Source organism: Haloarcula laminariae, assembly GCF_025457605.1.
GTDB classification, from domain to species: domain Archaea; phylum Halobacteriota; class Halobacteria; order Halobacteriales; family Haloarculaceae; genus Haloarcula; species Haloarcula laminariae.
Map to the genome: position 1 here is coordinate 173015 of NZ_JAMZFY010000001.1, position 217725 is coordinate 390739.

235 protein-coding genes, 5 tRNA genes and 1 other RNA gene (2 of these 241 only partly in view) are annotated in these 217725 nt (G+C 65.6%); 134 read left to right on the forward strand and 107 right to left on the reverse strand.

Annotated elements, in window-relative coordinates; genetic code table 11:
* The 5 genes from NJQ98_RS00815 to NJQ98_RS00835 form a co-directional block, all read left to right on the forward strand.
* A protein-coding gene (locus NJQ98_RS00815) for an SWIM zinc finger family protein (RefSeq protein ID WP_262174652.1) crosses the window boundary here: on the forward strand, window positions 1-35 show its final stretch. 652 nt of this gene lie to the left of the window's left edge; 35 of the gene's 687 nt are visible here — the last part of the coding sequence; the start codon falls outside the window, past its left edge; the stop codon is at window positions 33-35.
* A 22-nt stretch (window positions 36-57) separates the two neighbouring features.
* Window positions 58-303 (forward strand): UPF0175 family protein, encoded by a 246-nt coding sequence (locus tag NJQ98_RS00820; protein ID WP_262174653.1) that lies wholly within the window; start codon window positions 58-60, stop codon window positions 301-303.
* Entirely contained in the window at window positions 293-787 is a 495-nt protein-coding gene (locus NJQ98_RS00825) for a PIN domain-containing protein (protein WP_262174654.1), read from the forward strand. The genes NJQ98_RS00820 and NJQ98_RS00825 overlap by 11 nt, the downstream gene beginning before the upstream one ends.
* An 84-nt stretch (window positions 788-871) precedes the next feature.
* Window positions 872-1783 (forward strand): transcription initiation factor IIB, encoded by a 912-nt coding sequence (locus NJQ98_RS00830; RefSeq protein WP_262174655.1) that lies wholly within the window; start codon window positions 872-874, stop codon window positions 1781-1783.
* Window positions 1784-1853: 70 nt separating this feature from the next.
* A complete protein-coding gene (locus NJQ98_RS00835; protein WP_262174658.1) occupies window positions 1854-2294 on the forward strand; it encodes a DUF8030 family protein in 441 nt (146 codons plus the stop codon).
* Between the two features lie 385 nt (window positions 2295-2679).
* Here the strand turns inward: NJQ98_RS00835 and NJQ98_RS00840 are convergent, their stop codons facing one another.
* Window positions 2680-3075: a hypothetical protein gene (locus NJQ98_RS00840; protein ID WP_262174659.1), complete on the reverse strand. Its 396-nt coding sequence runs from the start codon at window positions 3073-3075 to the stop codon at window positions 2680-2682.
* 432 nt (window positions 3076-3507) lie between these two features.
* Window positions 3508-3876, reverse strand: coding sequence for a hypothetical protein (locus tag NJQ98_RS00845; RefSeq protein WP_262174662.1), 369 nt, complete (start codon window positions 3874-3876; stop codon window positions 3508-3510).
* Window positions 3877-3976: 100 nt separating this feature from the next.
* Between NJQ98_RS00845 and NJQ98_RS00850 the strand changes: the two genes are divergently transcribed.
* The 13 genes from NJQ98_RS00850 to NJQ98_RS00910 all read left to right on the forward strand — a co-directional run bounded on the left by NJQ98_RS00850 (window position 3977) and on the right by NJQ98_RS00910 (window position 12354).
* Window positions 3977-4417, forward strand: coding sequence for a hypothetical protein (locus NJQ98_RS00850; protein WP_262174663.1), 441 nt, complete (start codon window positions 3977-3979; stop codon window positions 4415-4417).
* Between the two features lie 60 nt (window positions 4418-4477).
* Window positions 4478-4729, forward strand: a complete 252-nt coding sequence (locus NJQ98_RS00855; RefSeq protein WP_262174665.1) for a DUF7389 domain-containing protein — start codon at window positions 4478-4480, stop codon at window positions 4727-4729.
* Entirely contained in the window at window positions 4722-5108 is a 387-nt protein-coding gene (locus NJQ98_RS00860) for a hypothetical protein (RefSeq protein ID WP_262174667.1), read from the forward strand. Before NJQ98_RS00855 ends, NJQ98_RS00860 begins: the two co-directional genes overlap by 8 nt.
* A gap of 123 nt (window positions 5109-5231) precedes the next feature.
* Window positions 5232-6158, forward strand: coding sequence for a hypothetical protein (locus NJQ98_RS00865; RefSeq protein ID WP_262174669.1), 927 nt, complete (start codon window positions 5232-5234; stop codon window positions 6156-6158).
* A 124-nt stretch (window positions 6159-6282) separates the two neighbouring features.
* On the forward strand, window positions 6283-6507 hold the full coding sequence (locus NJQ98_RS00870; RefSeq protein WP_262174671.1) for a hypothetical protein: 225 nt from the start codon (window positions 6283-6285) through the stop codon (window positions 6505-6507).
* 68 nt (window positions 6508-6575) lie between these two features.
* The gene (locus NJQ98_RS00875) at window positions 6576-7172 is read left to right on the forward strand and encodes a hypothetical protein (RefSeq protein WP_262174674.1); all 597 of its coding nucleotides are present in this window, start codon (window positions 6576-6578) and stop codon (window positions 7170-7172) included.
* A gap of 336 nt (window positions 7173-7508) precedes the next feature.
* A complete protein-coding gene (locus tag NJQ98_RS00880; protein ID WP_348533551.1) occupies window positions 7509-8810 on the forward strand; it encodes an IS4 family transposase in 1302 nt (433 codons plus the stop codon).
* 583 nt (window positions 8811-9393) lie between these two features.
* Window positions 9394-9849: a DUF7979 domain-containing protein gene (locus NJQ98_RS00885; RefSeq protein WP_262174676.1), complete on the forward strand. Its 456-nt coding sequence runs from the start codon at window positions 9394-9396 to the stop codon at window positions 9847-9849.
* Window positions 9850-10117: 268 nt separating this feature from the next.
* Window positions 10118-10378, forward strand: coding sequence for a hypothetical protein (locus tag NJQ98_RS00890; RefSeq protein WP_262174677.1), 261 nt, complete (start codon window positions 10118-10120; stop codon window positions 10376-10378).
* A gap of 202 nt (window positions 10379-10580) precedes the next feature.
* Window positions 10581-11057, forward strand: a complete 477-nt coding sequence (locus NJQ98_RS00895; protein WP_262174679.1) for a DNA cytosine methyltransferase — start codon at window positions 10581-10583, stop codon at window positions 11055-11057.
* Between the two features lie 42 nt (window positions 11058-11099).
* On the forward strand, window positions 11100-11420 hold the full coding sequence (locus tag NJQ98_RS00900; RefSeq protein WP_262174682.1) for a hypothetical protein: 321 nt from the start codon (window positions 11100-11102) through the stop codon (window positions 11418-11420).
* Window positions 11421-11726: 306 nt separating this feature from the next.
* A complete protein-coding gene (locus NJQ98_RS00905; RefSeq protein WP_262174684.1) occupies window positions 11727-11963 on the forward strand; it encodes an antitoxin VapB family protein in 237 nt (78 codons plus the stop codon).
* A gap of 1 nt (window position 11964) precedes the next feature.
* Entirely contained in the window at window positions 11965-12354 is a 390-nt protein-coding gene (locus NJQ98_RS00910) for a type II toxin-antitoxin system VapC family toxin (protein ID WP_262174687.1), read from the forward strand.
* A gap of 237 nt (window positions 12355-12591) precedes the next feature.
* Here NJQ98_RS00910 and NJQ98_RS00915 read toward each other — a convergent pair whose 3' ends face one another.
* Together NJQ98_RS00915 and NJQ98_RS00920 are read right to left on the reverse strand one after the other, a co-directional pair.
* Window positions 12592-12996 carry a hypothetical protein gene (locus NJQ98_RS00915; RefSeq protein WP_262174689.1) on the reverse strand — a complete coding sequence of 135 codons (405 nt, stop codon included), beginning with the start codon at window positions 12994-12996 and terminating at the stop codon, window positions 12592-12594.
* Window positions 12997-13244: 248 nt separating this feature from the next.
* Window positions 13245-13502, reverse strand: coding sequence for a DUF8053 family protein (locus tag NJQ98_RS00920; protein WP_262174691.1), 258 nt, complete (start codon window positions 13500-13502; stop codon window positions 13245-13247).
* 155 nt (window positions 13503-13657) lie between these two features.
* On the opposite strand from NJQ98_RS00920, the gene NJQ98_RS00925 reads away from it, so the two are divergent.
* Window positions 13658-13999 (forward strand): DUF7563 family protein, encoded by a 342-nt coding sequence (locus tag NJQ98_RS00925; protein ID WP_262174693.1) that lies wholly within the window; start codon window positions 13658-13660, stop codon window positions 13997-13999.
* Between the two features lie 785 nt (window positions 14000-14784).
* A complete protein-coding gene (locus NJQ98_RS00930) occupies window positions 14785-16059 on the forward strand; it encodes an IS4 family transposase (RefSeq protein ID WP_262178698.1) in 1275 nt (424 codons plus the stop codon).
* On the opposite strand, the gene NJQ98_RS19200 is transcribed toward NJQ98_RS00930, so the two are convergent.
* The 3 genes from NJQ98_RS19200 to NJQ98_RS00940 form a co-directional block, all read right to left on the reverse strand.
* Complete coding sequence (locus tag NJQ98_RS19200; protein WP_489146069.1) at window positions 16060-16740, reverse strand: DUF7845 domain-containing protein; 681 nt, start codon at window positions 16738-16740, stop codon at window positions 16060-16062.
* Window positions 16741-16804: 64 nt separating this feature from the next.
* Window positions 16805-17437 (reverse strand): site-specific integrase, encoded by a 633-nt coding sequence (locus NJQ98_RS00935; RefSeq protein ID WP_262174694.1) that lies wholly within the window; start codon window positions 17435-17437, stop codon window positions 16805-16807.
* 14 nt (window positions 17438-17451) lie between these two features.
* Window positions 17452-17640: a hypothetical protein gene (locus NJQ98_RS00940; protein ID WP_262174696.1), complete on the reverse strand. Its 189-nt coding sequence runs from the start codon at window positions 17638-17640 to the stop codon at window positions 17452-17454.
* Window positions 17641-17931: 291 nt separating this feature from the next.
* Between NJQ98_RS00940 and NJQ98_RS00945 the strand changes: the two genes are divergently transcribed.
* The 7 genes from NJQ98_RS00945 (at window position 17932) to NJQ98_RS00975 (ending at window position 23607) form a co-directional block, all read left to right on the forward strand.
* Window positions 17932-18654 (forward strand): DUF8102 family protein, encoded by a 723-nt coding sequence (locus NJQ98_RS00945; protein WP_262174699.1) that lies wholly within the window; start codon window positions 17932-17934, stop codon window positions 18652-18654.
* 134 nt (window positions 18655-18788) lie between these two features.
* Complete coding sequence (locus tag NJQ98_RS00950) at window positions 18789-19379, forward strand: DUF7342 family protein (RefSeq protein WP_262174702.1); 591 nt, start codon at window positions 18789-18791, stop codon at window positions 19377-19379.
* A 3-nt stretch (window positions 19380-19382) separates the two neighbouring features.
* Window positions 19383-19859 (forward strand): toxin-antitoxin system TumE family protein, encoded by a 477-nt coding sequence (locus NJQ98_RS00955; protein ID WP_262174705.1) that lies wholly within the window; start codon window positions 19383-19385, stop codon window positions 19857-19859.
* A 385-nt stretch (window positions 19860-20244) separates the two neighbouring features.
* Window positions 20245-21351, forward strand: coding sequence for a hypothetical protein (locus NJQ98_RS00960; protein WP_262174709.1), 1107 nt, complete (start codon window positions 20245-20247; stop codon window positions 21349-21351).
* A gap of 6 nt (window positions 21352-21357) precedes the next feature.
* On the forward strand, window positions 21358-22509 hold the full coding sequence (locus tag NJQ98_RS00965; RefSeq protein WP_262174711.1) for a hypothetical protein: 1152 nt from the start codon (window positions 21358-21360) through the stop codon (window positions 22507-22509).
* 4 nt (window positions 22510-22513) lie between these two features.
* Window positions 22514-23236, forward strand: coding sequence for a hypothetical protein (locus NJQ98_RS00970; RefSeq protein ID WP_262174714.1), 723 nt, complete (start codon window positions 22514-22516; stop codon window positions 23234-23236).
* Window positions 23237-23373: 137 nt separating this feature from the next.
* Window positions 23374-23607 (forward strand): hypothetical protein, encoded by a 234-nt coding sequence (locus NJQ98_RS00975; protein ID WP_262174717.1) that lies wholly within the window; start codon window positions 23374-23376, stop codon window positions 23605-23607.
* 188 nt (window positions 23608-23795) lie between these two features.
* Here the strand turns inward: NJQ98_RS00975 and NJQ98_RS00980 are convergent, their stop codons facing one another.
* Window positions 23796-24140: a MarR family transcriptional regulator gene (locus NJQ98_RS00980; RefSeq protein ID WP_262174720.1), complete on the reverse strand. Its 345-nt coding sequence runs from the start codon at window positions 24138-24140 to the stop codon at window positions 23796-23798.
* Window positions 24141-24241: 101 nt separating this feature from the next.
* Complete coding sequence (locus NJQ98_RS00985) at window positions 24242-25540, reverse strand: site-specific integrase (protein ID WP_262174723.1); 1299 nt, start codon at window positions 25538-25540, stop codon at window positions 24242-24244.
* A 367-nt stretch (window positions 25541-25907) separates the two neighbouring features.
* Here NJQ98_RS00985 and NJQ98_RS00990 point away from each other — a divergent pair, with 367 nt between their 5' ends.
* Together NJQ98_RS00990 and NJQ98_RS00995 are read left to right on the forward strand one after the other, a co-directional pair.
* Entirely contained in the window at window positions 25908-27155 is a 1248-nt protein-coding gene (locus NJQ98_RS00990; protein ID WP_262174725.1) for a Zn-dependent hydrolase, read from the forward strand.
* Window positions 27156-27238: 83 nt separating this feature from the next.
* Window positions 27239-27682, forward strand: coding sequence for a RidA family protein (locus NJQ98_RS00995; protein WP_262174728.1), 444 nt, complete (start codon window positions 27239-27241; stop codon window positions 27680-27682).
* A gap of 53 nt (window positions 27683-27735) precedes the next feature.
* Here NJQ98_RS00995 and NJQ98_RS01000 read toward each other — a convergent pair whose 3' ends face one another.
* On the reverse strand, window positions 27736-28383 hold the full coding sequence (locus NJQ98_RS01000) for a helix-turn-helix domain-containing protein (RefSeq protein WP_262174730.1): 648 nt from the start codon (window positions 28381-28383) through the stop codon (window positions 27736-27738).
* 379 nt (window positions 28384-28762) lie between these two features.
* On the opposite strand from NJQ98_RS01000, the gene NJQ98_RS01005 reads away from it, so the two are divergent.
* From NJQ98_RS01005 to NJQ98_RS01015, 3 genes are read left to right on the forward strand one after another with little or no spacing between them, the layout of a single operon-like run.
* Window positions 28763-30010 (forward strand): OFA family MFS transporter, encoded by a 1248-nt coding sequence (locus NJQ98_RS01005; RefSeq protein ID WP_262174732.1) that lies wholly within the window; start codon window positions 28763-28765, stop codon window positions 30008-30010.
* A gap of 25 nt (window positions 30011-30035) precedes the next feature.
* Window positions 30036-31016, forward strand: a complete 981-nt coding sequence (locus tag NJQ98_RS01010; RefSeq protein ID WP_262174734.1) for a C-terminal binding protein — start codon at window positions 30036-30038, stop codon at window positions 31014-31016.
* A 51-nt stretch (window positions 31017-31067) separates the two neighbouring features.
* Window positions 31068-32246 carry a pyridoxal phosphate-dependent aminotransferase gene (locus NJQ98_RS01015; RefSeq protein WP_262174736.1) on the forward strand — a complete coding sequence of 393 codons (1179 nt, stop codon included), beginning with the start codon at window positions 31068-31070 and terminating at the stop codon, window positions 32244-32246.
* Here NJQ98_RS01015 and NJQ98_RS01020 read toward each other — a convergent pair.
* A complete protein-coding gene (locus NJQ98_RS01020; protein WP_262174737.1) occupies window positions 32234-33355 on the reverse strand; it encodes an ABC transporter ATP-binding protein in 1122 nt (373 codons plus the stop codon). The two genes, NJQ98_RS01015 and NJQ98_RS01020, sit on opposite strands and share 13 nt — an antisense overlap.
* A gap of 197 nt (window positions 33356-33552) precedes the next feature.
* On the opposite strand from NJQ98_RS01020, the gene NJQ98_RS01025 reads away from it, so the two are divergent.
* From NJQ98_RS01025 to NJQ98_RS01065, 9 genes are all read left to right on the forward strand, one after another.
* Window positions 33553-33696 (forward strand): hypothetical protein, encoded by a 144-nt coding sequence (locus tag NJQ98_RS01025; RefSeq protein ID WP_262174738.1) that lies wholly within the window; start codon window positions 33553-33555, stop codon window positions 33694-33696.
* A complete protein-coding gene (hutH, locus tag NJQ98_RS01030) occupies window positions 33689-35257 on the forward strand; it encodes a histidine ammonia-lyase (RefSeq protein ID WP_262174740.1) in 1569 nt (522 codons plus the stop codon). Before NJQ98_RS01025 ends, hutH begins: the two co-directional genes overlap by 8 nt.
* 248 nt (window positions 35258-35505) lie before the next feature.
* Complete coding sequence (locus NJQ98_RS01035) at window positions 35506-36627, forward strand: ABC transporter substrate-binding protein (RefSeq protein ID WP_262174742.1); 1122 nt, start codon at window positions 35506-35508, stop codon at window positions 36625-36627.
* A 95-nt stretch (window positions 36628-36722) separates the two neighbouring features.
* Complete coding sequence (locus tag NJQ98_RS01040; RefSeq protein ID WP_262174744.1) at window positions 36723-37631, forward strand: ABC transporter permease; 909 nt, start codon at window positions 36723-36725, stop codon at window positions 37629-37631.
* On the forward strand, window positions 37628-38446 hold the full coding sequence (locus NJQ98_RS01045; RefSeq protein ID WP_262174746.1) for an ABC transporter permease: 819 nt from the start codon (window positions 37628-37630) through the stop codon (window positions 38444-38446). Before NJQ98_RS01040 ends, NJQ98_RS01045 begins: the two co-directional genes overlap by 4 nt.
* Before the next feature lie 228 nt (window positions 38447-38674).
* A complete protein-coding gene (hutU, locus tag NJQ98_RS01050; protein ID WP_262174749.1) occupies window positions 38675-40423 on the forward strand; it encodes a urocanate hydratase in 1749 nt (582 codons plus the stop codon).
* Between the two features lie 43 nt (window positions 40424-40466).
* Window positions 40467-41684, forward strand: a complete 1218-nt coding sequence (hutI, locus tag NJQ98_RS01055) for an imidazolonepropionase (protein ID WP_262174751.1) — start codon at window positions 40467-40469, stop codon at window positions 41682-41684.
* Window positions 41685-41815: 131 nt separating this feature from the next.
* The gene (locus NJQ98_RS01060) at window positions 41816-43213 is read left to right on the forward strand and encodes a right-handed parallel beta-helix repeat-containing protein (RefSeq protein WP_262174754.1); all 1398 of its coding nucleotides are present in this window, start codon (window positions 41816-41818) and stop codon (window positions 43211-43213) included.
* 151 nt (window positions 43214-43364) lie between these two features.
* Window positions 43365-44225, forward strand: a complete 861-nt coding sequence (locus NJQ98_RS01065) for a hypothetical protein (RefSeq protein WP_262174756.1) — start codon at window positions 43365-43367, stop codon at window positions 44223-44225.
* A gap of 63 nt (window positions 44226-44288) precedes the next feature.
* Here NJQ98_RS01065 and NJQ98_RS01070 read toward each other — a convergent pair whose 3' ends face one another.
* The 4 genes from NJQ98_RS01070 to NJQ98_RS01085 form a co-directional block, all read right to left on the reverse strand.
* Window positions 44289-44501, reverse strand: a complete 213-nt coding sequence (locus NJQ98_RS01070; RefSeq protein ID WP_262174758.1) for a DUF8123 family protein — start codon at window positions 44499-44501, stop codon at window positions 44289-44291.
* 251 nt (window positions 44502-44752) lie between these two features.
* Window positions 44753-44826 (reverse strand) — tRNA-Lys (locus NJQ98_RS01075).
* Window positions 44827-44860: 34 nt separating this feature from the next.
* Window positions 44861-45526, reverse strand: coding sequence for a DUF7119 family protein (locus NJQ98_RS01080; protein ID WP_262174760.1), 666 nt, complete (start codon window positions 45524-45526; stop codon window positions 44861-44863).
* Between the two features lie 77 nt (window positions 45527-45603).
* Window positions 45604-45753 carry a hypothetical protein gene (locus NJQ98_RS01085; RefSeq protein ID WP_489146077.1) on the reverse strand — a complete coding sequence of 50 codons (150 nt, stop codon included), beginning with the start codon at window positions 45751-45753 and terminating at the stop codon, window positions 45604-45606.
* A 265-nt stretch (window positions 45754-46018) separates the two neighbouring features.
* Here NJQ98_RS01085 and NJQ98_RS01090 point away from each other — a divergent pair, with 265 nt between their 5' ends.
* The 9 genes from NJQ98_RS01090 to NJQ98_RS01130 all read left to right on the forward strand — a co-directional run bounded on the left by NJQ98_RS01090 (window position 46019) and on the right by NJQ98_RS01130 (window position 54465).
* Complete coding sequence (locus NJQ98_RS01090; RefSeq protein ID WP_262174763.1) at window positions 46019-46357, forward strand: DUF8134 family protein; 339 nt, start codon at window positions 46019-46021, stop codon at window positions 46355-46357.
* A gap of 95 nt (window positions 46358-46452) precedes the next feature.
* Window positions 46453-48216, forward strand: coding sequence for a nitrite/sulfite reductase (locus tag NJQ98_RS01095; RefSeq protein WP_262174765.1), 1764 nt, complete (start codon window positions 46453-46455; stop codon window positions 48214-48216).
* Between the two features lie 94 nt (window positions 48217-48310).
* An RNA gene (rnpB, locus tag NJQ98_RS01100) (RNase P RNA component) lies at window positions 48311-48686 on the forward strand.
* A 36-nt stretch (window positions 48687-48722) separates the two neighbouring features.
* Complete coding sequence (locus NJQ98_RS01105; protein ID WP_262174767.1) at window positions 48723-49694, forward strand: matrixin family metalloprotease; 972 nt, start codon at window positions 48723-48725, stop codon at window positions 49692-49694.
* 49 nt (window positions 49695-49743) lie between these two features.
* A complete protein-coding gene (locus NJQ98_RS01110) occupies window positions 49744-50349 on the forward strand; it encodes a rubrerythrin family protein (protein WP_262174769.1) in 606 nt (201 codons plus the stop codon).
* A 39-nt stretch (window positions 50350-50388) separates the two neighbouring features.
* Window positions 50389-52449: an excinuclease ABC subunit UvrB gene (gene uvrB, locus NJQ98_RS01115; RefSeq protein ID WP_262174772.1), complete on the forward strand. Its 2061-nt coding sequence runs from the start codon at window positions 50389-50391 to the stop codon at window positions 52447-52449.
* A gap of 90 nt (window positions 52450-52539) precedes the next feature.
* On the forward strand, window positions 52540-53025 hold the full coding sequence (locus tag NJQ98_RS01120; protein ID WP_262174773.1) for a cation:proton antiporter regulatory subunit: 486 nt from the start codon (window positions 52540-52542) through the stop codon (window positions 53023-53025).
* Complete coding sequence (locus NJQ98_RS01125) at window positions 53018-54205, forward strand: cation:proton antiporter (protein WP_262174775.1); 1188 nt, start codon at window positions 53018-53020, stop codon at window positions 54203-54205. The genes NJQ98_RS01120 and NJQ98_RS01125 overlap by 8 nt, the downstream gene beginning before the upstream one ends.
* A gap of 80 nt (window positions 54206-54285) precedes the next feature.
* Window positions 54286-54465 (forward strand): HVO_0416 family zinc finger protein, encoded by a 180-nt coding sequence (locus tag NJQ98_RS01130; RefSeq protein WP_220589468.1) that lies wholly within the window; start codon window positions 54286-54288, stop codon window positions 54463-54465.
* 156 nt (window positions 54466-54621) lie between these two features.
* On the opposite strand, the gene NJQ98_RS01135 is transcribed toward NJQ98_RS01130, so the two are convergent.
* The gene (locus NJQ98_RS01135) at window positions 54622-55119 is read right to left on the reverse strand and encodes a PadR family transcriptional regulator (RefSeq protein ID WP_262174781.1); all 498 of its coding nucleotides are present in this window, start codon (window positions 55117-55119) and stop codon (window positions 54622-54624) included.
* A 131-nt stretch (window positions 55120-55250) separates the two neighbouring features.
* Between NJQ98_RS01135 and NJQ98_RS01140 the strand changes: the two genes are divergently transcribed.
* The 4 genes from NJQ98_RS01140 (at window position 55251) to NJQ98_RS01155 (ending at window position 58112) form a co-directional block, all read left to right on the forward strand.
* On the forward strand, window positions 55251-55601 hold the full coding sequence (locus NJQ98_RS01140) for a winged helix-turn-helix domain-containing protein (RefSeq protein ID WP_262174783.1): 351 nt from the start codon (window positions 55251-55253) through the stop codon (window positions 55599-55601).
* Window positions 55602-55603: 2 nt separating this feature from the next.
* Window positions 55604-55903 carry a DUF7521 family protein gene (locus NJQ98_RS01145; RefSeq protein WP_262174785.1) on the forward strand — a complete coding sequence of 100 codons (300 nt, stop codon included), beginning with the start codon at window positions 55604-55606 and terminating at the stop codon, window positions 55901-55903.
* Between the two features lie 86 nt (window positions 55904-55989).
* A complete protein-coding gene (locus NJQ98_RS01150) occupies window positions 55990-56148 on the forward strand; it encodes a DUF7563 family protein (protein WP_262174787.1) in 159 nt (52 codons plus the stop codon).
* Window positions 56149-56270: 122 nt separating this feature from the next.
* Window positions 56271-58112, forward strand: a complete 1842-nt coding sequence (locus tag NJQ98_RS01155) for a UvrD-helicase domain-containing protein (RefSeq protein WP_262174789.1) — start codon at window positions 56271-56273, stop codon at window positions 58110-58112.
* Here the strand turns inward: NJQ98_RS01155 and NJQ98_RS01160 are convergent, their stop codons facing one another.
* Window positions 58113-58358: a DUF7533 family protein gene (locus tag NJQ98_RS01160; RefSeq protein WP_262174791.1), complete on the reverse strand. Its 246-nt coding sequence runs from the start codon at window positions 58356-58358 to the stop codon at window positions 58113-58115.
* A gap of 151 nt (window positions 58359-58509) precedes the next feature.
* Here NJQ98_RS01160 and NJQ98_RS01165 point away from each other — a divergent pair, with 151 nt between their 5' ends.
* Window positions 58510-59001 carry a metallophosphoesterase gene (locus tag NJQ98_RS01165; RefSeq protein ID WP_262174794.1) on the forward strand — a complete coding sequence of 164 codons (492 nt, stop codon included), beginning with the start codon at window positions 58510-58512 and terminating at the stop codon, window positions 58999-59001.
* Window positions 59002-59005: 4 nt separating this feature from the next.
* On the opposite strand, the gene azf is transcribed toward NJQ98_RS01165, so the two are convergent.
* On the reverse strand, window positions 59006-59779 hold the full coding sequence (azf, locus tag NJQ98_RS01170) for an NAD-dependent glucose-6-phosphate dehydrogenase Azf (RefSeq protein WP_262174798.1): 774 nt from the start codon (window positions 59777-59779) through the stop codon (window positions 59006-59008).
* Between the two features lie 116 nt (window positions 59780-59895).
* Between azf and NJQ98_RS01175 the strand changes: the two genes are divergently transcribed.
* From NJQ98_RS01175 to NJQ98_RS01185, 3 genes are all read left to right on the forward strand, one after another.
* On the forward strand, window positions 59896-60246 hold the full coding sequence (locus NJQ98_RS01175) for a dihydroneopterin aldolase family protein (protein WP_262174801.1): 351 nt from the start codon (window positions 59896-59898) through the stop codon (window positions 60244-60246).
* Window positions 60247-60285: 39 nt separating this feature from the next.
* Window positions 60286-61350 carry a DUF7544 domain-containing protein gene (locus NJQ98_RS01180; protein WP_262174805.1) on the forward strand — a complete coding sequence of 355 codons (1065 nt, stop codon included), beginning with the start codon at window positions 60286-60288 and terminating at the stop codon, window positions 61348-61350.
* A 104-nt stretch (window positions 61351-61454) separates the two neighbouring features.
* Window positions 61455-61895, forward strand: a complete 441-nt coding sequence (locus NJQ98_RS01185) for a DUF5790 family protein (protein WP_262174807.1) — start codon at window positions 61455-61457, stop codon at window positions 61893-61895.
* On the opposite strand, the gene NJQ98_RS01190 is transcribed toward NJQ98_RS01185, so the two are convergent.
* Both NJQ98_RS01190 and NJQ98_RS01195 read right to left on the reverse strand, forming a co-directional pair.
* On the reverse strand, window positions 61896-62603 hold the full coding sequence (locus NJQ98_RS01190) for a creatininase family protein (protein WP_262174809.1): 708 nt from the start codon (window positions 62601-62603) through the stop codon (window positions 61896-61898). It abuts the gene before it with no gap.
* Window positions 62604-62798: 195 nt separating this feature from the next.
* Window positions 62799-63437 (reverse strand): NAD(P)-dependent oxidoreductase, encoded by a 639-nt coding sequence (locus NJQ98_RS01195; protein ID WP_262174812.1) that lies wholly within the window; start codon window positions 63435-63437, stop codon window positions 62799-62801.
* A 347-nt stretch (window positions 63438-63784) separates the two neighbouring features.
* Between NJQ98_RS01195 and NJQ98_RS01200 the strand changes: the two genes are divergently transcribed.
* The gene (locus NJQ98_RS01200; protein ID WP_262174814.1) at window positions 63785-63922 is read left to right on the forward strand and encodes a hypothetical protein; all 138 of its coding nucleotides are present in this window, start codon (window positions 63785-63787) and stop codon (window positions 63920-63922) included.
* On the opposite strand, the gene NJQ98_RS01205 is transcribed toward NJQ98_RS01200, so the two are convergent.
* The gene (locus NJQ98_RS01205) at window positions 63919-65121 is read right to left on the reverse strand and encodes a phosphoglycerate kinase (protein WP_262174815.1); all 1203 of its coding nucleotides are present in this window, start codon (window positions 65119-65121) and stop codon (window positions 63919-63921) included. The genes NJQ98_RS01200 and NJQ98_RS01205 overlap by 4 nt on opposite strands.
* Before the next feature lie 111 nt (window positions 65122-65232).
* On the reverse strand, window positions 65233-66240 hold the full coding sequence (gene gap / locus NJQ98_RS01210) for a type I glyceraldehyde-3-phosphate dehydrogenase (protein ID WP_262174817.1): 1008 nt from the start codon (window positions 66238-66240) through the stop codon (window positions 65233-65235).
* A gap of 189 nt (window positions 66241-66429) precedes the next feature.
* Between gap and NJQ98_RS01215 the strand changes: the two genes are divergently transcribed.
* On the forward strand, window positions 66430-66813 hold the full coding sequence (locus NJQ98_RS01215) for an Hsp20/alpha crystallin family protein (protein WP_262174819.1): 384 nt from the start codon (window positions 66430-66432) through the stop codon (window positions 66811-66813).
* Between the two features lie 18 nt (window positions 66814-66831).
* Here NJQ98_RS01215 and NJQ98_RS01220 read toward each other — a convergent pair whose 3' ends face one another.
* On the reverse strand, window positions 66832-67695 hold the full coding sequence (locus tag NJQ98_RS01220) for an ATP-grasp domain-containing protein (protein ID WP_262174822.1): 864 nt from the start codon (window positions 67693-67695) through the stop codon (window positions 66832-66834).
* Window positions 67696-68313: 618 nt separating this feature from the next.
* Window positions 68314-68847 (reverse strand): 50S ribosomal protein L16, encoded by a 534-nt coding sequence (locus tag NJQ98_RS01225; RefSeq protein ID WP_262174824.1) that lies wholly within the window; start codon window positions 68845-68847, stop codon window positions 68314-68316.
* A gap of 175 nt (window positions 68848-69022) precedes the next feature.
* Here NJQ98_RS01225 and NJQ98_RS01230 point away from each other — a divergent pair, with 175 nt between their 5' ends.
* Window positions 69023-70072, forward strand: coding sequence for a glutathione S-transferase family protein (locus NJQ98_RS01230; protein WP_262174827.1), 1050 nt, complete (start codon window positions 69023-69025; stop codon window positions 70070-70072).
* On the opposite strand, the gene NJQ98_RS01235 is transcribed toward NJQ98_RS01230, so the two are convergent.
* The gene (locus NJQ98_RS01235; protein WP_262174830.1) at window positions 70069-70791 is read right to left on the reverse strand and encodes a nucleotidyltransferase family protein; all 723 of its coding nucleotides are present in this window, start codon (window positions 70789-70791) and stop codon (window positions 70069-70071) included. The two genes, NJQ98_RS01230 and NJQ98_RS01235, sit on opposite strands and share 4 nt — an antisense overlap.
* Window positions 70792-70863: 72 nt before the next feature.
* Between NJQ98_RS01235 and NJQ98_RS01240 the strand changes: the two genes are divergently transcribed.
* On the forward strand, window positions 70864-71604 hold the full coding sequence (locus NJQ98_RS01240) for a DUF429 domain-containing protein (protein ID WP_262174832.1): 741 nt from the start codon (window positions 70864-70866) through the stop codon (window positions 71602-71604).
* Between the two features lie 68 nt (window positions 71605-71672).
* On the opposite strand, the gene NJQ98_RS01245 is transcribed toward NJQ98_RS01240, so the two are convergent.
* Genes NJQ98_RS01245 through NJQ98_RS01260 form a run of 4 tightly spaced genes read right to left on the reverse strand, consistent with a single transcriptional unit; the run spans window position 71673 to window position 72458 of the window.
* Entirely contained in the window at window positions 71673-71867 is a 195-nt protein-coding gene (locus NJQ98_RS01245) for a cold-shock protein (protein ID WP_220589504.1), read from the reverse strand.
* 2 nt (window positions 71868-71869) lie between these two features.
* Complete coding sequence (locus tag NJQ98_RS01250; protein ID WP_220589504.1) at window positions 71870-72064, reverse strand: cold-shock protein; 195 nt, start codon at window positions 72062-72064, stop codon at window positions 71870-71872.
* 2 nt (window positions 72065-72066) lie between these two features.
* The gene (locus NJQ98_RS01255) at window positions 72067-72261 is read right to left on the reverse strand and encodes a cold-shock protein (protein WP_220589504.1); all 195 of its coding nucleotides are present in this window, start codon (window positions 72259-72261) and stop codon (window positions 72067-72069) included.
* 2 nt (window positions 72262-72263) lie between these two features.
* Window positions 72264-72458 (reverse strand): cold-shock protein, encoded by a 195-nt coding sequence (locus NJQ98_RS01260; RefSeq protein WP_004515390.1) that lies wholly within the window; start codon window positions 72456-72458, stop codon window positions 72264-72266.
* A gap of 164 nt (window positions 72459-72622) precedes the next feature.
* Between NJQ98_RS01260 and NJQ98_RS01265 the strand changes: the two genes are divergently transcribed.
* On the forward strand, window positions 72623-73132 hold the full coding sequence (locus NJQ98_RS01265; RefSeq protein WP_262174841.1) for a hypothetical protein: 510 nt from the start codon (window positions 72623-72625) through the stop codon (window positions 73130-73132).
* An 11-nt stretch (window positions 73133-73143) separates the two neighbouring features.
* On the opposite strand, the gene NJQ98_RS01270 is transcribed toward NJQ98_RS01265, so the two are convergent.
* On the reverse strand, window positions 73144-73407 hold the full coding sequence (locus NJQ98_RS01270; RefSeq protein ID WP_262174843.1) for a hypothetical protein: 264 nt from the start codon (window positions 73405-73407) through the stop codon (window positions 73144-73146).
* Window positions 73408-73516: 109 nt separating this feature from the next.
* Entirely contained in the window at window positions 73517-75724 is a 2208-nt protein-coding gene (locus NJQ98_RS01275; protein ID WP_262174844.1) for an alpha-amylase family glycosyl hydrolase, read from the reverse strand.
* 183 nt (window positions 75725-75907) lie between these two features.
* Here NJQ98_RS01275 and NJQ98_RS01280 point away from each other — a divergent pair, with 183 nt between their 5' ends.
* A complete protein-coding gene (locus tag NJQ98_RS01280) occupies window positions 75908-76588 on the forward strand; it encodes a class I SAM-dependent methyltransferase (protein ID WP_262174845.1) in 681 nt (226 codons plus the stop codon).
* Here NJQ98_RS01280 and NJQ98_RS01285 read toward each other — a convergent pair.
* Window positions 76585-76995, reverse strand: coding sequence for a hypothetical protein (locus NJQ98_RS01285; RefSeq protein WP_262174847.1), 411 nt, complete (start codon window positions 76993-76995; stop codon window positions 76585-76587). The two genes, NJQ98_RS01280 and NJQ98_RS01285, sit on opposite strands and share 4 nt — an antisense overlap.
* Before the next feature lie 164 nt (window positions 76996-77159).
* Here NJQ98_RS01285 and NJQ98_RS01290 point away from each other — a divergent pair, with 164 nt between their 5' ends.
* On the forward strand, window positions 77160-78155 hold the full coding sequence (locus NJQ98_RS01290) for a TRM11 family SAM-dependent methyltransferase (RefSeq protein WP_262174849.1): 996 nt from the start codon (window positions 77160-77162) through the stop codon (window positions 78153-78155).
* A 99-nt stretch (window positions 78156-78254) separates the two neighbouring features.
* On the opposite strand, the gene NJQ98_RS01295 is transcribed toward NJQ98_RS01290, so the two are convergent.
* Together NJQ98_RS01295 and NJQ98_RS01300 are read right to left on the reverse strand one after the other, a co-directional pair.
* Window positions 78255-78328 (reverse strand) — tRNA-Phe (locus NJQ98_RS01295).
* Window positions 78329-78758: 430 nt separating this feature from the next.
* Window positions 78759-78832 (reverse strand) — tRNA-Val (locus NJQ98_RS01300).
* A gap of 84 nt (window positions 78833-78916) precedes the next feature.
* Between NJQ98_RS01300 and NJQ98_RS01305 the strand changes: the two genes are divergently transcribed.
* Complete coding sequence (locus NJQ98_RS01305; protein WP_262174851.1) at window positions 78917-79474, forward strand: DUF192 domain-containing protein; 558 nt, start codon at window positions 78917-78919, stop codon at window positions 79472-79474.
* A gap of 149 nt (window positions 79475-79623) precedes the next feature.
* Window positions 79624-81543: an ABC transporter ATP-binding protein gene (locus NJQ98_RS01310; RefSeq protein ID WP_262174854.1), complete on the forward strand. Its 1920-nt coding sequence runs from the start codon at window positions 79624-79626 to the stop codon at window positions 81541-81543.
* Window positions 81544-81610: 67 nt separating this feature from the next.
* Here NJQ98_RS01310 and NJQ98_RS01315 read toward each other — a convergent pair whose 3' ends face one another.
* The gene (locus NJQ98_RS01315; RefSeq protein ID WP_262174855.1) at window positions 81611-82249 is read right to left on the reverse strand and encodes a hypothetical protein; all 639 of its coding nucleotides are present in this window, start codon (window positions 82247-82249) and stop codon (window positions 81611-81613) included.
* A 126-nt stretch (window positions 82250-82375) separates the two neighbouring features.
* On the opposite strand from NJQ98_RS01315, the gene NJQ98_RS01320 reads away from it, so the two are divergent.
* Window positions 82376-83284 (forward strand): NAD(P)H-binding protein, encoded by a 909-nt coding sequence (locus tag NJQ98_RS01320; protein WP_262174858.1) that lies wholly within the window; start codon window positions 82376-82378, stop codon window positions 83282-83284.
* 144 nt (window positions 83285-83428) lie between these two features.
* A complete protein-coding gene (gene ribE / locus NJQ98_RS01325) occupies window positions 83429-84064 on the forward strand; it encodes a riboflavin synthase (protein ID WP_262174860.1) in 636 nt (211 codons plus the stop codon).
* Here ribE and NJQ98_RS01330 read toward each other — a convergent pair.
* Window positions 84061-85092, reverse strand: coding sequence for a PrsW family intramembrane metalloprotease (locus NJQ98_RS01330; RefSeq protein WP_262174862.1), 1032 nt, complete (start codon window positions 85090-85092; stop codon window positions 84061-84063). The genes ribE and NJQ98_RS01330 overlap by 4 nt on opposite strands.
* Window positions 85093-85187: 95 nt before the next feature.
* Between NJQ98_RS01330 and pdxT the strand changes: the two genes are divergently transcribed.
* Both pdxT and hisE read left to right on the forward strand, forming a co-directional pair.
* On the forward strand, window positions 85188-85781 hold the full coding sequence (gene pdxT, locus NJQ98_RS01335) for a pyridoxal 5'-phosphate synthase glutaminase subunit PdxT (RefSeq protein ID WP_262174864.1): 594 nt from the start codon (window positions 85188-85190) through the stop codon (window positions 85779-85781).
* Between the two features lie 49 nt (window positions 85782-85830).
* Complete coding sequence (gene hisE / locus NJQ98_RS01340; RefSeq protein WP_262174866.1) at window positions 85831-86124, forward strand: phosphoribosyl-ATP diphosphatase; 294 nt, start codon at window positions 85831-85833, stop codon at window positions 86122-86124.
* 1 nt (window position 86125) lies between these two features.
* Here the strand turns inward: hisE and NJQ98_RS01345 are convergent, their stop codons facing one another.
* Window positions 86126-86263 (reverse strand): DUF8595 family protein, encoded by a 138-nt coding sequence (locus NJQ98_RS01345; RefSeq protein WP_262174868.1) that lies wholly within the window; start codon window positions 86261-86263, stop codon window positions 86126-86128.
* A gap of 184 nt (window positions 86264-86447) precedes the next feature.
* On the opposite strand from NJQ98_RS01345, the gene NJQ98_RS01350 reads away from it, so the two are divergent.
* Window positions 86448-87164 carry a hypothetical protein gene (locus tag NJQ98_RS01350; RefSeq protein WP_348533565.1) on the forward strand — a complete coding sequence of 239 codons (717 nt, stop codon included), beginning with the start codon at window positions 86448-86450 and terminating at the stop codon, window positions 87162-87164.
* On the opposite strand, the gene NJQ98_RS01355 is transcribed toward NJQ98_RS01350, so the two are convergent.
* The 3 genes from NJQ98_RS01355 to NJQ98_RS01365 are packed head-to-tail and all read right to left on the reverse strand — an operon-like array spanning window position 87124 to window position 92805.
* Complete coding sequence (locus NJQ98_RS01355; protein ID WP_262174875.1) at window positions 87124-89088, reverse strand: DUF7289 family protein; 1965 nt, start codon at window positions 89086-89088, stop codon at window positions 87124-87126. The two genes, NJQ98_RS01350 and NJQ98_RS01355, sit on opposite strands and share 41 nt — an antisense overlap.
* Before the next feature lies 1 nt (window position 89089).
* Window positions 89090-91048: a type II secretion system F family protein gene (locus NJQ98_RS01360; protein WP_262178707.1), complete on the reverse strand. Its 1959-nt coding sequence runs from the start codon at window positions 91046-91048 to the stop codon at window positions 89090-89092.
* Window positions 91049-91050: 2 nt separating this feature from the next.
* Window positions 91051-92805 (reverse strand): type II/IV secretion system ATPase subunit, encoded by a 1755-nt coding sequence (locus NJQ98_RS01365; RefSeq protein ID WP_262174878.1) that lies wholly within the window; start codon window positions 92803-92805, stop codon window positions 91051-91053.
* 324 nt (window positions 92806-93129) lie between these two features.
* On the opposite strand from NJQ98_RS01365, the gene NJQ98_RS01370 reads away from it, so the two are divergent.
* Window positions 93130-93810 (forward strand): TIGR00266 family protein, encoded by a 681-nt coding sequence (locus NJQ98_RS01370; protein WP_262174880.1) that lies wholly within the window; start codon window positions 93130-93132, stop codon window positions 93808-93810.
* Between the two features lie 15 nt (window positions 93811-93825).
* On the opposite strand, the gene ppk1 is transcribed toward NJQ98_RS01370, so the two are convergent.
* The 3 genes from ppk1 to NJQ98_RS01385 form a co-directional block, all read right to left on the reverse strand.
* Window positions 93826-96084, reverse strand: a complete 2259-nt coding sequence (gene ppk1, locus NJQ98_RS01375; RefSeq protein WP_262174882.1) for a polyphosphate kinase 1 — start codon at window positions 96082-96084, stop codon at window positions 93826-93828.
* Entirely contained in the window at window positions 96077-96787 is a 711-nt protein-coding gene (locus tag NJQ98_RS01380; protein ID WP_262174884.1) for a metallophosphoesterase family protein, read from the reverse strand. The genes ppk1 and NJQ98_RS01380 overlap by 8 nt, the downstream gene beginning before the upstream one ends.
* Before the next feature lie 201 nt (window positions 96788-96988).
* Window positions 96989-97309 carry an ASCH domain-containing protein gene (locus NJQ98_RS01385; RefSeq protein ID WP_262174887.1) on the reverse strand — a complete coding sequence of 107 codons (321 nt, stop codon included), beginning with the start codon at window positions 97307-97309 and terminating at the stop codon, window positions 96989-96991.
* A gap of 93 nt (window positions 97310-97402) precedes the next feature.
* On the opposite strand from NJQ98_RS01385, the gene NJQ98_RS01390 reads away from it, so the two are divergent.
* A complete protein-coding gene (locus NJQ98_RS01390; protein ID WP_262174890.1) occupies window positions 97403-98407 on the forward strand; it encodes an NOG1 family protein in 1005 nt (334 codons plus the stop codon).
* Between the two features lie 137 nt (window positions 98408-98544).
* Here the strand turns inward: NJQ98_RS01390 and NJQ98_RS01395 are convergent, their stop codons facing one another.
* Both NJQ98_RS01395 and NJQ98_RS01400 read right to left on the reverse strand, forming a co-directional pair.
* Entirely contained in the window at window positions 98545-99273 is a 729-nt protein-coding gene (locus NJQ98_RS01395; RefSeq protein ID WP_262174893.1) for an SIMPL domain-containing protein, read from the reverse strand.
* Window positions 99274-99335: 62 nt separating this feature from the next.
* Window positions 99336-100613, reverse strand: a complete 1278-nt coding sequence (locus NJQ98_RS01400; protein WP_262174895.1) for a TIGR00341 family protein — start codon at window positions 100611-100613, stop codon at window positions 99336-99338.
* A 91-nt stretch (window positions 100614-100704) separates the two neighbouring features.
* On the opposite strand from NJQ98_RS01400, the gene engB reads away from it, so the two are divergent.
* Both engB and NJQ98_RS01410 read left to right on the forward strand, forming a co-directional pair.
* Window positions 100705-101322 carry a GTP-binding protein EngB gene (gene engB / locus NJQ98_RS01405; protein ID WP_262174897.1) on the forward strand — a complete coding sequence of 206 codons (618 nt, stop codon included), beginning with the start codon at window positions 100705-100707 and terminating at the stop codon, window positions 101320-101322.
* Between the two features lie 291 nt (window positions 101323-101613).
* The gene (locus NJQ98_RS01410) at window positions 101614-102534 is read left to right on the forward strand and encodes a site-2 protease family protein (protein ID WP_262174898.1); all 921 of its coding nucleotides are present in this window, start codon (window positions 101614-101616) and stop codon (window positions 102532-102534) included.
* Window positions 102535-102597: 63 nt separating this feature from the next.
* Here the strand turns inward: NJQ98_RS01410 and yciH are convergent, their stop codons facing one another.
* From yciH to NJQ98_RS01435, 5 genes are all read right to left on the reverse strand, one after another.
* Window positions 102598-102891, reverse strand: coding sequence for a stress response translation initiation inhibitor YciH (yciH, locus tag NJQ98_RS01415; RefSeq protein ID WP_004516073.1), 294 nt, complete (start codon window positions 102889-102891; stop codon window positions 102598-102600).
* Between the two features lie 149 nt (window positions 102892-103040).
* Window positions 103041-105236 (reverse strand): transglutaminase TgpA family protein, encoded by a 2196-nt coding sequence (locus NJQ98_RS01420; RefSeq protein ID WP_262174908.1) that lies wholly within the window; start codon window positions 105234-105236, stop codon window positions 103041-103043.
* The gene (locus tag NJQ98_RS01425) at window positions 105233-106207 is read right to left on the reverse strand and encodes a DUF58 domain-containing protein (RefSeq protein WP_262174910.1); all 975 of its coding nucleotides are present in this window, start codon (window positions 106205-106207) and stop codon (window positions 105233-105235) included. The genes NJQ98_RS01420 and NJQ98_RS01425 overlap by 4 nt, the downstream gene beginning before the upstream one ends.
* Window position 106208: 1 nt before the next feature.
* The gene (locus NJQ98_RS01430; protein WP_262174914.1) at window positions 106209-107162 is read right to left on the reverse strand and encodes an AAA family ATPase; all 954 of its coding nucleotides are present in this window, start codon (window positions 107160-107162) and stop codon (window positions 106209-106211) included.
* 133 nt (window positions 107163-107295) lie between these two features.
* Window positions 107296-107556: a DUF7573 domain-containing protein gene (locus NJQ98_RS01435; protein ID WP_262174915.1), complete on the reverse strand. Its 261-nt coding sequence runs from the start codon at window positions 107554-107556 to the stop codon at window positions 107296-107298.
* Window positions 107557-107696: 140 nt separating this feature from the next.
* Between NJQ98_RS01435 and NJQ98_RS01440 the strand changes: the two genes are divergently transcribed.
* Window positions 107697-107918, forward strand: a complete 222-nt coding sequence (locus NJQ98_RS01440) for a DUF8024 family protein (RefSeq protein WP_262174917.1) — start codon at window positions 107697-107699, stop codon at window positions 107916-107918.
* Here the strand turns inward: NJQ98_RS01440 and NJQ98_RS01445 are convergent.
* From NJQ98_RS01445 to NJQ98_RS01475, 7 genes are all read right to left on the reverse strand, one after another.
* Window positions 107872-108849, reverse strand: a complete 978-nt coding sequence (locus NJQ98_RS01445; RefSeq protein ID WP_262174920.1) for a 5,10-methylenetetrahydromethanopterin reductase — start codon at window positions 108847-108849, stop codon at window positions 107872-107874. The genes NJQ98_RS01440 and NJQ98_RS01445 overlap by 47 nt on opposite strands.
* The gene (locus tag NJQ98_RS01450) at window positions 108836-109609 is read right to left on the reverse strand and encodes a coenzyme F420-0:L-glutamate ligase (RefSeq protein WP_262174922.1); all 774 of its coding nucleotides are present in this window, start codon (window positions 109607-109609) and stop codon (window positions 108836-108838) included. The genes NJQ98_RS01445 and NJQ98_RS01450 overlap by 14 nt, the downstream gene beginning before the upstream one ends.
* Before the next feature lie 95 nt (window positions 109610-109704).
* Complete coding sequence (locus NJQ98_RS01455) at window positions 109705-110193, reverse strand: metallophosphoesterase family protein (RefSeq protein WP_262174924.1); 489 nt, start codon at window positions 110191-110193, stop codon at window positions 109705-109707.
* A gap of 39 nt (window positions 110194-110232) precedes the next feature.
* The gene (locus tag NJQ98_RS01460; RefSeq protein WP_262178709.1) at window positions 110233-110538 is read right to left on the reverse strand and encodes a winged helix-turn-helix transcriptional regulator; all 306 of its coding nucleotides are present in this window, start codon (window positions 110536-110538) and stop codon (window positions 110233-110235) included.
* Between the two features lie 114 nt (window positions 110539-110652).
* Window positions 110653-111303 (reverse strand): hypothetical protein, encoded by a 651-nt coding sequence (locus NJQ98_RS01465; protein ID WP_262174925.1) that lies wholly within the window; start codon window positions 111301-111303, stop codon window positions 110653-110655.
* A gap of 257 nt (window positions 111304-111560) precedes the next feature.
* Window positions 111561-111980, reverse strand: a complete 420-nt coding sequence (locus NJQ98_RS01470) for a group I intron-associated PD-(D/E)XK endonuclease (protein ID WP_262174927.1) — start codon at window positions 111978-111980, stop codon at window positions 111561-111563.
* A gap of 254 nt (window positions 111981-112234) precedes the next feature.
* Window positions 112235-112307, reverse strand: a tRNA-Asp gene (locus NJQ98_RS01475).
* A 279-nt stretch (window positions 112308-112586) separates the two neighbouring features.
* On the opposite strand from NJQ98_RS01475, the gene NJQ98_RS01480 reads away from it, so the two are divergent.
* The 11 genes from NJQ98_RS01480 (at window position 112587) to NJQ98_RS01530 (ending at window position 123999) form a co-directional block, all read left to right on the forward strand.
* The gene (locus NJQ98_RS01480; protein ID WP_262174929.1) at window positions 112587-112814 is read left to right on the forward strand and encodes a DNA-directed RNA polymerase subunit H; all 228 of its coding nucleotides are present in this window, start codon (window positions 112587-112589) and stop codon (window positions 112812-112814) included.
* A complete protein-coding gene (locus NJQ98_RS01485; RefSeq protein ID WP_262174931.1) occupies window positions 112814-114379 on the forward strand; it encodes a DNA-directed RNA polymerase subunit B'' in 1566 nt (521 codons plus the stop codon). The genes NJQ98_RS01480 and NJQ98_RS01485 overlap by 1 nt, the downstream gene beginning before the upstream one ends.
* A 1-nt stretch (window position 114380) precedes the next feature.
* Window positions 114381-116207 carry a DNA-directed RNA polymerase subunit B gene (rpoB, locus tag NJQ98_RS01490; protein WP_262174934.1) on the forward strand — a complete coding sequence of 609 codons (1827 nt, stop codon included), beginning with the start codon at window positions 114381-114383 and terminating at the stop codon, window positions 116205-116207.
* Between the two features lies 1 nt (window position 116208).
* Complete coding sequence (locus tag NJQ98_RS01495) at window positions 116209-119118, forward strand: DNA-directed RNA polymerase subunit A' (protein WP_262174936.1); 2910 nt, start codon at window positions 116209-116211, stop codon at window positions 119116-119118.
* Complete coding sequence (gene rpoA2 / locus NJQ98_RS01500) at window positions 119118-120293, forward strand: DNA-directed RNA polymerase subunit A'' (protein WP_262174938.1); 1176 nt, start codon at window positions 119118-119120, stop codon at window positions 120291-120293. Before NJQ98_RS01495 ends, rpoA2 begins: the two co-directional genes overlap by 1 nt.
* Window positions 120293-120718, forward strand: a complete 426-nt coding sequence (locus NJQ98_RS01505) for a NusA-like transcription termination signal-binding factor (RefSeq protein ID WP_262174940.1) — start codon at window positions 120293-120295, stop codon at window positions 120716-120718. Before rpoA2 ends, NJQ98_RS01505 begins: the two co-directional genes overlap by 1 nt.
* Before the next feature lie 113 nt (window positions 120719-120831).
* Window positions 120832-121260: a 30S ribosomal protein S12 gene (locus tag NJQ98_RS01510; RefSeq protein ID WP_220589566.1), complete on the forward strand. Its 429-nt coding sequence runs from the start codon at window positions 120832-120834 to the stop codon at window positions 121258-121260.
* 2 nt (window positions 121261-121262) lie between these two features.
* Window positions 121263-121889 carry a 30S ribosomal protein S7 gene (locus tag NJQ98_RS01515; protein WP_262174944.1) on the forward strand — a complete coding sequence of 209 codons (627 nt, stop codon included), beginning with the start codon at window positions 121263-121265 and terminating at the stop codon, window positions 121887-121889.
* A 120-nt stretch (window positions 121890-122009) separates the two neighbouring features.
* Window positions 122010-122606: a biotin transporter BioY gene (locus tag NJQ98_RS01520; protein ID WP_262174946.1), complete on the forward strand. Its 597-nt coding sequence runs from the start codon at window positions 122010-122012 to the stop codon at window positions 122604-122606.
* Window positions 122603-123301, forward strand: a complete 699-nt coding sequence (locus NJQ98_RS01525; RefSeq protein ID WP_262174948.1) for an energy-coupling factor ABC transporter ATP-binding protein — start codon at window positions 122603-122605, stop codon at window positions 123299-123301. Before NJQ98_RS01520 ends, NJQ98_RS01525 begins: the two co-directional genes overlap by 4 nt.
* Window positions 123295-123999, forward strand: a complete 705-nt coding sequence (locus tag NJQ98_RS01530) for an energy-coupling factor transporter transmembrane component T family protein (RefSeq protein ID WP_262174950.1) — start codon at window positions 123295-123297, stop codon at window positions 123997-123999. Before NJQ98_RS01525 ends, NJQ98_RS01530 begins: the two co-directional genes overlap by 7 nt.
* On the opposite strand, the gene NJQ98_RS01535 is transcribed toward NJQ98_RS01530, so the two are convergent.
* The gene (locus NJQ98_RS01535) at window positions 123996-124745 is read right to left on the reverse strand and encodes a DUF5781 family protein (RefSeq protein ID WP_262174953.1); all 750 of its coding nucleotides are present in this window, start codon (window positions 124743-124745) and stop codon (window positions 123996-123998) included. The genes NJQ98_RS01530 and NJQ98_RS01535 overlap by 4 nt on opposite strands.
* Window positions 124746-125094: 349 nt before the next feature.
* Between NJQ98_RS01535 and NJQ98_RS01540 the strand changes: the two genes are divergently transcribed.
* Complete coding sequence (locus NJQ98_RS01540) at window positions 125095-127281, forward strand: elongation factor EF-2 (RefSeq protein ID WP_262174955.1); 2187 nt, start codon at window positions 125095-125097, stop codon at window positions 127279-127281.
* 186 nt (window positions 127282-127467) lie between these two features.
* On the opposite strand, the gene NJQ98_RS01545 is transcribed toward NJQ98_RS01540, so the two are convergent.
* From NJQ98_RS01545 to NJQ98_RS01555, 3 genes are read right to left on the reverse strand one after another with little or no spacing between them, the layout of a single operon-like run.
* Window positions 127468-128136 carry an ABC transporter ATP-binding protein gene (locus NJQ98_RS01545; RefSeq protein WP_262174957.1) on the reverse strand — a complete coding sequence of 223 codons (669 nt, stop codon included), beginning with the start codon at window positions 128134-128136 and terminating at the stop codon, window positions 127468-127470.
* Complete coding sequence (locus NJQ98_RS01550) at window positions 128129-129211, reverse strand: ABC transporter permease (RefSeq protein WP_262174959.1); 1083 nt, start codon at window positions 129209-129211, stop codon at window positions 128129-128131. The genes NJQ98_RS01545 and NJQ98_RS01550 overlap by 8 nt, the downstream gene beginning before the upstream one ends.
* Entirely contained in the window at window positions 129212-130171 is a 960-nt protein-coding gene (locus NJQ98_RS01555) for a hypothetical protein (RefSeq protein WP_262174961.1), read from the reverse strand.
* Between the two features lie 245 nt (window positions 130172-130416).
* Between NJQ98_RS01555 and NJQ98_RS01560 the strand changes: the two genes are divergently transcribed.
* The 9 genes from NJQ98_RS01560 (at window position 130417) to NJQ98_RS01600 (ending at window position 136185) form a co-directional block, all read left to right on the forward strand.
* Window positions 130417-130950 carry an amino acid-binding protein gene (locus tag NJQ98_RS01560; protein WP_262174964.1) on the forward strand — a complete coding sequence of 178 codons (534 nt, stop codon included), beginning with the start codon at window positions 130417-130419 and terminating at the stop codon, window positions 130948-130950.
* A complete protein-coding gene (locus NJQ98_RS01565) occupies window positions 130947-131903 on the forward strand; it encodes a homoserine dehydrogenase (RefSeq protein ID WP_262174967.1) in 957 nt (318 codons plus the stop codon). The genes NJQ98_RS01560 and NJQ98_RS01565 overlap by 4 nt, the downstream gene beginning before the upstream one ends.
* A 156-nt stretch (window positions 131904-132059) precedes the next feature.
* Window positions 132060-133325: a translation elongation factor EF-1 subunit alpha gene (gene tuf, locus NJQ98_RS01570; protein ID WP_262174969.1), complete on the forward strand. Its 1266-nt coding sequence runs from the start codon at window positions 132060-132062 to the stop codon at window positions 133323-133325.
* Window positions 133326-133328: 3 nt separating this feature from the next.
* Window positions 133329-133640 carry a 30S ribosomal protein S10 gene (gene rpsJ, locus NJQ98_RS01575; RefSeq protein WP_262174971.1) on the forward strand — a complete coding sequence of 104 codons (312 nt, stop codon included), beginning with the start codon at window positions 133329-133331 and terminating at the stop codon, window positions 133638-133640.
* Window positions 133641-133798: 158 nt separating this feature from the next.
* Window positions 133799-133870: transfer RNA gene (locus tag NJQ98_RS01580), tRNA-Ala, on the forward strand.
* 176 nt (window positions 133871-134046) lie between these two features.
* On the forward strand, window positions 134047-134604 hold the full coding sequence (locus NJQ98_RS01585; protein WP_262174974.1) for an SWIM zinc finger family protein: 558 nt from the start codon (window positions 134047-134049) through the stop codon (window positions 134602-134604).
* A gap of 169 nt (window positions 134605-134773) precedes the next feature.
* Window positions 134774-135211 (forward strand): hypothetical protein, encoded by a 438-nt coding sequence (locus NJQ98_RS01590; RefSeq protein WP_262174976.1) that lies wholly within the window; start codon window positions 134774-134776, stop codon window positions 135209-135211.
* Entirely contained in the window at window positions 135212-135997 is a 786-nt protein-coding gene (locus tag NJQ98_RS01595) for a DNA cytosine methyltransferase (protein ID WP_262174979.1), read from the forward strand.
* The gene (locus NJQ98_RS01600; protein WP_262174981.1) at window positions 135997-136185 is read left to right on the forward strand and encodes a hypothetical protein; all 189 of its coding nucleotides are present in this window, start codon (window positions 135997-135999) and stop codon (window positions 136183-136185) included. The genes NJQ98_RS01595 and NJQ98_RS01600 overlap by 1 nt, the downstream gene beginning before the upstream one ends.
* A 369-nt stretch (window positions 136186-136554) precedes the next feature.
* On the opposite strand, the gene NJQ98_RS01605 is transcribed toward NJQ98_RS01600, so the two are convergent.
* The 8 genes from NJQ98_RS01605 to NJQ98_RS01640 all read right to left on the reverse strand — a co-directional run bounded on the left by NJQ98_RS01605 (window position 136555) and on the right by NJQ98_RS01640 (window position 142308).
* Complete coding sequence (locus tag NJQ98_RS01605) at window positions 136555-136932, reverse strand: PD-(D/E)XK family putative nuclease (RefSeq protein WP_262174984.1); 378 nt, start codon at window positions 136930-136932, stop codon at window positions 136555-136557.
* A 181-nt stretch (window positions 136933-137113) separates the two neighbouring features.
* The gene (locus NJQ98_RS01610; protein ID WP_262174987.1) at window positions 137114-138226 is read right to left on the reverse strand and encodes a hypothetical protein; all 1113 of its coding nucleotides are present in this window, start codon (window positions 138224-138226) and stop codon (window positions 137114-137116) included.
* Window positions 138227-138326: 100 nt separating this feature from the next.
* The gene (locus NJQ98_RS01615) at window positions 138327-139145 is read right to left on the reverse strand and encodes a hypothetical protein (protein ID WP_262174988.1); all 819 of its coding nucleotides are present in this window, start codon (window positions 139143-139145) and stop codon (window positions 138327-138329) included.
* Window positions 139145-139765 carry a DUF8063 family protein gene (locus NJQ98_RS01620; RefSeq protein ID WP_489146070.1) on the reverse strand — a complete coding sequence of 207 codons (621 nt, stop codon included), beginning with the start codon at window positions 139763-139765 and terminating at the stop codon, window positions 139145-139147. The genes NJQ98_RS01615 and NJQ98_RS01620 overlap by 1 nt, the downstream gene beginning before the upstream one ends.
* The gene (locus NJQ98_RS01625; RefSeq protein ID WP_262174991.1) at window positions 139762-141462 is read right to left on the reverse strand and encodes an Env/VP5 family phage fusion protein; all 1701 of its coding nucleotides are present in this window, start codon (window positions 141460-141462) and stop codon (window positions 139762-139764) included. The genes NJQ98_RS01620 and NJQ98_RS01625 overlap by 4 nt, the downstream gene beginning before the upstream one ends.
* The gene (locus tag NJQ98_RS01630; RefSeq protein WP_262174993.1) at window positions 141449-141682 is read right to left on the reverse strand and encodes a hypothetical protein; all 234 of its coding nucleotides are present in this window, start codon (window positions 141680-141682) and stop codon (window positions 141449-141451) included. Before NJQ98_RS01630 ends, NJQ98_RS01625 begins: the two co-directional genes overlap by 14 nt.
* Before the next feature lie 2 nt (window positions 141683-141684).
* Window positions 141685-141891 carry a hypothetical protein gene (locus tag NJQ98_RS01635; protein ID WP_262174994.1) on the reverse strand — a complete coding sequence of 69 codons (207 nt, stop codon included), beginning with the start codon at window positions 141889-141891 and terminating at the stop codon, window positions 141685-141687.
* A 24-nt stretch (window positions 141892-141915) separates the two neighbouring features.
* Window positions 141916-142308, reverse strand: coding sequence for a DUF8023 family protein (locus tag NJQ98_RS01640; protein ID WP_262174995.1), 393 nt, complete (start codon window positions 142306-142308; stop codon window positions 141916-141918).
* Between the two features lie 229 nt (window positions 142309-142537).
* On the opposite strand from NJQ98_RS01640, the gene NJQ98_RS01645 reads away from it, so the two are divergent.
* Complete coding sequence (locus tag NJQ98_RS01645) at window positions 142538-143125, forward strand: site-specific integrase (RefSeq protein ID WP_262174997.1); 588 nt, start codon at window positions 142538-142540, stop codon at window positions 143123-143125.
* Here the strand turns inward: NJQ98_RS01645 and NJQ98_RS01650 are convergent.
* From NJQ98_RS01650 to NJQ98_RS01660, 3 genes are all read right to left on the reverse strand, one after another.
* Window positions 143122-143715, reverse strand: a complete 594-nt coding sequence (locus tag NJQ98_RS01650) for a hypothetical protein (RefSeq protein WP_262175000.1) — start codon at window positions 143713-143715, stop codon at window positions 143122-143124. The genes NJQ98_RS01645 and NJQ98_RS01650 overlap by 4 nt on opposite strands.
* A 105-nt stretch (window positions 143716-143820) precedes the next feature.
* On the reverse strand, window positions 143821-144084 hold the full coding sequence (locus NJQ98_RS01655) for a hypothetical protein (protein WP_262175003.1): 264 nt from the start codon (window positions 144082-144084) through the stop codon (window positions 143821-143823).
* A 27-nt stretch (window positions 144085-144111) separates the two neighbouring features.
* A complete protein-coding gene (locus NJQ98_RS01660; protein ID WP_489146071.1) occupies window positions 144112-144444 on the reverse strand; it encodes an ArsR family transcriptional regulator in 333 nt (110 codons plus the stop codon).
* A gap of 320 nt (window positions 144445-144764) precedes the next feature.
* Here NJQ98_RS01660 and NJQ98_RS01665 point away from each other — a divergent pair, with 320 nt between their 5' ends.
* The 3 genes from NJQ98_RS01665 (at window position 144765) to NJQ98_RS01675 (ending at window position 146880) form a co-directional block, all read left to right on the forward strand.
* Window positions 144765-145064, forward strand: a complete 300-nt coding sequence (locus NJQ98_RS01665; RefSeq protein WP_262175008.1) for a winged helix-turn-helix domain-containing protein — start codon at window positions 144765-144767, stop codon at window positions 145062-145064.
* On the forward strand, window positions 145057-145764 hold the full coding sequence (locus NJQ98_RS01670; RefSeq protein WP_262175010.1) for a hypothetical protein: 708 nt from the start codon (window positions 145057-145059) through the stop codon (window positions 145762-145764). Before NJQ98_RS01665 ends, NJQ98_RS01670 begins: the two co-directional genes overlap by 8 nt.
* A gap of 105 nt (window positions 145765-145869) precedes the next feature.
* The gene (locus NJQ98_RS01675) at window positions 145870-146880 is read left to right on the forward strand and encodes a tyrosine-type recombinase/integrase (RefSeq protein WP_262175011.1); all 1011 of its coding nucleotides are present in this window, start codon (window positions 145870-145872) and stop codon (window positions 146878-146880) included.
* Window positions 146881-147308: 428 nt separating this feature from the next.
* Here NJQ98_RS01675 and NJQ98_RS01680 read toward each other — a convergent pair whose 3' ends face one another.
* A complete protein-coding gene (locus NJQ98_RS01680; protein WP_262175012.1) occupies window positions 147309-147446 on the reverse strand; it encodes a hypothetical protein in 138 nt (45 codons plus the stop codon).
* Window positions 147447-147572: 126 nt separating this feature from the next.
* Complete coding sequence (locus tag NJQ98_RS01685) at window positions 147573-147860, reverse strand: DUF7577 domain-containing protein (RefSeq protein ID WP_262175014.1); 288 nt, start codon at window positions 147858-147860, stop codon at window positions 147573-147575.
* 129 nt (window positions 147861-147989) lie between these two features.
* Between NJQ98_RS01685 and NJQ98_RS01690 the strand changes: the two genes are divergently transcribed.
* Entirely contained in the window at window positions 147990-148424 is a 435-nt protein-coding gene (locus NJQ98_RS01690) for a DUF6735 family protein (protein ID WP_262175016.1), read from the forward strand.
* Window positions 148425-148432: 8 nt separating this feature from the next.
* Window positions 148433-149161 carry an endonuclease NucS gene (gene nucS, locus NJQ98_RS01695; RefSeq protein WP_262175020.1) on the forward strand — a complete coding sequence of 243 codons (729 nt, stop codon included), beginning with the start codon at window positions 148433-148435 and terminating at the stop codon, window positions 149159-149161.
* Here nucS and NJQ98_RS01700 read toward each other — a convergent pair.
* The 8 genes from NJQ98_RS01700 to NJQ98_RS01735 form a co-directional block, all read right to left on the reverse strand.
* Window positions 149158-149418, reverse strand: a complete 261-nt coding sequence (locus NJQ98_RS01700) for a HalOD1 output domain-containing protein (protein ID WP_262175022.1) — start codon at window positions 149416-149418, stop codon at window positions 149158-149160. The genes nucS and NJQ98_RS01700 overlap by 4 nt on opposite strands.
* A 40-nt stretch (window positions 149419-149458) precedes the next feature.
* Window positions 149459-152152: a DNA mismatch repair protein MutS gene (gene mutS / locus NJQ98_RS01705; RefSeq protein ID WP_262175023.1), complete on the reverse strand. Its 2694-nt coding sequence runs from the start codon at window positions 152150-152152 to the stop codon at window positions 149459-149461.
* Between the two features lie 125 nt (window positions 152153-152277).
* Window positions 152278-153387, reverse strand: coding sequence for a DUF5305 domain-containing protein (locus tag NJQ98_RS01710; RefSeq protein ID WP_262175024.1), 1110 nt, complete (start codon window positions 153385-153387; stop codon window positions 152278-152280).
* A gap of 26 nt (window positions 153388-153413) precedes the next feature.
* Window positions 153414-154559 (reverse strand): signal peptidase I, encoded by a 1146-nt coding sequence (locus tag NJQ98_RS01715; RefSeq protein WP_262175027.1) that lies wholly within the window; start codon window positions 154557-154559, stop codon window positions 153414-153416.
* Between the two features lie 71 nt (window positions 154560-154630).
* A complete protein-coding gene (locus NJQ98_RS01720; RefSeq protein WP_262175031.1) occupies window positions 154631-155551 on the reverse strand; it encodes a hypothetical protein in 921 nt (306 codons plus the stop codon).
* Window positions 155552-155596: 45 nt separating this feature from the next.
* A complete protein-coding gene (locus tag NJQ98_RS01725; RefSeq protein ID WP_262175035.1) occupies window positions 155597-156388 on the reverse strand; it encodes a hypothetical protein in 792 nt (263 codons plus the stop codon).
* Between the two features lie 257 nt (window positions 156389-156645).
* Window positions 156646-157209 carry a hypothetical protein gene (locus tag NJQ98_RS01730; RefSeq protein WP_262175038.1) on the reverse strand — a complete coding sequence of 188 codons (564 nt, stop codon included), beginning with the start codon at window positions 157207-157209 and terminating at the stop codon, window positions 156646-156648.
* Between the two features lie 5 nt (window positions 157210-157214).
* Window positions 157215-157892: a hypothetical protein gene (locus tag NJQ98_RS01735; protein ID WP_262175039.1), complete on the reverse strand. Its 678-nt coding sequence runs from the start codon at window positions 157890-157892 to the stop codon at window positions 157215-157217.
* A gap of 357 nt (window positions 157893-158249) precedes the next feature.
* On the opposite strand from NJQ98_RS01735, the gene NJQ98_RS01740 reads away from it, so the two are divergent.
* The 5 genes from NJQ98_RS01740 to NJQ98_RS01760 all read left to right on the forward strand — a co-directional run bounded on the left by NJQ98_RS01740 (window position 158250) and on the right by NJQ98_RS01760 (window position 160835).
* The gene (locus tag NJQ98_RS01740) at window positions 158250-158399 is read left to right on the forward strand and encodes a hypothetical protein (RefSeq protein ID WP_262175041.1); all 150 of its coding nucleotides are present in this window, start codon (window positions 158250-158252) and stop codon (window positions 158397-158399) included.
* Between the two features lie 155 nt (window positions 158400-158554).
* On the forward strand, window positions 158555-159163 hold the full coding sequence (locus tag NJQ98_RS01745; protein WP_262175045.1) for a DUF7344 domain-containing protein: 609 nt from the start codon (window positions 158555-158557) through the stop codon (window positions 159161-159163).
* Window positions 159156-159623, forward strand: coding sequence for a DUF1616 domain-containing protein (locus NJQ98_RS01750; protein WP_262175048.1), 468 nt, complete (start codon window positions 159156-159158; stop codon window positions 159621-159623). Before NJQ98_RS01745 ends, NJQ98_RS01750 begins: the two co-directional genes overlap by 8 nt.
* Window positions 159624-159676: 53 nt before the next feature.
* Window positions 159677-160000 carry a thioredoxin family protein gene (locus NJQ98_RS01755; RefSeq protein WP_262175050.1) on the forward strand — a complete coding sequence of 108 codons (324 nt, stop codon included), beginning with the start codon at window positions 159677-159679 and terminating at the stop codon, window positions 159998-160000.
* A 64-nt stretch (window positions 160001-160064) separates the two neighbouring features.
* Window positions 160065-160835, forward strand: a complete 771-nt coding sequence (locus NJQ98_RS01760) for a DUF7847 domain-containing protein (protein WP_262175051.1) — start codon at window positions 160065-160067, stop codon at window positions 160833-160835.
* Here NJQ98_RS01760 and NJQ98_RS01765 read toward each other — a convergent pair.
* From NJQ98_RS01765 to NJQ98_RS01775, 3 genes are all read right to left on the reverse strand, one after another.
* Window positions 160832-160960 (reverse strand): universal stress protein, encoded by a 129-nt coding sequence (locus NJQ98_RS01765; protein WP_262175055.1) that lies wholly within the window; start codon window positions 160958-160960, stop codon window positions 160832-160834. The two genes, NJQ98_RS01760 and NJQ98_RS01765, sit on opposite strands and share 4 nt — an antisense overlap.
* A gap of 208 nt (window positions 160961-161168) precedes the next feature.
* Window positions 161169-161804, reverse strand: coding sequence for a DsbA family oxidoreductase (locus NJQ98_RS01770; RefSeq protein ID WP_262175058.1), 636 nt, complete (start codon window positions 161802-161804; stop codon window positions 161169-161171).
* A gap of 75 nt (window positions 161805-161879) precedes the next feature.
* Window positions 161880-162599 (reverse strand): hypothetical protein, encoded by a 720-nt coding sequence (locus NJQ98_RS01775; protein WP_262175061.1) that lies wholly within the window; start codon window positions 162597-162599, stop codon window positions 161880-161882.
* Window positions 162600-162757: 158 nt separating this feature from the next.
* Here NJQ98_RS01775 and NJQ98_RS01780 point away from each other — a divergent pair, with 158 nt between their 5' ends.
* Together NJQ98_RS01780 and NJQ98_RS01785 are read left to right on the forward strand one after the other, a co-directional pair.
* Entirely contained in the window at window positions 162758-163213 is a 456-nt protein-coding gene (locus NJQ98_RS01780) for a ferritin-like domain-containing protein (protein WP_262175063.1), read from the forward strand.
* Window positions 163214-163284: 71 nt separating this feature from the next.
* A complete protein-coding gene (locus NJQ98_RS01785) occupies window positions 163285-163530 on the forward strand; it encodes a DUF8593 domain-containing protein (protein WP_262175066.1) in 246 nt (81 codons plus the stop codon).
* A gap of 18 nt (window positions 163531-163548) precedes the next feature.
* Here the strand turns inward: NJQ98_RS01785 and thiD are convergent, their stop codons facing one another.
* A complete protein-coding gene (gene thiD / locus NJQ98_RS01790; RefSeq protein ID WP_262175068.1) occupies window positions 163549-164886 on the reverse strand; it encodes a bifunctional hydroxymethylpyrimidine kinase/phosphomethylpyrimidine kinase in 1338 nt (445 codons plus the stop codon).
* A gap of 175 nt (window positions 164887-165061) precedes the next feature.
* Between thiD and NJQ98_RS01795 the strand changes: the two genes are divergently transcribed.
* Window positions 165062-165226 carry a DUF7331 family protein gene (locus NJQ98_RS01795; RefSeq protein WP_262175070.1) on the forward strand — a complete coding sequence of 55 codons (165 nt, stop codon included), beginning with the start codon at window positions 165062-165064 and terminating at the stop codon, window positions 165224-165226.
* Between the two features lie 99 nt (window positions 165227-165325).
* Here NJQ98_RS01795 and NJQ98_RS01800 read toward each other — a convergent pair whose 3' ends face one another.
* A complete protein-coding gene (locus tag NJQ98_RS01800) occupies window positions 165326-166345 on the reverse strand; it encodes an AIR synthase family protein (protein ID WP_262175072.1) in 1020 nt (339 codons plus the stop codon).
* Between the two features lie 233 nt (window positions 166346-166578).
* Window positions 166579-168642, reverse strand: a complete 2064-nt coding sequence (locus tag NJQ98_RS01805; RefSeq protein ID WP_262175075.1) for a CARDB domain-containing protein — start codon at window positions 168640-168642, stop codon at window positions 166579-166581.
* Window positions 168643-168765: 123 nt separating this feature from the next.
* Between NJQ98_RS01805 and mutS (NJQ98_RS01810) the strand changes: the two genes are divergently transcribed.
* Together mutS (NJQ98_RS01810) and NJQ98_RS01815 are read left to right on the forward strand one after the other, a co-directional pair.
* A complete protein-coding gene (gene mutS / locus NJQ98_RS01810; RefSeq protein WP_262175078.1) occupies window positions 168766-171456 on the forward strand; it encodes a DNA mismatch repair protein MutS in 2691 nt (896 codons plus the stop codon).
* Between the two features lie 356 nt (window positions 171457-171812).
* Window positions 171813-173081 (forward strand): ABC transporter substrate-binding protein, encoded by a 1269-nt coding sequence (locus tag NJQ98_RS01815; protein ID WP_262175080.1) that lies wholly within the window; start codon window positions 171813-171815, stop codon window positions 173079-173081.
* A gap of 211 nt (window positions 173082-173292) precedes the next feature.
* Here NJQ98_RS01815 and NJQ98_RS01820 read toward each other — a convergent pair whose 3' ends face one another.
* Entirely contained in the window at window positions 173293-173787 is a 495-nt protein-coding gene (locus NJQ98_RS01820; RefSeq protein ID WP_262175084.1) for a hypothetical protein, read from the reverse strand.
* A 116-nt stretch (window positions 173788-173903) separates the two neighbouring features.
* Between NJQ98_RS01820 and NJQ98_RS01825 the strand changes: the two genes are divergently transcribed.
* The 5 genes from NJQ98_RS01825 (at window position 173904) to NJQ98_RS01845 (ending at window position 180146) form a co-directional block, all read left to right on the forward strand.
* Window positions 173904-174446 (forward strand): ribbon-helix-helix protein, CopG family, encoded by a 543-nt coding sequence (locus NJQ98_RS01825; protein WP_262175086.1) that lies wholly within the window; start codon window positions 173904-173906, stop codon window positions 174444-174446.
* Window positions 174447-174581: 135 nt separating this feature from the next.
* On the forward strand, window positions 174582-175790 hold the full coding sequence (locus tag NJQ98_RS01830; RefSeq protein ID WP_262175087.1) for an Nramp family divalent metal transporter: 1209 nt from the start codon (window positions 174582-174584) through the stop codon (window positions 175788-175790).
* The gene (locus tag NJQ98_RS01835; protein ID WP_262175089.1) at window positions 175790-177793 is read left to right on the forward strand and encodes a hydantoinase/oxoprolinase family protein; all 2004 of its coding nucleotides are present in this window, start codon (window positions 175790-175792) and stop codon (window positions 177791-177793) included. Before NJQ98_RS01830 ends, NJQ98_RS01835 begins: the two co-directional genes overlap by 1 nt.
* Window positions 177790-179433 carry a hydantoinase B/oxoprolinase family protein gene (locus NJQ98_RS01840; protein WP_262175092.1) on the forward strand — a complete coding sequence of 548 codons (1644 nt, stop codon included), beginning with the start codon at window positions 177790-177792 and terminating at the stop codon, window positions 179431-179433. Before NJQ98_RS01835 ends, NJQ98_RS01840 begins: the two co-directional genes overlap by 4 nt.
* Window positions 179430-180146 carry a maleate cis-trans isomerase family protein gene (locus tag NJQ98_RS01845; RefSeq protein WP_262175094.1) on the forward strand — a complete coding sequence of 239 codons (717 nt, stop codon included), beginning with the start codon at window positions 179430-179432 and terminating at the stop codon, window positions 180144-180146. Before NJQ98_RS01840 ends, NJQ98_RS01845 begins: the two co-directional genes overlap by 4 nt.
* A 34-nt stretch (window positions 180147-180180) precedes the next feature.
* Here the strand turns inward: NJQ98_RS01845 and NJQ98_RS01850 are convergent, their stop codons facing one another.
* The 4 genes from NJQ98_RS01850 to NJQ98_RS01865 all read right to left on the reverse strand — a co-directional run bounded on the left by NJQ98_RS01850 (window position 180181) and on the right by NJQ98_RS01865 (window position 185354).
* Window positions 180181-180495 (reverse strand): AzlD family protein, encoded by a 315-nt coding sequence (locus tag NJQ98_RS01850; protein WP_262175096.1) that lies wholly within the window; start codon window positions 180493-180495, stop codon window positions 180181-180183.
* Entirely contained in the window at window positions 180485-181213 is a 729-nt protein-coding gene (locus tag NJQ98_RS01855; protein WP_262175099.1) for an AzlC family ABC transporter permease, read from the reverse strand. The genes NJQ98_RS01850 and NJQ98_RS01855 overlap by 11 nt, the downstream gene beginning before the upstream one ends.
* A 556-nt stretch (window positions 181214-181769) precedes the next feature.
* On the reverse strand, window positions 181770-184049 hold the full coding sequence (gene ppsA, locus NJQ98_RS01860) for a phosphoenolpyruvate synthase (RefSeq protein ID WP_262175102.1): 2280 nt from the start codon (window positions 184047-184049) through the stop codon (window positions 181770-181772).
* 396 nt (window positions 184050-184445) lie between these two features.
* Entirely contained in the window at window positions 184446-185354 is a 909-nt protein-coding gene (locus NJQ98_RS01865; protein ID WP_262175105.1) for a D-2-hydroxyacid dehydrogenase, read from the reverse strand.
* Between the two features lie 111 nt (window positions 185355-185465).
* Between NJQ98_RS01865 and NJQ98_RS01870 the strand changes: the two genes are divergently transcribed.
* The 3 genes from NJQ98_RS01870 to NJQ98_RS01880 all read left to right on the forward strand — a co-directional run bounded on the left by NJQ98_RS01870 (window position 185466) and on the right by NJQ98_RS01880 (window position 188321).
* Window positions 185466-186038, forward strand: coding sequence for a helix-turn-helix domain-containing protein (locus NJQ98_RS01870; RefSeq protein WP_262175108.1), 573 nt, complete (start codon window positions 185466-185468; stop codon window positions 186036-186038).
* A gap of 94 nt (window positions 186039-186132) precedes the next feature.
* Window positions 186133-187860 (forward strand): Nramp family divalent metal transporter, encoded by a 1728-nt coding sequence (locus tag NJQ98_RS01875; protein WP_262175109.1) that lies wholly within the window; start codon window positions 186133-186135, stop codon window positions 187858-187860.
* Window positions 187857-188321 (forward strand): hypothetical protein, encoded by a 465-nt coding sequence (locus NJQ98_RS01880; protein ID WP_262175112.1) that lies wholly within the window; start codon window positions 187857-187859, stop codon window positions 188319-188321. The genes NJQ98_RS01875 and NJQ98_RS01880 overlap by 4 nt, the downstream gene beginning before the upstream one ends.
* On the opposite strand, the gene NJQ98_RS01885 is transcribed toward NJQ98_RS01880, so the two are convergent.
* From NJQ98_RS01885 to NJQ98_RS01895, 3 genes are read right to left on the reverse strand one after another with little or no spacing between them, the layout of a single operon-like run.
* The gene (locus NJQ98_RS01885) at window positions 188299-190524 is read right to left on the reverse strand and encodes an LUD domain-containing protein (protein ID WP_262175116.1); all 2226 of its coding nucleotides are present in this window, start codon (window positions 190522-190524) and stop codon (window positions 188299-188301) included. The two genes, NJQ98_RS01880 and NJQ98_RS01885, sit on opposite strands and share 23 nt — an antisense overlap.
* The gene (locus NJQ98_RS01890) at window positions 190521-193910 is read right to left on the reverse strand and encodes an FAD-linked oxidase C-terminal domain-containing protein (RefSeq protein WP_262175117.1); all 3390 of its coding nucleotides are present in this window, start codon (window positions 193908-193910) and stop codon (window positions 190521-190523) included. The genes NJQ98_RS01885 and NJQ98_RS01890 overlap by 4 nt, the downstream gene beginning before the upstream one ends.
* Window positions 193911-193917: 7 nt before the next feature.
* Window positions 193918-195642 carry an L-lactate permease gene (locus tag NJQ98_RS01895; RefSeq protein WP_262175118.1) on the reverse strand — a complete coding sequence of 575 codons (1725 nt, stop codon included), beginning with the start codon at window positions 195640-195642 and terminating at the stop codon, window positions 193918-193920.
* Window positions 195643-197106: 1464 nt separating this feature from the next.
* On the opposite strand from NJQ98_RS01895, the gene NJQ98_RS01900 reads away from it, so the two are divergent.
* From NJQ98_RS01900 to NJQ98_RS01920, 5 genes are all read left to right on the forward strand, one after another.
* Window positions 197107-198372, forward strand: a complete 1266-nt coding sequence (locus NJQ98_RS01900; RefSeq protein ID WP_262175120.1) for an ABC transporter substrate-binding protein — start codon at window positions 197107-197109, stop codon at window positions 198370-198372.
* 18 nt (window positions 198373-198390) lie between these two features.
* Window positions 198391-199425, forward strand: coding sequence for a carbohydrate ABC transporter permease (locus NJQ98_RS01905; protein WP_262175123.1), 1035 nt, complete (start codon window positions 198391-198393; stop codon window positions 199423-199425).
* On the forward strand, window positions 199422-200348 hold the full coding sequence (locus NJQ98_RS01910; protein ID WP_262175126.1) for a carbohydrate ABC transporter permease: 927 nt from the start codon (window positions 199422-199424) through the stop codon (window positions 200346-200348). Before NJQ98_RS01905 ends, NJQ98_RS01910 begins: the two co-directional genes overlap by 4 nt.
* Before the next feature lie 86 nt (window positions 200349-200434).
* A complete protein-coding gene (locus NJQ98_RS01915; protein ID WP_262175129.1) occupies window positions 200435-201583 on the forward strand; it encodes an ABC transporter ATP-binding protein in 1149 nt (382 codons plus the stop codon).
* Window positions 201584-201669: 86 nt separating this feature from the next.
* On the forward strand, window positions 201670-202734 hold the full coding sequence (locus NJQ98_RS01920) for a TrmB family transcriptional regulator sugar-binding domain-containing protein (RefSeq protein ID WP_262175130.1): 1065 nt from the start codon (window positions 201670-201672) through the stop codon (window positions 202732-202734).
* Between the two features lie 9 nt (window positions 202735-202743).
* On the opposite strand, the gene NJQ98_RS01925 is transcribed toward NJQ98_RS01920, so the two are convergent.
* The 5 genes from NJQ98_RS01925 to NJQ98_RS01945 all read right to left on the reverse strand — a co-directional run bounded on the left by NJQ98_RS01925 (window position 202744) and on the right by NJQ98_RS01945 (window position 205964).
* The gene (locus NJQ98_RS01925; RefSeq protein WP_262175131.1) at window positions 202744-203136 is read right to left on the reverse strand and encodes a DUF7992 family protein; all 393 of its coding nucleotides are present in this window, start codon (window positions 203134-203136) and stop codon (window positions 202744-202746) included.
* Window positions 203137-203181: 45 nt separating this feature from the next.
* The gene (locus tag NJQ98_RS01930) at window positions 203182-203775 is read right to left on the reverse strand and encodes a class I SAM-dependent methyltransferase (RefSeq protein WP_262175134.1); all 594 of its coding nucleotides are present in this window, start codon (window positions 203773-203775) and stop codon (window positions 203182-203184) included.
* A gap of 40 nt (window positions 203776-203815) precedes the next feature.
* The gene (locus tag NJQ98_RS01935; protein WP_262175136.1) at window positions 203816-204322 is read right to left on the reverse strand and encodes a hypothetical protein; all 507 of its coding nucleotides are present in this window, start codon (window positions 204320-204322) and stop codon (window positions 203816-203818) included.
* A gap of 178 nt (window positions 204323-204500) precedes the next feature.
* Window positions 204501-205742: an HAD family hydrolase gene (locus tag NJQ98_RS01940; protein WP_262175137.1), complete on the reverse strand. Its 1242-nt coding sequence runs from the start codon at window positions 205740-205742 to the stop codon at window positions 204501-204503.
* A 66-nt stretch (window positions 205743-205808) separates the two neighbouring features.
* A complete protein-coding gene (locus NJQ98_RS01945) occupies window positions 205809-205964 on the reverse strand; it encodes a hypothetical protein (RefSeq protein WP_262175140.1) in 156 nt (51 codons plus the stop codon).
* A 107-nt stretch (window positions 205965-206071) separates the two neighbouring features.
* Between NJQ98_RS01945 and mutL the strand changes: the two genes are divergently transcribed.
* From mutL to ygfZ, 5 genes are all read left to right on the forward strand, one after another.
* A complete protein-coding gene (mutL, locus tag NJQ98_RS01950) occupies window positions 206072-208192 on the forward strand; it encodes a DNA mismatch repair endonuclease MutL (protein ID WP_262175142.1) in 2121 nt (706 codons plus the stop codon).
* Window positions 208193-208537: 345 nt separating this feature from the next.
* A complete protein-coding gene (locus tag NJQ98_RS01955; RefSeq protein WP_431357498.1) occupies window positions 208538-209728 on the forward strand; it encodes a glycosyltransferase family 2 protein in 1191 nt (396 codons plus the stop codon).
* Between the two features lie 53 nt (window positions 209729-209781).
* Window positions 209782-210723, forward strand: coding sequence for a carbohydrate kinase family protein (locus NJQ98_RS01960; protein WP_262175146.1), 942 nt, complete (start codon window positions 209782-209784; stop codon window positions 210721-210723).
* 54 nt (window positions 210724-210777) lie between these two features.
* Window positions 210778-211995 carry a carboxypeptidase regulatory-like domain-containing protein gene (locus NJQ98_RS01965; protein ID WP_262175149.1) on the forward strand — a complete coding sequence of 406 codons (1218 nt, stop codon included), beginning with the start codon at window positions 210778-210780 and terminating at the stop codon, window positions 211993-211995.
* A gap of 47 nt (window positions 211996-212042) precedes the next feature.
* Window positions 212043-213128, forward strand: a complete 1086-nt coding sequence (gene ygfZ / locus NJQ98_RS01970) for a CAF17-like 4Fe-4S cluster assembly/insertion protein YgfZ (protein WP_262175152.1) — start codon at window positions 212043-212045, stop codon at window positions 213126-213128.
* A gap of 61 nt (window positions 213129-213189) precedes the next feature.
* Here the strand turns inward: ygfZ and NJQ98_RS01975 are convergent, their stop codons facing one another.
* Window positions 213190-213585: a hypothetical protein gene (locus NJQ98_RS01975; RefSeq protein ID WP_262175154.1), complete on the reverse strand. Its 396-nt coding sequence runs from the start codon at window positions 213583-213585 to the stop codon at window positions 213190-213192.
* Between the two features lie 43 nt (window positions 213586-213628).
* Window positions 213629-213856 carry a DUF7860 family protein gene (locus NJQ98_RS01980; protein WP_262175156.1) on the reverse strand — a complete coding sequence of 76 codons (228 nt, stop codon included), beginning with the start codon at window positions 213854-213856 and terminating at the stop codon, window positions 213629-213631.
* An 81-nt stretch (window positions 213857-213937) separates the two neighbouring features.
* On the opposite strand from NJQ98_RS01980, the gene NJQ98_RS01985 reads away from it, so the two are divergent.
* Window positions 213938-214183 (forward strand): DUF8151 family protein, encoded by a 246-nt coding sequence (locus NJQ98_RS01985; protein ID WP_262175158.1) that lies wholly within the window; start codon window positions 213938-213940, stop codon window positions 214181-214183.
* On the opposite strand, the gene NJQ98_RS01990 is transcribed toward NJQ98_RS01985, so the two are convergent.
* Together NJQ98_RS01990 and NJQ98_RS01995 are read right to left on the reverse strand one after the other, a co-directional pair.
* Window positions 214180-215265, reverse strand: coding sequence for a geranylgeranyl reductase family protein (locus NJQ98_RS01990; RefSeq protein WP_262175159.1), 1086 nt, complete (start codon window positions 215263-215265; stop codon window positions 214180-214182). The two genes, NJQ98_RS01985 and NJQ98_RS01990, sit on opposite strands and share 4 nt — an antisense overlap.
* Window positions 215266-215367: 102 nt before the next feature.
* A complete protein-coding gene (locus NJQ98_RS01995; protein ID WP_262175161.1) occupies window positions 215368-215805 on the reverse strand; it encodes a DUF5518 domain-containing protein in 438 nt (145 codons plus the stop codon).
* Window positions 215806-215892: 87 nt separating this feature from the next.
* Here NJQ98_RS01995 and NJQ98_RS02000 point away from each other — a divergent pair, with 87 nt between their 5' ends.
* The gene (locus NJQ98_RS02000; RefSeq protein WP_262175162.1) at window positions 215893-216279 is read left to right on the forward strand and encodes a hypothetical protein; all 387 of its coding nucleotides are present in this window, start codon (window positions 215893-215895) and stop codon (window positions 216277-216279) included.
* Here the strand turns inward: NJQ98_RS02000 and NJQ98_RS02005 are convergent.
* Together NJQ98_RS02005 and uvrA are read right to left on the reverse strand one after the other, a co-directional pair.
* The gene (locus NJQ98_RS02005; RefSeq protein WP_262175170.1) at window positions 216276-217229 is read right to left on the reverse strand and encodes a WD40/YVTN/BNR-like repeat-containing protein; all 954 of its coding nucleotides are present in this window, start codon (window positions 217227-217229) and stop codon (window positions 216276-216278) included. The genes NJQ98_RS02000 and NJQ98_RS02005 overlap by 4 nt on opposite strands.
* Window positions 217230-217272: 43 nt before the next feature.
* Window positions 217273-217725: the end of an excinuclease ABC subunit UvrA gene (gene uvrA, locus NJQ98_RS02010; protein ID WP_262175172.1), read on the reverse strand. The gene runs 2514 nt beyond the window's last position; only the last 453 of its 2967 coding nucleotides appear in the window; its start codon lies beyond the right edge, outside the window; the stop codon is at window positions 217273-217275.

Sequence of the window (217725 nt, forward strand, 5' to 3'; positions counted from 1 at the left end):
GGCTTCCAGACAAAGCACGGCCAAACACTCAATAATCGGGTTATCCTACAGGCAACTATGGCTACGATTGAAATCGACGAGGAGGTGTATGAGGCACTCCGTATTCCTGAAGCCGAGCGGCCGCAGGCGATGAAGGAAGAATTAGCTGTTTCACTGTACGCACGCGATGTCCTTTCGTTCGGCAAGGCGCGAGCCTTAGCCGAATTATCCCCTCGAGAGTTTCAGGCACTCCTCGGTGACCGAGAGATACCCCGTCACTATACGGAAGCAGAACTCGCCGAAGACCTCGAATATGCCGAATGACGAACTCGTTGTTTCGGACACATCCCCACTTCTGAACCTGGCTCTTATTGAGCAACTGGACCTTCTCGAATCCCAGTTTTCGAGTATTACTGTTCCAGAGCAGGTGTGGGACGAACTCGCTGCTGGTGAGGGAGTTCTGGATGCGCTCAGAGAGCTACGAGAGAGTGAGTTTCTCAGTGTGGTAGAGGTTGAACAATCAAACCTGTTCACTGAGATACTTCATGAACTGGATCGGGGAGAAACAGCCGCTATCTGCTACGCTATTGACCACGATGCCGATCTAATTCTATTGGATGAGAAGGACGGTCGCCAAGTCGCTCGCAGACACGATCTGACCATGACCGGGGTCATTGGCATCCTACTTCGCGGCGCTACAACTGGACAGATTGAGTTAGAAGACGAACTTGATTCGCTTCGAGAGGCCGGATTCTGGATTTCTGACGACCTGTATTCGAAAGTTCTCTCCCAAGCAGAGAATCTCTAACGGGGATAGCGCTCGCCTTCCGCTCTGTCGCTGTCGCACGAGACTACGAATTTTCTGCCTCCCATTGTGAGTGGAGGAGATTCAATGTCATCGCAACCTGTAGCCACAGCTGAGCCCAGTCCTGTATCATCGTGTCCCGAGTGTAGCGGTCATTTTGATCGAGCTGGCGGGGAGACACACTGTTCCGACTGCGGGCTTGTTGTCGACGAACAGCAGATCGACCACGGGCCCGAGTGGCGGGCGTTCGATGCGGACGAGTGTCGCCGAACTGGCGCTCCTCGAACGGTAACCCGGCACGATAAGGGGCTCTCGACGGAGATTGGTCGCGACCAATCGGATGCGAACGGGACGGCGCTGTCGGCGCGGAAAAAGCGGAGACTCAGTCGGCAGCGCAGGCTGCACAGTCGGGCAAAGTTCGAGTCCAAGCGCCAGCGGAATCTCGCACACGGCCTCGGTGAGATCCGACGCCTGACCAGTGCGCTCGAGTTGAGCGATAGTCTCCGAACCCAGGCGTGCTCGCTATTCAAATCCGCCCAGGATTCGGACCTGCTAATGGGGCGGTCGATAGAGGGTGGCGCTGCAGCAGCGGTGTATATCGCCTGTCGATGCAGCACTGGTATCGAAATGCATCGGCTCGCCGACGTGGCACGTTGCTCGGAGTCCCATGTCTGGACCGTCTACCGTGCGTTTCAGTTCGAACTCGAACTCCCGGTTCCCATCGAGCGTCCGGTTGACCGCGTTCCCCGGGTTCTGGCAGCGCTTCCTGTACCGGTTACCGACGAGACTCGTCGTCGGGCTCGGGAGTTAGCACGGCAAGTCGACGGTGACCCGGCGTTCACCGGAAGCCGCCGGGGTATCGCAGCGGGATGTGTCTATCTCGCCGGTGAGGAGACGGGTCAGGAATGGACGCAGACGACTGTCGCAGAAGCCGCCGGGGTAGTTCCACCGACGTTGCGGATGTGGCATCAGCGGCTCCTTGAGCACGTCGACGAGTAGTCACGACCAGCAGATTTTCTGGGCCCCAGGCGGGTGCAGGGCGTCCGAGAATGGGCGCCCACACACCGTTATGTCCCGAAACAACGAGTCACTCACAGTCGCCGAAGCGGCAGCGTCGAACAACCAAATCATTTCGCAGACGGTGGGTGTGCCCGACACTCCCGCAGCGTGGCAGGACCTGGAAGCGGATGTCCCGATGCTACGCTCGCGAACGGAGGCCGTGGCGTTCGCCGAGTGTGTGGTGGTCGAACTGCGTCACGAGCCGGTCGCTGCACGGTTCCAGTCAGCACCAGACTTCCGCACGGAGTGGATTCTCTCTCGGACGGAACATCTCAGCGTCACGACCTCGGAGCCGTTTGTCAGGGTGCGAATCGACCGGCGCCAGGGGATGGATATCGAGCCCTGTTCTCGGGCCGAAGCCAGAAACGGGCTGTGTACCGTGCTAACCCAGTCAGAGCTCGGCCGAGTGGACGTCCAGCCACTCGCAGTTCTCTCTATAGTTGATAACTGATGTTGCGATTCACGCTGGGTGCAGTTGGTCGCGGCATCGTGCTGCTGGGGCCGCCATCGCCTTGGAGGATTCCCTCCGTCGGCTTCCATGGCGTGTGGGTGGTGGGCTGGTCCAGTTCTGTATCGCCGCCGGCGTCGGACTCGTAATGTCACCTATCGTGCTTGTTGCGGCTCGCGCTGACCTACCACATCACCGGTGGCTGTGATCCCTGTCGGTCGTACTGTACGGCTGGACACTCTTTCGGGCCGTTCACGACGTTCGGTACGGACTGCTGGCGCCGCCAGATCATCGGTAACAGCTGCTAATCCTCGGTGGGGCAATCCGTACTGGTGGTGGTAACTTAGGAGATGCCCGAATCGGTCAGTACAGGCGAGACTGGTGGTCGCTAATCCGGCGGTTCAACAGTAAATACAATGTTGTCTTGGTGAATGATGACATGAAGCGGTTCACTAACTTGCTCCCACTCTAATTCACCGGAGGGCTGGTTGTCAATATCTACAGATACGGTAACTATATGACCGTCCTGTTGTGGGATGTCATCACTCACGACTATTTGATCTCCACCAGATACAGTCACAACCTCTGAATTGAGGATTGGTTCGTCCCGATCGGCGTTCGTTACAGTTACCATCACCTGTGTCTCGACATTAAGGGCGCTGTGGAGAACGAGTCCAGTGGAACCCGATTTTGAAAAGGAGTTACAGCCAGCTGTTGCCGTTGTAATGACGACCCCACCAATGCGGAGTGCGTCACGGCGAGATGGAGTGGAGGGAACGTCCATTCAGATAAGGTGTTAATGTAGTACGGATATAATTGTTCTTCTTATCAACATTTGGTCAACACGCAGATGTATGGAGCATCGATTCCACTGAATTCTTTCTGAAACTATCAGTTACGACTTGTTAATATAGTCGTGAATCGGTCAGTACAGTTTGAACATGGCACACCATAGACAGGGGATATGACTGTGGACGCCCAATATTCAGTATCACTTATAGACTCACCTGTTCAGAATGTGACTTGGACCAGACCTTTAGCGGGTTAGACGAAGGGTTTGCCCGCTTCAGACAACATCGGTCTACATACCCAACTCACCATCTCGACCTACGGAATCAAAAGTGGCGACGATTGTTAAATTAGCCTGCTCAATAACCACTCACACTAACTAGCCCTTTCAGCCACTTCTGTAGCTACAGAAACTGTCTTCGAACAGTTACTCCCTCTCTCGGAGTGGGATGGTCAGCCTATCGAGCGTGGCTCGCTGTCGGAGCACACAGAGATGTTGACAGATACCGTCGACGTCGAAGCTCTGGCAGCTGCACCAGCCGGCGTGGCCACCGTCCGGAAGTTGGGCCAGACTGCAGTTCTGGGGGACCTCGTCGATGGCGTTAACGAGGAATAGGTCGGGCCGGCCGCCCTGCGTGACGGTCGTATTGGCGTCGAGAGCGGCCTCCCAGGTGGCCGGATGGTTCTTGTGAATCGCGCGAAAATCGAGTGGTTCTGTGCCAGCAGGTTGCGCAGGGACGGTCGCCGCTGGCGTGGTCCGGTCGCTTGTCGGGGCGGGGGACTCGGTTGTGTTCATCGGGTGAGTCCTCGTGTTACTTGCTAACATCTAAAACCGGAAAAAGGTTGCGATGGGTGCTCTCTGGGCAATTTTGTGGACTCTCTGGTGACTGAGAGAGATGAGCAGGAGTTCCCAGCGGAACGGCGGTTCAGGGACCGAGTATGAATGGCGCTGGAAGGACGAAAGCGAGAACCGAGGACTGCCCGACTCTTGGGCAGCACACGGTCGCCACGAACCCATAGAGAGTGGTGAGGAGGCCTTCTATGCCATTCAGTACCGATGGGGCCTCCACCTCGAGTTCGAGGTGGACCCTCGGACGGGGGAACCGACCGGTCTGCCGAACCGCGAACGGCCCGCGTGTCGAGTATTGTACATCGTCGAGGACAGCAGCCGAGCTGTCGTCCAGGAATGGGACGCCGAGCGGGAGGACGACGGGTGGAAACCGACTGCGGACTTCGCGAGCATCATCGCGAAGCCAGTGGGGAGTGGCGACTCGGTGGCCGAGAAACACCAAGCCCAGTATCGACACGCCGTGGAGAACCGCTACGACCTGGAGTAATGAATGCCGGATTTCTGTACCCATGCGGGTGCGGGGCACGACGTTGTGACCCTACATACCATGACTGAGGACACTGCAAACCCAGAGCGAATCGAGAGAACTGATGTTGGCGCCAGTATCGAAGCCCGGTTCAAACGGGGGACTGGTACCAGAGACGAGGACCAGTTCACGATCAAGGCCAAGGGCGAGACTGCCGAAGAAGCGGCCGCAGAGTTCGAGTTCCTGCTGGAGAAGTATGAAGCCGAGTACAGCGACCGGTGCCGGAACATCCAGCCCTCGAAACAGGACGACGGGAAGAGCGACGATGGATAGCGACCGTTCAGACTCGTCCGTCGATCGGCAATCGAGCTTCGCCGAGCGGATGGCGAGCGACTTCGACACGACACTGCTTCGAAACCTGGCCTGGCTGTGCATCGAAAACGACGGGCAGCTTAGTCGCATCTGCGATGGTCGGGCCGTCATCAGCGAGGCCGCCAACCTTCGGCAACACAACCAGGGCGAGGACATCGAGTATCTTGCCCAGCTCGAGGAGATCGAAGCGACGCTAGACTGGCTGGCACGCCAGCGAGCGCTCGAACTGGTCGCACAGGCCTGTGCCGACTGTCTCACCGATGGCGAGGCGTGGGAGTCCAACACGGATCCTGACGAGGAACGTATCGACGCAGCCCAGGCTGAGGCTCGCCGCTGGTGAAGCATCACACGAACGAGGCCGCTCGTGTCGGCGCACTCAAGGCCCTAGAGTGACACGCCTTCTTTTTCTGTAAACCTGGGCCGTCCTGGAAGTTTAAAAACGATGACGAGATATGCACTGTGTGTGACCGACCGGAATCCCGAGTATGACCCGGCCGATATCCGTGGAGCAGCCCGGTCTGACCCCGGTGCGGAAGATGCGGCGGATGATGGGGATACACTCCCAGGGAACTACCCAACCCATCGCGATGGCCAGGACCGGGCCAACACCTGTGCCAGCTGCTGGCAGGCAATTCCCGAGGGCGAAATCAAGTGCCCTCACTGTGCGAGTAACCAAATCAGTGAGTCGTCGACCGACGAGGACAGCACAGCCCTTCAGGAGTGGACCTTCGGTCGTATCGTCGTTGCTATCGTTCCTGGCAACAGTACTTATCATGCCCGGGCGCTGGGGGCCTCGGCATTCGATGTCAGCGACCACGTCGCGACCGGACCGGAGGTCTCCCATGGCGAGGTGAAACTCCGGGCTGCCTTCGAGACGGCGCCGGCGTCACATCTTACAGCGGGCTGGCCCGATCTTCCGACTGAGGCACCCATCGACGAGCCCGACGGGACGACACTGTTCGAGACTGCTGTCGACAAGACACACTGGGACGGTGACGGTGACCCACGGGTCTATCGCGAGGATGGCAGCCCGGTGACCACCAACGGTGAGCTCGATACACTCGAGGCAGAAATCGATGCCGCCGACCAACAGTACTGGGTCGTACCTGGCATCGTACAGCAGTACGAGAGTACACCAGACCTCGACAATATTGACGAGCCGCTATACTGTGTCGGCTGTGGGGAGATCATCGGCCACGAGGCAGTCGGTCGCGACAGTATCGCCCCGTATCCCCACCGTGGCCGGCCGATCTGGGTGTGTAAAACCTGTGGGCAGCCCCGACACGAACCTGCGGACAGTGAGTCCGCGAGCGAATCGTACACACAGTTCGACCTGCCTTTCGAGGGGCCGCCAGCATCCCGTCTCATAGAGCCGGCCATTCGGGATTGAACGGGACCCTCTTGCTGAACTGGTCTGTGGTGTATCGTTCGGAACCTTTAACCAACAGATTGGGCCGATACGGTCTGACCGTTGGTTAATTTCTGTCGCCGCTGACGGCTGGAGGCACCAATTGATGCCAACGTTCGACGACTACGAGTTCGACCGCGGTGACCACGTCGAGGTGGACTGGCGCGACAGGCAGGGTCCGCTCGATACCGTGGTCGGGACCGCGACCGATATTTTCGAAAGCGGCGGGGAGGTTATCGTCAGCGTCGAGGCCGACGACGACCAGTATCCAGAGGGGTCGATCTACGGCGGGACCCACGATTATGCGCCGGCGTGGATCAGTCGTTGTTGAGAGGAACATAGAGACGATTTTCTGTGCCCCAGCGGGGTGCGGGGCAGCAGGCGCTGTCCCAGGCAATCATGAGCACAGAGACATCTCCCGCCGACGGCGAGCATCGCGAGGCAACCGAGTCCGAGCAGTCGAGTCCCGACTTCCCAACGCTAACAGTGACGGCTGAGGGCGTCGCAGAGCGGCGCCAGCAGGTTGGGACCAGTATGTCCTGTATCGAAACGACGCCTGTCCAGCTGTTGTTCACGACGACGCTAGCGTCGGAAAGCGAGTGGGAGGGGCTGGTAAACCCAACATTCCGGACGCACTATCCCACAATCGAACGCGGCGCTTTCGTCGACCGGCTCTTAGGTGACCTCGACAGCTCGGCGGTGTACGAGCGACAGTCGTCCTGTCCGACGGAAGCCCCCAAGTGGGACCTCGCTATCGAAGCGCCTGCGCCGGAGTGGAAGCGACTGATGATGGTCTTCCTCGTCCGTGACGACCGGGACGACAAGGACCGAGCGTACCAGGCCGCGTCAAATCTCCAGCAGTTGCTGGCATCCGGATTCGCCAACGCCGGCGCCGCACTCGCTGCGCTCGATCTCGTCGACGAGTACGACCTGGACCATCCCACCGAGTCTTTCCGGGAGCACATCGAGAACGATATCGGGGGTGAAGAGGACTGAGTCCAAGCGGACTTGGGGACTCTCAGTCCTGTTGAAATCCTCAATCGTTGATACAAATTGCCTGCTGAATATAGAGCGTGACCTCAGCACGACGACTCTGTTTCTTTCGGCTATTCACTGCTGGATCAACTGTTCAGTGTGCGTGCGTATGCAACAGAAAGTATTCATGCTGATTACTATATGCTCAAGTCATGCGTGACCGCTGGCTGAAGGCGTTCTGTGCTTTCACAGCGATATTATTCGCAACTGGATGTATGGGGACCATCCATCTTCGGTTAAGGAGTGGAACCGCAAGCCGACGGCTATCTGAACATGCAGCGATGAGGAGGAAGTGGAATGGAACCCTCCTCAGATGCAGTACGATCTCTGCTGACTTCGCTGTTTCCATCGGGACTGATCGAAGACCTCGCGCACGAGCGCGAGGTCGTCCAACGTGACCGGAAGATCGACGTTCGGATGCTCATCTGGACGCTCGTCTTGGGCTTCGCCGCCGACGGCGAAGCCCGCTCTATCGCCGGATATCGTCGATCCTACGAGTTAGCGACGAATCAATCAGTCGCGGCATCGAGCTTCTACGACCGCTTCAGCGACCAGTTGGCTGACCTCCTCCGCGACCTCCTCGACCACGCCGTCGAGGAGGTCGCTGTGCCCCATCACGTCGCCCCTGCCTTCCAGCGGTTTCGAGACGTGATGGTCGCCGATGCTACCGTCTTCCGGTTGCATCGGCTTCTCTCGGAGTTCGAAGCCACTCACGACGACCAGTCCGGCGCGATGCTCTACCTCGTTCACAACATCACGGATCAGTCGGTGATCTCGACCGAGATCACCGACGAGCGTGTCCACGAAAGCACGTTGTTCAAGACCGGGTCGTGGCTCCGAGGGCGGCTGTTTCTGTTCGATCAGGGCTTCTTCAAGTATCGACGGTTCGCTCTGATCGACGAGAACGACGGCTTCTTCGTGAGTCGGCTCAAGCCTGACGCAAACCCGGTCATAACGGCGGAACTACGGGAATGGCGCGGCCGCGCCATTCCCTTGGAAGGCAAGCAGATCCACGATGTGGTTGGGGACCTCTCTCGGCAGTATATCGACGTTGAGGTGGAAGCAGAGTTCAAACGCGGGCCGTACAACGGAACGCAGTCACTGGATACAAAGACGTTCCGCGTCGTCGGCGTCTGCAACGAGGACGCCGACGACTACCATCTGTACATCACGAATCTCCCGCGAGAGGAGTTCCGTCCCGACGAGATCGGCTTACTGTACCGTGCCCGGTGGGAAGTTGAGCTGCTGTTCAGGGAACTCAAGTCGCAGTACGAGTTGACGAGTTTCGAGACAGGGAAGGCTCACATCGTACGGATTCAGATCCTTGCGGCTCTGCTGACGCTGGTGGTCAGCAGAGCCATCCTTCGAACGGTCTGTGATCACACCGATCAGCCCGTGGCAGGTGTACCGAAGGAACGCTGGGCGGCGACCTTTCGGTCGGCCGCCCAGCTCATCCTCCACGAACTGGCTGCGGTCTACAGCTATCCACCGCCTGACCTAGAGGCGTTTCTCACTCAGGAAGCACTCAATCAACCGGCATCACGCCAGACACTGATCAGAGAGGTGAGTAACGGGCTGTCTGGCGGTTTGACCGCTTAACCGAAGATGGATGGTATGGGGACTCCCGCTTCGGAACAACCGGCCTCAGATCATCCAGTGTATCTCGAAAACTATGGCAATGAGAGCGCATCGTTCGACATTACTGTTGTACGAAATGCGACGGGGGAGACCGTTCACAATCAGAGTTATGTACTTGACCCCGACGAAGACCGAGAGGTCTACAACACCGATAGAGCGTCTCCTGAAGGTATCGAGACGTTTCAGATCTATTGGACTGCGCGTAATGAAACCGGGCAGGTAACTATCAAGACGAATCAGTGTTATGGAGGCGCATATGTGATGATTCAGGAAGACGGTACTCCCTCATCGACGTACACGATTTGCTGAGCAATCTCCCTATCTTAACCGATACGTGCGCCTCCTAAGTCTTGCACGGCTTTTCTAATAGACTTCTGAGAAGTAGCCGTTGGGCGCGGTAAGTGTGTGACCTGTTTCTGGTTCGACGTGGCTGAAACAGTTCGAAAAAGAGGAGGTTCGTCATCCGCCTCACTTTTCACGCTTAACTAAACACCGCCCTCCAGAGGGCAGAAAGCACTTTACAGTGGTGTGACGAGTGCGGACAATGGACTCAAGGTCCCTGATCCTCCTCGCTTTCGGCGTGCTGGCCCTCGTCGGCGGCCTGTGGCTGTACACGGCAGTGCCGGGCGAGGCCTACCGACTGCACGTCATGGCGAGCGATGCCGACACCGCCGCGAACGCGAGTGAGCGCGATACGGCGGTGTACGCGTACGACGAACTCGACCCGGAGGCACAGAGCGTGTTCCGGAAAGGGCGAGCGGCGGCCGGCGAGGACATAACGATCCGCACGAACCGATGGCCCGAGGAGTTCGAGTACGGCACCGATACAGCCGGTGTCACGGTCGTCAGCGACGGCGACACCCACTACCTCGTCCGCGCCTCACAGAGACGGTGTCTGGCGGGGCTCTGTGCTGTCCTGCGGATCTTCCTCCTAGGTGTCGCCGGTGTCGGGGTAGTTGCGCTCGGTATCGGGGCGAAGCGGGCCACTGCGCAATCGTAATTGCGGGAAGCAGGGGCACGAAGGCAACGCCCACGCGGCCGACTACCCCCAGAGGAGAACTCAGTCGATTGGCTGCTTGCTGAATATATGCTCTGAACTGAGCGATTAGGCTGAACTCGTACTTCGCAATCTCCGTGCTGACCATGCGCTGTGTATGCAGCACGGCTGCTAAAACATATCACTCGCTGAAGGTTTCAACAAGGCCGGCAGTGTGTATGTGTTCTCCTGCCCTAACTGGATTAATTAAGTTACCCTGTATTGTCATGATATGGACTGGGAGAGATGGCGAGTCAATGCAGAGATTTACGGACTGAAAGCGAGGGCGAAACTGAAGATATTGTTCATGGCCGCGGGAATCGTCTTGGTGTTTGTAGGTGCGTACAACATGCTCGCAGAACCGTATCTGAACACCCCGCGGGTCGCAGCTGTACCGGCACTTGGGTATGTTGGTTCGGAGGGTAGCGGCATTTTCCTTCTGGGTGACGTGGTCGCAATTGCCGCTGGAGCGGTGATTGTTTGGCTGTCCTAACCCACTTTTATTGACCTACAGGAATCCGCACGATTACGTTAGATTCTGTTGACGAAAGAAGAACCCCGTATGGTAGATGTGCGGCTTGTATTCAGCACGGCTATAGAGACCTATCACGGTCTGAGTAGTTCATTGGAGCCCGATTTTTTGCTCCCCCGGCAGGTGCGGGGACGTGCCAGAGAGTACGTCCCGACAGACACCCATGTCGAGTGACCCACATCCCGAGGAGTCGAATCGCACCATCCGCGCAGTGGACCTCTTCTGTGGCGCTGGTGGCCTCTCGTGGGGGCTGGTTGAGGCGTTGAAAGACGTCGCGATGACTATCCCACAGCCGACCCGAGCTGTTCTGGAGGAGACCATCGACCTCGTCGGGGTCAACCACTGGGAGCGAGCTATCGAGACCCACGCAGCGAATCACCCGTGGGCCCGGCACTTCCACGACGATATCCAGAACGTGAATCCGCGAGCAGTCTTCGACGAGCGCGACCCTACAGTCACTATTCTCTCCGGCGGTATCGAGTGTACCCACTGGTCGACGGCCCGGGGTGGCAAGCCCGTCGACGAACAGAAACGGATGCCCGCGTGGGACTTCCTCACCTGGGTTCAGAAGCTCCGTCCTGAGCATGTTCTGGTCGAAAACGTGCCAGAGTTCCGCTCTTGGGGGCCGAGTATAGAATAAACCGGGCTATACTGCTCGCGACGACGTTCCTCAACCTCGACGATGAATCCTCCCCGCGAGCGAAGAACACTCTACCAGGTGTATGAGAACATCTGCGAGGTCTGTGGCTACGAACCCCGGTCGAAACGCCGTGTGAACGACTTCCTCGACTCCATCCGTCTGTACGGCCTGCTCGAACGAGACGAGCGGAACCTCCGTCGTGCCAGGGGCCGCTCTTACATTCACACGCTCGAGGTCTCACCGGAACTCGTCTTTGAGGGCCTGAAATACGACCAAGAAGGCGCCGAGTCGATGCTCGAGCGTTATGACCTGGTTCCAGACCCCGAGGACGCAGACCAAGCGCGATTGACTGCGTTTGTCTAACTACTGGGGTTGTCCGGTCATCGCTACGTACCCGAGCTAACCAACATTCTCGGGATATCGACTGGTTTGTTGGTTAATCTATCGAGGAGTTCACTGTGGGAGAGAGATCTCACGTCACTCGAGTTCTTGCGGGCAATCGGTTCGATTGCCGGTTTGGTATGAGGCAATCGATATCGATCTCCCACTCGTGACTCCGGATATCGGGTCGGACGAAGCGACGGCGTAAGCCGTTTTTATAGTAGGTTCTGTGAATGTGTACCACGCCAGGGAACAGCGCTTTGTATCTCTGCATACAACTGTATGCACATGTCGAAGAGCATCCGTCTCTCCGAGGACGCCTACGAGCGCCTCGCCGCTCACAAAGGGGAGGACGAAACCTTCTCCGAGGTGGTTCTCCGCCTCGCCGGCGAGCGATCACTCCTCGAACTTGCGGGGATTCTCAGCGACGAGGAGGCAGCGTCACTGCGTGACGCCGTCGACGAACGCCGCGAACAGCGCGGCCGCGAGCTCGAACAGATTGCCGGCGAGCTAGAGGACGCGTAGCGTGCTGCTGGACACTTCGTTTCTCATCGACCTGATGAACGGCGACGAGGATGCCGTGGAGAAAGCGCGTGAGCTGGAAACCGATCTCGTCCAGCAACGCCTCTCCTCAATGACGCTCTTTGAATTGTACTATGGCGTCGCTCGAGCGACGGACTCGGAGGCCGAACGCGAAAAAATCGAACAGGTCCTCGAATCCAAGCCAGTCCACCCAGCTGACTCCGCGATAATGCGGAAGGCTGGGCGTCGCTCTGGCGAGTTGATGAACGACGGAAACGCCGTCGCCGACGGTGATATGATCATCGGCATGACTGCCGAGGTCGTCGATGAACCGGTTCTCACACGGAACGTCGATGACTTCGAGCGTCTCGGTGTCGATGTCGAGACGTACTGAGACTATCCACTAATCGAGTTCGTCGACGACGACCAACCGGAGCGATTGTCGGTTTGGTACCAGGCACTCGATATCGACCTCCCGCTCGTGACACCGGACGCCGGGTCGGACGAGGAAACGGCATAATTGCCGTCGCTCTCAGGGGGTGTTATAGAACCGTTCTTATACCGTTGCTACATTTCCGCTGAATCGGTTAATACAGATGAGCAACTACCGAGTAAGGAGAATCTCTCTCTTTTATTTTTCTTTCCTCGTCTCCCTTTGTTGCTCAACGCACCACCGATAGAGGTCTTCTTTCAGGTCGGTTGGTGTGTCGTCGAACACCATCCCTAGCCGCCATCCGAGGTTATGCCACGAGAGTCCTTCAAGTGCTCTCGGACCAAATTCCTCGCCGTTTTCTGCTTTTGTCCAACCAGCCTTGAAAGACCCAACTCGGTCATTCCCGGGTTCAGGGAACACTCGCTGGTCCTTTTCCCAATCGTGCTTCAGTCCATCCAACCGATCTTCGTTTGCGTCAGAACCTTCTAATTCTCTAACGCCTGCAATGAACAAGCCTGCCCAGGTCCTACCCTGTTCGTCTTTTATTTCCTTCATTTTTTCATACTGGTCGTCGTCGAGTTCGAACCGTATCTCTCGCGCCATACTCACATATATATTTCACATCTATTTATGGGTTTTGACTCACTTTGAGTTTCGACACAGAATGGGCAAAAGGGCTGAAAGCAACTAAATTGGCAACTCAGACCGAAATTACACGAACATAATACTCGGGTACCTACTATCCTTAGGATGTACGACCGATTGTAGATTGATTCTTCCCGCTGGCCTTCACACACGCGCGTGCTTCAAATAAGAGTCAAGGGGTCCCGGGGGGCACTCCGAAAATAGCGCTACCGCGTCCCGCCAGCCGAGCCGGCCGAAACGCCCGTATCAGGCGTCCCGTCTCCCTCGTACCAGGACGAATCGACGGCGTCCTCGTCGAGAACTTTGATGTGCCACTCGCCGAGTTCCTGCATCTGCACGAGCAGCTGGATGTCAGTGTCGGGCTTGCCGTCCTCGTCGACGAGGCCGCACATCTCGAGTTCGTCTTTCGGCAGCGAGACGAAGCCCGTGTTGTTCGATTTCTGCAGGCTGTTGATTCGGACCATATGTTGTGTGTGTGCCCACTGTCGTGCGATGAGCACATCGCTGTCTGGGGTCGAAGCACTAGTAAAAGGGTATTCCATTTTGACATCGGTGGAGTCCGTGTCAAAATGGGTGTGGGGTTTACTAGCACTCCCGAGTGAGGGGTTTGCGTTCAGCGATGGTCACCACCGTCACCTGCCAGAACTGCGGCGAACGAGTCACGTCAGAATATGCTCGTGTGTTCGGGAACGACACTAACGAGCTCCATGCCTGTTCGAGTTGTTCGACACAACGTGCGGTCGCTCGTGGCGCCGGTGTCGACGCCGATCGCGACGGCACGCCCTTGGTCCACCGGCCCGACACCGACGAACCGGTTCGAACGGTCACCACTGTCGACGATGACCCCACCGAACAGCCCGAGCGCTACCGACTCGAGACACTTCGCGATGGGACCTGGGACGGGCCGACTGCCACCTCAAGTACTGGCGATTCTCAATTTGAAGCGCTGGTCAACCGGTGAGAACCGGGGGGTCCGGTCTGGAATCGGTCCTCTGCAACTCTGTCAGCTGACTGACTGACTGAGGCTGCGTACGCGCGCGCTATTAAACGCGGGGGAGGGGGTTATCCGGCGTATTTCTCGGCAAAATCGGCTTTTTGTCTCCCCTGTGATTTCGTTCCCGACTGACTCCTGGACTACCGCCCCTGCAGCGCCGCTTGACGTCGTTCCACACTGCAGCGAGGTCGCCTTCGCTGAGTGTGTTCTAATTCAATACGAAGACAGTGACCGCTGTCGACGAAGCGCGTAGCTCACGATTTCCTCGCGGCGGTGCCGTCCGACTCGCCGTCCGCGAACGGGTCGTCGGGCGGCCGCTGGTGCTGCTCTAACGCGCGCGTGTATCTGTTGGGGCACAGGGGTCCCCCGGGCGTGCGGGCTATTCGTCTGTCAGTGAATACTTTCAGTAGTTCTCTATAGCTGTGTTCTCTGCGCTCCGATTAATCACAACTGGCTGCCCACAGTCAGAGCAACGCCAATCAAACAGGTGTCTGATTCAGAGAATGGAATTGTCTCAATCTGCTCCGTGCAGTGTGAAAATTCAGTCGTAGGAATCGCTATGCTCTCACACTGCTATTGATTCAGGTATTCGTGAAGACCCAGTCGTAGTGATTAGAGATTGTATTAATGACGTGGGCATCCGTCTTTAGCTAAGCCAGAAACCGCGTGACAGCAGCGGCTTATCGAGGCTACTTTTTGAGAGGAATGAGGAGGCGACGAGTGTGCACAACGAAGCCTCCTCATCGAGAATTATGCGTCGGCTCACTACTCTCTTTCCCTCTGAGTTCCTCGAAGAGCACGCCGAGGAACTCGGCGTGGTCGAGCGAGACGGCAAACTTCAGATTCCAGTCCTCGTGTGGGCGCTCGTGTTCGGCTTCGCCGCAGGCGAAAGCCGAACACTCGCCGGGTTCAGACGCAGCTACAACTCCACAGCCGATGAGACGATCTCTCCCGGTGGCTTCTATCAGCGGTTGACGCCGACGCTGGCGGAGTATCTCCGCGACCTCGTCGAGCGCGGCCTCGACGAGGTCGCTGTTCCCGACGCTGTTGACGCTGATATCGACCGATTCAGGGACGTGATGATCGCTGATGGAACGGTGTTGCGGTTGCACGAGTTCCTCTCTGATGAGTTCCAAGCCCGTCACGAGGAGCAGGCTGGAGCGAAGCTCCACCTGCTCCACAACGCCACCGAGCAGACGATCGAACGACTCGACGTGACCGACGAGAAAACACACGACAGCACGCTGTTCAACACGGGGTCGTGGCTGCACGGCCGACTGGTTTTGTTCGATCTGGCGTACTTCAAGTACCGCCGGTTCGCGTTGATCGACGAGAACGACGGCTACTTTGTGAGCCGGCTGAAGGACAACGCGAATCCGGTGATAACAGAGGAGTTACGGGAATGGCGCGGGCGCGCCATTCCCTTGGAAGGCGAGCAGATCCAGGATGTCGTCGATGACCTCTCACGACAGTACATTGACGTGGAGGTCGAAGCCCAGTTCAAGCGAGGCCAGTACGAGGGAACGCGTTCGTTGGATACGAAGCGGTTCCGCGTCGTCGGCGTCCGCGATTCGGACGCCGACGACTACCATCTGTACATCACGAATTTGCCGAGAGAAGAGTTTCTCCCGGCGGATCTAGGGACGCTGTATCGGTGTCGCTGGGAAGTAGAGACGTTGTTCCGTGAGCTAAAAACACAGTACGAACTGGACGAGTTCGACACAAGCAACCGTGATGTCGTGGAGATTTTGCTGTACGCGGCGTTGTTGTCACTGCTGGTGAGTCGTGAGTTGTTGGATCTGGTGACCGAGCAGACTGACGATGAGATCGTGTTTCCGCCGGAGCGCTGGGCGGCGACCTTCCGGTCGCACGCCCAGCTCATCCTCCACAAACTCGGTGAGTATCTCGGTTACTCGCCACCGCCGTTGCTGGAGCGGCTGATCGAAGATGCGCAGAAGATTCACCAGCAACGACCAGTCTTACAGGAGACGCTCGCTACCGCTACGCAACCGAGGTGTGAGTCTTAGCTAAAGACGAATGGTTGATGGTATTGGCCGAATTGGCTCGTTCGACTCAATATGATGTGGGTCTGATAGCGCCGGTCGAAACTGGAAATTTACTCGCTTCCGTCCAACATCATCTGTCGAAACGACCCCAACATTATACTCGAAATATCGACTGCAGCCGTCGACTTCTCTGGGTTTGATATTGCTTTGCCAAGTCGTGATCTTTGACTCGTTATGATTGAACTCCCACGTTTCTCCTGCAGCGTTAAACTGGCCGACCGAGTTTCCCTCTGCAATGACGGTACCAGTCTCTGGGTTGCACCCTGTCCATTCAAAATGGCCGTCTAACGCTGTTGAAAGTTCTATGAACGGCAGTAAACCCTCGTCTTGGCTGGTGAACAATAGCTTCGCCCCAATCTCGTGAGTTTGGGGCCGAAGAATTGGATCTGAATCGGGCTCAAATGACCAAACCCGATCCCACTTCGCCTGCTCCGGACAGCGATGGCGATGATGTTCAACTCGGTTGCTGAACTCCTCTTCACACCACCGGCAGCAGGCCCATGTGAACTCTGACGTTGCATTTGGAGTTCTGTGATCTGAGCGAACTGCCTGATAATTTCCCGTAAGGAGATGTCGCTCTCGTTCAGACCGCTGCTGATCTTCTCTGTCAGATACTCGTTCGGATTGATCGGATTTCTTCATCTCCCAGATCTGGAAAGCGGGACGGGAATTGAACCTCTATCTCGGCGGTCGAATTGTAGAAAACCTATTCAGGATCAGTTGTGAACTGTTGAGCAGGTTCGAGCGAACTGTAGCCCAGTCGCTCCTTAATCTGGGGCGCTGTCCAGCCTTCCCTTCCTAACATCATTCCATGTGTAAACCGGAGGTCTTGTGCAGTTACACGCCGATCCAAGCCTGCTTCATCAGCGAGCTGGTTGAGATGATAGTTGACGCCCCTGTGAGATAGCGGAATGAAGTCGAATCCCCGTTTCCACCAGTCTAGAAGCTCGATTAGCGTTTGGTGGCTTCTGCTGATCCAAATTGTTCGGGTAGCTGCTGAGGTAGTGGCCTCCCAAAAGTCGTCTTCCCGGTGCGATTTATTTCGACATTTAGTACAGGGCTCACCCCTGTCGTTCAGATTTCTCTGTTTTCGATTCCCAGCTCCTGTTGGACCAGCCCCTTTGACGCACTCCTCTTTTTCGGGAATGTTGATTAGAAAGTCTTCGTCGTCCGTTGATAGCCACGACGGACGCATATGATTGTACTCTCCATTCCGCATCCCGGTATGGAGGAGGAACTGCCCAGTTAATGCTCTAACCGGTACATCAGATTGTTCGATTGCCCTTTCGAAGGCCTGTACTTGTCGGGGAGAGAGCGGCGTGAACTCCTTTCCTGCCATTTTTATCACTCCTCTTAACTGTCGCTGACTGACTGAAACTGTTCAAGTTCATTTCGCACCTTATCGACATCTCCATCGTCGCCGTATTCAACAAGAGCAGCAAGACAGAGGCTCCGGACGAATCGGTCGTTACTATGCTTGATGACGTATGCGAGCTGGTCTGAGTTTTCATTCACATACTGGTCCGGATCAAGATCTTCCATTACAAGCACCTCCTATCAGTGAGTTCCCGATTTGACATATTTGTCTCTTGGATGTCGTAGAACCATTCTCTCGACTTTTCTATCGGGTCGGCTTCCTTGGACGACCGCATAATACAACGAAAGAGTGTAGATACGTTGTATCTGATTTGCTAAAAATAGGCTAACGAATGGACCCTAAATGGCTTTCAGAAGTGGTTTTTATGGTGTTGTTTGTCGAAATCCGGCTAATACGCCGTAGACCCCTCCCGACTTTGAACAACCTATTTTACGTATTCACTATACTCAAGGCGTATGGGACAACCGGACGAGTCGAATGGCTTTCTACGTGATGCAGACAAGGATTGGCTACTGGACGAAACGGACTACGACCATCAATCAACGAAATCTCAACGAAAACGAGAGATACGAGAGCATTTCAAAACAGCAATGGAGGATTTCAATCTATTGATGGAGAACTGGGATCGGGATCAGTTGCAAATGGCCTTTGAGGAACTGAGACATTCTGAGAGTAACGAACTTCGAGATCCGACTGACATAGAAGATGTGGCGAACGCTGACAAAGATACAGAAGAGTGGGAAGGCAATCACGCGGTCGAGTGTGTGCGCAATATGGTTGCCCTTTCGTATATTGGATTAGCGCAAATCGATGCAGATCTGGCTTCTCCTGAAGGGGTTGCTCATCAAGCACTGGAATTCCATCGAGCAACAAGGAGGGGGATTCAAGATGGGAAGACCGAATTTGGTCACTCTCCGGCAGCAGTGCTATTGGCGTCAAACGTGCCACTCTGGGAACTGCCAAGCCCGGAAGAATTCACCAAACAGATTGATTATGACGATGTCGGGAAGAAGAACGACATACATCAAGCCAGAGAAGGCACACCCGATTATTACATTTCAAAAGATGTAGCTGGGGACGACTATTATGCAGATGCTGTTGCTTCGATTGGTCAACGTCTCTATTCGCGAAAGCGGAAGGCGAACGTTAGCCTATCTGAATTCCACCTTCAACACTAACGAGATCAACCCCGCAGTACTCTATTGTGGCTATCTCTAGAGGGTCTGCTCCTTTTTCTCACCCTATACGAGAGAGGGGAAGTAAAATAAAATTTTGCCAAAGTACTATATTCCCCCGACTGCTTCGTATCTATATGGACGATCGAGACCCGCCAGAGGAATTTGCGGACGTCAATAAAGCAGTCGGAGAGGAGTGGGAGGCTGAAACGACCCCCTATGAGCGCATTCGGCGGGTCGTTGCGCATACGTATAGCCCTGTCTCGGCTGATGCAGTTGCTGACGACGCACAGACCGCTCCAAAAACTGCCCGCAAACATCTGAATACACTCGCAGAGGAAGGCTTCGTCGAGACAGAGACTGGCGAGCACGGTGCTACGCTGTATCGCCGCTCCCCTGAGTCGCTGGTCGTCGAGCAAGCTGCGGATATCCTCGAGCACGTCTCGACTGACGAACTCATCGCGCGGATCCAGGAGATGCGCGAGCAACTCTCTGAGTATCAGTCAAAGTTTGGCGTCGAGTCACCGGAGGAACTGGCTGTCGATCAGACTAATCAGGCACTCGCTGCGTCTGACTCCACGCCAGACGAACCCGATCCGGAGACGATTCGTGAGTGGAAGACACTCCGGCGAAACCTCGCGTTCGCAAACGCTGCCCTCTCGATCGGGAACGCCGAGCAGTTCGTCGACGGCGATCGTCGCTCCACAGACGATAGCGTCCCCGCGTGAGATATGGCGGGCCCACAGGCGGAGGATCATACCCTCCGTGGCGCAATTGATCGGCCAGCACTGCTTTCAATCCGAGATGTCATCGAGGAGATGGAACCGCTTGCGACATCCCGTCTCGACGACTATCTCAATCCATCAGTACTCGAAGTCTCCCTCGATGACGGGCTTTGTGACGCCGACGGAGCTCGGATCGACGTCCAGTGGACGACGCAGGACGATTACAAGTTCCATTATACGGATACCGCGGACGTGAATCTTCGCTGGGGAAACCATCTCCACGGCGGGGACTACATCCATGTCTCTGGGACAGAACATTACCATCCGCCGCCGGATGCGAGTTCAGATCCTGCTGATGTCGAGGACTCCTGTATCACGCAGTCCCCCGAAGAGTTGGTCACTCGTGCCGTTCTCAAACTCTGGCGAGTCGCATATCATACAGACTCGTATTCTCCGCTAAACGCTGGAAGCAACCCTCCCTGAGACAAAAAACGATTGTACGGCATCACAGAATTCACGGAGAGCAACGAGATGGTTGGAGGCCATCGTTTCACTGGATTCGGCAGTCACCCAGATAGAGCGTCATAAAACCGTTCACACGGTGGTTGTTTTCGGAAGTATCGGAAATAGATTGTCTGCTCAGTATTCCCTATATTGAGCGGTTGGGGGGTCAGCTAATACGTGCGCCAACTGTTCCATGATGCCTGATCTCTAGGCTTTGCCAGCTTATAAGGTGTGGTGGTGAGTAGCATAAAATAGGGAGGTCGCTATCGCCAGTGGCGAGAGTAAGGCTCAAGGAAAAGAATAATAATCAGGCTGGAAGAAAACACGGACCTGTAAACGTATCCTCGACAAAACTCACTGGAAAATGGAACGGACAGGAACTCTTTACGACTTCGCGGAACACGAGACGGAGACTTCCTTCCGTGCATACATTGAAGAGCTTATAGAGGACCGCGAAGAACCTGTCCGGGCCTTAACTGTTATTTCGGAGCGTACTCCGAAGGAGCTCTTCGACGAATACCCGTTAAAGGAATACAGTGTTTCAATCGAGGATCAAGAGATCTTCACGAGCGGCCGCCTGATTAGAGAGATCGAAGGCGAATCGTACGAAGGAGGGTCTCGACAGTTCAAGGATAACTTCTTCATCGTAAGTCACTCCGAGGAGAAGCTATACACCATTTTCACAGTCTCTGACAAGGATTTCTTCGATAAAGCACTCACCCGTTACATCGAGACTCTGCCTTCGGAGATTACTGGCTCTTTCCTGTCCAGCGAAGATCTCCGCCGCCTTATTCAGAACTTCGACAACCGTGTGAACGGTAATCTCGTGGTGAAAAAAGCAGTCCTCAAGTCGACCGGAGAGGACACACAGATTGAATACCACGAGGACAAGCCATACTATGAAGTTTTCAACGAGGCTTCTACTAACGATCTCTACGTCGATAAAATCGAACTCACCGTTCACAATACGGGTACGGCATTCCAGTTCTTCGTGTCTCGTAACGGAGCGACTCGTTACATCAGAGGATCCAGCGACCTCTACTTCAACGTCTTGCTGAATAGCTTAGCCTCCTTCATCTCTGACAAAGGAGAACTCTTCCAAGACCGTGACAGGGAGTACGGGTCCCGAGATACAGACCCAATTAAAATTCAGTACGAAGAAGGCTCGATAACCGGTGTCGAGGAGAACAAACGGCTGATAAAAGCGTTAAAGGGGTTAAAACGCACCTCTGTTACGGTTTACCACGATAATCCGTATATGCACGCATCTGTCCTCGACTTTGACGACGGAACCAGCGTGGATGTTTACCTCACCTCGGACAGCGATATCTCGATTATCCCCGGATTCAACGCCTCGAAAAAGTCTCTGAGCCGGATCTGCGACCAGATTAACAAAGGATTCCTTGAGGGAGAGGTCAAAGCCGAGGAGGAGCAGGAACGCGATTTCGACGACTACTTCTCAGCAGCATAATCACCCGTGACAGAGTCAGATAGTTTCGTACAGTGCGTTGACCAAACCTTCGATAGATTTGAGAGATACGACAGATACGTCGATGTCGTTTCTGCCTGGGAAGAGTTCCTCGATGACCAATATAGCTCTGAGTTCCGAGACTTCAGCTTTGATCGTTTTCCCGAGGAAAGTATCCAGTATAATGGGTCAGAGCTGACTCCCACCTTCACAGCCTATTTCGATGAAGACTACGGCATCCTGTTTGACGTCTACCATAACCTTCCCCGAGACGAAGAAGATCTGAAGGAGTTTTTAGAGGACATCTCCGGTTATGACCAGGGCTACCCGTTCCGGGTCAACGGGTCAGAAACCGAGATACCCGAAAAATATGATATCGCCTTACTCATCAGCAATCAGAATGCTCAGACGGCGGAACACAGGGTCCAGAACTTCCTGTCCAAGGGAGGCCTTCAGTTCGACTCAAATTTAGTACTGCTCAGCTACGATTACGTCGATCAAAACACGAATCCGAAATACGAATTTGGAAGGCTGTCGAAGGTCAATCAGAACTTCCGAGACGATGTGCTCCCGGAACGTAAGCAGATTAGCACCCGTCTTTCCATAGAGGACGGCGGCTTCGAGACTATCGATTCGCCACCTGGATTCTTCGACGACAAGAAATCAACGGGTGTTCTCTGTAACAAGGAACTCTCTGAGCTCTACTTCGCCTGTTACCTCTGGCACAACGTGTTCTTCAACTGTCTTGATGACACTGAGCAGGTCATCTGGCAGGGTAAGAATCCTCGCCGGATTATCGAGTTCAAAATCACGGTTGACGAACTCTATGCGATGCTCAACCGGAAATACATTCCTGGCAACGGAGTTCGGGAAGAGTGGATCCGTTCTACACTGGAGTATCTCGTCGGTGTTGAAGCTGCTGAACAGGTATCTGACGACGAGTACCGGGTTAAGTTCCGCAACCTCCAGGACAAACGCAGAGACCACAAAGACGTTGTCACCCGCCGCTCTGATTTGGCTGACCTGGCGCACATCTTCGCAGAATGGTACTGCGAAAACGCTGTCGACACCGATACTTCTGTTCGGTCAGATGTCCGCGATGATTCTACACAGACTACTATCACGAGTGACCTGACTGAGCCGGAGAAAGGCGAATACTGAATCTATGTCGGAGGTTGAGGAGGAGAAACAGAAGGAAAAGAACGGAGAGGCTTCTGGAGGAGGAGAACAGGCTGTCAGTTCTAAGCGTGATTTGGCGAATAGATATCAGTCGATGGTGGCCGACCAGTTTCAGTCAGTCTCAAACTTCGAAGATAAGGCCTGGAAGGCTATCAGAGCGAATATCGCACTCATCGGGATTTATCTCACAGGTCTCTCGGTCCTACTGCGTACCTCAGATTCGACGCCTAGTATCGCCCTGATTGATACTCCACCGGTCTTGGTCGGGATAGTCGCCTTGTTCGCGTCTCTTGTCTATGCGATTATTGTGATGCTGGGGATCAAGATTGGGTTTGGGCCTTCGACTGATACTGCTGAGTCTTTGATCAAGAGTGAGTTAGAGGCTGATGAGTATGATTCTATCATAGTTACCAACTATGCCAAGACAGTCAACAGCAACTGGGGTGTTTTGGAGGATAAGTCCACGCGACTGAGGAAGTCTTTCGCTCTACTCGTTGTCGGTTTGACCGAGACGTCTCTGGGATTGCTGTTCATCATCTCTCCTTCCCACTCACAAATAGTCGAGATTAAGGCCGGAGCTTTCATCGCTGTCTCAGCGACCGTTGGGTATATCGCATACTACCTCTGGATGAAGGGCTACGAGTCCGAAGATAATGGCGAGGATGAGGAGGATGATGAGAGAGAAGATACAGACTCGGATGGGCCTTAGAAGTAGTTGCCAATACGGTTTCTTTATTTATAGTAAGAGCTGAAACAGCCGGTCAGTACAGATGAGCCACCGATTAATTGGTCCTACTAATGAAACCGCATCAACACTTATCCTCCAACAACTCATAGGTGTCGTGTATGGCCCTCAGTGTTTGGGAAGTGTTCCTCTCCTTATTCAGAGGAGGTGAGGAACCCAAAGAGAAATCCGGTGAGAAATCCGATGAGGAGGAATCCGAGGGGCGCTTTGTTCCATCCCCGCTGGACTTGTCCGTCCGAATCGGTCACGGTGGGTCGGACAGCCAGCGAGTCCGAGAACTCGCCAAAATAAACAAACAAGCAGAAGAAATTGAGGAACAACGACGCGGTAACTAAGCATCTCTACTTACCAATTCAGTTGCCACAGTTCCAGCACCTGTTCTGAATATAGAAATCGCGCTAGCAACTACTGTTAGTACATTGAGCGGTATTCCTGCCCGGCATATAACACCTAGAATGCAGTTCTATACTGAGCACACATGGCGGGACAGAATGCGGTGTTGTAACTGTTCTATGACTTCCTCTCAAGAGGGATCCAAATCCTCTTCCCAATCAGTTGTTGCGTATATATCGTCGTCAGGAGCAGTCTCATGTAGGCGTTTAGCGGCGTCTACTGACTCAAGTCGAGATTTGATATCTTCTGCACGATCTGAGTTGACGTAGTAATCCCCTTGATCGTGTTCAACGAGATTCTTTTCGAGGAGATCATACAGGGTTTCAGTCGCACTTGCTTCCTTGACGTCTGCGTGTACAGCGATTTCAGAGGGAGTGAACCGCTCACCTCGATTGCGTACAAGGAAGCTGAGGGCCTCGTACTCGTCGGTCTCCGGGAGCACTGGGAACGGCTCGTGATCTCGGGAGTCGTCCATAATTCTGTTATTGACTGATCACACTGGAGGCCTGTGAACTATTCTACGATAGACTTATCTCGGTCAACAGGAACCGAAAGTCGATCTCAATTCCCCTCATCTCATTCGACTGCTTCGGTGAAGCTCGCTGCCGCATCGATCAGTTCCGCATCGCCACCAAGTGCTTCGACGAGCGGTTCCATCTCCTCGAGCGTTTCGAGGAGCTCTGGGTTTTCCTGAGCGATTCGGAGTAGCTTCCGCCGCTGTTCGTCTTCCTGTTCTTCGAGTTCCTGTACCGCCTCGGGCTCCATTGCTTGGTGACACCAGACGCAGAAGGGTTCGTCACGTGGAGTCTGCTTATCGCACCGAGGACACGTGAGGGGTGTCCGATCTTCCGTCTTCTCTGTCTGTACCTCGAGCCCTTGAAGCTCTGCGTACTGGTTATTCTCGTTTTCAGGCCCGAACTCTGCGATGTACCGCCGCGCGTGGTCAGAGGTTGGTTTCCTGCCTTGCCGTTCGTTGATGAACGACTCATTCGCTCCCTGTTTGGCGAGCCAGTAGGTGTTTGATTTTCGGAAGTTCGTAGGTGTTACAGGCTTATCGATATCTGCTCGCTCTCCTGCCTCCTTGAATCGGCCAAGGAACGTTTGGTAGCTCGCATTATCATGAGGTTCGTCGAGATTACACCAGAGGAATGCCTCGTCGTCGTCTGGTGCTGGATGCTTACTGAGCCACTGCTGCAAGTAGGGAACGCTGTTAATCAGGGTGACTGAATGCTCCCCTTGTTTCCCGTCGAGACTGATCTGGATTCCGTGGTCTGCATCGTTCACTTGCCCCATCCTAACCTCGTGCATCTCCTCTCCTCGCGGCCCGAGTTCGTGCGCGACTGTGATTAGGGCCTTGTCCCGGGAATTGGTCGTTCCCTCGACCGCCATTCGTTTGGCCTCCTCCCAATCCAGCATATCTGACCGGCTGGGCGAGGGGTCGTAGGAATTACTCGTGCCTGTCGGAACCCAAGCTAACGAGTCCGGCACTTCATCATCTGCCATCTTGAGAGTCCGTTTACCGAAGATACGAATGGCGACCCGATAATCTTGATTCGTCTCTTCACTGTACTCTGGGACGCCTCGTTCCCTGTTGATCCACACGACAACCTCTTCGGCAGCATCTCGACTTTCGAGCGCGTCGGCGAGCCCACCAACCTGTTCCGCCATGATGACGCAGTGACGGAGAAGCTTGAGGTGCCTATAGTCGCCGTACTTCGAGCTAAGTAGGTCGAGTTGCCGGCTGAATTCGAGGAGTTTCTCGGCATCGTCCTCCGATATCGATGGTGCGTCACCGTCGTCAGGAGACTCGTCGCCCATACCTGACCGTTTCTTGATGCGTTTTTGGAGGTTCTCGATTTGGTCTCTGGTTCCCATCTCTGCTTATGTATTTTATACGCTGGGCTTTAACCCTTAGCCCTAAAGCCGGCCCTTGGCTTCTAAACCCGTTCCTGAGCGACGCGAACCAGCGTGGGTTTGAAGCAGGGAACTTCGCTGTGACCGAGGTTCTCATCCGGGACGGGGAGTGCACCCTTACTACCGCCTGCTCGTCTTGGACCGGGACATCGGGCGTGTAATCCGGAACCGACGACATCGGTAGTCCGGTTGCAACCGCCGTTTCAGCACAGTGTTCGAACCGACTACGGGTTGTACCAGTACGGGACCGGGCCGGTAGCACCGACCTAAACAGGACCACCCGAACGGTGGTCACGGATTTATCAGCGGGGCGGCGAAGCGTGGATGTATGCACGTCGACGTGGACCGTCTGCGCGAGGACATCGAGGCGAACGCGCGGTTCGGGGCGGTCGACGCGTCCGAGGGCGTCGGTCGGACCGTTCTGACCGGGAGCGAGGCGGACCGACAGGTCAGAGAGCGCTTCGTCGAGCGGCTGGATGCGGCGGGGCTGTCCGTCCGTGTCGACCCAGTGGGAAACATCGTCGGTCGCTGGGAGCCGGACGGCTGTGACCCGGATGCCGCGCCGGTCGCGGTCGGCAGCCATCTCGACTCCGTCCCACGGGGCGGCATCTTCGACGGGCCGCTGGGGGTCTACGCGGCGCTTGAGAGCGTCCGTGCCATGCAGTCGGCCGATGTCTCCCCCGACCGGCCGGTCGAGGTTGTCTCGTTCACGGAGGAAGAAGGCGGCCGGTTCGGTACCGGGACCCTCGGGTCGTCCGTGGCCGCGGGACAGCGGCCGGCGGCGGAGGCGCTGTCGCTCACGGACGACGACGGCGTCTCGCTCGAAGCGGCGCTCCGACAGATCGGCTTTGCCGGGGACGACACGGTCGAGGCCGGCCGCTGGGACTCGTGGGTGGAGTTACACATCGAACAGGGGACGACGCTTACGGACGCCGGCGCCGGCGTCGGTATCGTCGACTCCATCACCGGCATTACGAACTGCAAGGTGCGCATCACGGGCGAGGCGGACCACGCCGGTTCGACGCCGATGGACGAGCGGACCGACGCGCTGGCGGCCGCCTCGGAGTTCGTCCTCGACCTGGAGCGGGCCGGGCGGGAGTGTGCCGAGACCAGCGACGCCGCGGTGGCGACCGCCGGGAAAGGAACTATCGCCCCGAACGCCCGGAACATCGTCCCCGAGCGCGTGGAGTTGGACCTCGACATCCGGGACAGCGACCACGACACGATGACGCGGATGGTCGAGCGGTGTCGAGAGAGCCTGACGCGCATCGCGGCGGACCGGGGCGTGGAGACGTCGCTGGACCGGTACCGCGACAGCGAACCGACGCCCTGTAGCGACCGGTTTCTCAGTGCGGCCGGGACCGCGGCGACGACGGCCGGCGTCGAGTCGGTACGGCTGTCGTCGGGGGCGATGCACGACACGGCTAACGTCGCCGCCGTCACCGACGCCGGACTGCTCTTTGCGCCGTCGGAAGGGGGGTACTCACACTCCCCGCGGGAGTGGACCGACTGGGACGATTGTGCCGCGGCGACGGCCGTCCTCGCCGAGACAGTCCGTGCGCTCGCGTCGGCCTGAACCGGGGTGTAGTTCCCGTCGAGGGGGGTCGGGCCCCCATCCGGAGGGTGACGTTTTTTCCCGGATATCGGCCATGGTCGGATGTGACCAGTTACGCCATCAATCCCCCGGAGCTGAAAGACGCCCGGGACATCGGATACAACCACGCGCGAATCGACGGCGGGACCTTCTACATGGCCGGGCAGGTCGCCATGGACGCCGACTCGGCGGTCGTCGGCGACGACATCGAGACGCAGGCCCGGAAGGCCTACGAGAACGTCGGTATCCTGCTCGGCGCCATCGACAAGGGCTACGAGGACATCGCGAAGGTGACGACACACATCGTCGACCCCGCCGAGCACTACTACGACGGCTACAAGGCGGTCTACTGGGAGACCTTCGAGGAGCCGTACCCGTGTCACACCGTCCTCGGCCACGACCAGCTCGCCAACGAGGACTACCTCGTGGAAATCGAGGTCGAGGTCCCGCTCTCGGCGGCCGACGTCGAGGCCATCGAGCCCGACGGCGAGACGATACGGGAGCTCTAAGGTCGGAAGCCGTCCCGTCGAGCGTCCGCTCGCGAGTCGGGTCCGGCGGGCTCTCAGAGTTCGCCGATAAATCCGTCCATCAACTTCTTCTCCCCCCGCCGGAGGTGTTCTTCCACCGTCCGTCTGCTGATGCCGAGCTCGTCGGCGATTTCGGCCGTCGTCGTCTCCCGAGGGATATCGTAGTAGCCGTTCTCGTAGGCCGTCTCGATGACCTGGCGCTGGCGCTGCGTGAACTCGGGGACGAGGTTTGCCGGCGCGATGAGCGGCTCACCGTGTTCGACGGTCTGTATCTCCCGTTTGGACTCGACGGTGACGCTTTTCCCGTCCTCGACGAGGTTCTGGTAGAAACTGGATATCTGGGCGGGTTTCAGCGCGACGACCTGAAAGCGCTTCTCGCCCCGCTCGTAGCGGAGCGGGGAGATGAGGAGACAGCCGGCGTCCTGTGCGTAGTCCTCCAGGAATCCGCTCGCCCGCTCGCGGAGACAACCCTTCGTGACGATAATCCCCTCGTCGACCTGACTCGCCTGCCCCTCGACGCCGACGGTAGAGCGGAGCATATCGAGGACCTCGTCGTCGACGGACCCGGCGACGTGGAGCAGGTCCCGGTCGTCGTTACACCAGAGCCGGATAGTTCGGTTCGTCCGGGCGGTGACGTCGCCGAACGTGCTCGAGTCGTTGACGCTGAATGAGGCGGTGTACATGGTTGGGCCGGCGGACGGAGCACTCGTTGTCGACGGTCGCTCCTCACACCGGAACGTGTGTCAATGTCTCCCGATAAATGAAAAGCGTTCTGCTGCTGGCGATATATGGTGCGTGGGGGCGGACGAACGAATCCGTGACACGCCAGGGAGAGTGAACCGAAACCGACAGCGGGCACGATTCGGGATTCTCGAAACCGCTGTGCTTGGGGTGGCTGACGCTCCGGTCCGAGCCGTATTGCCGAGCAGCTTCAGCCCGCATCTGAGGCCACTTCGTCCCGGAACGCGACGCACGTCATCGCCCGCCAGCGAACTATCGGCGTCGGCGCGGTACCAAACGGAGGCCCCATACTTAACGGGCGACCTGGCGCACCCTCACTGAATGCCTCGCCGCACGCTTCCTTTTTCGCCCTGGTGGCTGGTGGTGGCCGCCGCCATCGCGATGGGGTCCGCGGGCCTCTACCAGTTCACGTGGTCCTCCCTCCGTGGCCCTATCGGCGCCCTGTTCGGCGCGTCCGAAACGTCGCTCGGCACCGTGTTCACTCTCTTCATCGTCTTCCAGACGGTGTCGCAGGTGCCCATCGGGTGGGTCCGGGACCGGTACGGCCCGCGGTGGCCGCTCGTCGGCGGCGGGCTCTGTCTCGCGGGCGGCTTCGCTCTGAGCGCCGTCGCGTCCGGGGTCACCGCCGTCTATCTCGCGTACTGTTTCGGCGGCGTCGGCGCCGGTACCACGTACACCGTCGGAATCAACACCGCCATTAAGTGGTTCGACGCGCGCCGGGGACTCGCGACCGGGCTCATCTCCTCGATGTACGGTGCGGTGAGCTTTCTGGCGATTCCACTCATCAGGGAGGCCGTTCAGACTGACGTACGGGGGACCCTGCTCGGACTCAGCGTCGTCGCCGGCGTCGGCGTTTTCGTCGCCGTCCCCGTGCTCAGGGACCCGAGTCGGGCGGACGACGGCTCCGACTCCGAGGAGCGAACGGTGGAGCCGACGGTACGGCGGGATTACGACTGGCGGGCGACCCTTCGCACGTGGCAGTTCTGGCTCATGTACGGGGTCTTCGTGCTGGCGAGCGGCGTGAGCCTGATGGTCGTCGGCAAGGCCGTCTCGTTCGCGACGCAGTTCGGGTTCTCGGCGGCGACGGCGACCGGGAGCGCGTCGCTCATCGCGCTCGCGGACGCGACGGGCATCTTCGTGAGCGGGACCCTCTCGGACCGCTTCGGCCGGGAGACGACGTCGGCCGTCTCGCTCGTGTGTAGCGGCCTCGCACTCGCGGGCGCGGTCCTGGCGGCCGAGGCCGGTGTGGGTATCGCCGTCATCGCCGCGCTGGCGGCGATGGTGTTCCTCCGGAGCCCCGTCTTCTCGGTGTTCCCGCCGCTCGTCGGCGACTACTTCGGGCCCAGGCGGTCCTCGACGAACTTCGCGCTCCTGTACAGCGCCAAACTCTGGTCCGGGGTGGGCGGCGGCATCGTGGCCAGTTCTCTCATCGGCTCCGTCGGGTGGTCCGCGACGTTCCTCGGCGGGGCCGCCCTCGTCGTGCTGGCGGGCCTCGCGACGTTCTTTCTCCGGCCGACCGAGCCGAACGTGGCCGACGGACCGAACCGCCATACGGAGGGTGAGCTATGAGGCTCCGTGTTTGTAACTAGGCCGTATGACCGACACTGTGCGTGCGGTGATGCTCGACCCCGACTGGTTTGGCGATGTGGACGCGGAGCGGCGACACTTCCGGGAGCTGCTCGACCGCGAGGTGACCGTCGAGGGCATCGACTGTACCGAGGCGGAGATACCGGGCGCGGTGGGGGAGGCCGACCTGTTGCTCTCCCACTACACGGGCGTCTCGGCGGCGGCGATGGACGCGACGGGCTGTTCGGTCGTGAGCCGATACGCGACCGGTATCGACGACATCGACGTGCCGGCGGCGACCGAGCGCGGCGTCCGCGTCACCCGCGTCCCCTCCTACTGTGACGACGAGGTCGGCTCGCACATCGTCAGCTTGGCGATGGCGCTCGTCCGCGGGCTCCCGATGTACGACGCCGCGACCGAGAGCGGGGCCTGGCAGTGGAAAGACGCGGCGCCGATACGGCCCCCCGAACAGCTGACGTTCGGCTTCCTCGCGTTCGGTAACAAGGCGCGTGCGGCCGCCGAGCGGGCGGCCGCGCTCGGCTTCGACGTCTGCGCACACGACCCGTTCCTCGACGACGAGGAGATAACGTCGCGCGGCGCCACGCCCGTCGGCTTCGAGGAACTGCTCGATGAGTCGGACGTACTGTCGGTAAATACGCCGCTCACGCCGGACACGGAGGGGATGCTCGACGCCGACGCCCTCGCGCGACTGGACGACGACGCCGTCGTCGTCAACACGTCACGCGGGAAAGTCATCGACGAGGACGCGTTGCTCGCAGCGCTCGAAGCCGACGAACTCCGCGGTGCGGGCCTCGACGTGCTCGCCGAGGAGCCGCCGGCGTCCGGGAACCCCCTGCTCGCGCGCGACGATGTCATCGTGACCCCCCACGCCGCGTGGTACTCCACCGAGTCCGAGGCGACGCTCCGGCGACGCGGCACCGAAATAGCCGTTGCGGCCTACAACGGGGAGCACGTGGATGGCGTGGTCAACCCCGACGCGCTTGAGTGACCGCCGTATGGAGGGGGTGTTGTTTCCGGACCGTCCACACCACCCTGTAGTATGGACGACCTCCCCCTGGCTGCCCGCGCCGAACGGATGCCCCAGTCCGGCATCCGCGAGATATTCGACAAGGCGCAGTCGTACGACGAGCTCCACGACCTGAGCATCGGCGAGCCGGACTTCCCGACGCCGGAGCCGATAGCCGACGCCGTCGCGGGCGCGCTCGGCGACGGCATCGGCGGCTACACCCAGACGGTCGGGCGCGGCGACCTCCGGCGGGCGCTCTCCGAGAAACTCGATGCGCACAACGGCGTCGACGCCGAGCCCGAGAGCGAAATCATCGTGACGCCGGGAGCGATGGGCGCCCTGTTCGCCGCGACACAGGTGCTCTGTGACCCCGGCGACGAGGTGCTCGTTCCGGCCCCCTACTGGCCGAACTACGCGGGCCATCTCGCCGCGGCCGGCACCGAACTCGTCCCCGTGCCGACCGACATCTCGACGGGGTTCACGCCGCGGGCGGCGGACCTCGAAGCGGCCGCGAGCGAGGACACCGTCGGCGTCCTGCTGAACACGCCGGGGAACCCGACCGGGGCCGTCGTCCCGTCCGACCGGCTTGAGGCAATCGGCGATACGCTGCGGGAGCGGGACTGGTGGGCCGTCCTCGACGAGACCTACGAGGACCTCGTGTACGACGGCGCGACCCATCACTCGCTGGCCAGCGACCCGGCGCTGTTCGAGCGCACCGTCACCGTCCAGAGCTTCTCGAAGTCGTACGCGATGACCGGCTGGCGAATCGGCTACGCCACCGGTCCCGCAAACGTCGTCTCGGCGATGCGGGTGTTGCAGGAACACACCGTCTCCAGCGTCGCGGAGCCCGCACAGGTCGCCGCGAAGGCGGCATTGGAGAACCGCTCGGTCGTCACGGATATCCACGAGGCCTTCGCCGAGCGGCGGGAGCTCATCCTCGACCGGCTCAACGACATCCCGGGCATCGACCCCGGCAGCCCCCAGGGGGCGTTCTACGTGTTCGCGGACGTCTCCGAGATCACGACGGACAGCCGCGCATTCACGGAGACGCTCCTGGAAGCGGAGCAGGTCGGAACCGTGCCCGGGTCCGTGTTCGGTCCCGGCGGCGAGGGGTACCTCCGGTTCTCGTACGCGGCGGACGCGGGGACGATATCGGCGGCGATGGACGGGCTCGAACGCGTCGCCGAGTCCCACGCCGACTACTCGGGATAGACGAGCACGTCCACCGGCTCCCAGCCGACGACGGCGGTGTCGCCGCGTTCGAATGTTCGCCCGGGGCCCGGGTCCTGCTGTGTCACGTCGATGGTCGCGTCGAGTTCGGGGACCGTCACGGTGTACTGCGTTCTGCTCCCCTCGAAACCGACCTGTTCGACTGTCGCCTCGTAGCTGTTCTCGGTCGGGACGTCGTCAACCGCGATGACGATGCGCTCGGCGCGGAGCCCGAGCCGGACGCGCTGTTCTAGCTCGAACTCCGCGTCCGTCTCGAACGTTATCTCGCCCCTGCCGACGGCGGCGATACCGTGCTGGCCCTCTTCCCCGGCGATGGTGCCGTCGAGCATCGTCGTGTCGCCGATGAACTCGGCGGCGAACGGCGTCGCGGGATTCGCGTATATCCCCTCGGCGGTGTCGAGCTGTTCGAGCCTGCCGTCGTTGATAACCGCGATGCGGTCGGCCATCGAGAGCGCCTCCGTCTGGTTGTGGGTGACGTGGACGATGGTCAGGTCTGTCTCGGCGTGGATGCGGGTGAGCTCCGAGCGCATCTCCTCGCGGAGCTTCTTGTCGAGGGAACTGAGCGGCTCGTCAAGCAGGAGGAGCGTCGGCTCGTAGACGATGGCACGCGCGAAAGCGACCCGTTGCTGCTGGCCCCCCGAGAGGTCGCCGACGGGCTTGTCGCGGTAGTCGACGGGCAGCCGGACGAGTTCGAGCGCCTCCTCGACTTGCTCGTCGATGTCGTCGGGGTCCTCCCGGCGCATCTTCAGCGGGAACGAGATGTTCTGCTGTACGGTCATATGCGGGAACAGCGCCAAGCTCTGGAAGACGAGACCGATGTCCCGCTCGTAGGGCGGCTCGTCGGATATCGGCTGGTCGTTGATGTATATCTCCCCCTCGCTGGGGGTATCGAAACCCGCAATCATATGCAGCAGCGTCGTCTTCCCCGCGCCGCTCGGCCCCAGAATCGTGAGGAACTCCCCGTCGCGTATCGGTATCGATACGTCGTCGACCGCGGTGAGGCTCCCGAAGTTCTTGGTCACGCCGTCGATGTGTACGACTGACTCGTGCTCCGCCGGTGGGTCCCTGGTATCGGTCTCGCGTAAGGCCATACGAGTGCCGTCCACCTCGCAACAAGTAAGTATGACCCTCCGAATGGTGGGTCACCTAAGTGTCTGAGCGTTGATTTTATCGCCATCTCCCGCCGTCCGCCCAGCGACGACGGCGTTCCAGCGGAGAGTATATTTAAACGAACCGCCATATGACGGTTCTATCTCTTTGCGATGTATTCGCATATCTCCAAGCGAACATGAGCGACTACAGTGAGCCGTCGGACGGGACACACCACAGTATGTGGATGGCGCCGCGGGCGCGGACCGACGTATCCCGCTGTGAGCACGTCCCGCCCGACTTCGGCGCCGCCGAGAGCGGTGGGGTGGTCGTCCATGGATGAGGTCGTCGTCGACGGCGAGAGTCTCACGCCTGCGGACGTCGAGGCGGTCGCGCGCCACGACGCGCACGTGACCATCGCCGACGGTGCGCGCGAGGCGGTCCGCGAGTCCCGGGCGCGCATCGAGGACATCCTCGAAACCGACGAGGCGGTGTACGGCGTCAACACCGGGTTCGGCGAACTCGTCCAGCAGCGTATCCCCGAAGAAGACATCGGCACGCTCCAGCGGAACCTGCTCCGGAGCCACGCCGCGGGCGCGGGCGACGAACTCGGCACGCCCGAGGTGCGCGGGATGTTGCTCACCCGACTGAACACGCTCGCGAAGGGGTTTTCCGGTATCCGTGTGCGGGTCGTCGAGCTCCTCGCCGACATGCTGAACGAGGGGGTCCATCCCGTCGTGAAATCCAAGGGGAGCCTCGGCGCGAGCGGTGACCTGGCCCCGCTCTCGCACCTCGCGCTCGTCACCATCGGCGAGGGCGAGGCGTGGGTCGACGGCGAACGGCTGTCCGGCGGGGCGGCGCTCGACCGGCGGGGGCTCGACCCCGTTCGGTTGCGCGCCAAGGAGGGGCTGGCCCTCATCAACGGGACGCAGTTGACGGTCGCGCTCGGCGCGCTGGTCCTGCGGGACGCCGAGCGGGCCGTCCGGGCCGCCGACATCGCCGGCGCGCTCACCACGGAAGTCACGATGAGTACCAGCGCGTCCGCCCACCAGCGCATCCAGGACGTGCGCCCCCACGCGGGTCACGCGGAGACCGCGCGGAACATCCGGGAACTCACGCGCGGCTCCGGCATCATCGAGTCCCACCGGAACTGCCACCGCGTGCAGGACGCCTACTCGATACGGTGTATGCCACAGGTCCACGGCGCCGTCCGGGACGCCGTCGACCACCTCCGGGACGCCGTCGAGACGGAGCTCAACAGCGCCACCGACAATCCGCTGGTGTTCGACGCCGAACGGGTGGACGACCGCGCGAGCGGGACCGACCGGGCCGCCGTCCTCTCCGGCGGGAACTTCCACGGGGAGCCGCTCGCGTTGCCCCTCGATTACGTGACCGGCGCACTCACGGATCTCGCGGCCATCTCCGAGCGCCGCATCGACCGGCTTCTCAACCCCAACATCCAGGAGGACCACCTCCCGCCGTTCCTGACCGACGACGACGGGCTCGAATCGGGGTACATGATAGCGCAGTACACGGCCGCGGACCTCGTGAGCACGAACCGCTCTATCGGCCGGCCCGCCACGGACAACATCACCGTCAGCGGAAACCAAGAGGACCACGTGAGCATGAGTGCGACGAGCGCCTACCGCGCCCAGGAGGCGGTCAACAACACGCTGTACGTGCTCGCGAGCGAACTCACCTGCTCGGCCCAGGCCATGGAGTTCGTCCCGGAACACGAGCCCGGGCGGGGAACTGGGGCGACGTACACGGCCATCCGAGAGCGGGTACCGCCGCTGGAGGAGGACCGGCCCGTCGGCGAGGACGTCGACGCCGTTCTCGAACTCGTCGTCAGTGACGAGTTGACGGAGCGCGTCGAATCCGTAATAGATACGTACGTCCGCTAGCCCCTTTCGTCCGTCCCGCTCACTCCCGCTGCGATTTTAATATATAATATATAATAAGGTAGAATTCCCCGGTTCCCCGTGCCAGAGCGAGCATATATTCTCGTTTATACAGATATAGCTCCGTAACACTGTGTGTATGTGTTACTTTAGGCCAACAGCAAAAACGAATACGGGGTTGTGGCGTATATAAATGTATATCCATATGGTGTATCTATTTGTATGTCCGTTGTTTCGCATGTTAAAGTGTCATGAGCAACAGAACGACTGATTCGAACCGAACTGTAACGCGCCGGGCGTTCCTCGGGACCGCCGGCGGGGCGTCGGCGATAGCGCTTGCCGGCTGTAACGGGCTGGGCGGGAACTCATCGTCGGACGGCGAACCGTCGAAACCGGATAGCCTCGTCGTCCGCGCGTGGGGCGGCGCCTGGCAGGAGAATCTCCAGAGCGAGGTCGCGGAACCGTTCACCGACGAGACGGGCATCGAAATCGAGTACGACAACACCAGCGAAGAGGTCATGCAGGGCCAGATTCGGACGGCGCTGAACCAGAACCGCGCGCCGCCGGTCAACGTCAACTGGTCGACGACGCTCCAGTCGTACAAGGCCGCGGACGCGGACCTGATGGTGCCGCTCGACACCGACGTGGTGACGAACCTCTCGGGGCTCCTTCCGGCCGCGCAACCCAACATCGGCGACGCCGACTGGCCGTTCGCGAGTCTCTACTCGTACGTGTACTCGCTGTCGTACAACACGGACAAAGTCGACTCGGCACCCACCTCGTGGGAGGAGCTGTGGGGCGACGGATGGAGCGACGGCCTCGGCTTCTATCAGGGCGGCACCGGGTTCGTCCCGGTGCTCGCAACGCTCGCGGACGAAGAGCTGGACGGGGACATGTCCGCGACGTGGGACCGCCTTGAGGAGCTCTCCGGGAACGTCGGCCTCATCGGCGACGACGACCAGCTCACGACGAACCTCATCGACGGCGAGATATCGGCGTGTACTCTCATCGGGGCGAACACGTACAACGCGATGCAAGACGACCAGCCGGTCGACTACACGGTCCCCGAGGAGGGGGCCGTCGCGAAGCGCGACGCGATGTACACGCCACGGGGCCAGGAGGACGGCGCCGTCCACTGGGGCCAGGAGTTCATCAACTACGCAGCCAGCGCCGACATAAACGGCCCGTGGTCCGAGGGCCTCGGCGTCGCGCCGCTTCACGGCGACGCGGAAGTCCCCGACTGGATGGCCGAGTCCGAGATGTTCCCGACCAGCGAGGAGCAGTTCAACAGCATGATAACGGTCGACCCAGCCAACTACGTTGAGAACAGCTCGTACTGGTCCAGCCAGTTCAACGAGATCACGCAGTCGTAACCGCGACTGTCGACTTTCACCCCGACAACCCCAACCCAAGCATGAGTATCCGGGAAAACATACACCGCCGTCGTCTCCGCGTACAGTGGCGCGTGATGGACGCCCTCATCGAAGCCAAGAACCGCACCCCTGTGGACTTCTCACAGGGCATCGGTGACCGGTTCGGGTATGCTCTCATCGCGCCGGGCTTCCTCCTCATCAGCTTTCTCGCCGTCGGCATGGCGCTGCTGACGTGGTACAGCTTCCTCACCTACGACCCGGTCGAGATATTCACCTACGAGTACACCCTCGAGAACTGGATTCGGTTCGTCGAGACGCCGGCACACCACCGGATACTGTTCCGGACGCTGCTGTACTCTGCCGTCGTCACCGTGGTCTGTGTCGCCCTGTCGATACCGTACGCCTACCTCATCATCCGAACGAAGAACAGCCTGTTCCGCAACCTGCTGTTGTTCGGGCTGTTCGTCCCCTTCTTTACCGGCGTCATCATCCGCGCGTACGGCTGGCTCATCATCCTCGGCGAGAACGGCATCGTCAACTGGCTGCTAGCGAGGGTCGGCATCAGTTCCATCGGGTTCATCGGCACGCCGTTTGCCGTGCTGGTCGGGCTGATACAGTACATGCTCCCGTTCGGGGTGTTGATGCTGACGCCGGCGATCGCAAGCATCGACGAGGACCTCGAACGGGCGGCACAGAACTGTGGCGCGAACCAGCTCGAGACGTTCCGCTACGTCGTGCTCCCCCTGGCGCGGCCGGGGCTCTCGGCGTCTATCATCGTGATATTCACGCTCTCGGTCGCGAACTACTCGATTCCGAACCTGCTCGGCTCCGGGCAGCTCAGCTTCGTCGCGAACTTCATCTACAACAAGCTGTTCACGACGCTTAACTATCCGTTCGCCGCGGTGCTGAGCCTCATCCTCGTCGGCATCGCGTCACTCGTCGTGATGGCGATATTCAAGCTGTACGGCACTGGCACCCTCGGCTCGGAGGTCGATGGCGCATGATTGGCATCCGGTCCTCCCTCCGGGCGCTCCGGACCGACCACCCCTTCCTGCTCGGGTTTGCGCTCCTGGAGATGGTGTTTCTCATTCTCCCCTCGGCCATCGTGCTGGTCGTCTCTATCGGGCCGAGCGAAATCGTCACCTTCCCCCCGTCCGGGTTCACGCTGAGGTGGTACGGCTCGCTGCTCGGCGACGCGGGGTACGCGGAGCCGTTCGTACACAGCCTCTACGCGGCGACGCTGTGTACCCTGCTCTCGATTCCTATCGGCGTCGCCACCGCCATCGGCCTGAACCGGTACGACATCCGGTTCAAGGACGGGTTCCAGACGTACTTCCTGCTCCCGTTTACCGTCCCGCTGGTCGTCTCGGGGGTCATCCTGCTCATTCTCTTCGGCCGCATCGGGTGGATCGGCGACCTCTGGGCCGTCGGGCTGGCGCTGACGATAATCAACCTCCCGTTCATGATATGGAGCGTCGCGTCGAGCGTCAACGCGTTCGACCCGACTCTGGAGAACGCCGCCAAGAGCCTCGGTGCCGAAGAGATACAGACGTTCACGCACGTCACCTTCCCCTCGCTGATGCCCGGAGTCATCTCCGGGGCGCTGTTGATGTTCATGCTCGGTCTCAACGAGTTCCTGGTGAGCCTCATCATCACAACTCGGACGACTGAGACGCTTCCAGTCGCCATCTACAGCGCCATCCGCGGGAACATCAGCCCACAGATAGCGGCCATCGCGAGCGTCTACGTCATCATCGCCGTCGTCGCCATCGTCGTCGCCGACCGCGTCGTCGGTCTGGACCGGTTCCTGCACTCGTGAGGCGACGGCGCCTGCGCCCCTTCTCGTCGACGACCGTCCCGAAGTACATAGGCGAGTCTGTCGCGGAACCCGGACGTACTGTGCGGGCGCCTGTGACGGGCGGATTTCACCCCCAGAGTAGCCGGACTCCAGCGTCCGGGTCGCTCCCGGCTGGTCTTTGGACCGGTTAAAAATCCCCCTCCCTTCGGTGGCGAGTCAGTGTTTTCGGTGTGCGACTACAGTACGCGTATGAGTCAGGACGGACTCGAACCGTCGAGTGAGACGCCCAGCGACGAGTGGCTCTCGTATCAGGGAGCGCCGACAGGGACGGACATAGAGTGTGAGGGGTGGCGACAGGAGGCCGCCCTCCGCATGCTCAACAACAACCTCGACCCCGAGGTCGCCGAGGACCCGGAGGACCTCGTCGTCTACGGCGGGGCCGGACGCGCGGCCCGTTCCTGGGACGCCTACGACGCCATCCTCTCGGAGCTCCGGGAGCTGGGTGACGAGGAGACGCTGCTCGTCCAGTCGGGCAAACCGGTCGGCCGGTTCCCGACACACGAACGGGCCCCGCGGGTCCTCATCGCGAACTCGAACCTGGTCGGGCACTGGGACAACTGGGACCACTTCCACGAACTCGAAGCCGACGGGAAGATAATGTACGGCCAGATGACGGCCGGCTCGTGGGCCTACATCGGGACCCAGGGCATCATCCAGGGGACCTACGAGACGCTCGCCGAACTCGCCAGACAGGAGTACGACGGCGACCTCCGGGGCAACACCGTCGTCACCTCGGGACTGGGCGGGATGAGCGGCGCCCAGCCGCTCGCGGTGACGATGAACTACGGCGTCTGTATCGTCGCCGAGATCGACGAGTCGCGTATCGACCGCCGCATCGAGACCGGCTACTGCATGGAGAAAGTCGGGACGCTTGACGAGGCCATCGAGCGCGCGTCGGAAGCCGCCGAGGCGGGCGAACCGTACAGCGTCGGCGTCCACATGAACGCCGCCGAGATGCTCGAAGAGATGCTGGAGCGGGACTTCGTCCCCGACGTCATCACCGACCAGACCAGCGCCCACGACGTGATGGAGGGGTACTACCCGTCGGGCTACACGACCGAGGAGGCCGAGGAACTCCGCGAGCGCGACCCCGACCGGTACCGCGAGGAGAGCCTCGACACCATGGAGCGGCACCTCGACGCCATCCTGACGATGCAGGACCGCGGCGCGGTCGCGTTCGAGTACGGCAACAACATCCGCGGGCAGGTACAGGAACACCGCGACCGGGACGACGCCTTCGACTTCCCCGGGTTCGTGCCGGCGTACATCCGTCCGCAGTTCTGCCGTGGCCGGGGCCCGTTCCGCTGGGCGGCTCTCTCGGGGGACCCGGAGGACATCTACCGCACCGACGAGGCGGTCCTGGAGCTGTTCCCCGAGAAGGAGCGCCTCGCCCGGTGGATCGACCTCGCCCAGGAGCAGGTGCAGTTCCAGGGGCTCCCGAGCCGCGTCTGCTGGCTCGGATACAACACCGACGGCGAGGGCGACGAGAGCGAGGAGTCCCTGACCGAGCGCGCTCGCTTCGCCCTCCGCATCAACGAACTCGTCGCCGAGGGTGAGATAGCGGCCCCCATCGTCGTCACCCGGGACCACCTCGACGCCGGCAGCGTCGCCAGCCCGTTCCGCGAGACCGAGGACATGAAAGACGGCACCGACGCGGTCGCCGACTGGCCCATCCTCAACGCCCTGCTCAACTGCGCCGCCGGCGCCGACATCGTCAGCGTCCACGACGGCGGCGGCGTCGGCATCGGCAACTCGCTGCACGCGAACAACCACGTCGTCCTCGACGGCTCGGAGCTGGCCGCCGAGAAGGCCCGCCGCGTCTTCACGACGGACCCGGGGATGGGCGTCGTTCGCCACGCCGACGCCGGCTACGAGGAAGCCATCGACGAGGCCGACGAGTCCGACGTGCCGATTCCCATGCGGGACAACGAGACATGACGTCGGTTCGCCACGCTGTGGGGCCGGTGCTCGGGGGGCGACCGTGAGCTACACCGTCGTTCACGACGCCGGGGAAGTCGTCACCGGTCCGGCCGACGGGGACGAGACGCTCGAAACGGTGACCGACGCGGCCGTGGTAATCGAGGACGGGACGGTCAGCGAGGTGGGGCCGTCCGAGGAGATTGCCGCCGCGCATCCGCCGGAGAACGCCGAAGCCGCCGTCGACGCCGACGGGAACTGCGTCCTCCCCGGCTTCGTCGACTCGCACACCCACGCGCTCTTCGCCGGCGACCGGTCCGACGAGTTCGAGGCGAAGCTCTCGGGGGAGTCCTATCAGGACATCCTCGCCGAGGGCGGCGGTATCCTCCGGACCGTCCGCAACGTCCGGGAAGCGACCGACGCCGAACTCGCCGAGGGGCTCCGGGCCCGTCTCGACGTGATGCTGGAACACGGGACGACGACGGCCGAGGTGAAGTCCGGGTACGGGCTCGACACCGAGACCGAACTGCGGATGCTCTCGGTCATCGACCGGGTCGACGAGGGCCACCCGGTCGACCTCGTCCCGACGTTCATGGGCGCACACGCGGTCCCCGAGGATACGACCGCCGAGGCGTACACGGAGTCGGTCGTCACCGAGCAACTCCCCGCGGTGGCCGACCAGGGCATCGCGCGGTTCTGTGACGTGTTCTGTGAGGCGGACGTCTTCTCCGTCGAGCAGTCCCGCCGCATCCTCGACGCCGGCCGGGAGCACGGGCTCACGCCGAAAATCCACGCCGACGAGTTCGAGCGACTCGGCGGCTCGGGGCTCGCCGCCGAACTGGGCGCGGCCAGCGCCGACCACCTGCTGCAGTCGACCCCCGATGACGCCGCGCGTCTCGCCGACAGCGGCGTCGTACCCGTGTTCCTCCCCGGGACCGCGTTCGGCCTCGACGGCGAGTACCCGGCCCTGGAGCCCTTCCGGGAGCGGGGGACGCTGCCGGCGGTCGCGACCGACTTCAACCCCAACTGTTACGCGCCGACGCTGGGCTTTGCGGCGACGCTCGCCTGCGTCGGTATCGGCATGACGCCCGCCGAAGCCGTGCGCAGCATCACCGAGCGCGGCGCCGCGGCCATCGATCGCACCGACGGCAGCGGGACCGTCCGCCCCGGTGCGCCCGGCGACGTGGTCGTCCTCGACGCCCCGTCGTACCGACACCTCCCCTACAAGTACGACATCAACCTCGTCGAGACGGTCGTCAAGAACGGCGCCGTGGTCGTCTGACAGCGCCACGGACCCCTCCCGGCCACAGGCGGCTTTGACCGCCACGACCGACAAAGAGTCGCACGGCAGTGGCTCCCTTCGGGCGGGGTTAGACGCTCCTTTCTAATGTATATCTGGTCGCTCTATCGCCTATGGAACGGTCACGCAGAGGGATGCTGGCTTCTGTCGCCGGCGTGCTCGCGCTCGCGGGCTGTGGGCGGCCAGAGAGCGCCGGGCCGGACGAGCGATCCACTATCGCGGCCAGTCTGGAAACCCGCGCAAAACAGCAGATGGACGAACCGAACGAACAGCGCGTTTCGACCGAGGCGCTCGTCGACGAGTACGAGGCGGACCGCTACGTTCTCGCCCGGGGCGAGCAGTTTCACGCCATCGACGATGCGGAGGAAACCCTGGTACGGGCCGACGACCTCGGACGCGCCATCAACGAGGCGCAGGCGACCCTCACGGACGGCCGTGTCCTCGTGGCCGCCAGCGGCCTGCTGGGCGTCCCAATCGAGCAAGCGGACCAGATATCCCTCGCCGGTCTCGACGAGCGGGGGGAGCTGACGCCGACCGAGGACGCCGGCGAATCCTACGCGCTCTACCGAGCATCGGACGGGACGACCGGAGGCCGGTTCGAATCGCTCACGCTCGATATGCAGTACCGGGGCGGGTCAGCTATCTCCGTTGACCGGTGTTCTGGGTTGGTTCTGAACGACCTCGACATCGACAATGTCGGGGTAGCCGGAGTCGTCCTCTCCGGCAGCGAATCGGTCGATATACGCGATTCCCGGTTCGAGGGCATCAGCAAGGAGGCGGTCTCGCTCACGAACTGTTCGGCTGTCCGGGTCGAGTCGTGTACCGTGACCGAGGCAAACAATGCCGCTGCCGTGGCAAACTCGTCGGATATCACTATCAGTGCCGTCGACGCTCGGGCAACGGATTACAGCGCCTTCACCATCGAGGACTACACCACGAACTGGGAAGTGAGCGACTGTACGGCCATCGACAGCGGGAGCACGCCCTTTAGCGCGTCAACCGCACTCAACGGCGCGTTCGTCGGCTGTGTCGCCGAAGGGATGACGAAAGCAAACGAGGCCGGGTTCGAAATCGAATACAACTCGGACCAGGACGAGGAGAACCGTCGGAACCCGGTCCGTGGCTGTTCCGTCGTGTCGTGTACGGCCCGGGACTGCAACGTCGGCTTCTACACCCGGGAGGACGAAGCGCACGATACGGGGACCCCCGTCATCAGGCCGCGATTTATCGACTGTACTGCGACCGGCTGTGACACCGGGCTCTTCATCGGCGCCAACGTCGAGGAGGCGATAGTCGAGAACTTCGACGCGGTCGACTGCAACACCGATATCGTCGACAACGGGGTGCGGACGATAATCGACGGGAAGAGCGAGAACGCGGGTAACCCGTCGTCCGAGGGGCAGTGGTTCGGGCAGGCGGCAACGGCCGCGGAACTCGATGTCGTCGTCGAGGACACGTCGGACGGAACCCAGTACACCGCGACGGAGCAGGGCGGCTGGCAGCCCCGCTGACCGTCCGGGCCGGCTGACACGCCACCGCGGCGTCCCAGCAGTCGACGGCGCGGCGTACGGCATCGATACCTCCAATCGCGGGCGACTTCGGGCCGTCTCCGGGACGCTCGAAAAGTAATCATTAAACCACGCCGCGACTGACAGTTGGAATATGCAACGACGAGCCGCGGCGGCGTACTTCCTGTTCTTCCTCGTCGCCAGTGTCGCAGCGTACTCGTACATTGGCGTCGCGGAGAGTCAGCGGCCGGAGGTGCAACTCGACGGGCCGGAGCTGACAAACGACAGCACCTTCACCAGCGAGGGCCAGACCTACACCGTCTCGAACATCCATATGTCGAGCGGCGGTGGCGGCCACGGCGGCGGTGGCGGTTCGATGGCCGCCGACCTCTCGTGGACGAACAACTCCTCACAGTACACTGCGACGTTAGAGAGCGGGTCCACGACAACCCGGGACAACACGACGTACAACGTCAACACAGACGACTCGGCGAACACGCTGACCCTCACTGCCGAGCAGAACGTGACCCAGCTGCTCCGCGAGGACGACGCAGTCGAGAACTCCCTCGCGACCCGGGACGGCAACGAGTACGTCGTCTACCGACAGAACGACACGCTCCGCCCGCTCTCGGAGTGGCTTCCGGAGCCGGAGACGGTGACGTACACGGCCGGTGACCAGTACCAGTACCAGGCCGACAGCGGCACGCAGACGACGACCATCACGAACGTGACAAGCGACGGTGCGACTCTCGAGTGGGTCGCGCCGCGACAGCGGACGGTCGAACTCAGCGAGGGCGGCAACGTCACGCTCGCGGACGGGCAGTACTTCGCTCACTTCCCCGACCACAGTACGGTCCAGGTCGTCAGCGTCGACCAGTATCCGCAGTACCAGGAGACGCTCGCCGACCAGGACTACTTCCACGAGCGCAAGAACGGGCTCTGGGGCATCTCGATACTCAGCGGCATCGCGTCGGTGCTGATGCTCGGGATGGCGTATCTCCCGAACCGCGGCTGAGACGCGCCGGCGTTCCGACACCCCGACCGCTAGAAACTACAACACTCTCCGCAGAACGCGGCTTTACTCGTCGTTCCAGCTAACGTACGCGAGCGCGGCGCCGACCACTCCCATTAGCACCGAGCCGACCACCTGCAGGGCTGCGCTGCTCATGGTCGCGTGTGTCGTCCACGGCGTGCCGGCGATCGTACCCGCCGCTGCGAGCACGAGGAAGACGCCACCGGCGACACCCAGGGGTTTCAGCGGGTCGTCGAGTCCGTCGGTGAGTACGTTCATACACCACCACTGAACCGAGAGGGTTCTAAATCATCCGGTCTGGACTCCCCGGCCCGGTTGTGGGGCCAGACGTACTCCTTTCGTTGCGCGTGACTGGTAGGATTGTAACTCCGCTCGCTGTCGCTCGCGGATATCTCACGGGCCGGGAGGGAGTTGAACCGGAGCCAGACGTGCTCACTTCGTTGCGCGCGACTAGCAGGGTTCAACTCCTCCGTGACCGCTTTACTCCTCACGTCCGTTCGTCGCAAAAGCGGGCCGGGAGGGAGTTGAACCCCCGACCATCTGGTTAAAAGCCAGACGCTCTGCCTAACTGAGCTACCGGCCCGCAGTAGCAGGTGGGGGAACTGGCGGCTAAGTACTTACGGTCCGTCGCCGAGCGTCGATTCCAGCGACTCCGTGACGACGCTGCTGGGGTCGGTCGCATCGAGTGCGGCGCGGCGGCGGAGTTTGCAGTAGGCGTCGGTGTCGATGTCGATGGTGAGCTCGCCGAGCCGGTACCCCTCGGCCGCGAGGGCGTCCTCGATGGTCGAGCCGTTGTTGACGCCGCTGGCGACGGCGCGTATCTGTCGCACCGTCAGGTCGTGGTCCAGCGCGGCCCAGGCGAGCAGGAGGCGGGCCTCGCCGGCCAGCCGGGCGATGTGTTTCGCGGCGGTCGGGGCGATTTCCCCCTTGGCGACGTGGACGCGAATCGAACGGGGGAGGTCGTGGACGCGGGACCACTTCCGGATGAAGGCGACGGTGGCGTCGCCGCCCGCTCGTTCCGCAGCGGCCTTGTAGGACCCCTCACCGCGGACGAGCGCGGCACACGCCGCTGCGCCGCGCAGCATGTAGACGTTGTCGTCGGCTCCGGCGGTGTTCTCGGAGAAGCGCCGCACGGTCTGTGCGGCGAGTTCGAGGCTGTCGGGGTCGTCGGGGTCGAACTCGACGGCCTCGTCGGCGTGTTCCCCGGCAAACGTCGGGTCGCCACGGATGACCGGCTTCCCGACCGGCGACTCCCGGCCGGTCGACGGTGCGTCGTCAGGCATCAGTACGCCGTTAGCGGTCCCGGCACAAAAGCATCCCGTCCGGTCGTGGCACGGTGCGGGCGGTCGAAAACGGGCCGCTAGTCGTCCGAAGCGCTCTCGCGCTCTTCGGACATGTGTTCCCAGATCTCGGTGCAGCCGCAGCCGTCCTCGACGTCGTCGAGGTGGTCGGTGGTTGGTTCGTCGACTTCAGCGTCGGCATCGTCGTGCGTTTGGTGTGCGTTCGTCATCGTTTCTGTATCCGGCGACGGGTATCGTCGCGTGTCGCTACTCATGCATAACGGCCCGTTTACCTTAAGCGCGCACTCTCCTGTAAGAACGACCCACACTGCGGCTTACCGGCAACGCGTGCAGCTACCTTGTACGGAAGTTGACAGCTCAGGAGTCACGGTACCGGACCGCACGCACCGACAGAGGGCGGCCGATTTTCCGCGGCACCGGCGAAAGTTGACAGCGCCGATGCCCTCAGGTGTCTCGGGAATCTAATGAGATGTAATGACGACCGACGTTCATCAGCTCGACGACGGTGCGTGGATATCCGTCAACGACTCCCGTGAGGTGAACGTCTCCGACCTGTGGCGGTTGGCGAATACGGACTTCTGTCGGTGTGAGCTCGCCGATTTCCTCGCCGAAGGGTTCGTGGAAGTCGGCGTCGACTACCCGGATATCGAGGCTCGCGTCGCCGGCCAGTGTATCGCCTGCGGCGAAAGCGGCGTAACTGACTGGCTGACGGTCGGCCGCGTCGTCGACCCCGATTCGGGCGAATTCTACGGCGTTGTCCACGAGAGCGTCCACTTCCCGGGCAAACACGCCGGCGATGGCGATTCGGAATAGTCAGCAATATTTTCCTATTTCGGGGAGTGGGGGAGACGGTTGACGAGAAGGCGTACCGTATAAGTCCGGCCCGCTAGGACTGTTACAGAACTAGTATGCCGACAAAAGTCGAAGGATGGAAAGACGAAATCTACGGCAACGAGATCCGCGAGCACCTCATGGAGTTCGCGGAGGAGGGATGGGAGTCCATCCCGGAGGACGAACACGACGCGTGGTTCGAGCGCTTCAAGTGGTGGGGGCTGTACCACCAGCGCTCGGGTCAGGAGTCGTACTTCATGATGCGCATCGGGACGCCCAACGGCGTCATCAAACCGGGTCAGCTGGAGGTCATCGGCGAAATCGCCCGCGACTACGCCAGCGGTCCCGCCGACAACCCAGAGTTCGGGCCGGCGGTCTGTGACTGGACGACGCGCCAGTCCATCCAGCTCCACTGGATAAAGATAGAGGACATCCCGGAGATATTCGAGAAGCTCGAATCCGTCGGCCTCTCGACCCAGCAGGCCTGTGGCGACTCCTGGCGTAACATCGTCGGCTGCCCGGTCGCCGGCAAGGACAAGCACGAACACGTCGACGCCTGGCCGGTCGCCGAGGAGCTCCACGAGACGTTCAAGGGCAACGACGACTACGCGAACCTCCCGCGCAAGTGGAAAGTCGCCATCACCGGCTGTGACGAGGGCTGTGGCCAGGGCGACATCAACGACCTCGCCTTCGAGCCCGCCGAGAAGAACGGCGAAGTCGGCTTCAACGTCCGCGTCGGCGGCGGCCTCTCCCGGAAGGAGGCCCGCCTCGCCCGCGACATCGACGTCTGGGTCCCGGCCGACCAGGCCGCCGACGTCGCCCACGGCATGTCCTCGCTGTTCCGCGAGTATGGCGACCGCGAGGACCGCTTCAACGCCCGCATCAAGTTCCTCATGGACGAGTGGGGCCCCGAGAAGATGCGCCAGGTCCTCCAGGACGAGTTCGTCGACTTCGAGCTCGAAACTGCCGGCGAGGACATGCGCGACCAGTACACCTACAACTCCGGCGGCCAGACCGGCCACAACGACCACGTCGGTATCCACGAACAGCCCGACGGCAACTACTACGTCGGCCTGAACGTGCTGGTCGGCCGGATGGGCGCCGAGGACACGCTGGAACTGGCCGAACTCGCCGAGGAGTACGGCTCCGGCGAGGTCCGGCTCACGCAGCGACAGAACGTCATCATCATGGACGTTCCCGAGGAGAACCTCGATGACCTCAAGAGCGAGCCCCTGCTCGAGGACTACTCGCCGAACCCGTCGCCGTTCATGCGCGGCTCTATCGCCTGTACCGGCACCGAGTACTGCTCCCTGTCAATCGTCGAGACGAAGAACCGCCAGGTCCGCTACGCCCGCTGGCTCAAGGACAACGTCTCCCTGCCCGACGACCACGAGGACTTCCACATCCACCTCTCGGGCTGTACGGCCTCCTGTGCCCAGCCCCAGATCGCCGACATCTCCCTGCGCGGCATGAAGACCCGCAAGGACGGCGAACCGGTCGAGGCGCTGGACATCGGCCTGGGCGGCGGCCTCGGCGAGGACCCGCGCTTTGCCGACTGGGTCGAGATGCGCGTCCCCGCCGACGAGGTGCCCGGCGCCATCCAGAACCTCGTCAACAGCTTCAAAGAGCTCCGCGACGACAGCGAGACGTTCCGCGACTTCGTCGAAGCGCGCGACGAGGACACCCTCGCTGACCTCGTCGAGCCCGAGGAGACCGACTACCACGACCCCTACATGCACAACACGAAGATGACGTGGTACCCCTACGCCGAGGACGACGACATGCAGTCCTCGCCGGCCCCGACCGACGGGGACGGACAGCCGCTCCCCTCCGACGACTGAGGACTGTCCTCGGCACCTTCCGATTTTCGCGCCTGTCCGACGCTTCGGACCGAGAGAAGCAACCTTAATCAGCGCCAGTAGCGTAGCCCCGGCTGGCAGCGGGAGGCCGGCCCCCGTGGCGCGAGCCATGAGGAAAGTCCCCCCACCCGTCGGACAGGTGACCGGGCACAAGCCCGGGGCGGGAGACCGTCGGCTATGGAACAGCAACGACACGTCGTCGCGGGACCGATGAGGTGCGCGAATCCCGAGTGCAAACGAGGGAGCGTTAACCCACCGAGGGCTCTTCGTGGACCGTGCGCGGCACTCCGTGCCCCACACGCCCCACGCTCCCCGCGACGGACCGATGGAACGGCGAATCCTCACCGGTGCAAGGCCGCGTCGACAGGTAGTCCGACACCGCGCGCAAGCGCCGGACGCGGCCGCTCAGCCGAATGCCGGCCCGAACAGAAGGGGGCTTACTCCCCGCAGCCACAACCTACAATTACGCCGAGTGCCACGAGTAGCCAATGGATAGACGACGCGCCGGCGTGTTAGCTCTCCTGCTCGTCGCGGGCGGGGTGGCCGGCTGTGGCGCGCTCGTCGAGCGGACCGACGACCTGACCGAGAGCGACGAGCATCCCTTCGCCGACGAGACGGTGACCGTCTCCGTGGCGGGAACCGACCGAGAGCGGGCGCTGGCCGCCGACGGACTGGCCTACTGGGCGGACAACGCGAGCGAGTACGCCGGCTTCGGCGTCGACTTCCGGGTGCTTTCACCCGGTGTGACGCCGACGGACGGGCCAGATGTCGACCTGCGCTTCGTCGGGACGGTGGGCGCCTGTGGCGACACCGAGTTCCCGGCCGGCTGTGCGCCCCGAGTCAACGCCTCGACCGGCGTCGACCGCCCGGCGACCGTCGAGATACGGCGGGGACTGGACGACGAGTCGACGCGGGTGGTCGTCCGCCACGAGGCGGGCCACCTGCTGGGGCTCACCCACGCCGACCGGCCGCGCGCCGTGATGGCCCACGAGCGGGACCTGGCGACGCTGCCCCGGCCGAACGCCACCGAGCGCGCGAACCCCTGGAACGACACGTCGCTGACGGTCGCACTGGCCACGGAGGGCGAGCAGCGGGACCGCTATCGGACGGAACTCGACTACGCGCTCGACTACGTCCGCGACGGCGCCGACGGGGCCGTTCCAGAGGGCGTCTCCGTTCGCGTCGTCGCGGACCCCGAGGCCGCCGACGTGACCGTCCGCCCCGTCCCGACGGACGACTGCACCGCGGATGCGGCGTCGTGTCTGCTGCTCGAAGGGGCCGACCCGGACAGGGACGGCGCCATCGAGACCTACACGGGCGCCGAGATACGCCTCGTCGGGCTCGACACCGACGCCGCGAGCTGGCACATCGCCTCGCAGTTCGTGCGGACGTTCCACACCGGCGACAGCCCCGACCGGCTGGCCGACGCCACCGACCGGCGGGGCGACTGGCACGGATAGGCGGCCCGGGTCCGATGGTTACAAGCCCGCGCCGGGCCCAATCGTGGGTATGACCGCCGCCGACCTCATCGACGCCGTCCGAGACGACAAGCAGACCGAGCTCTCCCGGCTGGGCTCCTCGAAGACGCTGTACGCGGACACCCGCGGGGAGATGGAGCCCGACGCCATCCACGCGGCCGCCGCGGCCCGCGAGGCCGCCGCTGTCGACACCTTCGAGGCCTGGGCCGACGACGAGAGCGACGACGCCGCCGGCCTCTTTGCCGACGCCGCTGCCGATGCGGACGGCCGGCTGGGCGACGCCGACCCCGCCGACCGCGCGTTCCACATGCACGACGAACTCGACGGGCTGGAGACGACCGTCGAGCGACTGGGCGGGCTCGTCGGCTGGACGCTCGTCGACAAGAAGGTCAAGGAGCAGCTCACCGGCTTCTTCACCGGGCAGGCCGACCCCCAGACCGCGAGCACCTACCGCAGCGCGGGCGGCGAGGTCGTCGAGCTGCGGGAGGACGCCGCCGACCTGCTCGATTCGACCTGCGACGGTGACGACGACTGGGACGCCGCGGAGGCGGCCGCCGTCGCCGTCGTCGCGGCGGCCTACGACGACTACGTCGAGACGCTGGAAGAGCTGGGCGTCAATCCGAAAGACGTCTGCTGACCCGCGCCGCTCAAGTCCCTCCAGCCCTTCCTTCCGTCAATGAGCGACGCAGGCGGCCCCCTCTCAATCGACCGTCCGGACGCCGACAGCGAGTTCCGCGTCGACGCCCCCTTCGACCCCGCCGGCGACCAGCCCGAGGCCATCGAGCAACTGGCCGAGGGGTTCCGCCAGGGGATGGACACACAGACCCTGCTCGGCGTGACGGGCTCGGGCAAGACCAACACCGTCTCCTGGGTCGTCGAGGAGATACAACAGCCCACGCTCGTCATCGCCCACAACAAGACCCTCGCAGCGCAGCTGTACGAGGAGTTCAGGGACCTGTTCCCGGACAACGCCGTCGAGTACTTCGTCTCCTACTACGACTACTACCAGCCGGAGGCCTACGTCGAGCAGACGGACACGTTCATCGACAAGGACGCCTCCATCAACGACGAAATCGACCGGTTGCGCCACTCGGCGACCCGGTCGCTGCTCACCCGGGACGACGTCATCGTCGTCGCCTCGGTCTCGGCCATCTACGGGCTCGGTGACCCGCGCAACTACATCGACATGTCGCTGTCCATCGAGGTGGGCCAGGAGATAGAGCGCGACGAACTGCTCGGACAGCTCGTGGACCTGAACTACGAGCGCAACGACGTGGACTTCACGCAGGGCACCTTCCGGGTGCGGGGCGACACGCTGGAAATCTACCCCATGTACGGCCGCTACGCCATCCGCGTGGAGTTCTGGGGCGACGAGATAGACCGGATGCTCAAGGTCGACCCCCTGGAGGGCGAGGTCAAGAGCGAGGAGCCAGCCGCCCTCATCCACCCGGCCGAACACTACTCCATCCCGGAAAAGCGGCTGGAGCGGGCCATCGAGGAGATTCAGGAGCTCCTGGAACAGCGCATCCGGTACTTCGACCGCAAGGGTGACGCCGTCGCCGCCCAGCGCATCGAGGAGCGCACCACCTTCGACATCGAGATGATGCAGGAGACGGGCTACTGCTCGGGCATCGAGAACTACTCGGTCCACCTCTCGGACCGCGAGAGCGGCGAGGCCCCCTACACGTTACTCGACTACTTCCCGGAGGACTTCCTGACCGTCATCGACGAGTCCCACCAGACGCTCCCCCAGATTCGGGGCCAGTTCGCCGGCGACAAGAGCCGGAAGGAGAGCCTCGTCGAGAACGGCTTCCGGCTCCCGACGGCCTTCGACAACCGCCCGCTCACCTTCGAGGAGTTCGAGGCAAAGACGGACCGGACGCTGTACGTCTCGGCGACGCCGGGCGACTACGAGCGCGAGCACAGCGAGCAGATAGTCGAGCAGATCGTCCGGCCGACCCATCTGGTCGACCCCGCCGTCGAAATCGCGTCGGCGACCGGCCAGGTCGAGGACCTCATGGGCCGTATCGACGAGCGCGTCGAACGCGACGAGCGCGTGCTGGTGACCACGCTGACGAAGCGGATGGCCGAGGACCTCACGGAGTATCTGGAGGAGGCCGGGGTCGACGTGGCGTACATGCACGACGAGACCGACACGCTGGAGCGCCACGAGCTCATCCGCTCGCTGCGGCTGGGCGACATCGACGTCCTCGTGGGTATCAACCTCCTGCGGGAGGGGCTGGACATCCCGGAGGTGTCGCTCGTGGCGATTCTGGACGCCGACCAGGAGGGCTTTCTCCGCTCGGAGACCACGCTGGTCCAGACGATGGGGCGGGCGGCCCGCAACGTCAACGGCGAGGTGGTGCTGTACGCCGACGAGCGAAGCAACGCCATGGACGCCGCCATCGAGGAGACCCAGCGCCGCCGGCGCATCCAGCAGCAGTACAACGAGGAGCACGGTTTCGAGCCCACAACTATCGAGAAGGCCGTCGGCGAGACGAACCTCCCGGGGAGCAAGACCGACACCGGCGGCGTCGCGGGCGACGGCCCGGCCGACGAGGACGAGGCCACCGCTCAGATTCAGCAGCTCGAAGACCGCATGGAGGAGGCGGCCAACAATCTGGAGTTCGAACTCGCGGCGGACATCCGGGACCGCATCCGGGAGCTGCGCGAGGAGTTCGACCTCGACGACGGGGGCGACGACGGCGGCGTTCCGGCGCCCGGGCCGGAGTTCTGATACCGGCCGGCGTCGGCTCCCGGCCCGCGGCGGTCGCCGTCCGCTGTGCCCGCCACGGGTATTTATTCAGACCGCCGTCGTTGTCCCGCTATGACGGTCTACGAGACCGACGTTCCCGGCGTCGGCAAGAAGTTCGAGGTCGAAATCGGCGGCGACGAACGGCTGGTCGTCCTGTTGCACCACGACGGGAAGCGGGAGGTGTTCCACAGGCCGGACTCGGACACCGACGCCGAGCGGCTGTTCACGCTCGACGGTCGGCTCGCTCGCGAGGTCGGCGCCATCCTCCAGGGGGCGTACTTCCAGCCCGTCGAGACCGACAACGTCGGGGTGCCCCTGGGCGGGGCCATCATCGAGTGGCTCGACGTGGGCGAGGGGTCGCCGGTGGTCGACAAGACGCTCGCGGAGTCCGGCGTCAGGACGGAGACCGGCGTCTCCGTCATCGCGATTCAGCGGGGCGCGGAGACCGTCCCCAACCCCGACCCGACGGAGACCATCGCCGCCGGAGACATCCTCGTGACGCTGGGGACCCGCGAGGAGCAGTCCGCGGCCGGGTCGCTGGTCAGCGACGATGGCTGAGCTGCTCCTGGAGCTCGGCGTCGCCGTCGCCGCCATCGCGCTCGCGGGGGCTCTCGCCGGCCGTATCGGCCTCTCCGTCATCCCGGCGTACATCGTCGCCGGCCTGCTGCTCGGGCCGAGCCAGCCGCTGGCGCCGGTCGGCGTCACGCTGCCGGTCGTCGCCTACGGCGAGGTCATCCAGCTACTGGCCGAACTGGGCATCGTCTTCCTCCTCTTCTTCCTGGGCCTGGAGTTCAGCGTCGACCAGCTGCTGCGGGACCGCCGGAAGATAACCGCCGTCGGGCTCATCGACTTCGCCGTCAACTTCGGCATCGGCGCGGCAATCGGCCTCGCGTTCGGATGGACGCTCCTGGAGACGCTGTTTCTGGCCGGACTCGTCTACATCTCGTCGTCGGCTATCGTCACGAAGTCGCTCATCGAGACCGGGTGGATCGCCAACGACGAGTCAGCCCCCATCCTCGGGACGCTCGTCTTCGAGGATATCCTCATCGCGGTCTACCTGGCGCTGCTGGCCGCCGTCGCGAACGGCGGGAGCCTGCGGGAGGCCGGCGTCTCCGTCGGCGTCGCCTTCCTGTTTCTCGGCGGGCTCTCGGCCGTCGCGTGGTACGGCTCGGCGTGGTTCGAGCGGCTCTTCACGACGGGTTCGGACGAGCTGTTCGTCCTGCGTGTCGTCGGTCTGACGACGCTGGTCGCGGGCGCGGCGCTGGCGCTGGGCGTCAGCGAGGCCGTCGCCGCCTTCTTCTTCGGCACGGGGCTCAGTCAGACGAGCCACGTCGAGCGCATCGAGCGTCTCGTCTCGCCCGCTCGGGACCTCTTTGCCGCCGTCTTCTTCTTCGCTATCGGGCTCTCGACGGACCTGACACTGCTCGCCGGCGTCGCCGTCCTCCTGGTGGTGGCCGTCGTCACGACGACGGCCGGCAAGCTCGTCAGCGGCGTCCTCTCGGGGCGGGTCTACGGGCTGGACCGGCGCCGTTCGCTCCGCGTCGGGCTGGGGCTGGTCCCCCGCGGGGAGTTCTCGCTGGTCCTCGTGGCGCTCGCGGCCGGCGTCGGCACCGGCCGGCTGGGGTCGGTCCTGCCCGCCTTCGCGGTCGGCTACGTGCTGGTGATGAGCGTCGTCGGAAGCCTCCTCGTGGCTCGGGCCGACGCCATCACCGACGCTATCGCGGCCGCTCGCGGGTGACACGTCCGTCCCGCTTCTCGTGTGACAACTGTTGGCAAAACCGGTAGTTCTATATACTGGTGTGTTATACCATAGCATGTATGGCGAGCGCACCGAGATCCGACGAAATGTTCGACGAGTTCCTCTCGCAGCGCGGTCACGAGGTCGACGACGTTGGATGGGAAGAAAACTACAACAAGAAACAGTGTCCCGACTGTGGCGGGCTTCACGGCTCGGCCGCGAGCGAGTGCTCGGTGTGTGGCTGGACACCAGTAAACTGAACGCGATTCCGCGGTCCGTTTTTTCGCCCGTGTACCGACCCGCGAGCCGCGGCTGACGGGTACCGGCTAGCTATCCCCGGCTCCGTCCTTTCCCGATGTGATGCCGTGAAGCCAAACCCCGGCCGGCCGGGAAAGGATAGAGAGAGACGTGGAATGTCAGACCGCGTCGAGCGACGCGTGCAGGAACATTCCGATGACGAAATGCCTGTATGCCGCTTCCTCGATGCGCGACGCCGCCGTTTCGGCGTCGTCGATCGAGTACTGCTTGGTCTGCACCAGTTCGTGAACGGCGAGCGTGTTCTCCGCTTCGAGGTCGTGCAGACGCGGATACACCGTGCCCGGACTCAACTGCGCGTCGAACAGACGCGACAGTGCCTCCATGAGCCCTGTCCCGTGTGTCTCATCGTCCGACAACGCGATCATCGCGAGCAGGATTTCGTCCAGACTTTGGGTTACGAGCCCGTCGCCGACGGCGAGTTCGCCGTCGTCGATGTCGTCGATGACCGAAGCCAACAGCGACTCCGGGATGGCGTCACGGCCGGCACTCCCATGGGTGGTTGGGTCGGTCGACCCGACGAGGGGGGTCAGTCGCTCGTCGAGTCGGTCACCCATCGTCTTGCCGGTCGCCACGCGACGGAGGTTGTCTCCGGACATCGTTTATCTGGACGCAATCCGCAATACAGTGTACCGGGGCGGTTATCATATAAACACCTCAGCGTTTTCGGAGCGTGAAACAGCCTCCCCGCTCGTAAACGTTTATATGAAATGGGGAGAAGGAATTGATAGTGGCAGAGGACAAGAGTATCGAGGAGGTCCTCGATACAATCGGTGACCAGCACGCGCGACGCGTCCTGGCCGCCATCAGCCGGGAAGCCCAATCCGCGAAAGACCTCGCCGAGCAGTGCGACCTCTCTTTACCGACCGTCTACCGTCGTATCGAGCTCCTGGACGAGTACGACCTGGTGAAAGACCGCACGCTCGTCGCGGAGGACGGCAACCACTACAAGGTGTACGAGTCCAACTTCGAGTCGACGGTCATCTCGCTGGAGGACGAGGAGTACAAGGTCCGCATCTACCGCGAGGAGAACCTCCCCGACCGCTTTAGCCAGCTGTGGGACGAGCTAAACCCCGAGTAACCATGCAAAGCGGGGTCGCCATCGCGCGCGGGGCGCTCGTGTTGATGCGGATGGTCGTGTTCGGGCTCACGCTCGGCATCACGCTCATCAGCTTCCAGGCCTACCGGAAGCGACCCTCCGAACGGCTGCAGTACGCGTTCGTCGGCTTCGCGTTCATCAGTATGGGCGTCGCCGTCACAAGCGTCATCACGCAGCTCTCTACCGGGCGTATCGGGCCGCTCGCCGTGGTGTTCTTCCAGATGGCCGAGACCATCCCCTTCATCATCGGGTTCGCGATGCTGTACGTCTCGCTGTATCGGTAGGAGTTCTGACATTCCATAGTTATATATTGGCTGACAGCAATCACTCGGTAGATGCTGTCCGCTACCGCGACAGTATCGGAGAGAGGATGCCAGAGTGCCAGAACTGTGGGTCCTTCGTAACGAAGGACTACGTCCGCGTGTTCACGCCGTCCGACACTGACGGCCCCCGGGTCTGTCCCGCCTGCGAGGACATGATCCGTGACGGGGCGGAGATACGGGAGGCGCGCTCGCCACGGCAGCCGTAGCACCGCCGGACAGCCGCGTCTCGGACGACTGTCAGCGCGTTCGGGCTGGCTGTGTACGACCGAGAGCCGACCGTTTTTCCAAAACACGTTGTTTATTGGGGCGGCCCCCTAGTATGTGTGCAATGACTGATTCGACCACCGAGGTTGTCCGCCTGTTCGGTGGGCCGGGGAGCGGGAAAACGACTGCTCTGCTGGACCGCGTCGAGGAGTTGCTCGAAGACGAGACTGTCGACTTCCGTGACGTGCTCGTGGTCTCGTATACGCGTGCGGCGGCCGCCGAGATACGCGAACGGCTGGCCGAACGGCTCGACGTGACCCCCCGCGCTCTCCAGGGGAACGTCTGTACGATGCACGCGAAGGCCTACGAGCTGCTCGACCTCTCGCGGGGCGACGTGGTCGGCGAGAGCGACAAGGAGGAGTTCTGCGACCAGTTCGGCATCGACTTCGAGGACGAGTACGAAGGCTCGCGGCGACGGTCGGCCCGCTCGACGACCCTCGGCAACAAGATCATCGCGACGAGCCAGTGGCTCCAGCGCACCCGCCGCGACGTGGCCGACTGGTACGACGTGCCCTTCAAGTGGGACGACGAGGAGGTCCGGCTCCCGCCCGAAATCGACGACAACGCCCAGACCGGCAACAAGTACACCCCGACGTGGCCCACCGACGACGACCGCGTCGACGTGCCCGAAGCCATTCGGGGGTGGCGGACCTACAAGGGCGACAACGACGTCATCGGCTTTGCCGACATGCTCGAACGGGTCGCCCAGCGCTCCCTGCTCCCCAACGTCGACTACCTCATCATCGACGAGTTCCAGGACATCACGACGCTGCAGTACGACGTCTACGAGGAGTGGAAACCCCACATGGAGCGGGTCCTCATCGCCGGCGACGACGACCAGGTCGTCTACGCCTGGCAGGGCGCCGACCCGGACCTCCTGCTCGAAGAGACGGTCACCACCGACGAGATTCTCCCCAACTCCTACCGGCTCCCCTCCCGCATCCTGAACGTCGTCAACCGCGAGGTGCGCCACATCGAGAAGCGCCAGGAGAAAGACCTCAACCCCCGCAAGGAGGGCGGCCGCGTCGAGGCGGTCCGGAACCCCTCGATGTTCGACCTCGCTCGCAACGTCATCGGCACCGTCGACCAGTCCGACGAGACCGTGATGGTCCTCTTCCGGGCGCGCTACCAGATGTTCCAGTTCATCGACGAGTTCATCGACGAGGGGATTCCCTTCTCCTGTCTGACCGACCAGCGGATGTGGACGGACCGGCTGAGCCAGTACGTCGCCGCCGTCGAGGCCGTCGAGAACGACGAGCCACTCTCCGTGCTGGAGGCCCGCCGCCTCGCCGACATGCTCGCGGATTCGGCCTTCGGCACCGGCGAACGCGACGACCTCTTCGACGCCTTAGAGGACATCGAGGAGGCACACGATGCCGACGACATCGCCGAAATCGAGATCGAACCCGACGTCGTCACCGAACACGTCCCCTTCGCCCCCGACCCGGCCTCCGCGAGCGACATGCTCCGGAAGGTCACCAACTTCCAGGAGCGCTCCGTGGGCGCGTACTTCGCCGGCGACTACCGGGGGATGGAGCCGGACCGCGTCCGCCTGGGCACCATCCACTCCGCGAAGGGCCGCGAGGCCGACCACGTCTTCGTCGGCACCGACCTCACCGAGAAGGTCGTCGAGCAGATGGCCGCCACGGTCGAGCAAAACGGCATCGAGGTCCCCGAGGTCGACGAGTTCACCAAACACACCAGCCCCGTCCCCACGCTGACCGACAACGAACGGCGGGTCTTCTACGTCGGGATGTCACGCGCCCGGGAACGCCTCGTCCTCATGGAGAACCTCGTCGACGGCGCGCCGACGCTTCCCATCGACGTGTTGCTGGAGAACAAACCGAGCGACCGCTCCATCGACGAGCTCCTCGACGAGGCCGGCGAGACCATCACCGCCGACTGATTACTCCTCTTTCGACTCCTCGGTCTCGACGATGTTCCCGACCGTCTTCTCAGCCACCTTCCCCGGGATGTCCGTCGGCGTCGTGAGATACTGCTCGATGACCACCAGCCCGACCGCGATACCGACGTAGGCGACGCCCGCGAACAGTTCCCCGCGGACGAGATGTTCCGCGCCGAACAGCGCTATCGGGATGGCGAGCATCAGCGTGGCCGCCAGTCCGATGGTTTCGAGGATTCCCCGTGCCATGGCTAGGGACTGGTCGGTGCGGGTCAAAAGGGTCGCGGGTCGCAGCCAGCGGCCGTCGGCGGCGGAGCGGACCGCGCTGGTCCCGACAGTTCCAGTCGCCCACTCACGACCGAGGAGTACGTTCTTATCCTCGGACACAGAACACCGACCCATGCTGGTCGGTATCGTCTCGGACACGCACGACAACGGGGCACAGGTCGAGGCGGCGGTCGAGACGTTCGAAGAGAGGGACGTCGAGGCGGTCGTCCACTGCGGCGATTTCGTCGCACCGTTCTCCGTGACGCCGTTCGACGGCGACTGGGAGTTCTACGCCGTTCGCGGGAACAACGACGGCGAGTGGGCCGTCGAGGCCACCGTCGAGGAGTTCGGCACGTACATGGGCGAGATGGGCGAGCTGACCCTCGACGGACAGGAGGTCGCCGTCTACCACGGCACCAGAGGCGCCATCGTCGACGCCCTGGTCGAGTGTGGCACCTACGACTACGTCTTCCACGGCCACACCCACGAAGCGGGCACCGAAGCGTACGAGGGAACGGTGCGGGTCAACCCCGGGGGCATCTCGATTCCGCCGGCGCCGGGCGCGTTCTCGGTGGCGACGCTGGAGACGGGAAGCGAAGAACTAGCGTTTCACGAACTGGGGTAGAAGCTCAAACGTCCGGCTCGACGACCCGCTCGTCGCCCTCGAAGTGCGCGGAGTTGTCCTGTGGACGGTAGTTCAGGACCTCTTTGGCGCGGTCGATGGAGTAGTACTTGCGGTCGTTGTCCGAGATTCCGTAGACGGTCTCGTACTCGTAGTCGGCCTCCAGCGCGCACTGGTGGATGTGGGCGCAGTCGGGGTAGGAGAGCCACATCGCCTGCCCGCGCTCGTAGTCGATGGGCGGGTGGCCCCGCGTGAGGTTGCCGATGCGGATGTTACACACCTTGATGCCGTACTTGTCGTGGTAGTACCGACCGAGCACCTCGCCGGTCGCTTTGGAGACGCCGTAGAGGTTCCCGGGGCGGGGGAACTCCGTCCCGTCGAGGCGGAAGTCGTCGTCCGGCCGGTACATGTCGGGCTTGCGGTCCTCGGTCTCGAAGGAGCCGACGGCGTGGTTCGAGGAGGCGAAGACGAACTTCTCGACGCCCGCATCGACGGCGGCCTCGTAGAGCTTCTGTGTGCCGTCGATGTTGTTCGACAGCACCGAGTCCCACGGGGCCTCGGGCCGGGGGTCGCCTGCGAGGTGGATGACCGCGCCGACGCCCTCGACGGCCTCCCTGACGTCGTCCGGGTTGTCGACGTCGCCGATGAGATACTCGTGGTTGGGCTGCTCTGCGGGCGGATTGTGGAACATCAGCTTCCAGTAGTACTCCTCTTCGAGGCCCTCGAGGATGGCCTCCCCGACCGCGCCGCCCGCACCTGTGAGTAGAACCGGGTCGTCCATTCGTATTGAGTGGATAGGTATGACACAATAGGTAGCTTGCGGTTCGGGTATGTTCAACCGCGCCGGCGGGCCCGGGAGCGCGGCCTTCTTATCGCGGGCCCGCCCAGGGTACCGGTATGGACCCCACGTCACCGCAGGTCGCCTGCTTCGAGGCCGGCATCAAGTTCGGGTCGCTCTACCACCAGTTCGCCGGGACGCCGGTGAGCCCCGACAGCGCCGACTCGCTGGCCGCGGCCATGGAGGAGTCAATCGAGAACCAGCCCCACTGCGAGGCCGTGACCGTCGAAATCCGCGAGGAGCCCCTTCGGGCGGCTATCGCGGAGGCGGGCGCCGACTACACCGAGCTGACCGGGCGGTTTCTGGACGTCTCGATGACCATCGACTACGAGGGGTGTGTCGTCGAGACGAGCATGGCGATGGAGGACGGCTATCCGCTGATGCAGGTCGATTCGGTCGGGGCCCAATAGTACGAAAATTTTACACGTGCCCGCTGTGCAGTTACGGTGATGTCCCTCCACGCGATTGACGATATCGGCGACGCGATAGACGCGACGAAGTCGCTCCTGTTACCATTTGCCGCCCGAACCTGGCTCAAACTGGCAGTCGTCGTCTTCTTCATCGGCGGCGGTGGCGGCGGGTTCAACGGGCTCCAGAACGCCGGGAACTTCGGCGGGCAGGACCAGCCGACCGACGGCGGGGCCGGCCAGCCGGTCTTCGACGGCGGAGCCCCGACGACGGTCGACGGGGTGATGAGTGCAATCAGCCCCGAGCTCCTCGTCATCCTCGGTGTCGTCTTCCTGCTCGTGTTGGTCTTCGGGCTCCTGAGCAACTTCATGGAGTTCGTCTTCGTCGAGTCGCTCGTCTCCCGCGAGGTCCATATCCGCCGGTACCTCCGCGAGAACGTCGGCAACGCCCTCCGGCTGTTCGGGTTCCGGCTGGTGGTCTCTCTGGTCTCGCTCCTGCTCGTCGTCGGGTTCCTCTACACCGTCTTCGTCACCGCCTTCGGCGGGAATTTCGACAACGTCACGACCACGGCGCTGTTCAGTGTCCTCCCCGTCGCTATCGCCTTCTTCGTCGTCCTCGGCATCCTCCAGGGGCTCATCACCGGCTTTACCACCGTCTTCGTCGTTCCGATGATGCTCACGGGCGACCGGGGAGTCGTCGGGAGCTGGAAGCGCCTCCTGGGGTCGATGCGGCGGAACGTCAAGCAGTATCTGGCCTATCTCGCCTTCTCCATCGTCCTGGGTATCGGCGTCGGTATCATCAGCAGCATCGCGAGCGTCATCGCCACGTTGCTCCTGGCCATCCCGTTCGTATTGCTGGGCGCCGTCGCCTGGTTCGGGCTCGGCGGCGGCACCATCGCGCTGGCGCTGCTCGCTATCGCCGTCGTGGCGTTTGTCCTCGTCCTGCTGCTTGCGACGACCCTCATCCAGGTGCCGCTGCAGGCGTTCCTGCGCTACTACGCGATGCTCGTGCTGGGCGATATCGAGGAGCCGCTGGACCCGCTTCCAGAAGTCCGTGCGGACATCCGTCCGGACGAGCCCGACGGGGCGGCGTCCGAACCTATCTGAGTCGGACCGTTTTCGGTTTCTCGAATTCGCTCCCGCTCACGTCGTGCGGTTTCACTTCCACTTTCAGGCGGGCTTTTAACCCACTCCCACGTCAAGTGGTACCTATGAGTCAGACCAGTCTGGACGACGACGAGCTGTTCGGCGAGGCCGCAACCGAGATGCGAAGCGACGTCGAGGCGTCCCTCGCGGCGGCCCGCGGGGCGCTCCCCGAGGCCGACGCCGTCTGGGACGTGGAGGCCGACAACACGCTTGGCGTGCTCAACGCGCTCAAGACGGCCCTGGACGTCGGCGACGCCGAGGACCACCTGCGGGACGCCAAGAAGTGGTACACCATGGGCGAACGCGCCGACGCCTTCGAGGACGCCGCCGACCTCGCCGAGGAAATAGAGACCGTCGCGGCCCTCATCGAGGACGTCGAGGACGCCCGCGAGCAGGTGGGCGACCTCACCGCGACGATTCCCCAGCTACGCAGTACGCTGGAGGAGTTCGAGGAGGAGGCGGCCGACGCGGAGGCCGACGCGGACGCCGAAGAGGCCGAAGCGTAGTCACCGCTCGGTCACGCGGTCGAGCAGCGTCGCCAGCGCCGCCGTCGCTTCGTCCAGCAGCGCCTCCCCCCGCTGGGCGCTCCCGTCTCCGGGGTCGCCCACACAGCCGTTCTCGCTGAACTCGCTACTGTCGTAGGCCAGGTTCACGCCGCTGACCCACTCCCCCCAGCCGTCGGCACCCTCGGCGGCGGCCTCGTCGAGGCGGTCCTCGCGGACCAGGTCGGGCCGTACCGCTTGCAGGAGGCTCGTCTCGACGGGTCCGCCGTGGCCCATGTCGGGCGCATCGACGGCGTCGAACCAGGTGAAGGCCCACGCGTCGGCGTCGTCGTGGCGGGTGATGCGGGCACAGACCTCCCGCAGCGGGTCGACGTTGCCGCCGTGGCCGTTGACGACGACCACGCGGGTCCAGCCGTGGTGGGCGAGGCTGTCGACGGTCTCGCGGACGTAGTCGCGGAAGGTGTCCTCGCTGACCCACAGCGTCCCCGAAAAATCGCGGTGTTCCTCCGCGACGCCGACCTGAATCGTCGGAGCGACGACGACCTCGCCGTCGTAGGCGGCTTCGGCGGCGTCGGCGACCGCCCGTGCGGTCAGCGAGTCGGTTCCCAGCGGGGCGTGTGGCCCGTGTTGTTCGGTGCTGCCGACCGGGAGCAAGGCGAGGTCGGTCTCCGCGGCCTCGGCGTCGGGCCACGTGGCATCGCGCAAGTGCATACGCCGACGTGGACGCGGGGACACACAAACGTGGGGGTCCCCAGCCGGACGCGGCGGTCCCGCGAACGGATGAGCCGCTCGTACTTGGCCGGCACACGCCGAACCCAGGCCGCAGGAACTCGCCCCAGTGCGGTCATCCGACGCGCTCCCCGCAGAGTGCCCGCAGCCTCGGCTCTCGCCGGGTTCAGCCCGCAATCAGTAGCCGGTCCCGAGGTAGGTGTAGACGGCGTTTGCCTCCTCGAGTTCGTCCACGAGCGCGATGGCGAAGTCCTCCATCGAGATGTAGCTGTCGCCGTCGTCGTCGGCCACGAGCTCGCGGTCGGCGGTCCGGTACTCGCCGGTCCGCTCGCCGGGCTCGATGAGTGCGGCGGGCGCGACGTACGTCCATTCGATGTCTTCGACCTCGCTGAGGCGGTCGTACGCGTCGATGGCCGCGCGGGCGACCGGCACCCACTCCTCGGGGAAGTCGTCCGTTTCGATGAGCAGCGTCTCCGGGCCCACCCTGAGTCCGCCCGCTCCGCCGGTCCAGACGAGCCTGTCGACGGCCGCGCGCCGGAGCCCCTCGATTACGGCGTCTATCATCTCCGTGAGCACCTCGGCCGGTTCGTCCTCGCCCGGACCGAGGGCCGAAACCACGGCGTCGTGGCCCGCGGCGAGCCTCGCTACGTCGTCGGGGTCGGTCGCGTCCCCGGCGACGGCGACGAACTCGTCGTCGTCGATTCCCTCGACTGTGCCGCTCCGGGAGACGCCCGTGACGGCGTGGCCACGGGAGAGGAGTTCGGCGGCAGTTCGCTGTCCGATTCGTCCGCTCGCACCGAGTAGCAGTACGTTCATTTTGTAAATGGGGTCGCTGATTGTCGGCACACGATACCGGGACGCCCGCTCGAACGGGGGTCACTTCGCCACGTCTGATTGTTACGCTTCCCCGTAATATAGTTCAGCGAACGTTCGCCTGACCACGTTACACTGATGTCACCGGGTGCGGCCCCTGCAGCGACATACGGGCCTATCGCTTTCCCGTAGCGTTCGCCGGTCAACGGCCGGCGGCGCTGATTTCCCCTGCCCGTTCGAACTGCTTCACGAACCTACCGGCGACAATCACCGATTGTTATTCGGACCCGTGTAAAGAATTGCCAATTATTGCCGGAAAAATTTTATCGCAGTCGGCCGTACACCGGTGTATGTCACACGAGCAGCCGGAGGCCGACTGGACCGCGCGCCACGCCCGCACGCGACCGACCGAGCGCGCGGGTTCGGTCGTTCGGGTCGAGAGCGCGACCGACGATTGGGCGCGCCGTCACAGCGAGACCGACCGCTAGCGCTTGAGAGCTTCGACGCCGGCGAGTTCGTCCCCGGTGAGCGCGCGGATGTACGCGCCGCCGGCGATGGAAACGTGGTCGAAGGAGTCCTCGCTCATCCCGTACATCGTGATGGCCCGGGACGTGTCGCCGCCGCCGACGACGGAGAAGCAGTCGGTCTCGGCGATGGCACGCAGGACGCTGACGGTCCCGGTCGAGAACTTCTCGTCCTCGAAGACGCCCAGCGCGCCCTTGACGAAGACGGCGTCCGAGTCACGGACCACGTCGGCGTAGTGCTCGGCGGTGTCGGTGCCGACGTCCATGACGCCCAGCCCCTTCTCCTCGACGTCCTCGACGTCGGCCTCGACGCGCTCGCCGTCCTCGGCGTAGGCCACGTCCGTCGCGACCGTTATCTGGTCGCCCCGCTCTTCGAGAATCTCCTCGATTATCTCGTGGTTCTCCTCCCACTGGCTGGTGTAGAGGTCCATGTCGCCGACGTCGTAGCCGATGGGGTACCCCTCCGCCCGGAGGAACAGCTGGCCGGCGATACCGCCAAGCAGGAAGTCGTCTATCTTGTCGCCGATGTGGTCGATGACGCCGATGACGTCCGTGGCCTTCGTCCCGCCCATGGCCATCGTCACCTGGCCGTCGAACTCCTTCTCGGCGATGGCGGTGTTTGCCTCGTACTCGGTCTCCATGACGCGGCCGGCGTAGGCGTCCATCACGAGCGGGAAGCCGACCAGCGAGGCGTGAGAGCGGTGGGCCGCCGAGTAGGCGTCGTTGACGTAGGCGTCGAACTCCGGCGCCAGCGTCTGGACGAACTCCGTCTCGGCTTTCACCTCGGGCTCCTCCTCGGGCAGTTCGCCGTCGGCCATCCGGGTGTTCTCCAGGACGAGCACGTCGCCGCCCGCCAGGTCGTCGATGGCGTCGAGGGCCTCGTCCCCGAAGGTGTCGGCCACGAAGTCGACGTCGTGGTCGACGTGGTCGGACAGAATCTCCGCGTGCTGGGAAAGGGAGAGGAAGTCGTCGTCGCCCGGGCGGCCCTGGTGGGCCATGACGGCGACGGCGAAGTCGCGGTCGATTAGCTCGCTGAGCGTCGTTGCGTGCCGACCAAAGCGGCGGTTGTCCTGTACCTCCCCGTCCTCGACCGGCGAGTTCAGGTCGAAGCGGACGAGGACTTGCTGTCCGTCGTCGAGGTCGTCGAGCGTCTGGAACGTCATACGCGAGACCTCTCCCGCCGCCCGTTTAACCGTTTCCGAGTCGCCCTATCCGCGATGGAAAAACACCATAGTTGGGACTCGATGGGCGAAAAAACGACAGAAACCGGCGGCCTAGTTCTCGGTGATGTACTCGGCGACGTCGAGCATGCGACACGAGAAGCCGTACTCGTTGTCGTACCAGGTGAGAATCTTCGTCAGGCCGTTGACGATGTTCGTCGAGTTCAGGTCGACCTGCGAGGAGTAGGGGTCACCGAGGATGTCCGAGGAGACGATCTCCTCGTCGGTGACGCCCAGCGTCCCCTCGAGCTCGCCCGATGCGGCGTCCTCGAAGGCGGCGTTGACCTCCTCCTCGGTCACGTCGTCCTCGAGGTCGACGACCAGCTCGGTGATGGAGCCGTTCGGGACCGGGACGCGGATGGCCATCCCGTCGAGCTTCCCCTCAAGCTGGGGGAGGACCTCGGTTGCCGCCTGTGCGGCGCCCGTCGAGGTCGGGATGATGTTCTCCGCCGCGGCGCGGCGCCGGCGGGGCTTGCTGTTGGGGCCGTCCATCAGGTTCTGGGAGCCGGTGTAGGCGTGGACGGTCGTCAGCTGGCCAGACTCGATGCCGAACGCGTCGTCCAGCACCTTCGCGACCGGCGTGATGGAGTTCGTCGTACAGGAGGCGTTCGAGACGACGTCCTCGCCGTCGTACTCGTCCTCGTTGACCCCGTAGACGATTTGCTTGACCTCCTTGTCGCCTTTCGGCGGGGCGGAGATGAGCACCTTGTCGGCGCCCGCTTCGAGGTGCTGGGCGGCGTCGTCGTAGGTGCGGAAGATGCCGGTCGCCTCGAAGGCGACGTCGACGTCGAGCTCGTCCCACGGCAGCTCTGTGGGGTCGGTCTCGTGGAAGACGCCGGCCTCGAAGTCCGTCCCGTCGACGCTCAGGACGCCGTCCTCGACGCCCGCTCCGGGCAGTTCGCCCATGACGGTGTCGTACTTGGCGAAGTAGTCGATCTCGCTGTCGTCCATCACGTCGTTGATACCGACGATCTCGACGTTGTCGTTGTCCAGCGAAGCGCGCATTACGTTGCGGCCGATACGGCCGAAGCCGTTCAGGCCGACGCGGACTGGGTCACTCATTCCTCTAGTGAAGCGCCGACCCGGAGTAAAGAGTTTTCGGAGTTAACTCGGTTCCGAATTGTATTTTCCCCTCTCATGTATCGTCCAGAAGGTGTGCCGGCTGCCGCTGTACCCGCCGACGGCCGCCCCGGCGGCGGGCCGTGTCCGTCAGAAGGCTTTTGAGACAGTCGCACATACCACCCGCTACTGATGAGACGGGACGACGACGACCCCTTCGACGAGTTCTTCCGGGAGATAGAGCGGATGATGGACGAGATGATGGGCTCGGAAGGGGACGTCCACATCGACCGCGATGGGCCCGCCGACGGCGGTGACCTCCACGTCGACGTTCACGAGACCGACGAGCACGTCCGCGTCGTCGCCGACATCCCCGGCGTCGAGAAGGACGGCATCGACCTGAAATGCGACGGGAGCGTCCTCACCATCGACGCCGGCACGCACAACCGCGAGTACCACGAGCGGCTCACCCTCCCCAGCCGCGTCGACGAGCACTCCGCCTCGGCAACCTACAACAACGGCGTCCTCGAAGTCACCTTCGACCGCGAGGACGAGTCCGCCGACATCGAGCTGTAAGGTCCCGTCGACGCTGTTTTACCCGTTCGCTGTCGCCCGAACCAGCGCCGCCACTCCGTCCCAGAACCCCGCCTCGTACTTCGTCGCGCTGTCGATGGTCGGCCGTGCGTTGGTCTCGTTGACCACCGTCCGGTCGTCGGTCACGAGCAGGTCGACGCCGAGGTAGTCGATATCGAGGGCGTCGGCGGCCCGCTCGGCCAGCCGCCGGAGGTCGTCGGGCAGGTCGACCCCCTCGGCGACCGCGCCCCGGTGGACGTTGTGCTTCCAGCGGCCGCGCTCGCGGGCGTCGGTCGGCAACCGTCGCTCGACCGCGCCGACGTACTCGCCACCGACGACCATCGCCCGGTAGTCGCGGGCGCCGGGGAGGAACTCCTGGACGAGGAAGGAGCGGTCGCCGGTCGCCCGGTAGTCGTGGACCAGGTCGAGGTAGTCGGCGATGCCCAGGAAGGAATCCAGGTCCCGGGCCGTCGTCACGCCGACGCCGCGGGTCGTGGAGTTGGGCTTGACCACGACCGGCGGGTCCAGCGCCTCGTAGGCCGCGACCAGCTCGGACTCGTCGGCCGGGTTCGACACCATGACGCTCTCGGGGACCGGCACGTCCGCCCGGCCCAGCCGGGCCAGCACGTCGGCCTTGTTGCGCGACCGGAGGACGGCCTCGCGGCCGTTGACCCACGGCACGGAGAGCATGGCGTCGGCGACCCCGCCCTCCATCATCCGCGACGGGTAGACAAAGCCCACGTCGTAGTCGTCGTAGGGACTCCCCGCGAGGGGAATCGCGCGCTCGGTTGTGGCGACGTGACCGACCTCGATGCCCCGGTCGGCCAGGGGCTCGCGCATGCGCTCGTAGGTCTCGCTGTTCGTGGCGACCGCGAGCCGTAGCATACCCGCCCGTTCGCTCGGACGGACAAAAGTGTACGGTCGGCCGACGCAGTATGATCGGGTCCGATTCTGTAGCTGTCGAGAGAGCAGTGCCCACTGTCACTGATGACTACCGCTGGAAAGCCCTCACCCGCTCGCGGTCGCTGGCCGACATATCTCGCTCGCTGCGCTCGCTCGACAGGGGTCGCCCAGCGACCGCCACCGGGCTCGCCCTTTCAGTCCACCAGGGACAGTAATATGCGCGACAGAGCACTCACGTATCACTCGCCAATCTCTACGGCTCACTCCGTTAACCGCTCCGTCGCGAGGAATCTCCTTACGGTCCATTCCTCGCCTTCCCCGGTCGCTCGCATCTGCGAGCGACACGCGTTTTGAGTATCAGTAGCGACTGCTGTGGCCGGGAGCGCGTTTCATCGCGCGACGACGGGGAAGGGCAGGCCTGCCTGCGCGAAGACAAGCTAGTCAGCAAGAAACGTCCGGCGGCGTAGCCGCCGGTTCGACCGCAGCGCGCGGACCGCCACGCGGCGAAGCCGCGTGAAGGGAGCACGCCGCGGTTTTCCCCAAGTTTTCACACGACGGAGGGCGCCGTAGGCGCCCGACGGAGTTGCAAAAAGTGGGAGCTCAGGAAATGAGGAGCTCTTCGCCCTTTTCGACCTTGATGCGACAGGCGGGCGTGATCTTGTTGTACGCACGGCGGAACGCCTCCTTGACGTGGTCGGCGTCCTCGACGTTGCAGTAGGCGGTAAAGAGCTGCTCGCCGGCCTGCATCCGGGCGGCGGTGCCGACAATCTTCCCGAAGGCGGCCCGCATCCCGTCGGAGACACGGTCGGCGCCGGCGCCGGTCGCCTGCTTGTTCTCGCGCAGGACCTGGTGGGGGAACTTCCGCAGGGTCATGCGGTAGTCACCCTCCTCGCCGATGGTCTTGATGAGGTGGCGGTTCGCGGAGAGGCGCGAGGCCTCCAGCGAGCCGTGACGGAGCTGGACCTCTTCCTCGACGATGAGGCTGATCTGGACGGGGTACTCGTCCTTGTCTTTGGTCTTGCGACCCATCTCGTGCTGTGCGATCTTCGAACCGGGGATGCCCGTGATGTACTCGCGCCGGGTGTAGGACGGCTTGTCGATGTCCCGGTACATCGAGGCTGGTTTGTCGGACATAGGTACTCTTGGTGGAGACGTGGCCGAGCGTCGGGATAAGAGCTTCGAAGGGCCGACGAACGGATGTGTCGGGGTGACATGGCCCCCGATTGGGGCAGCTGCGGCGCTCTGACCGGTAACGCGCGTGTAACCTCGCTTGGGTGTTTATGCCGGTCGGGCGCGAAGAGCGGGTATCATGAACATGCTCGTCGACGGCGAATGGCGGACAGACGCGTATCAGAGTACGAACGAGGACGGGGAGTTCGACCGACAGGAGACCAGTTTCCGCGACCGAATCAGGGCGTCGCCACGCGACGCCGAACAGTCGAGCGGCGACGAGCCGCGAGACGAGGACGACCCCGACGCCCGGTTCCAGCCCGAGGCCGGCCGCTATCACCTCTACGTCTCGAAGGCCTGCCCGTGGGCCCACCGCACGCTCCTCGTTCGGGCGCTGAAAGGGCTGGAAGACGCCATCAGCGTCGACGTGGTCGACCCGTTCCGCGACGAGGGCGGCTGGCAGTTCACGCCCGAGAAGGCCGGCTGCACCGAGGACTCGCTGTACGGCTCCGACTACCTCCGGGAGCTGTACGTCGAGGCCGACCCCGACATGACCGGCCGCGTGACGGTGCCGGTCCTGTGGGACAAGCAGGAGGAGACCATCGTCAACAACGAGTCCAAGGAGATTCTCCGGATGCTCGACACCGAGTTCGACGGTGTGGCCGAACACGACGTCGACCTCTACCCGGAGGGGTACCGAGAGGAGGTCGACCGCATCATCGAGGACATCTACGAGCCCATCAACAACGGCGTCTATCGCTCGGGCTTTGCCGACACGCAGACGGCCTACGATAACGCCGTCTCGGAGCTGTTCGACGCGCTGGACCACTGGGACCAGGTCCTCGAAGACCAGCGCTACCTCGCCGGGGACCGCCTCACCGAGGCGGACATCTGCATGTTCACCACGCTTGTTCGCTTCGACGAGGTGTACCACACCCACTTCATGTGCAACCACAAGCTCATCCGCGAGTACGACAACCTCTGGCCCTACCTGCGTGACCTCTACCAGACGCCGGGCGTCGCCGGGACGGTGAACATGGACCACATCAAAGAGCACTACTACACCACCCACCCCGACGTGAGTCCCAAGCGCATCGTCCCGATGGGGCCCGACCCCGACTTCGAGGCGCCCCACGACCGCGACGAGCTACCGGGTGAACCGCCCGCGGACCTGCTCGCGACGGCCTAATCCGTCGCGTCGTTCGCTAGCTTCTCCGCGACCAGTTCTCTATCTCCCGGCTCGTTGACGTTGTGACACCACCCCGTCAGCTCGACGGTCTCGACGCGGTGGCCCCGGCCCACCAGGTCGTCGATGGCGTCGGTAATCTCGTACTCGCCGCGCGCTGAGGGAGCGATGCGGTCGAGCGCGGGGCCGATTTCGGGCCCGAAGGCGTAGAACCCCCGATTGACGAGCGTCGATGGCGGGTCGTCCGGTTTCTCGACCAGTCCCACCACGCGCCCGTGGTCGTCGGTCTCGACGACGCCCGTCGTTTCGGCTTGCCCCCGCGCGACGGACTCGACCAGCAGCGTCGCCGCGGCGGCGGTCTCCCGATGGCGCTCGACCACGCTGTCCAGGTTCGCCCGGCAGACGTTGTCGCCGTTCATGACGACGAACGGCGCTTCGACGGCTGGCATCGCCTGCCGGAGCGCGTGGGCCGTCCCCAACTGCTCGGCCTGCTCGACGTATTCGACAGGGGTGTCGCGGTAGCTGTCGCCGTAGTGGGCGACGATATCGTCGCCTCGGTAGCCGACCACGACCGCGAGACGGTCGACGCCGACCGACAGCAGCGCGTCGAAGGCGTACGAGAGCAGCGGCCGGCCGGCGACCGTGACGAGGGCCTTCGGCTGCTGGGCCGTCAGCGGGCGCAGCCGCGTCCCCTCACCGGCGGCCAGAACGACGCCGTCCATAGGTGGGTCGTCGGTCGCCACCCTCAAAATGGCCGGGTCAGATTTTTGCGCCCGCGCCACCGATACCCGACGATGGTCGAGGACCGCTACGTTGGCGTCGCGTACCGTGACGGGTCGTGGCTGGCAGTGACGTTCACCGAGGCCGGCTACGAGGAGACGACCGTCTTCGACGGTATCGGCGACTGCTGGGCGGCCTACGAGGAGGCGGCGCGCCTGATTCTGGTCGACGTTCCAATCGGGCTCGTCGAGTCCGGTGACCCCGTCCGCCGGTGTGACGCGCTCGCCCGCGACCTGTTGGGACCGCGCAGGGGGGCCGTGTTCGACCCCCCGGTCCGGGAGGCGACCCGAAAGCGGCGCTACTCGGCGGCGAACCGGGTCCACGAGCGCAAGGCCGACGCGGCGCTCTCGGCGGCGGCCTTCGAGCGCAGCGACGCCATCGCGATGTGTGACGAACTGCTCGCGGAGGTCCCCGAGGCCGCCGCGGTCGTCCGCAGCGCCCATCCGGAGCTCTGCTTTCGGGCCTTCGCGGGCGCGCCGCTGGAACACGATACGACGACCGCCGCGGGTTACGCCGAGCGGATGCGGACGCTCGCCGGGCGGGACCGCGACGCGCCGCCGGTCGTCCAGAGGGTGGCCGAGGCGACCGCGGGACACGCCGTGCCCGTGGCCGCGGTGCTCGATGCCGTGGTACTCGCGTATACGGCCGCGCCCGGCGGCGGCGAGCTACGGACGCTGCCCGCCGAGGCGCCGACCGACGGCAGCGGCCGCCCGATGGAACTGGTCTACCGGGCGGGCGCGCCGCTGGTCGGGTGAGAATACAGCCGTGGTGACGGGACCGTCACTCGGGTGTGTATAAACTGACTGCAGACAGAAAGCCCGTCTTACAGTCGCTCGAGGTTGGTCGCTCGCGGACCCTTGTCCGCTTGCTCGATGTCGAACTCGACTTCCTGACCCTCTTCGAGGTCAGGGCCGCCGACATCTTCCATGTGGAAGAAGACGTCCTCGTCTTCCTCGTCAGTGTCGATGAAGCCGTAGCCGCCGGTGTCGTTGAAGAAATCGACTTTGCCTTTCGCCATCGTTAGAGACGCTCCAGGTTGGTCGCTCGCGGACCCTTGTCCGCTTGCTCGATGTCGAACTCGACTTCCTGACCTTCTTCGAGGTCCGGACCGCCGACATCCTCCATGTGGAAGAAGACGTCCTCGTCTTCCTCGTCAGTGTCGATGAAGCCGTAGCCGCCGGTGTCATTGAAGAAATCGACTTTGCCTTTCGCCATCGTTAGAGACGCTCCAGGTTGGTCGCTCGCGGACCCTTGTCCGCCTGCTCGATGTCGAATTCGACTTCCTGACCCTCTTCGAGGTCAGGGCCGCCGACATCCTCCATGTGGAAGAAGACGTCCTCGTCTTCCTCGTCAGTGTCGATGAAACCGTAGCCGCCGGTGTCGTTGAAGAAATCGACTTTACCTTTCGCCATCGTTAGAGCCTCGTGACGTTGTTGGCTCGCGGACCCTTGTCCGCCTGCTCGATGTCGAATTCGAGCTCCTGTCCTTCCTCGAGGTCCGGGCCGCCGATGTCTTCCATGTGGAAGAAGACGTCCTCGTCCGCGTCCTCAGTATCGATGAAACCGTAACCGCCAGTGTCGTTGAAGAAATCAACCGTTCCTTTCGCCATTGCAACCAAAGAGAGGCCGGGATGACGGATAACAGTGTCGGTACAGTGTGAACCCCGAAAATCCGATAACCGCTAGACAGCGGCTGTGTGCTGTGTGATACGAACCACCAAGGGGTGGGTTCGGAGTCCCACCGTTCTTGGGACTCGGGGGTGACAGTGTCCGTATGTTGCGTCGACTCCGCGAGAACGGCCCAGTCGTGCTCGTCCCGCTGGCGTGGACCTTCGCGACCGCCGCACATCTGGACCTGCTCGCCCGTCGAACCGTCCTCATCGCTCATCTGGTGATGGTCGCCATCATCGCGGCCTTCACCGTCCTCTCCTGGCGGGAGATGACGGCGGGCGTCCTGCTGGTGTGGCGCCGCGTCCTCGTGGCCGGACTCGCGCTCACGCTCGTCGGGACGGCCGCGCTGCTTGTCGAGCCGCCGGTAGGCCCGCTGCTATCGGTGACTGTCGTCGGGTGGATGCTCGTCCCAGCGGCCGGTCTCGTCGCGACCGGGCGGCGAATCGACCGGCGCCCGCGGGCCTATACGGGCGGCGGCGCGCTGAGCGCCGCCGGGGCCGCCATCTACGTCGGCGGCGTGGTCGGAACCGTTCCGGGGCTCGTCCTCGCCGGGCTGACTGTGACAACCGTCGGCCAGACAGCCGGCATCGTCGCCGCGGTCTACGATTACTAGCCCTGCGACGTTCAGAACGAGGCCAGTCCCTGCTTGAACTTCCGGATGATGTCCTTCTGCTGGAGGTAGCTCGCGGCCGCGAGCATCGTCGGCGCCCAGAGCCCGACGAAGATGCCGGTCTGTTTCTCGCCCCTGATGTAGAAGTTGTACCAGGAGAACAACACCGAGGCGGCCGCGGCGGCCGCGATGGGGTCGCCCGCGGACATCGGCGTCGAGTCCGCCACCTCGTCTATCTTCTCCCGTGCGTTCGCGTCGTCCTGCTGGAGCACTGACATTGCGTTCGGACAAGGCGCGGCGTTTGCCTCGTCGTGGTGCCTGCAACTGCGGCCAGTTTATTGTCCCCGCTCGCCCGGCGGCGTCACGGCCCTGAGAGGGTACTCGTGCTCACCCTCCCCGGTCGAACAGCGTCGGCGTGTCGAGGACTGCCAGGCGGTCGACTTCGACGGTGACGGCGTCCTCGCTTCGGGCCGCGGCCACGTCGTCCCCGGTGAACTGGTCGGTGGTGTCGACGACCGGGCGGAGGTCTACCCGGCGCGAGTCGGCGGCGAAGTTGACGACGACCACCCGCTTCTCGTCGCCGGCGTCGCGGCCGAAGACGAGCACGTCCTCGGGCCGCTCGGTCCGGTAGGCCGCACGGACCAGGTCGGCCGAGGGCCCGAACGCGGGCGAATCGTGATAGAACGAGACGAGCGCCCGGTAGAAGTCGAGGTGGGCCTCGGGGTAGTCGTCCCAGTTCACGAACGCGCGCTTGTAGGGGTCCCGCTCGATGTCGTCGGCTTTCCCGGGGTCGTCGGCGTAGGGGAGCGCGCGGCGCTCGCCGTACTCGGTGATGAGCCGCTCCTGGCCGTAGTACAGCATCGGGACGCCGGGGAGGGTAAACGCCGCCGCGGCCGCCGCCCGCGCGACCGCCGCCGGCTCCCCGCGGCGGCCCACGGCGGCTTCGTGGGCCAGGCGCGCCTCGTCGTGGTTCTCCGTGGCGTTCAGCAGCCGTGCGTAGCGAGGGAACCCGTCGCGGTCGCGGGCCTCGACGGCGTCGAGCAGGTCGCCGGGCGGGCGCTCGCCGCGGGCGACGGCGTGGGCCGTCTCGGTGAACCCGGTCGTGTCGAAGTGGCAGTCGAACTCCGAGGCCGCGAAGGCGGGCGTCCGGGGGATGGCCTCGTCGAGCAGGAGGAACTCGGCGTCGACGGCACGCACCCGTTCGCGGACCTCCGCCCAGAAGCTATGGGGGACGCCCCAGGCGATGTCACAGCGGAAGCCGTCGACCCGCTCGGCCCAGAACTCGACGGCGGCGAGCAGGTGCTCCCGCAGCGCGACGTTCCCGTGGTTGAGGTTGGGCTGGAGCCGCACGCCGAAGAAGCTCGTCTGTGCCGGCGAGGCGTCGTGGCGGCTGGCCCCCCGCTGGCGGTCGACCCAGTCGAAGTACTTCGAGGACACGTCCCACGACTCGACGTCCGGGAACTGGGACGGCTCCTCGGGCTCGGGCCCGCGCTCGGCGATGGTGTCCTGGAAGAACGGATGGGTCCAGCCGCAGTGGTTCGCGACGAGGTCGAAACAGACCCGGATTCCGTGGTCGTGACACCGGTCGACGAACGCCTCGAAGTCAGCGAGGGTCCCCAGGTCCGGGGCCACGTCGAAGTAGTCCGCCGTGCTGTAGCCGTGCGGGCCGCCCGGCGCCGCGTCGACGGTTGGGCTCCAGGCCGGCACGACGGGCGTCAGCCACACCACGTCGACGCCCAGCCCGTCCAGATAGTCGACCCGCTCGCGGAGCGCCTCGAAGGTGGTCGCCCCCGGCTCGCCCGCGAACGAGCGCGTGAATATCTCGTAGACGACGGCGTCGTCGAGCCACTCGGGCGGTCGGTTGGGCAGGGAAACGGTCTCGGAGTCGGGGTCCAGCACTATCTCGTCGCGGACGCCCACGCGACGGCCGTCGAAGGGCGCCGCGTAGAGGCTCGCCGCGCCGTCCATCGCGGCCGCGGGAATCCGGGCCGTCGACCCCTCGACCGCGATGTCGGCCGCGTCCAGGCCGCTCGCGTCGTGGGGGAGGAACTCCACGTCCAGGTCGGCGTCGACGGCGTGGCTGTCGGACGCGAGTTCGGGGTTCGACGCCACGACGAACTCGTCGGTCGCGTCGTCGTAGTACCCGTCGAGTTCGATACGGGGCGGGCCGCCGCCGGCTGGCCCGCTTGCACCGACGCCGTCGGTCGTCCCGCCGTCCCGCCGGTCGCCGTCGAACACGCGAACTGTCAGCTCGTGAGTCCCGTCGGGGGCGTCGAGTTCGAGGACGTAGGTCCCGGGCTCGTCGGGCTCGAACTCGGCGGTGTTGTGGAGCCCGTGGTCGTACCGGTCGCGGTCGTCGTGGGGCGTCGGCGCGTACTGCACTGTCGCCTCGCTTCCGGCCGGCCGGGCGGCAATCGACCACGCGAACGCGTCGGCGCCGTAGTTCTCCGGGTCCCGCTCGGGCGCGCCCGCTATCGTGGGCGCGAGGTTGTCCCGGTCGAACCCGTGGTCGCCGTCGACGAAGGCCGGGTCGACGATGCGCTGACCGACCTGCATGAACCGCGGCGGTCCGGGCTGGTGGCTGTCGAATCCCATCGGCTGGTGGTATCTGGCCCGGCCCGGAGATGAGCGTTTGGGCTCGCCCCGCCACCCGGTGGGCTCCCGGTCCGGGAGCACCGTCCGCGGACGGTCGGCGATGCTTCCGCCGGTCCCCGGGACGGCCGGCTCCCCGAGATAAGCGTCGCATAACAATACCGTCGATATCACTACGGTGGTACGATGTCACACGCGGACTGGGCGATACAGGACGGCGCCGTCGTCGAGCAGCCCCGCGACATCCAACGCCACCCCCTACTGGCGGCGATTTACGACAGCCACGACGAACTCATCGCGGAGTACCTGCCCGACGGCGAGACGCTCGAACTCGCTTTCGGTCAGCACCTCCACCCGCAGGCCGACGTCGGGACGGAGGCGTGGCGGTCGAACGCGGTCGGCGTCGGGCGGCCGGCCGTCCTCGGGGACGCCCGTTCGCTCCCCTTCGACGACGGCGTGTTCGACGCCGTCGTCGGCCGCCGGTTCCTCCATCACGTCCCCGAAGCGGACCGGCCCGATATCCTGCGGGAGACCCGACGGGTCCTGAAACCGGGCGGGCGGGTCGTCCTCGTGGAGGGGACGCCGGGGCTGTACCGGCGGCTGACGAAAACCGTCGCCTTTCGACTCGGACTGCTGGAGGCGGACAACGACCGTTACGGCCACCTGTCGGAGGCGGCGGTCGCCGGCCTCGTCCGGGACGCCTTCGAGGTGGTCACCAAGCGGACGCTGGGCTCGCCGCTCATGCTCGCAAGCATCGCACAGACCCCGCTCGCGGCGTCGCTGTTTCCGCTGTACCAGCGGACACAGTGTGTCAAGTGGTGGACGTTCGTCGTCGGCCGGAAGCCGGCGGACGACACGACCGACTAGTCGTCGGCCAGGCCGACGTCCTCGACGAGGAACTGGATGTCGTTGTCGCTGCCCTCCTCGGGCGCGAACGGGATTCCGGTCGCCTGGGCGCAGTCGCCTTCGCCGACGTTCTGGGCGGTGAACCCGCCAAACAGCGTCGTCAGCTTCGCCGTCCCGGTCCCGTCGTCGACGATGACCGCGTTGTCCCCGATGGACTGTATCTCGCCCGTGATGCTCGCGCTCTCCCTGTCTTCCGTCGAGGCCTCCGCCGCGGTCGAGGTCGCCCCGCCCTCGTTGACCTCCTCGGCCAGCGTCCCGATTTCGTCTTCGCCCGGCCCACAGCCGCCGCCGAGTATGCCACTGCAACCCGCCACGGACGCGCTGACGCCTGCGGCACCCACGATTTTCAATGTCTTGCGTCGCTTCATTACGATAGGGAAATCTGTACTGTACCGAATAAATTTTTCCCATCACTCGGTTACAGAAACCGAGCCGGACGTACCGGCCACACCCCGTCACTGTCCCGTCCGGCGCTCCGCTCGACTCGTTCAGTGACTACACTTAACCCCGGTGGTGGACACAACAGGGCTGTATGAGCGACGAGTCGCCCAACCACAAGCAAAGCCGTCTGTTCACGACCGAGGACGGCGACTTCGACGAGGACCGGGCGAAAGCGGACGCCCTCCCCGTCGAGGACGGCGAGGTCGTCGACACCGACGAGCTCGCGGACCACCAGCGCTACGTCGAGGACCGGGGCGTCTACGACGAGCGCAACCGGGTCAACGACCTCACCGGCCGGGAGTGGAAGTTCGCGACCAAGTCCGTCATCCCCGAGGGGTACCCGCCCGCCCTCCAGCACGACCTGCGGAGCGAACACGGCGGCCAGAAACCCCCGCGGCTCTGTCTGGCGCTCGTCCAGCGGTTCAGCAAGGCCGGCGACCTCGTCCTCGACCCCTTCGCCGGCGTCGGCGGCACGCTGCTCGGAGCCTCACTCGCCGAGTACGAGGGGACCGGCCGCCGGGACGCCGTCGGCTTCGAAATCAACGACCGCTGGATAGAGCTCTACGAGACGGTCCTCGAACGGGAGAACGCCGAACGCGAGGCCCGTGGTGAAGGACCTCTCGCCGGGCAGGACATGCGCCACGGGGACTGCACCGACCTCGTCGAAGCCGTCGAGACCGACGCCGTCGATCTCCTGCTGACCGACGTGCCCTACTGGGACATGGACAAGGTCGAACAGACCCGCAACGAGGCGGCGACACGGGACAGCAAGCTCGGCGACTTCGACGGCGACGAGCGACAGGCGAAAGCCGACTGGCTCGACGAGATGGAGGCCAACTTCGCGCAGTTCCGACGGGTCGTCCGCGAGGGCGGCTACGTCGCGGTCTTCATCGGCGATATGTACCGCGAGCAGTCCTACAACATGCTCTCGGCCGACCTCGCCGCCCGCATCGAGGCCGCCGGCTACACGCTGAAGGCCAACCTCGTCTGGTACGACCCCTCGAAGGACCTCCACGTCTACGGCTACCCCTTCTCCTTTGTCCCCTCGATGGTCCACCAGAACATTCTCGTCTTCCGGAACGAGTGACTGCTATGTCCTGCAGACAGCCCCCACCGAGACGGAGTACTGTTACCTGTAACTAACTGGTTGAATATCCGCTTCGTTTAGTAGTTGGGTTCAGGAAAATGCCGCCTCCCGGATTTGAACCGGGGACAGCTCGATCTTCAGTCGAGTGCTCTCCCAGTCTGAGCTAAGGCGGCGCATGTCGAGCGAGGACGACGGTGGAAAAAAGGATTTCGATACCCCGCCGCCCTAGGGGAGAAAGAGGTCCGAACTGTCGAAGGCCGCGCCGCAGTCGTCACAGGTGTACTCTGTCCCGTTTTCCGTCGAGACCCGCCCGCTACAGCGGGGACACGTCGACCCGTCTATCATGTGTGTTGGTACCGCGACCCTGGCTAAGTGACTTTCGGCAGGTGACAGCGGGCTGGCGGATTCGAACCGGAGAGAGACTCGCTTCGCTCGTCTCTCAGGGTCTCGAATCCTCGCTGACCATCCGCTCCTCACGTCCGTTCGTCGCAGGATGGGTCCGGGCGGATTCGGACCACGGTCACTCCGCTTTGCTTCGTTCCCTGATTCGAATCCGCCCGGAGAATAGTTTCATCGCTCACGTTCCGTTCGCGGGAGAATATATGGGTCCGGGCGGATTCGAACCACCGACCTCGGCCTTGTAAAGGCCACGTCATAACCGACTAGACCACGGACCCGCGTTCCCAAATTTTCCACCGGTAGGAATAACCCTTTCTCTCTGGGGCGGAACGCTTACCCATCGGCTGGTCCACCCTATAGACATGGCACGCCGAGCGTTCGTCGCCCTCGCCGGGGTCGTCGTCGCACTCGCGGTCGGTGCCCTCGTTATGCAGAGCGGGCTGTGGGTCGATATCGTCGGTGTCGGTGGCTACGAGACGGGGACGGTGACGGTCACCGACAGCGACAATGCGACGCCGTGTACGGCGCCACCGAACCGGACCGCCGTCTCGGCCTGTGACGGGTCGCGGACGCTGGCCACTGTCGACGTGCGTATCGCCGCCAACTACAGCCAGCGCTACACCGGCCTCAGCGACACGGAGTCGCTGGGCCCCGACGAGGGGATGCTGTTCGTCCACGGCGAGGAGGACGTACAGACTTACGTGATGCGGGACATGGACTTCGCGCTGGATATCATCTACATCGACGCTAACAGGACGATTACGACGATTCACCACGCGCCCCCGCCGCCCGAGGGCGAGCGCTACAGCGAGCGCTACTCCGGGCGCGCCAAGTACGTCCTCGAAGTGAATCGCGGATGGGCAAACCGGACCGGCGTGGGCGTGGGCGACACCGTGGAACTGCCCGACGGGGTCGAATGAACGCCCGTTGCGGGTGGCAGTCAACACAGCACTGCAAACAGCCAGAAAGCCCCTTTCAGTTCGGCGCTGTCGCGGTAGCTGTGTGATATCTGTCCGCCCCAGTCTCAGGGCCCGACGCGTATTTGAGGCTCGAACCGCTACCGTCGCTAATGGACATCGAAGCGGCGTCCGACGACGACGCCTTCGAGGACGCCCGCGAGCGGGTCGACCGCCCGATGTGGCGGCTGTTCACGGAGTACGGGCGGGGGCAGCGACTCGCCTTCGTCGTCGGGCTCATCAGCTCGATATTCGCCCGGATGCTCGACCTGCTGCCGCCGCTGCTGCTGGCGCTGGCCATCGACGCCGTCATCGAGGGGAACACGAGCTACAGTCTCCTCCTCGTCCCCGACGCGTGGATTCCCGCGGGGACGACCGGGCAGCTCTGGCTGACGGCGGGGCTCATCGCGGCCTCGTTTGGCTTCGGGGCCGTCTTTCACTACACCCGCAACTGGGGGTGGAACAAGTTCGCCCAGCACGTCCAGCACGCGGTGCGAACGGACACCTACGGGACGATGCAGCGGCTGAACATGGAGTTTTTCGCGGACAAGCAGACCGGCGAGATGATGTCGGTGCTGTCGAACGACGTCAACCGGCTGGAGAAGTTCCTCAACGACGGGCTGAACTCCGCTTCCCGGCTGATAATCATGGTGCTCGGCATCGCCGCCTACCTCTTCTACATCAACTGGCAGCTCGCCCTGGTGGCGCTGTTGCCGGTGCCCATCATCGCCGTGTTCACGAAGTGGTTCATCGAGACCATCCAGCCCAAGTACGCCGACGTGCGCGCCTCGGTCGGTTCGCTGAACTCCCGGCTGGAGAACAACCTGAGCGGCATCCAGATAATCAAGACCGCCAACACGGAGTCCTACGAGGCCGACCGCGTCGAGGACAGCTCACAGGACTACCTCGACGCCAACTGGGACGCCATCGGCACCCGCATCACCTTTTTCCCGGGGTTGCGGCTGGTGTCGGGCCTCGGCTTCGTCGTCACGTTCGTGCTGGGCGGGCTCATCGTCGTCGGACAGGCGCCCGGCTTCTTCACCCTGGAGCTGACGACCGGGGGGTTCGTCGCCTTCATCATCTACACCCAGCGGTTCGTCTGGCCGATGGCCCAGTTCGGCCAGGTCATCAATATGTACCAGCGGGCCTACGCCTCCGCCGAGCGGGTGTTCGGCCTGATGGAGACGCCCGGGCGGCTCAGCGAGGCCGACGACGCGCCGCCCCTGTCGGTCACCGACGGCGCGGTCGCGTACGACGACGTGACCTTCGGCTACGGCGACGACGACCCCGTTCTGGACGACGTCTCCTTCGAGGTCGACGGCGGTGACACCGTCGCCTTGGTCGGCCCCACCGGCGCGGGCAAGTCGACCGTGATGAAGCTGCTCCTGCGGATGTACGACCCCGACGAGGGCGCGGTCCGCATCGACGACCAGGACCTGCGGGACGTACAGATACCCTCAGTCCGGCGGGCCATCGGCTACGTCAGCCAGGAGACGTTCCTCTTCTACGGCACCGTCGAGGACAACATCGCCTACGGGAGCTTCGACGCCACCGACGACGAGATTCGCGCCGCCGCCGAGGCCGCCGAGGCCCACCAGTTCATCCGGAACCTGCCGGACGGCTACGAGACGATGGTCGGCGAGCGCGGCGTCAAGCTGTCGGGCGGCCAGCGCCAGCGCATCGCCATCGCCCGCGCGATGCTGAAAGACCCGGACGTCCTCGTGCTGGACGAGGCCACCAGCGACGTCGACACGGAGACGGAGATGCTCATCCAGCGCTCGCTCGACGAGCTGACCGCCGACCGGACCACCTTCGCCATCGCCCACCGCCTCTCGACCATCAAGGACGCCGACACCATCCTCGTCTTGGAGGGCGGGCGCATCGTCGAGCGGGGGAGCCACGAGGAGCTACTGGCCGCCGACGGGCTCTACGCCAACCTCTGGGCCGTCCAGGCCGGCGAAATCGACGAGCTGCCCGAGGAGTTCGTCGAGCGGGCGATGCAGCGCCGGGCGAAGACGGACGCGGACGATTAACTGACCGACGGGCGAAGCGTTTCCGAGGCGTACGTCATCCGCAGTTGCCGGCGAGCGACGCCGCCAGTCAGCTCCGCAGCGCCTCGTACTGCTTGCCGGCCGCCCGAAGCACGACCTCGCGCAACTGTTCGTCGTCGTCCAGCGACCGTCGCAGATAGAACCAGATGCCGGACTGTACGGCGAGGCCCACGAGGGTGAGGACCCCTCGGAAGAGCGTGGCGGCCGCCAGCAGCCCGGTTTCGAGGCTCGCGGCGGAGTCGAGGAGCGGCGCGCCGAGAGCGACCGTTATCAGCGTCGCGCCCCACGAGGCTGAGACGAGCATGATTATCGCCGTTTCGAGGAACCAGGCGGCGACGATGCCCAGGATGGCGCCGGTGATGACAACCGGGGCGAGGCTGTCGACCGGCGACGACAGCGAGACGCCCGAGAGCGCCATCGCGGCCCAGCCGCCAAACACCGCGCCCGGGACGACGACGATGAAATACCGGTAGAGGGCGGCTATCGCGACGCCGACGAGCGGTGCCGCCACCAGCACGACGAGCGCCCACCGCCCGGGGACGTCGCCGTTGCCGAGCGCGACGATGCCGACGCTCAACCCCAGGAGGAAACCGAGCGCGTACACGCCCTCCCTGAAAAAGAGGAACCCGCCGACGGTCAGCAGCACGCCCACGACGAGCAGTACCACTGCAACAAGTGGTGTGAGCATACCTAGCAAAGTGTAACTATCCAGCATAAAACCTCAGGTTGGGTGCATGAACTGTGAGGGTAAACCGTTCACCGTCGCTACCCGTCCGTGGCTTGCTTTCAAGCCACTGGAGTCCGACTTGGGGGTATGCGAGTCCTCGTCACCGGCGCCTCGGGCTTCGTCGGGAGCCACCTCGTTCCCGAACTGGTCGACCGGGGTCACGACGTCGTCGCGCTGACGCGGGACCCGGCGAGCTACGCCGCGCCCGGGGGCGTCGAGGTGGTCGAGGGCGACGTGCTCGACCCCGAGCTGTCGCTTCCCGCGGCCGACGCGGCCTACTATCTCGTCCACTCGATGGAGGCCGGCGCGGACTTCGAGGCCCGGGACCGACGCGCCGCCCGGAACTTCCGCGAGGCGGTCGACGAGGCGGGCATCGAGCGCATCATCTACCTCGGCGGGCTGGGAAACGAGGACGAGGGCCTCTCCGAACACCTGCAGTCGCGCCGTGAGGTGGAGCGGCTGCTCGGGGACGGCGAGGCCGAACTGACCGCGCTGCGGGCCGCCATCGTCATCGGTGAGGGATCGGCGAGCTTTCAGATAATCCGACAGCTCGCCGCCAGACTCCCGGTGATGGTGACCCCGTCGTGGGTCCGTACCGAGTGCCAGCCAATCTACGTCGACGACGTGGTGGCGTATCTCGCGGGCGTCCTCGAAACGCCCGAAACCGCCGGCGGGACCTACGATGTCGGCGGCCCGGACGTCCTGACATACCAGGAGATACTGACGACGACAGCCCGGATTCTTGTCGGCCGGCGCCCGCTCATCGTCCCCGTCCCCGTCCTCTCGCCGGGGCTGTCGGCCCGCTGGCTCGGGCTGGTGACCGACGTTCCGGTCAGCGTCGCCAAGCCGCTGGTCGACGGGCTCAGCAACCGCGTGGTCGTCACCGACGACAGCATCGACCAGTACGTCCAGCCCGACCTGACCCCCTTCGAGGAGAGCGTTCGGCTCGCGCTGGGAACGGCGCCGACCGCCGAATCGACGCCTATCGAGGCCTGAGACGCTGGCAGCTCTCCCGGCGGTGCCGACGCCGGGTGCCGGAACGGCCCGGCGGGCCCTGTGCTCGACAGCGATGCCGGGGAAGACCGCCGACTCCCTCCCGGAGAGCCAAACCCCTATGCCCGGCAGTTCCCTACCGACGGTATGTTCACCGGTATCGTGGAGGCGACCGGCGAGGTACTGGCAGTGACCGACGACGACGGCGGCCGGCGAATCCGCGTCGGAACGCCGTTTACGGACCTCTCGCACGGCCAGTCTATCAGCATCAGCGGCGCGTGTCTCACCGTCGAGGAGTTCGCCGACGGCGAGTGGGCCGAGTTCTTCCTCGCCCGGGAGACGCTGGCGAAGACGTTCTTCGACGGCCTCGAAGTCAGCGACCGCGTCAATCTGGAACGGGCGATGCCCGCCGACGGCCGCTTCGACGGCCACATCGTCCAGGGCCACGTCGACGCCACGGCCGAGGTAGTGGGTATCGAACGGGAGGGGGATGTTCCCGCGAGCGAAGCGAGCGGGAGCTCGTCGTCCGAGCGAAGCGAGTACGACGGTGACTGGACGTTTTCGTTCTCGCTGCCCGAGGGACAGCGCGAGTACCTCGTCGAGAAGGGCTCTATCACCGTCGACGGTATCAGCCTCACCGTCGCGGCCCGGGGCGACGACCGGTTCGACGTGGCCATCATCCCGACGACCTACCGGGAGACGGCCCTCTCGGAGAAGTCCGTCGGCGACCCCGTCCACCTGGAGGTCGACGTGGTGGCCAAGTACGTCGAACAGCTCTGTTAGCGCTCGAACTCGGGGACGCCCGGCTCGCTCTCGGGGCCCTCGGCGACCTGCGCCCGGTTGTACGCCTGGCGGTAGGCGTCGAGCTTCCGTAACAACAACAGGATGAAGACGCCGTCGTAGACCACGACGAACCCGATGAACGCGATGAACTGGTTGACGCCGTACACCGTCGACAGGACCCCCGTGACTGGCCCCGCGAGCGTGTTGTAGCCGGCGTGGATGACCGCCGCGATGAGCAGCCCCTTCAGCACGATGGGGCCGGCGTCCTCGGGGTTGAACTTCGCCAGCCCGAGGTAGTAGCCCGCAAAGGCCGAGTAGATGACGTGGCCCGGGCCGGCCAGCGCGCGCACCGCCGCGATGCCGCTCCCCGCGTTGATGGCCTGGAAGGTCCCGGTGACCATCTCGGTGTTCTGGACGATATACAGCGCGTTCTCGATGGTGGCAAAGCCGAGCCCGGCCATCGCCCCGTAGACGGCGCCGTCGATGACGGCGTCGAAGCGGTCGTCGCGGAACGCGTACAGCCGCACTGCGAGCAGTTTCACGCTCTCCTCGACGGGCCCGACGATGAGGAAGAAGAAGGCGACCTGGCCGAGGAACGGGACCAGCCCGAAGCCGGAGCCGATGAACTGGACGGGCCCCTGCAACACCGTGTTCAGGATGGCCGCGAACCCGGCAAACAGCACGCCCAGCAGGAAGGTACTGACCAGCAGCGTCAGCGGCTCCTGGGTCGTCACGTCCGCGTAGTAGATGTAGCCCGCGAGCACCAGCGCCGGAATCGCCGACAGCGCCGCGAGCGCGGCAAACAGCGGCTGGACGCCGAGCGCACCGAGGCCCCCGAAAGCTATCTGGACGCCCAGGATGGCGAGAGCGAGCAGGATAACCAGCCCGCGCAACGCCCACTGGCCGGCGTAGTAGAGGAAGTACACCACTCGGTCGAACGTCGACCGGACCTCCCAGTCGGATATCTCGTAAAGGTCCGCTGACCGGTCGGCGTCTCGCTCGACCGGGTCCCGCTGTCGTTCGGCCATACTGTGACGCTCGGGGCCCCGGTACCTAACGGTTTGGCCGCGACAATACTTCCCCGAGGCGAGAGGGTTTTGGGGGGCACAGCCGTACAACCGGTATGAGTCTACGGGCAGGTGTCCTCGCCGTCCAGGGCGACGTCTCCGAACACGCGAGGGCCATCGAGCGGGCCGCGGCGGCCCATAATGAGTCCGCGGAGGTCGTCGAGATACGCGAGGCCGGCCTCGTCCCCGACTGTGACGTACTGTTACTGCCCGGCGGCGAGTCGACGACCATCTCCCGGCTCATCCACCGAGAGGGTATCGCGAGCGAGATAGAGGCACACGTCGCCGACGGTAACCCCGTCCTGGCGACGTGTGCCGGGCTCATCGTCGCCGCCAGCGACGCGCAGGACGACCGCGTCGACACGCTGAACATCGTCGACGCCACCGTCGAGCGCAACGCCTTCGGCCGCCAGAAGGACAGCTTCGAGGCGCCACTGGCCGTGGACGGCTTCGAGGGGTCGTTCCCGGCTGTGTTCATCCGCGCGCCGGTCATCGACTACGTCGGGTCCGACGTGGAGGTGCTGGCCTCGTGGGACGACCGCCCCGTCGCTATCCGGGACGGCCCCGTCGTCGGCACGTCGTTCCACCCGGAACTGACCGAGGACCCCAGGATTCACGACCTGGCGTTCTTCGACGACGTGCAGTCGTAGCCCGCCAGCGTAGCGACGCGCTGAAGGGCGACGGCGCCGACCTCGGGGTATGGACGACACCGACGACGTCATCGACGACGTGTTCGCGGTCATCGAGGACCGCAAGGCGAACCTCCCCGAGGATTCGTATACGACCTCGCTGTTCACGCACGAGAAAGGGGAGAACGCCGTCCTGGAGAAACTCGGCGAGGAGACGACGGAGCTGATTCTGGCCGCCAAGGACGACGACCACGAGGAGCTGGCCCACGAGTCCGCCGACATCGTCTACCACCTGCTCGTCCTGCTCTCGATGAAGGGGATGGACCTCGGGGACCTGCGCGACGAACTGGCCGAGCGGCGGTAGCCTACTCCTCGTCGCGGTTCTCGCTCATGTGCTCCCAGATTTCGGTACAGCCACAGCCGTCCTCGACGTCCTGCAGATGCGCTCGGTCGGCGTCGTCCGCCTTCGATTCCGTCTCGGGCTGCTGGGTCGTCTGTTCCATCGTAGTTACCAGACGTAACTCGGACGTATAACCCTTCCCTGAGACGCCGAACCACGCGTGAACCGCTCTCGCACGCGCCGGCCACGCCGGCTTCGAGCGCGCAGTGCCGTCGTGTGATTTATTGGTTTAGGTACTCGTTACCACGCTCATGAGCACGACAACGGTGCGTGGCACGATAGCGGGGCTGGGACAGCGCGCGAACCCGGCCTTCGCCGTCGGCGTCGTCGCCGTCTCGCTGGCGGCGCTGGCCTACGCGACGACGATGGCATCGATACGGCACCACACCTACGTTCACGTCATGTCGGGCGTCCTCTGGACCGGCACCGACCTCTTTATCGGCGCCATCCTGGGGCCGGTCATCGGCGGGTTAGACGAGGAGGAAAGCGCGGCCGTCTTCGAGCGGCTGACGCCCAAGACTGCCTTCTTCCTGCCGTCGATGGCCTTTCTGACCATCGCTACGGGTATCCCGCTGGCCCTGCGGCTGGGCGTGTTCCCGAACGCGGGGCCGTGGCTCGCGCTCTTCACCCTGGCGAACGTCGTCCCCATCCTGCTGCTGGTGGGGTGGCGGCTCGACGCCTTCGGCGACTGGCGCTGGCAGCTCCCCTTCGCCGTCGGCACCGTCGGTTCGCTTGCCTGGGTCGCCACCACTATCGGCGCCTTCCAGATGACCGAGCCCGCTCTGGTCGTCGCGCTCGCGCTGGTAACGCTGCTGTCGGTCCAGGGCTTTGGCTTCCTGATGCCCGGTGAGATACGCATCTACAAACAGATGGTCTCCCCGTCGCCCGACACCGCCGTCATCTCCGCTATCGGCCAGCAGAACGCCAAGCTCGGCGGCCTGCAGGGGCTCGTCCAGCTCGTTCTCATCGCCGACATGGTGTATCTGCGCTACGGCGGGCTCTGACGCTTCGTTTTACGACGCCAAGAGTCCCCGCCGCTGCCCCCTGAGCCACCGGCTGGACGGTGGCCGGTCGGCACCGTAACCGGCCTCGCGAGCCCCCGCCGCCGGGGTTGTTGACGGTTATCTCCGCCGTGTCGGAGTCGTCGTCGCTGTTTACGGTCGCGGTGTACGGCGAGTTGCTGTGGGCGTTGTTGCGCGTCTGCCACGCCAGCGTTATCGTCGTCGACTCCCCGCTCGCCAGCGTCAGGGTCCGCGTGTCGACGGGGTTGTCCTGCCCGTCGACGTCGAGCGTTACCGTCTGCGTCGCGCTCCCCTCGCCGTTGTTCGTGACCGTCGCCGTCACGCTCGCCGTGTCCCCGGACGTGACGGGCGAGTCGGCGCTCGTTATCCCGACGTCGAAGCTCCCCGCCGCCGGCGGGTCCGCGGGGTCGGTCACGCGGAGTTCGTAGGTCTCCGTCGGCCCCCAGTTCCCGTTACCGTCCCGCGCCCGGACCGAGATCGTGTGGGTGCCGACCGCCCACCCCGACGTGTCCACGACGGCGCTGGCGGTCTCGTCGACCGCGTCGTACTCGCCGTCGTCGGGGCCGAGGGTGAAGCCGGACCCCGGCCCGCCGCCCGGCGGCGCCCGGTCGGACCACCACTCGACGGCGTAGATGTCGGTCCCGCCCCGCTGGAAGTCACTCGCCGACGCGGTGAGGTCGAGTTCCGCGCCCCGGACGACCGACGCCCCGCGATTCGTGCTGACGTTCGTCACCGCGGGGCCGGTGCCGTCCGCGCCCGTCCCCGCGGCGGCGTCGACGGTTATCGTGGCCGTCTCCAGCGCGCCGGGCTCGTCCCCGAACGTCGCCTCGACGGTCGCCGCCCCGCCCTCGGCCGCGTCGTACCGGAACACCGCGTGGCCGTTCTCGTCGGTCGTCCCGTCCACCGGCGTCACCGTTCCGGCGCCGCCGTCGACGGCGGCGTCGACCGTGACGCCGCTGACCGGGTTGTTGTACCGGTCGCGCACCTCGAACACCAGCCGTCGGGCGCCGCCCGGCGCGGGCTCGGCGGCCGACTCTGTCGTGATGTAGTGTGGGCTCGCGTCGGCCGAGCCCGAGCCCAAGCGGACCCGCGCCATCCGGAGGTCGTAGCTCCTGTCGCCCTCCAGCGTTATCGTCACCGTGTCATGGGGGTCGCCGTCGGTGACGGTGATGTTGTCGTAGACGTGGCCGCCGTTTGCCACCAGCTCGTCGGCAAGCAGCGCCCGCCACGCCGACTCGTCGAGCTGGGTCGGGAGCTGCAGTCGGACGGGCCCCTCGCTCTCGACGCTGGTGACCTGCTCGGGGGCGCTGACCGGTTCGACGGCGATGTCGGCGCTGCCGGTCGCGCTCCGGGACAGCGAGCCGTTGACCGTGACCAGCGTGATGCGGCGGCCGTTGATGAGCTGTTCCTCGGTCGCCGGCAGCGTGCGGTTCCCGAAGCGGTCGTAGAGGACGCTGTTTTCCAGCACCGTCGTCGGGCCGTTGTCGTACTCGTTGTAGTCCGGCCGGTAGACGACGTGTCGGGACGTGAACGTCCGGTCGTCGCCGGTCCAGTAGTCGCCGCTCTCCCCGCTCGCGGTCAGGTTCGTCACGCGGACGGTCCCCGGCTGTGTCGTCTCGATAGTCCCGCTCGGGTCCGTGGGGTTCAACAGGAACGGCCGGCGCGGGTACCGCAGTCCCAGCCGCACCGACTCGGAGGTGACGCGACCCGTCGCGGCCGCCGTCCGGACGTCGTCGCGCAGCAGTTCGAGGTCGTTCTGGACGCGCTGGCTGTGGTCGAACTCCTCGCCCTGGTTCCACGACGGGACGGCGCTGACCTGCAGGATGGTCATCAACAGTATCACGAGCGCGAACAGGAGGACGAAGCCGACGACGGCTGACTGCCCCCGGGCGCGACGGTCGCCCATCTCAGACCACCCCGAAGACGACGACGGTCACGGCCAGTAGCGCGAGGCTGTACTTCAGCCCGGCCAGCACCCGCCCGCGGGAGAGCTTGCCGGTCATCAGGCCGATGAAGACGGCCTGGACGAGCGAGGAGTGGATAAAGGCGAGCCTGAACCCGGCGGCGTCTATCGACTGCAGGCTCAGCGGCAGGCCCGCCGTGTCAGCGCCCGCCTGCTGGCCGATGGCGACCGCCTGCTCGAAGTAGAACTCGTTGATGAGCATGAGAATCGCCAGGTACACGAGAAACGAGATGAGCGCCGCGACGACGTACGAGGACAGCTCGCGCGACCGCGCCCGTTCGAGTTCGCGGTCCATCCGCGCGTCCTCGGCGGCGACCGACAGCGTCTCGTCGAGGTTTCCGCTGGCCTCGTCGGCCTCGACGACCAGCCGCAGCGTGCGGGTCCCGACCCGGGTGCGCGAGCGCCGCGCCAGCCGCAACAGTGCCCCCCGGAGGTCGTCGAACCACTCCGTCTCGTTGTGGACCTGCCGGAGCTCCCGCGCGAGGACGTTGTCCGCCCGGTCGCTGGCTATCTGCAACGCGTCCGACGGCCGCAGCCCCATCCGGTTGGCGCTGGCCCACGAGGAGAGGACGCTCGGGAACCGCCGCCTGATGGTGTCGAGGCGGCGCTGTCGGAGCTCCTGGAACACCGCGAGCGGGACCAGGGCGACGAAGGCCGGGACGACCAGCAGGAACACCGTCGCCGCGAGCGGCGCGGCGCGGAAGGCCGACAGGCTCGGGCTCACCAGGCCGGCCGCGACCAGCAATCCGACCGCCACCAGCGCGAGCGGCACCGAGACGACCAGCACCCGTAGGGGCTCATCGGTGAACAGCTGTCGCGGATTGGACAGCCGCCGCCACAGCTCCCCGCGGCGCTTGCGCTCGGCGTAGGCCGCCACCGCCTCGTCGTCGGGCCGCTCCGGGCGCCGACCGACGGCGTCCGACGGTTGGCGCGCCGTCTGGCGGAACGGCGCCCCGAGCTGGTCAAGGACGAGCAGCGCCAGCACCGACCCGCCCGGAATCCCGAGATAGACGATGGCGTTGACCTGCGACAGCGTCGACGTCCCCGTGATTCCCATCACCATCAGGAGAATGAGCGCGAACAGCGGGCCCGCGACGAGGAGGGTGACGTACACCTCCGCGAACAGCTCGACCCGCTCCAGATACTCCGCCTGCACGGACCGGGCCTCCTGGACCGCGTCCTCGCGCTGGTCCTGCAGAAACGACTCGACGGAACCGCCCGACTCGACGATGGAGAGGAGGTCGCTGAAGAAGTCGCTCAGTATCGGCGAGGGGGTCACCTCGCTTGACTCGCGGAGCGCCTGCATGAAGTCCTTCCCGAGGTAGTCCATCTGGTTGACGACGAGGCCGGCCTCCCGGGCCACCTCGCCGTAGGTCTCCTCGTCGGCCGCGAGCCGTTCGAGTATCTCGACGATGTCGAGGCCGCCCCGGGAGAGGGCGTACATGAACGTGATGGCGGCGGGGTAGCCGACGCCTATCTTCCGGGCGCGCCCGGCCGCCCGCCGCCCGGGCAGGTAGTACCTGGCGTACCAGGCGCCGACGGCGAACGCCGCCGCCAGCGCCACGGGCAGGACCACGCCCACGACCAGCCCCCGGTTGGCCCCCACGAACCGCCCGAGGCCGCCGGTCCCCGGAACGCCCGACAGCGACGCGAGCGTCCCGCTGGCGGCCAGCCACCAGGTCAGCGCCGCGCCCGCGATGGCGCCGCCGACGCCGGCGACCGCGGCCAGGACGGCCGAGCGGGCCAGATACGTCTCGACCGTCACCGGCATCCGGGCGGCGTTGAGCTGTTCGCGCAGCCCCTGGTGTCGGGCCGACCGCTCGGCGAAGAACTCCCGGAGCGGTTCGTACAGCCACGCAGTCTCCCGAATCGCCCGCCGCCAGTCCGGGAGTTCCCCCTGCATGGTCACAGGAGGCTGTCGAGGTCGCCGCTGTCGAGCAGTTCAAGCACCTCTTCGGGGTGGCTGTTGTACCGCCAGACGACCGTCTGGAACGACTCGTAGTCGCTGATGTCCTCCCGGACCATCCGTCTGAGCAGGCGTTCGCGGTTCGACAGCTCCGTCTGGAGCCGCTCCTCGTCCCAGCCGTTCGTGTACATTATCTCCCGCAGCTTCCCCGACTGCTCGACGGGTCGGAACGTGTCCGTCGTCGGCTGCCACTCGTAGACGTCGCGGGTGGTGTGCTCGCCGTCCTCGCGGCCGAGCTCGGCGATGCCGACGTTGCGCCGGACCCGCCGGTCGCCGACGAAAATCTGGCGCTGGATGGAGATGATGTCGAGTTCGCGGACCATCTGTTCGGGCACCGACAGCGGCGGGTTCTGCAGCCGCGAGAGGACCGTCTCCGTCGAGTCCGCGTGGAACGTGGTGTAGGCGGCGTGGCCCGTCGCCATCGCCTGGAAGAACGCCAGCGCGACCTCCGGCTCCGTCCGTATCTCGCCGACCAGCAGGTACTCGGGTCGCTGGCGAAGCGCCGCCTGCAGGAGCTTGTACATCCCGATCTCGCCGCTGCCGGAGGCCTGGCTCTCGCGGGTGACGCTCTGTATCCAGTTCTCGTGGGGGAGCGTTATCTCGCGGGTGTCCTCGATGGAGATGACCTTGTTGCGCTCCGGGATGAACATCGAGATGGCGTTCATCGCCGTCGTCTTCCCCGAGGCCGTCCCCCCGGCGAACATCAGCGAGAGGTTGTTCTGGATGGCCAGCCAGAAGTACGTCATCGTCTCGACGGAGAAGGACCCGAAGTTGATGAGGTCTATCGGCGTCAGGGGCACGTCCGAGAACTGCCGGATGGTGAAGTTCGACCCGCGCGTGCTCACTTCCGTCCCGAGGGTCATCTGGATGCGCGAGCCGTTCGGGAGGCTGGCGTCGACCATCGGGTCCGCGACCGAGATGTGTCGGTCGCTGCGCTGGGCCAGCCTGACCACGAGCGAGTTCAGCCGCTCGGCGCCAAAGCGGATGTTCGTCACCATGTCGCGGTACTCGTGGTGGTAGACGTACACCGGCACGTCGGTCCCGTCACAGGAGATGTCCTCCAGGTTCCGGTCGGCGAGCAGCGGGCTGATGCGGTCGTAGCCCAGCAGGTCCCGCTCGATGTAGTAGCGAATCTTGTGGAGCGAGCCCGGCTCGGCGTCCTGCGTGTAGCGGGACAGCATGGTACCGAGTTCGCTGCTCAGCCGTTCCGACCGGTCGCTCTCGCCGGCCTCGACGTGCATCAACACGTCCCGCAGGTCCGCCATGATGTCGTCGCGGACGTACTCCTCGAACGTCGACAGCGAGGGCTCGACGACGTGGTACCGGTGGTCCCCGTCGGCTTCGAGGATGGCGATGTAGGCGAAGGGCTCGTCCACCCAGTACCGGTCGACCTCGGTGGCGTCCGCCCGGTAGGAGAGGTCGAAGAACTCGTCCTCGACGAACTCCGGGGACGGCGCGGGCGCGAAGTCGCTCTCGTGGCCGTCGAACCACGATTTCACCCGTTCGACGACGGTCTCGTCGGGCGGCGGTGGCGGCTCCGCGACCGGCTCGACCTGCTCGATGGCCCCGTCGGGCTGGTCGCGGCCGGCCGCTACCGCTCCGTCCTCGTGGTCCGGTTCGTCCGCCCCGTCGCCGATACGCGTGGCCCAGTCGGCGGGCGCCTCCTCGTCTCGGTCTGTTTCCGGGCCGGACATCTGATGTTCGTGTTTCGAACCGTTTACGAAAGTATTTTTGGCGAAAATATGTCACTGAAAGTGCCGTTCCGCCTTCTCACTGGCCGTTCGGTGTACACGTTACCGCACCGTGTGGAAAATAGGAGTTCACTCCCCGACGGGCTGACTACTCCACTCCTGTTCATCGCCGACACGGTCTCCCCGCTGAGCCACGTCGGGATGAGAGACAGTGACCGCTCCCTGTTGGCAGTTCGTTCCACTGGCAGCGCCGCTTTATGGGAATCAGGCCGGCCGTCGGCCAAGCACCGAACGAACTACTAAATATCAAGTAGCCGAACAGCGGGCATGGACTACGAGATAACACACCGGCCCTCCTACGCACAGCTCACGCTGACCCTCGAAGCGGGCGAGACGGTCCGCGCCGAGGGCGGGGCGATGGTGAGTCAGTCGGGCGACCTCGACATCCAGACGCAGGCCGAAGGCGGACTGTTGAAGTCCCTCTCGCGGTCGGTGCTGGGCGGGGAATCGTTCTTCATGAACACTTTCAGCGCAAACGGGCCGAGTACGATCCAGCTCGCGCCAGCGCTCGCTGGCGACGTCCAGCACCACGAGCTGGACAGCGAGACGCTGTTTGTCCAGTCGACGTCGTTCCTCGCCTCACATCCCGACATCGAGGTCGACACGAAGTTCGGCGGCGGCCGGTCCTTCTTCGGCGGCGAAGGGCTCTTTCTGTTGCAACTGACCGGGAGCGGCCCGGCCTTCATCTCCAGCTACGGCGCCATCGACGAACACACCGTCGCCCCGGGCGAGACACTGACAGTCGACACTGGCCATATCGTCGCCTTCGAGGAGAGCGTCGACTTCGACGTGCGGAAGGTCGGCGGGCTCAAATCCACGCTGTTCAGTGGCGAGGGGCTGGTCTGTGAGTTCACCGGCGACGGGACGGTGTGGACCCAGACCCGCAGCCCGGACGCCTTCCTCGCCTGGCTGATTCCCAAGCTGCCCACTCAATCCTCGTCGCAGTGACGCGCCTGACTGTGGTCAGTCGGCCTCGTCGGGCCCCCTGGCCGCTGCGCGGTCCATGAGGGTCTGCTGGACGTCACGGAGGACGTCGGCCGCGTCTGCCGGCCGGCACTGGACGTAGCTGCCGTCGGCGGTCATCTCCCAGGCCCGTCGGTTGTCCGCGAGATACAGGTCGAGTATCTCGTCCAGTCGCGCCCGGAGGTCCGGGTCCTCGATGGGGGCGACGGCCTCGACCCGGCGGTCGAGGTTGCGCTCCATCCAGTCGGCCGAGCCGATGTAGTAGCGCGGGTCGCCGTCGTTCCCGAAGTAGAAGATGCGCGAGTGCTCCAGGAACCGGCCGACGACGCTCCGCACCGTCACCGTGTCGGTAACGCCCTCGACGCCGGGTCGGAGCCGACAGACGTCACGGACGATGAGGTCGATGTCGACGCCGGCCGCCGCGGCACGGTACAGCTCCGCTGTGAGTGCGCGGTCTTCGAGCGCGTTCATCTTCGCGACGATACGCCCCTCGCCGCCCGCGCTGGCTATCTCGGCCTCCGCCCGAATGCGCTCGACGAGCGCGGGCCGGAGCGTGCTCGGGGCGACCAGCAGCGTCCCGTAGTCGCGCTGGTCAGAGTGGCCGGTAAAGGAGTTGAACAGCTGAACGAGGTCCTGGCCGATGGCCGGGTCGCAGGTCATCAGGCCGAGGTCGACGTACGCTCTGGCGGTCTCGGCGTGGTAGTTCCCGGTCCCGACGTGGGAGTACAGCCGGACGCCGTCGGCCTCCCGTCGGACGACCAGCGCGGTCTTGCTGTGGGCCTTCAGGTCGACGGTGCCGTAGGCGACGTGGATACCCTCCTCCTCCAGCCGGCGGACCCACCGGAGGTTGTTCTCCTCGTCGAAGCGGGCCTTCAGTTCGACCATCACCGCGACCTCGGTCCCGTTTCGCGCTGCCTCGATGAGGCTCTCGATGACTTTCGAGTCGTGTGTCGTCCGGTAGATGGCGACCTTGATGGCCAGCGCGTCGTCGTCGGCGGCCGCCGCCGAGAGGAGCCGCTGGACGGTGCCGTCGAAGGAGTGGTACGGGTGGTGGACGAGCACGTCGTCCTCGCGAATCACGTCGAAGACGCTCTCGTCGGCGTCCTCGTCGAGCGCGGCGAATCGGGGGTGGGGCTGGGGCGTCCACGACGGGAGCGAGAGGTCGGGCCGGTCGAGTTCGCGAACCCGGTCGAGCGCCCGGAGGTTCAGCGGCGCCGTCCGCTCGAACACCTCGCGCTCGTCCAGGTCGAGCTGGGTCGCGAGGAACTCCCGGACCGACTGTGACATCTCCGCGCTCACCTCCAGGCGGACGACCGTCGCGAACCGGCGGTCCCGCAGGAGTCCCTCTATCATCTCGATGAGCCCCTCCGCGACCTCCTCGTTCCGGCGTACTTCGGCGTTGCGCGTGACCCGGAACGTCGACCAGCTAACGACCTCGACGTTCGGGAACAGCAGGTCGAGGTTGTGCCCGATGACCTCCTCCAGCAGGACGAACCGCGTCCGCTCGCTGGCTTGGCCGGCCCCGCCGACGACGTCGGCCACGTCGAGGAGGCGCGGCTGGTTCTCGGGGACCTTCACGCGGGAGAACTTCGGCGCCTCGCCGTCGGCCCGCGTCTGGACGGCGAGCGAGAGCGAGAGGTTCGAGATGAACGGGAACGTCCGGGTCGGGTCGACCGTCAACGGCGTCAGCGTCGGGAGTATCTGCGCCCGGAAGTGGTCCCTGAGCGCCCGCTGTCTCTCGGTCGACAGCGACTCGTACTCGACGATTTCGGCGCCCGCCTCGGGGAGCAACTCCCCGACGACGCGGCGGTAACAGGCGTCCTGTCGGTCGAACATCCCGGCGAGCGTCTCCAGCGCTAGCTCCCACTGCTCCGCCGGGGTCCGGCCGTCGGGCGAGAGTTCCGTCACATCCCCTGCCATCTGCTGTTTCAGCCCGCCGACGCGCTTCATGCAGAACTCGTCCGTGTTCCGCGTGAACAGCGACAGGAACCGCAGTCGCTCGAACAGCGGGGTCCGCGGGTCGGTCGCCTCGGCCAGCACCCGCTTCTGGAACGACAGCGCCGACAGTTCGCGGTTGAGATACCACCCCGGCTCCTCGAAGTCCGGGTCCGTGGTGTCGGGCACCGCCGGGCCGGAGTCGACGCCGTAGTCGATGTGGGTCCGCTCCGCAGTCCCGGACTGGTCCGTCACCTCGCCCTCGCCTGACGGCGACGACGCGTCGGCGCTCTCCTCGCCCGCGTCGCCGGCTCCGTCAGTCATCGTCCTCCGTCGCGACGGCCGGGTCAATCCACTTCCGGTCGGCCCTCGTCTCGTACTCCGTAACCGCCGGGACGCTCGTGAAGGCGCCCGTATCAGTGTCGTAGGCAGTCAGCGCCCCGCCGTAGACACAGCCAGTGTCGAGGCCGACCGCCCACTCCGTCTCGACCGGCGCGTCGACGACGGTGTGACCGAAGTACACCCGCGGCGGGCCGGTGTACGTCTCGAACCAGAAGGGACCGGCGTAGCCGTTCTCCGGCGGTATCGACCGGAACGTCAGCAGCGACTCGGCGTCTTGCTCGGCCAGGGGATGTCTGGGGTCGACGCCGCCGTGGACCGCCATCGACTCATCCCAGCTAATCACCAGCGGCAGCGACTCCAGATACGCGAAGTCGTCGGCCGACAGGCTCGGTTCAGCCGTGGTCCCGTCGAGCAGTTTCTGCTCGTTGTTACCCCGGACCGACAGCATGTTCGGGTGGTCCCGGAAGCGCGAGACGACGCCGGCGCTGTTGGGCCCTTTCGTCACCAGGTCGCCGACGAACACCAGCAGGTCGCTCTCGCTCACGTCCAGTCGCTCCAGCAGGCGTTCGAGTTCCGCGAGACAGCCGTGGACGTCGCCGACGACGTAGATGTTGTCCCACGTGTCGGCGTCGACGCGGTGGTGGTGCGGTGCGACGGTGTCATGGAAGTCGTCGTCCGCTAGCATCGGTCGGTGCCACCGGCGGTGGGGCCGACCGCCGCGTGGCGCGTAGTAGTCGTGTACATCCCGCTCGTTCGACGTTATCAGCGATGCGACAATAAAAACGCGCATGGCGGCAGTCGGCCCGACGGCGCCGGCTCACTCGCCGTTCATTCGCCCGCCGGCTCAAACCGCCGAAAGACTTCGTCTCTCGTGTTTCGTGCCCACTCACTCCCCGTTCGAAGGCTCGAACCGGTGCCGGACGACCTCGCTGTCGTCGTCCCACTCGAACGTCTCGTGGACCCGGTTCAGCCGCTCGCGGTAGGCGTCGAGGTCCGCCGACCCCTCCCGCTGGGCGTCCTCGTCGGTCAGGTCGCCGAGCGTGCGGTGGGTCACGTCGGTCACCTCGAAGGTCTTGCCGTCTATCTCGAACGTGTCGCCCTCGTCGGCGTACGCCTGGCCCCGGTGCATCTGTGTTATCTCGCCCTCGGCGGCCATCTGCTGGATTGGACCGTTCGGGAGAACCTCGCCGGCATCGATGTGTGCCATATCGGTAGTCGGGACGCGACGGACAAAAGCGTGGCTCGCTTCCCGAATTCCGATTGAACGACCTTTTATCCGGTGACTGTCAAAGATGCGGCAATGAGCCATCCCTTCGAGAATCTCCCGACCACGCCCCGGGCCGAGGAGATACTGGATAAAGCGTTCTCGCGGGCGACGCGCGCATCGGGGTCCAAGACGGGTATTGAGGCCCAGCAGTCGATGCTGATGACCGCCTCGAACATCATCTCGGACAACCTCGAAAACGTCGCCACGCAGTGGCCGACCATCGACGAACTGGACCCCTTCTACGTGGAACTGGCCGGTGCGGTCATCAGCGAGACCGCCCCGGCCGACGACGACCCCGGCATCGACGCGCTGAAACAGCACCTCTCGAACATCTCCTGGGCCGGCCGCAAAGCCAAGGAAATCCGCCAGGAGTACGAGGGCCGGGTCGTCCGAAGCGACATCGACACGTCCCGCAAGCTCCGCAAGCAGGCCTTCGCCCGCATGGCCGACATCACCGAACAGGTCGAAGACGACCTCGAAGCGGTCTCGAAGGCCCGCGACGCGCTGAAGGGGCTCCCGGACATCCGCCCGGACGAACCCGTCATCGTCGTCGCCGGCTACCCCAACGTCGGGAAGTCCTCCTTCGTGAACAAGGTGACCCGCGCCGACAACGAGATCGCGTCCTACCCCTTCACGACGACCCAGATTCGCGTGGGCCACGTCGAGTCGGGGCGCATCCGCTACCAGCTCGTCGACACGCCGGGGCTGCTCGACCGCCCGCCGGAGGAGCGCAACGAAATCGAGTCCCAGGCCATCAGCGCGCTGGAACACCTCGCCGACGCCGTGCTGGTCCTCGTCGACCCCAGCGGCGAGTGTGGCTACCCGCTGGCACAGCAACTCGAACTCCGCGACGACATCGAGTCGCTGTTCGACGCGCCGGTACTGACCATCGGCAACAAGAGCGACCGCTCGACCGATGTCGAGGCTGACCACTTCATGAGCGTCACCGAGGACGACAACGTCGACGGCGTCCTCGACGCGGCCATCGAGGCCGTCGACTGGGATATCGAGTTGCCGTTTGAGGAAGGCGAGAATTGAGGGAGCGTAGCGACCGAAATTCTCGGATAGCGAACGGCCCAGCCGTGAGCAGCGAGGGCTGAGCGACCAGCGGGAGCGAAGGCCTCGAATCGCGAGCGGACCTCTCGAAAAAACGGGTGAGCGGACCGACCCGTGCGTCAGTTCTCCAGTTCGTAGGTGACCTGGACGCTCACGTCGACGGTGACCGGCCCCGGCGAGACGTTCGTCTCCCCGCCGGCGTCGGCGCTGGCGTACTCGGGGCGGACCACCGGCTGACCGCTGTCGCTCGTCTGTATCGTCACCGCGTCGCCGACGCTACGGTTCTCGGCAGTCGCCAGCGTGGTCGCGTCGCCGCGGGCCCGCTCCATCGCCGTCGTCAGGGCCTCCTCGCGGGCCGCGGCCCGCGTGTCGTCGCTCAGGCGATACGTGATTCCCTCGACGCGGTCGGCGCCGCTGTCGACGGCGGCGTCGACGAGTGTCCCCACGTCGTCGACGGCGCTCGTCTCGGCTTCGACGGTGTGGACGGCGACGTAGCCGACCAGTTCACGGCCGTCGTCGCGGTAGTTGTACTCCGGACTGACGGTAAAGCGCGAGGACGTGACGGTCGCGCCCTCGCTTTCGAGCGCGTTCCTGATGGCGTCGGCATCACCGCTCACGTTGTTCCTGGCTGCGGCCGTCGTCTCGCCCCGACCGACGGCGGCGACGGTCACCGTCGCCTCGTCGGGCGCGCGCTCGACCGTCGCGTCGGCGCCGACGCTGACGGTGGCGTTCTCGGCTGTCGGTGTCGCGCTCCCGTCCGCTCCGCCGGTATCTGCGAGAACGAAGCCGACGCCGCCGGCCAGCACGAGCGCCGCGACGCCGATGGCCGCGAGTGGTTTCGTGTCCATACGGGCCGGACGCACCCCGGCGTATTTATCCCACCGGACGCTCAAACCCGGCTTTGAGCGTGTTACCCGCGCTCGACGGTGATGTACCGGACAGAGGTCTCGACGTCCCGGCCCGCCTCGTCGTCGGTCACGCGGTCGAGTCGGGCCGCCAACCCCGGCGGCTCGGCCCCCGGCGGGATGCCGACGGTGACGATGACGTGGTTTGGCTGCTGGAAGAGGACGCCGTTGCTGTGTTCGACCTCGACGTTGAGGACCTGTCGCGGCGGCTCGACGGCGGTCTCGACGCGTTCCTGTATCGCCTCGTCCGTGGTCGCTCGCTGGTAGCTGTCGAAGGTCACGCCCCCGAGAAACGCCGAGAGGACGAGGATGGAGACCACCAGGACGCCGATGCGTTTCACCGTCGCCGCGCGGGCGTCGCTCTCGCGGAACCAGTACTCCGGCCGGTAGCCCTGGTACCACAGCCCGACCAGCACGGCCAGATTGATAGAGAGGATGTTCACGAGCACGAGCACGCCCGACCCCAGCGAGACCAGCGGCTGGCCCCACGCGATGCCGATGCCGACCGTCGCCGCCGGCGGGATGAGCGCGACGGCTATCATCACGCCGACCAGCGCCGTCGACACCCCGGAGGTGAGGCTCAACACGCCGGCCGCGCCGGCGCCCAGCGCGACCACGAGCGAGAGGAAGTCAGGCGCGACCCGCTCGCGGACCTGCTGGACGCTCGTCACGTCGGCGATGGGTGGGACCACGTTCGCCGTCCGCACCAGGAAGGCGAAGGCGGCCGCGCTGACGACCGCCAGCACGAGGCCGAAGGCCTGGAGCTTGACGCCGCGGGCGAACAGCTCGTGGTCGTCGACGACGGTGCCGACGTTGGCCGTCATCGCCGGTCCGATGAGCGGCGCGATGACCATCGACCCGACCACGACCGCCGGCGAGTTCAACAGGAGTCCCGCCGTCGCGATGACCGCGCTGATGACGGTCATGATGGCGTAGGTCCGCAGCGACGGGGCGAGGTCTTCGGCCTTGGCGGTCAGCTCCTCGCGGGCGATGCGGTCCTCGTCTTTCTCCTCGGCGTAGCGCTCCTCCAGCGCCTCGAAGTCCCTTGAGAGGACGGTGTTGGCCTCGGTGATGACCGTATACGTGTCGTCTGACAGCCCCACGTCCCGGAGCGACTCGAGCACCGGCTCGACGGCGTTCGTGGGTAGCGGGAACGTGACGACGGCTCCGATGTCCCGCCCGCTCGACTCCTCGTTGACCACGTAGTCGATGCCCTCGTCGTCGAGGACGCCCAGTATCGGCTCGCGTTTGCCCTGGGGGACCGAAATCTGTACCAGCCGCACGGCTATCGGTGTGGGGGCTGTCGATAAAAACCCGGGTGGTCGGGCAGGCGGAAACTGACGTGTTTTTCCCCCTCGGCGCAGTATCCGGCGTATGTTCGACTCACGCCCCGACCGGAGCGCCGAAGTCGTCCTGATGGGTCGCTCCAACGTCGGCAAGTCGACGCTGATGCGGGAGCTGACCGGCCACACCTTCGACACCGGCCAACGGCCCGGCGTCACCCGCAGCCCCAACCACTACGACTGGACCGGCCCGGACTTCGTTCTGACCGACCTGCCCGGCTTCGGGTTCATGAAGGGCGTCCCCGACGAGGTGCGCGAGCAGATAAAGACCGACGTGGTCCGCTACGTCGAGGACAACGCCGAGAAGATTCTCGTCGGTATCCTCGTCGTCGACGGGAAGAGCGTCATCGACATCATCGACCGGCACTCGGGCCCCGACGAGATACCTCACGACGTGGAGATGTTCCACTTCCTCCGGGACGTGGGCGTCGAACCCGTCGTCGCCGTCAACAAGATGGACAAGGTCGACGACGAGGACGAGCGCCTGAACGAGCTGTGTGACCGTCTCGGGCTGTATCCGCCGTGGAAACAGTGGCAGGAGACCATCGCCCCAATCAGCGCCAAACGGGGCAACATCTCGAACCTGACCGAAGCGGTCCGTCACCACCTCCACGAGGCCGAACGGGACGACCTCTACCAGTTCTTCTAAACCACCTTTTTCTGCGTCGGGTGTCCTCGTGCGCTCTTCGAGCGCGCTGCGGACACCCTCCTTGAAAAACGTGGGTGAAAAAGGCCGGAATCTCGGCCTCTGGCCTCGATTCCGGTGAAACGGCGCGCGAGGCGCGCCGTATGCTCTTCCGGAGTGCCTGCCCTTCCCCGTCCGCGCTCGGGCGCGATAGCTATCGCGCCACTCGCGCCCGGCCGCGGCGACTGCCGGGGGTGTGGGTTCGGTCACGCCGGGCGAAACACAGTTGTACGCGGCCGCTGTCGCTCCGACAACATGGCTGGGCTGGCAGGGCCGATACGCCGCCTCCGCGACCGCGTCGAGGCCGTCGAGGACCGGGTCAACGCCCGGCTTCCGCCGTCGCTGAAAATCGGGCTGGGCGTGCTGTACTGGTTCTCGACGCGCACCTCGAAGCGGTTCGACGCCGCCGCCGACCGGCCGGCCGTCCGCCGGTGGTGTGACCTCGCCGTCGCGACCCTGTTCGTCCTGCAGGTCGGGACGCTGGCGCTGGTCGCCGTGGCCGCGGGCAACGCTCTGGGCCGGGAGCCGACGGCGCTGAACGACCCGGTCAACACCGTCGCGATTCCGGGGGTCAACGACTTCATGCCGCTGGCCTCGACGCCGTACATCGTCCTCGGGCTCGTCGTCGCCACCGTCGTCCACGAGGGCGGCCACGCGCTGGCCTGCCGCGCCGAGGGGGTCCCCGTCGAGGAGTGGGGCGTGGCGCTGCTGGGCGGGGTCGTGCCGCTTGCGGGCTACGTGCTGCCCGACGACGCGCTCGACGAGGCCGGCGCCCGGACGCGGATGCGCGTGTTCGCGGTGGGGGTCCAGCACAACCTCGTGGTCACCGTTCTCGCCGGCGCCGTCCTCCTGAGTTCGCTGACTGCCTCGCCCGCCGAGGCCTTCCTCACCTACTTCGGCTGGGCGGCGACGGGCGGGGCGGCGCCGACGGCCGCGGCCGTGGCGGCGCTCGGCCCGCTGACCAACGCCTGCTTCTGGCTCGTCCTGTTGAACGCGAACGTCGGGCTCCTCAACGCCCTGCCCATCGGCCCGCTGGACGGCGGCCGCGTCCTCGCCGAGAGCATCGACGCGGCCGGCGACCGCGTCCCGCCGTGGCTCAAGCGGACCGCGATGTACGCGACGAGCGGCATCGCCGTCGGGCTGCTGGTCGTGGCTATCCTCGGCCCGTATCTCTGAGCGGGCGACAATCAGCGTCGTCGCCACTCACGGAGCGTGAAACGGCCGGAAAACGACGGTCGGTCAGGCGACGTTGAAGCCTTTGTCGCGCAGGAAGTCCTCGACGCGACCGGTGTGGTTCCCCTGGAGCTCTATCTGACCGTCCTCGACGGTCCCCCCGCAGGCGAACTTGGACTTCAGGTCCGACGACAGCGAGTCCATGTCCACGTCTTTCGGGTCGAACCCCTCGATTATCGTTACCTCCTTGCCGTACCGGCGCTCGTCGATGCGGATGTTGATCTCCTGGGACTCTTTGGCGACGTCTTCACAGACACAGAGCTCCTCAGGCAGTCCGCACGTCGAGCAGACCTCAGACACGGTTCACCCGGACCGTTGCCGCAGTTGGTTCGCCGCTGTCGTTTCGGGTACCCGGATTCACTGGCGCGTGTGAGGCGCAGGCTTCATTCGACATTACCTAGTCGCCTGTATCAGCTACAGGGGTAAATAATCTTTCTCCCGCGGAATCGCTACCGGTCGGCGACGATAGCGTCGGCGATGTCGATGGCCTCCTCGGCCGCGTCGGCCGACACCGACCCGCCGTACCGGAGTCGCTCGCGCAACCGGGCGAGCCGGCGGACCTCCTCGTCGGCGTCGACGGCGTCGAGATACGCCCGGACGGTCTCGCCCGGCCGGCGCTCGCGGTGGCGCTCGCCCAGCACGTACATCGCCCGCTGGAACGCCGTCTCGATGTCTTCCTCGGGGCTCTGTGGCGACTGGTAGCGCAGCCACAGCGCGCGCGAGACGCGCTCGGGGACGCCGGCGTGGCGGAGCCCGGCCGCGGTACCCAACAGGGCAATGACGCCCAGCGCGGCCTCCTCGCGGGAGGGGAGGGCCGGCAACTGCCGCTCGTCGTCCTCGCTCGCTGTCCGCGCCGCCGTGCGCCCGGCGGTCCGTGTCTCCACGGGTGGGCGCGTCCGTGTCGGCGTCGGCGGCGCCGTCGCGGTTCGGCCCGGGTCCGGCGCCTCGGTCGGCGTCGGGGTCGGCGTCGCCGTGGTCTCGGTGGGTGTCTCCTCGTCCCCGCCGGGGTCGTCGTCGTCGACGAGTTGCTGCTGTTCGGCCGCTCGGCGGGGGCCGGCCGGCGTCGGGTCGAACTGGACCCACCCCCAGCCCTCGACGTACATCTCGACCCACGCGTGGGAGTGGAGCCCGCGGACCTCCCACCGGTTCGAGCCGACCGCCTCGCCCGGCGTGTAGCCGACGGTCATCCTGGCGGGGATGCCCTGCGTGCGAAGCATGACGGCCATCGTCGTCGCGAAGTACGTGCAGTACCCCTCGCTCATCGCGTGGAGGAACCGGTCGGCGACGTTGCGCCGGGGGCGGGCGACCTCCAGCGAGTAGTCGCGGTTCTCCTTGAGCCACCGCTCGATGACCAGCGCGGTCTGGTAGGGCGTCTCGGCGTTTTCGGTCAGCGTCGCGGTCGTCTCGGCGACCCGGTCGGGCGTACTCTCGGGCAGCTGGACGTACATCGCTTCGATGTCCTCGGGATAGTCGTCGCCGGCGGCCCGCAGCGCGCTCTCGTCGGCCGCGATGACCTCGCTTTCGACCCGGTAGCTGTCGCCGCTCTCCAGCCCCGACTCGGGCTGGAGCCCGTCGTGTCTGGTCACCAGTACGTCCACGTCGCCATCGTACTGCATCGGCTTCCAGGCGGCGGGGACCGTTCCGATGGCCGATTCGACCTCGTACGTCTGGACGACTTCGCGCGTTCGGTCCGCCGGCTGGCGGTCGAGACGGTCCCCGTCGTCGTACGCCACGGGGCTCCCCGTCCGGACCCAGCCGTCGCCGGTGTAGCGGTCGTAGGTCCCGACGCGCCAGTATCTGGCCTCGTCGGCGTCGACGGTGAAGCGGTGGGTGGGACTCAGCGACAGCGACCCCTGAATCGTCATCGAGTTGCCGGCGTCGACCAGGCTCCCCTCGACGGTCCCGCCCGACCCGCGCAGCAGCGACACCGCCGTCCCCCGGACGCCGGGGATGCGAGAGACGGCCGTCGGCAGGGCGATGACGGCCGCGAGCTGGACCAGCACCGACCGCCGGCCGGCGTCGATTCCGCCGTCCGCGTCGGTGACCGACGCCGAGGCCGCTCCGCCGGCTCCCGCCCCCGCTCGCCCCTCGCTCGTGACCGAATCGAGCGTCCCGAACCCGATTGCGGCGATGCCGCCGACCACGCCCAACAGCGTGGTCACGACGCCGGCGTCGGTCGTCAGCACGAAAAACGAGAGCGTCAGGCTGGCGACGAAGACGGCCGTCACGTACCACCGCCGGAGCGCGAAGTACGCCGTCAGGAACACCGGCGCGGCGGCGAAGGAGGCGACCCACAGCCGGACGTTCGCTATCTGCAGCAGGCGGCGCCCGGACAGCAGTTCGAGGGTGTCGGCGAGCAACACGTCGAACGGCGGGTTCGTCGTCAGGTTCGTCACGTACCAGAACAGCCCGAACGCGAACAGCCCGACGCCGAGGCCGATGGCGAGCACCGGGTGCAACACTCTCGCCAGCAGCGCGCCTCCCACCAGCGCGGCGGCCGCGACGAGCAGGAACTGCGTCGGCGAGCCGACCACGTCGATGAGGTGGTACATCGTCCGCAGTGGCGCACCCAGCGCCAGCGCGACCGCAAGCAGGGCGAGGGCGCGCGGCTGGGACCACGGGAGCCGGCCGGCCAGACGGCTCACGCGCCCACCTCCGAGACCAGCGGGTTCTCACGGCCCGCAGTCAGGTCGTCGAACGACTCGGTCCGGCCGTCGACGTGGACGACGACGCCGCCGTCGGTGGCGCTGACGAGGATGTCGGCCTCGCCCTCGCGGTCGCTCCGGCCGCCGCCGGTGCGTGCCAGCGCCTCCAGCAGTCGGGTCTGCTGGCGGTCGCCGTAGCCCGCCGGCACGGTCCCGCCGGGGACCGCCAGCTCGACGGCGAAGCCGCTCCGGAGCGCCCCGACCGCGACGGTGGCCGCGGCGGCCGCCATCGCGTCGGCGTGGCCGGGTTTCGCCCGCCCGGCGACGAGCAGCTCCCGGTCCTCGCTGTCGTCGTCGAACTCCGTGACGAACAGGTCGTCGCGCTTGGCGCTCGACTTCCAGTGGATGTCCCGCAGCGAGTCGCCGGGCGTGTACTCCCGCAGGCGGTCGAAGGTCTCGCGCGCCTCGCTGTCGGGGGTGAACGCCCGGAGGAACGCCTCGGGCCCGCCCAGCCGGGACACCGGCGGGAACACGAGCACGGTGTCGGTCGCGTCGACGGTCCCGCTGGTGACCACCAGCCCCAGCGAGTCGGTGACCGTCACCTCGACGGGACCCAGTTCGTGCTCGCCCCGCCGCTCGTAGGGCACCTCGAAGGAGAGCGTCGCCGGGAGCGAACACCGCGCCGTCGCCGGCCCGCCGACTGCCTCGGCCCGCTGGTCGGTGAGCCGCGCGATACCGCTCCCCGTCGCGGTGAGTTCCAGCGTCCGCGACTCGCCGGCAAAGCCCCGTCGGAGCGACGACCGCTCGACGGTCGGGAGCCCGCTCAGCGACACCTGCACGGCCGCGCCCAGGAACGCGACGAACAGCGGCGCGGCGATGGCGGCCAGCCCCGGCTGGCCGAACCGCGTGCTGACGACGGTCGCCCCGACCGCGATACCCAGTACGCCAGCGCCCCGGCGCGTCGGGCGCATCTCACTCGACGGCGACCCGGTCGAGGGCCGCCGCGACGAGCGCCTCGGCGCTCTGGTCGCTGCTGTCGGTCCGGACGCGGTGGGGGAGCACGACCGGCGCTTCGGTCTGGAGGTCGTCCGGGACCACGTAGTCCCGCCCCTCCAGCACCGCCCGCGCCTGGCTGGCCCGCAGGAGGTTGATACTCCCGCGCGGGCTCACGCCCAGCCGGGCGTGTTCGCGGGTGTAGGCCGCCAGCCGGGTCGCGTAGGCCCGGACCGGCTCCTCGACGGTGACCCCCGCGACGGCCTCGCGGGCCGCCCGCAGTTCGTCGAGCGTCGCGACCGGCTCCAGCGCCTCGATGGGGTGGTTCCCGACGACCGCGCCGAGCATCGCCGTCTCCTCGTCGGCCTCGGGATAGCCCAGCCGCAGCTTCGTCATGAACCGGTCGAGTTCGGCCATCGGCAGGTCGTAGGCCTTGTGCTGTTCGACCGTGTTCTGGGTGGCGATGACGGTAAACGGCTGTGGGAGTTCGCGGGTCGTGCCGTCCGCCGACACCTGTCCTTCCTCCATCGCTTCGAGCAGCGCCGACTGGGTCTTCGGCGGCGCGCGGTTTATCTCGTCGCCCAGGACGACGTTGGCGAAGATGGGGCCGGGGCGGAACTCGAACTCCCCCGTCTTCTGGTTGTAGACGTTGACGCCGGTCACGTCCGTCGGCAGGAGGTCCGGCGTGAACTGCACCCGCTTGAACTCCCCGTCGACGCTCGCGGCGACCGACCGGGCGAGCATCGTCTTGCCGACCCCGGGAACGTCCTCGAGCAGGACGTGACCGCGGCCCAACAGTGCGGTGACGATGTGTTCGATGGCCTCGTGGTGGCCGACGATGACCTCCTCGACGTTCTCGATGACCCCGGTCGCGAGGCGGCTCGCGTCCCGGAGGGCGCTGTTCGACTGCTCACCGGCTGTCGTGTCTGTCATAGGTCGTGAGAGGCAGCCCGGAACTGTCGACCGTTCGGGGCGTCCGCTTCCAGTTAGTTTCCCTTCGGAGCGGCAATATGTAACTCTGCTGGAGGGGTCGACCATACCCCTCCCATGCCAAACGTAGACAGATTTAGGCCCGGTCCCAGTCCTTGCAGCCGGGACAGACCAGCCCGCCCGCTTGCTGCCAGCGGCGCTCGGCGGTCTCGCCGCACTCGTCACAGGCCGCCCCCTCGCCGGACCAGGCGTACGTGGTCGTCGCCGGTTCGATGTCGGCCGCCGGCTCCGTCGCGGTTGTCGCTTCGCCGTCATCCGACGGCGCGCTTGCGCCCGTTTCGGCGTGGTCGCCCGACTCGTCCCCGAGGAACTCGTCCAGCGAGGCGTCGTCGCTCATGTCCGTCCCTGTGTCCGCACGCGTGAAATAGCTGCCTGCCTCCTGTGTGGCCCGTCACGCCCCGTCGGCTGCGACCGCGTCCGGTGTGCAACGGCTACTATAACGGAAACACAAAGTAGGACCGCACAAAAGCGGCGGGTATGCAAAGTCTCCCCATGCAGTTCGTCCAGAGCGTCCTCGACATGCCCGGGAAGTTCGTCGACATCGCGTTGGCCGACCCCCTCTCGGCCGTGCTCATCCTCATCGGCGCTGTCCTGGTCGGCGGGGCCTCGGCCGTCTTCGGCTATCTCACCCTCGGCGCCGCGGCCTCGCTTTTCATTCGGCCCGGGAGCGGTCGGTCGCCGCCCCGAGAAGCGCAATAGCGTCCTCGATATCCGGCCCCAGCGGCGAGGCGAAGACGACGCTGTCGGCGTGTTCTCGCAGCGCCTCGGTCCGCTCGGCAACGTCCTCGGGCGTCCCGGCGATACAGAACGCATCGAGCATCGGCTCCGTGACCAGCCCGAAGGCCTCCTCGAACTCGCCGGCCGAGATGGCGTCGCTGATATCGCTCGCGACGTCCTGGTCGATGCCGTGGCGGCCGAGCACCGGGGGCGGCGAGCCGGCGGCGACGAACGCGACCGGGGGCCGGGCGGCCTCGCGGGCCGCGTCGGCGTCCTCGGCGACTGAGACGCTGGCGTAGGCCGCCAGGTCGAACTCGCCGTCGGCGACGCGGTCGTCGAGCATCGAGTCGACCTGGTCGCGGGCCCAGGCGAGGTCCTTCGGGTGGGAGCCGTTGTACAGCGCGCCGTCGGCGTGCTTGGCGGCCATCTTCGTCATGTGTGGCCCCTGGGCGCCGACGTACACCGGTATCTCGCCGGCCTCGTAGTTCAGCCCGGCGTCGTCCGCCCGGAAGGTGCCGTCGTGGTCGACGCGCTCGCCGTTCCATAACTGCTGGCCGACCTTGAACGTCTCCAGCACCCGCCGCAGGGCGTCGTCGTGGTCGAAGCCGAGGTTTCGAATCGTCGACTTGTCCCCCGGCCCGACGCCGAAGACGGCGCGCCCGTCGCTCATCTCCGAGAGCGTCGCGACCCGGGAGGCGAGCGTGACGGGGTGGGTCTCGTAGGGGTTGGCGATGCCCGGCCCCAGCAGGACCTCGTCGGTCGCTTGTGCCATCGAGGCAAGCGCCATGAACTGGTCGCGGTTGTTGTAGTGATGACTCGCGAAGACCGCGTCGAACCCCTCGCTCTCTGCGGTTCGTGCGAAGTCGGTGAGCTGTGCTACTGGGTGCTCCGGTGTGAGTTCAATCGCGTACATGAGACCACTCCCTGAGTGCGTCCCGAACCACGTCCTTCTCGTTCGGGCGATAGAGTTCGTCGCTGCCGGCGTGGTCGCCGAAGTCGAACTCCCTAACGACGGCGACCGGCGTCCCGCCGTCGCCCTCGCCGGTGACGAGGTTGGCGGCGGCGGCGAGTTCGTCGACGACGGCCTGGACCGTCGCGCCGAGTTCCCGGCCCTCGCGGTCTACCTCCCCGCGCCAGTCACGTGCCGCCGGCATCCCTGCCCAGCCCAGCGCGACGCCGCGCTGGCCCAGGCGGAACGGCCGCCCGGAGGTGTCGGTGACGACGACCGCCACGTCCACCCCGGCGTGCTCGCGCAGGCCGGCCCGGATTCGCTCGGCGCAGTCGGTCGGGTCCTCGGGGAGGAGCAACAGGTCGGCGCCGGGCACGTTCGAACGGTCGATGCCCGCGTTGACCGTGATGTGGCCAAAGCGGGTAACCGCGAGGATAAAGGGGGCCTCGGTCAGTATCTCCTCGCTCTCCTCGATGACGGCCTGGGCGAAGCGGGGGTCCTTCTCCTCCCCCGCGATGTCGGCGATACCGTCGGCGATGCGCTCGGCGCGCTCGCTCGCCGGAAAGTCGTCGAGGTCCGCCCCCCGGCCCGCGGCCTTCGAGACGATGGTACTGGCCACACAGACCACGTCGCCGTCCCGCAGGTCGGCCTGCTCGGCGACGAGTTCGGCGACCGCGTCGCCGCGGCGAACCTCGGGCAGTCCCTCGACCGCGAAGACCTCCATACCCTCCCTGCGGGTTCCGCGGGAAAAAGGACGCCGTTAGTCGCAAGGCCCGCAGACAGTGGCAACGGCTGCCGGTGTCCGTGACGCGCGGGCGTCTAGGCCTCGTGGACCGTCACGTCGAACTCGCCGTCCCGCGCTGTCACCGTCATCATCGTCGCCCGCTCGGCCGGCGCCGCCCCCGTCGCGCTCCCCGGGTTCAGCAACCGGACGCCGCCGTGTGTCGTGTCCAGGACTTCGTGCGTGTGGCCCGACACGCCGACGGCCGCCGCGCCCGCTTCCTCGCGGACGGCGTTCGCGACGCGGTCCTCGTACCCTCGCTTCGAGCCGGTGCCGTGCGTGACGACGAACGCGACGCCGCCGAGTTCGACCGTCGCCCGCGCAGGCAGCCCGATTCGGGGGTCCATGTTCCCGCCGACGGCGGTGAGCCGGGCGGCCGTCGCCCGGACGTTCGACAGCGCGCCCTCGCTGTCGAAGTCGCCCGCGTGGATGACGTGGTCAGCCGCCTCGATGCGCTCGCGGAACGGGTCGGGAATCCGGCTCGCCCGCGATGGGATGTGCGTGTCGCTGATGAGCGCGACGTCCATGCGACCGCTTGACTCGCCAACCGCAAAACAGTTCGTCGCTCACTCGGCCGCTTCGGCGGCCGGGACGGCCGCCGAAAGCTCTTCGAGCCGCTCGACGAGCTGGTCCAGCCCGCTGTTGATTTCGGCCACGCGCTCGGCGATGTCGTCGGCGGGTATCGCGCCCTGGGGCGTCGGCTCGACAAGTCCGTCGTCCTCCAGCATCCGCAGCGAGTACCGCGCCTTGTGTTCCGGAATCCCGGTCTCCTCGGCCAGTCGTACGATACCGATGGGGCCGTCCTCGATGACGGCCTCCAGTATCGACAGGTCCCGGCTCTCCTTTTCGACCTGGTCGCGTAATCGCTCCATACCCATTCGTATCCAAGGCTATCGGGTGTGGCTATATAAGCGCGGTCCTCCGCGGGGGCGAGGAGTGCCCCGGCGAACCGGTTCTGTCGCTCGCCGCTCGTACTGAGGACCCCCCTACTCTTCGACCGGCTTCCGGCGCAACTCGTCGAGCTGGTCGCGGAGCCTCGACAGCTCGGTCTCCAGCTCCTCGCGCCGGTCGATGAGCGTCGACAGCTCCTCGGTGTTGACCGAGAAGTCGTTCTCCAGGGCGACGTCCAGGGCGTCGGTGGTCGCGGCCGCCAGGTCCGTCGAGACGCGCAACACCTCGCTCGGGGTGCCCCGTGACTCGTAGAGCTCCTGGTCGCCCGACAGCGGGCTGTAGGTTATCATCGGCGACTCGGCGCTGTGGTGGTAGGTGACGGTGTAGCTCGTGTCCGTCACGGGGTTGAGCCGGTCCTCGGCGCGTTCCGTGCGGACGATGTTGAACGGCCCCGCGAGCGACGGGTAGGTCTCGGCGAGGTCCCGCAGGCGGTCGGCGGCACTCACGTCCAGCTGGGCCTCCACGTCGCCGAAGAACTGCCGCGAGTTGGTGAGCGAAAAGGCCACCGTGTAGAAGACCGACTCGTCGTTGTCGGCGAGGTTGCGGAGCCGCTCACGGACCGCCTCGTGGCGCCCCTCGATGGTGAGCTTCTCCAACTCCTCCAGCAGCGCCCGGACCCCCTCTTCCCGTTCGAGGTACGCCTCGACGATGGCGCCCGGCATCTCCTCGCCCTCGATATCGTCCATGCGTATCCAAGCACGCCGCGAGTAAACAGTCTGTCGGCGGGGACAAAACCTATGCCGAGATAGTGTCTCCGTTCGCCCGTCCGCCACCCGAGGTGGACTATGACAGGGTAGGGGACCACCCCTTTCGGTGCTGTGACAATCTTTTCGCCGTCGCTCACGCGGGCCGCGCCGGGGAGCACACTCGCGGCGCGATTGCGGACGAGAGAACGCAGCGCGATGAAAGCGCTGCTGGGGAGTTGGGTAAGACAGCGTGGTATCTACGCGCTCGGTATCGAGCCGTCAAACTCGTAGTCTTCGGCCCAATTGATCGATGGATGGTCGATTTCCGCTGTAAACCGCAGCTCCATCTTCTGTTCTGTAGCCTCCGCTACGGGTATCCAGTATATCGCTTCCGTTTGGGGATATCGTACAGCAAAAACGTCGATTTCCCCCTCGTATGTCTTCTCGTGATACTCCCCATCTTTCGTGGTTTGTGAGTGTGTGTTGAACCGAATTGTCTCGGACTTGTTCTGCCACGCAGTCTTACACTGCACTCTGTGGAGTCGTTCGCCGCTATCGACTACTATGTCGTACTTATCGTTGTCGCCGAAGGGCACCGAGACGCTGTACCCCTCTGCAATAAGCCGATGAATTATTGCGGCTTCTGTCTCATCTCCCCTGTCTTTGCTGTTTGCCATATAGGTTCAATATATTGGTGATGAAATAAAAACATCAATCTTGACGTTCAACTTCCCTCCTCGGCGGTGCCGAGCACACGCTACGCGGTGCTCGCCGATTTGTTCGCAGTAGAAGACGCCCGGAGCGGGATTTGAACCGGACGAAGACTCGCTTGCGCTCGTCTTCTAGGGTTCAAATCCCTCGTAGTCGTCCACAGATTCGAGCGGTCGCGACGCGATGAAACGCGTCGCTTGTCGAATTGGAATCAGAGAAACGCCCGGAGCGGGATTTGAACCCGCGTCACAACCGTGACAGGGTTGTATGATGGGCCACTACACCATCCGGGCACGCTGCCTTGCTGCACTCAATCGTATCCCGGTCGTGGTATTAAGGCTTTCCAAAGGACGGCGCCCTGTCATGGGACCACTTGACGGGACCCAAACGACTATATCTCACCTGACCGAACGCCGTGGTAACGCAAGCCCGCGCCCCTCGCAGTGGGGCGAGGGTCCAGTAGCTACTGCAGGCCGAGTTGGTAAGTGTTATTAGGGTGCCGACTATAGCGACCTGTAGTATCTCGTGACAGCCACCTTCTCCAGCCACAGGCCCCACGCACGCACACACACATGGTAGATGTAAGTCAACACGACCTCGTTCCCGACCACAGCGTCGTCGACGAGGCCGACCTCGAAGCAGTGCTCGAAGAGTACGACATCAAGAAGACCGACCTCCCGAAGATCAAACGCGCCGACCCCGGACTCCCGGACGAGGCGGAGGTCGGCGATGTCATCCGTATCGAACGCGACTCGCGAACAACCGACACGGCAGTCGTCTATCGGCTGGTGGTCGAATAATGGACACACAGGACCGACGCGCTATATCGCGTGAGTACTTCGCCAAGGAACGGCTCGCCGAACACCACTTCCGCTCGTTCAACGCCTTCCTCGACCGAGGGATGCAGCAGGTGGTCGACGAGAAAGAGACCATCGACACCGACATCGGCGACAAGGAAGGCCAGGAGCCGGTGTGGGTCGAACTGGGCGACGTCCGCGTCGTCACGCCCCGCGTCCGAGAGGCCGACGGGAGCGAGGAACTGCTGTACCCACAGGAGGCCCGCCTCCGGAACATCACCTACTCCGCACCGGTGTTCATGGAGATGGCCATCGTCCGCGGCGGCGAAGAGGAACCCGAGGAAGTCGTCGACCGCACCGAGACCAAGATCGGCCGGATGCCTATCATGGTCGGTTCGAACAAGTGCAACATCGCCGGCTTCTCCCGCGAGGAACTCATCGACATCGGCGAGGACCCCGCCGACCCCGGCGGCTACTTCTGTGTCAACGGCTCCGAGCGGGTGCTGATGACCAGCGAGGACCTCGCACCGAACAAGATTCTCGCCGAGTACGATACGAAATACGGCGACGAGGTCCAGGTCGCAAAGACCTTCTCCCAGCGCCGTGGGTATCGGGCCCTCGTCCTCTGTGAGCGGACCCGCGACGGGCTGCTGGAGGTCTCCTTCCCCTCCGTCTCGGGCTCTATCGACTTCGTGACGCTCGTTCGCGCGCTGGGTCTGGAATCCGACGAGGAGATCGTCCACCGCGTGAGCGAGGACCCGGAAATCGTGAAGTTCATGCTCGAAAACCTGGAGGAAGCGGAAGTCCAGACGACCGAGGAGGCCATCGAGACGCTGGGCCAGCGCGTCGCCTCCGGTCAGGGCAAGAACTACCAGCTCAAGCGGGCGAACTACGTCATCGACCGCTACCTCCTGCCCCATCTCCACGAGGAGGGCGTCGACGAGGAGGAGGTCCGCATCAACAAGGCGTACTACCTCTGCCGGATGGCCGAGGCGTGTTTCGAACTCGCCCTGGAACGCCGCGAGGCCGACGACAAGGACCACTACGCCAACAAGCGCCTGAAGGTCAGCGGCGACCTGATGACCGACCTGTTCCGGACCGCGCTGAACAAGCTCGCCCGGGACGTGAAATACCAGCTCGAACGTGCGAACATGCGAAACCGGCAGCTGTCGGTTTCGACCGTCGTCCGCTCGGACGTGCTGACCGAGCGGCTCGAACACCCCATCGCGACGGGGAACTGGGTCGGCGGCCGCTCCGGCGTCTCCCAGCTCGTCGACCGGACGGACTTCATGGGGGTTCTCTCCCACCTGCGACGCCTGCGCTCGCCGCTCTCGCGCTCGCAGCCGCACTTCGAGGCGCGGGACCTGCACGCGACCCAGTGGGGTCGCATCTGTCCCTCCGAGACGCCGGAGGGCCCGAACTGCGGGCTCGTGAAGAACTTCGCACAGGCGATGGAGCTGTCACAGGACGTCGCCGACGCACAGGGCCTCAAACAGGAACTTTCGGACATGGGGGTCCAGGGCATCCCCGGTATCGAATCGATAGAACAGCAGCCCGCGGACGACTAACATGAGTCAGAGCCGAGAAGCCAAGGTATACGTAAACGGCAGTCTGGTCGGGACCCATCCCGACCCCGAACAGCTCGCAGAACAGGTGCGCCAGGCCCGACGGCGGGGGGACGTCTCCCAGATGGTCAACGTCTCGGTCAAGGGACGCACCGACGAGGTCATCATCAACGCCGACGCCGGCCGGGCGCGCCGGCCGCTGCTCGTCGTCGAGAACGGCGAACCGCTGATGACCGACGAACAGGTCGAGGCCGTCAAGAACGGTGACCTGGAGTTCGAGGAGCTCGTCGAGCGCGGGCTCGTCGAGTTCATCGACGCCGAGGAGGAGGAGGACATCCTCGTGGGCGTCGACGAGGGTGAACTCACCGAGAACCACACCCACCTCGAAGTCGACCCGCAGCTGATGTTCGGTATCGGCGCGGGGATGATTCCGTACCCCGAACACAACGCTTCCCCGCGGATTACGATGGGGTCGGGGATGATCAAGCAGTCGCTGGGCCTGCCGAGCGCGAACTACCGCATCCGACCGGACACGCGCCAGCACCTGCTGCACTACCCGCAGCTCTCGATGGTCAAGACCCAGACGACCGAACAGATCGGCTACGACGACCGACCGGCCGCACAGAACTTCGTCGTCGCCGTGATGAGCTACGAGGGGTTCAACATCGAGGACGCGCTCGTCATGAACAAGGGGTCGGTCGACCGCGCGCTCGCGCGCTCGCACTTCTTCCGGACCTACGAGGGCGAGGAGCGACGCTACCCCGGCGGGCAGGAGGACCGCTTCGAGATGCCAGACGAGGACGTGCGCGGCGCACGCGGTGAGGAGGCCTACACGCATCTGGACGACGACGGACTGGTCAACCCCGAGACGAAGGTCGGCGAGAACGCCGTCCTGCTGGGCAAGACCAGCCCGCCCCGGTTCCTCGAAGAGCCCGACGACATGGGCGGACTCAGCCCGCAGAAGCGCCGCGAGACCTCCGTCACCATGCGCTCGGGCGAATCCGGCGTCGTGGACACGGTGACGCTGATGGAGGGCGAGGACGGCTCGAAGCTCTCGAAGGTCTCAGTCCGGGACGAGCGAATCCCCGAACTCGGGGACAAGTTCGCGTCGCGGCACGGCCAGAAGGGCGTCGTCGGCCACATCGCGCCCCAGGAGGACATGCCCTTCACCGAGGAGGGCGTCGTCCCGGACCTGGTCATCAACCCCCACGCACTGCCGTCGCGGATGACCGTCGGCCACATCCTCGAGATGATAGGCGGGAAGGTCGGTGCCCTCGAAGGGCGCCGCGTGGACGGCACCGCCTTCACCGGCGAGGACGAGGAGCAGCTCCGTGGCTCCCTGGAGGAGCACGGCTTCGACTCCTCGGGCAAGGAGACGATGTACTCCGGCATCACCGGCGAGAAGATCGACGCGGAGATCTTCGTCGGCGACATCTTCTACCAGAAGCTCTACCACATGGTCTCGAACAAGCTGCACGCCCGCTCGCGCGGGCCGGTGCAGGTACTGACCCGCCAGCCCACCGAGGGCCGAGCCCGCGAGGGCGGCCTGCGCGTGGGCGAGATGGAGCGGGACGTGCTCATCGGGCACGGCGCGGCGATGGCGCTCAAGGAGCGACTGCTCGACGAGTCCGACCGCGAGTGGATCAACGTCTGCGGGCAGTGCGGGATGACCGCCGTCGAGAACGTCGAACAGCGGCGTATCTACTGCCCCAACTGCGAGGAGGAGACAGACATCCACGAGGTCGAGATGTCGTACGCGTTCAAGCTCCTGCTCGACGAGATGAAGGCGCTGGGTATCGCCCCGCGGATCGAACTGGAGGACGCAGTCTAGTATGAGCTCACAGCAAACACCACAGGAGATCGGGCAACTCAGCTTCGGGCTGATGGACCCCGAGGAGTACCGCGACATGTCGGCCACGAAGGTAATCACGGCCGACACCTACGACGACGACGGCTTCCCCATCGACATGGGGCTGATGGACCCGCGCCTGGGCGTCATCGACCCCGGACTCGAATGCAAGACGTGTGGGAAACACAGCGGCTCGTGTAACGGCCACTTCGGCCACATCGAGCTCGCCGCCCCCGTGATTCACGTCGGCTTCGCGAAGCTCATCCGCCGCCTGCTTCGCGGGACCTGCCGGGAGTGCTCCCGGCTCTGTCTCGACGAGAACGAGCGCGACGAGTTCCGCGACCGGCTCACCCGGACACAGGACCTGGGTCGTGACCTCAACGACGTGACCAAGGCCGCCATCCGGCAGGCCCGAAAGAAGGACACGTGTCCGTTCTGCGGCGAGAAGCAGTACGACATCAAACACGAGAAGCCGACGACCTACTACGAGGTCCAGCAGGTGCTCTCGGCGGAGTACCCCGCCCTCATCGCCGAGGCGATGGAGGAGGCCGACGAGCGTATCGCACCGACCGACCTCGCCGAGGAGACCGGTATCGACGGGGGCCGCGTCCAGGAGATAATCAGCGGCGACTTCCGTCCGCGACAGGATGACCGCCGGGCCATCGAGAAGGCGCTGAACGTCGACCTCACCGAGGAGGACATGAACAAGCTGATGCCCTCCGACATCCGGGACTGGTTCGAGGACATCCCGGACGAGGACATCGAGGTCCTGGGGATGAACCCCGCCCGTTCCCGGCCCGAGTGGATGATTCTGACCGTGCTGCCCGTGCCGCCGGTCACCGCTCGCCCCTCCATCACGCTGGACAACGGCCAGCGCAGCGAGGACGACCTGACCCACAAGCTCGTGGACATCATCCGCATCAACCAGCGGTTCATGGAGAACCGCGAGGCCGGTGCGCCACAGCTGATTATCGAGGACCTCTGGGAGCTGCTGCAGTACCACGTCACCACGTTCATGGACAACGAGATATCGGGGACGCCGCCGGCGCGACACCGCTCCGGCCGGCCCCTGAAGACCCTCTCCCAGCGGCTCAAGGGGAAGGAGGGCCGATTCCGTGGCTCCCTGTCCGGGAAGCGCGTCAACTTCTCGGCTCGTACCGTCATCTCGCCGGACCCGACGCTCAGCCTGAACGAGGTCGGGGTTCCGACCCGGGTCGCCCGTGAGATGACCCAGACGATGAACGTCAACGAGCGAAACCTCGACAACGCCCGCCGCTACGTCGCCAACGGCCCCGAGGGCCACCCCGGTGCGAACTACGTCCGGCGACCGGACGGCCGCCGGCTGAAGGTCACGGAGAAGAACTGCGAGGAGCTCGCCGAGAAGGTCGAGCCCGGCTGGGAAGTCAGCCGCCACCTCGTCGACGGCGACATCATCATCTTCAACCGCCAGCCGTCGCTGCACCGGATGTCCATCATGGCCCACGAAGTGGTCGTGATGCCGTACAAGACGTTCCGCCTGAACACCGTCGTCTGTCCGCCCTACAACGCTGACTTCGACGGCGACGAGATGAACATGCACGCCCTGCAGAACGAGGAGGCCCGCGCCGAGGCCCGGGTCCTCATGCGCGTGCAGGAACAGATGCTCTCGCCGCGCTTCGGCGAGAACATCATCGGCGCTATTCAGGACCACATCAGCGGGACCTACCTGCTGACACACACCAACCCGCAGTTCAACGAGACCCAGGCCCTGGACATGCTCCGGGCGACGCGTATCGACGAACTGCCCGAGCCCGACGGCGAGGACGAGACCGGCGAGCCCTACTGGACCGGTCGCTCGCTGTTCTCGGAGCTGCTGCCCGACGACCTCAACCTGGACTTCACCTCCTCGGCCGGCGACAACGTCGTCATCGAGGACGGCCAGATGGTCTCGGGCACCATCGACGAGGACGCCGTCGGCGCGTTCGGCGGCGAGGTCGTCGACACCATCGCGAAGGACTACTCGAAGACCCGCGCCCGTATCCTGGTCAACGAGATTTCCGCGCTGGCGATGCGTTCGATCATGCACTTCGGGTTCTCCATCGGTATCGACGACGAGTCGATCCCCCGCGAGGCCGAGGAGCAGATCAACGACGCCATCGACAACGCCTACGACCGCGTCGAGGAGCTCATCGACACCTACGACCGGGGCGACCTCGAATCCCTGCCCGGCCGCACTGTCGACGAGACCCTCGAGATGAAGATCATGCAGACGCTGGGCAAGGCCCGTGACTCCGCCGGTGACATCGCCGAGGACCACTTCGACGACGACAACCCGGCCGTCGTGATGGCCGAGTCCGGCGCCCGTGGCTCGATGCTGAACCTGACCCAGATGGCCGGCTGTGTCGGCCAGCAGGCTGTCCGTGGCGAACGCATCAACCGCGGCTACGAGAACCGAACCCTCTCGCACTTCGAGGAGAACGACCTCTCCTCGGACGCCCACGGCTTCGTGGAGTCCTCCTACCGCTCGGGCCTCGGTCCGAAGGAGTTCTTCTTCCACGCGATGGGCGGCCGCGAGGGGCTGGTCGACACCGCAGTCCGAACGTCCAAGTCCGGCTACCTCCAGCGCCGGCTCATCAACGCCCTCTCGGAACTCGAAACGCAGTACGACGGGACCGTCCGGGACACGAGCGACACCATCGTTCAGTTCGAGTTCGGCGAGGACGGCACCTCCCCGGTCGACGTCTCCTCCGGCGAGGAGGGGCCGGCCGTCGACGTCGAGGAGATAGCCGACAGCGTCCTCAGCGAGGAGTTCGAGACCGAGAGCGACAAGGAGAGCTTCCTCGGGCAGACGACCGAGCGGACCAACCTCTCCGAGCACGCGGACGACTGGTGGATGGCGGAGGGTGACGACTAATGGTATCAGACGACATCGAGGCCGTCGTCGAGGACACGGAGCTCCCCCGGCGGCTGAAAGACGAGGTGTACAGCACCATCGAGGCCCGCGGCGTCGGCGTCGAGGACGCCGACCGCATCGCCCAGGCCGTCGAATCGCGCTACATGCAGACCCGCGTGGACCCGCTGGACCCCGTCGGGACCGTCTCGGCCCAGTCCATCGGCGAACCCGGAACGCAGATGACGATGAACACGTTCCACTACGCCGGCGTGGCCGAAATCGACGTGACCCAGGGGCTCCCGCGGCTCATCGAGCTGGTCGACGCCCGGAAGACGCCCGACACGCCGATGATGACTGTCCACCTGGACGAGGAGTACGCCGACGACCGCGAGCGGGCCCACGAGGTCGTCTGGAAGATAGAGGCCACGCGCATCCTCGCACTGGGTGACATCTCCACGAACGTCGCGGACATGCTCGTCCAGATAGACCTGAACGAGGAGACACTTCAGGAGCGCTGGCCCACGGTCGACAACACCGAGGCCATCGCCGAGGAGATCGCCGAGACCATCGAGTCCAACCTCGGCGTGCAGACGCGACAGGCCGACACCGTCATCGAGTTCGGTCCCGAGGAGCCCAGCTACCGGGACCTCCTCCAGCTGGTCGAGGAGCTGCGCGAAATCGTCTTCAAGGGCATCGACGAGATATCCCGCGTCGTCATCCGGAAGGAAGAACTCGAAGACGGCGAGGAGTTCGTCCTCTACACGGAGGGGTCGGACTTCGGCGAAGTGCTCGGCATCGAGGGCGTCGACGCCTCCCGGACCACGTGTAACAACATCCACGAGATATACCGGAGCCTCGGCGTCGAGGCCGCCCGCGAGACGCTCATCAACGAGACGATGAACACCCTCGAAGAGCAGGGGCTGGACGACGTGAACGTCCGCCACCTGATGCTGGTCGCGGACATCATGACCAACGAGGGGACCATCGAGTCCATCGGCCGCCACGGCATCTCCGGCTCGAAGGACTCCGTGCTGGCCCGGGCCGCATTCGAGGTGACGGTGAACCACCTGCTCGACGCCGCCATCCACGGCGAGGTCGACGAACTGGACGGCGTCACGGAGAACGTCATCGTCGGCAAGCCCATCAAGCTGGGCACCGGCGACGTCGACCTCCGCATGGGCACCACACAGGACTGATGGGCGTCGAAATCTCGGACGAAGCGCGGCGACTGGTCGCCCTCTTCGAGGACGAAGCCGGCGTCACCGTCCGGGATTGCGTCGTCGACGAGGACCACGACCAGGTCGTCTATCTCGTCAAGCGCGGCCAGATAGCCGACGCCATCGGCCCCGGCGGCACCAACGTCGCCGGCGTGGAGGAGCGGCTGGGTCGGGACGTGAAACTCATCGAGGACGCCGAGCGGCCCGAGGACTTCGTCGCCAACGCCCTGGCGCCCGCCGCCGTCTACAACGTCACCGTCTCGGAGAACGGCGACACCGTCGCCTACGCCGAGGTCCCACAGGAGGACCACGGCGCCGCCATCGGGCGGGACGGCCGCAACATCGACGCGGCCCGTCGGCTCGCACAGCGTCACTTCGACATCGACGGCATCGAGCTGACGTAGCTCGACCGGTTTTCCGACTGCGAGCCGTTCGCGTACGAGAACGCTACACACGCGCCCGCTGACGACGACGAAAGAGGAGTCTTAAGTAGCTCGGAAGGATACCGACGTGTACTATGGCAAACGGCAAATACGCCGCGCGCAAGCTGAAGAAGGACCGCCAGAAACACCGGTGGTCCGACTCGGATTACGCGCGACGCGAGCGCGGGCTCGGCAAGAAGTCCGACCCGCTTGAGGGTGCACCTCAGGGTCGCGGTATCGTCCTGGAGAAAGTGGGCATCGAGGCAAAACAGCCCAACTCGGCGATTCGGAAATGCGTCCGGGTCCAGCTCATCAAGAACGGCAAGCAGGTCACCGCGTTCTGTCCCGGTGACGGCGCTATCTCCTTTATCGACGAGCACGACGAGGTCACCATCGCCGGTATCGGCGGCGCGAAAGGTCGCGCGATGGGCGACCTCTCCGGTGTCAACTACAAGGTCGAGAAGGTAAACGGCGTGTCCATGCTCGAACTGGTCCGCGGTAACGCCGAGAAACCGGTCCGATAACCATGAGTGCAGACGAAGACACCCCCGAGACCGAGGACGCACCGGAAGACGAGGCCGCCGAGGAAGAGGTCGCCCGCGCCGAGCTGTTCGGCGAGTGGTCGGTCACCAACATCGAGTACTCGGACCCCTCGACGGAACGCTACATCACGGTGACGCCCATCGCCCACACGATGGGGCGCCACTCGAACAAGCAGTTCCAGAAGTCCGAAATCAGCGTCGTCGAGCGTCTCATCAACCGGCTGATGCAGACCGACGAGAACACGGGCAAGAAGCAACTCGCGACGAGCATCGTCAGCGACGCCTTCGAAATCGTCCACGAGCGCACCGAGGAGAACCCGGTGCAGGTGCTGGTCGAGGCCGTCGAGAACAGCGCCCCGCGAGAGGAGACCGTCCGCCTGAAGTACGGTGGCATCTCGGTCCCGAAGGCCGTCGACGTCGCGCCACAGCGACGGGTCGACCAGGCCCTGAAGTTCATCGCGGAGGGCACCTACGGCGGCTCGTTCAAGACGACCACCAGCGCGGAGGAGGCTCTGGCCTCCCTGCTCATCGGCGCCGCCAACAACGACGTCAGTACCTACTCCGTCAACCAGAAGGAAGAGAAAGAGCGCGTCGCGGCCGCAGCGCGGTAATATACGCCGTCTTCTCAGTTTTTCACTCGCCCGGTAGCGACAGCGCCGGCCGCGCTCGGGGGCGCCGTGCCCGCTCCGTAAACCACTAGCTATTTTGCAGTTGACGACACAGGGCCACGTATGTCAGAGACGGAGTCGGTCGACCTCGTCGGCGACGAGGCAGTGTCGAACATCGCGCTCGCGGCCGTGTTGGCCGCGCTGACGGCCGCGTTCGCGTACGTCTCGATACCGATACCCGGGCTCCCGGCGCCGGTCTCCTTCCAGGTCTTCGGCGTCTACTTCGCCGGCCTGTTACTGGGGCCGCGCTGGGGCGGGTTCTCCGTGGGTATCTACCTGCTCGCCGGCATCGCCGGGGCGCCCGTGTTCTCGAACGGCGCGGCCGGGCTCGGATACGTGCTGGGCCCGACGGGCGGCTACCTCGTCGGCTTCCTGCTGGCGGCGATACTCATCGGGGCCCTCGTCCATCGCGGGCTCGACCCGAAACCGCTCAGCGACGTGTCCCTGTCGACCCAGGCCGGGGCGCTCGTCGCCGGCCTCGTCGTCATCTACGCCGTCGGCGTCCCGTGGCTGGCCCTGTCGACGGGGCTGCCGCCGGTGGAGGCCGCGACCGTCGGGGCCGCCGTCTTCCTCCCCGGTGACGCCATCAAGATTGCGGCGACGCTGGGGCTGGTGAAAGGCGGGGCGCTCGTCCGCCAGCAGTCGGCCGCCGCCGCATGATATCGGTCGACGCCCTCACGCACCGCTTCGGCGAGGCCGTGGCGCTCGACGATGTCACGCTCTCGATTCCCGACGGGGAGTTCTGCCTGCTGGTCGGGCCCAACGGGAGCGGGAAGACGACGCTGGTGCGACATTTCAACGCCCTGCTGGAGCCCGATTCCGGCACCGTCGCGGTCGACGGCGTGGACGTGACGGCGGACCCGCTGGCCGCGCGCACGAGCGTCGGGATGGTGTTCCAGCAGCCGCGGGACCAGCTGGTCGCCGCCACCGTCGGCGCCGACGTGGCCTTCGGGCCCGAGAACCTGGGCCTCCCTCGGGACGAAATCGACCGCCGCGTCGCGTCGGCGCTGTCGGCGGTCGAACTGGACGGGCGTCAGGACGACCACATCGACGCGCTGTCGGGCGGGGAGCAGGCCCGCGTCGCCATCGCCGGCGCGCTGGCGATGGAACCCACCCACCTCGTGCTCGACGAACCCTTCGCCGGGCTGGACCTGCGGGCTCGCCGCTCGCTGCTCGCCCGGCTGGACGAACTTCAGGAATCCGGCACGAGCGTCGTCGTCGTCACCCACGACCTGCGGGACCTGCGCGAGCGAGCCGACCGCATCGTCGTCCTCGACGGGGGCGAAATCGTCACCGACGGGCCGCCGGCCGAGGTCGGGCCGCTCGAACCCCACGGCGTCGACGGCGGATGCTGACCTACCGCCCCGGGGAGACGGTCGCCCACCGGCTCGACGCCCGGTCGAAGCTGGTCTGTCAGTTCGGCTTCGCCGTCGCCGCCTTCGCCGGCCCGACGCCGCGGCGGCTGGCGGCCCTGGGCGTACTGGCGGGGCTGGCACTCGCCGCCGGGCAGCTCTCGCCGCTCCGGGTCGTCCGGAGCTACCGTTTCGTCCTCTTCATACTCCTGTTGAGCCCCCTCTCTGCCGTGGTGTCGGTCACCCAGCCCTACGTCGTGCTTTCGCGGGCCGTCGAGCCGCTGCTTTCGATTGCCCGCGTCGTCCTCGTGCTGGCCGTCGCCGCCGTCTACGTCCGGACGACGCCGGTCCGGGAGACGCGAGCGGTCATCCAGCGGTACGTCCCCGGGCGGACGGGACAGGCCCTGGGCGTCGGTGTCGGGCTGACGTTCCGCTTTCTCCCCGTGCTCCGGCGGGACCTCCTGACCGTACGGGACGCTATCGCCGCCCGAGGCGGCGGGAACCGGTCGGTCATCGACCGCGCGAAACGCATCGCCGTCGTCGGGCTGGCGCGGGCCCTGGACCGCTCGGACCGGCTCGCCGTCGCGCTCAGAGCGCGCTGTTTCGCCTGGAACCCGACACTGCCCGAGATGGCCCTCTCCGGACGGGACTACCCGGTGCTGGCGCTGGGCCTCGCGCTGGCGCTGTGGCCGCTGGTCTAGTCGGCGGCCTGGCCGCTATCGGCCGTGGCGTAGGCCCTCGTAACGTCCACGAGGGCCTTCCGGAACTCCGACTCGTCGGGGTCGGGCGAAAGCTCCGCGAAGTACGACTTGAACTCCGCCATATCGATGCCCTCGGCGTCCTGGGCGGCCGCGTGGGCGAGGTCGTACAGCTGGTGGCCCCCGCTCACGAGGTCGTGGCGCTCGACGAGCGCCAGCGCGAACGCGGCGTTGACGGCCGTGATATCGGGGTCGGCGGCGGGAGTCAGCTGCGTCCAGCCGGGCTGGCCCCCCGGCAGGTCCGAGACGGCCGCCGCGAGGCTCGCCTCCAGGAAGCCGACCAGCTTCTCGCCGGAGACCAGCGACATCCAGACGTCGTCGGCGTAGATGTCTTTCATGTGGTTCGCTATCTGGTAGCAGTGGGTGAGCTTGCGACGCTCGACGCTGTGGCCCGCCAGCCCGAGGTAGATGGCCTCCTCGGTCGACTGCGTGTGTGACGGGTGGCCCCGCTCGTTGTGATGCATGTGGGCGAACTCGTGGAGGGCGAGTTCGCGGGCCATCGCGCTCGTGGCCGCCTGCCGGGAGATAGTCAACCGATGGCCGGCGGCGTCGTGGCTCACGCGCGTGCGCTCGTCGGGGTCCTTGCGGACCCGGACCGTCACCGGTCGGTCGAGGTCGTACTCCGTCGAGAAGAGGTTCCGCGCGCCCAGAAACGGCTCGGCCGGCCCGCCCTGTACGTGTACGTCCATGTGTGTTGTTCACAGGGGATGGCGGCGTATGATTCTTGCGGGCCTGCTAGCTATTGCCTCTCACTGCCCGGCCACGAGCGAACGGCCCACTCGCGCCGCGTCTCCCGCCCGGCCGGGCGCTCCCGTGTGCGTCGCCCCCACGTCCGCATCGAAACGCCGGCAGTCACCTCACTGGGGTCGTTCTCCGCCGAGTTCCCCTCGTTCGGGTGGCACTGCCACCCTCGCGTGGAAACGCCGGCAGTCCGCTCGACAGGCTCGCTCCCTGCCGAGCTTCCACGTTCTCGTCTCTCCGAGACGCTCACGTGGAAACACTATCCTTTTGACCCTGCTGTTGATACGATTCTGTATAATGGGCCGACGCAAAAAGATCGTAGAAGAATGTGAGACACTGATGAGCGACCCGGAGCACATCCGGAACATCGCCATCGCCGCTCACGTCGACCACGGCAAGACGACGCTTACGGACAACCTGCTCGCTGGGGCAGGTATGATCTCCGACGACACCGCGGGCGAACAGCTCGCGATGGACACGGAGGAAGACGAGCAGGAACGTGGGATCACCATCGACGCGGCCAACGTCTCGATGACCCACGAGTACGAGGACAAGAACCACCTCATCAACCTCATCGACACGCCGGGCCACGTCGACTTCGGTGGGGACGTGACCCGCGCGATGCGCGCCGTTGACGGCGCGCTCGTGGTGGTCGACGCCGTCGAGGGCGCGATGCCCCAGACCGAGACGGTGCTCCGGCAGGCCCTGCGCGAGGGCGTCAAGCCGACGCTGTTCATCAACAAGGTCGACCGCCTCATCTCCGAGCTCCAGGAGGGGCCCGAGGAGATGCAGAACCGGCTCCTCAACGTCATCGACGACGTCAACGAGCTCATCCGCGGGATGACCGAGGAGATGGACGACATCGAGGACTGGACGGTCTCCGTCGAGGAGGGCACCGTCGGCTTCGGCTCCGCGCTGTACAAGTGGGGCGTCTCGATGCCGTCGATGCAGCGCACCGGTATCGACTTCGGGGAGATCATGGAACTGGAACGCGCCGACAAGCGCCAGGAGCTCCACGAGCGCTCCCCGCTGTCGGACGTCGTTCTCGACATGGTCTGTGAGCACTTCCCGAACCCCGTCGACGCCCAGCCGATGCGTATCCCGCGCATCTGGCGTGGCGACGAGGAGTCCGAACTCGCCGACGACATGCGTCTGGTCAACGAGGACGGCGAAGTCGTCCTGATGGTCACCGACATCGGCGTCGACCCCCACGCCGGCGAGATCGCCGCCGGTCGTGTCTTCTCCGGTACCCTGGAGAAAGGCCAGGAGCTGTACGTCTCCGGGACCGCGGGCAAGAACCGCATCCAGAGCGTCGGCATCTACATGGGTGGCGAGCGCGAGGAGGTCGAGGAAGTCCCGGCCGGGAACATCGCCGCCGTCACCGGCCTCAAGGACGCCATCGCCGGCTCGACGGTCTCCTCGGTCGAGATGACTCCCTTCGAGTCCATCGAACACATCTCCGAGCCCGTCATCACGAAGTCCGTCGAGGCCCAGAACATGGACGACCTGCCGAAGCTCATCCAGACGCTCCAGCAGGTCGCCAAGGAGGACCCGACCATCCAGATCGAGATCAACGAGGACACCGGCGAACACCTCATCTCCGGGCAGGGTGAGCTCCACCTGGAGGTCATCGGCCAGCGCATCGAGCGCAACCAGGGCATCCCCATCAACACCGGGGAACCCATCGTCGTCTACCGCGAGGCTCCCCAGTCCAGCTCCCGCGAGGTCGAGGGGCGCTCGCCGAACAACCACAACCGGTTCTACATCACCGTCGAGCCGCTCAGCGACGACATCGTCGAGACCATCAAGATGGGCGAAGCGTCGATGGACATGCCCGAACTGGAGCGCCGTGAAGCCCTCCAAGAGGCCGGCATGGACAAGGACGACTCCCAGAACATCGAGCACATCCACGGGACGAACATCCTGCTCGACGAGACGAAGGGTATCCAGCACCTCAACGAGACGATGGAGCTCGTCATCGAGGGGCTCGAAGAGGCCCTCGACGACGGCCCGCTGGCCGCCGAGCCCGTCCAGGGGTCGCTGCTGCGTCTCCACGACGCCCGGCTCCACGAGGACGCCATCCACCGCGGTCCGGCACAGGTCATCCCCGCAGTGCGCGAGGCCGTTCACAACGCCCTCATCGACGCCGACATCAAGCTCCTGGAGCCGATTCAGGAGGTCCGCATCGACGTGCCCAACGACCACATGGGCGCCGCGAGCGGCGAGATTCAGGGCCGCCGTGGCCGCGTCGACGACATGTACCAGGAAGGCGACCTGATGGTCGTCGAAGGCGTCGCGCCGGTCGACGAGATGATCGGCTTCTCCAGCGACATCCGCTCGGCGACCGAGGGGCGTGCCTCCTGGAACACCGAGAACGCCGGTTTCCAGGTCATGGCCGACAACCTCCAGCCGGACAAGATCACCGAGATCCGAACGCGAAAGGGCATGAAGACGGAGCTGCCCGCGGCTATCGACTACTTCTAAGTCCGCTTTCGGGCGCGAATCCCCGGTGACGATTCGCGTTCCGCTTTCGGCGCGGAACGGTTCTCTCTTCGTGACTTCTCTCCGGCACTGATTGCCGTTCGCGAAACGTCGACTCACCCGCGTCCAGCCGGGACGCTGTTCTGGCGACGCCCACAGTCTGTCAGCCCTGTCGTCGCGGCGCTGATGTCAGTCCAGACCGAGCGCGTCTAGATACCGGTCGCGGGCGCGTTCGTCGGGGCCGACGCCACCGTCGTACCGTATCTCCCCGCCGTCGAAGACGGTCAGGCGGTCGACGGCGCCCTCGAACTGCCTGACGTGGTGGGTGACGACGAGGGCGGTCCGGTCCTCGGTGCAAAACTCCGACAGAAAGTCCAGCAGCCGGCGTTTGGAGGCGTCGTCGAGTTCGCTGAACGGCTCGTCCAGCAGGAGATAGGTGGGCCGTTTCAGAAAGCCCAGTGCGAGGTCGAGCTTCTTCTGCCACCCGCCCGACAGCGTCCCGGCGACCTGTCCGCCGACCCGGTCGAGCCCGAACACGTCACGCAGCCGCTCGCGCCACGCCTCGTCGGGGCAGCCCGACAGGCGAGCGAACACGTCGAGGTTCTCGGTCACCGTCAGCCCCGGATAGAACGTCGGGGACTGGAAGCTACAGCCCAGCGACACGTCGGGCACGGTGACGGTGCCGCTGGTCGGGCGGGTCAGCCCCAGCAGGAGGTCGAGAAGGGTCGTCTTCCCGCTGCCGTTTGGGCCGACCAGGCAGTGTATCTCGCCGGGCCGGAGTTCGAGGTCGACCGAGTCGAGGGCGACCACGTCCCCGTAGGACTTGCTGACCCCCTCGAAGCGAATCGGCTCAGCCACGGTAGCCTCCCCGGTCGTAGTAGACGACCGTCGCGGTCAGGAACAGCAGGGACAGCGCGGTAACGCCGCCCAGTCCCAGGAGGTAATCGGCGTAGGTCCCGACCCCCTGTCCCTTCAGCGCGGCGCCCCGCTGGACGACCATCGAGTAGTGGAGCGGGCTGGCCTTTGCTATCTCCCGGCGCAGCGGCGAGAAAAAGCCCGCCGGATAGACGAGGTTCGAGAACGCCAGCCCCACGAACATGAGGGTGACGTTCACCATCCGGCCGACGGTCCGGAACCGCGTCAGGAACATCACGCCGAGGCTGATGGCGGTGAGATAGACGAACGTGAGCAGCGTGACGCCGACGGCGCCGGGGGCTACGAGGTCGACGGAGAACTCCAGATACCACGCGATGGCCTGGAAGGTGGCCACCGGCACGAGCAGTAGCGGCGTGAGCACGACGAACTTGCTGGCGAGCAGCTGCCACAGCGACGACTCGACGCGGATGCGCCGGAACACCCGCTGCTCGTCGGCGACCACGTAGGGGACGTACGCGAAGGCAAAGAGCATGGTCACGAGCATCGCGCCGACGCTGACGAGGAACTCCGAGAGCGTTCGGTCCTCGCCGACAGCGGTGCGCTCGACGGCGACGTCGGCCGGCAACACCTGCCCGGCCTGGACGCGGAGGATACCCGCGATAGCCAGCGAGGGCTGCTCGTATGGGACCATCTCCTCCTCGACGTACATCTCGACGGTGACGTCGGCGTCCGCTTCGAGGAGGTCGGGCGGGACGACGAACACCGCATAGACCTCCTCGCGGGTGAGCGCGCGCATGGCCTGCTCGCGCTCGTCGACCCCGTAGCTGTGTGGCTCCGCGAAGAAGGTCGTCACGCCCCGCATCGCCGTCATGTCGTCCTCGGTGACGCTCTCGTCTGCGGGGACCAGCGCGACCGGGGTATCGCGGGGAATGACCTGCTGGAACGCGACCGTCCCGGCGGCCACGATAGCCGGGAGGACCACCAGCACGAGGACGACCGTGCCGGCGTTGTGTCGCAGCCAGCGAAGCTCCTTGTACAAGAGCGAGCGCAGCGACATCTACAGCTCCCCGTACAGATAGCGCACGGCCCGCTGGAACGCGCCGAGCGGTTGTTCGTAGCGGACCGTCACCGTCTCGCCCTCGCGGCTCACGTTCACCGACTCCAGGGCCGCCGCGGCGCTCTCGTTCTCGATGGTCCGCTGGCCGATGACCGTCGCGCCTTCGGTCGCTTGTGCGACCGTCTGCGCGTCCGCGGTGCTTGACGCCCCGAGCCGGGCCGTCAGGACGGCCGACCCGCCGTCGATGTAGTAGGTCCCCGAGGCGGTGTCGAGCTGCCGGTAGGCCTCGGTGTCGAGGAAGCTGCTGCCGCCGGGCACCCACTGGCCGGGCGCCGTCGTGGCGAAGCGGACCGTCCCGTTGCCCGTGGTCCCGTAGGCCTGCCGGAGCGGGCCGTCGACGCGGTCGGCGTCGCCCTGACTTACGTCGATGGTGTCCCGCACTGCCGCCTGGGTGCCGACGACCAGTTCGCCCTCGCCCAGCACCCCGACGTAGCGGTCGGAGGCGTTCGCGGGGACGTAGATAGTTCGACCGTTGTACGTCGTCGACCGGTAGGAACCGTTCGTGGCGTCTCGTATCCCCGCGACGGCAGTGTCGGTCCCGGCGTTCGTTCGGAGGACGAGCCCGCGATAGGCCGATTCCTCGGCCGACCGGTTGTCGCTGAAGACGACCACCTCGCGGGCCGGGCCGGGGTCGATGCCCGTCTCGTTTTCGAAGGCCGCGGTGGTGTTGGCCGACCCGGCAAGCGGGGCGCCCTGTACCACCGCCGAGAGCTGTTTGAGGCGGTCGCCAGTGACGGTCAGGTCGAGTCGGACGACGGTGTCCGCGCCCGCCGGCACCCGGTCGATGGCGCCCGTCGGCGCCGACCCGCCGGACAGCAGGACTACCCCGGCGACGACGGCAGCGCCGACACCAGCCGCGAGGAGTAGCGCTCGCTTCGATATCCCGTCCCCTGCGACCATCTGTTTCTGCTCCACAATGTCGAGCCGACGGTAAATGTGTACTGCTTAAACGGGAAGCTGTACCAGCACAGACGATTCGCCCCTCGGCGGCGTCTCTCCACGTACTGACAACCGACAGTAGCGGTGAGCGGTCCTCCCGGCGGGTTGTCCGCGGGCGCTGCCATCCGAAACGGCGGGATTCTTATAGCTACCCGCTTTGAGTCACCGATAATGAGAGCCAAGATGCGACAGGAGGTGAGCGGGCGATGAGCGACTCGACCGACGAGGTTCGGGCCTACACAGTACGGCTCGAACTCGTCGACGAACCGGGCGCGCTGTTGGACGCGCTCGAACCCATCGCCAGCAACGGCGGCAACCTCCTCTCTATCTTCCACGAACGGGGGAATCTCACCCCGCGGGGCCACATCCCGGTCGAGGTCGACCTGGAGGCGACCCCCGAGCGCTTCGAGGGCATCGTCGAGGCGCTTCGCGAGGCCGGCGTCAACGTCATCCAGGCCGGCGCGGAGCGGTACAGCGAGGCCATGACGGTCGTCCTTTCGGGCCACCTCATCAACACCGACCTCTCCGACACCGTCTCGCGCATCCAGGACGCGACCAACGCGACGGTGACCGACCTCTCGCTGTCGGCCCCGGAGGGCACCGAGGACGCCTCCAGCGCCCGCATCCGGCTGGCGACCGAACAGGACGCCGCCCAGGGCGTCATCGACACCGTCCGCGAGGTCGCCCGGGACAAGGACCTGCGCGTCATCGAACCGCTCGGCCCCGGAGGTGACCTATGAGACTCGCAGTCGTCGGCGCCGGCGCCGTCGGCTCCTCCGTCGCGGAGCTCGCCGCGGACTACGGGCACACCGTTACCGCCTACGCCGACTCACAGAGTGCGGCCGTCGACCCCGACGGCATCGACGTCGAGGCCGCCTTCGAGCGCAAGCAGACCGACGGTATCGTCGGCGACGACGACCCCGCGGCCGCGCTAGAGAGCGCCTATGACGTCCTCGTCGAGGCGACGCCGACGACGCTCGGCGACGCCCAGCCCGGCTTCGGCCACGTCGAGGCCGCGCTGGAACGGGACCGCCACGTCGTCCTCGCCAACAAGGGCCCCGTGGCCGAGCGCTACGCCGACGTGCGCGCGCTGGAACGGGACAGCGCCGGCTCGGTGCTGTTCGAGGCCACCGTCGGCGGCGCCATGCCGGTGCTGTCGACCATCGACGACTTCGACCCGGAACACATCACCGCAGTGCGGGGCGTGCTCAACGGCACCGCGAACTTCATCCTCTCGCGGATGGGCGCGGAAGGGCTCGGCTACGAGCACGTCCTCGCGGAGGCCCAGGACCTCGGCGTCGCCGAGGCCGACCCGACGTTCGACGTCGACGGCACCGACGCCGCGCTCAAGGGCGTCATCGTCGCGAACGTCCTCTCCGACGACGGGACCGAGTACACGCTCGCCGACGCGGACGTCGAGGGCATCGAGGACATCGACGGCTCGGCGCTGGAGCTGGCCGCCGAGGACGGGCGCACGGTGCGGCTCATCGCCGAAGTCGTCGACGGCGAGGTCCGGGTCGGCCCGCGGCTCGTCCCGGAACACGCGCCGCTTGCGCCCACGGGCACCCGGAATATCGTCCAGCTGGAGACCGAACACGCCGGCCGGCTCAACATCTCCGGCCGGGGCGCGGGCGGTCCCGAGACGGCCAGCGCGGTGCTCGCCGACGTCGAGCGGCTCCCCGACCTGGGGTAGGCCCGCTGTAACCGCGCGGTCCGTGTGGCCGCCACGCACGACACGCTCTCTCAAATCGACAGACAGCGCCGCTCTCCCCGGCGAGCACTTTCGAAATCGTTTTATGAACCACCGGCTAAAGACTCCGATACAGCGCCCCTGCGCGTGAGAAACAACATGAGCGACGAACAACACCAGAACCTGGCCATCATCGGCCACGTCGACCACGGGAAGAGCACGCTCGTCGGCCGACTCCTGTACGAGACAGGATCGGTACCGGAGCACGTCATCGAACAGCACAAAGAAGAGGCCGAGGAGAAGGGCAAGGGCGGCTTCGAGTTCGCCTACGTCATGGACAACCTCGCCGAAGAGCGAGAGCGTGGTGTCACCATCGACATCGCCCACCAGGAGTTCAGCACGGACGAGTACGACTTCACCATCGTCGACTGTCCCGGCCACCGCGACTTCGTGAAGAACATGATCACGGGCGCGAGCCAGGCCGACAACGCTGTCCTCGTCGTCGCCGCCGACGACGGTGTCCAGCCGCAGACCCAGGAACACGTCTTCCTGGCCCGAACGCTCGGCATCGGCGAGCTCATCGTCGGCGTCAACAAGATGGACCTCGTCGACTACAACGAGTCCGACTACAAGCAGGTCGTCGAAGAGGTCAAGGACCTGCTCAACCAGGTCCGCTTCGACACCGAGGACGCCTCGTTCATCCCCATCTCGGCCTTCGAGGGCGACAACATCGCCTCCGAGTCCGAGAACACGGACTGGTACGACGGCGACATCCTGCTCGAAGCACTGAACAACCTGCCGGCCCCGGAGCCGCCGACGGACGCGCCGCTCCGACTGCCGATCCAGGACGTCTACACCATCTCCGGCATCGGGACCGTCCCCGTCGGCCGCGTCGAGACGGGTATCCTCAACACCGGCGACAACGTCAGCTTCCAGCCTTCGGACGTCGCCGGCGAGGTCAAGACTGTCGAGATGCACCACGAGGAAGTCCCCAAGGCCGAGCCCGGTGACAACGTCGGGTTCAACGTCCGTGGCGTCGGCAAGGACGACATCCGCCGCGGCGACGTCTGTGGCCCCGCCGACGACCCGCCGTCGGTCGCCGAGACGTTCCAGGCCCAGATCGTCGTGATGCAGCACCCGTCCGTCATCACCGAGGGTTACACGCCGGTCTTCCACGCTCACACCGCACAGGTCGCCTGTACGGTCGAGTCCATCGACAAGAAGATCGACCCCTCCTCCGGCGAGGTCGCCGAGGAGAACCCGGACTTCATCCAGAACGGCGACGCCGCCGTCGTGACGGTCCGACCCCAGAAACCCCTCAGCATCGAGCCGTCCTCCGAGATCCCGGAGCTTGGCTCGTTCGCAATCCGGGACATGGGTCAGACCATCGCAGCTGGGAAAGTCCTCAGCGTCAACGAGCGATAACACATGTCCCAGCAGGCACGCGTTCGGCTCGCGGGCACCAGCCCCGAGGACCTCGACAACATCTGCGCCGACGTGCGGGAGATCGCCGAGAAGACGGGGGTCGAGCTGTCCGGTCCCGTCCCGCTCCCCACGAAGACGCTCGAAGTCCCTACCCGCAAGTCCCCCGACGGTGAGGGGACCGCGACGTGGGAACACTGGGAGATGCGCGTCCACAAGCGGCTCATCGATATCGATGCCGACGAACGGGCCCTGCGCCAGCTGATGCGCATCCAGGTGCCCAACGACGTCTCCATCGAGATCGTCCTCGAGGACTGAGCGAAGCGCCAGCTTCGCGACTCGGGAGCGGAACTACCGGTTCCGCGAACCGCACCCGAATCGCTGGCCGGGACACACTCCACACTCCGTGTGCATCGCTATCGAAGAGCGCCCTCACGCGCAGGGTTTTTATCACCCCGCGTTCGAGAGGCACGTGCGGGCTCGTAGATCAGTGGCAGATCGCTTCCTTCGCAAGGAAGAGGCCCCGGGTTCAAATCCCGGCGAGTCCATGGCGTTTTCGGACGGTCTCGAAGGTCCAAAATTCACTACGCTCACACCCACCAGACACGTCTTTCTCCCTAACGTGTTCGAAAAGAACGGGTCATCCTGAGCGAATTATTTACTCCGCGGGATTCGCCCCGCTGCTGTCCCCGACTTCTGCGAAGGAAAACGGGGGTGTTCGGCCATGAGCGGTGTCACTCGTGGTGCCTGGACACCGAGCGACGATCTCCCCCAGCATATCGGTGGACCACCGACGCTGTCCATGCCCGACGACTGGACGCTTTCGACGGCGTGGAAGCGCGCACAGACCGAGGCCGACCGCGGTGGTCCCGTGAACGACGCCGAGCGTATCGTGAACCTCTCCGACGGCGAGGAGATGCACCGCTGTCTGTGGGCGCTCCAGGGCCGTACACTGGTCGCCTACTGCGACTGTCATGGTCACAGCTATCACGACGGCTGGTGCGCTCACCTCGCCTCGCTCTGGTGGCAGTGGATTCGTGGCTGCATCGTCGTGAGTCACCTGAACACCGGCCGCGAGTACTCCACCCCGCCGGCGTGGCTCCAGCTCGACGACGACCCGACCCGCTACGACGAACTCACCCCCGCCGTACTCGATGCGTTCCTGACTTGCCGGCTCGGGAGCCTCGGCGTTCGGGAGTACGCGCGCCAGAGTGGACGGTCGCCCGGTACCGTCGGGAACCTTCTGGCTGACGCTCCGGAAACGGCGGAGGCACACCGATGACGGGGAACCCCCCACACCCCTCAGAGGAGAGTAGCGGGGGGGTGTCCGCCACCATACCATCCAGTCGAAATGACCCCATCTTTTCACACCCCCGGATGCGGGGCGACCCAACCCCCGTTTCAGGTGCGTCCGCACACCCCCGCCAATCTGCGGACACGGAGGTTAACAGATGAGTGGGACTCGACTCCCCGGCGACTCGGAGAGTAACGACCGCCACAAATCGAACTATCGAGTCGAAGCCCGGATAAAAAGCGCTGAACTCCAAGAGCGAACCGAGCAGTACATCGAGAACCACGGCGAGAACAAGAGCGACCTCGTACGGAACGCGCTAGACGAGTACCTGCCCGACGCTGGACACACTCCCTACGTCGTCCCACAGGACCCCAAGCTGTCGAGAGCCTATCTCTCCCTCGCCTGTGAGCAGAAGCGAATCATCTCTATCGAGGAAGCGAAAGACGAGCTCTCAGAAAGCACGTTCCCAAGCACCGGAAAGGAAGTTATTGAGGATGGGATACTCCGTCCCCTCGGAGACACACCATTTGTCGCTGTTCAGTGGGGTCGTATCGCTGTCCATCCGCTCACTCGAAAGGAGGAGGTAGATGACTAAATGACCAGGACTGAGCGAAAGGTACTCGACCTCTACGCTGGTCTCGGCGGCTGGAGTCAGGCGTTTCGCGGCCATCCCAACTGGCAGGTGACGGCAGTCGATTTCTCGGAGGTCTTCGAGCGAAAGCTCTGGCTCGATGACTGGGGATTCCGGACACTGACGGTCGAGTCTCACATTCAGCAGGATATCCAAGCCGATATCCGGACGCTTTCGTGGGAGGACATCGGCACCGACTACGACGTTATTCTCGCTGGGCCAGACTGCCGCGGCTTCACGATGATGAACGTCGGGGACAACTGGATTGACGGAGAGATTCCAGACAGCGAGGCTGCTCGTTCGTCGCTTGAACTCCTGTTCAAGACCTTCGAACTCATTGAGACTATCGCACCGGACTACTACGTCATCGAGAACCCGACTGGGATGGCCGGCGACTACTTGCGCGCCTTCGCTGAGCAGGTCGATATCGTCCACCAATGCCAGTACGGCAAGAAGTGGCAGAAGCCGACGTATCTCGCCCATAACATCCCCAGGTTCGACACGCGACGCTGTTCACGCGGTGCAGACTGCCACGTTTCGGCGTCTCGGTCGGCAGACGCCGGGACGCAGGCCGCGAATATCGCCTCTGCAGACCGTGCCTGTATCCCGCGTGGCCTCTCCGAAGCTGTTCGCAACAGTATCGAGGACGCTTACGCTGGACACACTGAACAACAGACCTTGGTAGCAGTCGCTGACGGGGGAAACAACCATTCTGGAGACACGGCGACTGACCACTCGGAGGGGCTGTAATGAACGACCGAGTGAGCCCGGCCGACGCCCGTAAGCCGGACTCTGAGGAGCCCTATCGGTACGTCTGTCCGGAGTGTGGCCGACAGGTGCAGGGCCACGAGCGGAGTACAAACTACTACTGCGACGATTGCGGGGCCTTCGACCGCGACGAACTCATAGACCAGAAGCGACACGGAAGCGACCGATGAAACTCCCAGACGCTTTAGTCTACTACGGTGGCGGTATCGCCGCGGGCGCGCTGCTCCGAACATCTCTCGGATGGACGCATACCGAAGTAGGTGCTGTGTCGGCGCTCGCTATTGCTTTGGGCGTCGTTACGGGAGCGATAGACCGATGACTGTCTCGCCGGAGTGGTTAGTATCGGTCGCGGCGCTTCTGTATGTGTGGTCTCAGGGAGCCCACAAGGAGCGTCTGTCCAACTCCGACGACGAAAGTCAGTAACCCGCCCCGAACCTTTTTCTAGCGACTCACATATCCTCAGGTACGGACACCGGCCCCGCGTCTTGACTGCGTGGGGTTTCTCGGTGTCTGTCGTTTGAAACCGGCCAGCGGGAGCTCTAGAACACGTCGTCGATCTGCAGTCGGGCTTTCTCGCTCTGGCGCTGTTGGTGATTTGTCGGGCTCCACGTCGAGAGGGGCAGTTCGCTGGGTCGCTTCAGTAGCGTTTTGAGTAGCCGTATGCCCGTCCCGTGGGGCCGATAGACACCGAGAGCGTAGTATCCCCCCTTCTGGCGTAGAACCCGATGGTACTTTTTGTATATCTGGAAATAGCCGGTAGAAACCATACAGGACTTGATTTCTACCGGAACACCGTTCTGAAACTCGGCATCTTTCCAACTGGCGTGGGTCCCCTCGATTTCGAGCCCGTACTCCTCGGCTATCTTTTTCTCTGCCCGGCTTCCGTATCGTGCCGCTTTCTTACTGCGATTTTTCATTTTTTCGTCGTCTCACATTCTGTTGCTTTGCTCCCGACACTTCGCGCACGCGATTGATATATCTCAATCGCCTCCGTTTATGCCAAGTCATGTCATACCAAACTATCGTCTGTCCCTGCGGTCCTTCCTCTATACACAAGTGGGGGTCCGTGGTGGTTGGGACTCGGCCATCGCCGCGCCGTCACCCAATTGCCTCCGTCACGTTCCCAACTACCTCGCCGTGTTGGCCGCCGTCGTACTCGTTCCATCTCTGGCGGCACCACTCGGCGCTAAAGAGCCCATCGAGGCGTCTGTCGGCTATCTTCTCGAACGACAGCGGTTGGCCGCTCCCAGTTCTCTCGTTGATTACCGTCCAGATCGCCATCTCCCGATAAGCCTCCTCTCTGGCTATGTGGCCGTCGCTATCGGCTGATTCCTCGTTTGCGTCGTCCGACCAACTCCACGGCGCGGGGTCCTTGTCGTTGGGGGACCACTTCGAATCAGGCCAGCCCGTGATTTCGGGCGTGATAGGGTCCTTACCCTTCCGATTCTTCACTGTGTTGTAGAACCGGGCTTGTTTCTTCGATTCTTTCTCAAGAACCGTACACAGTAGCCGAATCGAGGGGTGAACGTCCTTCCCGTCGTGGCCGATTATGATGAGTGCCCCGCCGTACTTCCGAATCTTGTAGACGAGAGTAGCGAGCTTGGTAGACGCCTCGTAGCCGTCTTTCCCGCCACTGGCTTGGCTCGAAGCCTCGTCGAAGAGGAACAGGAACGGAGTAACGTTCTCATCGAGAACATCGCTCATCTTCTCCTCGAACCGCGCTTGCAGCGCCGGCCAGCTTCCGACGTAGATACAGGCGTCTACCTGCTCGGCCAGCGAGCGGATGTTAGTCAACACGCGGGCGTCCGTGTGCCCCTCCTCTCGCCGCTCCTGTAGCCAGTGGCGGGCGACGAGACACCCCGCAGAGGTCTTCCCCGTGCCGGGCTCTCCAAACTCGTACAGGCGTAGATGCTGCTCTGTCGCTATCTCCCGAACCGTCTCTATGTCGTGCCAACCAGAGACGTCTACCTCGTCGTTCTGGCTACCGACGTGGGACCGCAGTGCTTGGCCGTCTCCCTCCTCGACGGCGTCGGCGAAGGCTTCACTGCTGTAGTACTCTCTGATGTCGTGATACAGGTTCAGGTCCTCGACACTCGCCGGGGCGTCGTCCGCTAACCGCCCCTGTCGGTACTGGCGACGGTACGCCGCTCGCAGTTTCATGAGAGTTCGGCGGGCTCGGGTGTCCGTTACCTCGCCTGCCTCGTCCGACACAAACCGATTCTCCCGCCGATGTCGGCCGTCTTTCCAGTCCTTCGACTCACTGAACGCCCATCCGTCTGAATCTTGCTCTCTGGTCATAGTCACAGAAAATTTAGTCGTCGTTTGCCAGTGGTTCGGCTGGCTCCTCGACGGGCTCGGGAATCCTCTCGGCGTCTAAATCCCCGAACTGCTCGCCTAGGACAGGCTCGGGTTCCGGCTGGTCTCCGGCGGGTCCGTCTGGTAGGTCCCCGATTTCCTCCTCTATCTCCTCTATCAAGTCGATAGGCGACGTTCCAGGGACTAGCTGAGCCTCCTCCTGCTCCTCGGCTATCCGCATGAGTGTATCATCGTGAACCTGCGTCGTGAACCGCTGTAGGGTCGCTTTCAGGGACGCATACGCTTCTCGTACCTCGTGGTGGTGTTCGTAGTACTCGTCAACCCGCGACGAGTACCGGACAGCCTCGGCGGGCGTCATATCCTCTTTCTCGACTCCGCGAACCTCCAGCTCGTCTATCTCCTCGTAGTAGTTGTACCGGACGACGACGAAATCACAGACACCGTCGTCGGGTTGCAGTGGGTTCGATCCGACCACCTGCTTTCGCTCCCACAGCTCTGGCGGGACCTTCTGGACATCGTAAATCTCCGAGTCGCCGGGGTCGGTGATACCGACATACACCCAGTCCGGGGAATAGAGGTATTCAGCTATCCGTTTCTGCGCGTAGAAGGTCGGCAGGGCCAGCACACCCCACAGTGTCGCAAACGTTAGCTGTCGTCCCGACGGCGTCGGGAGTTCTGGCCGGACAGCGGCCGCCCACACACCGGCCGCCAGTGCCACCACGGACAGCGGTATCTTGTACTCGGCTAGCAGGTAGACGAGTCGGTCCTTGTTGTTCTGAAACGTCGGTACGATAGTGCCGGGGTCCATGTCCATTATTCGACTGTCTCCGGTTCATCCGGGTCGCTGTTCTTGACGCGATACGCTGCCAGAATCCCCATCACGGTTGTTACCGACACACCGCCCGCCCACCCTGCGGCGCTGCCTGTCGGTTCCCACGGGCCGGATTCACCGCTCGACGGGAGCGACCGGCGCACGATAGTCGGCGTCCCGTTTGGAACCCCGATACCGACACCTACCACCCCCTTGAACCCGCCGACCGATACCTCGGCCGTCGACGTGCCCGATGGGATGGTTCGCTCCGTCTGTTCCGCCTGTACGATACCGTTACCTCCCGCCGACGACACCGCCCCGAACACGTCCGAGGTCGTCACCAGCGACGGTGTATCTGCCTCCAGGGTGAGCTGTATCGTGGCTGTCCGCTGGTCGTTCCCGTCGTCCGTCGTCTCGCTCGACGTGGTAACGATCTCGGCGCTGACGAGTCGTACCGTCGGGGAGAGTTGCGCGGCGTAGGTCGTGCCGCTCTCCGTCTCTGTCCCGTTCTCGGTCATAGTCACAGCATCGTCAGACTGTGCGGCTGTTACCCCCGTAACGCCACTCAGTCCGACGAGACCGCCGACAGCGGACAGCACGGACCGGCGCGTCGGTCCGGTCATCGTCCTCCCCCGAATATCTGACCGAGCAGCCAGATACCGACCACAGCGAGCGCGATAAGACCGATGAGAGCGCCGCGGGTCGCGGTCTCGAACCAGTCAGTCACTCCCGACGGGAGCAGGCCGTCGAGTAGACCCCCCTGGGTCTGCTGGCCGTCTCCGCCACCACCGTCTATGATTAGGTTCGCCCGTTCTTCCTCTAAGGCTTTGCGTTGAGACTTGAGACGTTCTAGTTCGTTCTTGAATTCGGTTAGATTCGACGTGGAATAATCTTTATTTTCTGCCGACGTGACAGAGACCGATTCTCCGGTTTGGGTGTTGGTTGCTTCGGTGACGGTAAACGGCTCTTTGATTTGGACCATTTTGTCCATGCCCTCGATAGGCTCGCCGGTATCGGTATCCTCAGCACTTGCTACGGTCATATAGACGGCTCCATTGAGATTATCGGGGTCGTATTCGTTTCCGGTCACTATTGAGAGGTCGCCTCCACTGAGGAATAGAGTGCCCTCAATTTCGGCGTTGTACGTTGTCTCACTGTACGACGCACCCGCTCCGGTGTCGTTACCGGAGTCATATTCGCGGACTGTCAAATCGGTCTGGACAACGTGAGAGACGTTCTGTTGCCCGGTTAGGCCGATAGCTGCCAATTCTGCGTTAGCGAAGCTGTAGTATCCAGTTTCATTATAGTCGGTAGAGGCTTCTTGAGCGAGAGCGGCAGGGCCGACAATATCGGAAGTTGATATATCTCCGGCTTGATACTCGGAGTAGAATCCATCAATCCACTGGGCTCCGTTAGCTTTTATATCATCTGCTAGAAGCATCCAGGATTCGGTTTGGTCAGCGACATCTGCCATACTAATAGCAGGCACAAATTCCTCTTTCGAAGTATTCTCATCGCTGTAAGGAGCGACTCCTCCATCATTAGATGCTCCGTCATAGCTTTCCGGGCCAACATATAGGGCCTCATGTGCAGCATTATCGTCCTCAGTTCCTTCCGACCAGGAGTGTTCGAGGAGGTAGATTTTACCGTCCTCGGGCTCGAAGGGAGCAACAATACCGTAGCGGTCTCTGCCCTCAGCTGTAAAGAGAGCCATGTCCCCACCTTGAGCTACCGTGGTATTGACCGTGATATTGCTCCCGTCAGGAAGCCGATACGTGGCAGAGGCGAGAGACGAATAAGCATCGACGTTGTGGCCGGGACTAGTGGCGGTTCCGCCGGTTTGGTTACTCAAATAAGCCATTTGAACCATTGCGGCTTCGTGACGACGCAAATCGTTACGTATCAAGCGGGTGGTATAATTCTCGACAGAGTCATCAAAGGCTGATTTCGCCTCTGATTTATTGGCACCATTATTTAGAGCTTCAGCAGTGGCAACCTGTGCTTTCAACCAGAGGATACCTCTAAGGTCTTGTTGGAGGTTATTTCGAGTTGTATAGTACGTTTCGCGGCTCTGTTCCATCGCTTGGGCAGATGCATAGGCATCTAACCGAGTCTGATCTTCGGCAGAGTCGTCATAAACACCACAATCGACCTCAGGGTCAATTACGGAGTGGAATCCGCGAATCGCGTCATCAAGGCCGCAGTCCGTCGAGACAGTCTCGGCAGCCGCCGTCCCGGTCGTCCCAATCACGACAGACGACACCATGAGCAGCGCGAGACAGACACGTCCGAGCGCATGACTATGACTACGGAGACTCATCTTGTACCCCCTCTATATCTCCGTTCCCGACCCACGCCTCGGATTCCTTCTTTCGCGTATGCACCGAGTGGACGACGTAGGCGAGCCCGAGAGATGGAAGGAGACTCACCCATTCACCCGGAGCGAGCGCCCACAGCGCCGCAACGGACGAGACACTGATTTGGGCCGTCAGTACCTCGAAGGGCTTAATTGTGGCTTCGAGGCTGTCGAGTCGGAACATGGCTAGCCCTCCATGATCTGTTCGTCGACGAGCTGGTACAGCCCGAGGAGTCCCGACACACCGATCACGACGTACACGAGCCCCGCCGTGCCCGCATCGAGCGCGAGGGTATCCGTCAGGAGGTTGGTGTCGGTTAGTTCGACCAGTCCCCAGTTCATCGCCGCGATTCCGTTAACTGTCCACGTACCGATGTTGAGAGCGTCTTTCATTGTTGTAGTCTTGAAGCGATTTGTTCAGCCTGTGAAACTCAGGGAGTAGTAGCCGCCAGCCTGTACGATGAGAGCCACGAACGCCGGGAAATCGCCCGAGAGGAACTCGGAGAGAACCGGCACGAACGGCGGGACGAGGATGAGCGCGACCGTCGCCGCGACTATCCATATCTCCACTTGTTCGAGGCTACTCCGGTCCTGCCGGTTGGTGTAGTAGGCGTACCCGAGAACCCCGAGAGAAATCACCGTCGCTATGGTGATTGTCGTCGTTTGCCCGTCGCCAGAGAACGACATCACCGAGCTGGCGAAGTCGATACCGAACCACTTCGAATCGATTAGCCCGAGCGAGATCATACTCGCCGCAACGAAGATGGGCGAGAGGGCCGCGTCGGGTATGTCAAATCTGCCTGTTGCCATTGTTTCACCGGCCCGAGAAGGCCGATACGCACACTGGCGAAACGAGACATAAGAATATCTCAGAGTGTTCAGTGAAAGTAATACAGATTATTTCTGTGACTATGACCGGCCGACTGGCTTTCCGCTTCTGGCTGTAGACCCGGAAAATCTACCCCCGAACGACCCCGAATCACCCCCGCCCGACCCCAAAGATTCTAGGTTATCCTTCCGCCAAGCAGACATACCGGAAATGAACTTAGAAGAATACGAGAATCAGGACGGCATGAAGGTGTGGCTGTCCGAGAGCGAGGTCGAGCAGCTCATCGAGCAGTTCGACGATACCGAGAAGCGGATAGCGATACAGCTAGCCGCCCGATGTGGCCTGCGGTCGGCCGAGGTCCTGAACGTCGCACCGGCCCACGTCGCCGACACGGACGCCGGCACGATGCTCAGGGTGTGGGAGTCGGCCAAGACCGACAAGTACCGAGAGACGCCCGTGCCGCCGAATCTGGCTACCACTATCCGAACCGTCGGGGACATCCGCGACGAGCCCGCCGACGCCCCCGCCGTCGACGCGACGACCCGAACCCTGCGGAACTGGATAGCCGACACCACGGACGAGCTGGAGTCTGTGACAAATGACCCCGGCTGGAGCTACGTCGGGATGCACGACCTACGGCGTACCTGGGCGACCTCGCTCCGGTCTGCCGACGTGGACGCTATGGTCGTTTGCGACTGGGGCGGGTGGGACGATCTCGATACGTTCTTAGACCACTACAGGGGGACCCACAGCCCCGAAGCGCAGCGGAGGGAGCGGGAGAAAGTGGACTGGCTCTAAACTCGCTCTTCGACCTCAGACGGCGAGAGAACGTCTTGACTTTCGGTGTCGGCCGTTTCGATGAAGCTTTGAGCACTCGCAAATGTTTCATCGGCGCTTTGTTGCTGTCCGTTTCCTGCTAATCTACCCGCTTCAAGCAGCTCGGCCCCTGCATTCGCCAATGCAGAGGCTTCGGCTTCTCCAGCTCGGGCCGCAACAGCCACCTCAGTGAATTCTTCTTGTTCCGCTGTCTCAGCCACTTCAGCGAAATCTTCAGAGACCCCATTGGCAAGGCTCTCGTAATTATCGTAACCTTGGCTGCTCTCAAGGAGCATTACAACCTGCCCGTATGAGCCGTTCTCGTATGAATCAACTGCGGTCGAAATCGTGTCCCTGATTACCCCCCTATTTTGATGGGCAAACCTGTAGTTCGTAGTTATGGACGTTCTTGCCTCGATATTCTCCGGTGGCGGGGTTATTTCACTATCTGGTTCGGGACTTTGCTGTCCATCACCTTCCGGTTCGCTATCTTCCGAGCCGTTGGACGAACAGCCCGCGAAGGCTAGAAGCCCCGTCGCCGTCGCTGTTTTGAGGAGGGCACGCCGGTTCATGATTCTGTCTCGACTGTCTTAGCGGTTGCATAGTATTCTCCACTTAGATACCAGCCACATTCACGTATTGGCACAACGTTCACATCTCATTAAATCATCTTGAATTTACCCCTTCAGAACCCTCTCCACGGTAGGCGTCGGCTGGTGACTGGCGTCCAGCTCGCCGTCGAGATACCGCCGACCCTCAGACGTTATTTCGTACATGTCGCCGTGTAGCGCTGCGACTAGCTCGGCGTGCTGGAGGAACAGTAACCGCTCCTCGACGTGGCCTTTCGACACCTGCTCGAAGGCGTCGGTAGCGATGAGCGACGGTGTCGACCAGTGTTCCCCGTCGAGATATTCGAGGATACGGTCATCTTCGCGCTTCATCCAGTGGGCAGTTTGTCGTATGGTCCATCACCCCGCGTTCCCTGGTTCGGTTGTCCCTGCTGGCCCGTTTCCGTTGTTGGTGTCCGGCACTTCGTCGGGCTCGTCCTCGTAGGTACTTATCTCGCCGTCGAGATACTGCTCTCCTCGATTCGTGATGATATACACACCGTTGCCAAGATGCTGTAGAAGGTGGTGGTCCCGAAGTTTCCCGAGTCGGCGGGAAATCTGTGTCCGAGAGATTTTGAAATAGCCGCTATCCTCAAGCTCTTTTGGCGAAACCGAATCCCGTTCCCGAGCAAGTTCTAGAATCCGGTCATCCCATATGGTCATCCACGCACCCGAACGTCTCATTATCCTCATTTCTGTAACAGTGATACCTCAAGGCCTCGGATATGGCATAATAGATCCGATAACAGCGTAGATAGTATGTCCACAACATTAATGTAATGGTCGCACTATAGGTATCATAGGAGCTGCCCACTTGGTACGTAACTGAAGGCTACGAGAAAGCGAAGCCTCTGGCGTCGTACCGAGTCCAGGGCCGTGGTGCAACACGGCCCTGAAAGGGTGGTTCCGTACCCGAAGATGAACGGAACCAACGCACCGGGCCGTATGCCGGCCCGGACTGGACAGTTCGAATCGCGCGGTCAAAAGAGTGCGGTGATTGGGGGCGAGAGTCCATGAGCGCCGACGTGGACTTTGACGACGCTTCCCTGGTGAAGTCGAGTACGGTGCGGGAGGCTGTCGTCGACGACCTCGCCGACGGACCGGCTACCCCGTCCGACATCGCCGACGCCTGCACTCACGACATCTCGCACGTCTCCCGAGCCCTTCGGGAGATGCGAGACGCCGACATCGTGGAGCTTCTCGTCTCCGAGGAGCGCAAGAAGGGACGTATCTACGGCCTCACCGACGCTGGCGAGGCCGTCGTTTCGTTCCTCGACGAACGCGGGCAGAGTCGGGAGGGAGACGATGAGTAGAGCAGCGACTCCTTCCGCCGGTTCGGAGTCGGCCCGTCTCCCGGCCGGCTTCGAGCCCGACCACCACGACCCGGACAAGTTCGTCGTGCGGTGTCCCGACTGTAGCGACCGGGATGTCTACGACGAGCGCCCCGGAACCGGAGTCCAACGCTGTATCCACTGCGGCCGTCTACGCGGCGTCACGCCCGTCAGTCGGGACGAATCCGGCGAGCATGACAATGACCACGACGACTGGATAGACGAGGCCCGGAACGCCGAGGAGCCCGTCGAGAACGACGGCGAAGACGCTAGGCGATGCCCCACCTGTTCCGGGTTCGTCGCAGACGACGCCCGCCAGTGCCCGAAGTGTGAACAGCAGCTCATCGCCACCGACGGTGGTCGGCCCGGCCCCGACCCGGAGAACCTGACCGACGCTGACAAGCCGGCCGTTATCGACGTGGACGGGGATGGAGACGTGTACGTCGCCTCGGCGAAGGTCCGAGAGAACGGCTGGCTCTGGCTCAAGCAGTGGGACGGGCGGACGTTCAAACTCCCCCCGCACCGGATACGGGCCATTCAGCGTATCCGGACGGAGCGACACGGCGAACCGGACAAGATGGGGATGAAACCCCAGCGCGTCGCTGACGAGGAGTGGCGAGAGCGGGCGCGGGAGATGACTGCCGACACCGAGGCTACCGAGGCCGTGGTCGCGGATGACTGAGCACGAGGGCGTCCTGCGGTGTGAGCACTGCGGGCAGACCTTCCTGGTGTCCGATGGCGACCTCATCACCATCGACCACTTCCAGAACTGCGAGGGCTTGGAGGTATGACTGACGACCTCGACCCGCTGACGCCGGAGGAGGGTGTCGAGCGGTTCCTGACCCACCGGGAGCCGTCCGTTCGGAAGTCCACCCTCCAGAACGCGAAGACCCGGCTACAGTACTTCCTCGACTGGTGCGACGAGCGCGATATCGAGAACCTGAACACGCTCTCGGGCCGGGATATCTCGGATTTCGTGGCGTGGCGACGGGGCGATATCGCCCCCATCACGCTCCAGAAACAGCTATCGACTATCAGACAGGCGCTCCGCTGGTGGGCCGACATCGAGGCCGTCGACGAGGGACTGAGCGAGAAGGTCCACGCGCCCGAGCTGCCCGACGGAGCGGAGAGCAAGGACGTGCATCTCGACCCCGGCCGGGCGACTGCGGCCCTGGAGTACTACGGTCGGCATCGGTACGCCAGCCGGGAACACGCGCTTATCGCGCTCATGTGGCGTACCGGGATGCGCCGGGGCGCGATTTGGTCGCTCGATGTCGACGATCTGGAACCCGACGCCCACGCGGTACGCTTGGAACACCGTATTGAGGAGGGGACGAAGCTCAAGAACGGCGAGGCCGGCGAGCGGTGGGTCTATCTCGGCCCGAAGTGGTTCCAGATTCTCGACGACTACGTCGACAACCCGGACCGCGTCCAGGGCACGGACGAGTACGGCCGAGAGCCGCTGTTTACCAAGGACGACGGCGGCCGTCCTGCCCCGCAGACCATCTACAAGTGGGTGATGCGGGCGCTGCATCCGTGCAGCTACGCGAGTTGTCCGCACGACCGGACACCGGAGACGTGTGACGCTCGCGGCCGGATGGCGAACGTCGCGGCGTGCCCGTCGTCGCGGTCGCCCCACGCCGTCCGACGAGGGGCTATCACCCACCACCTGACGGAGGACACCCCACCGGAGACGGTGAGCGAGCGGATGGACGTATCGCTCGATGTGCTGTACCAGCACTACGACGCTCGAACCGAACGCGAGAAGATGGACGTGCGAACCGACCACCTGCCATAACCGATGTTCAGAAACACCCAAAACCGCATGACTGCACTGCTGAAAACCTGCCCGGCGAGTCCATATCCGGTTTATCGCGGTTCTCAGACGTTCCAACGAGTCACACCCTGACGATTCGTCATCCTATGGGCGGCCGTGTCGGCAAACAGACCGCCGAGTATCTCGTGGACCAGAGTCACGACGTACCGTTAACCGAGTAATATGCGTAGCACGTCGAGGCGCTGTCCGACGCGTACATCGGCCCCGTCATCTACGGCAAGACGACCCATTCGGTGATTCTCAAACAGGCCGACCTGGTCGAGGCCGGCGTCGAAGGAGCTGGACTGGTCGGGGCGCTCGAAGCGGTTGGACACTCGCCCGCGACGCGGTCCCGGCGCTGACGGGACCCGTGTGGGAATTTCGGCCGTCCCACGAGAAACCTGTCGCTGCTAGCGGCGGTCGGCTTCGGGGTTGTTCTTCCGGCGGTAGGTCCCGACCATCTTCCAGAGCGCGTCGTCGATTTGGTCACCGTTTGCTTCCGCTTCGAGCTGTCGGTACAGGTTTTCGGGGACTTCGATTCGAGGCATCACCAGTGTCTACCGACCGGATGTACATAAAATCTCTCTGACACGGAATCGAGTAAATGCTTTCAATCGGGCGGATAGCGCGCTCGTACGGTGGTTCGGCGCCGCGGCCTCGGCGGCTGTCACCGCTCAGTGGGCGTTGGGGCGCTCCCGCGAGGGACGCTGTGGCGTGCCGCTCGACATGTCGGCGATACACTCCCGACAGAACTGGTAGCCTGGCTCGTTTCTCGTACCGCAGTTGGCGCAGGTGACGAGCTCCGTCCCCTCGTCGCTGGTGGCTGGCTGCGTCGCCCCGGGGTCGGACTGTGCGGCTCCGCTCGCCGGCTCGCCCTGGCGGCGATAGGCGTACAGCATGGTCAGGATGTGGATGCCGACCAGCAGGGCGATGGCACCGTACAGCCAGTCACTCCCGAGCATACGTGATAGTACGGTGACGCGACACTTGAGGGTTGTGCATAGTTGACATGGGCGGCCGGTACCGGCCGCCACTGTCCCGCTCGCCCCGACGGCGAGCGTTCAAGTACGGTGCCGGGACCATCCCGGCCTATGGGCCAGCGCGCGCTCGTGGTCGTCCCGCGGTCGGACGGCCGCTACGACTGCCGACACGCCCACTGGGGCGTGACCGTCGACCCGCTTGCCCAGTCCACCCCGCTCGCCAGCGACCTATCGGCGACGGCCGTCCTCGACGAAATCGACGCCGGCTACGACCGGCTGGTCGTCCTCGGGGTGACCCCGCGCTGGTACTGCGTCTGCTGGCTCGACCCGACGCTGTCCGACCACGACGACGTCGCCCTGGCCCGGACGGACGACCCCGACGAGTTGCGCGACCGCTGGACCGAGGCCAAGAGCCGCGCTGTCGACGCCGTGGCCGACGGCGCCGCCCCCGACGCCGCGCGGGCGATGCTCCTGCTCGGACTGGCGCGCCGGGCCGACGCCCTCTACCGTCCCGGCGACGCGTCATTTTTACGCGACGACGGCTAACCACAGCCGTGACTGCCGATAGCGCCGTCGAGACACTCTCGTACCCGGAGGCCGACACCGCCCGCGACCTGGTCGCCCGCGCCATCGACCGGGGCGCGATGGTGACGCTCTTTGGCCGGTGTACCGTCGAGTACGACGGCCGCGCGGCGAGTTCGCTCGGGCCGGGGGACCGCCACGTGACGCTGAAACCGGACGGGGCGGCGCTGGTCCACACCGACGAGGGCCAGCAGCCGGTCAACTGGCAGCCCCCCGGCTGTGAGCACTCCGTCGCCGTCAGCGACGGCGCCCTCGAACTCCACTCCGAGCGGTCGAACCCGGCGGAGACGCTCGACGTCGCCTTCGAGACCGTGGCCCACGCCGCCGCCTTCGACGTCAGCGACCCCGAGGAGCTGGCCGTCTCCGGGACCGAAGCCGACCTCAAAGAGCGCATCCTCGAGGACCCGTCCCTCGTCGAACCCGGCTTCACGCCGCTGGCGACCGAGCGGGCGACCCCCGCCGGCGCCGTCGACATCTACGGCGAGGACGACGCCGGTCGGACCGTCGTCGTCGAGCTGAAGCGGCGCCGCGTCGGGCCGGACGCGGTCGGACAGCTCGGCCGATACGTCGACGCCCTGGAGCGGGACCTCCACGCGGGGACCGAGGTCCGGGGCATCCTGGTCGCCCCGTCAGTGACCGACCGGGCGCGCCAGCTGCTCGCGAAGCGGGGCCTGGAGTTCGTCTCGCTCGAACCGACCTAGTACACCTCGACTGCCTCGCCGGACACCACGACCCGGTGGCCGGCGTAGCTGAAGGTCACGTGCGTCGCGCCGTCGGACTCGTCGACCACCGTTTCCAGGGCGTCGGGGTCGACCACGTTGCCGAGCGGGGCGAGCGACTGGGGACTTTCGTTCTTGGCGGCCGCGACGGCTCGAACGACGGCGAGCGTCCGTGCGTCCGATTCCCTCGTCCGTCGGACGAGCGGGGCCTCGTCAGTTCTACCACCACTACAGTTCATGTGCTTATCATTTTCATTTTATCATAAAAGTCGTGTTCCCTTACTGGTTACCTAGCCTCCGCTCGGCATGGGTTACAAGGTCGGACAGCGTGTTGAGCGCTTCGAGCGGTGTCATCGTCGCCACGTCCACGTCCCGCAGCAGGGCGGCGAGTTCGGGGTCGTCGCCCAGCGCCGCACCGGCAGCCTCGCCCCGCTCAGATGTCTGTCCCGCTCGGGAGCCCGTCTCGGCCGGCGGGGCCTCGTCGTCCGCCAGCCGCTCGCGCGCGCTCTCGACGACGGGCTCGGGCACCCCGGCCATCGCCGCCACCTCGACGCCGTAGGAGGCGGCGGCCGGCCCGTCGGCCAGCTCGTGGTCGAAGACGACCGCCCCGCCTTCACGACTGGTCCCGAAGTGGCGGTTGGCCACGCCCGACAGCTCGTCGGCCGCCGCGGTGAGGTCGTGGTGATGGGTCGCAAAGAGGGTGTAGGCGCCCACCTCGTCGTGGAGGTAGTCGGTGACCGCGCGGGCGATAGCCAGCCCGTCGGCCGTCGAGGTCCCCCGCCCGACCTCGTCAAGCAGGACCAGCGAGTCGGCCGTCGCCTCCGTCAGGATGGTCGATAGCTCCGTCATCTCTATCATGAACGTCGAGCGGCCGCCGGCGATGTCGTCGCTGGCGCCCACGCGGGTGAAGACACGGTCGAGCACGGGCAGGTCGGCCGACGACGCCGGGACGAACGAGCCGGTCTGAGCGAGGACACAACAGAGCGCGACCTGGCGCATGTAGGTGGACTTCCCGCTCATGTTCGGCCCGGTGAGGACGACGAAGCGGGGCCGTGCCGTCCCGTCACCGTCCGCCGCCTCGCCTCCCAGATGGGTGTCGTTGGGGACGAACGACTCCTCGGTGCGCTCGACGACGGGGTGGCGGCCGGCCTCGATGTCGATGCCGTCGGCGCCGACGGCCGGGCGGCAGTACCCCCGTGTCGCGGCCACCTCGCCGAAGGCGACGAGGGTGTCGAGCCGTGCGAGTTTGTCGGCGAGCGCCTGGACGCGCTCGGCCTCCTCGGCGACCTGGTCGCGCACCCGGCAGAACAGCTCGTACTCCAGGTCGTCGGCCGCCGCCTCCGCCCGCAGTATCTCCTCCTCGCGCTCTTTCAGCTCGGGCGTGTAGTAGCGCTCGCTGTTTTTCAGCGTCTGGCGGCGCTGGTAGTCCTCGGGCACCGAATCGAGGTTGGCGTTTGTCACCTCGATGTAGTAGCCATGCACCGCCGTGTGGCCGACCTTCAGCGAGTCGATACCGGTGCACTCGCGCTCGCTCGCTTCGAGGTCGTCTATCCACTGCTTGCCCGACTGCTCCGTCGAGCGCAGTTCGTCCAGGTCGTCGTCGTACCCCGCCCGAATCACGCCGCCCTCGGTTATCTGCTGGGGCGGGTCGGGCCGGATGGCCGCCTCGATTTCCTCGCGGGTCTCGGTCAGCGGGTCGAGCGTCGCCTCCAGGTCAGCGAGCAGCCGCGATTCCGACCCGGCCAGCGCCTCGCGGACCTCGGGTACCACCGACAGCGTCGAGGCCAGCGAGCGCAGATCCCGCGCGTTCGCCCGGCCGCGGGACACCCGCGAGATGAGCCGCTCAATGTCGTACACCTGCGAGAGCAACTCGGACAGCCGCTCGCGGGTCCCCGGGCTGCGCTTCAGTTCGCCGACGGCCTCGTGTCGCGCCTCGATTCGGTCTTCGTCCAGCAGCGGCCGGCGCAGCCAGTCCGTGAGCTTGCGCCGGCCCAGCGCACAGGCCGTCTCGTCGAGCGTGTCCACGAGTGTCAGGTTCCCGTGACCGCGAACCGAGCGCCGGTCGAACAGCTCCAGGCTCTCGACGGCGACCGCGTCAAGCAGCATGTACTCGCGGGGGTCGTACCGCGTGAGGTGGTTCAGGTAATCCAGGGTGCCCTCCGGGTCGACGTCGGGGTCGACCGGCTCGCCGTCGGGACCGACCGCCCCCGACTTCCCGCGGGTGTACTCGGCGTAGGCGAGCAACGCGCCACAGGCCCGCCGCTCGGCGTCGCCCGCCAGCAGCCGCTCGGGCGGGCCGAAATACCGCTCGATGCGCGTCTCGGCGCGCTCGGTGTCGAAGGCGTCGGCGTCGTACTCGGTGACGAGACAGCCACCGCCGAAGACCGCCTCCCGGTCAACGTCGACGTCGGGCCCGACGATGGCTTCGGCCGGGCCGAACCGGCGCAGTTCGTCGGCCACGGCCGTCTCGGCGTCCACGCTGGTCGCGTAACACGCGCCCGTCGAGATGTCGACCAGCGCGAGGCCGTACGCCTCGCCGGCGGCCAGGGCCGCGACGTAGTTGCTGTCGGCCCCGTCCAGCAGCTCCGCCTCCGTCAGCGTCCCCGGCGTCACGACCCGCGTGACGGCCCGCTCGACGACGCCGCTTACCTCCTCGGGGTCCTCGACCTGGTCGGCGATGGCGACCCGATAGCCCGCGTCCAGCAGCGTCTCGATGTACGATTCGGCGTTGTCGATGGGGATGCCCGCCATCGCGTACTCGCCGGTCGAGTCCGTCCGCTGGGTCAGCGTTATCTCACACAGCCGGGCGACCCGCTCTGCGGCCGCACAGAAGGCCTCGTAGAAGTCCCCCACCTGAAAGAGGACGAGCGCCTCGTCGTAGCGCTCGCACAGCTCGAAGTACTGAGCCATCATCGGCGTCAGCTCGTCGTCCAGCTCGGCCATCTTCGCCGGTGGCCCGAGCGCCGCGTCCATACCCGACCTCGGGGGGTCGGTCGCATTATACCCCACGGTCGTGGCTCATACCGGTGGCTGTAACAAACCGAAGGAATTCGCCACCCCGGGTGGTGAATCTCTTTACGAACGTGCGGCCACCAGTATCAGTCGTCCCCTGTCTCTGAGCTGTCTCCGGTGCGGGTCCGGCTCGTTCCCCTCGGCGGGTCGTAGCGGTACCACCGGTCTCCAGCTAACACGAGGTATATGTCCCGCGTAGTGTCTTCGATGACCCGGTTTTCCGTGTCGATAGCGATGTCCACCAGCCCCTCGAGCGAGTGGACGTCGACCGTCGACGGGGCCTCGCTCGGCTCGGGGACCCTCCCGGTCGTTATCCAGTCGTCGAACTCCTCCCTGTCCGCCCGATAGGCCACCAACTCGCGCTCGTGGTCGTCGATACTGAGTTGTCCCCGCCGCCGTGCGACGACGAGCCCGACCGCGCCGCCGCCACAAAGCAGGGCCAGCAACGGCACACCGACGGTTCTCGGCCACCCGTACTCGGCTGTGGCCGTCACTCGCTCGCTCCGGTTGTCCGACTCGGTAACCGGTCCGGGATCGTCGACGCGGTAGACGCTGCCGTCCGGCTGAATCCCCAGCCGATAGCTTCGGGTCACGTCGACCGGCCGCCCGTTTCGTGTCCCCGACAGCTCCGTCCTGGCCACGACGACCGTCTGTAGCTCCCCGGGCGTCCCACCGAACTCCGCGTCGATTCGCTCCGCCTCCCCCGTAGCGGCACTGACGTTGACGGAGAACGGCACCGCTGTTTCCTCTCCCGGGGCCAGCGAAGCAGTGCGGTTGCCGAGGCTCCGCTCGACCGCCCAGTACACGTTCCCGTTGCCGTTCTCGGCCGACTCGACCGACCGCAACAGCAGCGAGACGGTCGTCTCGGCGCTGACGTTTCCTCCCCCGCTGGCGGTGTAGCCGTAGCTAAACGACCCGTTCAGCTCCGGAGTTATCGACCGGAAATACGTCGTACGGTTCCGTAGTACCGCCCCTTCCGGCAACGCTGTGGTCCCGTTTACCACGGTTGCCTGATGGCTGAACTGGCCGGTCGACTGCCACTCGCTGCGCTCGCGGGTCTCCGTCACCGTTCCCGGGTCCGCGTGGGTCACGTAGGTCAGATACCCACCCGACACCGCAAGCACCACGAGTATCCCCACGGCGAGAGCGTAGTTGTCCCCTATCGCTATCTGTAGTCGTCGAGTCCGCCCGTTCATACTCTTGTCACCATTGTGTGTCCTCGTTATCTGAGCCACGTCCGCAGACGGTCGAACCGGGACGGTCCATCGCGGGTCCGTGTGCGGACCCGCCCGGAGTTCCCCACTGCTACGCCCACTGCATAAAACGAGCCCCCCAGCAGCGCGTCGATGACGACGACGGGGAGCCACGGGTGAATCAGATACAGTGACCGGATGGTCGACTGCGGGAGGACCAGCAGATAGCGGTGCTCGACGACGTGGTGCTGGTAGTACCCCGTCTCCGGTGGGGCAGACAGCGTCAACGTCCCGTTGACCGACGAGCGGGGCCCGACCGCCGCCTCGCGCGGCTCGACATCGACCCCGTCGCTGACCGGCTCGACGTACCGAACGACCGGGACGAACCCGCCGTTGGCGGTCGTGTACGGTACCGACTCGTTGGTCCCCTGCTCGATGACGCGCGGACCCGGCGAGTCGGTCTCGGCGCTGACGATGTCGAAGGTCTGTGGCCCCGCGGGGACCGTCATCGCGGCCGTCGCGGATAGGACGATAGCCGCGCTGAAGACTACGACGACCAGGTGGAGTGATACCCCCGTATCCCGCTCGGTCTCCCGCGTGCGCCCGCGCTCGTCGTCCAGATACAGGTCGAGGAGGTAGCCGGCCACGGAGAGCGAGAGCAGGAGGTACGCGACACCTTGGGTACCAAGCAGCGAGCGCGTGCCAAAGAGCCCGGCCAACTGGCGCTGGACCGACCCGAACGCGTCCTGGGACGCGGTGACGGCGGCACCGACACCCGGAATCGTCACCACCGCCCCACCGGGTTGCCAGGCGACAGCGACGACCTGTGCCTCACTGACCGGCGGCTCGCCGCCGTCCTGGTCGGTGAAGGGGTTTGCGTCGCCTCTCGTCACGTACCCTCGTTCGGTCTCCTCGACGACACGGTGGGTCGTGAGCCCGCCGCCCTGTATCTCCTCGGACCGGAAGACGACGACGTCGCCCTCCTCTACGGGGCCGGCGATCTCCGCCGGAATCGCGACGAACCCCTCGCCGGTCTCGATGGTCGGCTCCATACTTCCCGAGGTGACAAACCCGAGAAGCACCGGCTGGCCGAGTACCTGCCCCAGCACCATCGAGACGAGGAAAACGACTAGCGCTGCCTCCCCCAGTAGGGTCCCCACCCTGCGCAGTCCCATCACTGTAGCCTCATTTTCCCTGACATATAACCGTTTGTGTGGAGGAACTCCCTACTTGCCGGTTCGAGTGGCTATGGCGGACCGAGCCACTCAGACTCTACGACGACCAGCACGTACGACGCGATGAACCCGAGCGCGTAGCCAAGCAAGTGGGTATACAGATTCAGGACCCGACCGCCGACCACGGGATCGACCGGGAACGTCGCCAGCGGGAGCATCAGAAAGAGGCCAAGCCCCACGACGGCAAGCTCGAAGTGGCCCGCGCGGTCGGCGGCCGTCCGCAGCCGCTCACGCCAGTCCCCCCGCTCGCCGGTCGCTGACAGCGCGTACAGCGCCAGCACGAGCGCGAGCGCGGCCAGCAGTCCGACCAGCGTCGCCGTGATGACGTGGCCGACCGCGACGGTCCGGCCCCGATACGGGACGGTCACGCCGTAGGTCGCCACTGCCCCGAGCGTCAGCAGCGTTATCAGCGTCAGCCCGACGAAAAAGAGCAGCGGCGCGGTCGTCCGCCGGCGCCCGATATCGAACTGACGCTCGGCGTGGGTCGCCAGCGCCAGGGGCAGATAGCCATACAGGGCGAGCAACACGCCCGAGAACCCGGCGCTGCCGCCGGTGCGGACGATAGCCAGGTTCAGATACGACAACAGGGGCGGGCAGGCGACCAGTAGCGAGACGAACGCCACGCGAAACCGCCGGCGCTCCCCGTTGGCCACACTCAGCAGGTAGGCGACGGGGACCACGAGCGCGTACCCCGCCAGATTCACCGCCAGGTGTCCCGGACCGACGTGGACGAACGCTGAGACCGTCGCCGTGTAGAGCGTCGGGTCCGCGTACTCGAAGACGAGCGACCGGCGGACCGACAGCGGCAGCATCGCGGCCGCCAGCAACGCGGCCGGGACCGCGAGCACGAGCAGCAGGTCCGCCGCCGTCGCCGGCGTGCGAAGCGACTCGAACGGGCCCTCCGTCGCGTCCGTTCCCCCGACGCGGTCCATTCCTACGGTATCGACGGGCGCCCGCCGGTTTCATAGTTCCGGCAGTTACGCGAACAACCGGTAGCCGACGAGCGCCGAGAGCAACACGGCGAGCCCGCCGCCGATACCGAGCAGCGACCCGAGGCCGAGGCCGCCGAGCTCGACCGGTCCGCCGTCCGCGTCGCCGCCCGCCGTGTCCGGCGGCGACGATTCAGTCGGCGACTCGGTCGACGGCTCCGACGGCGTCGGGGGCGGCGTTTCGGCCTCGTCGGGCGTCGGTGGCGTCCCCACTGGGGTCCGGACCGTCTCGATCTCCTCGGTCGGGGTGGGTGTCGAGGTCGGCGGAACGTAGCCGTCGTCGTCATCGTCCTCGGCCACTTCGGCGTTCACGCTGAAGGTCTCGGCCTGCTCGACGTCGTGCTCCCCGCGGGTGTCAACTAGTAGCCCGACGGTGACGGTCTCGCTCGGCCCGAGGGTGACGCTGTTTGCCTCCCCTTCGAGCGAGTCACTGCTGTCGTCGCCGCGGTAGAAGCGCACGTCCTCGGCGTCGTCGGTCAACCAGACTATCGCTTCCTGGTCGCCGGTGTAGGTCATCGTGAAGACGCGGGGTATCGGGGTGGCGGCGTTCGAGCTGATGCCCTCGCCTTCCGTGGCTGGATTCGCGCCCGTCAGGAGTAGTTCGAGTTCATCGTCCTCACCGAGAACTGCGTAGTTTCCGTTCGGGCCGTCGGCGGGCCGGAGCTCGATGTCCCCGCTCACGTCGTCGGTGCCCGTCAGGTCAAAGGGCGCCGCACCGGTCGGGACGAGCACCGCGGCTGTGGCGAGGACGGCGACGAGGAGGAGCCCTTTGCGGGACATACAAACCGAATCTGACCCTACATATTCATGCCACGCAATTAGTATTTGAGTGTTTGAATCCGGTTCAAACGGTATTGTAACAGTCTCTCTCTCGGAAAATCCCGGCGCGGGGTCAAGACCGCCGGGGTGAGTGGTCTGTGGGGTCAGGACAGACTGGCTAGGGGTTCAGGTGTCGCCCTCTCGGGCGAAGCCCACCGGCGGAATCGAACCGCCGAGATGCCGGCGTGGGCTGAGAGCGTGAATTTTCAGCTCCCGTACTAGCTTCCAGTCACGATAGCATTGATCACGAGCGAAATGTCGTACTCATCTTCCCGTACTGGGACATCTTGGGTGTCTATTTCCAACCCACAATTCAGCTGTTCCCCGACTTCAATAGCTTCGGATGGACTATCTTCAGTGAGGAGATCTCCGGTATCAACGTCATATATCGTGACTTCCGGCAATCCGCTTGTTGTCTCTTGCGTGCTGTACACCTCGACCGGCTGCGTCCCTTGGTTGGTGATTGAGAACAACCCACTCTCATCGTGAGCAGCGTCGTCTCCGAACTGATAGACCGAATCCGTTCCGAGACCTTCCGGGTCTGTTCCACCGTAGTCATCATCGTCAGGACCCGGAATATCGAATCCAACCGTGTTGCCGTCTTCATATGACCGCCGGCCCTCTCCTCGTTCTTCTAGTTTGAGGAACGCTTCGTCATCGGCGGCGACCGAAACTGAGACCGACCGGCCAGCGCTAACGCTCGTGAACGCACCCGTGCCTATGGCAAACACACTGCCCGAGGCCAGACTTCCAAAGCCGGCAATCAGGGTGCGTCGATTCATTGAGATTACCCCTGATTAATTGAGGAGAAGTCTTCGTAATCGGCGACAGCGTTGATGGTTATTGGGGTGCTGATAGAGGCGGTATCGTCCGTTCCGCCGTTGATGTACAGACCAAAGGCGAAGCTCTCACCGGGCTCAAGGATGTAACTCTGGTAATTGTAACCCTTCAGATCGTCTTCGGGGAAATTGCCGTTGACCTGATTACCTCGGCCGCTCAGACTGATTTCATCACTAATCTGGGCTGCATTATTCGGTTCCCCAGTCCCGTAATTGCTATCCGTTTCCTCCGGGGTCGTGGGACGATCAGACGCTTGCGGGTCGACGAAGAGATCCCCATCACTCACGCTGTTCGCGTACACGAAGACATTCTGCGTCCCCTGATTTTCGACATCGAAGAGATCGAGTATTCGGGTAATCCCGTCTTGATTGACACCGCTGGCGTCTTCATTGTAATTATTGGAACTGCTCAACTGAATATTGACCTGACCGCCACCCGTTTGCACGTAGTCGGAATTTTCTCCACCTTCACTGGTATTCAACGCCAAGAACGCGTTGGCGTCACTAGCCGTGTTAACTGACACTGTCCGGTTCGCGCTCACACTCGTGAACGCGCCGGTACCCATTGCAGCGGCCGAGCCGGCCGCGAGCGATCCTGCGCCGATGAGGAACTTGCGTCGGTTCATAGTTGTCTCAGCGCACGCCTTTCCACCCCCACTTCCATCCGGGTGGATCGGACGCGCTACCAGAGGCCAGACACCCTACCCGCATTGTAGTATTCTCTTTGATACATCTGAATAGTACGTTTGAACGGCAGTATGCGGTCTCTGCGTTTCCCACTGCTGGCGGGCCCAGCCGGTATAGCGTCCTTTGAACGGGCACTCGATAGCCACTGCGTGGTCTACCATGGTGATGAAATACGGGCAGAAGGGACGGTCTACGCCCCAAAAATACCGTTCTACGACGTTCAAACGGCCTTTGGCGGGTGTTCACAGTCCGAGATACAAAGCACAATACTACCTACATGAACGGTTGTAAGACTGATGTCCAGCCACGACTCCCCCGGCACGACTCCGATCGAAAAGCATCTCGAGACCGCCCTCGAAATGGCGGACGACGACAAGGCGAAGTACCACCTCCGTGAGGCGTATCAAAAATGCGTCACGCTGAGCGAGCTATCGGACCACTCGTAACGGAACTCCGACCAGACATATCAACATCACTGCCGGCATTTTTCAACTCCCACTGCTCTCAAATTCCATCTCCGGACTGCCCCACGAAAAAATTTATACCATCTCTCACATTACATGTCAAGTGACCGGAGTTGGGATCCGGGGTGGGATACGGTATGAGCAAAGCCATATCGGGGACGGGGGAGACCCCAGAGTCGGCCGGAGTACAGAGTGGTCAGGACAGAAGCGAGCTCTCGCGTGACGACGCGTTCGAGATGCTGAGCAACCGCCGGCGGCGGTTCATCCTGCACTACCTGCAGGACGAGGACGCGGCCGCGACGCTCTCGGATCTCGCCGAGCAGGTCGCCGCCTGGGAAAACGAGACGGACATCGCGAGCATCTCCGCCAGCGAGCGAAAGACTGTCTACACGTCCCTCCAGCAGTTTCACCTGCCCAAGATGGACGAGACGGGCATCGTCGAGTTCGACCAGCGGGCCGGCGAGGTTCACATTACCGACGCCGCTCAGGACCTCGACATCTATCTGGAGGTCGTCGATGAGTACGACATCCCGTGGAGCTTCTACTACATCGGCTTTAGCGCCATCGGAACGATTCTCGTGACGCTGTCGTGGCTCGATATCGGGCCCTTCGCCGCGATACCGTACATCGGATGGACGGTGTTCCTGCTCGCGGCGCTGCTGGTTTCCTCGATGTCTCACTACGTCCTCACGCGCCGGAACCGACTGGGAACAGGCGAATCCCCGCCGGAGGTGAGCGATGCGTAGCGGTGCCTTCCTCCTGTGTGCGCTCGTGGTCACCGTCGGCATCGCCGTCGGTAGCGGCGGGTTCACGTCAGCACAGGCCGACCGGGGTGTGACTGTCGAGGTCGTCGGCGACGGAGACGCCTACATGGCGCTCGATTACCCCAACGAGACGGTCGAGCGCGACGGCGTTGTCAACGAGACAATGTCGCTCCAGTTCGTCACTGTCACGAACCAGTTCCCCGAGAACGTCACGCTCACTGTCAACTACACCGTCCAAGGGGAGCCGGGCCTCTCGACCAGCGACGACAACGAGACGACGCTCAACGTCGGCGAGTCGACCGACGTGTCCGCCCCGGTGACGTGTCCCTCCGCGGGCGACTACGACGTCTCGGTTGAGTTCGGTGCCACGGCCGATGGGCCCGGAATCTACGCCGAGACGAGTGACGACCGGACCGTCGAGTACGAGGTCAGCTGCGAGTAACCGCCGGTCCTGACCGGCCAGGGGGTTTTGACGCTCAACCGCGTAGGCCGTATATGACGACCGAGACCACGGTATCTATCGACTCCCGCGAGCAACTTGACGCCCTGCTCGTCGACCACGAGCGGGTGCTGGTGATGGTCCGGACCGCCGGCTGTACCATCTGCAAGTCGATGGCGCCGATTCTGGACGGCGTCGCCCGGTCGACCGACGCAACCGTCGTCGAGTTCAACCCCCGCGAGGACCTCGACGCGGTCGCCGATTTCGCCGTCCGCAGCGTCCCCACCTTCCTGCTGTTCGTCGACGGCAACCTGGTCGACCGGCGGGCGGACGGCTTCGTCCCGACCGACGACCTCGCCGCGTTCGCCGACGGCGCGTAGTCCGTGCGCCAAACCCACACGGCTAGACAAACCTTTTCATCGAGTTCTCTGTAGGTGACAAGTGATGTCCCTCCAAATCGGTCAGGCCCTCCGTTCGGGCCTCGATTCCCTCCTCAGTCGCACCGGTGCGATACTGCTTGCCGCGTACATCGCCCTGATGGCCGGATTGCTGCCGCTCAGCAACACCATGGTCGTCCGTCTCTACGAACAGGCCGGGCTCACCGAGGCCGGCGAGGCGATACCGCTGGTCCTCGACGTCCCGCTGTCGGTCGCCGCCGGGGGTTACCTCCTCGGGTCACTCGCCGGCGCGTACCTCTCTGTCGTCGCCACCCGGACGTTCGTCACCGGCGACGGCGGCCAGTTCCCGTCCGGCGCGTTCACCCGGAACGTCCCTCTCGCCCTGGTGAACGTCATCGTCGGCGGGCTCGTCTACAGCCTGCTCATCGGTCTGGGGACGATTGCGCTGGTCGTCCCCGGCATCATCGCCTACGTCGCCTTCCTGTTCATGCTGCCCTACATCGCCGTCGAGGACCGGAACTTCGTCGCCGCGCTCCGGGCGAGCTACCGCCTCAGCAAGGGGAACTGGATTATGCTGTTCGTCCTCGTCGTCATCGCCGTCTCCGCCGCCGGCTTGCTCGGCGGCGTCGGTGGACTCGTTTCGAGCCTGCTCCTCCCGCCGGTCGTCGGCCAATTGGTCATCGCGGTCGTCACCGCTCCCGGCTCGTTGTTCTCGCTGGCCGTCATCGCCGCCGCGTTCGAACAGCTGCGTGACGCCGAACGCGACGGGCCAGTCGGTTCGGCCCCGACCGGCGAAACGCCCTCGACGCCCGCTTAGTCCGCTGTCAGCCGGACGGTGACGATTGGCACCGGCGACCGGCGGACGACCTTCTCCGCGATGCTGCCCATGAGGTAGTGGTCCAGCCCGGTCCGACCGTGGGTCCCCATCACGACCATGTCCATCCCCTCGCCGACGTAGTCGAGGATGGGTGTCTTGGGGACGACCCTGTCTCGGCGGGCACCGCGTCGGCCAGCCCCGCGACCGTCGTCTCGACGGCGTGGTCGCCACGGTCGGACAGTCGATACGCACTCACTTCGACACGTGGAGCCGCCGCTACGTGGAGATGCGCGTCGACGCACGAACCGGCCGTCGAGGCCGGTAGAACCCGTTTCAGACGCCGTCGACCAGCCGTTCGAGCTGTGCCGGCGGCACCGCCCCGCGGGCGGCGTGGCCGTCGTAGGCGAACGTCGGAACGCCGGTGACGCCCTGTTGCTGGGCCCGCTGGAACTGCTCGTGGACCGCCTGGCGGTGCGTCTCGTCGGCGAGTAGCTCACCGACGCGCTCGGAGTCGATGCCGACCGAGTCGGCGATGTCGGCCAGCACGTCGGCGTCCCCGATGTCGCGCCCGTCCCGCCAGAGCGCGTCGAGCACCGCCTCGTCGAAGGCCAGCCACGTCTCGTAGTCCTCGCTCTGTTTGAGCGCGTAGGAGACGATTTGCGCGGGCAGCGAGTCGATGTCCGTCGCCATGTCGAGGTCCATCTCCACGTCGTACTTCGCCTGCAGCCGGCGCACGCCCTCCTTGGCCTCCTCGAAGTACTCCTCGTCTTTCCCGGTGTCGACGCTGTGGTCGATGGTGCCGTCCGCGCGGCGCTGTCCGCTCCGGAGGTCGAACGGGCGCCAGTCTATCTCCAGTGGCTCCTCGCGCGTCTCCTGATACTGCTCTAGCGACGCCCGGCCGAGATAGCAGAACGGGCAGACGTAGTCCGAGTACACGGTTATCCGCTGGTTCGCTTGTTGTTCACTCATGGTTCCACTGTACCCGCCCGACCGGCAAGAACGGGCGTCGGTCGTGCGCGTGCAATGCACAGCCGCTCCGGCCCGTCACGCGTCCCGCAGGTGGCCGGCGACGGCGTCGAGGTGGGCCAGTCCGACGACCGCCACCACTTCGTCTGTCCCGCCGAGCGCCGCCAGCCGGTCGGCCATGTACCGCTCGCGGGCCGCCCGGCGGACGGCGGCCGCGGGCGGCGCGGCGAAGGTCCGCAGCATCGACCGGGCGGTGTCGGCCCGCCGACGCTCCTCCTCGGCCTGTCGCGCCGGGTCGTCCGTCCGGCCGGTGTCGTACGTGGTCGGCGGGTCGACGGCGAGCTGTACCGACGTCAGCGCCATCACGGCGGCCGCCGCCCGCCGTTTGACGGCCCGTGCCGTGACCGACCGGAGCCCTGCGGCCACCTTGCGGACGGTGTCTGCGCTGGCCCGCTCCGCGTACAGTTCGGCGGCGAGATAGCGCAGAAAGCCCGCCGAGGGGCCGTCGATACCCACGACGCGGTCGGTGTCGGCGGCCTGGACGGCGGCGCTCATCTCCCCGCCCAGCGTCGGTGGCGTCCGTTCGTCCGCCGCCTGGCGGACGGCGAGCGGCACCGCGAGCGGGGGCAGTTCGAGCGCGACCGCGTCGGGGTCGACCCCCTCGACCACGCTCCGGACTCGATAGACGCTCGCGGGATGGTCGTGGAGGACGCCGACGAGGACGACGCCGCCGACGCGTTCGATGTGTGCCTCGCCGAGCCGCGGGTCGGCCGCCGTCCGCTCGGACCGGGAGTTCACTGTTACCCGACACAGGGGGGAAGGGACGGATTACCCTTTCGGATAGTATTGCTTACCCAACAATACAGCGCCGCCGGTGCGTGCCGCACCGCGATACGTCGGCCTTACCGACGTGTTGGTGTCCGTATAAGTTTACGTGCGAGACGGCAAGCGCGTGTATGGCGAACGACCGCGTCATCGAACTGCTGCGGAAGGCGTACAGCGACGAGATAGAGACCGTGATGAACTACCAGACGAACGCCATCGTCCTCGACGGCGTCCGCGCCGAGGAGATAAAAGAGAGCCTCCAGACCGACATCCAGGAGGAACTGGGCCACGCCGAGCTGCTGGGCCAGCGGCTGAAACAACTGGGCGCCCAGCCGCCGGGGTCGGCGGAGTTCGTCGCCCGGCAGGACTCGCTACAGCCCCCGGAGGAGTCGACCGACGTCATCTCGGTCATCGAGGGCGTCCTCGACGCCGAGGAGGACGCCATCGGGACCTATCGGGACCTCATCGACGCGGCCGAGGACAACGACGACCCCGTCACAGAGGACATCGCCGTGACCATCCTCTCCGACGAGGAGGCCCACCGGACGGAGTTCCAGGGCTTCCGCAAGGAGTACCGCAGCGACTAGCGTGAGTAAGCCCGGCCTGGACCCGATTGCCGCAGCATAACAATAGCGCCGTCGGCCCGAGAGCCACTGCGATGGCACAAACCCAACTCACCGAAGCGGACGAGGGGAAGAAGGTAGTTAACCACGACGGGGACGAGATAGGCGTCATCTCGGGCTTTCGGGGCGGACAGGCCTACGTCGACCCGGATTCCGGCATGACGGACAAGATAATGTCCTCGCTGGGGTGGAACGAGGTCGACGACGACGACTACGCGCTCAACCCCGACCAGGTCGCCGAAGTAACTGACGACGAGGTCCGCCTCACATCCGAGCTGTAACGTAACGGCCGGTCGGACTTATTCGACCGCCGCCAGTATCGTCTCGACCCGCTCTGTCACCGTCGCCGCGCCGTCGGCGAGCACCAGCACCCGCCCCTCGACGCCGACCGCGCCGGGGTCGACGACGGCGACCGGCGAGCCGTCGACGCCCGCCAGCGCCGCCTCGACCCGCGCTTCGGGCGCGGCGTCCGGCTCGCGCTCGCCGGCGGCCACCGACGCGACGGGGCCGTCGAGCCCGTCCAGTGCGGCCTCGTCGTCGGGCAGCCGGCAGGTGACCGCGAACCGGCGGGCGGGGTCGCGCTCCCGCACTGCCAACAGGCTCCGGGCCAGCTCCGGCTCCGCGCCGAATCGGACGCCGTGGTTCGGCCGCGGGCCGGCCATCGTCAGCGTGATGCGCCCGTCGACTGCGGCGACCTCGTCGGGCCGCTCGGCGTGGGGGGTCGCGCCCGCGACGGCCATCCCCGACTGGGGGACCAGCGGGGCCAGTTTGTTCCCGGTCAGGGCCGCGACGACGCTCTCTACGGCCTCGCTCGTCGGCTCGCGGGTGGCGTCGTCCCGGAGCTCGACCGCGTGGTGGACCGCGCCGGGCCCCTCGCCCACGTCGAGGTTGTACCGCACTGCCCGCGAGAGGAGGTCGATGCCGCCGGCGACCGCCGTCTGCAGCCCGTCGCCGTGGGCCAGCCGGGTCGCGACGGCCGCCGAGAGCGTACAGCCCGAGCCGTGGGTCGCGTCGGTGTCGACCCGGTCGTGGCGGAGTTCGGTCGCCGCCCCGTCGGTCACCAGCACGTCCACCACCTCGTCGCCGGGGACGTGGCCTCCTTTGACGAGGGCGGCGTCGGCGCCCATCTCGACGAGGTCCCGCCCCGCCGCGGCCGCGCTGTCGGGGTCCGTTATCTCCCGCCCGGTCAGGACCTCGGCCTCGTCGGCGTTGGGCGTGACGAGCGCCGACTCAGCGACCAGCGCCTCGTAGGCGTCCTCGGCCTCGGCGGCCAGGAGCCGGTCGCCCGACGCCGCGACCATCACCGGGTCGACGACCAGATTCGGGAGGTCGGCCGCCCGCTCGGCCACCAGGTCGATGACCTCGCCCGTCGCGAGCATCCCGGTCTTGACGGCGGCCACGCCGAAGTCGTCAAGCACGGCGTCCATCTGGGCCGCGATGTCGTCGGTCGGCAGGAGATGGCTCCCCTGGACGCCCGTGGTGTTCTGTGCGGTGACGCTCGTGACGGCGCTGGTGCCGAAGGCCCCGCCGGCCTCGATGGTCTTCAGGTCGGCCTGGATACCGGCCCCGCCGCCCGAGTCGCTCCCCGCGATGGTGAGGACGACCGGCGGCGTCACCGGTGACTCCGTCCGTTGCATAAGCGGGGGCTCGCCCGGCGGCCCCAAAGGGATGCCGACTCCCGCGTCCCGCCGCTGGAGCCGGCTTCGCCCGCAGACACCGGCGACACCCGACCCGTCCTAGTATGCTAATAATACTACATACGACACCCGGACAAGGCTTATATGGTAGAACTCCCCATGCAACACCTACACAATGGCATCGGCCCCAAGCAACACGCAGCAAGCAGACGAGCAGTACGGCGCTTTCACGACCGGCGACGGCGATGTCGTCGTCTACGACACGGACAACCCCGAGGCGTGGCTCCAGTCCGACTACGCCGTCGAGGTAGGGCCCGCATCAGAGCGGACAAGCGCCTAGTTCTTCCCCCGCTCGCCGCCGCGATTCGAACTGACAGAGGCGTCACTCGCGTCCGAGCCGGCGCGGGGCTGACGGCCCGCCCGGACGCGCGGTCGCGCCCTACTCCAGCTTTCCGAGATACTCCTCGAAGGTCCCCCAGAAGGGGTCCACGCCGGGGTGAGCCGTGGGCTCGCCGTCGACGACCAGCCCGGAGCCCTCGACGACATCCCCCGCGTCGGCCGCCGGAATCCCCTCCGATTCGAGCGCGGCGAGGACGTCGTCGACGCCCTCGGGCTCGACCGCCGCGAGCAGCGTCCCCTCGCTGATGGATATCCACGGGTCGATGTCGAAGAACTCACAGGCCGCCCGGACACCGGGCTGGACCGGTACCCGGTCGGTCTCCAGTTCGATACCGACGCCGGCCGCCCGCGCCATCTCGTAGAGCCCGCCGTAGATACCGCACTCGGTCGCGTCGTGCATCGCCGTCACCGGTCCCGCGGCGGCCGCCGTCAGGGCGTCCCTGACGGGGCTCATGTCGTAGAAGCGGTCGGTCGCGTCGGCGACGGTCGCGGCGTCCAGCTGTTCGGCCATGAGCGACTCGAACTGGATAGACAGCAGCCCCGTCGCCTCGATAGCCGGCCCCTTCGTGACGACGATGCGGTCACCGACGCTCGCGCCGTCGGGGCGAACGAGGTCGTCGAACTCGCCCACGGAGACCGCCGTCGCGCCGCCGACCATCGGGTAGTTACAGCCGGCGTACCGCCCGGTGTGGCCGGTGACGACCGACACGCCCAGCTCGCGGGCCTCCTCGTCGAAGGTCTCCCACACCGTCCGGAACTCCTCGTTCGTTATCTCCGGGGGGAGGTTGAAGTCGACGGACAGATGCGTCGGCGGGAGGCCGGAGACGGCCACGTCGCTCATCAGGATGTGGAAGGCGAACCAGGCGGCCCGCTCGAACCCCAGCGACGGCATCAGGAAGACCGGGTCGCTGGCCATCGCGACGGCCCGCTCGCCGATGTCGATAACGCCGAAGTCGACGCCGTGCTGTGGGCCGAGCGTCACGTCGTCGCGGTTCGCCCCCAGGCTCGGGTAGATGTACTCGTCGAAGAAGTCGCGGTCGACCTTGCCGAGTTCGGGCATACTCGGTGGTATTCTTCCGTGGTACAAAGCCGTGACTATGGCGCCCGCTCGCACCAGAAATTACTACAAGCTAACACTTTTTCCGTGTCCACGCGCTAGCGTGTACGCAGATGCCAACCCACGACTTCCCGGAGCGAGACGACGAGGAAGAGCGTGCGCCCGCCCCCGAGCGCATCATCGACCGAATCATCAACGGCCGTCTGGCGTAGTGAGGTCCCGACGGCTCTCGCTTTTTATCGCCGTCGCGCCAGCAGCGCCAGCACGGCCGCCAGCGCGGCGACTGGAGCGGTAAAGCCCGGTCCGCTCCCCCCGCTCGTTCCCGCCGGTCCATCGGTCGGTGTGGTGACGGTCACTGTCACCGGGGTCGCCGACCCCGCGCCGACCCGCCGCTCCCCGGCCGTCGGCAGCTCGATATCGGCCGACAGCTCGGTCGTCGCCCCCGGCGCCAGGGCGACCGCCCGCTCGGCGACCGGCTCGCCGTCCCGCGTGAACGTGACGGTGCCGTTCGCGGGGACCGCCGCGTCGTTTCGCACCGTCGCCGTGACCCGGACGCTCTCGCCCGCCCGCACCCGTTCGCTGTCCACGCGCACGCCGCTGACCGTCGGCTCGGCCGGCTCCTCGACGACGACCGTGGTTGTCTCCCCGCCCACGCCCAGCGTGTACTCGCCGGGCCGGTCGAACGTGTGCGAGAGCGGGACCGTCCGTTCGCCCCCCGCGTCCAACTGGCCCGACGCCGACGCGACGGCGCGCCCGTCGACGGTCAGCGTGGCGTTGTACGCGCCCGCCTCGCCGCCGGTGTTCTCGACGACCGCGTCGACCGTCAGCCGCTCGCCGGTCGCCAGCCGGACCGGCGTCGACAGGGTGTCGTTCCGGTAGGGACCGCTCGCCCGGTAGCCGTCCGCCCCCGACGGGAGCCCGTAGCGCATCTGTGCCGGCACCGTTCCGAACAGCCGCGAGTGGGTCCGCTGGTTCCACATCGAGAGCGGCTCGCTGGTCTCGGATAGCTCGGCGGCCGTCGCCCGGGGCTCGGCCCCGCCCGCGGCCTCGACGGCCTCGAGGAACGCCGTCTGTGTCACCGGTTGCTGACCCTCGTTCAGTTCGCGCATCACCCGCTGGAGCGTCGCGGACTGGTTCGTCCCCTCCCGCAGCGCCAGGTCGAGCCGTCCCGCCGCCAGCGCGCCCTTGACGTAGTTGGCGTTGGCCGCCCACGTCGACGGCGACGAGAGCACCACGTCGTCGTAGGTCGAGCGCTCGCCGCGGGCGAGTTCGCGCTCGAACGCCTCGAAGTCGATACGCCCCTGTTCGAGCGTCAGCCCGGCGGCGTAGTACTGGGCGGTCGCCTCGGTGAGCCACCGCGTCTCGCTCGTCGTCCGGAACGCCTGCCGCGTGTGGACGTACTCGTGGAGCCAGACGTTGGCCGGCTCGCCCAGCCGCTCGAAGTCCCGAACCCAGAACTCGGCGTCGCCCGTGGCCAGCCCCCGCACCCCCCACTCGACCCGGTCGGTCGGCGCCGCGAACCCGACGACCGTCTCGTCGCGGTTGCCGACCTGCAGGGACCGCGAGGCGTTGGTCAGGGAGTCCAGGATGGACTCGGGGGACTCGCTCAGCTCCGCCGCCTCTGGGACGACCAGCCGGAACGTCTGTCCGTTCTGTGTCCGCTCGACGGTCCGAACGTCGCCGAGGAACACGATGCGGTCGCCCGTCGCCCCGGGCCCGTCCGTTCGCGCCCGGCGGTCCACGCCCGGCTGGGACCCGGAGTAACTGTACCGGCTGGACGTCCGGAACTGCCGGATAAGCGCCCACTCGCCGGTGTCGGCAAAGAGGTACTGGCCGCCGGCCGCCTCGGGCCCGGTCTTGCTGGTCGTCTCGTTGGGATTGTATCGGAGCGTGATACTCGGTCGCGCCGTCGACTCGTCCCAGTCGTAGGTCGTGTCGTTGACCCGGTCGAACCCGTCGGTGTCGGTGACGGTCCCGTCGTCGACGAGGAACGTCCGCAGCGACCCGACCCGGTCGGGGAGCTCGTAGGTAATCGTCACCCGCACCGACCCCGGCCGGTCGGGCGTCAGCGCGTAGCTGCCGGTCCGGACGATGTCGCCGTCGACCCCCGTCGCGTTGGCCGCCGCAAGCGAGCCACCCGTCGTCGGCGCGGCCGATTCGGACAGGGCTGTCTGCCCGGCCGGCTCGGCGGCCGACGCGGTCGAGACGGCCGCCCCGCCGGCGACGGCGCTCCCGGCCATCGATACGACGAGAAGCAGTGTCCACGCTCCGGCGACCCACCCGCGCTCGGTCCTGCGCATTACGCACGGCTTACCGGTCGCGCGTAATATACCTGATTGCCGAGATCCGCTGGCGACAGCCGTCCGGTCTGCGCCCGTCCGGCACCCGCAATCCTTACGCCGGGCAGACTCACACGGACGGGTATGACAGAGGCGACGGGCATCGTCGGTGAGTTCCTCTCGCTCAAGGAGGAGACCGACGCCGATATTCTCGCGATGCAGTGTGGTGATTTCTACGAGTTCTTCGCCGACGACGCCGAGCTGGTGGCCGACGAGCTGGACCTGAAGGTGAGCCAGAAGTCCTCCCACGGCTCGAAGTACCCGATGGCCGGCGTCCCCGTGGACGACCTGACTCCCTACGTCTCCGCGCTGGTCGAGCGGGGCTACCGCGTCGCGGTGGCCGACCAGCACGAGACGGCCGACGGCCACGCCCGGGAGATAACGCGCGTGGTGACGCCGGGCACCCACCTGGCGACCGGCGACGACAGCGCCCAGCACCTCGCGGCGGTGGTCCGCCACGACGGCGGCCGGGGCGCCGACGGGGACACCTACGGGCTCGCGGTCGCCGACGTGACGACGGGCCGCTTTCAGGTCACCCAGCTCGACGACGCCGACGCGGGCGCGGCCCTGACCGAGCTGTACACGTTCTCGCCGGCGGAGGTGTTGCCGGGCCCCGACCTGCGAAACGACGACGGCTTCCTGGCGGCCTTAGACGAGCGCTCCGAGGCCGCCGTCTCCCTGCACGCCACGGAGTCGTTCGAGCCGGGCCGGGCGCGCCACCGGGTGCGCGAGCAGTTCGGCGCCGAGACGCTCGCCAGTGTGGGCATCGACGGCTCGGACGCGGCCATCGCGGCCGCGGGCGCCGTCCTCTCGTACGTCGAGGAGACCGGCGTCGGGACGCTGGCCGCGGTGACTCGCCTGCGGGCCTACGGCGCCCGCGACCACGTCTCGCTGGACGCGACCACGCAGCGCAACCTCGAACTCACGGAGACGATGCAGGGCGACTCGGCGGGGTCGCTGTTCGACACGGTGGACCACACCGTCACCGCCGCCGGGGGGCGGTTGCTGAAACGGTGGCTCCAGCGCCCCCGGCGCGAGCGGGGCGAGCTCGTCCGCCGGCAAGCCGCCGTCGCGGCGCTGACCCGGGAAGCGATGGCCCGCGAGGCCATCCGGGAGACGCTCGCCGACGGCTACGACCTCGAACGGCTCGCGGCCCGGGCGACCTCGGGCAGCGCCGACGCCCGGGACCTCCGGGCGATAGAGGACACGCTCGGCCTGCTCGCCGAGGTGGCCGACGCCGTCGCCGAGACCGAGCGCCTGGCCGACTCGCCCCTCTCGGACGTGCTCGCGGGCCCCGACCGCGCGGCCGCCGCCGACCTCGCCGCCGAGCTCGACGCCGCCCTGGTCGCGGAGCCGCCCGGAACCGTCACGCAGGGCGGGCTCTTCGTCCGGGGGTACGACGACGACCTCGACGCGCTCATCGAGGAACACGAGGCGGCCCTGGAGTGGCTTGAGACCCTGCCCGACCGCGAGAAGGAACGGACCGGCATCACCCACCTCTCGGTCGACCGCAACAAGACGGACGGCTACTACATCCAGGTCGGCAAGAGCGAGACGGACCAGGTCCCCGACGCCTACGAGGAGATAAAGACGCTCAAGAACTCCAAGCGCTACACCATCCCCGAGCTCGACGAGCGCGAGCGGGACGTGCTTCGCCTGGAGGAACGGCGCCACGAGATGGAGGCGGAGCTGTTCGAGCAGTTACGCGGGCGGGTCGCCGACCGCGCGGCGCTGTTGCAGGACGTGGGCCGGGCGCTGGCCGAGGTCGACACGCTGGCGTCGCTCGCGGTCCACGCCGTCGAGAACGACTGGACGCGGCCCGAGCTGACCGACGACGGGCGCCTCGACATCGAGGCCGGCCGCCACCCCGTCGTCGAGCAGACCACCGAGTTCGTCCCGAACGACCTCGACATGCGGCCCGGCGAGCGGGACTTCCTCGTCGTCACCGGGCCGAACATGAGCGGGAAGTCCACCTACATGCGCCAGGCCGCGCTCGTCACGCTGCTCGCCCAGACCGGAAGTTTCGTCCCCGCGCGAGCGGCGACGGTCGGGCTGGTCGACGGCATCTACACCCGCGTGGGCGCGCTGGACGAACTCGCCCAGGGCCGGTCGACGTTCATGGTCGAGATGCAGGAGCTCTCGAACATCCTGCATTCGGCGACCGAGGACTCCCTGATAATTCTGGACGAGGTCGGCCGGGGCACCGCGACGTTCGACGGTATCTCCATCGCCTGGGCGGCCACGGAGTACATCGCGACCACCGTCCGGGCGAAGACGCTCTTTGCGACACACTACCACGAGCTCACCTCCCTGGGCGAGTCGCTCCCGACCGTCCAGAACGTCCACGTCGCGGCCGACGAGACCGACGGCGACGTGACGTTCATGCGCACCGTCAGGGACGGGCCGACGAACCGCTCCTACGGCGTCCACGTCGCCGACCTGGCGGGCGTCCCCGAGCCGGTCGTCGACCGCTCCCGGGAGGTGCTCGACCGGCTGCGGAAGGACAAGGCCATCGAGGTCAGGGGCGGCGAGAGCGACGACGGGGGCACGACCCAGGCCGTCTTCGACCTCTCCTCGGGGCAGTTCGATGAAGGCGCCCGACAAGTCGACGGGAGCTCCGACGCGGCGACTACGGACGAGACCGTTACCGAGACAATCGATGCGGAGACCGAAGCCGTCCTCGAAGAGCTACGGGACATCGACGTTAACGAGACGCCCCCTGTCGAGTTGCTGTCGAAAGTCCAGCAGTGGCAGACCGAACTTAACGAAGAGTGAGGTGTCCGTACCGTCTCTACTCCGCCAGTATCGCTCAATTCTTCCACGATTCGGTGACCGCTTTCACATTGAGCTGTCTCTCATTCCGTGATACGACGAACTCCCCGAACGCACCCCATTGAATTTTCTCCCGTGCCGGCGTGAGTGGATTGTACTATATCGAGGCCATCGGTGAGACGCAGGTCGAACGGGTCAGCGCTGACTGTTGTAATTCTGTTTATGTGAGTTCAGCGACCCTAATGTCACAATTTTTAATGCACATGTCTCCTATCGTGAGTATATATGGTAATTAGTTGCAAGCGTAGCCGTTCCGGCGAAGAGCGAGCCAATCGACTCCCGCGAGGAGCGCTGACGCGATGACGGGTGACGACGACTCGGGCGTCTCCCGCCGTCGCGTCCTCCAGGGTGCTGGCGTCGCCGCGGTCGCCGGACTGGCCGGCTGCGGGGGCGGTGATTCGGAGGCCAACAGCATCGAACTGCTCCACGCGTGGTCCGACGGTGACGGCAACGCGGCCATCGGGGCACTCATCGAGGGGTTCCAGGAGGCCCACCCCGACATCGAGTTCGCCGAGGAGCCGGTCAACGGCGCCGCTCGTTCGAACCTCGACCAGGTTATCCAGAACCGCCTCCAGTCCAACGACCCCCCGAGCACGTTCCAGACCTGGCCGGGCCGGACCCTGGAGAAGTTCGGCGACGCCTACGAGGACATCGAGGGCGACGTCTGGAACGACGACCTGAAGAACAACTATCTGTCCGGACCCAAGGAACAGGCCCAGCTCGACGGCACCTACGTCACGGTGCCGATTAACATCCACCGCATCAACAACCTGTTCTACAATCAAGCAATCGTAGACGAGGCCGGCGTCGACCCCGAGTCGTTCTCCGGGCCCAGCGACCTGGTCGACGCCTGTGCCACCATCGACCAGGAAACAGACGCCGTCCCATTCGCACACCAGACCAGCGGCGTGTGGTCGACGACCCAGCTCTGGGAGACCAACCTGCTGGCCGAGGGCGGCTTCGAGGGGTACGAGGCGTTCATCAACGGTAACGGCAACCGCTCTGACGTCACGGCCGCCCTCGAAACCATCGTCGAACTCACGGAGTACTACCCCGGGGACGCCTCCGCCATCAGCTTCACGGAGGCCAACACGATGGTGATGGAAGGCAACGCTGCGTTCATAACCCAGGGTGACTGGGTCGGCGGCGCCTACAGCAACAACGACGAGTTCAACTACGGCGAGCAGTGGGGGCAGGTCACCTACCCCGGGACGGAGGGGAGCTACCACCTGAACATGGACTCGTTCCCGTACATGGCGAACAACCCATCGCCGGAGGCGACCAAGACCTTCCTCAGCTACTGCGGAACCGCGGAGGCACAGATACTGTTCAACGAGAAGAAGGGGTCGATTCCGCCGCGAAGCGACGCCGACGTCTCCAGTCTCAACCAGTTCCAGCAGGACCAGTACGAGGACTTCACCAACGCCGACAACCAGCCCCCGTCCATCGAACACGGGCTGGGCGTCACTCCCGGTGTCAAGACGAACATCAGCGACGCGTTCAGCGGCTTCCTCGAGAACTACGACGTCGACGCGACCGCCGACGCGCTCCTCGACGCGTTCAACTAACCCGTCCGCCAGCGCTGCTGATAGGGGTGTCCGCATACGGCGCCATCCCTGGACGCCCTCCTGTCGTAGACTGATTACCCGGGGCTGGGCGCGCTCGATTTCAACTCCCTCGCCCTCGAAAACTGGACGGGACTGTCAGCCGTCACTGGCCGGATATCTACGGCGGCTCCTGTCGCGAAACGGCGGTTACCGCACAGGCCTCCGACCGGCACTAGTCGTCGGCCGCCGAGACCGTCTTCTGGGCGGGGCCGTCGCCGGTGACCGCGTCCGTCGCGGTGTTGACAACGTAGTAGCCGGCGAGGCTGGCCGCTGCGGGGAGCGAGAGCGACTCCGTGGCGGCCGCGTCGTCCCCCGGACGGACGCCGGGGTGGCGGGTGACGCTGATGCCCTTGGAGAGCAACTCCTCGTGGGAGAGCGAGGTGAGGCGGCGCTCCCGGCACGCCGCCGTCAGGATGCCGGACTCGGGCAGGGTGGTCGTGACGACGTAGCCGTGGAAGACCTGGTCGTCCGTGATAACCGCTCTGACCGCGACCTCGTGTGTCCCCGTCTCGCCGACGGCGGTGAGCACTAGCTCCGGCATCGAGGGGAACTGGTGGGTCACGTCGGGCAGGGTCGGATACGTGATATCGAGATTCCACTCGGCCGGGATGTGTCCGATTACGTCGAGGAGGGTACGCTCGTTGGTAGTTGGTGTGTTGTCTGTCATAGGTACGCTGCGGCCTGCGGCGCTGTACTACCCACCGAGCGAGCGGCGAACCTAAGGATTTCGAAGTCGGGACCGCCTCGCACATACTATAAGTCCGCCCGGCCGTGAGGGGTAGTATGCCCGGCGACCGTGTCACTGTCTCCCTCGATGACGACGCAAAGAGCGCGCTCGAGGACCTGGCCGAACAGACCGACGACAGCCGAAGCGAGATGATTCGGGAGGCGATTACGTTCTACGCGGCGAACTTCGACTCCGCGCAGACGAGCGACAGTGACCGGCTGCACACCTACTACGAGATGCTCTCGACCGGCGAACACGTGCTCCTGGACGTGGACCTGCTGCACGTGTTCCTGAGCCTGGTGGACGACCCCGACGACCGGGACGAGGCGTTCCTCGGGATGATAGACCAGGTCGCCGAGTACCACGCCCAGGAGTACGCAGAGCGGTTCGACTCGCTGGAGGAGGTCCTCGACTGGCTCTCGCTGTGCGGGTTCCTGACCGTCCGGAGGGCCGAGGCGGGGCGGTACCACGTCGTCTTCCCGTCCGAATCACTGCGGTGGTTCATGGTCCGGTTCATCCGTGGGAGCGTCACCGACCTGCCGTTCGACGTCACGGTCGAAGAGAGCGTCTCGAAGGTACTGTTTACCGAATCGAGCTGACCTTTCTACTCTCTGACGCGCATCTGTGTCGAAAGTACATGGGGCCCTCATACGTCTGATGTTCTTGATGCACACACCTCTCAACAACCTTCTTGTAGGAATCCTCTCTCCCTGTTACTGAATACCAACTAGACAATGTCTCTCATACAACGACTCAAAACTATCGGTCCGGGCGCCATGGTCGCGGCGGCGTTCATCGGCCCCGGCACGGTTACGACGGCGAGTGTCACCGGTGCGGAGTTCGGCTACGCGCTTCTCTGGACGATCGTGTTCTCGATTGTCGCGACTATCGTCCTGCAGGAGATGAGCGCGCGACTCGGCCTCGTCTCGGGCGAGGGCCTGGGCGAGGCGCTGCGCGAACGCTTCGACAACCAGATCGTCGAGTACGTGAGTATCTTCCTGGTCGTGGGTGCCATCGGCGTCGGCACCGCGGCCTACGAGGCCGGCAACATCCTCGGCGGGGCCGCCGGTCTCGCGACCATCACCGGCATCAGCTCGACCGTCTGGGGCGTCATCATCGGGCTCGTCGCGGGCGTGTTGCTCTACACCGGTCGGTACAAGCTTATCGAGGGGGCGCTCGTCGGTCTCGTGGCCGTGATGGCGCTTTCCTTCGTCGCGTCGGCGGCCCTCATCGGGCCGGACTTCGGCGCGATAGCGATGGGCTTCGTCCCGGGCGTTCCGTCCGGGTCGCTGTATCTCATCACGGGGCTCATCGGGACGACGATCGTCGGCTACAACCTGTTCCTGCACGCCAGTAACGTCCAGGAGCGGTGGGACGGGCCGTCGGACCTCGGCCACTCCCGGACCGACACTGTCCTCTCCATCATCGTCGGCGGGGTGATCACTCTCACGATCATGATCACCGCGGCCGCCGCCTTCGAGCCCGGCACGCAGATCAGTGACGTCGGGCAGATGGCCGAACAGCTCCGGCCGCTCGCGGGCCCCTACGCTGAGCTGTTCTTCAGCATCGGGCTGTTCGCCGCCGGGTTCACCAGCGCGACGACGGCGCCGCTCGCTGGCGCGTGGGCTACCACGGGCGCGCTGGGCTGGGACTCGGACATGCAGAGCACGCGGTTCCGGGCCGTCTGGGGGACGATCCTGGGCGTCGGTGTGCTCTCCGTCCTCCTCGGCGGGAGCCCCGTCGAGATCATCGTGTTCGCCCAGGTCGTCAACGGGATACTGCTCCCAATCGTCGCCATCTTCCTGATCTACGCGATGAACCAGGACGACCTCCTCGGCGAGTACACGAACGGGCCGGTCGCGAACACTCTCGGGGCGATCGTGACGCTCATCGTCGTCTGGCTCGGCATCCGAACGCTCCTGAGCGTCGCCGGGGTGCTATGATGGACGGCAGGAGAATCGGCGTCGACGTCGGCGGGACGTTCACCGACGTGTGTCTCTCGCTGGACGGCGAGCTCGTGACCGCGAAGGTCCCGAGCACTGACGACCAGAGCGAGGGCGTGATGGCCGGCATCGAGAAGGCCTGCGAGTCGGCCGGCATCGACCCCGAGACGCTGACCGAGTTCTCCCACGCGATGACGGTGTCAGTCAACGCGCTCCTGGAGGAAGACGGCGCGAAGACGGCGCTCGTCGCGACGGAGGGCTTCGGGGACGTCCTGGAGATCGGCCGGCAGGACCGGCCGTCGCTGTACGACCTCGACGCGGAGAAGCCGACGCCGCTCGTCCCCAGACGCCGCCGGTTCGAGGTCGACGAACGGACGACGACCGACGGGGTCGAACGCCCCGTCGACGACGCCGAGGTCGAGGCGGTCGCCGAACGGATTCGCGAGGCGGACGTCGAGGCCGTCGCCGTCTCGCTGCTGCACGCGTACGCACACCCGGAGAACGAGGCCCGCGTCGCGGAGATACTTCGGTCGGAGCTCGATGTCCCCGTGTCGGCCTCACACGAGGTCCTCGCCGAGTTCCGCGAGTACGAGCGGACGTCGACGACCGCCGTCGACGCGTACGTCCGGCCGGCGATAGACCGGTACGTGAGCCACCTGACCGAGCGCGCCCGGGACCGCGGCGTCCCACAGCCCCGCATCATGCAGGCCAACGGCGGGATTACCGACGCCGAGACGGTCCGGCAAAACGCCGTCTCGACCGTCCTCTCGGGCCCCGCCGCCGGGGTCGTGGGCGCGAGCGCGATGGCGGCCGACGACGGCAGCGACCTCTCGGGGCTCGTCACGTTCGACATGGGCGGGACCTCCAGCGACGTGAGCCTCGTCCGGGACGGGGAGGCCGAGCGGACGACGACGGGCGTCATCAACGACCGCCCGATAAAGACGCCGATGGTCGACATCGAGACCGTCGGCGCCGGCGGGGGCTCCATCGCCTGGGTCGACGCCGGCGGTGCGCTCCGAATCGGGCCGCGTTCGGCCGGCGCCGAACCGGGTCCCGCCTGCTACGGCAAGGGCGGGACGGAGCCGACGGTCACGGACGCGAACCTCGTCCTGGGATACATCGGGGGGAGCACGAGTCTCGGCGGCGAGATGTCGCTGGACGAGGCGGCCGCCCACGACGCGCTGGCCGACCTGGCCGACGAGGCCGGGATGGACGGACCGCTGGCGGCCGCCCGCGGGGTCTACCGGGTCGCGAACGCGAACATGACCCGCGCGATTCGGTCGGTGACCGTCGAGCGGGGGTACGACCCCCGGAAGTTCGGTCTCGTCGCCTTCGGCGGCGCCGGGCCGATGCACGCCATCTCCATCGCTGACGGCCTCGACATCGACCGGGTGATAATCCCGCGTGCCTCGGGCGTCCTCTCGGCGTACGGGCTGCTCGCGGCCGACGAGAAGCGCGACGCGGTCCGGACGTTCCAGCGACCGGTCGCCGACGTCGACCCCGACGCGGTCGACGCCGTCTACGAGGAACTGAGCGCGGAACTGCTCGCCGAGGTCAGCGACCGGGAGCGCGCGACCGTGACGTGTTCGGCCGACCTCAGATACGCCGGGCAGAGCTTCGAACTGACCGTGGACGTCGACCGCCCCTTCGACGCCGAGGACGCGAGGGCGCGGTTCGGCGACGCACACGAGTCCGCGTACGGCTACCGGGCGGACGAGCCGGTCGAACTGGTCAACTGCCGCGTGACGACGACGGTCCCCCGGAGCGAGCCGTCGCTCGAATACACCGGCGGCGGGGACGCGCGGAAGGGGACCCGCGACGCGACGTTCGCCGACGGCACCCACGAGACGCCGGTCTACGGGCGCGAGCGACTGGCGCCCGGCGACGCGGTCGACGGACCGGCAATCGTCGAGGGCGACGAGAGCACCATCGTCGTCCCGCCGGCGTGGGAGGTACAGGTACGCGACGACGGCGCACTGCTGGCACAGAAGGGGGACACATGAGCGACGACCACAGACAGGACGACGGACCCGATAGCGACGCCCCGGACACGGATATCGACCCCGTGACCCTGGAGATACTCCGAAACCAGCTGGAGAGCGTCGCCACGGAGATGGGCCACGTGCTCATCCGCGGCGCGTACTCCCCGAACATCAAGGAGCGACAGGACTGCTCGACTGCGCTGTTTGACGCGTCGGGCCGGATGGTCGCGCAGGCGGAACACATCCCGGTCCACCTCGGCGCGATGCCCGACGCGGTCGAGATAGTCCTCGAAAAGGACCCCCAGCCGGGCGACGTCTTCATCGTCAACGACCCCTTCGCCGGCGGGACGCACCTCCCCGATATCACGCTGGTTTCGACCATCGCGCCCCGGGACGAGGTAATCGGCTTCGCGGTCTCGCGGGCACACCACGCCGACGTCGGCGGCAGCGCGCCCGGGAGTATGCCGCCGGGCGCCCGGGAGATATACGAGGAGGGGCTTCGCCTGCCGGCGGTCCGGCTCGTCGACGGCGGCGAGCCCAACGCGGCGGTCCACGACCTCATCCGCGCCAACGTCCGGACGCCGGACGAGCGGGCGGCGGACCTGCGGGCCCAGCGCGCCGCCAACGACCGGGCGGAGGAACGCATCGGCGAGCTCCTGGACGAACACGGGGAGACGCTGCTCGACGCGTTCGACGCCGTCATCGAGTACTCCCGCGACCGCGTCGAGGCCGAACTCGCCGAGCTTCCCGACGGCACGTACCGAGCGCGTGACGTGCTCGAAGGGGACGGCGTGACCGACGAGGACATCCCGATACAGGCCGCCGTTACCGTCGACGGAACGTCGATAGACGTCGACTTCGCCGGGACGGCCGACCAGGTGGACGGCAACCTCAACGCGCCGCTGTCGGTGGCAAAGAGCGCGGTCTACTTCGTCGTTCGCGCCATCACCGACCCCGAGATACCGCCGAACCACGGCTGCTACGAGCCGGTCTCGGTGTCTGCGCCGGACGGCTCCGTCCTCAACCCGAACCCGCCCGCGGCGGTCGTCGGCGGCAACGTCGAGACGAGCCAGCGGGTCACGGACGTCACGCTGGCGGCGCTGGCGACGGCGGTTCCGAACAAGGTCCCCGCCGGCGGCCAGGGGACGATGAACAACCTCATCATCGGCGACCGGAGCGGGGACTTCACCTACTACGAGACGATAGGCGGCGGCTTTGGCGCCCGCCCGGACAAGGACGGGATGGACGGCGTCCAGGTCGGAATGACGAACACGCTCAACACGCCTGTCGAGGCGATGGAGACCGAGTACCCGCTCCGCGTCGAGCGGTACGCGCTCCGGCCGGGAAGCGGCGGTGACGGTCGGTACCGGGGCGGCCTCGGCCTCGAACGGACCGTGACCGTCGAGACCGATGCCACCGTCTCGCTGCTGACCGAGCGCCGGCGGACCGCCCCCGCCGGCGTCGACGGCGGTGACGACGGCGCGACCGGGGAGAACCTCGTCGACGGTGAGGCGGTCCCCGCGAAGGCGTCGCTCGACGTCGAGGCGGGCACGACCGTCTCGATTCTGACGCCGGGCGGCGGCGGGCACGGCGACCCGGCCGACCGTGACCCGAACGCGCGGGAACGCGACCGCCGCGACGGGAAGGTGGACAGTCGATGACCCGCGTCGGCGCCGTCGTCCCCTCCTCGAACACCACCGCCGAACCGGAGTTCCGTAGCGCGCTCCCCGAGTCGGCCACCGTGCACGCGGCGCGGATGCCGCTCGAAGACGTGACGGCCTCGGCGCTCGACGCGATGGCCGACGACGCCGACCGGGCGGCCTCGCTGCTCTCGGACGCGTCGGTCGACGGCGTCGTCTACGCCTGCACCACCGGCAGTCTGCTGCACGGCTCCGGCTTCGACGCACAGTTAGAGTCCCGGCTGTCCGAGGCTGCCGACGCCCCCGCGGTCGCGACCGCGCTCTCGGTCGTCCGCGCGCTGGACGCGCTGGACGCGGACCGGGTCGCCGTCGCGACCCCGTACGCGGGGGAGCTGAACGAACTGGAACGGGAGTACCTGACGGAGAACGGCTTCGAGGTCGTCTCGCTGGACGGGCACGGCATCGTCGAGAACACGGCTATCGGCGAACTGCGCACGTCGGACGCGAAACGCCAGGGCCGGGCCGTCCTCTCCGAGGCGCCGGACGCCGACGCGCTGTTTCTCTCGTGTACGAACTACCGGTCGGTGCCGGCGCTGGCCCCGCTTGAGGCGGAGTTCGACGTCCCCGTCGTTTCGAGCAACGCGGCGGCCGTCTGGGACCTGTGTAGCCGGCTCGGCGTGTCGCCGGACCTGGATATCCGACTGGCGGACAGGGAACCGGTAGACGGCGCCTGAGCGACTGTCGTACGCTCAGCGCTGTCCGACGCCGCTACACGACCGCTCGCAGGGAGAGCACGACCGCCAGGCCGCTGAGTAGCGCGAGCAGGACGTTCTCGGTCCGCACCATCACGACCAGGACGACGGCAGACGCGCCCCACTCCACGGGGCCCGCGTCCAGTAACTCGGGGCCGAGAATCGAGACGATGATGGCGCCGGGCAACACGTCGAGGCCGGCTTCGACCCGGTCCGAGACCGTGACGCGGTTGAGGACCCACAGGCCGCCCGCCTTCGTGACGTACGTCGCGACGCTCATGCCGACGATGACCGCCACGACGGTCGGGCTGAGCTGGAGGCTAGCTGTCAAAGCGAACCACCTCCACGAGACAGCCGGCGAGGCCGCCGAGCAGGATATGCCAGCGGCCGGGGAGCAACTCCGCGCCGAGTGCGGCGACCGCGAAGGCGGTCACCCACGGGCCCAGATCCGACTTCCCGTCCCAGAGGCCGACGGAGATAGCGACGAACACGGCCGTGAGCACGAAGTCGAGCCCGTAGGTCGCCGGATCGCTGACGACGCTCCCGGCGACCGCGCCGACGACCGTCGAGAGGACCCAGAACACCCACATGGCGAGCCCGCTCCCGAGGAGATACGCGCCCTGGCGGCTCCCGGACCGCAACTTCCCCATCGTCAGCGCCCAGTTCTCGTCCGCGGTGAAGAAGACGCTCCCGTAGGCCTTCGCCGGCGAGAGCTGGCTGAACCAGGGGCGCAGCGCCGCCCCCATCAGGGCGTAGCGGAGGTTGACGATGAACGTCGTCCCGATGACCGCGAGGACGGGAACCGGCGTGTCCCACAGCTCGATGGTGATGACCTGCGCCGCCCCGGCCAGAACCGTCGCGCTCATCAGCGCCGCCTCGGCGACACTCAGCCCGGCCTGCCGGGCGAGCACACCGAAGACGACGCCGTAGCCGGCGACCCCGAGCGCGATTGGGGTCCCCTCGGTGAACCCATTCCGGACGCCGGACAGCGAGAACTCGACGGCCGGTTCCGCCCCGTCGCCCGACTCCTGCTGTGTGCTGTCACTCATTTTCGTGTCCCATCGCTCGGATTGCGATGTTCACCGCACCAGACGCTTATCAGTTCTTTTTGCGGGCTGTCGGCTCGGTCCCCCACTCGGCATCGGCAGTCTGTCTCCGCGTGCGGAGCTCCGAGAAATATTCAATATAACTGCATAAAATCACATCTGATATATCGGGCTATCGGGCACAAATGCGCTGTCCGCTGTCGGTTGCCGCGAATATGGACACACTGGCGTGAGTAAAGGGTCGAAACCGTCAAAGTGAGCCTTTTCAGAGTCGGGCCGACTATCTCACTCGCCTATGGCGTCGGCCCGCCTCGCCTCATACATCCTTCGAATTAGAGAGGCGTAACCGCTAGAAAATGCGGAATAGAGCGGCATATATCGTCGAAAACGGTTACCGGAGTACACGCCGGGCAACCCGCTCACATCCCACCGAAGGCAGGTAATGAATATATAGGATATTCGGGAAATAGATGAGGTATTGGAATTCTGAATTATAGTCGACAGCCCCATCCGCCGCGCTCGCCGCCAGCCCCGGCTCACCGGGAGACGCCGGCGCGGCTCACTCCCGGACGGATTCGAGGATGAGGTGTTGCTCGACGCGCTTCGCCTCGCGCTGGGCGTCGTGTGCGGCGTCGACGTTGACGCTTATCGAGCTGATGCCGGCGTCGACGAGTTCCTGTATCATCTTCGGGTTCGAGGCGGCCTGCCCGCAGATGCTCGTCGCGACGTCGTGGTCCCGGCAGGTGGCTATCGTCTCGCGCATCAGGCGGACGACGGCGGGGTGGAGCTCGTCGTAGCGGTCGGCGACGGTGCCGTTGTTGCGGTCGACGGCGAGCGTGTACTGCGTGAGGTCGTTCGTCCCGAAGGAGACGAAGTCGACGCCGGCCTCACAGATGTCCTCGGCACACAGCGCGCTGGCGGGTGTCTCGACCATCGCGCCCCAGTCGCGCTTGTCGGGGTCGATGCCGACGGCCTCCATCTGCTCGCGGGCCCGACGGACGTCCTCGCCGTCGTTGACCAGCGGGAACATCAGCTCGACGTTGTCGTAGCCCATCTCGTAGAGCTTCTGGAACGCCCGCAGCTGCAGCCGGAAGGTCTCGGGCTCGTCGAGCGAGCGCCGGATACCGCGGTAGCCCAGCATCGGGTTGTGTTCGGCCGGCTCGTCCTCGCCGCCCTCCAGCTTGCGGAACTCGTCGGTCGGGGCGTCGAGGGTCCGGATGCGGACCGGGCGGGGGTAGAACGCTTCGGCGACGGTCCGCATCCCGTCGACCAGCGAGCTGACGAAGGCGTCCTCGCCGTGGTTGGCCACGTAGTGGGCCGGCGTCTCGTTCGTGGACAGCACCATGTGTTCCATCCGGAGCAGCCCGACGCCGTCCGCGCCCGTGCTGGCGGCCCGCTCTGCCGCCTCGGGAATCGAGACGTTCACCTTGACGTCCGTCGCGGTCATCGGCTTCGCGGCCGGGCCGCTCGGTCCCGCCGCGGACTGCTGGCTCTCGGCGTCGCCGTCGCTCGCGGGGGCCTGCTGGCCGTCGGCCACGATGCCCCGGTCGCCGTCGACGCTGACGAGCTGGTCGTCTGTGAGCGTCGACGTCCCCGTCTCGGCGCCGACGACCGCGGGCACGCCGAGCTCGCGGGAGACGATTGCGGCGTGACTGGTCATCCCGCCCTCGTCGGTGACGAGCGCCCCGGCGCGTTTCATCGCGGGCACCATGTCCGGCGTCGTCATCTCCGTGACGATGATGTCGCCCTGGTTCACCTTGTCGAGCTGGTCGAGGGTGCCGACGACCCGCACCGTCCCGGTTGCGGTCCCCGGACTCGCGCCGAGTCCGTCCACGAGGACGGAGTCGTCTTGCCCGTCGGGAGTGCCCGCCGTCTTGGTCCCCTCGTCGCCCGCCTCCGCGTCGATAGTCGTAATCGGCCGGGACTGCAGGAGGTAGATGCTGCCGTTGCTGATGGCCCACTCGACGTCCTGTGGCTCACCGTAGTGTTCCTCGACGAGCTCGCCGATTTCGCTCAGGTCGTGTAGCTCGTCGTCGGAGAGGACGCGCTCGTCCCGCTTTGCCTCGGGGACCTCCGTCTCGACGGTCTCGCCGGTCTCGGGGTCCCTGACGTGCATCACCTTCTTCGTCGAGACCGTCACCGACTCGACGGCGTCGGTCTCCCGGTCGTAGGTGTAGTGGTCGGGCGAGACGGAGCCGGAGACGACGGCCTCGCCGAGCCCCCAGGCGGCCTCGACGGTGAGCTGTCGCTCGCCGGTCGAGGGGTGGCTGGTAAAGAGGACGCCCGATTTGTCGGCGTCGACCATCCGCTGGACGACGACCGCGATGTCCACCTCGGCGTGGTCGAACCCCTGCTCCTCGCGGTAGTAGAGCGCCCGCTGGGTGAAAAGCGACGCCCAGCAGCGCTTGATTCGGTCGAGCAGCTCCTCGCGGGTGATGTTGAGATACGTGTCCTGCTGGCCGGCGAAGCTCGCGTCCGGGAGGTCCTCGGCGGTGGCCGAGGAGCGAACGGCGACGACCGAGTCCTCGCCCAGGTCGTCGAAGGCCGAGAGCACGTCGGACCGGATCTCGTCGGGCCACGGGGCGTCGAGAATAAGCTTCCGGGCCTGCTGTTCGGCCTCGGCCAGCGCGCGGGAATCCTCCACGTCGATGTCTATCGCCTCGAACAGCTCCTCGGCGATCTCCGTCTCCGTGATAAAGCGCCGATAGGCGCCCGCCGTGACGGTGAACCCGTCCGGAATCGGCAGGCCGTGTTCGGTCAGCTCGCCCAGGGATGCCGCCTTCCCGCCGACGGTATCGATGTCACTGGCACCTACTGCGGTCAGCCAAGCTACTGACATTGGGTTACTGAAGTATATATCAATACATAAATCATCATGAAGCGGCCGAACGGGACGGGTACTGGGAGAAATTAACTCGATTACGAGTCCGCGTACACTTTTGCCATTCCGGCTGCATCGTACACGTAATGCCTGGAATCGAGGTATCAGAACGGTTGTACCAGCAGCTCCAGACGACCGATGGACTCGACGACGTCGAGGACGAACTCTGGCGGCTCGTGTACGAAACCCGACGCGGCATCGAGTAATCGAGGAGCGCAGTCGGAACCGGCGCGACAGCGGTAGCCGCGTCGCCGTGGGCCGGCGCGGCTACCGAGTGTGTGGAAACGGGCGAGCAGCGGCAGGCGGCACCGCGGCTTCGTTTTCCGTGCCGTGTACCGAGGACTACGAGCCGTCTCAGGCGATGTCCTCGACCATGATGTCGGCCATCCGGTCCCAGTACCGGGGCGTGTGACCGACGTTGTGTGGCGTCACCAGGCAGTTGTCGAGGTTCCAGAGCGGGTGGCCGTCCGGCAGCGGTTCCGGGTCGGTCACGTCGAGGGCCGCCGCACGGAGTTCGTTCGTCTTCAGGGCCTGGACCAGCGCGTCCGTCTCGACGACCTCGCCGCGTGCGATGTTGACGAGGACGCTTTCCGGCGAGAGCAGGTCGAGCGTCGCCTCGTCGACCAACCGCTCGGTCTTCTCGGTGAGCGGGCAAGCCAGAATCAGGTAGTCCGTCCGGGGCATGATTTCGGGGACGTCCCCGAACCCGACGACCTCGTCGGCGTTGCCGCCCTTCGAGGGCGTGTTCCGGACGCCGATGGTGTCGACGCCGAACGGCTCCAGCCGGTCGAGTATCGCGCCGCCGATGGAGCCCATGCCCACGACGGTCACCGTCGACCCGTACAGCTCCCCGGTCCGGTAGTGGTTCCACGTGCCCGCGTCGCTCTGTCGCCAGCCCCGGTCGAGGTTACGAGCAAAGGAGAGGACGTACGCGAGGACCTGTTCCGCGGCGTTGGGGCCGTGGACGCCGGACGCGTTCGAGATGGCCACGTCGTTGGCGGCGAGCGCGTCGAGCGGGAGATGGTCGGTCCCGGCGAACGTACAGACGAACCGTTCGAGGTTCGTCGCGCGCTCCACGTCGTCGGCGTCTATCTCGAACCCGGTGACTATCCTGGCCCGGGGGAGCAGTTCCTCGTACTCCGAGGGGGTCGCGGCGAGTTCGACCTGCATCTCCGGCAACCGCTCCCGAAGCACGTCCCGGTAGTTCCGCGTCGACATCCCGTGAATCGTCTGGTCGAGGACTAACACGTCGACTTCTGACATCGGTTGCACCTCTCGGGAGACGGCGAAAAAGATTGTGCAATACGCGTCTCCCGCCCCGTGCGACAACGTTCATGATTAAAAGATATTACACACGAGTGAAAAGCAGGGTGTATGACCGATTCCACACCAGACTCGGGTGACCCCTCGGCGGCCCCGCAGGAGGCGCAGTTCTCGGTGGAGGCCGTCTTAACCGTCTTCCGTGATCGGTCTGACGCCGCTCGTCCCCTGACTGCGAACGACGTGATGGACGAGCTGGGGTGTTCGCGGCGGACGGCACACAACAAACTGAACGCGCTCGTCGAACGCGAGGTCCTCGAGACCCGCAAGGTCGGCGCGCGGAGTCGGGTGTGGTGGCTCCCGATTCCGAACTCGGGGACCGCGGCCGCCGAGCGGGCGCCGGTCGCCGAGCCGACCGTCGACACGGAGGTCGCCAACGCGGAACTCCCCGGTTCGGGGGAGCTGCTGAAGCAGCGCCGCGAGGCGCTGCAGGCGGCCTACGACTACGTGAGCGAACACCCGAACGCGACGAAGTCCGAGTTCCTCACCGAGGTGTTCCCCGACTATCCGGCGGGGTGTAAGACGGCCGACGAGTGGTGGAAGATAATCGAGCCGGCGCTTACCGACCTGCCCACCGTGGACGTAGAGACCGACCGCGGCCACGTCTGGCGCTTCGTCAAAGGGTGACCGACGTATATGATAGCAACTGCTACGACGACACCGTCCGCGTTCGCTCGCGCTGTGACCGCGACACGGACACACGACTGTGAGAGACCGACAGATGGGTGACAGAGACAGACCACGCGACGGCGCTGACGACGTCTACGCGTCGCCGGAGGATATGGACTACCCCACCGCGTCGTACACGCCGGTCGCGTACGACAACCTCGACGCGGCCCCCGAGAGCGAGTCCCAGCCCGAACGCGGGACCGGCGGTTCGTTCGGACTGCTCGACCTCCCCAAAGTGCCGAAGCTGAAGTACATCGTCGGGCCGAGCGCCATCATGCTCGGCGCCTCGCTGGGCAGCGGCGAGACGCTGTTCTGGCCGACGCTGGTCGCCCGCTACGGGTGGGCGCTGTTCGGGCTCTTCCTGCTCGCCGCGGCCGTCCACTTCGTCGTGAACACCGAGATACAGCGCTGGACGCTCGCGACCGGCGAGAGCGTCTTCCGCGGCACCGAGCGGCTCCACCCGGCCGTCCCGCTCGCGCTGCTCGCCGGCGGGTTCGTCAGCCTCGGCTGGCCCGGGTGGGCGGCGAGCGCCGCCAAAATCGGGGCCGCCGGACTCTCGCTGGGCACCTACGAGCTCCTCGGGACCCAGCTCGCCGGCTGGCGACTGCTCGGCATCGTCCTCATGGTGTTCACCTGGCTCACCTACCAGCTGACGCCGCTGATGTACAACGTCGTCGAGCGCCTCCAGCTCCTGCTCGTCTCGCTCTCTATCTTCTTCGCCGTGGTGCTGTTTGCCCTCGTGGGCTCGGTGGAGGCGCTGGCGTCGATACCCGCGAACGTCTCGCTGAGCGGCAATCAACTGCCACTCGAGAGCATCGCCGTCCTGCTCGGCGCGCTGGCCTACGCCGGGGCCGGCGGCTATCTGAACCTCTCACAGAGCCTCTGGATACGCGAGAAGGGGTACGGGATGGGCCGCTATCAGGGCCGTATCAAGAACCCCTTTGCCGGCGACGAACCCGAGACGGTCCACCGCGACGGGTTCACGTTCGTGCCCGAGCGGGTCAACCTCGACCGGTGGCGCGGCTGGTGGCGCGTCACACAGCTCGAACACCTGCTCACCTTCCTCGTCGGCCTCGTCGTCGTGACGGGCGTTCTCACCTCCATCGCGTTCACCTACGCGTCGGGGTCCGCCGAGACGGCCGTCGACATGTGGCTCGTCGAAATCGTCCCCGCCGTGGGGCCACTCGCCAGCAGCGTCATCTACATCCTGCTGTTTCTCGCGCTGTTTACCACCGAGTACGCCATCGTGGAGTCGTTCGTCCGCAACAGCTCCGACGTGATATACGAGCTGTACGGCCGCGAGGCCGGCTGGAGCCTCCCGCGGCTGTTCTGGACGCTGCTGACCGTGTTCTGTCTCTGGGGCATCGTCATCCTCCTCTCGCCGCTGGCCGCCCAGGACCCCTTCGGGCTCCTCGTTGTGGGCGCCGCGATGTCGGGGCTGATGATGTGGCCCTACATCCTCGCCATCCAGCTCGTCAACACGGTGCGGCTCCCCGAACACACGATGCCCGGCTGGGGACGGGTCGTCTCGATGTGGTTCGCGGCCGGCTTCTTCGGCTACTTCAGCGTCCTGCTCGTCGGCACCTTCCTGTCGGCCCGCGCCGGACTCGACGCCTTCGCCGTCGACCCGTTCGTCGCCGGGAGCGCCGCCGGGGGGTACGCCCTGTGGCTGGGGTACGCCGCCGTCCAGGTCGCCGTCATGTACTACGTCGCGAGGGCCAAACGGGCCGCGACCGGAACCGTGGCCGACGCCGACCGCGCGAAGGGCTGGTTCCCGTGACGGACGTTCGGATACACCTCCACTTCACGATGGCCGCGGCCGTGCCGCTCAGGCTGCTCGACGTGGTGTTCCGTCCCGACCACCTGCTGTTCGTCGAGTACGACTACCCGACGCCGCTCGACCTCGCGACGGGGGCGCCGGCGCGGGAGGCGGACGCCTTCGCCGCGCTGCTCCGGACCGAAGGGCTCACGGCGGCGCTCGATGCGGCGGACGCCGTGACGGGACTCCCCTACGACGACGTGGACGCGGTTCAGGTCTACGACGGCGGCCGCTTCGGCCGGGAGGCGGTCGTCGTCGACCCGGTCGGCGACTCGACCCGCGTCGTCCGCGTCCACGGGGACATCGACCTGGACGGCTTCACAGCGGCACTGCGGGACGTTGTCGACGGTTACGACGTAACCGTCTCCCGGCGGACGGGGCTGGCGCTCGGGGGCTGGCTCAGGCGCCTGGCTCCCCGCTGACCCGCTCGGTGCGGACGACCGGCGTGAGCAGTTCGACCGGGTGCTTCGGGGACCGGCCCAGCAGGTCGTCAAGCTGTTCCTCGCAGGAGGTCCCGCTGGCGACGACCGTCCGTTCGTCGGTGTCGGCCGTGGTGAACTGCGCTTCCAGCTCTTCCCCCACGGCCATGCTCACGTCGTAGTACTCCTGCTTGTAGCCGAAGCTCCCGGCCATCCCACAGCACTCCACGTCGGAGGTGACGACGTCGAACCCGAGTTCTTCCAGCACGGCCTCGGTGTACCGCTCAACGCCCAGCGTGCGCTGCTGGCAGTGGCTGTGGTAGGCGATTTCCTCGCCCGCCCCGTCGCGGAGCGCGTCGGCGTCCGCGCCGTTCTCCAGACAGCCGTAGACGTACTCCAGTATCTCGTAGCTGTTCGCCCGCAGCCGCTCGTAGCGCTTTTCGTCCAGCAACTTCTCGTACTCGCGCTGGAAGAGGGCGTGGTCGCTCGGTTCGATGACGACCACGTCGCGGCCGGCGTCGACGTGTGCGAGGAGGTCGTCGGCGACCGACTCGGCGTGGTCTCGGGCCGTCGCGACCATCCCCTGGGACAGCGGGGCGCGACCGCTCGCGGACACGTCCGCGAGACGGACCGCGACGCCGAGCGCTTCGAGCGCCCGGACGGCCGCCTTCCCCCGCTCGACTTGGACGTGGTTCGTGTATAGGTCCGGGAAGAGGACCACCTCACGCTCCGGGTCGGGGACGGGCGGCCGGTCGGCCATCCACGCCCGCAGCGTCTCGCGCCGGAACGCCGGGAGCGCGCGCCGGCGGTCGACCCCCGCCACGCGCTCTAGCACCCGCCGCGAGACGGGGTTGTCGGCCAGCCAGTTCGAGACGGGCGCCGTGGCGCTCCCCAGCCGCGCCAGCGTGGCGAAGTTCCCGAACAGCCGCTTCTGGAGCGAGACGCCGCCGGGCTCCTCGTCGGGCGTGAGCCCCTCCACGAGCCAGTCGAGGTCGGTCTCCCCGTCGCGGTTCACCCGGTCGCGGACGGCGGTGTTTATCCAGGGGATGTCGATGCCGACGGGACAGGCGTTCACGCAGCGCGAACAGCCCGTACAGAGGTCGTTGAACTCGCCGGCGGTGTCGAGCCCCTCGACGCCGGCCTCCCAGCCGGTCGCGATGCCGCCGGAGTAGGTCTCGCCGCCGAAGGCGTGGCCGCCGACCTGCTGGAAGTTCGCACAGGAGTTCGAACACGCCGAACACCGGATACAGTACAGCGTCTCCCGCAGGTCCTCGTCGTCGCGCATCGCCATCCGGCCGTTGTCTATCAACACGAGATGGAACTCCCGGTCGTCGGCCGGCCCGAGTTCGTCCGCCTCGAAGTCCAGTGTCGGCGAGTCGACGGGCGGGGTCAAAAGCGAGACGTAGGAGGTGATGTCCTGGCCGGTGCCCGAGCGGCCGATGAGCTCGACGAACGGGTGGAGGTCCTCGACCGTGGGGACTACTTTCTCGACGCCGGCGACGGCGACGTGAGTGTCCGTCGCGGTGACGGTCTTGCGGGCGTTGCCCTCGCTGGTCACGAGCGCCATCGTCCCCGAGTCGGCGGCGACGAAGTTCGCGCCGGTCACGCCGACATCGGCCGCCGTTATCTTCTCGGCCAGCTTCCGCCGGGCGAACATGGTGAGGTCCTCGGCGGTCTCTAAGGGTTCGTCCGGGTCGAACCGCTCGGTGAACAGCTCGGCGATGGCCTCCCGCGACTTGTGTATCGCCGGCGCGACGATGTGTGAGGGGGCCTCGTCGGCGACCTGGAGCACCCACTCGCCCAGGTCGGTCTCGACGACGTCGACGTCGTCCTCGGAGAGGGCCTCGTTGAGCTCCATCTCCTCGGAGGTCATCGACTTGCTCTTGACGACGCGCTCGCCGTCGGCCTCGCTGACGACGTTCCGGACGTAGTCGTTCGCGTCGGCCGCGTCGTCGGCGACGTAGAGGGTCCCGCCGTTTTCCTCGACGGTCTCCCGAAGCTGGGACAGCAGCGAGGGGAGACGCTCGATGGCGTCCTCTTTGATGGCGCGTGCTTCGTCTTTCAGCGCCTCGTAGTCCTCGAGTTTCGCGACCGACTCGTAGCGCCCGTCGTTGAACCCCTGGGTGTTCGTCGAGACGGCGTCGCCTTCGGTTTCGAGGATGTGGCGGATGTGTGCCGCCTTCGTCTCGCGACTGCTCGCCGTCACGGGTCGACCACCACCACGTGGACCGTCTTCGGGCCGTGTGCGCCCTTGACCAGCGCCCCCATGTCGGCGGTCGCGCTGGGCCCCGTCGCGATGACGCCGCTGAATCCCGACTGGCGGGACCGCTCACCGATTTCCGCCAACCCGTCGTCCATCCCCGGGACGATGTCGTCGGCCTCGAGGACGGCGACGTGCTGGTCGGCGAACAGGCTGACGGGCTCGACACCCGACTCGGTGGTCGGGACGACGACGCTCCCGTAGTCGCTGATGCCCAGCGTCGCCGGGGTGACGCCGGTCGCGGCCGCTTCGAGGTCCGACGGCGAAAACTCCGTCTGGACCGCGTCGGGGAAGTCGTAGCTCGCGTCGTCGGGCTCGACGCCGACGGCCGGGGACGACGCGATGCGTTCTATCGTCGCCGCCACCTCGTCGGGAGGGACGACGGTCGACTCGACGTCGAAGTCCCGAAGCCGGTCCCGAAACCGCTCGCGTACCGATTCAGTGCTGGTCTGTGACATGTACTCTCGCTCCGTTCGGTCGGCAAGTAGCCGTTGGTTGTTTGTCGGTAAACATATCGATTTCTCACTCGTTCGATGGTCCGGTGGCGACGCCAAAACAGGGAGGGAGCTACGGCCGGGACCGCGCCGTCGCGAGCGCGTCGGCCAGCGCCTCGACGGGATGTCCCGGTCTAAGTCGAACGCGTCGAGATACTCACACAGGCCGTACGTGTGTGTCGCGACGGCCGTCGTCCGCTCGTCGCTGCCCAGCAGGTCGAGGTAGTCCGACTGGAGCATCACCGCGTCGGAGGGCTCGACGACGACCACGTCGCGGCCGGCGTCGACGTACGGTTCGAGCGCGTCGACCACGCCCTCGGCGGTCGACCGGGCGTCGTCCAGCAGCCCCTTGGAGTAGGCCGGACGGCCGCTGTCGGTGTGCCCGGAGAGCAGGGTGACGTGGACGCCCGCCGCTTCGAGCACCTCGACGGCCGCCTTCCCGACTTCGGGGTGGACGTGGTTCGTGTACGCGTCCGCGAACAGGACGGCGCTCCGGGTCGCCTCGTCGGTCGATAGCCGCCGCTCGCGGGCGTCGAACCAGTCGGCGAACGTCTCCGAGCGCAGCGTCGGCGGGTGCCGCTCGCGGGCGATGCCGACGGTCTTCTCAAGGAGCGCCCCGCTCCCGGGGAGCGACCCGAGCAGGTTCGCGACCGGGGCGACGCGGCTCCCCAGCGCGAACAGCGTGTCGACGTTCGCGAACAGCTTGTCCCGCAGGCTCGCGCCGTGTTCCTGGTGGTGGGCGTGTGTGACCTCCGCTTTCAGCTTCGCCATGTCGACGCCGCTGGGACAGTCACGCTTGCACCCCTTACAGCCGATACAGAGGTCGAGTATCTCCTCGACGAACTGCTCGTCCGTGGGGTCGTCCGGGAGGTCGCCGCTCATGGCCTGCCGGAGCATGTTCGCCCGGCCCCGCGTGGCGGTCAGCTCCTCGTCGGCGGCCCGGTAGGTCGGACACATCACGCTCCCGGTGGTCTCCTGGGGGCCGCGACAGCCGCCACAGCCGTGACAGAGTTCGACCATCCCCTCCATGCCGTTCTCGTTGTCCCACTCCAGGGTCGGCGCCAGCCCGGCGTCGACGTCGTACTCCGGGTCGAAGCGCAGCTGGGTGGCCATATCCACGGTGCGGGCCCGCGGGGGCGCCGTGCCGGCCTCGACGGCCGCGTCGTCGACGCCGACGACCTGTCCCGGGTTCAACAGCCACTCGGGGTCGAACGCGGTCTTGAGTTCCCGGAACACGTCCCACACGTCGGTTCCGTACAGCTTCTCGTTCCAGCACGTCCGGGCGCGGCCGTCGCCGTGTTCGCCCGACACCGACCCGCCGTACTCGACGACGAGGTCGGTCACGTCGTCGGCGATGGAGACCATCGTCTCCACGCCTTCGACGGTCTTCGTGTTCACCAGCGGGCGGATGTGCAGGACGCCCGGGCCCGCGTGCGCGTAGAACGACGCGAACGTGTCGTGGGCCTCCAGCACCTCCTGGAAGTCGGCGACGTACTCGGGGAGGTTCTCCGGCGGCACGCCAGTGTCCTCGATGAACGCGACGTGTTTGGCGTCGCTCGTCCGCGAGAGCAGGATGGGGAGCCCCGACTTCCGGAGCTTCCAGAACTTCTCGCGCTCGGCCTCGTCGTGGGCCTCCAGCCCCTCGGCGGCCCGAACCGGCTCGTCAGTCACCGAGGCCGTCCCGTCGAGCCGGTCGGCCAGCAGCCGGTCGACAAGCTCCCGGCCCTCGCTGTCGTCCTCGGCGTAGAACTCGACGAGCAGCGTCGCCCGCGTGCCGTCGGGGAGGATGGCCGCCACGTCCTCGAACTCGGCGGTGTCCCGAGCGAGGTCTATCATCACGTCGTCGAGGATTTCGACGGCCGCGGGGTCGTGTTCGAGTATCGGCGCCACGTCGGCCATCGCGTCTATGAGGTCCCCGTACGTGAGCAGGGCCATCGCCTTCGTCTCGGGGACGGGTTCCAGCGAGACGGTCGCTTCCGTGACTATCGCCAGGGTCCCCTCGCTGCCGGCCAGCAGCCGCGCGAGGTTCACGGTGCCGGCCTCCCCGAACTCGCCGTCGGCCTCGGCGACGAGCCGGTCGAGGTTGTACCCCGAGACGTTGCGCTTCAGGTCGGGGTAGGCCGCCGCTATCTCGTCGCCGTGGTCGTCGAGCACGTCGACGACGGCGGCGTATATCCGGCTCTCCAGGTCGTCGTCCCCGGCGCGCTCGCGCAGCTCCGCGACCGATAGCTCGCCGAACTCGGTGACGGTGCCGTCCGAGAGGACGACCTCGCAGGACTCGACGTAGTGGTCGGTCTTGCCGTACTGCAGCGAGTGGGCGCCGGTGGAGTTGTTGCCGATAGCGCCCCCGAGCGCGGACTTATCGCCCCACGCGGGGTCGGGGGCGAACTTCAGCCCGTGGTCGGCGAGGTCGGCGTTGAGGTCGCCCAGCGTCGTCCCGACCTGCGCCCGGGCGGTGCGGCCGCCGGGGTCGACGGTTCGCACGTCGTCCATGTACCGGGTGAAATCGAGCACGACGGCCTCGTTGACCGTCTGGCCGGCGAGACTCGTCCCCCCGCCCCGCGGCAGGACCGGCACGTCGACGGACGCACAGGTCTCGACGACGGCCGCCACGTCGGCGGTCGAGGCCGGGAAGACGACGCCGACCGGCGGCACCTCGTAGATGCTGGCGTCGGTCGCGTACGACTGCCGGGAGTACTCGTCGAACCGGACGTCGCCGTCCACGCGGGCGCTGAGGCTCTCGACCAGCGCGGGCCGGTTCACCTCGCCGCCCGTGTGCTCGTATCCCGTCCGCGGCTCGGCGGCGGGGGCCGAGCGGGTCGGTTCGGGTCCCGCCATCGCCCGCCTAGAACACCCCCGGCGCCAGGACGTAGACGAACAGAAGCGTCAGGATGCCCGTCGTCACCGCGTAGTACGTCAGCGGTATCAGCTCCAGGCGGATGACCCGACCCTCCTCGCCGACGAGGCCGACGACGGCCAGCGCGGCGACGACGTTGTGGATAGCCACGAGGTTCCCGATGGCGCCGCCGACGGCCTGGGCCCCGACGACGATGGTCCGGGAGACGCCGAGCTCGGTCGCGATGTTGTACTGGAAGGTGCCAAAGAGGATGTCGCTGACGGTGTTCGAGCCGGCGAGGAACGCCCCGAAGGCGCCGACGGCCGCCGCGAAGAACGGATAGACGCCGCCCGCGGTGTCGGCCGTGGTCTCAGAGAGGACGACGAGCATGCTGTCGATGCCGGCGCTCTGGCCGGACTGAATCATTATCTGGACGGTCGCGACGGCGAAGACGAGCGCGATGACCGCCGGCGTCACCTTCTCGACGGACTCTAGCCACGCGGCCTTTATCTCCGCGCCGTCCATCCGGTGCAGCGGGATGGTGAGCAGGTGGACGAACACGAAGATAGCCCCCGGAAGGTACAACAGCGCGAAGTCGTTGGACATCCCCGTTCCGAGGATATCCGCCCACTCGAGGACGAGCGTCGAGGTGAGGAAGCTCGTCAGCGGGTCGACGACGCGGGTCACCACGAGCAGCCCGGCCAGAACGACGTACGGCGTCCAGGCGCGGACCAGGGACATCTTCTGGTCACCGGCGGTCACCTGTCCGCCGTCGGCCGCGACGGCCGTCCCCCGGTTGGTCGACTCGCCCGGTTTGATGTCGCCGATCCAGTGGTCGGGCCAATCGGACTTGGGCGCGAAGTCCCACTCCTCGTCGGGGTGGAAGTAGCCGGCACGCAGCGCGGTCACCGTGATAGCCATCCCGACCATCGCGCCGAACAGGCCGGGGAACGTCGGTCCGAGGAAGTACGCGGTCAGCCAGTAGGGAACGGCGAACGACAGCCACGCGAACAGCGTGAGCGGCAGCACTTCGAGCGCGGGCTTGATAGAGCGCTCCTCGCCGAAGAACCGCGTCATCATCGCGACGCTGATGAACGGAAGCACCATCCCGACGATGACGTGATGAGTGGCCGCCCACAGGCCGATTTCGGCGACCCACCCTTCGACGGACAGCCCCTGAGCGGCGACGGCCGCGGAGATGGACTCCGAGGAGCCGAAGATGTCCTGCAGCCCGATTATCAGCGGCGTCCCGACCGCGCCGAACGTGATCGCCATCAGGTTCCCCGTCAGCGCGACCACGACGGCGGCGAGCGGCGGGAATCCGAGCCCGACGAGCAGCGGTCCGACGATGGCCGCGGGCGTCCCGAAGCCGGCCGCCGACTCGATGAACGACCCCATCAGGAACACCAGTAGGACGACCTGGACGCGCCGGTCGTCGCTAATGGACGTGAAGCCGGCGTTGATGGCGTCGAAGGCGCCCGTCTGCTTGAGCGTGTACAGGAGCAGTATCGCCCCGAACACGATCCAGAGGATGTTGACCGCGGTGATTGCGCCGTTCAGCGACGCGGCGGCGATCCACCGAGGGGTCATGTCCCAGCCGACGTAGCCGACTACCCCTGCGACCACCCACGCGATGGGCATGGAGCGAGTCGCGGACCAGTACCGGCCGATCATCAGGAACGAGATGACCGCGAGGGGTAACACCCCCATGATGATCTGTGCCGCTGTGGCCATCACGGACACCCCCTGTCTGTTGTCCCCGCTGTGGTTCCCGCCCGATGCAACTCTGTGAATGCCGTGGCGACTGGCATAGCCGACACACTCTATCATGCATTATTTATAACTGACTACCGTTCAGCGGCTGCAGTCGACGGTACCGACCGGTACATACGAGTTTACCGGCCGATATCGGGCATCTCGTCTCCCCCACGGTGCGTAACTCGCGGCGTGGTGCCCGCTCGGCTCTCCCGCCCTCGTGAAGGGGGTTCACTCGTGTGTACACTCCAAAAACCGCCAGACGACTTCTGATACATACGTGTGTATTCGCCGTGGCGGCGGTATCCGCCCGAAACCAGACAGTGTTGCCTGCTATCGGGTAGCTGTCAATTCGCGGCGCGGTCAGTACCGCCTCCCGGTACCGGCCACACCATAACAACGATACTGTTGTTATTTTCTGCGGCACCCTCGTCTCGCAGCTCCGGTTACTCCCGATACTGACGCCGCCCTGCCGAGGGGTGCCAGGCACTCCCGACGGTCGCTCGGTCGCGTCGGCCGTGTCGCGATACGAGGCCCGTCAGCCGCTCCTCTCGGGCTGTCGGTCGAACCTGGAACAGCTGATATATCGTTCTGGAATGTATGTCTCTTATCCTGTAGGTCTGCCTCCGTCTTTTCGGTCTTATACTACGTCACTCACCCCCGTTCGCTCCGGTCGTGTCCGGATTTACCGCTGTAACCGCTCGATACTGGCTGTTTACGTGCTCCATCGCTGTTTGACCGGCGGCCGACTCGTCGCCGTGGCTTCGTCACAGCGAAGCACAGCTGTGTAGCCGTTTTCGTCGGTATATGGAACAGAGATTCGACGTTGGCTTCGGCTAGGCGGGTTGCAGAGAGTACGTACCTTTTCGACGATAGGTCTACATAAACTCAGTATCTCTATCATGAACAGGCGATGGCCCGGTACTCGTCAGAGTCGCTTCCGCTTCGCTCACTCGGACGCTGTGACGGCGGGGCCCGGTTTCGGCGCCGGTGTGATTGAATTACAACGCCGTGCGCCGACATCGCTGTGGCCTGCTGGACGGATAGCGACGCAGGCGCCGCTATACCGTCAATACGCTGATTTCGACCGCCGATCGTTTTGTCGACCGCCGACTCACGGCCACCCTCTCTGAGAAAAATATACTAAAATTACAACTGCTATTCGGTCGGAGTGAGCAAGTATGGCCGCAATTCTCCCGAACTCTCACTATTAAACACAGTTAATTAGAGTTATTCTGGGCCGTAATTATAAAATAGTCGATGATATTCGGGACGAATACGCGAATCTTCCACTGGAGCCCCGTTTCTAGGCGTTTAGAAATTCTACTATCCCAATTTTTAATGCACATGTTGGCTAAGGTGTGTATGTATGCTCACTGATTGCAGCCGTTCGCACGGGCGACAGGCCATGCACACGACAGCGGACACACGGGGGCTGACACGATGACGGACGAAGAGGGCGTCTCCCGCCGTCGCGTCCTCCAGGGCGCCGGCGTCGCCGCGGTCGCCGGACTGGCCGGCTGTGGCGGTGGCGACGGCTCCGATTCGAACAGCATCGAACTGCTCCACGCGTGGTCCGACGGTGACGGCAACGCGGCTATCGGGGCACTCATCGAGGGGTTCCAGGAGGCCCACCCCGACATCGAGTTCGCCGAGGAGCCGGTCAACGGCGCCGCCCGCTCGAACCTCGACCAGGTCGTCCAGAACCGCCTCCAGTCCAACGACCCCCCGAGCACGTTCCAGACGTGGCCGGGCAAGACTCTGGAGAAGTTCGGCGACGCCTACGAGGACATCGAGGGCGACGTCTGGGACCAGGACATGAAGGACAACTACCTGGAGGGCCCACAGGCACAGGCCCAGATGGACGGGACCTTCGTCACGGTCCCGCTGAACATCCACCGCATCAACAACCTGTTCTACAACGCGAACGTGCTGGAATCGGCCGGTGTCGACCCCAGCAACATGTCCAGCCCGAGCGACGTCGTCAACGCCTGCGAGCAGGTGGAACAGAACACCGACGCCGTCCCCTTCGCCCAGCAGACGAGCGGCACCTGGTCGACGACCCAGCTCTGGGAGACCATCCTGCTCGCCGAGGGCGGCATCGACGGCTACGAGGCGTTCATCAACGGCAACGGCAACCGCTCCGAGGTCAAGGCCGCGCTCGACTCCGTCGTCGAACTGGAGGAGTACTACCCGAGCGACGCCTCCTCGCTCAGCTTCACGGAGGCCAACACGATGGTGATGGAAGGCAACGCCGCGTTCATCCACCAGGGCGACTGGGCCGCCGGCGCCTACAGCGGCAACGACGAGTTCAACTACGGCGAGCAGTGGGGGCAGGTCACCTACCCCGGGACGGAGGGGAGCTACCTCCTGAACATGGACTCGTTCCCCTTCCTCGCAAACAACCCCTCGCCGGAGGCGACCAAGACCTTCCTCAGCTACTGTGGCAGCAGCGAGGGACAGGTCCTGTTCAACGCCGAGAAGGGGTCGATTCCGCCCCGGAGCGACGCCGACGTCTCCAGTCTCAACCAGTTCCAGCAGGACCAGTACGATGACTTCAACAACGCCGACAACCAGCCCCCGTCCATCGAACACGGGCTGGCCGTCGCCCCGGGCGTGAAGACGAACATCAGCGACGCGTTCAGCAGCTTCCTTGAGACGTCCGACGCCTCGGCCACCGCCGACGCGCTCATCGACGCGTTCAACTGACCCGCCACTCCCCAATTTATGCGCAATCCACTTACGATACTTCGACACCGCCTGGTCGGCGGCCGGAACGCTCGCACGGAAGGGGGTGAGCCAAGCGACGCAGACCTGCGTCCCGACGGGGGCGAGGTCAGCGCCGACGAGGGCGAGTCGTTCTTCCAGCGGGACTCGGTGCGTTCGGCCCCGTTCTGGCTCCCCCCGGCGCTGCTCATCGGCGTGTTCGTCTACGGCGCCATCGGCTGGAACGTCCTCCTGTCGCTGACCGACTTCACCGGACTCGGGTCGCCCGACTACAGCTCGCTCGACTTCGAGAACTACGTCGTCGCCTTCCAGGGCGGGACGCCGTCGTGGTCGGACCTGACTGTCGACCCGATATGGAACTCGCTCGGAAACACGGTCCTGCTCATCGTCGGGTTCACCGCGGTGTGTCTGGCGCTCGGGCTCTTGCTCGCCATCCTGGTCGACCAGGAGATACGCTTCGAGAACACCTTCCGGACGATATACCTGCTGCCGATGAGCCTCTCGTTCGTCGTGACGGCGAAGTTCTGGCTGTACATGTACAACCCACAGACGGGGCTCATCAACATCGCGCTCGGCGCCGTCGGCATCGGGCCGGTAGAGATCGTCCAGAACCCCGACCTGAAACTGGCCGCCGTCGCCTTCGCGCTGGTGTGGCAGTTCAGCGGCTACGCGATGGTCGTCTATCTGGCGGGGCTGCGCGCCATCCCCGACAGCCACTTCGAGGCCGCCCGCGTCGACGGGGCCTCGACGGTGCGGATGTACTGGCGGGTCATCATCCCCCAGCTCCGCACCGCGACCGTCAGCGCGCTCGTCGTGTTGACGGTGTTCGCGCTGAAGGCCTTCGACTTCCTCTACTCGATGTACGGCTACCAGCCCGGCCCCTCGGCGGACATCCTGGCGACGCGGATGGTCCGTGAGGCCTACAGCAACGGGAACTGGGCGTACGGCTCGGCTATCGCCGTCGTCCTCTTCCTGATGGCGCTGGCCATCGTCTCGCCGTACATCTACTCCCAGTACAAGCGAGGTGCGCTATGAGCTTCGGCACCTCGACCGATGAGGAGTCAGAGATAGACACCGGCTACCCGCTTCGCCGTATCGCCCTGTATATCACGCTCGTGGCGATGGCGGTGTTCTACCTCATCCCCATCGAGACCGGGGTCGTGACCTCCTTCACGAACCCGGCGTCGTACACGGGACAGTACCCCTACCTCCCGCCGCTGGAGCCGCTCCTCTCCGGGACCGGGGAGTTCTCGCTACAGTCCTGGACCAGCGCGTTCGACCTGCTCGGTCAGGGTCTGGTCAACAGCGTCATCCTCGTCGTCCCGGCGACCATCCTCTCGGGGCTGCTCGGGAGCATGGCGGCCTACGGGCTGACGACGGTGAGCTGGCGCGGCCAGATCGCCGTCTACATCACCTTCGTCGCGGGCATCTTCATCCCCTACCAGGCGGTGCTGGTGCCCCTGACGCAGTTCTGGTACAACGTCGTCCCGCTACGGACGGCGTTCCAGCCTGTCACCGTGTTGCCGTTCGTCCAGGGCTACCACTGGAAACTGGTCGCGCTCATCGTCACGCACACGGCCTACGGGCTCCCCATCTGTACGCTGCTGTTCCGCGCGCACTACAAGAAACTCTCCGACGAGATGATAGAGGCCGCCCGGCTGGACGGGGCCTCCATCTACCGCATCTACCGGCGCATCATCCTCCCGCTGTCGGTGCCGATGTTCGCGGTGGTGTTCATCTACCAGTTCACGCAGATATGGAACGACCTCCTCTTTGCGCTGACTATCGTCCAGTTCGGCGACGCCTCCGTCGTCACGCAGGACCTGGTCGGACTCGGCGTCTCGCAGTCGGGGACGAACTTCCCGCTCCGGATGGCCGGAGCCCTCGTCGCCGCGCTCCCGACGCTGCTGGTCTACGTCCTGTTCGGCGAGAAGTTCGCCAAGGGGGTCGCAGCGTGACTGTCCGCCGTTCGCACGCGACCGAGACCGTCGGACGGTCACGACGCCACAGCCACCGGTCTGAACCAACCACATAGCACACAACAATGGCAGAACTAACACTCGACAACGTAACGAAGGTCTTCACCGAGGACGACGGTAACGAGATCGTCGCGGTCGACGACGTGAGCATCGACATCGAAGACGGGGAGTTCCTCGTGCTGGTCGGCCCGTCGGGCTGTGGAAAGTCCACGACGCTGCGGATGATCGCCGGCCTCGAAACGATTACCTCGGGCGAGATATCGCTCGGCGGCCGACGGATGAACGAGAAACCGCCCGCTGAGCGGGACATCGCGATGGTGTTCCAGTCCTACGCGCTGTACCCCCACATGACAGTGCGGGAGAACATGAGCTTCGGGCTGGAGGAGTCGACCGACATGGCCGACGACGAGATATCGGCGACCGTCGGGGACACGGCCGACATGATGGGTATCGGCGACCTGCTGGACCGAAAGCCCGCCGACCTCTCGGGCGGCCAGCAACAGCGCGTCGCGCTGGGGCGGGCCATCGTCCGGGACCCCGAAGCGTTCCTCATGGACGAACCGCTCAGTAACTTGGACGCGAAGCTCCGGGCGACCATGCGGACCGAGCTCCAGCGCCTGCAGGACGAACTCGGCGTCACGACGGTCTATGTCACCCACGACCAGACCGAGGCGATGACGATGGGCGACCGCATCGCCATCCTCGACGACGGCGTCCTCCAGCAGGTCGGGACGCCGCTGGAGTGTTACCACGCCCCGAACAACCAGTTCGTCGCCGGCTTCATCGGCGACCCGTCGATGAACTTCTTCGAGATGGACGTTCGGGACGGCACCCTCGTCTCCGACCACTTCGAGTACGGCCTCACGCCCGAGCAGCGCGACGCAGTCGGTGGCGCCGACCGCGTCACGCTCGGCGTCCGGCCGGAGGACATCGAACTCGACGTCGAGGGCAGCGGGACCCACGCCTACGACGTGTTCGTCGACGTGGTCGAACCCCGCGGCGACGAGAACACGACCCACCTCACCTTCGACCGGGACGTCGACGAGCCCGACACCTTCACCGCGACCATCAGCGGCCTGCGCCACATCCGGGCCGGCGAATCCGTGGTGGCGACGCTCCCGCCCGAGTCGGTTCACCTGTTCGACGCCGAGACCGGGGCGGCGCTGCACAACCGCTCGCTGGAGACCACCGAGGTCACCGAACAGCTCACCTGATTCGCCGTGGCACCGCTATTCACCGTCCGATATCGCCCGCCGACGCGGACCGCGGGACCACAACCGGCCAGCCGAAACGGGCTCCGATGACACGGGACCGGCTCCGCGAGAACCTGCGGCTGCTCGGCCTCTCGGCCAAGGAGATAGCCGTCTATCTCACCATCCTCGACCACGGGACGGTGACGGTCAGCCGCGTCGTCGACGAGTCCGACGTCTCACAGCGGCACGTCTACCAGATGTGCGAACAGCTCGACGAGCGCGGGCTGGTCGTGCTCAACGACCACGTCAGGCCCTCGGTGGTCCGGGCCCAGCGGGCCGACAGCGCCGTCAGCAGCATCGACGCCCGCCTCGCCGAACTCGAAGCGGACATCGAGAGCGAGCTCGCCGACCAGGACGTCGCTGACCTCGAAGTCGAACTGATAAAGTCCGGCCAGACGCTCGCCAAGCGCTGGCGCCGCGATATCGACGCGGCCGAGGCGGAGGTGTTCATCTGTCTGCCCGCCGCGGTGTTCGACCGGTTCACCGACGCGCTGGCCGACGCTCTCGACCGAGGCGCCGCCGTCTACGTCCTCGTGACCGACCCGGGCCTCGACGCGTTCGACACGGCCGCGCTCGAGGAGTGTGCGACGCTCGCGCGCACGTGGGCGTACGAACCGCAACCGCTGCTCACCGTGGACCGCGAACGGATGGCGCTGGACGACCCGGGCTTTCTCGTCGGCGGCGGCGACGGCAGCGCCATCTCGCTCACCCGGTCGGCCGTCACCGGGAACCTCTTCAGCACGTATCTCGGCAACTTCTGGCGGCTCGCTACGGAGGTGTACCGCTGTGACCGCGACCCGCTCCCCCAGTCGTATCCGACGCTTCGCAACGCGCTCGTGCAGGCGACCCTGTACGAGCGCGCCGGCGTCGACCTGACCGCGACTATCACTGCCAGGGACATGACGACCGGCGAAATCGTCGAACTGGCGTCGGTCCCGATTCTCGAGGTCCGACAGGGGCTGATGGACCCGTTCAGCAACGAGTTCCCCATCGAGAACAGCGTCCACGTCGGACACGACGGCGAGGTGGTCACCGTCGGCGGCGTCAGCGCCGTTATCGAGGACTACGAGGCGATGGATATCCGGCTCGAACGAGCCCCTCAAAGCGAGTAAAACTCGGACCTACCCGTCACGGCCGAGCGGTTCGCGCTCCAGCCGCTCCGCGACTGTGCGACCCAGTGTCGCCAGCTCCGACTCGGCTCCCTCGATGTCGGCCCCGCTTCCCAGCGCCTCGCGGGCGTCGTCCGAGAGCGTCGGCACGTGGTAGTCGACCCCGTCGCCGCCCGGCCCCACGTAGAAGTCGAACTGCTCGATGAGCCCGTGCCGGACCAGCAGGTCGAACTCGCTCTCGGCCAGGTCGGTCTCCGACGCCCACTCCTCAAACCCCTCGGCCCACGCGCCGTCGGCCAGCGCAGCCTCGATGTCGTCCCGGTGATAATCCTCGTCGGCGTCGTTGTCACGTGACTCGTCGTCGGTGAGCTCGGGCCGGTCGGGCGTCTGAACGTCGATTGCCATGCCCGATATTATAGCCCAGATGACAAATATGTCGGGGGCGCCTCGCTACAGTCGGGCGAACGCGAACTCCGTGGCACTGCCCAGCGGGTCGTCGGCCGTCTCGGTCCGTATCTCGTCGAAGCCGGCGGCGGCTAACTGGTCGAGCGTGGCCCGCCGGCCGGGCGAGGAAAAGAACATCGAGCCGCCCATCCACCCCCGGCGGACGGTCTCGAAGTCGCCGCTCGGAAGCGTCAGCAGGGCGACCCCGCCCGGCCGGAGCACGCGGGCGAACTCGCGGTACACGTCGGGGTGGCGCGCCCGGGGAACGTGGAAGACGGCGTGGTAGGCGGTGATGCCGTCGACGCTGCTGTCGGCCACGGGCAGGGCGGTCATATCGCCCTGGACCAGCCGTGCGTCGGGCACCGTCTCGGCCGCGAGTTCCAGCCCCCGCCGGGAGAAATCCAGCCCGACGGCGCCGGCCGGGAGGTTCGCCAGCGTCCGCGCCCCGTCGCCACAGCCCACGTCCAGCACGGTGGGCGAGTCGGGAAGCGTTGCGAGCAGGTCGTCGACCAGGTCGGCATCGGAGCCGTCGGGGTTCCTGCGTGCGGCGTAGGTCTCGGCCACCTCGTCCCAGGCGCGCCGCACGTCGTTTCTGTCCATACCCGCCGTAGGGCTGCTCTCGGTATCAGTGCTGGCCCGCTTATTCCAGCACCGACCGGGGTCGTTTCAGGTAGAAGTCCTGGTCGACGGCCCGCTGGTACACCTCGACCAGCGTCTCGACGCTCCTCTCGTCGGGCGCAAACCCGATGTGCGGGGCGACGTGGTAGGCCTTGCAGCTCGTCAGGAAGAAATACAGCGTCCGGAAGTGGGCCGGCGTCACGTCGACGACGCCCAGCGAGTCGTCGCCGAGGGCCTCCGAGAAATCCGAGAGCATGTCGGCGATATCGTCGTGCAGTCGCTCGTCGGGTCGCTCCAGGGTCGTCCCGAACGTCTGCTCCAGGAACTCGCTGGTCGCCCGCACGAACGGGTTCGAACTGGCCCCGGTCGGGTCGACGGCCGCGAACGTCTCGTAGAGGTCGAGCAGCGCCGTCAGTTCCGCGGCGGTCACCGCGACCGGACGCACGGGGTCGCCCTGTGGCAGCGCGTAGTCGGGAAAGGAGTAGGAGCTGGGGTCCGGCACCTCTCCGAAGATGCTGTCGAGGCTCATGCCGGTGCTTCGGCCCGGCGCAGTCTAACTGTTGGGGGAAAACAGCCGTGACAGCTGTGATAGCACAGGGACGGCCGTCAGAAGCGCCGTGTCGCCGACCGGTACACGCGCCACGTCTCGCGATTGTCCCATAGCGGACTGTCCGCCGTCACGGACGACAAACTGCCGCCGCGGCGACCTACCGCTCGTCGATAGCCGCCAGTAGCTCCATCCCGTAGACGATACGGAGGACGGTGCTGGCCTCGCCGGCCGTGTACACCAGCCCGTCCCGGTCGGTCACGTGGTCCAGCACGGCCTCGGAGGCGTGTTCCGGGGCCGCGGCGATACCGCAGTCGGTCTCGGCGAGCCACTCCATCACCCGCAGGTCGCTCTTGGAGTCGCCCATCGCCAGGGCGAAGGGGTCCTCGATACCGAGCACGTCCAACGCCTCGCGCACGCCCGTGGGCTTGTCTAGTTCGAGGCTGACGAGTTCGGCGGCGTCGCCCTCGTAGTACCCCACGTCGAGGCGTTCCAGGGTAGCCGTGAACGGCTCGGGCGCCCCGTCGAGGTCGCCGTCGCGGGCCACGTCGCCCTCGTCGAGGACCCGTGCTATCTCCGGGTCGTTCGCGAAGTAGGTCCGCGCGAGCAGCGCGGGGTCGGTCACGTCCGCGTCGACCGCGTCGGCCAGTGCCTCGCCGACGAGCCCACAGAAGTAGCGGATGGCCTCGTCGATGACCGCGACGGCGGCCTCGCTGCCCACCTCGGCGTTGGGCTTGAGGGTGACGTTGAACTCGTTGCCCTGCAGGTGACAGCCCCGACGGACCCGGTCGGGGGCGTCGGAGAGGACCCGCCCGCGCACGTCGTCGAACGTCTCGACGATGACCGGGTCGAGCCCCTCGTACAGCAGCCGTTTCGTGTCGGGGCCGTGGTCCGGCGTGAACACGGCGTTGCCCGTCTCGTAGACGATGCTCATCGAGCCCGACTCGACGATGTCGTTGCCAAGCCCCTGTATCATGAACCCCTTGACGTTCTCCAGGGTCTGGCCGGTACAGACGACGATAGGGACGCCGCGCTCGTGGAACTCCGTCAGCAGGTGCAGCGTCGAGCGCGGAATCTCGTTGTCGGTGTCGCCGGCCGACCGGAGCGTCTCGTCGACGTCCAGCACGAGGACGTTCACCGTCCGGCCGTACTTCGAGTACAGGTCCAGCGCGGTGAAGGCCTCATCACGGGACAGATGGGCGGCGAGCTCGGCGTAGGGTTCGGGGTACCGCTCGGCGATGGCCGACTTCCGCTCGTCCAGTTCCCGCCGGGCGCTCTCCCACTGGCTCAGCCCGACGGTCGAGCGCAGCGGCGGGAAGAGGTCGACGACCTCCTGGTAGGCCCGCACCGTCTCCGTGTCCACCGTCTCGTAGAGCTCGTAGAGGCGGTCGTACTGCTCCATCGGTACTGGCCCGCTCGCTGCGCGCGTACTTGATACCTGCGGGGTGACACGCTGGTCGATATATCGCTATTCCCCGCCGTCGGTCAACACCGACATCTCATCGCCGTCCTCGTTGAGGAACTCCGGCAGTTCCTCGTCGTCGAGCGCTTCCTCGGCTTCGTCCGCCCGCTCCATCGTCCAGTCGGGCATTTCCTCGGGGATGTCGCCTCTGTGGTGACACATGTGGGCTCACCGGTCGTCCCTATGGGCTCTACTATGTTAATTATTGACACTACTGGCTCCCCCTGGGACAGTCTCAAGTCGACCGACCCGTTACCGGGGACAAGAGCATGGGGGAGACGCCAGAAGACATCCGGCAACTCGACGAGCGGACCGTCGAGCGCATCGCCGCCGGCGAGGTCGTCGAGCGGCCGGCCTCGGTGGTGAAAGAGCTGGTCGAGAACGCCGTCGACGCCGACGCCGACCGGGTCACGGTGAGCGTCGCGGACGGCGGCCGCGCGGGGATTCGTGTCACCGACGACGGCGTCGGCATGGCCCGCGACGCCGTCGAGCGCGCCGTCGAGCAACACACGACCTCCAAAATCCGGGACATCGAGGACCTGGAGGGCGGCGTCGGGACGCTCGGCTTCCGCGGGGAGGCGCTGCACGCCATCGGCGCGGTGTCCAGAATGACCATCACTACGCGCCCGCGAGAGGGCTCAGCGGGCACCGAACTCGTCGTCGAAGGCGGCGAGGTCACGTCGGCCGGCCCGGCGGGCTGTCCCGAAGGGACGAGCATCGAAATCGAGGACCTGTTCTACAACGTCCCCGCCCGCCGGAAGTACCTCAAGCAGGCCGCGACGGAGTTCGCCCACGTCAACACCATCGTCACGAGCTACGCGCTGGCCAACCCCGACGTGGCCGTCACCCTCGAACACGACGGCCGCGAGACGTTCGCCACGACCGGGCAGGGCGACCTCCGGGAGACGGTGATGTCGGTGTACGGCCGCGAGGTGGCCGAATCAATGATAGCGGTCGACGGCAAGGACCTCCCCGATGGCCCGCTCTCCGGCGTCACCGGGCTGGTCTCCCACCCCGAGACGACCCGCGCCGGCCGGGAGTATCTCTCGACGTACGTCAACGGCCGCTACGTCCGCGCGAAGACCGCCCACGACGCCGTCGTCGACGCCTACGGCACCCAGATAGCGCCGGACCGCTACCCCTTCGCCGTCCTCTTTCTCGACGTTCCCGCAGGTGACGTCGACGTCAACGTCCACCCTCGGAAGATGGAGGTCCGTTTCGTCGACGACGAGGGCGTCCGCAAGCAGGTTCGGACCGCTGTCGAAGATGCACTGTTGGAGGAGGGACTGCTCCGCTCGACGGCACCGCGGGGCCGCTCCCAGCCCGAACAGACCGAGATTACCCCCGAGCGGTCGGGAAGCGACTCGCCGACGGACGACTCGGCGCCGACCAGCCACAGGGATGAACGGGAAGCGTCGGCGGGGGAGCCGTCGACCGAGTCCCCGTCGGGGGACCGCCCCACGAAATCCACGGGGACCGACTCGACCCCCGACACCGCCGTTTCGGGTCGAACCGCCGACGAGCCGCCCACGGAGACGAGCGCCGACAGTCGGCCCGCGTCGGACGCGGCCGCCGACGAGCCGGCCCGGTCGGTGACCGACGGCACGGACGGGACAGTCGAGCCGGCACAGAGCGGCGCCACGGACGGAACAGCCGAGCCGGCACAAAGCGGCGCTACGGACGGCACACCCGAGTCGACACCGACCGACCCCGACCGGAAGTTCTCGGGCGGCCACGACCAGGCACATCTGGGCGACGCGCCCGAGACGGCCCACGACACGCTGCCGTCGATGCGGATACTCGGGCAGCTCCACGACACCTACGTCGTCGCGGAGACCGACGATGGACTCGTGCTTATCGACCAGCACGCCGCCGACGAGCGGGTCAACTACGAACGGCTCAAGCGGCAGTTCGCCGGCGAGACGACGACACAGGCCCTGGCCGAGCCGGTCGAACTCGAACTCACCGCCCGCGAGGCCGCCGTCTTCGACGAGCGAAGCGACGCCTTGGCGAGTCTGGGCTTTCACACCGCCCGGACCGGCGAGCGCATCGTCGAGGTGCGCACGCTGCCCGGCGTCATCGCCGACGCCGCCGGCCCCGACATCGTCCGCGACGTGCTGAGCGCCTTCGTCGGCGGGGAGAGCGAGGCCGCGACCACCGTCGAGGCGGCCGCCGACGAACTGCTGGGCGACCTGGCCTGTTACCCGTCGGTCACGGGCAACACCTCGCTGACGGAGGGGTCGGTGCGGGACCTGCTCGCGGCGCTGGACGACTGCGACAACCCCTACGCCTGTCCCCACGGCCGGCCGACGGTCATCGAGGTCGACTTCAACGAACTGGAGGACCGCTTCGAACGGGACTATCCGGGGCACGCCGGCCGTCGGCAGTGAGCGGAGCCTGTGGCTCCGCGAAGGTCGGAAGTCGCGAAGCGTCTTCCGGAAGTGACGCCGCGGCCGTGCACGCCGGCCGCCGGCAGTGAGCGGAGCCTGTGGCTCCGCGAAAGCCGGGAGACGCTCGGCATCTCCCGGAAGTGAGCGAACGCGGAGCGTTCGCGAGGCCGCGTCGCGCGAGGCCGGCGTTTGACCGGCCTCTCCTGTCGCGCTCCCGGAACCGCGTCTCCTTCCCTTTAGCCCGGTTTATTCGGCTCAAGCGGCGTTAAATGGGCGGAAAACGGGCCCAATGCGGGCTGAGCGCCGGCCCGCATGAAGTGGGTGGACGCCCCGGTACCGGGCACGATGAAGACCGAGCGAATCACACTGACCGGGGTCGGCGGGCTCTTCCTCGTCGCCGCCGTCGCGACGCTACTCCCGTCGCTCGCCCCGAACGTCGTCGACTGGGGACAGCTGTTCAACTATCTGCTGTGGGGGACCACGCTGCTGTTCACCGGGACCGCCCTCGTCTGGGTCGTCTTGACCTACGTGGTCGGACGGGGGTACGAGGCGCCCGACCCCGTCCACGGCGGCGACGACATCCAGGTCCGCGTCCTGACCGTCGACGCCGCCGCGGTCGTCCAGCGGACCGTCGACTCGCTGCCGGACGAACTCGACGATGTCCACGTCGTCGCGGAGGCGGACATCGACGTGGCCGGCGCGGCCGTCCACGTCGTCCCCGAGGAGTTCGACTGCGACGCGGTCCGGAAGGGCCGGGCCATCGAGTGGGCCCGCCGGGCCCTCGACTGCGAGCGGGAGTACGTGCTGTATCTCGACGAGGACAGCGTCGTCGACTCCTTCGGGGGGCTGCCCGACGCCGACATCGTCCAGCTGCGCGAACAGCCCCGCCGCACGGGGTCGGTCTGGACCTATCTGGCCGACGTCTACCGGATGGGTGTCCAGGTCGAACAGCGCGCCTTCGCCCGTCTCTCCATCCCGCTGTTCGCGTGGGGCGGCGGCATCGCCGTCCGCAGCGACCTCGAAGACGCGGTGACCTGGGACCGCGAGACCATCGTCGAGGACACCGCGTTCGTCTGGACGGCCGCCCAGCGGTTCGATATCGACTTCGAGCTGGCGACGGCGACCTGCCGGAACGAGGCGCCGCCGTCGCTGACCGAAATCGCCCAACAGCGCCGCCGGTGGGCCGCGGGCAACGTCGAGGCCTCGACTGCGCTCCCGCTCGGGTACCAGCTGCTCACCCGCGTGCGCAACTACGCGTGGGCGCTCTCGCCGGTCGTGACGCTGGTCGTCGTCCCGCTGTCGCTGCTGGGCGTCGGCGTCGGCGCCGGCGGTCTGTTCGCCACCGTCTCACTGCTGCTCGGTGCGCTGACGCTGTTCTGGTATCTCCGCGGCGTGCGCTACTACGGCCGGGACAAGCTCGTCTGGGCCGCCGCGGTGCCGCTGGCGCCGCTCGTCACCGTCGTCCACTCGATGGGCACCGTCGCCGGCATCCTCGCGCCGCCGACTGAGTTCCGCGTCACCGAGAAGGTGGGCTAACGACGCCCGAAACAGCCGGTTGAACTAAACCCCCGTCGGTCCATGGGAGGCACATGTCGATTGTTTCCTTCGGTGACACGGCGCTTCGCTTCGCGACACGCGATGGCGAGCGGTTCGAGACGGCCCGCGAGGTCGGGCTCCACGTCGACGGGATATCCAGCAACGCCGCGGCCGTGGCCGGCCGGCTGGGCGCCGACGCGGTCTGGCTCTCGAAGCTCGCCGACACGCCGCTCGGCCGGCGGGCCGTCGCCGAACTCCACGAACACGGGCTGGAGACCGAGATAGACTGGGCCGACCCCGGGGCCGGGCGCCAGGGGCTGACGTTCCACGAGAGCGGGGCCCCGCCCCGCGAGCCCCGACTGCTCCAGGACCGGGGCGATACGGCGATGGCGGCGGTGTCGCCGGGGGACTTCCCGGTGGGTCGCATCCAGGAGGCCGACGCGGTCTTTACAACGGGGTCGATGGCGGCCCTGTCCGACGAGGCGGCCGAGACCGCCGGGGCCCTGCTCCGTTCGGCCCCCGGGCTCCGGGCGATGGACCTCGATTTCCACCCCGGAATCTGGAGCGCGGAGACGGCCCACGACACCCTGTCAGACCTCTTCGACCCGGTCGAGCTGCTGTTTGCCAGCGAGGCACAGGCCACGGCGGTGTTCGACCGGACGGGCTCGCCCCGAGAACTGGTCCACACTATCGCCAGTGACTACGACTTCTCCCACGTCGTCCTCACCCGCAACGAGTACGGCGCCGTCGGCTACCACGACGGCGTCCTCCACGAACAGGACGCCTTCGAGACGCCGGAAATCGACAGCGCCGGACAGCACGCCGCCTTGGTCGGGGCCGTCCTCCAGCAGCTCACCGCCGGCGCTTCGACCGACGAGGCCCTGGCCCACGGCGCGGCGGCAGCGGCGCTGGCACGGACGATGAACGGCCCGCTGCCCCCCATCGAACCGGCCGACGTCGAGCGGCTCATCGCCGCGGAGTCAGGCGGTCGCTAACCGCAGGGCTAGAATAGCCATACTGTTAAGGGTGTCCGTTGTTACCACTCGGATATGGGTTCGACACGACTTTCAATCGGTCTCTGTCTCGTGATGCTCGTCGGGATGGTCGGCGCGCTCCCGGCGGCCGTCTCGGCACAGCAAGACCAGGTCACCATCACCGCGACCGTCGTCGACCAGGACGGTCGCTCCGTCGGTGGCGGCGTCGACGTGACTGCCTCCTGGCAGGGCGGCTCGGTCAACGGGACGACGGCGTCGAGCGGTCAGGTGCTTCTCGACGTCCCCAGGGGTGCGAACGTCTCGATACAGGTCGACGACGACCGGTACGTCAGGAACATCCCCTACGAGGTCAGTGACGCCAGTACACAGTCGGTCGACGTACCCGTCACCGACGCCGGCACGGCGACGGTGACCGTCCGGAACGCCCAGAACGAGACGGTCGAAGACGCCCGCGTGTTGCTGTACCGCGGCGGGCAGTTCGTCACGGACCAGCGCACCGACGCCGACGGGACCGTCACGACGCCGGCCGTCGAACAGGGCAACTACCGCCTCGACATCTACAAGGCCGGCTACCTCGACAACCGGACGCAAATCACCGTCGGTAGCCAGACCGACATCAACCGGACCATCCAGCAGGACGAGGTGTTGCTCACAGTCGAAGTGGTCGACGACTACTTCGACCCCGCCGAGCCGCTCAACGCCTCCGTCCGTATCCCGTCGGTCGGGACGCTCCAGACCACTGACGGCGACGCGGCGACGACGGTCCCGGTCAACACGAAGTACAACGTCGACGTGACCAAGGACGGCTACGACCAGGCCACACAGACTGTCACCGTCAAACAGCGCGACCTCACCGAGACCATCAGCATCAACCGCACCGACAGCCTCTCGATATCGACGCAGGACCGGGTGCTGCTCGGCAACTCGATAACCCTGGAAGTCACCGACGAGTACGACGACCCCGTCGAGGGCGCGACGGTGTCACAGGACGGCCAGGAGGTCGGCACGACCGACGCTGACGGCCAGTTGGAGGTCGATACCGAGTCGGCCGGGTCGGTGAGCTTCACCGTCGACGACGGCACCGTCCAGGAAGAGGTCACCGTCAGGGTCGTCGACGCTCCCGAGGAGCTGACGGGGACGCAGATTCCCGACTCGACCGGCACCGACGCCGAACCGACCGGGACCTCGGGCGGGAGCGGTCCCGGCTTCACGCCCGTGACGGTCGCCGCCGCGCTCGCCCTGCTCTCGCTGGTCGCCGCCCGACGCCGGTAACGGACGAGAGCGGGACGCTTTTTGCCGCGAGGCTCCCAGCCGTTCGCATGACTGTTATCGAGGGCGTCCACGCCGACCACGGCGCGGCCTTCCGCGAGGTCGGCGGCCGCCGCGTCGTCGACCACTACGGCCGGCCCGAGCGGACCCACCGGGCCGTCCGAAACGTCGTTGGCGTCTGTGAGTTCGGCTACGGCGTCCTCGTCGTCACCGGCGAGGACCGGGTCGAGTACGTCGACAACGCCGTCTCGAACCGCGTCCCCGACGCCGACGGCGAGGGCACGTACGCCCTTCTACTGGACCCGCAGGGCCGCGTCGAGACGGACATGTACGTCTACAACGCCGGCGAGCGGCTGCTCGTGTTCACTCCGCCCCAGGAGGCCGCGGACCTGGCCGAGGACTGGCGGGAAAAGACGTTCATCCAGGACGTCGATATCCGCCTCGCGACCGAGGAGTTCGCCGTCTTCGGCGTCCACGGCCCGAAGGCGACCGAGAAGATAGCGAGCGTCCTCCACCAGGCGGCTTCGCCCGAAGCGCCCCTCTGCTTTAACCGCGGCGAGCTGGGCGACGCCGGCGTCTCCGTCATCCGGACCGACAACCTCGCCGGCGAGGAGAGCTACGACGTGGTCTGTGGCGCCGACGACGCCGAACGGGTCTTCGACACCCTGGTCAACCGGGGGCTAAACGCCGTCCCCTTCGGCTACCGCACGTGGGAGGCGCTCACGCTGGAGGCCGGGTCGCCCCTCTTCGACACCGAAATCGACGGGGCGCTGCCCAACGACATCGGGCTTCGCAACGGGCTGGACTTCGAGAAGGGGTGTTACGTCGGCCAGGAGGTCGTCTCCCGCGTCGAGAACCAGGGCTACCCCGGCTCCCGTCTCGTCGGGCTGACCGTCGACGCCGTGCCCGACCCCGGAGCGGCCGTCTCGGTCGGCGACGAACACGTCGGGGAAGTCACGCGGGCCGTCGACAGCCCGGACGTCGCCGGTCCCATCGCCATGGCGGCGCTGGACTGGGACTACCCCGACGGCGCCCTCACGGTTCGCATCGACGGCGAAGCGGTTCCCGCCGAGCGCCGCGAACTCCCGTTCGTCGAGGGGTCGGCGGTGTCGGCGCGCCTGCCCACCTACGAGTAACCGATAGCGTCTCTGTCTCCGTCTGTGCCGTCGCTCGCGGCACCCGTCTGTCTCCGTTCGCTCAGTCGGAGGTCTCCAGGTGGTCGGCCCCGCCGCTCGCGCCGAAAACCCTCTCGACGGCGACCAGTGCCGAGTACGCCGAGAAGGCCGCCAGACACATCCCGCCGAACTGGGTGACCGCGGTCAGGGGCGCGCCGACGGTCTCGTACTGCAGCGGCGCGACGATGAGCCACAGCCCGAGGACGGTGGCCATGGTGCCCGCCGCGAGGCTCGGGACGCCGCGCTCGCGGATGGTCTGGAAGTTCTTCCCGGCGAAGACGGCGCCGACGACCGCCGAGAGCGTCACGCTCCCGCGGATGCCGGGTTGGGCGCCCAGCGCCAGCGGCGCGACGAACGCGACCAGACAACCGAGCAGTGCGACGACGGCCGAGGCGACGGTGAAGCGACTCGCATCCATACCTGACGGTAACACCGCACACGGTAAACACGTTTGGCGCCGCTCACTCCACGAGCGGGAGCACGATGCCGAACACGAGCGGGGAGAAAAGCCCCAGCAGAATACCCAGCGCCTCCATGTCGGTCAACAGCATGTTCCCCCAGCCCGGCAGCGGGCCGAGCAGTGTGTGCGCGGCGAGTTCGCCGAGCGCGCCCAGCGCGAACAGTCCGACGCCGAGCAGGAAGCCGCGTTTGGCAAGCGTCGCGTGGTCCATACTTCGATACTGGCCCATACGAGTGCCCAGACGACAACCGAACAAACCGGTTACGTTTCGGGCGGAAGGATTATACCGTTCGTTGGCATAGGGCCGCCGATGAACGGTCTGGGCTCACTGTCGGAACTGCTATCGCTAGTGCTGAGCGCTTTGGCGGCCGGTCTGCTGACGGCCGTCGGTGCGCTCACGGAGAACGCCGGGGTCGCGGACATGCTGGTGGAGCCGTCCGCCTTTGCGGTCTGGGAGGTCGGAATGGGGCTGCTCCTGCTGTACACCGGTATCTACATGCTCGGGTACAAGCAGGTGTGGCTCGGGCTGCGTGGTGCCCGGACGGACGCCGCCTAGGACCGCGACAGCAGCGCCTTCAGCTGCTCGCGCGAGAAGAGCGTCGAGGGGCGGTCCATGTGGACGCCGATTTCCCCCTCGAAGGCCGTCATGCCGGCTTTCTGCACCGCTTCCGGTACCGAGTAGCCCGCCCGAACGGCGTGACCCAGTCGGATGTCGCCCCGGAGGTCGTCGCGCCAGGCCCGCTCGTAGTCCCCCAGCGTCGCGGGGTCGTCGGGGTCGATTTCGCGGGCCGCGTGGTCCGCCGCGGTCATGCCATAGAGGATGCCGCCGCCGGTGAACGGTTTGGTCTGGGCGGCGGCGTCCCCGACGAGGAACGACCGGCTGCCCGTGACGCGTTTGGGCGGCCCGATGGGAATGAGCCCCGAACAGCGCCGGCTCACGTCGGCGTCGTAGCCCGCACAGAACGCCTCGAACCGCCCGCTGGCGTCGTCGCCCGGCGGCACCGCCAGCCCGTACTCGACGCCGGCCTCGCCGCGGGGAATGCGCCAGGCGAAGAACGTCGGGACGGTGAGGTGAACGTCCACGAACTCCTGGTGGTCGGGGGTCTCGTCGAACCCCAGCACCCCGTGGAGCAGTTCGTCGGGTTCGGGCAGACCCAGTTCCCGACGCACGCGGCTCTTGGGGCCGTCACAGCCGGCCACGAGCTTCGCGCGGTAGGTCTCGACATCGCCGTCGGGACCGCGGGCGTCGACGGTGACGTGGTCCCGGTGTTCCGCGACGGCAACGACGGTGTGGTGTTCCCGGAGGTCGGCCCCGGCCTCGCGGGCCAGCTCCGCGAGATGCCTGTCCAGCCCCACGCGGTCGATGACGTTCGAGATGACTTCGTCCTTGTAGAAGGGGTGAGCGTCGCTGTCGGGGCCGCCGGTGTGGAAGCGCGCCCCCGATATCTCGTTCTGGAGCAGCGTCTCGCGGGCGCCCTCGGTGTACTCCCAGATATCCGTGCTGACGTGCCCCGAGCAGGCCAGCGGCTCGCCGACTTCGCCCTGCTCGAAGACGAGCACACTCTGCCCGCGCTCGGCGGCCCGGCGGGCGTACCGCGAACCGGCGGGGCCGGCGCCGACGACGACGACATCGTGCATACCGACGGGGAGGGTGTCAGGAGGCAAATACCTTCCCGATTCTGGCGGGCCAGCTACGCGCGGTCCGGGGCGGGTCGGCGCTGCGCGTCGGGAGTATCGGGCTCATGGGTCAGCGCTCGGGACGGCACGCGGATGTCCGCCCCGCTCCGCCAGCCAGCCGCCCAACCGCCCGCTCAGCGCACCGACGACGGCGGTGACGCCGACGAAAACGGGGAGCATGAGCGCCACCAGCGCGAGCTGTAGCGCGGTGAACCAGGCGGGCTGGGTGAACGAGAGGACAACCGGGACCAGTTCGGCGACCGACAGCAGGACCGGGAACGCGCCGACGGCACCGGCTCGGAGGCCGACCGGGGTGCTCTCTAGGCCGCGGCGTTTCGCCAGATAGCCGACCGCGAGCGCACAGAGCGCGATTCCCGAGGCGTCCCAGGTGGTGCCGGGCGCCCGCAGGTGGAGGACGAGCGTGAGCGGGACCGATGCGAGCCCACCGAGGATGGCGTACTGCCACGTCGGGGACCGCAGTCGCTGGAGGAGGGGCGACATGGTCGCCCGTTGGACCGTGCCCGACATATTTCCATTGGTTGACAGCACCGGACAGACGCTAAGAGGGGGGCCCGCCAACGGTGTGGCATGGCGGAGTACCAACCCGGCGTCTGCAACATCGGCGCCGAGCAGCGCCGCGCCCGGCGGCTGTCGGGTATCGGCTCGTTCGGTCTCGCTCTCGGGGTCGTCCTCGCGGTCGTACTCGACGTGGTCCCGGCGACGACGCTGTGGGCGACCGCCCCCTTCGTCTTCGGCGGCTGGGTCGGTCTCGTCCAGGACTACTACGGGTTCTGCGTGGCCTTCGGCGCGCTGGCCCGCTACGACCTCTCGGGGTCGGGCGGGGCGACGGGGTCGGTGGCCGAGGCCGAGGCGGTCGCCGCCGACCGCAGGCGGGCGGTGACGATTCTGGCTGTCGCCGCGGTCCTGACGGCCGTAACGACCGCGCCCATCGTCCTGCTCGGCGGGGCGGTCTAGACGACCGCGAGCCCGCGGGGCACCTGGTCGTAGGCGTCGGCCCACGTCCCCACCCGCGACCACGAGGCGCCGTCGGGCGACCGGAAGAGCCCGCGGTTCGTCAGCGCGGCGAAGCCGTCGCCGTCGGCCGAGAGCACCGCCCGCGCCAGCCCGTCCGGGTCTGGTAGCCCGTCCATCGCCGGTTCCCAGCCCTCGCCCGTCGTCCGGTAGACGTAGCTCTCGCCGCGCGTCGAGTGGGCGGCTCGCGCGCCCCGGGCCGCCGAGACGACGACCGTGTCCGGGTCGTCGGGGTGGACCGCCACGCTCCAGACGTAGCGGTGCTCCAGCCCGTCCTGCGGGTACGTCCACGTCCCGCCGCGGTCGGTCGACAGCGCGTAGCCGTCGCCGGCGGCGGCGTAGACGCGGTCGGGGGCCTTCGGGTGCGTGGCGATGGTGTGGGTGTCCCGGCGGCCGCCGTCGGGGTGGTCCAGCCACGTGTCGCCGCCGTCCTCGCTCCGGACGAAGGCGCCGGCCTCGACGGCGACGTACAGCCGTTCGGGGTCGTCGGGCGCGAGGGCGAGCCAGCGGACGTGATGGGTGTGTGGTCGGGGCGGGAACGACCACCGCGAGGCCGAGTCGAGGCCGGTCAGTCCCTCGCGTTCCCGCCAGGATTTGCCGCCGTCCGTCGAGCGGTAGACGGCGCTCGGTTCGGTGCCGGCCCAGACGATGTCGGGGTCGTGGGGACTGACGGTGACGCTGGTTGTACGGTCGCCGTCGCCGAGAACCCGCTCCCACGTCTCCCCGCCGTCGGTCGTCCGCTGGAGCCCCGCGTCGGCGGTCCCGGCGAACGCGCGGTCGGGCGCACGCCCGTCGGCCGCGACGCATTCGAGCGTGTGGTCCGCCAGCCGCTCGGTCAACTCTCTGTCGCCGACGAGCAGGCGGTCCGAGAGTGCGGCGTAGTACGTGGGCATACCACCCGGTACGGGCTCGCCGGACAGAAGCGTGTCGTCCGTCTCAGTCGTCGTCCGCGGCGGGCTTCGGCGCGTCCCGCTCGGAACGGGGTCCCTCCAGCTCGACCGCTGGCAGGTGGTCACGCAGATACTGTCCCGTGTACGACTCGTCGGTCCGGGCGACCTCCTCGGGCGTGCCCTCGGCGACGAGGTCGCCGCCGCCCTCGCCGCCCTCGGGGCCGAGGTCGACGACGTGGTCGGCGTTCTTCACGAGGTCGAGTTCGTGCTCGATGACGACCACGGTGTTGCCGTCCTCGGTGAGCCGATGCAACACGTCGATGAGCTTGCGCTCGTCCTCCGGGTGGAGCCCGGTGGTCGGCTCGTCGAGCAGGTACAGCGTCTCGCCGGAGTCTTTCTTGCCCAGCTCCTCGGCGAGTTTCACCCGCTGGGCCTCCCCGCCCGAGAGCGTCGTCGAGGGCTGCCCGAGCGTCATGTACCCCAGCCCCACGTCCTTCAG

Excerpts from the sequence above, each read along its gene's own strand:
- NJQ98_RS00820 (WP_262174653.1), top strand. The coding sequence starts at position 58 with ATGGCTACGATTGAAATCGACGAGGAGGTGTATGAGGCACTCCGTATT.
- NJQ98_RS00825 (WP_262174654.1), top strand. The coding sequence starts at position 293 with ATGCCGAATGACGAACTCGTTGTTTCGGACACATCCCCACTTCTGAAC.
- NJQ98_RS00830 (WP_262174655.1), top strand. The coding sequence starts at position 872 with ATGTCATCGCAACCTGTAGCCACAGCTGAGCCCAGTCCTGTATCATCG.
- NJQ98_RS00835 (WP_262174658.1), top strand. The coding sequence starts at position 1,854 with ATGTCCCGAAACAACGAGTCACTCACAGTCGCCGAAGCGGCAGCGTCG.
- NJQ98_RS00840 (WP_262174659.1), bottom strand. The coding sequence starts at position 3,075 with ATGGACGTTCCCTCCACTCCATCTCGCCGTGACGCACTCCGCATTGGT.
- NJQ98_RS00845 (WP_262174662.1), bottom strand. The coding sequence starts at position 3,876 with ATGAACACAACCGAGTCCCCCGCCCCGACAAGCGACCGGACCACGCCA.
- NJQ98_RS00850 (WP_262174663.1), top strand. The coding sequence starts at position 3,977 with ATGAGCAGGAGTTCCCAGCGGAACGGCGGTTCAGGGACCGAGTATGAA.
- NJQ98_RS00855 (WP_262174665.1), top strand. The coding sequence starts at position 4,478 with ATGACTGAGGACACTGCAAACCCAGAGCGAATCGAGAGAACTGATGTT.
- NJQ98_RS00860 (WP_262174667.1), top strand. The coding sequence starts at position 4,722 with ATGGATAGCGACCGTTCAGACTCGTCCGTCGATCGGCAATCGAGCTTC.
- NJQ98_RS00870 (WP_262174671.1), top strand. The coding sequence starts at position 6,283 with ATGCCAACGTTCGACGACTACGAGTTCGACCGCGGTGACCACGTCGAG.
- NJQ98_RS00875 (WP_262174674.1), top strand. The coding sequence starts at position 6,576 with ATGAGCACAGAGACATCTCCCGCCGACGGCGAGCATCGCGAGGCAACC.
- NJQ98_RS00880 (WP_348533551.1), top strand. The coding sequence starts at position 7,509 with ATGGAACCCTCCTCAGATGCAGTACGATCTCTGCTGACTTCGCTGTTT.
- NJQ98_RS00885 (WP_262174676.1), top strand. The coding sequence starts at position 9,394 with ATGGACTCAAGGTCCCTGATCCTCCTCGCTTTCGGCGTGCTGGCCCTC.
- NJQ98_RS00890 (WP_262174677.1), top strand. The coding sequence starts at position 10,118 with ATGGACTGGGAGAGATGGCGAGTCAATGCAGAGATTTACGGACTGAAA.
- NJQ98_RS00895 (WP_262174679.1), top strand. The coding sequence starts at position 10,581 with ATGTCGAGTGACCCACATCCCGAGGAGTCGAATCGCACCATCCGCGCA.
- NJQ98_RS00900 (WP_262174682.1), top strand. The coding sequence starts at position 11,100 with ATGAATCCTCCCCGCGAGCGAAGAACACTCTACCAGGTGTATGAGAAC.
- NJQ98_RS00905 (WP_262174684.1), top strand. The coding sequence starts at position 11,727 with ATGTCGAAGAGCATCCGTCTCTCCGAGGACGCCTACGAGCGCCTCGCC.
- NJQ98_RS00915 (WP_262174689.1), bottom strand. The coding sequence starts at position 12,996 with ATGGCGCGAGAGATACGGTTCGAACTCGACGACGACCAGTATGAAAAA.
- NJQ98_RS00920 (WP_262174691.1), bottom strand. The coding sequence starts at position 13,502 with ATGGTCCGAATCAACAGCCTGCAGAAATCGAACAACACGGGCTTCGTC.
- NJQ98_RS00925 (WP_262174693.1), top strand. The coding sequence starts at position 13,658 with ATGGTCACCACCGTCACCTGCCAGAACTGCGGCGAACGAGTCACGTCA.
- NJQ98_RS00930 (WP_262178698.1), top strand. The coding sequence starts at position 14,785 with ATGCGTCGGCTCACTACTCTCTTTCCCTCTGAGTTCCTCGAAGAGCAC.
- NJQ98_RS19200 (WP_489146069.1), bottom strand. The coding sequence starts at position 16,740 with ATGAAGAAATCCGATCAATCCGAACGAGTATCTGACAGAGAAGATCAG.
- NJQ98_RS00935 (WP_262174694.1), bottom strand. The coding sequence starts at position 17,437 with ATGGCAGGAAAGGAGTTCACGCCGCTCTCTCCCCGACAAGTACAGGCC.
- NJQ98_RS00940 (WP_262174696.1), bottom strand. The coding sequence starts at position 17,640 with ATGGAAGATCTTGATCCGGACCAGTATGTGAATGAAAACTCAGACCAG.
- NJQ98_RS00945 (WP_262174699.1), top strand. The coding sequence starts at position 17,932 with ATGGGACAACCGGACGAGTCGAATGGCTTTCTACGTGATGCAGACAAG.
- NJQ98_RS00950 (WP_262174702.1), top strand. The coding sequence starts at position 18,789 with ATGGACGATCGAGACCCGCCAGAGGAATTTGCGGACGTCAATAAAGCA.
- NJQ98_RS00955 (WP_262174705.1), top strand. The coding sequence starts at position 19,383 with ATGGCGGGCCCACAGGCGGAGGATCATACCCTCCGTGGCGCAATTGAT.
- NJQ98_RS00960 (WP_262174709.1), top strand. The coding sequence starts at position 20,245 with ATGGAACGGACAGGAACTCTTTACGACTTCGCGGAACACGAGACGGAG.
- NJQ98_RS00970 (WP_262174714.1), top strand. The coding sequence starts at position 22,514 with ATGTCGGAGGTTGAGGAGGAGAAACAGAAGGAAAAGAACGGAGAGGCT.
- NJQ98_RS00975 (WP_262174717.1), top strand. The coding sequence starts at position 23,374 with ATGGCCCTCAGTGTTTGGGAAGTGTTCCTCTCCTTATTCAGAGGAGGT.
- NJQ98_RS00980 (WP_262174720.1), bottom strand. The coding sequence starts at position 24,140 with ATGGACGACTCCCGAGATCACGAGCCGTTCCCAGTGCTCCCGGAGACC.
- NJQ98_RS00985 (WP_262174723.1), bottom strand. The coding sequence starts at position 25,540 with ATGGGAACCAGAGACCAAATCGAGAACCTCCAAAAACGCATCAAGAAA.
- NJQ98_RS00990 (WP_262174725.1), top strand. The coding sequence starts at position 25,908 with ATGCACGTCGACGTGGACCGTCTGCGCGAGGACATCGAGGCGAACGCG.
- NJQ98_RS01000 (WP_262174730.1), bottom strand. The coding sequence starts at position 28,383 with ATGTACACCGCCTCATTCAGCGTCAACGACTCGAGCACGTTCGGCGAC.
- NJQ98_RS01005 (WP_262174732.1), top strand. The coding sequence starts at position 28,763 with ATGCCTCGCCGCACGCTTCCTTTTTCGCCCTGGTGGCTGGTGGTGGCC.
- NJQ98_RS01010 (WP_262174734.1), top strand. The coding sequence starts at position 30,036 with ATGACCGACACTGTGCGTGCGGTGATGCTCGACCCCGACTGGTTTGGC.
- NJQ98_RS01015 (WP_262174736.1), top strand. The coding sequence starts at position 31,068 with ATGGACGACCTCCCCCTGGCTGCCCGCGCCGAACGGATGCCCCAGTCC.
- NJQ98_RS01020 (WP_262174737.1), bottom strand. The coding sequence starts at position 33,355 with ATGGCCTTACGCGAGACCGATACCAGGGACCCACCGGCGGAGCACGAG.
- NJQ98_RS01025 (WP_262174738.1), top strand. The coding sequence starts at position 33,553 with ATGAGCGACTACAGTGAGCCGTCGGACGGGACACACCACAGTATGTGG.
- hutH (WP_262174740.1), top strand. The coding sequence starts at position 33,689 with ATGGATGAGGTCGTCGTCGACGGCGAGAGTCTCACGCCTGCGGACGTC.
- NJQ98_RS01035 (WP_262174742.1), top strand. The coding sequence starts at position 35,506 with ATGAGCAACAGAACGACTGATTCGAACCGAACTGTAACGCGCCGGGCG.
- NJQ98_RS01040 (WP_262174744.1), top strand. The coding sequence starts at position 36,723 with ATGGACGCCCTCATCGAAGCCAAGAACCGCACCCCTGTGGACTTCTCA.
- NJQ98_RS01045 (WP_262174746.1), top strand. The coding sequence starts at position 37,628 with ATGATTGGCATCCGGTCCTCCCTCCGGGCGCTCCGGACCGACCACCCC.
- hutU (WP_262174749.1), top strand. The coding sequence starts at position 38,675 with ATGAGTCAGGACGGACTCGAACCGTCGAGTGAGACGCCCAGCGACGAG.
- NJQ98_RS01060 (WP_262174754.1), top strand. The coding sequence starts at position 41,816 with ATGGAACGGTCACGCAGAGGGATGCTGGCTTCTGTCGCCGGCGTGCTC.
- NJQ98_RS01065 (WP_262174756.1), top strand. The coding sequence starts at position 43,365 with ATGCAACGACGAGCCGCGGCGGCGTACTTCCTGTTCTTCCTCGTCGCC.
- NJQ98_RS01070 (WP_262174758.1), bottom strand. The coding sequence starts at position 44,501 with ATGAACGTACTCACCGACGGACTCGACGACCCGCTGAAACCCCTGGGT.
- NJQ98_RS01080 (WP_262174760.1), bottom strand. The coding sequence starts at position 45,526 with ATGCCTGACGACGCACCGTCGACCGGCCGGGAGTCGCCGGTCGGGAAG.
- NJQ98_RS01085 (WP_489146077.1), bottom strand. The coding sequence starts at position 45,753 with ATGACGAACGCACACCAAACGCACGACGATGCCGACGCTGAAGTCGAC.
- NJQ98_RS01090 (WP_262174763.1), top strand. The coding sequence starts at position 46,019 with ATGACGACCGACGTTCATCAGCTCGACGACGGTGCGTGGATATCCGTC.
- NJQ98_RS01095 (WP_262174765.1), top strand. The coding sequence starts at position 46,453 with ATGCCGACAAAAGTCGAAGGATGGAAAGACGAAATCTACGGCAACGAG.
- NJQ98_RS01105 (WP_262174767.1), top strand. The coding sequence starts at position 48,723 with ATGGATAGACGACGCGCCGGCGTGTTAGCTCTCCTGCTCGTCGCGGGC.
- NJQ98_RS01110 (WP_262174769.1), top strand. The coding sequence starts at position 49,744 with ATGACCGCCGCCGACCTCATCGACGCCGTCCGAGACGACAAGCAGACC.
- uvrB (WP_262174772.1), top strand. The coding sequence starts at position 50,389 with ATGAGCGACGCAGGCGGCCCCCTCTCAATCGACCGTCCGGACGCCGAC.
- NJQ98_RS01120 (WP_262174773.1), top strand. The coding sequence starts at position 52,540 with ATGACGGTCTACGAGACCGACGTTCCCGGCGTCGGCAAGAAGTTCGAG.
- NJQ98_RS01125 (WP_262174775.1), top strand. The coding sequence starts at position 53,018 with ATGGCTGAGCTGCTCCTGGAGCTCGGCGTCGCCGTCGCCGCCATCGCG.
- NJQ98_RS01130 (WP_220589468.1), top strand. The coding sequence starts at position 54,286 with ATGGCGAGCGCACCGAGATCCGACGAAATGTTCGACGAGTTCCTCTCG.
- NJQ98_RS01135 (WP_262174781.1), bottom strand. The coding sequence starts at position 55,119 with ATGTCCGGAGACAACCTCCGTCGCGTGGCGACCGGCAAGACGATGGGT.
- NJQ98_RS01145 (WP_262174785.1), top strand. The coding sequence starts at position 55,604 with ATGCAAAGCGGGGTCGCCATCGCGCGCGGGGCGCTCGTGTTGATGCGG.
- NJQ98_RS01150 (WP_262174787.1), top strand. The coding sequence starts at position 55,990 with ATGCCAGAGTGCCAGAACTGTGGGTCCTTCGTAACGAAGGACTACGTC.
- NJQ98_RS01155 (WP_262174789.1), top strand. The coding sequence starts at position 56,271 with ATGACTGATTCGACCACCGAGGTTGTCCGCCTGTTCGGTGGGCCGGGG.
- NJQ98_RS01160 (WP_262174791.1), bottom strand. The coding sequence starts at position 58,358 with ATGGCACGGGGAATCCTCGAAACCATCGGACTGGCGGCCACGCTGATG.
- NJQ98_RS01165 (WP_262174794.1), top strand. The coding sequence starts at position 58,510 with ATGCTGGTCGGTATCGTCTCGGACACGCACGACAACGGGGCACAGGTC.
- azf (WP_262174798.1), bottom strand. The coding sequence starts at position 59,779 with ATGGACGACCCGGTTCTACTCACAGGTGCGGGCGGCGCGGTCGGGGAG.
- NJQ98_RS01175 (WP_262174801.1), top strand. The coding sequence starts at position 59,896 with ATGGACCCCACGTCACCGCAGGTCGCCTGCTTCGAGGCCGGCATCAAG.
- NJQ98_RS01180 (WP_262174805.1), top strand. The coding sequence starts at position 60,286 with ATGTCCCTCCACGCGATTGACGATATCGGCGACGCGATAGACGCGACG.
- NJQ98_RS01185 (WP_262174807.1), top strand. The coding sequence starts at position 61,455 with ATGAGTCAGACCAGTCTGGACGACGACGAGCTGTTCGGCGAGGCCGCA.
- NJQ98_RS01190 (WP_262174809.1), bottom strand. The coding sequence starts at position 62,603 with ATGCACTTGCGCGATGCCACGTGGCCCGACGCCGAGGCCGCGGAGACC.
- NJQ98_RS01195 (WP_262174812.1), bottom strand. The coding sequence starts at position 63,437 with ATGAACGTACTGCTACTCGGTGCGAGCGGACGAATCGGACAGCGAACT.
- NJQ98_RS01200 (WP_262174814.1), top strand. The coding sequence starts at position 63,785 with ATGTCACACGAGCAGCCGGAGGCCGACTGGACCGCGCGCCACGCCCGC.
- NJQ98_RS01205 (WP_262174815.1), bottom strand. The coding sequence starts at position 65,121 with ATGACGTTCCAGACGCTCGACGACCTCGACGACGGACAGCAAGTCCTC.
- gap (WP_262174817.1), bottom strand. The coding sequence starts at position 66,240 with ATGAGTGACCCAGTCCGCGTCGGCCTGAACGGCTTCGGCCGTATCGGC.
- NJQ98_RS01215 (WP_262174819.1), top strand. The coding sequence starts at position 66,430 with ATGAGACGGGACGACGACGACCCCTTCGACGAGTTCTTCCGGGAGATA.
- NJQ98_RS01220 (WP_262174822.1), bottom strand. The coding sequence starts at position 67,695 with ATGCTACGGCTCGCGGTCGCCACGAACAGCGAGACCTACGAGCGCATG.
- NJQ98_RS01225 (WP_262174824.1), bottom strand. The coding sequence starts at position 68,847 with ATGTCCGACAAACCAGCCTCGATGTACCGGGACATCGACAAGCCGTCC.
- NJQ98_RS01230 (WP_262174827.1), top strand. The coding sequence starts at position 69,023 with ATGAACATGCTCGTCGACGGCGAATGGCGGACAGACGCGTATCAGAGT.
- NJQ98_RS01235 (WP_262174830.1), bottom strand. The coding sequence starts at position 70,791 with ATGGACGGCGTCGTTCTGGCCGCCGGTGAGGGGACGCGGCTGCGCCCG.
- NJQ98_RS01240 (WP_262174832.1), top strand. The coding sequence starts at position 70,864 with ATGGTCGAGGACCGCTACGTTGGCGTCGCGTACCGTGACGGGTCGTGG.
- NJQ98_RS01245 (WP_220589504.1), bottom strand. The coding sequence starts at position 71,867 with ATGGCGAAAGGCAAAGTCGATTTCTTCAACGACACCGGCGGCTACGGC.
- NJQ98_RS01250 (WP_220589504.1), bottom strand. The coding sequence starts at position 72,064 with ATGGCGAAAGGCAAAGTCGATTTCTTCAATGACACCGGCGGCTACGGC.
- NJQ98_RS01255 (WP_220589504.1), bottom strand. The coding sequence starts at position 72,261 with ATGGCGAAAGGTAAAGTCGATTTCTTCAACGACACCGGCGGCTACGGT.
- NJQ98_RS01260 (WP_004515390.1), bottom strand. The coding sequence starts at position 72,458 with ATGGCGAAAGGAACGGTTGATTTCTTCAACGACACTGGCGGTTACGGT.
- NJQ98_RS01265 (WP_262174841.1), top strand. The coding sequence starts at position 72,623 with ATGTTGCGTCGACTCCGCGAGAACGGCCCAGTCGTGCTCGTCCCGCTG.
- NJQ98_RS01270 (WP_262174843.1), bottom strand. The coding sequence starts at position 73,407 with ATGTCAGTGCTCCAGCAGGACGACGCGAACGCACGGGAGAAGATAGAC.
- NJQ98_RS01275 (WP_262174844.1), bottom strand. The coding sequence starts at position 75,724 with ATGGGATTCGACAGCCACCAGCCCGGACCGCCGCGGTTCATGCAGGTC.
- NJQ98_RS01280 (WP_262174845.1), top strand. The coding sequence starts at position 75,908 with ATGTCACACGCGGACTGGGCGATACAGGACGGCGCCGTCGTCGAGCAG.
- NJQ98_RS01285 (WP_262174847.1), bottom strand. The coding sequence starts at position 76,995 with ATGAAGCGACGCAAGACATTGAAAATCGTGGGTGCCGCAGGCGTCAGC.
- NJQ98_RS01290 (WP_262174849.1), top strand. The coding sequence starts at position 77,160 with ATGAGCGACGAGTCGCCCAACCACAAGCAAAGCCGTCTGTTCACGACC.
- NJQ98_RS01305 (WP_262174851.1), top strand. The coding sequence starts at position 78,917 with ATGGCACGCCGAGCGTTCGTCGCCCTCGCCGGGGTCGTCGTCGCACTC.
- NJQ98_RS01310 (WP_262174854.1), top strand. The coding sequence starts at position 79,624 with ATGGACATCGAAGCGGCGTCCGACGACGACGCCTTCGAGGACGCCCGC.
- NJQ98_RS01315 (WP_262174855.1), bottom strand. The coding sequence starts at position 82,249 with ATGCTCACACCACTTGTTGCAGTGGTACTGCTCGTCGTGGGCGTGCTG.
- NJQ98_RS01320 (WP_262174858.1), top strand. The coding sequence starts at position 82,376 with ATGCGAGTCCTCGTCACCGGCGCCTCGGGCTTCGTCGGGAGCCACCTC.
- ribE (WP_262174860.1), top strand. The coding sequence starts at position 83,429 with ATGTTCACCGGTATCGTGGAGGCGACCGGCGAGGTACTGGCAGTGACC.
- NJQ98_RS01330 (WP_262174862.1), bottom strand. The coding sequence starts at position 85,092 with ATGGCCGAACGACAGCGGGACCCGGTCGAGCGAGACGCCGACCGGTCA.
- pdxT (WP_262174864.1), top strand. The coding sequence starts at position 85,188 with ATGAGTCTACGGGCAGGTGTCCTCGCCGTCCAGGGCGACGTCTCCGAA.
- hisE (WP_262174866.1), top strand. The coding sequence starts at position 85,831 with ATGGACGACACCGACGACGTCATCGACGACGTGTTCGCGGTCATCGAG.
- NJQ98_RS01345 (WP_262174868.1), bottom strand. The coding sequence starts at position 86,263 with ATGGAACAGACGACCCAGCAGCCCGAGACGGAATCGAAGGCGGACGAC.
- NJQ98_RS01355 (WP_262174875.1), bottom strand. The coding sequence starts at position 89,088 with ATGGGCGACCGTCGCGCCCGGGGGCAGTCAGCCGTCGTCGGCTTCGTC.
- NJQ98_RS01360 (WP_262178707.1), bottom strand. The coding sequence starts at position 91,048 with ATGCAGGGGGAACTCCCGGACTGGCGGCGGGCGATTCGGGAGACTGCG.
- NJQ98_RS01365 (WP_262174878.1), bottom strand. The coding sequence starts at position 92,805 with ATGTCCGGCCCGGAAACAGACCGAGACGAGGAGGCGCCCGCCGACTGG.
- NJQ98_RS01370 (WP_262174880.1), top strand. The coding sequence starts at position 93,130 with ATGGACTACGAGATAACACACCGGCCCTCCTACGCACAGCTCACGCTG.
- ppk1 (WP_262174882.1), bottom strand. The coding sequence starts at position 96,084 with ATGACTGACGGAGCCGGCGACGCGGGCGAGGAGAGCGCCGACGCGTCG.
- NJQ98_RS01380 (WP_262174884.1), bottom strand. The coding sequence starts at position 96,787 with ATGCTAGCGGACGACGACTTCCATGACACCGTCGCACCGCACCACCAC.
- NJQ98_RS01385 (WP_262174887.1), bottom strand. The coding sequence starts at position 97,309 with ATGGCACACATCGATGCCGGCGAGGTTCTCCCGAACGGTCCAATCCAG.
- NJQ98_RS01390 (WP_262174890.1), top strand. The coding sequence starts at position 97,403 with ATGAGCCATCCCTTCGAGAATCTCCCGACCACGCCCCGGGCCGAGGAG.
- NJQ98_RS01395 (WP_262174893.1), bottom strand. The coding sequence starts at position 99,273 with ATGGACACGAAACCACTCGCGGCCATCGGCGTCGCGGCGCTCGTGCTG.
- engB (WP_262174897.1), top strand. The coding sequence starts at position 100,705 with ATGTTCGACTCACGCCCCGACCGGAGCGCCGAAGTCGTCCTGATGGGT.
- NJQ98_RS01410 (WP_262174898.1), top strand. The coding sequence starts at position 101,614 with ATGGCTGGGCTGGCAGGGCCGATACGCCGCCTCCGCGACCGCGTCGAG.
- NJQ98_RS01425 (WP_262174910.1), bottom strand. The coding sequence starts at position 106,207 with ATGCGCCCGACGCGCCGGGGCGCTGGCGTACTGGGTATCGCGGTCGGG.
- NJQ98_RS01430 (WP_262174914.1), bottom strand. The coding sequence starts at position 107,162 with ATGACAGACACGACAGCCGGTGAGCAGTCGAACAGCGCCCTCCGGGAC.
- NJQ98_RS01435 (WP_262174915.1), bottom strand. The coding sequence starts at position 107,556 with ATGAGCGACGACGCCTCGCTGGACGAGTTCCTCGGGGACGAGTCGGGC.
- NJQ98_RS01440 (WP_262174917.1), top strand. The coding sequence starts at position 107,697 with ATGCAAAGTCTCCCCATGCAGTTCGTCCAGAGCGTCCTCGACATGCCC.
- NJQ98_RS01445 (WP_262174920.1), bottom strand. The coding sequence starts at position 108,849 with ATGTACGCGATTGAACTCACACCGGAGCACCCAGTAGCACAGCTCACC.
- NJQ98_RS01450 (WP_262174922.1), bottom strand. The coding sequence starts at position 109,609 with ATGGAGGTCTTCGCGGTCGAGGGACTGCCCGAGGTTCGCCGCGGCGAC.
- NJQ98_RS01455 (WP_262174924.1), bottom strand. The coding sequence starts at position 110,193 with ATGGACGTCGCGCTCATCAGCGACACGCACATCCCATCGCGGGCGAGC.
- NJQ98_RS01460 (WP_262178709.1), bottom strand. The coding sequence starts at position 110,538 with ATGGAGCGATTACGCGACCAGGTCGAAAAGGAGAGCCGGGACCTGTCG.
- NJQ98_RS01465 (WP_262174925.1), bottom strand. The coding sequence starts at position 111,303 with ATGGACGATATCGAGGGCGAGGAGATGCCGGGCGCCATCGTCGAGGCG.
- NJQ98_RS01470 (WP_262174927.1), bottom strand. The coding sequence starts at position 111,980 with ATGGCAAACAGCAAAGACAGGGGAGATGAGACAGAAGCCGCAATAATT.
- NJQ98_RS01480 (WP_262174929.1), top strand. The coding sequence starts at position 112,587 with ATGGTAGATGTAAGTCAACACGACCTCGTTCCCGACCACAGCGTCGTC.
- NJQ98_RS01485 (WP_262174931.1), top strand. The coding sequence starts at position 112,814 with ATGGACACACAGGACCGACGCGCTATATCGCGTGAGTACTTCGCCAAG.
- rpoB (WP_262174934.1), top strand. The coding sequence starts at position 114,381 with ATGAGTCAGAGCCGAGAAGCCAAGGTATACGTAAACGGCAGTCTGGTC.
- NJQ98_RS01495 (WP_262174936.1), top strand. The coding sequence starts at position 116,209 with ATGAGCTCACAGCAAACACCACAGGAGATCGGGCAACTCAGCTTCGGG.
- rpoA2 (WP_262174938.1), top strand. The coding sequence starts at position 119,118 with ATGGTATCAGACGACATCGAGGCCGTCGTCGAGGACACGGAGCTCCCC.
- NJQ98_RS01505 (WP_262174940.1), top strand. The coding sequence starts at position 120,293 with ATGGGCGTCGAAATCTCGGACGAAGCGCGGCGACTGGTCGCCCTCTTC.
- NJQ98_RS01510 (WP_220589566.1), top strand. The coding sequence starts at position 120,832 with ATGGCAAACGGCAAATACGCCGCGCGCAAGCTGAAGAAGGACCGCCAG.
- NJQ98_RS01515 (WP_262174944.1), top strand. The coding sequence starts at position 121,263 with ATGAGTGCAGACGAAGACACCCCCGAGACCGAGGACGCACCGGAAGAC.
- NJQ98_RS01520 (WP_262174946.1), top strand. The coding sequence starts at position 122,010 with ATGTCAGAGACGGAGTCGGTCGACCTCGTCGGCGACGAGGCAGTGTCG.
- NJQ98_RS01525 (WP_262174948.1), top strand. The coding sequence starts at position 122,603 with ATGATATCGGTCGACGCCCTCACGCACCGCTTCGGCGAGGCCGTGGCG.
- NJQ98_RS01530 (WP_262174950.1), top strand. The coding sequence starts at position 123,295 with ATGCTGACCTACCGCCCCGGGGAGACGGTCGCCCACCGGCTCGACGCC.
- NJQ98_RS01535 (WP_262174953.1), bottom strand. The coding sequence starts at position 124,745 with ATGGACGTACACGTACAGGGCGGGCCGGCCGAGCCGTTTCTGGGCGCG.
- NJQ98_RS01540 (WP_262174955.1), top strand. The coding sequence starts at position 125,095 with ATGGGCCGACGCAAAAAGATCGTAGAAGAATGTGAGACACTGATGAGC.
- NJQ98_RS01550 (WP_262174959.1), bottom strand. The coding sequence starts at position 129,211 with ATGTCGCTGCGCTCGCTCTTGTACAAGGAGCTTCGCTGGCTGCGACAC.
- NJQ98_RS01555 (WP_262174961.1), bottom strand. The coding sequence starts at position 130,171 with ATGGTCGCAGGGGACGGGATATCGAAGCGAGCGCTACTCCTCGCGGCT.
- NJQ98_RS01560 (WP_262174964.1), top strand. The coding sequence starts at position 130,417 with ATGAGCGACTCGACCGACGAGGTTCGGGCCTACACAGTACGGCTCGAA.
- NJQ98_RS01565 (WP_262174967.1), top strand. The coding sequence starts at position 130,947 with ATGAGACTCGCAGTCGTCGGCGCCGGCGCCGTCGGCTCCTCCGTCGCG.
- tuf (WP_262174969.1), top strand. The coding sequence starts at position 132,060 with ATGAGCGACGAACAACACCAGAACCTGGCCATCATCGGCCACGTCGAC.
- rpsJ (WP_262174971.1), top strand. The coding sequence starts at position 133,329 with ATGTCCCAGCAGGCACGCGTTCGGCTCGCGGGCACCAGCCCCGAGGAC.
- NJQ98_RS01585 (WP_262174974.1), top strand. The coding sequence starts at position 134,047 with ATGAGCGGTGTCACTCGTGGTGCCTGGACACCGAGCGACGATCTCCCC.
- NJQ98_RS01590 (WP_262174976.1), top strand. The coding sequence starts at position 134,774 with ATGAGTGGGACTCGACTCCCCGGCGACTCGGAGAGTAACGACCGCCAC.
- NJQ98_RS01595 (WP_262174979.1), top strand. The coding sequence starts at position 135,212 with ATGACCAGGACTGAGCGAAAGGTACTCGACCTCTACGCTGGTCTCGGC.
- NJQ98_RS01600 (WP_262174981.1), top strand. The coding sequence starts at position 135,997 with ATGAACGACCGAGTGAGCCCGGCCGACGCCCGTAAGCCGGACTCTGAG.
- NJQ98_RS01605 (WP_262174984.1), bottom strand. The coding sequence starts at position 136,932 with ATGAAAAATCGCAGTAAGAAAGCGGCACGATACGGAAGCCGGGCAGAG.
- NJQ98_RS01615 (WP_262174988.1), bottom strand. The coding sequence starts at position 139,145 with ATGGACATGGACCCCGGCACTATCGTACCGACGTTTCAGAACAACAAG.
- NJQ98_RS01620 (WP_489146070.1), bottom strand. The coding sequence starts at position 139,765 with ATGACCGGACCGACGCGCCGGTCCGTGCTGTCCGCTGTCGGCGGTCTC.
- NJQ98_RS01625 (WP_262174991.1), bottom strand. The coding sequence starts at position 141,462 with ATGAGTCTCCGTAGTCATAGTCATGCGCTCGGACGTGTCTGTCTCGCG.
- NJQ98_RS01630 (WP_262174993.1), bottom strand. The coding sequence starts at position 141,682 with ATGTTCCGACTCGACAGCCTCGAAGCCACAATTAAGCCCTTCGAGGTA.
- NJQ98_RS01635 (WP_262174994.1), bottom strand. The coding sequence starts at position 141,891 with ATGAAAGACGCTCTCAACATCGGTACGTGGACAGTTAACGGAATCGCG.
- NJQ98_RS01640 (WP_262174995.1), bottom strand. The coding sequence starts at position 142,308 with ATGGCAACAGGCAGATTTGACATACCCGACGCGGCCCTCTCGCCCATC.
- NJQ98_RS01645 (WP_262174997.1), top strand. The coding sequence starts at position 142,538 with ATGAACTTAGAAGAATACGAGAATCAGGACGGCATGAAGGTGTGGCTG.
- NJQ98_RS01650 (WP_262175000.1), bottom strand. The coding sequence starts at position 143,715 with ATGAACCGGCGTGCCCTCCTCAAAACAGCGACGGCGACGGGGCTTCTA.
- NJQ98_RS01655 (WP_262175003.1), bottom strand. The coding sequence starts at position 144,084 with ATGAAGCGCGAAGATGACCGTATCCTCGAATATCTCGACGGGGAACAC.
- NJQ98_RS01660 (WP_489146071.1), bottom strand. The coding sequence starts at position 144,444 with ATGAGGATAATGAGACGTTCGGGTGCGTGGATGACCATATGGGATGAC.
- NJQ98_RS01665 (WP_262175008.1), top strand. The coding sequence starts at position 144,765 with ATGAGCGCCGACGTGGACTTTGACGACGCTTCCCTGGTGAAGTCGAGT.
- NJQ98_RS01670 (WP_262175010.1), top strand. The coding sequence starts at position 145,057 with ATGAGTAGAGCAGCGACTCCTTCCGCCGGTTCGGAGTCGGCCCGTCTC.
- NJQ98_RS01675 (WP_262175011.1), top strand. The coding sequence starts at position 145,870 with ATGACTGACGACCTCGACCCGCTGACGCCGGAGGAGGGTGTCGAGCGG.
- NJQ98_RS01680 (WP_262175012.1), bottom strand. The coding sequence starts at position 147,446 with ATGCCTCGAATCGAAGTCCCCGAAAACCTGTACCGACAGCTCGAAGCG.
- NJQ98_RS01685 (WP_262175014.1), bottom strand. The coding sequence starts at position 147,860 with ATGCTCGGGAGTGACTGGCTGTACGGTGCCATCGCCCTGCTGGTCGGC.
- NJQ98_RS01690 (WP_262175016.1), top strand. The coding sequence starts at position 147,990 with ATGGGCCAGCGCGCGCTCGTGGTCGTCCCGCGGTCGGACGGCCGCTAC.
- NJQ98_RS01700 (WP_262175022.1), bottom strand. The coding sequence starts at position 149,418 with ATGAACTGTAGTGGTGGTAGAACTGACGAGGCCCCGCTCGTCCGACGG.
- mutS (WP_262175023.1), bottom strand. The coding sequence starts at position 152,152 with ATGGACGCGGCGCTCGGGCCACCGGCGAAGATGGCCGAGCTGGACGAC.
- NJQ98_RS01710 (WP_262175024.1), bottom strand. The coding sequence starts at position 153,387 with ATGAACGGGCGGACTCGACGACTACAGATAGCGATAGGGGACAACTAC.
- NJQ98_RS01715 (WP_262175027.1), bottom strand. The coding sequence starts at position 154,559 with ATGGGACTGCGCAGGGTGGGGACCCTACTGGGGGAGGCAGCGCTAGTC.
- NJQ98_RS01720 (WP_262175031.1), bottom strand. The coding sequence starts at position 155,551 with ATGGACCGCGTCGGGGGAACGGACGCGACGGAGGGCCCGTTCGAGTCG.
- NJQ98_RS01725 (WP_262175035.1), bottom strand. The coding sequence starts at position 156,388 with ATGTCCCGCAAAGGGCTCCTCCTCGTCGCCGTCCTCGCCACAGCCGCG.
- NJQ98_RS01730 (WP_262175038.1), bottom strand. The coding sequence starts at position 157,209 with ATGAATCGACGCACCCTGATTGCCGGCTTTGGAAGTCTGGCCTCGGGC.
- NJQ98_RS01735 (WP_262175039.1), bottom strand. The coding sequence starts at position 157,892 with ATGAACCGACGCAAGTTCCTCATCGGCGCAGGATCGCTCGCGGCCGGC.
- NJQ98_RS01740 (WP_262175041.1), top strand. The coding sequence starts at position 158,250 with ATGTCCAGCCACGACTCCCCCGGCACGACTCCGATCGAAAAGCATCTC.
- NJQ98_RS01745 (WP_262175045.1), top strand. The coding sequence starts at position 158,555 with ATGAGCAAAGCCATATCGGGGACGGGGGAGACCCCAGAGTCGGCCGGA.
- NJQ98_RS01750 (WP_262175048.1), top strand. The coding sequence starts at position 159,156 with ATGCGTAGCGGTGCCTTCCTCCTGTGTGCGCTCGTGGTCACCGTCGGC.
- NJQ98_RS01755 (WP_262175050.1), top strand. The coding sequence starts at position 159,677 with ATGACGACCGAGACCACGGTATCTATCGACTCCCGCGAGCAACTTGAC.
- NJQ98_RS01760 (WP_262175051.1), top strand. The coding sequence starts at position 160,065 with ATGTCCCTCCAAATCGGTCAGGCCCTCCGTTCGGGCCTCGATTCCCTC.
- NJQ98_RS01765 (WP_262175055.1), bottom strand. The coding sequence starts at position 160,960 with ATGGACATGGTCGTGATGGGGACCCACGGTCGGACCGGGCTGGACCAC.
- NJQ98_RS01770 (WP_262175058.1), bottom strand. The coding sequence starts at position 161,804 with ATGAGTGAACAACAAGCGAACCAGCGGATAACCGTGTACTCGGACTAC.
- NJQ98_RS01780 (WP_262175063.1), top strand. The coding sequence starts at position 162,758 with ATGGCGAACGACCGCGTCATCGAACTGCTGCGGAAGGCGTACAGCGAC.
- NJQ98_RS01785 (WP_262175066.1), top strand. The coding sequence starts at position 163,285 with ATGGCACAAACCCAACTCACCGAAGCGGACGAGGGGAAGAAGGTAGTT.
- thiD (WP_262175068.1), bottom strand. The coding sequence starts at position 164,886 with ATGCAACGGACGGAGTCACCGGTGACGCCGCCGGTCGTCCTCACCATC.
- NJQ98_RS01795 (WP_262175070.1), top strand. The coding sequence starts at position 165,062 with ATGGCATCGGCCCCAAGCAACACGCAGCAAGCAGACGAGCAGTACGGC.
- NJQ98_RS01800 (WP_262175072.1), bottom strand. The coding sequence starts at position 166,345 with ATGCCCGAACTCGGCAAGGTCGACCGCGACTTCTTCGACGAGTACATC.
- NJQ98_RS01805 (WP_262175075.1), bottom strand. The coding sequence starts at position 168,642 with ATGCGCAGGACCGAGCGCGGGTGGGTCGCCGGAGCGTGGACACTGCTT.
- mutS (WP_262175078.1), top strand. The coding sequence starts at position 168,766 with ATGACAGAGGCGACGGGCATCGTCGGTGAGTTCCTCTCGCTCAAGGAG.
- NJQ98_RS01815 (WP_262175080.1), top strand. The coding sequence starts at position 171,813 with ATGACGGGTGACGACGACTCGGGCGTCTCCCGCCGTCGCGTCCTCCAG.
- NJQ98_RS01820 (WP_262175084.1), bottom strand. The coding sequence starts at position 173,787 with ATGACAGACAACACACCAACTACCAACGAGCGTACCCTCCTCGACGTA.
- NJQ98_RS01825 (WP_262175086.1), top strand. The coding sequence starts at position 173,904 with ATGCCCGGCGACCGTGTCACTGTCTCCCTCGATGACGACGCAAAGAGC.
- NJQ98_RS01830 (WP_262175087.1), top strand. The coding sequence starts at position 174,582 with ATGTCTCTCATACAACGACTCAAAACTATCGGTCCGGGCGCCATGGTC.
- NJQ98_RS01835 (WP_262175089.1), top strand. The coding sequence starts at position 175,790 with ATGGACGGCAGGAGAATCGGCGTCGACGTCGGCGGGACGTTCACCGAC.
- NJQ98_RS01840 (WP_262175092.1), top strand. The coding sequence starts at position 177,790 with ATGAGCGACGACCACAGACAGGACGACGGACCCGATAGCGACGCCCCG.
- NJQ98_RS01845 (WP_262175094.1), top strand. The coding sequence starts at position 179,430 with ATGACCCGCGTCGGCGCCGTCGTCCCCTCCTCGAACACCACCGCCGAA.
- NJQ98_RS01855 (WP_262175099.1), bottom strand. The coding sequence starts at position 181,213 with ATGAGTGACAGCACACAGCAGGAGTCGGGCGACGGGGCGGAACCGGCC.
- ppsA (WP_262175102.1), bottom strand. The coding sequence starts at position 184,049 with ATGTCAGTAGCTTGGCTGACCGCAGTAGGTGCCAGTGACATCGATACC.
- NJQ98_RS01865 (WP_262175105.1), bottom strand. The coding sequence starts at position 185,354 with ATGTCAGAAGTCGACGTGTTAGTCCTCGACCAGACGATTCACGGGATG.
- NJQ98_RS01870 (WP_262175108.1), top strand. The coding sequence starts at position 185,466 with ATGACCGATTCCACACCAGACTCGGGTGACCCCTCGGCGGCCCCGCAG.
- NJQ98_RS01875 (WP_262175109.1), top strand. The coding sequence starts at position 186,133 with ATGGGTGACAGAGACAGACCACGCGACGGCGCTGACGACGTCTACGCG.
- NJQ98_RS01890 (WP_262175117.1), bottom strand. The coding sequence starts at position 193,910 with ATGGCGGGACCCGAACCGACCCGCTCGGCCCCCGCCGCCGAGCCGCGG.
- NJQ98_RS01895 (WP_262175118.1), bottom strand. The coding sequence starts at position 195,642 with ATGGCCACAGCGGCACAGATCATCATGGGGGTGTTACCCCTCGCGGTC.
- NJQ98_RS01900 (WP_262175120.1), top strand. The coding sequence starts at position 197,107 with ATGACGGACGAAGAGGGCGTCTCCCGCCGTCGCGTCCTCCAGGGCGCC.
- NJQ98_RS01905 (WP_262175123.1), top strand. The coding sequence starts at position 198,391 with ATGCGCAATCCACTTACGATACTTCGACACCGCCTGGTCGGCGGCCGG.
- NJQ98_RS01910 (WP_262175126.1), top strand. The coding sequence starts at position 199,422 with ATGAGCTTCGGCACCTCGACCGATGAGGAGTCAGAGATAGACACCGGC.
- NJQ98_RS01915 (WP_262175129.1), top strand. The coding sequence starts at position 200,435 with ATGGCAGAACTAACACTCGACAACGTAACGAAGGTCTTCACCGAGGAC.
- NJQ98_RS01920 (WP_262175130.1), top strand. The coding sequence starts at position 201,670 with ATGACACGGGACCGGCTCCGCGAGAACCTGCGGCTGCTCGGCCTCTCG.
- NJQ98_RS01925 (WP_262175131.1), bottom strand. The coding sequence starts at position 203,136 with ATGGCAATCGACGTTCAGACGCCCGACCGGCCCGAGCTCACCGACGAC.
- NJQ98_RS01930 (WP_262175134.1), bottom strand. The coding sequence starts at position 203,775 with ATGGACAGAAACGACGTGCGGCGCGCCTGGGACGAGGTGGCCGAGACC.
- NJQ98_RS01935 (WP_262175136.1), bottom strand. The coding sequence starts at position 204,322 with ATGAGCCTCGACAGCATCTTCGGAGAGGTGCCGGACCCCAGCTCCTAC.
- NJQ98_RS01940 (WP_262175137.1), bottom strand. The coding sequence starts at position 205,742 with ATGGAGCAGTACGACCGCCTCTACGAGCTCTACGAGACGGTGGACACG.
- NJQ98_RS01945 (WP_262175140.1), bottom strand. The coding sequence starts at position 205,964 with ATGTGTCACCACAGAGGCGACATCCCCGAGGAAATGCCCGACTGGACG.
- mutL (WP_262175142.1), top strand. The coding sequence starts at position 206,072 with ATGGGGGAGACGCCAGAAGACATCCGGCAACTCGACGAGCGGACCGTC.
- NJQ98_RS01955 (WP_431357498.1), top strand. The coding sequence starts at position 208,538 with ATGAAGACCGAGCGAATCACACTGACCGGGGTCGGCGGGCTCTTCCTC.
- NJQ98_RS01960 (WP_262175146.1), top strand. The coding sequence starts at position 209,782 with ATGTCGATTGTTTCCTTCGGTGACACGGCGCTTCGCTTCGCGACACGC.
- NJQ98_RS01965 (WP_262175149.1), top strand. The coding sequence starts at position 210,778 with ATGGGTTCGACACGACTTTCAATCGGTCTCTGTCTCGTGATGCTCGTC.
- ygfZ (WP_262175152.1), top strand. The coding sequence starts at position 212,043 with ATGACTGTTATCGAGGGCGTCCACGCCGACCACGGCGCGGCCTTCCGC.
- NJQ98_RS01975 (WP_262175154.1), bottom strand. The coding sequence starts at position 213,585 with ATGGATGCGAGTCGCTTCACCGTCGCCTCGGCCGTCGTCGCACTGCTC.
- NJQ98_RS01980 (WP_262175156.1), bottom strand. The coding sequence starts at position 213,856 with ATGGGCCAGTATCGAAGTATGGACCACGCGACGCTTGCCAAACGCGGC.
- NJQ98_RS01985 (WP_262175158.1), top strand. The coding sequence starts at position 213,938 with ATGAACGGTCTGGGCTCACTGTCGGAACTGCTATCGCTAGTGCTGAGC.
- NJQ98_RS01990 (WP_262175159.1), bottom strand. The coding sequence starts at position 215,265 with ATGCACGATGTCGTCGTCGTCGGCGCCGGCCCCGCCGGTTCGCGGTAC.
- NJQ98_RS01995 (WP_262175161.1), bottom strand. The coding sequence starts at position 215,805 with ATGTCGCCCCTCCTCCAGCGACTGCGGTCCCCGACGTGGCAGTACGCC.
- NJQ98_RS02000 (WP_262175162.1), top strand. The coding sequence starts at position 215,893 with ATGGCGGAGTACCAACCCGGCGTCTGCAACATCGGCGCCGAGCAGCGC.
- NJQ98_RS02005 (WP_262175170.1), bottom strand. The coding sequence starts at position 217,229 with ATGCCCACGTACTACGCCGCACTCTCGGACCGCCTGCTCGTCGGCGAC.